This window comes from Inquilinus sp. YAF38, assembly GCF_052113205.1.
GTDB lineage: Bacteria > Pseudomonadota > Alphaproteobacteria > DSM-16000 > Inquilinaceae > Inquilinus.
In genome coordinates, this window is sequence record NZ_JBFRCU010000001.1 from 1 (window position 1) to 198,573 (window position 198,573).

The 198,573-nt window shown below is 69.6% G+C and carries 197 protein-coding genes and 1 pseudogene; 86 read left to right on the plus strand and 112 right to left on the minus strand.

What is annotated here, in order from left to right:
* Nucleotides 1–305, minus strand: a pseudogene (locus AB4Z01_RS00005) (hypothetical protein); the annotation flags it as partial.
* Nucleotides 306–324: 19 nt separating this feature from the next.
* Between AB4Z01_RS00005 and AB4Z01_RS00010 the strand changes: the two are divergent.
* The 4 genes from AB4Z01_RS00010 to AB4Z01_RS00025 all read left to right on the plus strand — a co-directional run bounded on the left by AB4Z01_RS00010 (nt 325) and on the right by AB4Z01_RS00025 (nt 2,448).
* A complete protein-coding gene (locus AB4Z01_RS00010) occupies nt 325–588 on the plus strand; it encodes a hypothetical protein (protein WP_441689303.1) in 264 nt (87 codons plus the stop codon).
* Nucleotides 589–655: 67 nt separating this feature from the next.
* Nucleotides 656–847: a twin transmembrane helix small protein gene (locus AB4Z01_RS00015; protein ID WP_441689305.1), complete on the plus strand. Its 192-nt coding sequence runs from the start codon at nt 656–658 to the stop codon at nt 845–847.
* 13 nt (nt 848–860) lie between these two features.
* Entirely contained in the window at nt 861–1,424 is a 564-nt protein-coding gene (locus tag AB4Z01_RS00020) for a cob(I)yrinic acid a,c-diamide adenosyltransferase (RefSeq protein ID WP_441689307.1), read from the plus strand.
* A gap of 151 nt (nt 1,425–1,575) precedes the next feature.
* The gene (locus AB4Z01_RS00025) at nt 1,576–2,448 is read left to right on the plus strand and encodes a 3-hydroxybutyryl-CoA dehydrogenase (RefSeq protein WP_441689308.1); all 873 of its coding nucleotides are present in this window, start codon (nt 1,576–1,578) and stop codon (nt 2,446–2,448) included.
* A 6-nt stretch (nt 2,449–2,454) separates the two neighbouring features.
* On the opposite strand, the gene AB4Z01_RS00030 is transcribed toward AB4Z01_RS00025, so the two are convergent.
* Entirely contained in the window at nt 2,455–2,946 is a 492-nt protein-coding gene (locus AB4Z01_RS00030; protein WP_441689310.1) for an Lrp/AsnC family transcriptional regulator, read from the minus strand.
* A 114-nt stretch (nt 2,947–3,060) separates the two neighbouring features.
* On the opposite strand from AB4Z01_RS00030, the gene glyA reads away from it, so the two are divergent.
* Nucleotides 3,061–4,419: a serine hydroxymethyltransferase gene (glyA, locus tag AB4Z01_RS00035; protein ID WP_441689312.1), complete on the plus strand. Its 1,359-nt coding sequence runs from the start codon at nt 3,061–3,063 to the stop codon at nt 4,417–4,419.
* Nucleotides 4,420–4,444: 25 nt separating this feature from the next.
* On the opposite strand, the gene AB4Z01_RS00040 is transcribed toward glyA, so the two are convergent.
* The 4 genes from AB4Z01_RS00040 to fsa all read right to left on the minus strand — a co-directional run bounded on the left by AB4Z01_RS00040 (nt 4,445) and on the right by fsa (nt 12,788).
* Nucleotides 4,445–10,294 carry a DUF3320 domain-containing protein gene (locus AB4Z01_RS00040; RefSeq protein ID WP_441689313.1) on the minus strand — a complete coding sequence of 1,950 codons (5,850 nt, stop codon included), beginning with the start codon at nt 10,292–10,294 and terminating at the stop codon, nt 4,445–4,447.
* Nucleotides 10,295–10,379: 85 nt separating this feature from the next.
* Nucleotides 10,380–11,324, minus strand: coding sequence for a tyrosine recombinase XerC (locus AB4Z01_RS00045; protein WP_441689315.1), 945 nt, complete (start codon nt 11,322–11,324; stop codon nt 10,380–10,382).
* Nucleotides 11,325–11,377: 53 nt separating this feature from the next.
* Nucleotides 11,378–12,088: a DUF484 family protein gene (locus AB4Z01_RS00050; protein ID WP_441689316.1), complete on the minus strand. Its 711-nt coding sequence runs from the start codon at nt 12,086–12,088 to the stop codon at nt 11,378–11,380.
* A 7-nt stretch (nt 12,089–12,095) separates the two neighbouring features.
* Nucleotides 12,096–12,788, minus strand: a complete 693-nt coding sequence (gene fsa / locus AB4Z01_RS00055) for a fructose-6-phosphate aldolase (RefSeq protein WP_395674627.1) — start codon at nt 12,786–12,788, stop codon at nt 12,096–12,098.
* A gap of 79 nt (nt 12,789–12,867) precedes the next feature.
* Here fsa and AB4Z01_RS00060 point away from each other — a divergent pair, with 79 nt between their 5' ends.
* Entirely contained in the window at nt 12,868–15,087 is a 2,220-nt protein-coding gene (locus tag AB4Z01_RS00060; RefSeq protein WP_441689317.1) for a primosomal protein N', read from the plus strand.
* Here the strand turns inward: AB4Z01_RS00060 and AB4Z01_RS00065 are convergent.
* The 8 genes from AB4Z01_RS00065 to gpmI form a co-directional block, all read right to left on the minus strand.
* Nucleotides 15,084–15,497 (minus strand): type II toxin-antitoxin system VapC family toxin, encoded by a 414-nt coding sequence (locus AB4Z01_RS00065; RefSeq protein WP_441689319.1) that lies wholly within the window; start codon nt 15,495–15,497, stop codon nt 15,084–15,086. The two genes, AB4Z01_RS00060 and AB4Z01_RS00065, sit on opposite strands and share 4 nt — an antisense overlap.
* Nucleotides 15,497–15,736: a type II toxin-antitoxin system VapB family antitoxin gene (locus AB4Z01_RS00070; protein WP_441689321.1), complete on the minus strand. Its 240-nt coding sequence runs from the start codon at nt 15,734–15,736 to the stop codon at nt 15,497–15,499. Before AB4Z01_RS00070 ends, AB4Z01_RS00065 begins: the two co-directional genes overlap by 1 nt.
* A gap of 103 nt (nt 15,737–15,839) precedes the next feature.
* Nucleotides 15,840–17,342 (minus strand): MDR family MFS transporter, encoded by a 1,503-nt coding sequence (locus AB4Z01_RS00075; RefSeq protein WP_441689323.1) that lies wholly within the window; start codon nt 17,340–17,342, stop codon nt 15,840–15,842.
* The gene (locus AB4Z01_RS00080; RefSeq protein ID WP_441689325.1) at nt 17,339–17,785 is read right to left on the minus strand and encodes a MarR family winged helix-turn-helix transcriptional regulator; all 447 of its coding nucleotides are present in this window, start codon (nt 17,783–17,785) and stop codon (nt 17,339–17,341) included. Before AB4Z01_RS00080 ends, AB4Z01_RS00075 begins: the two co-directional genes overlap by 4 nt.
* 84 nt (nt 17,786–17,869) lie before the next feature.
* Nucleotides 17,870–18,244: a VOC family protein gene (locus AB4Z01_RS00085; protein ID WP_441689326.1), complete on the minus strand. Its 375-nt coding sequence runs from the start codon at nt 18,242–18,244 to the stop codon at nt 17,870–17,872.
* An 8-nt stretch (nt 18,245–18,252) separates the two neighbouring features.
* Complete coding sequence (locus AB4Z01_RS00090) at nt 18,253–18,747, minus strand: RNA pyrophosphohydrolase (RefSeq protein ID WP_441689328.1); 495 nt, start codon at nt 18,745–18,747, stop codon at nt 18,253–18,255.
* An 11-nt stretch (nt 18,748–18,758) separates the two neighbouring features.
* Entirely contained in the window at nt 18,759–20,189 is a 1,431-nt protein-coding gene (locus AB4Z01_RS00095; protein WP_441689329.1) for a S41 family peptidase, read from the minus strand.
* Nucleotides 20,190–20,376: 187 nt separating this feature from the next.
* Nucleotides 20,377–21,933 carry a 2,3-bisphosphoglycerate-independent phosphoglycerate mutase gene (gene gpmI, locus AB4Z01_RS00100; protein WP_441689331.1) on the minus strand — a complete coding sequence of 519 codons (1,557 nt, stop codon included), beginning with the start codon at nt 21,931–21,933 and terminating at the stop codon, nt 20,377–20,379.
* Nucleotides 21,934–22,024: 91 nt separating this feature from the next.
* Between gpmI and AB4Z01_RS00105 the strand changes: the two genes are divergently transcribed.
* Both AB4Z01_RS00105 and AB4Z01_RS00110 read left to right on the plus strand, forming a co-directional pair.
* Nucleotides 22,025–22,420, plus strand: a complete 396-nt coding sequence (locus AB4Z01_RS00105) for a hypothetical protein (RefSeq protein ID WP_441689332.1) — start codon at nt 22,025–22,027, stop codon at nt 22,418–22,420.
* A gap of 28 nt (nt 22,421–22,448) precedes the next feature.
* Nucleotides 22,449–22,925, plus strand: coding sequence for a hypothetical protein (locus AB4Z01_RS00110; RefSeq protein ID WP_441689334.1), 477 nt, complete (start codon nt 22,449–22,451; stop codon nt 22,923–22,925).
* A 5-nt stretch (nt 22,926–22,930) separates the two neighbouring features.
* Here AB4Z01_RS00110 and AB4Z01_RS00115 read toward each other — a convergent pair whose 3' ends face one another.
* From AB4Z01_RS00115 to AB4Z01_RS00140, 6 genes are all read right to left on the minus strand, one after another.
* Nucleotides 22,931–23,347 (minus strand): DUF2306 domain-containing protein, encoded by a 417-nt coding sequence (locus tag AB4Z01_RS00115; protein ID WP_441689335.1) that lies wholly within the window; start codon nt 23,345–23,347, stop codon nt 22,931–22,933.
* 105 nt (nt 23,348–23,452) lie between these two features.
* A complete protein-coding gene (rlmH, locus tag AB4Z01_RS00120; RefSeq protein WP_441689336.1) occupies nt 23,453–23,911 on the minus strand; it encodes a 23S rRNA (pseudouridine(1915)-N(3))-methyltransferase RlmH in 459 nt (152 codons plus the stop codon).
* Between the two features lie 16 nt (nt 23,912–23,927).
* A complete protein-coding gene (gene rsfS / locus AB4Z01_RS00125; protein ID WP_441689338.1) occupies nt 23,928–24,377 on the minus strand; it encodes a ribosome silencing factor in 450 nt (149 codons plus the stop codon).
* The gene (locus AB4Z01_RS00130; protein WP_441689339.1) at nt 24,358–25,023 is read right to left on the minus strand and encodes a nicotinate-nucleotide adenylyltransferase; all 666 of its coding nucleotides are present in this window, start codon (nt 25,021–25,023) and stop codon (nt 24,358–24,360) included. The genes rsfS and AB4Z01_RS00130 overlap by 20 nt, the downstream gene beginning before the upstream one ends.
* 125 nt (nt 25,024–25,148) lie before the next feature.
* Nucleotides 25,149–26,432 carry a glutamate-5-semialdehyde dehydrogenase gene (locus AB4Z01_RS00135; RefSeq protein ID WP_441689341.1) on the minus strand — a complete coding sequence of 428 codons (1,284 nt, stop codon included), beginning with the start codon at nt 26,430–26,432 and terminating at the stop codon, nt 25,149–25,151.
* A gap of 52 nt (nt 26,433–26,484) precedes the next feature.
* The gene (locus AB4Z01_RS00140) at nt 26,485–28,428 is read right to left on the minus strand and encodes a glycoside hydrolase family 15 protein (RefSeq protein WP_441689343.1); all 1,944 of its coding nucleotides are present in this window, start codon (nt 28,426–28,428) and stop codon (nt 26,485–26,487) included.
* A gap of 249 nt (nt 28,429–28,677) precedes the next feature.
* Here AB4Z01_RS00140 and AB4Z01_RS00145 point away from each other — a divergent pair, with 249 nt between their 5' ends.
* Nucleotides 28,678–29,241, plus strand: coding sequence for a tetratricopeptide repeat protein (locus AB4Z01_RS00145; protein ID WP_441689344.1), 564 nt, complete (start codon nt 28,678–28,680; stop codon nt 29,239–29,241).
* 48 nt (nt 29,242–29,289) lie between these two features.
* On the plus strand, nt 29,290–29,844 hold the full coding sequence (locus tag AB4Z01_RS00150) for a tetratricopeptide repeat protein (RefSeq protein ID WP_441689346.1): 555 nt from the start codon (nt 29,290–29,292) through the stop codon (nt 29,842–29,844).
* 22 nt (nt 29,845–29,866) lie between these two features.
* Here the strand turns inward: AB4Z01_RS00150 and AB4Z01_RS00155 are convergent, their stop codons facing one another.
* The 4 genes from AB4Z01_RS00155 to AB4Z01_RS00170 all read right to left on the minus strand — a co-directional run bounded on the left by AB4Z01_RS00155 (nt 29,867) and on the right by AB4Z01_RS00170 (nt 33,180).
* Nucleotides 29,867–30,256: a nuclear transport factor 2 family protein gene (locus AB4Z01_RS00155; protein ID WP_441689348.1), complete on the minus strand. Its 390-nt coding sequence runs from the start codon at nt 30,254–30,256 to the stop codon at nt 29,867–29,869.
* Nucleotides 30,257–30,266: 10 nt separating this feature from the next.
* Nucleotides 30,267–31,706 carry a pyruvate kinase gene (gene pyk, locus AB4Z01_RS00160; RefSeq protein ID WP_441689350.1) on the minus strand — a complete coding sequence of 480 codons (1,440 nt, stop codon included), beginning with the start codon at nt 31,704–31,706 and terminating at the stop codon, nt 30,267–30,269.
* A gap of 196 nt (nt 31,707–31,902) precedes the next feature.
* A complete protein-coding gene (locus AB4Z01_RS00165; RefSeq protein WP_441689351.1) occupies nt 31,903–32,292 on the minus strand; it encodes an ACT domain-containing protein in 390 nt (129 codons plus the stop codon).
* Nucleotides 32,293–32,295: 3 nt separating this feature from the next.
* Entirely contained in the window at nt 32,296–33,180 is an 885-nt protein-coding gene (locus AB4Z01_RS00170) for a DMT family transporter (RefSeq protein ID WP_441689352.1), read from the minus strand.
* Nucleotides 33,181–33,326: 146 nt separating this feature from the next.
* Here AB4Z01_RS00170 and AB4Z01_RS00175 point away from each other — a divergent pair, with 146 nt between their 5' ends.
* Both AB4Z01_RS00175 and AB4Z01_RS00180 read left to right on the plus strand, forming a co-directional pair.
* Entirely contained in the window at nt 33,327–34,259 is a 933-nt protein-coding gene (locus AB4Z01_RS00175) for a DUF6454 family protein (RefSeq protein WP_441689354.1), read from the plus strand.
* A 101-nt stretch (nt 34,260–34,360) separates the two neighbouring features.
* Nucleotides 34,361–35,251, plus strand: a complete 891-nt coding sequence (locus AB4Z01_RS00180; protein WP_441689355.1) for an alpha/beta fold hydrolase — start codon at nt 34,361–34,363, stop codon at nt 35,249–35,251.
* Here the strand turns inward: AB4Z01_RS00180 and AB4Z01_RS00185 are convergent, their stop codons facing one another.
* Nucleotides 35,252–36,034, minus strand: coding sequence for an SDR family NAD(P)-dependent oxidoreductase (locus AB4Z01_RS00185; protein ID WP_441689357.1), 783 nt, complete (start codon nt 36,032–36,034; stop codon nt 35,252–35,254).
* A gap of 121 nt (nt 36,035–36,155) precedes the next feature.
* Here AB4Z01_RS00185 and AB4Z01_RS00190 point away from each other — a divergent pair, with 121 nt between their 5' ends.
* The 4 genes from AB4Z01_RS00190 to AB4Z01_RS00205 all read left to right on the plus strand — a co-directional run bounded on the left by AB4Z01_RS00190 (nt 36,156) and on the right by AB4Z01_RS00205 (nt 38,912).
* Complete coding sequence (locus AB4Z01_RS00190; RefSeq protein WP_441689359.1) at nt 36,156–36,944, plus strand: N-formylglutamate amidohydrolase; 789 nt, start codon at nt 36,156–36,158, stop codon at nt 36,942–36,944.
* A complete protein-coding gene (locus AB4Z01_RS00195; RefSeq protein ID WP_441689361.1) occupies nt 36,941–38,083 on the plus strand; it encodes a carboxylate-amine ligase in 1,143 nt (380 codons plus the stop codon). The genes AB4Z01_RS00190 and AB4Z01_RS00195 overlap by 4 nt, the downstream gene beginning before the upstream one ends.
* A 39-nt stretch (nt 38,084–38,122) precedes the next feature.
* A complete protein-coding gene (locus tag AB4Z01_RS00200) occupies nt 38,123–38,425 on the plus strand; it encodes a DUF1244 domain-containing protein (protein ID WP_441689363.1) in 303 nt (100 codons plus the stop codon).
* Nucleotides 38,426–38,663: 238 nt separating this feature from the next.
* A complete protein-coding gene (locus AB4Z01_RS00205) occupies nt 38,664–38,912 on the plus strand; it encodes a DUF2312 domain-containing protein (RefSeq protein ID WP_034834984.1) in 249 nt (82 codons plus the stop codon).
* A gap of 313 nt (nt 38,913–39,225) precedes the next feature.
* On the opposite strand, the gene AB4Z01_RS00210 is transcribed toward AB4Z01_RS00205, so the two are convergent.
* From AB4Z01_RS00210 to AB4Z01_RS00255, 10 genes are all read right to left on the minus strand, one after another.
* Nucleotides 39,226–39,948: a hypothetical protein gene (locus AB4Z01_RS00210; RefSeq protein ID WP_441689365.1), complete on the minus strand. Its 723-nt coding sequence runs from the start codon at nt 39,946–39,948 to the stop codon at nt 39,226–39,228.
* A 209-nt stretch (nt 39,949–40,157) separates the two neighbouring features.
* Nucleotides 40,158–40,781, minus strand: a complete 624-nt coding sequence (gene bcsN / locus AB4Z01_RS00215; protein WP_441689366.1) for a cellulose biosynthesis protein BcsN — start codon at nt 40,779–40,781, stop codon at nt 40,158–40,160.
* A gap of 2 nt (nt 40,782–40,783) precedes the next feature.
* Complete coding sequence (locus AB4Z01_RS00220; protein WP_441689368.1) at nt 40,784–42,274, minus strand: hypothetical protein; 1,491 nt, start codon at nt 42,272–42,274, stop codon at nt 40,784–40,786.
* Nucleotides 42,259–43,299: a glycosyl hydrolase family 8 gene (locus AB4Z01_RS00225; RefSeq protein ID WP_441689370.1), complete on the minus strand. Its 1,041-nt coding sequence runs from the start codon at nt 43,297–43,299 to the stop codon at nt 42,259–42,261. The genes AB4Z01_RS00220 and AB4Z01_RS00225 overlap by 16 nt, the downstream gene beginning before the upstream one ends.
* Before the next feature lie 10 nt (nt 43,300–43,309).
* Nucleotides 43,310–45,820 carry a cellulose biosynthesis cyclic di-GMP-binding regulatory protein BcsB gene (locus tag AB4Z01_RS00230; RefSeq protein ID WP_441689372.1) on the minus strand — a complete coding sequence of 837 codons (2,511 nt, stop codon included), beginning with the start codon at nt 45,818–45,820 and terminating at the stop codon, nt 43,310–43,312.
* Between the two features lie 2 nt (nt 45,821–45,822).
* A complete protein-coding gene (gene bcsA, locus AB4Z01_RS00235) occupies nt 45,823–48,084 on the minus strand; it encodes a UDP-forming cellulose synthase catalytic subunit (RefSeq protein ID WP_441689374.1) in 2,262 nt (753 codons plus the stop codon).
* Between the two features lie 242 nt (nt 48,085–48,326).
* Nucleotides 48,327–49,529 carry a calcium-binding protein gene (locus tag AB4Z01_RS00240; RefSeq protein WP_441689376.1) on the minus strand — a complete coding sequence of 401 codons (1,203 nt, stop codon included), beginning with the start codon at nt 49,527–49,529 and terminating at the stop codon, nt 48,327–48,329.
* Between the two features lie 145 nt (nt 49,530–49,674).
* Complete coding sequence (locus AB4Z01_RS00245) at nt 49,675–50,643, minus strand: antibiotic biosynthesis monooxygenase (protein WP_441689377.1); 969 nt, start codon at nt 50,641–50,643, stop codon at nt 49,675–49,677.
* A complete protein-coding gene (locus AB4Z01_RS00250; RefSeq protein ID WP_441689379.1) occupies nt 50,640–53,354 on the minus strand; it encodes a molybdopterin-dependent oxidoreductase in 2,715 nt (904 codons plus the stop codon). Before AB4Z01_RS00250 ends, AB4Z01_RS00245 begins: the two co-directional genes overlap by 4 nt.
* The gene (locus tag AB4Z01_RS00255; protein ID WP_441689381.1) at nt 53,351–54,178 is read right to left on the minus strand and encodes an FAD binding domain-containing protein; all 828 of its coding nucleotides are present in this window, start codon (nt 54,176–54,178) and stop codon (nt 53,351–53,353) included. The genes AB4Z01_RS00250 and AB4Z01_RS00255 overlap by 4 nt, the downstream gene beginning before the upstream one ends.
* Before the next feature lie 364 nt (nt 54,179–54,542).
* Here AB4Z01_RS00255 and AB4Z01_RS00260 point away from each other — a divergent pair, with 364 nt between their 5' ends.
* The 3 genes from AB4Z01_RS00260 to AB4Z01_RS00270 all read left to right on the plus strand — a co-directional run bounded on the left by AB4Z01_RS00260 (nt 54,543) and on the right by AB4Z01_RS00270 (nt 57,199).
* On the plus strand, nt 54,543–55,934 hold the full coding sequence (locus AB4Z01_RS00260; RefSeq protein WP_441689383.1) for an MFS transporter: 1,392 nt from the start codon (nt 54,543–54,545) through the stop codon (nt 55,932–55,934).
* 60 nt (nt 55,935–55,994) lie between these two features.
* Entirely contained in the window at nt 55,995–56,267 is a 273-nt protein-coding gene (locus tag AB4Z01_RS00265; RefSeq protein WP_441689385.1) for a CopG family ribbon-helix-helix protein, read from the plus strand.
* A 293-nt stretch (nt 56,268–56,560) separates the two neighbouring features.
* On the plus strand, nt 56,561–57,199 hold the full coding sequence (locus tag AB4Z01_RS00270; RefSeq protein ID WP_441689386.1) for a LysE family translocator: 639 nt from the start codon (nt 56,561–56,563) through the stop codon (nt 57,197–57,199).
* Nucleotides 57,200–57,202: 3 nt separating this feature from the next.
* On the opposite strand, the gene AB4Z01_RS00275 is transcribed toward AB4Z01_RS00270, so the two are convergent.
* Entirely contained in the window at nt 57,203–58,183 is a 981-nt protein-coding gene (locus AB4Z01_RS00275) for a Bug family tripartite tricarboxylate transporter substrate binding protein (RefSeq protein WP_441689387.1), read from the minus strand.
* 247 nt (nt 58,184–58,430) lie between these two features.
* On the opposite strand from AB4Z01_RS00275, the gene AB4Z01_RS00280 reads away from it, so the two are divergent.
* From AB4Z01_RS00280 to AB4Z01_RS00290, 3 genes are all read left to right on the plus strand, one after another.
* On the plus strand, nt 58,431–59,375 hold the full coding sequence (locus tag AB4Z01_RS00280; protein WP_441689388.1) for a metFprotein: 945 nt from the start codon (nt 58,431–58,433) through the stop codon (nt 59,373–59,375).
* 130 nt (nt 59,376–59,505) lie between these two features.
* Entirely contained in the window at nt 59,506–59,703 is a 198-nt protein-coding gene (locus AB4Z01_RS00285; RefSeq protein WP_138889672.1) for a type II toxin-antitoxin system VapB family antitoxin, read from the plus strand.
* Complete coding sequence (locus AB4Z01_RS00290; RefSeq protein ID WP_441689390.1) at nt 59,700–60,068, plus strand: type II toxin-antitoxin system VapC family toxin; 369 nt, start codon at nt 59,700–59,702, stop codon at nt 60,066–60,068. Before AB4Z01_RS00285 ends, AB4Z01_RS00290 begins: the two co-directional genes overlap by 4 nt.
* A 23-nt stretch (nt 60,069–60,091) precedes the next feature.
* Here AB4Z01_RS00290 and bioD read toward each other — a convergent pair whose 3' ends face one another.
* Together bioD and AB4Z01_RS00300 are read right to left on the minus strand one after the other, a co-directional pair.
* Nucleotides 60,092–60,739, minus strand: coding sequence for a dethiobiotin synthase (bioD, locus tag AB4Z01_RS00295; protein WP_441689391.1), 648 nt, complete (start codon nt 60,737–60,739; stop codon nt 60,092–60,094).
* Nucleotides 60,740–60,912: 173 nt separating this feature from the next.
* The gene (locus AB4Z01_RS00300; protein WP_429227498.1) at nt 60,913–61,950 is read right to left on the minus strand and encodes a GlxA family transcriptional regulator; all 1,038 of its coding nucleotides are present in this window, start codon (nt 61,948–61,950) and stop codon (nt 60,913–60,915) included.
* Nucleotides 61,951–62,201: 251 nt separating this feature from the next.
* Between AB4Z01_RS00300 and AB4Z01_RS00305 the strand changes: the two genes are divergently transcribed.
* Nucleotides 62,202–63,872 carry a formate--tetrahydrofolate ligase gene (locus AB4Z01_RS00305; protein ID WP_441689393.1) on the plus strand — a complete coding sequence of 557 codons (1,671 nt, stop codon included), beginning with the start codon at nt 62,202–62,204 and terminating at the stop codon, nt 63,870–63,872.
* A 1-nt stretch (nt 63,873) separates the two neighbouring features.
* On the opposite strand, the gene AB4Z01_RS00310 is transcribed toward AB4Z01_RS00305, so the two are convergent.
* Nucleotides 63,874–64,206 (minus strand): type II toxin-antitoxin system PemK/MazF family toxin, encoded by a 333-nt coding sequence (locus tag AB4Z01_RS00310; protein ID WP_441689395.1) that lies wholly within the window; start codon nt 64,204–64,206, stop codon nt 63,874–63,876.
* The gene (locus AB4Z01_RS00315; protein WP_441689397.1) at nt 64,206–64,463 is read right to left on the minus strand and encodes an AbrB/MazE/SpoVT family DNA-binding domain-containing protein; all 258 of its coding nucleotides are present in this window, start codon (nt 64,461–64,463) and stop codon (nt 64,206–64,208) included. Before AB4Z01_RS00315 ends, AB4Z01_RS00310 begins: the two co-directional genes overlap by 1 nt.
* Nucleotides 64,464–64,721: 258 nt before the next feature.
* On the opposite strand from AB4Z01_RS00315, the gene AB4Z01_RS00320 reads away from it, so the two are divergent.
* The 15 genes from AB4Z01_RS00320 to AB4Z01_RS00390 all read left to right on the plus strand — a co-directional run bounded on the left by AB4Z01_RS00320 (nt 64,722) and on the right by AB4Z01_RS00390 (nt 77,966).
* Nucleotides 64,722–65,207 carry a tyrosine phosphatase family protein gene (locus AB4Z01_RS00320; RefSeq protein ID WP_441689398.1) on the plus strand — a complete coding sequence of 162 codons (486 nt, stop codon included), beginning with the start codon at nt 64,722–64,724 and terminating at the stop codon, nt 65,205–65,207.
* Between the two features lie 62 nt (nt 65,208–65,269).
* The gene (locus AB4Z01_RS00325; RefSeq protein WP_441689399.1) at nt 65,270–65,635 is read left to right on the plus strand and encodes a type II toxin-antitoxin system RelE/ParE family toxin; all 366 of its coding nucleotides are present in this window, start codon (nt 65,270–65,272) and stop codon (nt 65,633–65,635) included.
* A complete protein-coding gene (locus AB4Z01_RS00330; RefSeq protein WP_429227504.1) occupies nt 65,625–65,912 on the plus strand; it encodes a helix-turn-helix domain-containing protein in 288 nt (95 codons plus the stop codon). Before AB4Z01_RS00325 ends, AB4Z01_RS00330 begins: the two co-directional genes overlap by 11 nt.
* Nucleotides 65,913–66,020: 108 nt before the next feature.
* Nucleotides 66,021–67,271 (plus strand): sarcosine oxidase subunit beta family protein, encoded by a 1,251-nt coding sequence (locus tag AB4Z01_RS00335; RefSeq protein WP_441689598.1) that lies wholly within the window; start codon nt 66,021–66,023, stop codon nt 67,269–67,271.
* An 11-nt stretch (nt 67,272–67,282) separates the two neighbouring features.
* Nucleotides 67,283–67,648 carry a sarcosine oxidase subunit delta gene (locus tag AB4Z01_RS00340; RefSeq protein ID WP_395680615.1) on the plus strand — a complete coding sequence of 122 codons (366 nt, stop codon included), beginning with the start codon at nt 67,283–67,285 and terminating at the stop codon, nt 67,646–67,648.
* A 3-nt stretch (nt 67,649–67,651) separates the two neighbouring features.
* Nucleotides 67,652–70,708 (plus strand): sarcosine oxidase subunit alpha family protein, encoded by a 3,057-nt coding sequence (locus tag AB4Z01_RS00345; protein WP_441689400.1) that lies wholly within the window; start codon nt 67,652–67,654, stop codon nt 70,706–70,708.
* Nucleotides 70,701–71,336 (plus strand): sarcosine oxidase subunit gamma, encoded by a 636-nt coding sequence (locus AB4Z01_RS00350; RefSeq protein WP_441689401.1) that lies wholly within the window; start codon nt 70,701–70,703, stop codon nt 71,334–71,336. The genes AB4Z01_RS00345 and AB4Z01_RS00350 overlap by 8 nt, the downstream gene beginning before the upstream one ends.
* Before the next feature lie 253 nt (nt 71,337–71,589).
* The gene (locus tag AB4Z01_RS00355) at nt 71,590–72,138 is read left to right on the plus strand and encodes a carboxymuconolactone decarboxylase family protein (protein ID WP_441689403.1); all 549 of its coding nucleotides are present in this window, start codon (nt 71,590–71,592) and stop codon (nt 72,136–72,138) included.
* Nucleotides 72,139–72,162: 24 nt separating this feature from the next.
* Nucleotides 72,163–73,002, plus strand: coding sequence for a helix-turn-helix domain-containing protein (locus tag AB4Z01_RS00360; protein WP_441689404.1), 840 nt, complete (start codon nt 72,163–72,165; stop codon nt 73,000–73,002).
* A gap of 79 nt (nt 73,003–73,081) precedes the next feature.
* Nucleotides 73,082–73,441 (plus strand): GFA family protein, encoded by a 360-nt coding sequence (locus tag AB4Z01_RS00365; RefSeq protein ID WP_441689406.1) that lies wholly within the window; start codon nt 73,082–73,084, stop codon nt 73,439–73,441.
* Between the two features lie 22 nt (nt 73,442–73,463).
* Nucleotides 73,464–74,204, plus strand: a complete 741-nt coding sequence (locus AB4Z01_RS00370; RefSeq protein WP_441689408.1) for a phosphotransferase — start codon at nt 73,464–73,466, stop codon at nt 74,202–74,204.
* 99 nt (nt 74,205–74,303) lie between these two features.
* Nucleotides 74,304–74,771 carry a MarR family winged helix-turn-helix transcriptional regulator gene (locus AB4Z01_RS00375; protein ID WP_441689410.1) on the plus strand — a complete coding sequence of 156 codons (468 nt, stop codon included), beginning with the start codon at nt 74,304–74,306 and terminating at the stop codon, nt 74,769–74,771.
* 18 nt (nt 74,772–74,789) lie between these two features.
* The gene (locus tag AB4Z01_RS00380; protein WP_441689412.1) at nt 74,790–76,862 is read left to right on the plus strand and encodes an FUSC family protein; all 2,073 of its coding nucleotides are present in this window, start codon (nt 74,790–74,792) and stop codon (nt 76,860–76,862) included.
* Nucleotides 76,859–77,065: a DUF1656 domain-containing protein gene (locus tag AB4Z01_RS00385; protein ID WP_441689414.1), complete on the plus strand. Its 207-nt coding sequence runs from the start codon at nt 76,859–76,861 to the stop codon at nt 77,063–77,065. Before AB4Z01_RS00380 ends, AB4Z01_RS00385 begins: the two co-directional genes overlap by 4 nt.
* 16 nt (nt 77,066–77,081) lie before the next feature.
* Nucleotides 77,082–77,966, plus strand: coding sequence for an efflux RND transporter periplasmic adaptor subunit (locus tag AB4Z01_RS00390; RefSeq protein ID WP_441689415.1), 885 nt, complete (start codon nt 77,082–77,084; stop codon nt 77,964–77,966).
* Nucleotides 77,967–78,204: 238 nt separating this feature from the next.
* Here the strand turns inward: AB4Z01_RS00390 and AB4Z01_RS00395 are convergent, their stop codons facing one another.
* Nucleotides 78,205–80,049, minus strand: a complete 1,845-nt coding sequence (locus AB4Z01_RS00395) for an ABC transporter ATP-binding protein (RefSeq protein WP_441689416.1) — start codon at nt 80,047–80,049, stop codon at nt 78,205–78,207.
* 435 nt (nt 80,050–80,484) lie between these two features.
* Between AB4Z01_RS00395 and AB4Z01_RS00400 the strand changes: the two genes are divergently transcribed.
* The 3 genes from AB4Z01_RS00400 (at nt 80,485) to AB4Z01_RS00410 (ending at nt 81,957) form a co-directional block, all read left to right on the plus strand.
* Nucleotides 80,485–80,913 (plus strand): hypothetical protein, encoded by a 429-nt coding sequence (locus tag AB4Z01_RS00400; protein ID WP_441689417.1) that lies wholly within the window; start codon nt 80,485–80,487, stop codon nt 80,911–80,913.
* A 30-nt stretch (nt 80,914–80,943) separates the two neighbouring features.
* Nucleotides 80,944–81,615, plus strand: a complete 672-nt coding sequence (locus AB4Z01_RS00405; RefSeq protein ID WP_441689419.1) for a Fe2+-dependent dioxygenase — start codon at nt 80,944–80,946, stop codon at nt 81,613–81,615.
* Between the two features lie 129 nt (nt 81,616–81,744).
* Complete coding sequence (locus AB4Z01_RS00410; RefSeq protein ID WP_441689420.1) at nt 81,745–81,957, plus strand: hypothetical protein; 213 nt, start codon at nt 81,745–81,747, stop codon at nt 81,955–81,957.
* A gap of 36 nt (nt 81,958–81,993) precedes the next feature.
* Here the strand turns inward: AB4Z01_RS00410 and AB4Z01_RS00415 are convergent, their stop codons facing one another.
* Nucleotides 81,994–82,872 carry an NmrA family NAD(P)-binding protein gene (locus AB4Z01_RS00415; protein ID WP_441689422.1) on the minus strand — a complete coding sequence of 293 codons (879 nt, stop codon included), beginning with the start codon at nt 82,870–82,872 and terminating at the stop codon, nt 81,994–81,996.
* 99 nt (nt 82,873–82,971) lie between these two features.
* Between AB4Z01_RS00415 and AB4Z01_RS00420 the strand changes: the two genes are divergently transcribed.
* On the plus strand, nt 82,972–83,976 hold the full coding sequence (locus tag AB4Z01_RS00420) for a LysR substrate-binding domain-containing protein (RefSeq protein ID WP_441689424.1): 1,005 nt from the start codon (nt 82,972–82,974) through the stop codon (nt 83,974–83,976).
* Here the strand turns inward: AB4Z01_RS00420 and AB4Z01_RS00425 are convergent.
* Nucleotides 83,934–84,116, minus strand: coding sequence for a DUF1674 domain-containing protein (locus AB4Z01_RS00425; protein ID WP_441689425.1), 183 nt, complete (start codon nt 84,114–84,116; stop codon nt 83,934–83,936). The two genes, AB4Z01_RS00420 and AB4Z01_RS00425, sit on opposite strands and share 43 nt — an antisense overlap.
* Nucleotides 84,117–84,211: 95 nt before the next feature.
* On the opposite strand from AB4Z01_RS00425, the gene htpX reads away from it, so the two are divergent.
* The 3 genes from htpX (at nt 84,212) to AB4Z01_RS00440 (ending at nt 87,662) form a co-directional block, all read left to right on the plus strand.
* Nucleotides 84,212–85,087 (plus strand): zinc metalloprotease HtpX, encoded by an 876-nt coding sequence (gene htpX / locus AB4Z01_RS00430; RefSeq protein WP_441689427.1) that lies wholly within the window; start codon nt 84,212–84,214, stop codon nt 85,085–85,087.
* Between the two features lie 156 nt (nt 85,088–85,243).
* Complete coding sequence (locus tag AB4Z01_RS00435) at nt 85,244–86,533, plus strand: MFS transporter (RefSeq protein WP_441689428.1); 1,290 nt, start codon at nt 85,244–85,246, stop codon at nt 86,531–86,533.
* Between the two features lie 67 nt (nt 86,534–86,600).
* The gene (locus AB4Z01_RS00440; RefSeq protein WP_441689430.1) at nt 86,601–87,662 is read left to right on the plus strand and encodes a DUF898 family protein; all 1,062 of its coding nucleotides are present in this window, start codon (nt 86,601–86,603) and stop codon (nt 87,660–87,662) included.
* Here the strand turns inward: AB4Z01_RS00440 and purH are convergent.
* From purH to AB4Z01_RS00485, 9 genes are all read right to left on the minus strand, one after another.
* Nucleotides 87,634–89,214, minus strand: a complete 1,581-nt coding sequence (gene purH / locus AB4Z01_RS00445) for a bifunctional phosphoribosylaminoimidazolecarboxamide formyltransferase/IMP cyclohydrolase (protein WP_441689600.1) — start codon at nt 89,212–89,214, stop codon at nt 87,634–87,636. The genes AB4Z01_RS00440 and purH overlap by 29 nt on opposite strands.
* Nucleotides 89,215–89,309: 95 nt before the next feature.
* The gene (locus AB4Z01_RS00450; RefSeq protein ID WP_441689431.1) at nt 89,310–89,702 is read right to left on the minus strand and encodes a DUF5615 family PIN-like protein; all 393 of its coding nucleotides are present in this window, start codon (nt 89,700–89,702) and stop codon (nt 89,310–89,312) included.
* A gap of 11 nt (nt 89,703–89,713) precedes the next feature.
* Nucleotides 89,714–90,142, minus strand: a complete 429-nt coding sequence (locus AB4Z01_RS00455; protein WP_441689433.1) for a DUF433 domain-containing protein — start codon at nt 90,140–90,142, stop codon at nt 89,714–89,716.
* A 75-nt stretch (nt 90,143–90,217) separates the two neighbouring features.
* The gene (locus tag AB4Z01_RS00460) at nt 90,218–91,882 is read right to left on the minus strand and encodes a heparinase II/III family protein (RefSeq protein ID WP_441689435.1); all 1,665 of its coding nucleotides are present in this window, start codon (nt 91,880–91,882) and stop codon (nt 90,218–90,220) included.
* A 3-nt stretch (nt 91,883–91,885) separates the two neighbouring features.
* Entirely contained in the window at nt 91,886–92,551 is a 666-nt protein-coding gene (rpe, locus tag AB4Z01_RS00465; protein WP_441689436.1) for a ribulose-phosphate 3-epimerase, read from the minus strand.
* 110 nt (nt 92,552–92,661) lie between these two features.
* Nucleotides 92,662–93,609 (minus strand): sugar-binding protein, encoded by a 948-nt coding sequence (locus AB4Z01_RS00470; RefSeq protein WP_441689437.1) that lies wholly within the window; start codon nt 93,607–93,609, stop codon nt 92,662–92,664.
* A gap of 43 nt (nt 93,610–93,652) precedes the next feature.
* Nucleotides 93,653–94,690 carry an ABC transporter permease gene (locus AB4Z01_RS00475; protein WP_441689439.1) on the minus strand — a complete coding sequence of 346 codons (1,038 nt, stop codon included), beginning with the start codon at nt 94,688–94,690 and terminating at the stop codon, nt 93,653–93,655.
* A complete protein-coding gene (locus tag AB4Z01_RS00480; RefSeq protein ID WP_441689440.1) occupies nt 94,690–95,430 on the minus strand; it encodes an ATP-binding cassette domain-containing protein in 741 nt (246 codons plus the stop codon). The genes AB4Z01_RS00475 and AB4Z01_RS00480 overlap by 1 nt, the downstream gene beginning before the upstream one ends.
* Before the next feature lie 115 nt (nt 95,431–95,545).
* Nucleotides 95,546–96,883 (minus strand): RsmB/NOP family class I SAM-dependent RNA methyltransferase, encoded by a 1,338-nt coding sequence (locus tag AB4Z01_RS00485; protein ID WP_441689442.1) that lies wholly within the window; start codon nt 96,881–96,883, stop codon nt 95,546–95,548.
* 60 nt (nt 96,884–96,943) lie between these two features.
* Between AB4Z01_RS00485 and AB4Z01_RS00490 the strand changes: the two genes are divergently transcribed.
* Together AB4Z01_RS00490 and AB4Z01_RS00495 are read left to right on the plus strand one after the other, a co-directional pair.
* A complete protein-coding gene (locus tag AB4Z01_RS00490) occupies nt 96,944–97,414 on the plus strand; it encodes a MaoC family dehydratase (protein ID WP_441689443.1) in 471 nt (156 codons plus the stop codon).
* An 18-nt stretch (nt 97,415–97,432) separates the two neighbouring features.
* On the plus strand, nt 97,433–97,981 hold the full coding sequence (locus AB4Z01_RS00495; protein WP_441689444.1) for a hypothetical protein: 549 nt from the start codon (nt 97,433–97,435) through the stop codon (nt 97,979–97,981).
* Between the two features lie 163 nt (nt 97,982–98,144).
* Here the strand turns inward: AB4Z01_RS00495 and AB4Z01_RS00500 are convergent, their stop codons facing one another.
* Together AB4Z01_RS00500 and AB4Z01_RS00505 are read right to left on the minus strand one after the other, a co-directional pair.
* Nucleotides 98,145–98,864: an HAD family hydrolase gene (locus tag AB4Z01_RS00500; protein ID WP_441689446.1), complete on the minus strand. Its 720-nt coding sequence runs from the start codon at nt 98,862–98,864 to the stop codon at nt 98,145–98,147.
* 13 nt (nt 98,865–98,877) lie between these two features.
* Nucleotides 98,878–99,516, minus strand: coding sequence for a LysE family translocator (locus tag AB4Z01_RS00505; protein ID WP_441689448.1), 639 nt, complete (start codon nt 99,514–99,516; stop codon nt 98,878–98,880).
* Nucleotides 99,517–99,614: 98 nt separating this feature from the next.
* Between AB4Z01_RS00505 and AB4Z01_RS00510 the strand changes: the two genes are divergently transcribed.
* Complete coding sequence (locus AB4Z01_RS00510) at nt 99,615–100,397, plus strand: GNAT family N-acetyltransferase (protein WP_441689449.1); 783 nt, start codon at nt 99,615–99,617, stop codon at nt 100,395–100,397.
* A gap of 441 nt (nt 100,398–100,838) precedes the next feature.
* Here the strand turns inward: AB4Z01_RS00510 and AB4Z01_RS00515 are convergent, their stop codons facing one another.
* From AB4Z01_RS00515 to AB4Z01_RS00525, 3 genes are all read right to left on the minus strand, one after another.
* The gene (locus AB4Z01_RS00515) at nt 100,839–101,591 is read right to left on the minus strand and encodes an SDR family oxidoreductase (protein ID WP_441689450.1); all 753 of its coding nucleotides are present in this window, start codon (nt 101,589–101,591) and stop codon (nt 100,839–100,841) included.
* 79 nt (nt 101,592–101,670) lie between these two features.
* Entirely contained in the window at nt 101,671–103,083 is a 1,413-nt protein-coding gene (locus tag AB4Z01_RS00520; protein ID WP_441689451.1) for an MFS transporter, read from the minus strand.
* A 107-nt stretch (nt 103,084–103,190) separates the two neighbouring features.
* Nucleotides 103,191–103,478, minus strand: a complete 288-nt coding sequence (locus AB4Z01_RS00525) for a hypothetical protein (protein ID WP_441689452.1) — start codon at nt 103,476–103,478, stop codon at nt 103,191–103,193.
* Nucleotides 103,479–103,686: 208 nt separating this feature from the next.
* Here AB4Z01_RS00525 and AB4Z01_RS00530 point away from each other — a divergent pair, with 208 nt between their 5' ends.
* On the plus strand, nt 103,687–104,457 hold the full coding sequence (locus tag AB4Z01_RS00530; protein ID WP_441689453.1) for an SDR family NAD(P)-dependent oxidoreductase: 771 nt from the start codon (nt 103,687–103,689) through the stop codon (nt 104,455–104,457).
* A 241-nt stretch (nt 104,458–104,698) separates the two neighbouring features.
* The gene (locus tag AB4Z01_RS00535) at nt 104,699–106,276 is read left to right on the plus strand and encodes a transposase (RefSeq protein WP_441689454.1); all 1,578 of its coding nucleotides are present in this window, start codon (nt 104,699–104,701) and stop codon (nt 106,274–106,276) included.
* Here the strand turns inward: AB4Z01_RS00535 and AB4Z01_RS00540 are convergent.
* Both AB4Z01_RS00540 and hisD read right to left on the minus strand, forming a co-directional pair.
* On the minus strand, nt 106,227–106,583 hold the full coding sequence (locus tag AB4Z01_RS00540) for a hypothetical protein (RefSeq protein WP_441689455.1): 357 nt from the start codon (nt 106,581–106,583) through the stop codon (nt 106,227–106,229). The two genes, AB4Z01_RS00535 and AB4Z01_RS00540, sit on opposite strands and share 50 nt — an antisense overlap.
* 2 nt (nt 106,584–106,585) lie before the next feature.
* Nucleotides 106,586–107,914, minus strand: a complete 1,329-nt coding sequence (gene hisD / locus AB4Z01_RS00545; RefSeq protein WP_441689456.1) for a histidinol dehydrogenase — start codon at nt 107,912–107,914, stop codon at nt 106,586–106,588.
* A 143-nt stretch (nt 107,915–108,057) separates the two neighbouring features.
* Between hisD and AB4Z01_RS00550 the strand changes: the two genes are divergently transcribed.
* From AB4Z01_RS00550 to AB4Z01_RS00560, 3 genes are read left to right on the plus strand one after another with little or no spacing between them, the layout of a single operon-like run.
* Nucleotides 108,058–109,053: an ABC transporter substrate-binding protein gene (locus tag AB4Z01_RS00550; protein ID WP_441689457.1), complete on the plus strand. Its 996-nt coding sequence runs from the start codon at nt 108,058–108,060 to the stop codon at nt 109,051–109,053.
* Nucleotides 109,054–109,063: 10 nt separating this feature from the next.
* Nucleotides 109,064–109,867: an ABC transporter permease gene (locus AB4Z01_RS00555; protein WP_441689459.1), complete on the plus strand. Its 804-nt coding sequence runs from the start codon at nt 109,064–109,066 to the stop codon at nt 109,865–109,867.
* Nucleotides 109,864–110,664, plus strand: a complete 801-nt coding sequence (locus AB4Z01_RS00560) for an ABC transporter ATP-binding protein (RefSeq protein ID WP_441689461.1) — start codon at nt 109,864–109,866, stop codon at nt 110,662–110,664. The genes AB4Z01_RS00555 and AB4Z01_RS00560 overlap by 4 nt, the downstream gene beginning before the upstream one ends.
* Before the next feature lie 4 nt (nt 110,665–110,668).
* Here the strand turns inward: AB4Z01_RS00560 and AB4Z01_RS00565 are convergent, their stop codons facing one another.
* Nucleotides 110,669–110,953, minus strand: coding sequence for a hypothetical protein (locus AB4Z01_RS00565; protein ID WP_441689463.1), 285 nt, complete (start codon nt 110,951–110,953; stop codon nt 110,669–110,671).
* A gap of 245 nt (nt 110,954–111,198) precedes the next feature.
* On the opposite strand from AB4Z01_RS00565, the gene AB4Z01_RS00570 reads away from it, so the two are divergent.
* The gene (locus tag AB4Z01_RS00570) at nt 111,199–111,609 is read left to right on the plus strand and encodes a VOC family protein (RefSeq protein ID WP_441689464.1); all 411 of its coding nucleotides are present in this window, start codon (nt 111,199–111,201) and stop codon (nt 111,607–111,609) included.
* Between the two features lie 234 nt (nt 111,610–111,843).
* On the opposite strand, the gene AB4Z01_RS00575 is transcribed toward AB4Z01_RS00570, so the two are convergent.
* From AB4Z01_RS00575 to AB4Z01_RS00590, 4 genes are all read right to left on the minus strand, one after another.
* Nucleotides 111,844–112,224, minus strand: coding sequence for a DUF427 domain-containing protein (locus tag AB4Z01_RS00575; protein ID WP_441689466.1), 381 nt, complete (start codon nt 112,222–112,224; stop codon nt 111,844–111,846).
* Nucleotides 112,225–112,288: 64 nt separating this feature from the next.
* Nucleotides 112,289–112,936 carry an RraA family protein gene (locus tag AB4Z01_RS00580; protein ID WP_441689468.1) on the minus strand — a complete coding sequence of 216 codons (648 nt, stop codon included), beginning with the start codon at nt 112,934–112,936 and terminating at the stop codon, nt 112,289–112,291.
* 151 nt (nt 112,937–113,087) lie between these two features.
* Nucleotides 113,088–114,239 (minus strand): NAD(P)/FAD-dependent oxidoreductase, encoded by a 1,152-nt coding sequence (locus AB4Z01_RS00585; protein WP_441689469.1) that lies wholly within the window; start codon nt 114,237–114,239, stop codon nt 113,088–113,090.
* Nucleotides 114,240–114,395: 156 nt separating this feature from the next.
* Nucleotides 114,396–116,003, minus strand: coding sequence for an FAD-dependent oxidoreductase (locus tag AB4Z01_RS00590; protein WP_441689470.1), 1,608 nt, complete (start codon nt 116,001–116,003; stop codon nt 114,396–114,398).
* Between the two features lie 127 nt (nt 116,004–116,130).
* Between AB4Z01_RS00590 and AB4Z01_RS00595 the strand changes: the two genes are divergently transcribed.
* Genes AB4Z01_RS00595 through AB4Z01_RS00605 form a run of 3 tightly spaced genes read left to right on the plus strand, consistent with a single transcriptional unit; the run spans nt 116,131 to nt 117,912 of the window.
* On the plus strand, nt 116,131–116,751 hold the full coding sequence (locus tag AB4Z01_RS00595) for a TetR/AcrR family transcriptional regulator (RefSeq protein WP_441689472.1): 621 nt from the start codon (nt 116,131–116,133) through the stop codon (nt 116,749–116,751).
* Nucleotides 116,745–117,383 carry a glutathione S-transferase family protein gene (locus tag AB4Z01_RS00600; RefSeq protein WP_441689474.1) on the plus strand — a complete coding sequence of 213 codons (639 nt, stop codon included), beginning with the start codon at nt 116,745–116,747 and terminating at the stop codon, nt 117,381–117,383. Before AB4Z01_RS00595 ends, AB4Z01_RS00600 begins: the two co-directional genes overlap by 7 nt.
* Before the next feature lie 16 nt (nt 117,384–117,399).
* Nucleotides 117,400–117,912: a DUF1697 domain-containing protein gene (locus AB4Z01_RS00605; RefSeq protein WP_441689476.1), complete on the plus strand. Its 513-nt coding sequence runs from the start codon at nt 117,400–117,402 to the stop codon at nt 117,910–117,912.
* Nucleotides 117,913–117,914: 2 nt separating this feature from the next.
* Here AB4Z01_RS00605 and AB4Z01_RS00610 read toward each other — a convergent pair whose 3' ends face one another.
* The gene (locus tag AB4Z01_RS00610; RefSeq protein WP_441689478.1) at nt 117,915–118,415 is read right to left on the minus strand and encodes a hypothetical protein; all 501 of its coding nucleotides are present in this window, start codon (nt 118,413–118,415) and stop codon (nt 117,915–117,917) included.
* A gap of 304 nt (nt 118,416–118,719) precedes the next feature.
* Between AB4Z01_RS00610 and AB4Z01_RS00615 the strand changes: the two genes are divergently transcribed.
* Both AB4Z01_RS00615 and AB4Z01_RS00620 read left to right on the plus strand, forming a co-directional pair.
* A complete protein-coding gene (locus AB4Z01_RS00615) occupies nt 118,720–119,160 on the plus strand; it encodes an ATP-binding protein (RefSeq protein ID WP_441689480.1) in 441 nt (146 codons plus the stop codon).
* A 21-nt stretch (nt 119,161–119,181) separates the two neighbouring features.
* Entirely contained in the window at nt 119,182–119,523 is a 342-nt protein-coding gene (locus tag AB4Z01_RS00620) for an STAS domain-containing protein (RefSeq protein ID WP_441689482.1), read from the plus strand.
* A gap of 139 nt (nt 119,524–119,662) precedes the next feature.
* Here AB4Z01_RS00620 and AB4Z01_RS00625 read toward each other — a convergent pair whose 3' ends face one another.
* From AB4Z01_RS00625 to AB4Z01_RS00640, 4 genes are read right to left on the minus strand one after another with little or no spacing between them, the layout of a single operon-like run.
* The gene (locus tag AB4Z01_RS00625) at nt 119,663–120,277 is read right to left on the minus strand and encodes a sarcosine oxidase subunit gamma (protein WP_441689484.1); all 615 of its coding nucleotides are present in this window, start codon (nt 120,275–120,277) and stop codon (nt 119,663–119,665) included.
* Entirely contained in the window at nt 120,270–123,401 is a 3,132-nt protein-coding gene (locus AB4Z01_RS00630; protein ID WP_441689486.1) for a 2Fe-2S iron-sulfur cluster-binding protein, read from the minus strand. Before AB4Z01_RS00630 ends, AB4Z01_RS00625 begins: the two co-directional genes overlap by 8 nt.
* Nucleotides 123,398–123,673, minus strand: a complete 276-nt coding sequence (locus tag AB4Z01_RS00635; RefSeq protein WP_441689488.1) for a sarcosine oxidase subunit delta — start codon at nt 123,671–123,673, stop codon at nt 123,398–123,400. The genes AB4Z01_RS00630 and AB4Z01_RS00635 overlap by 4 nt, the downstream gene beginning before the upstream one ends.
* A gap of 11 nt (nt 123,674–123,684) precedes the next feature.
* Nucleotides 123,685–124,944: a sarcosine oxidase subunit beta family protein gene (locus AB4Z01_RS00640; RefSeq protein ID WP_441689489.1), complete on the minus strand. Its 1,260-nt coding sequence runs from the start codon at nt 124,942–124,944 to the stop codon at nt 123,685–123,687.
* Nucleotides 124,945–125,144: 200 nt separating this feature from the next.
* Here AB4Z01_RS00640 and AB4Z01_RS00645 point away from each other — a divergent pair, with 200 nt between their 5' ends.
* Nucleotides 125,145–125,495, plus strand: coding sequence for a hypothetical protein (locus AB4Z01_RS00645; protein ID WP_441689491.1), 351 nt, complete (start codon nt 125,145–125,147; stop codon nt 125,493–125,495).
* 25 nt (nt 125,496–125,520) lie between these two features.
* On the opposite strand, the gene AB4Z01_RS00650 is transcribed toward AB4Z01_RS00645, so the two are convergent.
* The 4 genes from AB4Z01_RS00650 to AB4Z01_RS00665 all read right to left on the minus strand — a co-directional run bounded on the left by AB4Z01_RS00650 (nt 125,521) and on the right by AB4Z01_RS00665 (nt 131,470).
* Complete coding sequence (locus AB4Z01_RS00650) at nt 125,521–126,729, minus strand: aminomethyltransferase family protein (RefSeq protein ID WP_441689493.1); 1,209 nt, start codon at nt 126,727–126,729, stop codon at nt 125,521–125,523.
* Between the two features lies 1 nt (nt 126,730).
* Entirely contained in the window at nt 126,731–128,290 is a 1,560-nt protein-coding gene (locus AB4Z01_RS00655) for a phytoene desaturase family protein (RefSeq protein WP_441689495.1), read from the minus strand.
* Complete coding sequence (locus tag AB4Z01_RS00660; RefSeq protein WP_441689496.1) at nt 128,277–129,896, minus strand: phytoene desaturase family protein; 1,620 nt, start codon at nt 129,894–129,896, stop codon at nt 128,277–128,279. Before AB4Z01_RS00660 ends, AB4Z01_RS00655 begins: the two co-directional genes overlap by 14 nt.
* Before the next feature lie 230 nt (nt 129,897–130,126).
* On the minus strand, nt 130,127–131,470 hold the full coding sequence (locus tag AB4Z01_RS00665) for an aspartate aminotransferase family protein (RefSeq protein WP_441689497.1): 1,344 nt from the start codon (nt 131,468–131,470) through the stop codon (nt 130,127–130,129).
* A 194-nt stretch (nt 131,471–131,664) separates the two neighbouring features.
* Here AB4Z01_RS00665 and betI point away from each other — a divergent pair, with 194 nt between their 5' ends.
* From betI to AB4Z01_RS00705, 8 genes are all read left to right on the plus strand, one after another.
* Nucleotides 131,665–132,324, plus strand: a complete 660-nt coding sequence (betI, locus tag AB4Z01_RS00670) for a transcriptional regulator BetI (protein WP_441689499.1) — start codon at nt 131,665–131,667, stop codon at nt 132,322–132,324.
* Nucleotides 132,321–133,499 (plus strand): acyl-CoA dehydrogenase family protein, encoded by a 1,179-nt coding sequence (locus AB4Z01_RS00675; protein ID WP_441689501.1) that lies wholly within the window; start codon nt 132,321–132,323, stop codon nt 133,497–133,499. The genes betI and AB4Z01_RS00675 overlap by 4 nt, the downstream gene beginning before the upstream one ends.
* 291 nt (nt 133,500–133,790) lie before the next feature.
* Complete coding sequence (locus AB4Z01_RS00680) at nt 133,791–134,894, plus strand: polyamine ABC transporter substrate-binding protein (protein ID WP_441689502.1); 1,104 nt, start codon at nt 133,791–133,793, stop codon at nt 134,892–134,894.
* 362 nt (nt 134,895–135,256) lie between these two features.
* On the plus strand, nt 135,257–136,405 hold the full coding sequence (locus tag AB4Z01_RS00685) for an ABC transporter ATP-binding protein (RefSeq protein WP_441689504.1): 1,149 nt from the start codon (nt 135,257–135,259) through the stop codon (nt 136,403–136,405).
* Nucleotides 136,402–137,343: an ABC transporter permease subunit gene (locus AB4Z01_RS00690; RefSeq protein ID WP_441689506.1), complete on the plus strand. Its 942-nt coding sequence runs from the start codon at nt 136,402–136,404 to the stop codon at nt 137,341–137,343. The genes AB4Z01_RS00685 and AB4Z01_RS00690 overlap by 4 nt, the downstream gene beginning before the upstream one ends.
* On the plus strand, nt 137,340–138,185 hold the full coding sequence (locus AB4Z01_RS00695) for an ABC transporter permease subunit (RefSeq protein ID WP_441689507.1): 846 nt from the start codon (nt 137,340–137,342) through the stop codon (nt 138,183–138,185). The genes AB4Z01_RS00690 and AB4Z01_RS00695 overlap by 4 nt, the downstream gene beginning before the upstream one ends.
* Before the next feature lie 115 nt (nt 138,186–138,300).
* Entirely contained in the window at nt 138,301–138,510 is a 210-nt protein-coding gene (locus AB4Z01_RS00700) for a hypothetical protein (protein ID WP_441689508.1), read from the plus strand.
* Between the two features lie 206 nt (nt 138,511–138,716).
* Nucleotides 138,717–138,887 (plus strand): hypothetical protein, encoded by a 171-nt coding sequence (locus AB4Z01_RS00705; RefSeq protein ID WP_429227581.1) that lies wholly within the window; start codon nt 138,717–138,719, stop codon nt 138,885–138,887.
* A gap of 173 nt (nt 138,888–139,060) precedes the next feature.
* On the opposite strand, the gene AB4Z01_RS00710 is transcribed toward AB4Z01_RS00705, so the two are convergent.
* From AB4Z01_RS00710 to gcl, 11 genes are all read right to left on the minus strand, one after another.
* A complete protein-coding gene (locus AB4Z01_RS00710; protein ID WP_441689510.1) occupies nt 139,061–139,474 on the minus strand; it encodes a GFA family protein in 414 nt (137 codons plus the stop codon).
* On the minus strand, nt 139,471–139,956 hold the full coding sequence (locus tag AB4Z01_RS00715; RefSeq protein ID WP_441689512.1) for an SRPBCC family protein: 486 nt from the start codon (nt 139,954–139,956) through the stop codon (nt 139,471–139,473). The genes AB4Z01_RS00710 and AB4Z01_RS00715 overlap by 4 nt, the downstream gene beginning before the upstream one ends.
* Nucleotides 139,940–140,290, minus strand: coding sequence for an ArsR/SmtB family transcription factor (locus AB4Z01_RS00720; protein WP_441689514.1), 351 nt, complete (start codon nt 140,288–140,290; stop codon nt 139,940–139,942). Before AB4Z01_RS00720 ends, AB4Z01_RS00715 begins: the two co-directional genes overlap by 17 nt.
* A gap of 266 nt (nt 140,291–140,556) precedes the next feature.
* Nucleotides 140,557–142,983 (minus strand): hypothetical protein, encoded by a 2,427-nt coding sequence (locus AB4Z01_RS00725; RefSeq protein ID WP_441689516.1) that lies wholly within the window; start codon nt 142,981–142,983, stop codon nt 140,557–140,559.
* On the minus strand, nt 142,980–143,648 hold the full coding sequence (locus AB4Z01_RS00730; protein WP_441689517.1) for a hypothetical protein: 669 nt from the start codon (nt 143,646–143,648) through the stop codon (nt 142,980–142,982). Before AB4Z01_RS00730 ends, AB4Z01_RS00725 begins: the two co-directional genes overlap by 4 nt.
* Before the next feature lie 8 nt (nt 143,649–143,656).
* Nucleotides 143,657–144,328, minus strand: coding sequence for a hypothetical protein (locus tag AB4Z01_RS00735; RefSeq protein WP_441689519.1), 672 nt, complete (start codon nt 144,326–144,328; stop codon nt 143,657–143,659).
* Between the two features lie 93 nt (nt 144,329–144,421).
* A complete protein-coding gene (locus AB4Z01_RS00740) occupies nt 144,422–146,206 on the minus strand; it encodes an SRPBCC family protein (protein ID WP_441689520.1) in 1,785 nt (594 codons plus the stop codon).
* Nucleotides 146,207–146,398: 192 nt separating this feature from the next.
* Entirely contained in the window at nt 146,399–147,736 is a 1,338-nt protein-coding gene (locus AB4Z01_RS00745) for an 8-oxoguanine deaminase (RefSeq protein ID WP_441689522.1), read from the minus strand.
* 96 nt (nt 147,737–147,832) lie between these two features.
* Entirely contained in the window at nt 147,833–148,732 is a 900-nt protein-coding gene (locus AB4Z01_RS00750) for a 2-hydroxy-3-oxopropionate reductase (RefSeq protein WP_441689523.1), read from the minus strand.
* Between the two features lie 215 nt (nt 148,733–148,947).
* Nucleotides 148,948–149,745 (minus strand): hydroxypyruvate isomerase, encoded by a 798-nt coding sequence (gene hyi, locus AB4Z01_RS00755; protein ID WP_441689524.1) that lies wholly within the window; start codon nt 149,743–149,745, stop codon nt 148,948–148,950.
* 131 nt (nt 149,746–149,876) lie between these two features.
* Nucleotides 149,877–151,634, minus strand: a complete 1,758-nt coding sequence (gene gcl / locus AB4Z01_RS00760) for a glyoxylate carboligase (RefSeq protein ID WP_441689525.1) — start codon at nt 151,632–151,634, stop codon at nt 149,877–149,879.
* Nucleotides 151,635–151,911: 277 nt separating this feature from the next.
* Here gcl and AB4Z01_RS00765 point away from each other — a divergent pair, with 277 nt between their 5' ends.
* Nucleotides 151,912–152,133: a type II toxin-antitoxin system Phd/YefM family antitoxin gene (locus AB4Z01_RS00765; protein WP_441689526.1), complete on the plus strand. Its 222-nt coding sequence runs from the start codon at nt 151,912–151,914 to the stop codon at nt 152,131–152,133.
* Nucleotides 152,134–152,197: 64 nt separating this feature from the next.
* On the opposite strand, the gene AB4Z01_RS00770 is transcribed toward AB4Z01_RS00765, so the two are convergent.
* From AB4Z01_RS00770 to AB4Z01_RS00785, 4 genes are all read right to left on the minus strand, one after another.
* Nucleotides 152,198–152,827, minus strand: a complete 630-nt coding sequence (locus AB4Z01_RS00770) for a hypothetical protein (RefSeq protein ID WP_441689527.1) — start codon at nt 152,825–152,827, stop codon at nt 152,198–152,200.
* A 58-nt stretch (nt 152,828–152,885) separates the two neighbouring features.
* Nucleotides 152,886–153,680 (minus strand): IclR family transcriptional regulator, encoded by a 795-nt coding sequence (locus AB4Z01_RS00775; RefSeq protein WP_441689529.1) that lies wholly within the window; start codon nt 153,678–153,680, stop codon nt 152,886–152,888.
* A 19-nt stretch (nt 153,681–153,699) separates the two neighbouring features.
* Nucleotides 153,700–155,034, minus strand: a complete 1,335-nt coding sequence (gene guaD / locus AB4Z01_RS00780) for a guanine deaminase (protein WP_441689531.1) — start codon at nt 155,032–155,034, stop codon at nt 153,700–153,702.
* A gap of 157 nt (nt 155,035–155,191) precedes the next feature.
* Entirely contained in the window at nt 155,192–156,448 is a 1,257-nt protein-coding gene (locus AB4Z01_RS00785) for a urate hydroxylase PuuD (RefSeq protein ID WP_441689533.1), read from the minus strand.
* Between the two features lie 262 nt (nt 156,449–156,710).
* On the opposite strand from AB4Z01_RS00785, the gene AB4Z01_RS00790 reads away from it, so the two are divergent.
* Nucleotides 156,711–157,622 (plus strand): LysR family transcriptional regulator, encoded by a 912-nt coding sequence (locus AB4Z01_RS00790; protein WP_441689535.1) that lies wholly within the window; start codon nt 156,711–156,713, stop codon nt 157,620–157,622.
* Here AB4Z01_RS00790 and AB4Z01_RS00795 read toward each other — a convergent pair.
* From AB4Z01_RS00795 to uraH, 9 genes are all read right to left on the minus strand, one after another.
* Complete coding sequence (locus AB4Z01_RS00795; protein WP_441689537.1) at nt 157,600–158,733, minus strand: cysteine desulfurase family protein; 1,134 nt, start codon at nt 158,731–158,733, stop codon at nt 157,600–157,602. The two genes, AB4Z01_RS00790 and AB4Z01_RS00795, sit on opposite strands and share 23 nt — an antisense overlap.
* A 486-nt stretch (nt 158,734–159,219) precedes the next feature.
* A complete protein-coding gene (locus AB4Z01_RS00800; RefSeq protein ID WP_441689539.1) occupies nt 159,220–160,299 on the minus strand; it encodes a BMP family ABC transporter substrate-binding protein in 1,080 nt (359 codons plus the stop codon).
* Nucleotides 160,300–160,378: 79 nt separating this feature from the next.
* Nucleotides 160,379–161,302, minus strand: a complete 924-nt coding sequence (locus AB4Z01_RS00805; RefSeq protein WP_441689541.1) for an ABC transporter permease — start codon at nt 161,300–161,302, stop codon at nt 160,379–160,381.
* Nucleotides 161,302–162,399, minus strand: a complete 1,098-nt coding sequence (locus tag AB4Z01_RS00810) for an ABC transporter permease (protein ID WP_441689542.1) — start codon at nt 162,397–162,399, stop codon at nt 161,302–161,304. Before AB4Z01_RS00810 ends, AB4Z01_RS00805 begins: the two co-directional genes overlap by 1 nt.
* Nucleotides 162,389–163,960 (minus strand): ABC transporter ATP-binding protein, encoded by a 1,572-nt coding sequence (locus AB4Z01_RS00815; protein WP_441689543.1) that lies wholly within the window; start codon nt 163,958–163,960, stop codon nt 162,389–162,391. The genes AB4Z01_RS00810 and AB4Z01_RS00815 overlap by 11 nt, the downstream gene beginning before the upstream one ends.
* The gene (xdhC, locus tag AB4Z01_RS00820; protein WP_441689545.1) at nt 163,870–164,829 is read right to left on the minus strand and encodes a xanthine dehydrogenase accessory protein XdhC; all 960 of its coding nucleotides are present in this window, start codon (nt 164,827–164,829) and stop codon (nt 163,870–163,872) included. Before xdhC ends, AB4Z01_RS00815 begins: the two co-directional genes overlap by 91 nt.
* A complete protein-coding gene (xdhB, locus tag AB4Z01_RS00825; RefSeq protein WP_441689546.1) occupies nt 164,826–167,180 on the minus strand; it encodes a xanthine dehydrogenase molybdopterin binding subunit in 2,355 nt (784 codons plus the stop codon). The genes xdhC and xdhB overlap by 4 nt, the downstream gene beginning before the upstream one ends.
* Nucleotides 167,173–168,663: a xanthine dehydrogenase small subunit gene (gene xdhA / locus AB4Z01_RS00830; protein ID WP_441689548.1), complete on the minus strand. Its 1,491-nt coding sequence runs from the start codon at nt 168,661–168,663 to the stop codon at nt 167,173–167,175. The genes xdhB and xdhA overlap by 8 nt, the downstream gene beginning before the upstream one ends.
* Before the next feature lie 127 nt (nt 168,664–168,790).
* A complete protein-coding gene (gene uraH / locus AB4Z01_RS00835) occupies nt 168,791–169,168 on the minus strand; it encodes a hydroxyisourate hydrolase (protein ID WP_441689549.1) in 378 nt (125 codons plus the stop codon).
* A gap of 237 nt (nt 169,169–169,405) precedes the next feature.
* Here uraH and puuE point away from each other — a divergent pair, with 237 nt between their 5' ends.
* Genes puuE through AB4Z01_RS00855 form a run of 4 tightly spaced genes read left to right on the plus strand, consistent with a single transcriptional unit; the run spans nt 169,406 to nt 173,334 of the window.
* Nucleotides 169,406–170,323, plus strand: a complete 918-nt coding sequence (puuE, locus tag AB4Z01_RS00840; protein ID WP_441689551.1) for an allantoinase PuuE — start codon at nt 169,406–169,408, stop codon at nt 170,321–170,323.
* Nucleotides 170,320–170,832: a 2-oxo-4-hydroxy-4-carboxy-5-ureidoimidazoline decarboxylase gene (gene uraD, locus AB4Z01_RS00845; protein ID WP_441689552.1), complete on the plus strand. Its 513-nt coding sequence runs from the start codon at nt 170,320–170,322 to the stop codon at nt 170,830–170,832. The genes puuE and uraD overlap by 4 nt, the downstream gene beginning before the upstream one ends.
* Nucleotides 170,829–172,085: an allantoate amidohydrolase gene (locus tag AB4Z01_RS00850; RefSeq protein WP_441689554.1), complete on the plus strand. Its 1,257-nt coding sequence runs from the start codon at nt 170,829–170,831 to the stop codon at nt 172,083–172,085. Before uraD ends, AB4Z01_RS00850 begins: the two co-directional genes overlap by 4 nt.
* Nucleotides 172,086–172,101: 16 nt before the next feature.
* Nucleotides 172,102–173,334 (plus strand): ArgE/DapE family deacylase, encoded by a 1,233-nt coding sequence (locus AB4Z01_RS00855; RefSeq protein ID WP_441689556.1) that lies wholly within the window; start codon nt 172,102–172,104, stop codon nt 173,332–173,334.
* 319 nt (nt 173,335–173,653) lie between these two features.
* Here AB4Z01_RS00855 and AB4Z01_RS00860 read toward each other — a convergent pair whose 3' ends face one another.
* From AB4Z01_RS00860 to AB4Z01_RS00870, 3 genes are all read right to left on the minus strand, one after another.
* Nucleotides 173,654–173,950: a type II toxin-antitoxin system RelE/ParE family toxin gene (locus AB4Z01_RS00860; RefSeq protein WP_441689557.1), complete on the minus strand. Its 297-nt coding sequence runs from the start codon at nt 173,948–173,950 to the stop codon at nt 173,654–173,656.
* The gene (locus AB4Z01_RS00865; RefSeq protein ID WP_441689558.1) at nt 173,940–174,440 is read right to left on the minus strand and encodes a hypothetical protein; all 501 of its coding nucleotides are present in this window, start codon (nt 174,438–174,440) and stop codon (nt 173,940–173,942) included. Before AB4Z01_RS00865 ends, AB4Z01_RS00860 begins: the two co-directional genes overlap by 11 nt.
* 275 nt (nt 174,441–174,715) lie before the next feature.
* On the minus strand, nt 174,716–175,372 hold the full coding sequence (locus AB4Z01_RS00870; protein WP_441689559.1) for a TerC family protein: 657 nt from the start codon (nt 175,370–175,372) through the stop codon (nt 174,716–174,718).
* A 237-nt stretch (nt 175,373–175,609) separates the two neighbouring features.
* On the opposite strand from AB4Z01_RS00870, the gene AB4Z01_RS00875 reads away from it, so the two are divergent.
* Both AB4Z01_RS00875 and AB4Z01_RS00880 read left to right on the plus strand, forming a co-directional pair.
* Complete coding sequence (locus AB4Z01_RS00875; RefSeq protein WP_441689561.1) at nt 175,610–176,470, plus strand: helix-turn-helix transcriptional regulator; 861 nt, start codon at nt 175,610–175,612, stop codon at nt 176,468–176,470.
* Nucleotides 176,471–176,578: 108 nt separating this feature from the next.
* The gene (locus tag AB4Z01_RS00880) at nt 176,579–177,448 is read left to right on the plus strand and encodes an NmrA family NAD(P)-binding protein (RefSeq protein WP_441689562.1); all 870 of its coding nucleotides are present in this window, start codon (nt 176,579–176,581) and stop codon (nt 177,446–177,448) included.
* A 249-nt stretch (nt 177,449–177,697) separates the two neighbouring features.
* On the opposite strand, the gene AB4Z01_RS00885 is transcribed toward AB4Z01_RS00880, so the two are convergent.
* Nucleotides 177,698–178,108 (minus strand): GFA family protein, encoded by a 411-nt coding sequence (locus AB4Z01_RS00885; protein ID WP_441689564.1) that lies wholly within the window; start codon nt 178,106–178,108, stop codon nt 177,698–177,700.
* Nucleotides 178,109–178,220: 112 nt separating this feature from the next.
* Between AB4Z01_RS00885 and deoC the strand changes: the two genes are divergently transcribed.
* The 4 genes from deoC (at nt 178,221) to AB4Z01_RS00905 (ending at nt 183,026) form a co-directional block, all read left to right on the plus strand.
* The gene (deoC, locus tag AB4Z01_RS00890) at nt 178,221–179,231 is read left to right on the plus strand and encodes a deoxyribose-phosphate aldolase (protein WP_441689565.1); all 1,011 of its coding nucleotides are present in this window, start codon (nt 178,221–178,223) and stop codon (nt 179,229–179,231) included.
* A 144-nt stretch (nt 179,232–179,375) separates the two neighbouring features.
* Entirely contained in the window at nt 179,376–181,769 is a 2,394-nt protein-coding gene (locus tag AB4Z01_RS00895; RefSeq protein WP_441689567.1) for an aldehyde dehydrogenase family protein, read from the plus strand.
* A 131-nt stretch (nt 181,770–181,900) separates the two neighbouring features.
* The gene (locus tag AB4Z01_RS00900; RefSeq protein WP_441689569.1) at nt 181,901–182,629 is read left to right on the plus strand and encodes a 4'-phosphopantetheinyl transferase family protein; all 729 of its coding nucleotides are present in this window, start codon (nt 181,901–181,903) and stop codon (nt 182,627–182,629) included.
* Nucleotides 182,630–182,657: 28 nt separating this feature from the next.
* Nucleotides 182,658–183,026, plus strand: coding sequence for a VOC family protein (locus AB4Z01_RS00905; RefSeq protein ID WP_441689571.1), 369 nt, complete (start codon nt 182,658–182,660; stop codon nt 183,024–183,026).
* A 226-nt stretch (nt 183,027–183,252) separates the two neighbouring features.
* Here the strand turns inward: AB4Z01_RS00905 and AB4Z01_RS00910 are convergent, their stop codons facing one another.
* The gene (locus AB4Z01_RS00910) at nt 183,253–183,987 is read right to left on the minus strand and encodes an SDR family oxidoreductase (protein ID WP_441689572.1); all 735 of its coding nucleotides are present in this window, start codon (nt 183,985–183,987) and stop codon (nt 183,253–183,255) included.
* Between the two features lie 87 nt (nt 183,988–184,074).
* Between AB4Z01_RS00910 and msrB the strand changes: the two genes are divergently transcribed.
* The 3 genes from msrB (at nt 184,075) to AB4Z01_RS00925 (ending at nt 185,178) form a co-directional block, all read left to right on the plus strand.
* On the plus strand, nt 184,075–184,473 hold the full coding sequence (gene msrB, locus AB4Z01_RS00915) for a peptide-methionine (R)-S-oxide reductase MsrB (RefSeq protein ID WP_441689574.1): 399 nt from the start codon (nt 184,075–184,077) through the stop codon (nt 184,471–184,473).
* Between the two features lie 120 nt (nt 184,474–184,593).
* A complete protein-coding gene (locus tag AB4Z01_RS00920; protein WP_441689575.1) occupies nt 184,594–184,971 on the plus strand; it encodes a PRC-barrel domain-containing protein in 378 nt (125 codons plus the stop codon).
* Nucleotides 184,972–184,989: 18 nt separating this feature from the next.
* Nucleotides 184,990–185,178, plus strand: coding sequence for a hypothetical protein (locus AB4Z01_RS00925; protein ID WP_441689576.1), 189 nt, complete (start codon nt 184,990–184,992; stop codon nt 185,176–185,178).
* A gap of 395 nt (nt 185,179–185,573) precedes the next feature.
* On the opposite strand, the gene AB4Z01_RS00930 is transcribed toward AB4Z01_RS00925, so the two are convergent.
* From AB4Z01_RS00930 to AB4Z01_RS00955, 6 genes are all read right to left on the minus strand, one after another.
* Nucleotides 185,574–185,798, minus strand: coding sequence for a hypothetical protein (locus AB4Z01_RS00930; protein WP_441689578.1), 225 nt, complete (start codon nt 185,796–185,798; stop codon nt 185,574–185,576).
* A gap of 100 nt (nt 185,799–185,898) precedes the next feature.
* Complete coding sequence (locus tag AB4Z01_RS00935) at nt 185,899–188,130, minus strand: molybdopterin cofactor-binding domain-containing protein (protein ID WP_441689579.1); 2,232 nt, start codon at nt 188,128–188,130, stop codon at nt 185,899–185,901.
* A complete protein-coding gene (locus AB4Z01_RS00940; protein ID WP_441689581.1) occupies nt 188,127–188,633 on the minus strand; it encodes a (2Fe-2S)-binding protein in 507 nt (168 codons plus the stop codon). The genes AB4Z01_RS00935 and AB4Z01_RS00940 overlap by 4 nt, the downstream gene beginning before the upstream one ends.
* A gap of 9 nt (nt 188,634–188,642) precedes the next feature.
* On the minus strand, nt 188,643–190,004 hold the full coding sequence (locus AB4Z01_RS00945; protein ID WP_441689583.1) for a c-type cytochrome: 1,362 nt from the start codon (nt 190,002–190,004) through the stop codon (nt 188,643–188,645).
* A 122-nt stretch (nt 190,005–190,126) separates the two neighbouring features.
* Nucleotides 190,127–190,843, minus strand: coding sequence for a peptide-methionine (S)-S-oxide reductase MsrA (gene msrA, locus AB4Z01_RS00950; protein ID WP_441689584.1), 717 nt, complete (start codon nt 190,841–190,843; stop codon nt 190,127–190,129).
* A 125-nt stretch (nt 190,844–190,968) separates the two neighbouring features.
* Nucleotides 190,969–191,301 carry a YciI family protein gene (locus AB4Z01_RS00955; RefSeq protein WP_441689586.1) on the minus strand — a complete coding sequence of 111 codons (333 nt, stop codon included), beginning with the start codon at nt 191,299–191,301 and terminating at the stop codon, nt 190,969–190,971.
* A 668-nt stretch (nt 191,302–191,969) separates the two neighbouring features.
* Between AB4Z01_RS00955 and AB4Z01_RS00960 the strand changes: the two genes are divergently transcribed.
* The 3 genes from AB4Z01_RS00960 (at nt 191,970) to AB4Z01_RS00970 (ending at nt 194,795) form a co-directional block, all read left to right on the plus strand.
* A complete protein-coding gene (locus tag AB4Z01_RS00960; RefSeq protein ID WP_441689588.1) occupies nt 191,970–192,521 on the plus strand; it encodes a YbhB/YbcL family Raf kinase inhibitor-like protein in 552 nt (183 codons plus the stop codon).
* A gap of 259 nt (nt 192,522–192,780) precedes the next feature.
* A complete protein-coding gene (locus AB4Z01_RS00965; RefSeq protein ID WP_441689590.1) occupies nt 192,781–193,752 on the plus strand; it encodes a GlxA family transcriptional regulator in 972 nt (323 codons plus the stop codon).
* A 248-nt stretch (nt 193,753–194,000) separates the two neighbouring features.
* Complete coding sequence (locus tag AB4Z01_RS00970) at nt 194,001–194,795, plus strand: DUF899 domain-containing protein (RefSeq protein ID WP_441689592.1); 795 nt, start codon at nt 194,001–194,003, stop codon at nt 194,793–194,795.
* Nucleotides 194,796–195,152: 357 nt separating this feature from the next.
* On the opposite strand, the gene AB4Z01_RS00975 is transcribed toward AB4Z01_RS00970, so the two are convergent.
* From AB4Z01_RS00975 to AB4Z01_RS00990, 4 genes are all read right to left on the minus strand, one after another.
* The gene (locus tag AB4Z01_RS00975; RefSeq protein ID WP_441689594.1) at nt 195,153–195,737 is read right to left on the minus strand and encodes a GNAT family N-acetyltransferase; all 585 of its coding nucleotides are present in this window, start codon (nt 195,735–195,737) and stop codon (nt 195,153–195,155) included.
* On the minus strand, nt 195,658–195,831 hold the full coding sequence (locus AB4Z01_RS00980; RefSeq protein ID WP_441689601.1) for a hypothetical protein: 174 nt from the start codon (nt 195,829–195,831) through the stop codon (nt 195,658–195,660). Before AB4Z01_RS00980 ends, AB4Z01_RS00975 begins: the two co-directional genes overlap by 80 nt.
* Nucleotides 195,832–196,262: 431 nt before the next feature.
* Entirely contained in the window at nt 196,263–197,021 is a 759-nt protein-coding gene (locus tag AB4Z01_RS00985) for a LuxR C-terminal-related transcriptional regulator (protein ID WP_441689595.1), read from the minus strand.
* A 1,060-nt stretch (nt 197,022–198,081) separates the two neighbouring features.
* A partial coding sequence (locus AB4Z01_RS00990) for a terminase large subunit (RefSeq protein ID WP_441689597.1) occupies nt 198,082–198,573 on the minus strand: 492 nt, incomplete at its 5' end.

Here is a 198,573-nt window from a genome sequence, read left to right on the forward strand (position 1 = left end):
CCGCAGGGCCCCGCAGGGCCGACCCAGGCGCCGGTGCCGCGGGCCCGGCCGACCGTCGGCGGTCCGGCACCCGCCGCGACCGTGGCTCCGCAGCCCGTCGCGCCGGTGGTCGAGATCGACCCCAGCCTGCGRGTGCTGACCTCGCCTCCTTCGGTGCCTCCGCCGCTGCCGCGGCCGGGCTCGAGCCAGCCTGCCGCCGTCGCCGCGGCGCCGGCTGTGCCGGCACCCGTTGCCGCGCCCCCGGCGTCGGCTCCATCCGCGGCGGCCATGCCCCCGGCGCCGGCTGCGCCCGCGGCACCGGCCATTTCGCCTGCCCCGAATCCCGTGGCGGCAGCCTCGGCTCCGAAGGCGCCGGAATCGCTGATCGACGTGCCGCCCGCCGCGTTCGCCCCGGCCCCGGCGGTGGAGGCGCTGCTGCCCCGGGCGGACGCCATGGCGACGGTGCCGGCGCCCTTCACCGTGCCGCCGCCGCGGTCGCGGCCGGTCGTGGCCGCGGCCCATCCGGCCCAGGGCGTCGCGCCGCCGGCAACCCGGCCGGTGCCGCCCGCGGCGGCGGATGTGCCGGTCCCGCGGCGTCGTCCCGGCTGAATCCAGAGCGTGACGGTTCCGCGCAATCACCCTGGGCGACACCACGGGCCCGCTCTATAGTTCTTGCATGAGCACCGTCTTCATCATCCTTGCCGTGATCTGCATGCTCGGAGTGGTCGCCTCGCTCGCCACCGGCGTGTTCGGCATGGCGCAGAGCGGGCCGTTCAATCGGAAATGGGGCAACAAGCTGATGCAGGCCCGCATCGGTTTCCAGGCCCTGGCCGTCCTGTTCTTCCTGCTGGCCATGTGGACGGCCTGAAAGGACGGCGCGAATGGTCACGCTGACCCGGATCTACACCCGCGGCGGCGACGCCGGGGAGACCTCGCTGGTCGGCGGCCGGCGGGTGGCCAAGCACGACCTGCGGGTCGAGGCCTATGGCACGGTGGACGAGGCCAATGCCGTGATCGGCCTGGCCCGGCTGCAGATGGAAGGTGAGCCCGACGCCATGCTCGGGCGGATCCAGAACGACCTGTTCGATCTCGGCGCCGATCTGGCGACGCCGGAGGAGCCCGATCCCAAATATCCGCCGCTGCGGGTAACGGCCGCGCAGGTGGAGCGACTGGAGCGCGAGATCGACGCCATGAACGCTGTCCTGGCGCCGCTGAACAGCTTCGTGCTGCCCGGCGGCAGCGCCGCCTCGGCCCATCTGCATCACGCCCGCACCGTGGTGCGGCGGGCGGAACGGCTGGTCTCGGCGCTGGCGGCGGTCGAGACGGTCAACCCCGAGGCACTGAAATACGCCAATCGCCTTTCGGACCATCTGTTCGTCCTGTCCCGCCACATGAATGGCGACGGCAAGGACGACGTACTGTGGGTTCCGGGAGCGCATCGGTGAGCCCGTCTGCCCAACGCTTGGGCAAGATGCTTGCGTGGACGGCAGTCGCGTTGACAAGCTCTGTCGGACATCACTATCGTTCGACCTCTTTGCTGCACCGCACCAATGCGGGCGGCCGGCGGGACAGGGACGTTCGGAGCGGAACTCAGGCATGATCCAGACGATCGGCGTCATCGGCGCAGGGCAAATGGGCAGCGGCATCGCCCAGGTCGGCGCCCAGAGCGGCTTCACCATCCGGCTCATGGACGTCGATCCGAAGGCGTTGGAGCGGGCGCGCGAGGCGATCGAGGGCCATGTCGACCGGCTGATCGGCCGCGGCAAGCTGACTGCCGAGGAGAAGCCGGCGGTGCTGGCCCGGATCCACACCTCCTCCGAGTACCAGGCGTTCAAGGATTGCGACCTCGTGGTCGAGGCGGCAACCGAGAGCGAGCCGGTCAAGCGCGAGATCTTCAAGCAGCTGGTGCCGCATCTGAACGAGCGGGCGATGGTGGCGACCAACACCAGCTCGATCTCGATCACCCGCCTGGCGGCCACGACCGACCGGCCGGAGCGCTTCATCGGCATGCATTTCATGAACCCCGTGCCGGTGATGAAGCTGGTGGAGGTCATCCGCGGCATCGCCACCGACGATGCCACCTACGAGGCGATCCGCGACCTGGCGCTGAAGCTGGGCAAGACCCCGGCGGTGTCGGAGGATTTCCCGGCCTTCATCGTCAACCGCATCCTGCTGCCGATGATCAACGAAGCGGTCTACACCCTCTACGAGGGGGTCGGCTCGGTCGAGGCGATCGACACCTCGATGAAGCTCGGCGCCAACCATCCGATGGGGCCGCTGGAGCTGGCCGACTTCATCGGCCTCGATACCTGCCTGTCGATCATGAACGTGCTGTATGACGGCCTCGCCGACAGCAAGTACCGGCCCTGTCCGCTGCTGGTGAAATATGTCGAGGCCGGCTGGCTTGGCCGCAAGACCAGGCGCGGCTTCTACGACTACTCCAAGGACGTGCCGGTTCCCACTCGGTGACGGACGTCACGCCCCGATCGGCACCTTGGTCTCGTACTTCACCCGCGAGAGGTTGAAGCTGGTGCGGAAGCGCTTGATATTGTGCTCGTTTGCCAGAACGCGGCGGCAGAACAGGTTGTAGGCCTCCATGTCCCGGCAGGTGACGACCAGCAGGTAGTCGGTCTCGCCGGACACGAAATAGCATTGCTGCACCTCCGGCTCGGCCGCGATCTTGCGCTCGAAGGCGGCCAGCACGTCCTCGCGCTGGCGGTCCAGCTCGACGCCGACGAAGGCAACGATGGTCTGGCCGACCTTCTCCGGGTCGACCAGCGCCACGTCACGCACCACCACCCGCTCCTGGCGCAGCCGCCGCACCCGCTTCAGGCAGGCCGGCGGCGACAGGCCGACCCGCTCGGCCAGGGCCAGGTTGGTGGTCTGGTTGTCCTCCTGCAGCGCATCGAGGATGCGCCGGTCGATGGCATCGAGCTCGACCGAGGTTGGACGGCTTGGGCTTTTCATGGATTTCCTCGCAGCGGCATCCGGACATTCCACAACGGAAATTCCGGTCGCGCAAATCGAAATCCGTTGCCGATGATTTCGTTCTAGCCTCGTCGGAACGAACAGGAGGCGACCATGGATTCACCGGATCTGTCGAACCGCATCGAGGTGCATGACCGTGAGGCGCTGGCGACGGCGCGGGCCGTGCTCGACGCCTGCGCGGATCCGGCGGCAATGGGCGAAGCGGTGAAGGCGGCGGTCGGGCGCAACGCGCAATGGCGCGGCGAGGACTGCATCAACCTGCTGGCGCCCGAGGCGCCGACCAGCCCCGGCGTGCGGGCGCTGCTGGCGGCGGAGATCGGCACCCGCGCGGCGGAAGGCCATATCGGCCGGGTCAACCGCTGGTTCGCCGGCACCCGCCATATCGACGAGGTCGAGGCGCTGTGCGTCGAGCTGCTGAAGCGCCATTTCCGCTGCAGCTATGCCGACCACCGGCTCTGCGCCTCGATGATCGGCAACGCCGTGGTCTACACCGCGCTGACCGCGCCGGGCGACGTGGTGATGACCGCGGCGCAGCCGACCGGGGGCCATTCCTCGAACCGGCATGACGGCCCGGCCGGCGCCATGGGCCGCACCATCGTCGATATCCCGATGGATCCCGAGGAGTTGGTGGTCGACCTCGACCTGTTCCGCCAGGCGGCGCCGCTGGCCCGGCCGAAGCTGGTCGCGCTGGGCCTGTCGATGACGCTGTTCCCGCAGCCGGTGGCGGCGATGCGCGAGGTGATCGCGGAGTGGGGCGGCCGCTTCTTCTTCGACGCGGCGCATCAGCTTGGCCTGATCGGCGGCGGCCAGTTCCAGGACCCGCTGAAGGAGGGGGCGGACATCGTTACCGGTTCGGCCGGCAAGACCTTCGCCGGGCCGCAATCCGGCATCCTGCTGTGGGACGACCCGACGATCACCGAGGCGGTGACGACGGCGGTCTTCCCGGTCTGGGCGGCGACGCACCAGGTCAACCGGGTGGCGGCGCTGGCCCTGGCGACGGCAGAGGCGATCGCCTTCGGCGCCGAGCTGCAGGCCCAGATCGTCGCCAACGCCCAGGCGCTGGCGCGGGCGCTGCAGGAGCGCGGCATCCCGATGCTGGGTGCCCACAAGGGCTTCACCACGACACATCAGGCGATCGCCGACGCCCGCGGCTTCGGCCGCGGCCTGGCGGCGGCGCAGACGCTGGAGCGCGCCAACCTGATCGTGAACAAGAACCTGCTGCCGGCCGACCGCAAGGAGGACTGGGACTATCCCGGCGGCCTGCGCATCGGCACCATCGAGGTCACCCGCTTCGGCATGCGCGAGCGCGAGATGGAAGCGATCGCCGAGCTGATCGCCCGCGTGCTGGTGCGCGGCGAGTCGCCGGAAGCGGTGCGGCCCGACGCGGTGGTGCTGCGCCACAGCTTCCCGACGATCCACTACTGCTTCGAGAACGGTTTGCCGCCGGCGTGACCGCGACTGGCGGCGCCCCGGTCCGCTATTGCGGCTCCAGGGCCAGCGCCGCCTCGATCCGCTGCCGCGCCGGCCCGCTGACCCGGCGAATGCCGAACCGGCGGGCGATCTCCACCGCGGGATCCTCGGTGGTCGCGGCAGGGCGGGCGGCCCGGATCTCGGCCAGGGCGATCTCCTCGATCGGCCGGATGTCGTCCGGCGTGGCCGGCGGGCGGAAGCCCTGCCACCGCGCCGGTGCGTCCCGGTTATGCCATACGAACAGTCCCGCCGTCCCGTCCGCGGCTGCGTGATAGCGGCGCGCGACGACCGCCATCACCCGCTCGCGGATCAGCCGGCCGGCCCGCTGGAAGCCGTGCGCCCGGGCGATCCGCTGCACCAGCAGCGTCTCCGCGATTGGGGCCTCACCGTCGAGCACGTGCCCGACGAGCGTCGCCAGCATCTCGTCATAGGAGGCTTCGTAGAACGCATCCGGGTCGATTCTCGGCTGATGCGGCGTGAAATCGGTGATCCGGTAGTGCGGTGCCGTCACGGCGCCCTCGGCCGGGACCTGCAGGGCCACGCGGACCGGGGCATCTTCAGGCGGCATGCCATCGCCGGAAGGCGAGCCGGGCACCGGGGGCACGGCAGAGTCCGGCGCCGCGTCGGCTGCGGGTGCCGGGTCGGCATCGATCGGCACGGCCGGCGGCGGTGCGGCTTTCTCCGCCTCGATCCGCGCCCTCGAGGCGGCCAGTTTGGCCTCCAGGGCCCTGTGAAGCCGATCGGCGGCGCCGGCTTTGTCGACCCACCAGTCGGTGGACCAGATCCGGATCAGCGTCCAGCCCAGCCCCTCCAGGATGGCGGCCCGCACCTTGTCGCGGTCGCGTGCGGTGGCGGCGCTGTGATAGGCGACGCCGTCGCATTCCACCCCGGCGAGGTAGTCGCCCGGCCGGTCCGGGTGAACGACGCCGAGATCGATGCGGAAGCGCGACACGCCGATCTGCGGCACCACGGTCCAGCCGCGGCGCGCCAGCTCGCGCGCCACCGCCTGCTCGAACGGCGATTCGGGACCGCCGACCGAGCCGTGCACCGCTTCGGCCAGGGCGGCGGGCCCCCGTTCGGCGAATTCCACGAAATGCTTGAGGTCGCGGACCGCGCGGGCGCTGGTGCGGTTCAGGTCAATCATCCCGGGGTCGAAGGAGGTGAAGACCAGCATCTCCCGCCGCGCCCGGGTCACCGCCACGTTCAGCCGGCGCCAGCCGCCCTGGCTGTTCAACGCGCCGAAGGACATCGACATCGCCTTGCCCCCGGGCTCGGTCGGGCCGAAACCGATGCCGAGCATGATCAGGTCGCGCTCGTCCCCCTGCACCGTCTCCAGGTTCTTCACCACCACCGGCTCGGTACGATCCTCCGCGAAATGCGCTTCGATCTCGGGGCGCTGGCGCCGCGCCTTGTCGAGCAGATCCTCCACCAGCCTCTGCTGGTCGGCGTTCAGGGTGATGATGCCCAGCGTATGGCCGGCGGCGATGAAGGCCGGATCGGTCAGGCGGCGCACGGCCTCGTCGACCATCGCCTGCGCCTCGATCGGGTTGGTCCGCCCCTTGCCGCGGGCATAGACGCCCTCCACCCGCCGCCACTCCACCGCGCTGGCGCGGGTGACCGGCGCCGGAAAGGTGACCAGCGAATCGTCGTAGTAGCGATGGTTGGAGAAGGCGATCAGGCTCTCGTGCCGGCTGCGGTAGTGCCAGGACAGGCTGTGCATCGGCACGCCGGCGGCCAGGCACTCGTCGAGGATGCTCTCCATGTCCTCTTCGGTGTCGGCGTCGCTGTCGGTCGCGGTGGCGGATCGGGTGAAGAAGCTGGTCGGCGGCATCTGCCGCGGGTCGCCGGCGATCACGACCTGCGCGCCGCGCGCGATGGCGCCGACGGCGTCCCAGGGCGCGATCTGCGAGGCCTCGTCGAAGATCACCAGGTCGAACAGCGCCTGGTCGGGCGGCAGATACTGCGCGATCGACAGCGGGCTCATCAGCATGCACGGCGCCAGCCGGGTGAAGCTTTCCCCCATCTCGGCGGCCAGCTGGCGGATCGRCTTGTGCCGGCGCTGCAACTGCAGCTGGTGCTTCAGCACCGCATAGCCGTCGCCGCGGCCGACGCTGTCCTTGGCCGGAATCAGGCCGCAGATCCGGGCCCGGATGTAGCGCACGGCCAGCTCGGACAGCCGGCCGTCGATCCGGCGGAACGCCTCGATGCTGTCCATATGGACCGAGGCGGCAAAGCGCGACAGCAGCGGCTCGGCGTCGATCCGGGCGCTGGCGAACCAGCGAGCATAGCCGGTCTCGAAGGTCTCGACCGTCTGCTGCGGCGCCAGCGAGCCCCCCTCCAGGGCCGCGACCAGTGGCCCGAGCTCGGCCAGCATTGCCTCGTCGCGCACCCGGCGCCAATCGGTCCATGCCTTAAGCCGTGGCGCATGGCCCAGGACGGCCTGGGCGCGGTGCCGCATCGCCGTGAAATCGCGGGCGGCGGCGGACGGTTCGGCCAGGCCGTCGAAGCGCTGCGCCGCGGCCTCGAACGCGGCGGCGGCCTCGCCCAGCCGGGCCTGGCCCGTGGCGATGGCTCCGCCCGGCGCCAGCATGTCGTTGGCGTCGACGATCAGGGTCGACAGTGCGCCGCGCAAGGCGGCGAGCTGGTCCGGGCCGGTCGCCGCGGCCGCGATCTCCGCTCGCAGGCTCTCGGCCAAGGCCAGGGTGGCTTCGACCCCCGCGCCGTCAGTCGCCAGCCCGGCCCAGCCCGGAATGCCGGCCAAGCGCGGCGCCAGCCCGTCCAGGTCCCGCAGCCCGGCGGCCATGGCGTCGAGATGCGGCAGGTCGGCCGCCACATCGACCGGGCCCGACGCGCCGCCCTGCTGGGCCAGGTCGCGGGCGACCCGCTTCCGGGCGAAGCCGGCGAGCGGCCACATCTTCGCTTCGGCCTCCTGCCACGCCGTCCGGATCGCCGCCAGGCCGATGCGACGGGCCGCCTCCGGCGCGTACTGGGTGGACAGCGCCGCCTCGTCGCGGCGATACCGTTCGACCAGCCCGATGGCCGTGCGTGCGGCGGCCGCCCGGTCGGCGACATCGGGGGCGAAGGCGAAGCGCAGGTCGTGGCCATGGGCCTGCAGCGCCAGCTCGACCAGACGGCGCAGGCGCGCCAGCTGCGCCGGCTCGTCGGCGGCCAGGGGCAGGCGGGTCGCCGCCAGCAGCCCGTCGCGCGCCGCCTGCAATGCGTCCAGGGCCGGCGGCACCGCGGCGGCCGCGGCGGCGATCGCGTCCTGCCAGCCATTCGTCCATTCGGCATGGCCGATCCCGTCCAACATGCCCGCGAGGCCATCGACATCGTCCCAGGCGAGGCCCAGGCGGCGGGCGATGTCGCGCAGCCCGGCCAGGTCGGCCTCGCCGTGTTCGCGGCCGGGCGCGAAGGCGAGGCGCGGGCTGGTCTCGGTCCAGTCGCGCACCACCCGGCCGATCGCGCCGTGCACGGTCAGGCCGTTCGCGGCACGACGGTGCAGCAGTGCCACCAGCCCGTTCAGCTGGTCGCGCAGGCGCCTGGCCTCCGCCGCCTCGCGCGCCCAATCCTCGGCGTTCATGGTCTCGCGTGTCGTCCAGGCGCGGTCCAGCTGCTTCAGCACCTCGGTCTTGGTGGCCTTGGCCGAATGCAGCTCCAGGCAGAACTCGCCCAGGCCCTTCTCGGCCAGGCGGCGTTGAACCACGTTGAGCGCGGCCATCTTCTCGGCCACGAACAGCACGCGCCGGCCCAGGGCCAGGTTGTGGGCGATCATGTTGGCGATGGTCTGCGACTTGCCGGTGCCAGGCGGGCCGTCCAGCACGAAGTCGTGACCCCGGGCCGAAGCGACGACGGCGGCGATCTGCGAACTGTCGGCCGGCAGGGGAATGAACAGCTCGGCCGGGTCGACCGACTGGTCCAGCTGCTCGGGCCGGGGGAACCCGTCCCGCACCGGGAAGCTCGATCCGTCCCGCTCGATCAGGTGCCGGACCGTCGGGCTTTCCTTCAGCCGGTCGGCGCGGTCGACCAGGTCCTTCCACATCAGGTATTTGGCGAAGGAGAAGGTGCCCAGCACCAGCTCCTCGGTCACCTCGAAGCCGGGCAGGTCGCGCACCGCCCGCCGCACGATGGTCCAGATGCCGGCGAGATCGATGCCGCGCTCATCGGTCGGCAGGGGGCCGTCCAGCCCCGGGATGGTGAACTCGAAGTCCTGGCGCAGCAGCTCGAGCAGGGTCAGGTTGAAGCGCGGCTCGTCCTCATGCTGGACCATCACGACGCCGGACAGGGCGCTCTTCCGCTCCAGCCGGACCGGCAGAAGGATCAGCGGCGCCCGGAAGCTGCGCGGGTCGGACGCCGCCTTCTTCCATTTCAGAAAGCCCAGCGCCAGGAACAGCGTGTTGGCGCCGCCCTCCGCCATGTCGCTCCGTGCCTTGCGGTAGAGGTCGACCAGCGTGGCGTCGAGCGTCTCCTTGTCCGCCAGCGACAGCACCTCGCCGCGGTCCAGCGCGGCCCGGGCGACATCGGCGCGCAGAGCCTCGTGGGTCTGCGCCTCGAACAACTGCTCATCGCGGCCGCCTGCCGCGAGATCGGGCATCGCCACGATGCGGACCTTGCGGCCCGCCGCCAGGCGATCCTCCAGCGATCCTGGATCGGGGCAGAGGAGGCGCACGACCTTGCCGCCCTCGGGCAGGTTCAGCAGACGGTTGCTGGTGGTCAGGTTCAGCAGCTTGCGCTGCCACAGGGCGATCCGGCCGGCGGCGGTCACCGGCTCGGCCTCGACCTCCACGTCGAAGCCGGGCAGCACCGGGGCCGCTTCCAGCGCTTCGACCGCTGGCGCCGCCTCTGCCGCCGCGCCGGCCGGGGCGGCGCCGGCCAGGCTGAGCGGCCGGATCTTCTGCATGCGGGCGCGGCGGATGTCGATCGCCATCACGAACGGGGCCGGCGCATCCTCGGCGAGCTGCCGCAGTGCCATCCGCTCGGCCTGGCTGAAGCTCGGCGCCGGGGCCTGGGTGGCCAGGGTGGTCTCGAAGACCAGCAGATCCTTCAGGTCGATGCGGCGGCGCAACGCGGCCGATTCGTCGGTGATCAGCGTCGCGAACTCGACCGGCTGCAGCCAGACGCCGGTGAAGGCGTGCCCGCGAGTCAGGATGATCAGCGGATTGAGGCCCGCCTGCTCCAGGGCCGCGGCGAACAGCAAGGCGGTGTCCAGGCAGGTGGCGACCCGGCCCTCCAGGATGGCGCCGGGGGTACGCACCTTCTGGCCCTGCTCCTCGAAGCTGGCCGGCGGCAGGGCATAGGAAATGCCGAAGCCGGCCACCGCGGACCAGATGGCGGAGGCCAGCTCCCACACCCGCTGCCGCGACTTCGCACCATAGCCGTCGATGCCCATGGGCCGGCCTGCCCGGCGCAGCACTTCCGACGCGGCCTTCAGCACCCGGTCGACGGCCGGATCGTTCGGCATGGCGAAGACGGGCAGCAGCTCCGCCATCGTGCCGGCGCCGCCCCATTCCCCGCGGGCCAGCAGCTCGATCGGGTGGACGACCTCCGCCAGCACTTTCCCGCCTGCCTCAAGGCGCAGCGTGGCGCTGCCGCGGACGCTCTCCGTCAGCTCGCCCAGGAGGGCGGCGACCAGGGTCACGTCCCGATCGACGATGCGAAGCGGCGCGCCCGGCGCCAGTCGATCGATCCGCCAGGTCTTGGGCACCAGGAAGGGCGGGTCGGCGGTCAATGTCAGGGCAGCGTCGTCCATGGCCGTCTCCAACGCGCTGGCAATCTCCAGCTCACGCAGGACGGGCACGGCATTCTGGTGCGACGCGAAGCCGACCTTGTCGGCGACGACGGCCTTGATCTCGACGGTCATGGATGGACTCGCTTTCCCCCGGTCGACTCTGCCGAGGCCGGGCGCGCGCCGTCAACGGCCCAGGGGCCGCCGGTGGGGTGTCTGCTCAGCTCCCGGCCGTGCGCCGGGCGCGCGGATGGGCGTCGGCGTAGACGGTCATCAGTCGTTCGGTGTCGATCTCGGTGTAGCGCTGGGTGGTCGACAGGGCGGCGTGGCCCAGAAGCTCCTGGATCGTGCGCAGGTCGCCGCCGCCGGCCAGCAGATGGGTGGCGAAGCTGTGCCTGAGCGCGTGCGGCGTTGCCGAATCGGGCAGGCCCAGCACGGCGCGCAGCTGGCGCATCTGGCGCTCGGCGACGCCGGGGTTCAGCGGCCCGCCGCGGGCGCCCAGGAACAGCGGACCGGTGGCGGCGAGCGGGAAGGGACAGGCGGCGAGGTAGGCGTCGACCGCCTCGCGCACCGCCGGCAGCACCGGCACCATGCGCTGCTTGCGGCCCTTGCCGGTGACCACCAGCGTGTCGCCGTTCGGCGCCTCGCGCCGGGTCAGCCCCAGCGCCTCGCCCAGACGCAGGCCGCAGCCATAGAGCAGGAACAGCAGGGCGCGGTCGCGCAGGCCGATCCATTCCTCGGTGGCCAGCGTCGCGATGGTGTCGACCGCGGCCAGCGCGTCGGTCACGGCCAGCGGCCGGGGCAGGCGCTTCGGCAGCTTGGGGTTGCGCAGGGATCCGATCGCCGCGTTGTGCAGCACACCGGACCGGTCGAGATGGGCCAGGAAGTTGCGGACGCCGGACAGGCCGCGCGCCCGCGTCGCGGCGCCGGCCCCGCCTGCGGCCCGGCGCGACTGGAAGGCGCGCAGGTCGGACAGGGCGGCGGCGGAGAGGTCGTTCAGGCTCGGCGGCCGGCCGAGATGATCGGCCAGGAAGCTGATAAAGCGGCCGACATCGCCGAGATAGGCGCGCAACGTGTGCGGCGACACCCGCTTCTCGTCCTCCAGCCAGACCCGCCAGCGGCCGGCGGCGTCGCGCAGATCCGCCGCCGCCGGCCAGCCGGCCATGGAGTCCGATGAGGGAATGAGCGCCGTATCGTCCGGGGCGCCCATCGGGCCGCCTAATCCTGCCCGGGGGTCAGCCAGGAGCGGATGCAGCGCTCCAGCACCCGGCCGAGGAAGCCGACCAGCTCGGTCCGCATGCCGGGATGGAACATCTCCGGGTCGCGGCTGCCGAGGGCCAGGACGCAGGGCGGCACCTCCGGCGACACGTTCAGCCGGACCAGCGCCTGGCTGCGCACCAGCCCGGCGCCGGCGCCGAACAGCGCCTCCTCGCCGGCCATGTCCGATTCGAGCAGCAGCTCCTGCGCGCCCAGGCGGCGGCCGATCTCGCCGGGCCCGACGATGCGGACCTCGGCGCTGTGCGGCGGCGATTCCTCACCCTCCGTCGCCTCGACCAGCAGCGTCACCACGTCGAGGTCGAGCAGCACGGCGAGGTCGGTCGACACCGTGTGGATCAGCTGCTCGAAGCTCTCCGCGTCCAGCAGGAACAGGATCGCGGCATGCACCCGGTTCTGGGTGTTGTGGTTGGCGCGGCTGGCGCCGATGAAGGCGCGCTGCTGCTCCTTCAGCCGGTCGACCTGGCCGCGCAGCCTTTCGGTCTGGAAGCCCTGCAGGTCGATCACCCCGTCGCCGCGGTCGCGCGGCGGCAGGGCCAGCCGGGCCAGCAGATCCGGGTGCTGGACCAGGAAGTCCGGATGGGCCAGCAGCCACGCCGAGACGTCCGCCGCGGTGAGCGCGGGGGCGTCCGGCTGCTTTACTTCCTGTGCCAACGGGCCCTCACGCCGTCTTCTTGACGGCGGCGAGCTCCTGCTCGTCGAGGATGCTCTGGCCGGTCTTCGCCCAGTCGGCGACGAAGGCGGACAGGCCCTTGTCGGTCAGCGGGTGGTTGAACAGGGAGCGCAGCGCCGCCGGCGGCAGGGTGCCGACATGGGCGCCCAGCTTGGCGGCCTCGATCACATGCCGCGGCCCGCGGATCGAGGCGACCAGCACCTCGGTCTTGAGATGCGGGTAGTTGCGGTAGATCTGGACGATGTCGGCGATCAGCGCCATGCCGTCCTCGCCGACGTCGTCGAGCCGGCCGACGAAGGGCGAGATGAAGGTGGCGCCCGCCTTGGCGGCGAGCAGCGCCTGGCCGGCCGAGAAGCACAGCGTGACGTTGACCATGGTGCCGGCGTCGGACAAGGTGCGGCAGACCTTGAGCCCGGCGGGCGTCAGCGGCACCTTGACCGCGATGTTCTTCGCGATCTTGGAGAGCTTGCGGCCCTCGGCCATCATGGTGTCGAAGTCGGTCGCGGCGACCTCGGCCGAGACCGGCCCCTTCACCACCTCGCAGATCTGCGGGATCAGGTCCAGGAACTTGGCCCCGGACTTGGCAATCAAGGAGGGGTTGGTGGTCACCCCATCGACCAGGCCGGTGGAGGCCAGGTCACGGATTTCGTTGAAGTCGGCGGTATCGATGAAGAACTTCATGGGCCTCGTTCCAATGGCCAGCGGTCGCTTCGGGCCGATGCGCGGCACCGGTGTCGGCCCGCGAGGGCAAGTCTAGCCGATGGCGGAGTCCGAGGCCACAGCAGCGACGCCGATCGAGGATGAGAGTGGCGCGATCGCCACGGTCCGGGTGCTGCTGCCGCTGCCGCTGGCAGAAGCTTACGATTACGCGGTGCCGCAGGGCCTGGATCTTGCGCCCGGCAGCTATGTCGAGGTGCCGCTCGGCCGGCTGCGGCGGATTGGCGTGGTCTGGGGACCAGGCAGCGGCAAGGTCGCCCTGGCGCGGCTGAAGCCGGTGCTGCATCGCTTCGACCTGCCGCCGCTGCCGGAGGTGGCGCGGAATTTCATCGACCGGGTCGCCCGCTACACCTTGTCGCCCCCCGGCGCGGTGCTGCGCATGTCCCTGTCCTCGACCGGGGCGCTGGAGCCGCCGAAGCCGATCACGGCCTATCGCCGGGCGGAGCTGCCGCCTGAGGGCGCGAAGCTCAGCGCCGCCCGGCGGCGGGTGCTGGCGGTGCTGGAGGACGGGCCGCCGCGGCTGCCGGCCGAGCTGGCGCGCGAGGCCGGCTGCGGCGCCGGCGTGATCAAGGGCATGGCCGAGGCCGGGCTGCTGGAGACCGTGCTGCTGCCCGGCTTCGACCCGATACCACAGCCGGACCTGGCCCGGCCGCGGGCGGTGCTGGGCGAGGCCCAGCGCGAGGCGGCGGACCGGCTGATCGACACGGTCGCCGATGGCGGCTATTCGACCACGCTGCTGGACGGCGTCACCGGCTCGGGCAAGACCGAGGTCTATTTCGAGGCGGTGGCGGCGGCCCTGGCGGCCGGCCGGCAGGTGCTGGTGCTGCTGCCGGAGATCGCCCTGTCGGCGCATTGGCTCGACCGCTTCGCTGCCCGCTTCGGCGTGCGGCCGACCGAATGGCATTCCGAGCTGGGCCCGACCCAGCGCCGGCGCAACTGGCGGGCGGTGGCCTTCGGCGAGGCCCGCGTCGTGGTCGGCGCCCGCTCCGCCCTGTTCCTGCCCTATCCGGATCTCGGCCTGATCGTGGTCGACGAGGAGCATGAGAGCGCCTTCAAGCAGGAGGACGGCGTCGTCTACCAGGCCCGCGACATGGCGGTGCTGCGCGGCCATCTCGGCGGCTTCCCGGTGGTGCTGGCCTCGGCCACCCCGTCGCTGGAGACGCTGGCCAATGTCGAGGCCGGGCGCTATGCCGCGCTGGAGCTGCCGTCGCGGCACGGCGCGGCACAGATGCCGGCCGTGAGCGCGATCGACATGCGCCGCGAATCGCCGCCGCGCGGCCGCTTCCTGTCGCCGACCCTGCGCGAGGCGGTCGTCGAGACGCTGGCGGCGGGGGACCAGGCGATGCTGTTCCTCAATCGCCGCGGCTACGCGCCGCTGACCCTGTGCCGGCATTGCGGCCATCGCCTGGAATGCCCGCACTGCACCGCCTGGCTGGTCGAGCATCGCCTGGCCGGCCGCCTGGAATGCCACCATTGCGGCCACCGCGCGCCGCTGCCCAAGGCCTGCCCGTCCTGCCTCGCCGAGGGCAGCTTCGCCGCCTGCGGCCCGGGGGTGGAGCGGATCGCCGAGGAGGTCGACGCGACATTGCCGGAGGCGCGCTGGCAGATCGTCGCCTCCGACACCTTCTCCGGTCCCCAGGCGATCGCCGACCTGACGGCGGATCTCGACAGCGGCGCGGTCAACCTGCTGATCGGCACCCAGATCCTGGCCAAGGGCCACAACTTCCCGGGCCTGACCCTGGTCGGGGTGGTTGATGCGGATCTCGGCCTCGCCGGCGGCGATCTGCGGGCGGCGGAACGGACCTGGCAGCTGCTGCACCAGGTCGGCGGCCGGGCGGGGCGCGGCGAGAAGCCGGGCCGGGTGCTGCTGCAGAGCTTCATGCCCGACCATCCGGTGATGCAGACACTGGTGGTCGACGACCGCGACGGCTTCCTGGCGTCGGAGGCGGAGGCACGGCGGTCGCGCGGCCTGCCGCCCTACGGCAAGCTGGTGGCGCTGATCGTCTCCGGCCCCGATCGCGGCGCGGTCGACCGGGTGTCGCAGGATCTCGGCCGGGCCGCGCCGCAAGGCGACGGGCTGATGGTGCTGGGCCCGGCCGACGCGCCGCTGGCGATGCTGCGCGGCCGCCACCGCCGCCGCCTGCTGCTGAAGGCGGACCGGCGGATCACGGTGCAGCCGCTGGTGGCGGAGTGGGTGTCGCGGGTCCAGGTGCCGGGCACGGTGCGGGTGCAGGTCGACATCGACCCGTACAGCTTCCTTTAGGCGACGCCGGTCCCGGCCACCTCGATGTCGGTCCAGGAGAAGTCGTTGCCCTTGAACAGCAGCGGCACGCCATGCGTTCGGGCGCAGGCGTAGGACATGCAGTCGGCAAGGTTGAGCTGCGCCGGATGGCCCCGGCCTTTGCCATAGGCGGCGAAGGCGGCGACGGCTGCGGTCGCTGTGCCGCCGTCGATCGGGATGACCGTGATCCCGGCTTCGTCGAGCAGCATATGGATCAGGGCTTCAGCCCGGATCGGGGCGAGCTTGAGCAGTGTGGAGAGGCGCATCGCCGCCTCGAGGATCACGAGGCCCGAGGTCAGGCGCCGTTCGGCCCGCGAGAGGAGATTGGTGTAGCGGGCCGCATCCGGCTCATCGGCGATCAGGGCGACGATCACCGACGTGTCGACGAACATCAATGGCCCCACATCTCGTCGATCTCGTCCTTGGTCATGGCACGCCCGCCCGGCCCGGATTCCGCAGCGGCGATGGCCGCGATCCGAGCGATGCGATCGGCGAGGGGCTCCTTCTCCGCCTCGCGACGCAGCTCGGCTTCCAGGGCCTGGATGACGGCCTCGGTCATGGTCACCTTGCGCCTTGTGGCCAGTTCCCGGGCCAGCGCACGCGCGCGGTCGTCACGGATCTGCAGCGTCACGATAGGATCTCCGCAGTGGATGGAACCGGCTATCCATACATCACTATATCGCTATCCATACATCACTATATCGCTATCCATACGCTGGTTGTGAAGACCGACATCAGCCTTTCGCCGGGGCGTGGCTGGCGCGCAGGGGCAGCTCTGGCAGGAACAGGATCGCCACGAAGGCGGCGGCGATGACACCGGTGCCGGCCAGGAAGGTGGTGGCGATGGCCTGGCGGTACAGCTCGACCGCGGCGGCATGCGCTTCGGGCGGCAGCGTGGCCAATTGCTGGAGCCCGGCCTGGGCCAGGCCCTCGGTGCTGGCGGCAACGCGCAACTGCCCGGCCAGCACCGCGCCCGCCGCGGCCACGCCGATGGCGCCGCCCAGCGAGCGGCAGAAGGCCAGGGTGGCGGTGGCGGCGCCCAGATCCTCGCGCGGCACGGCGTTCTGCACGGCGATGGTCATGTTCGGCATCACCAGGCCGAGGCCGATGCCGATCGCGATCAGCGCCGGCTCGATCACCGGGATGCCCTGGGCGGTCGCGGCCGCCCAGCTCAGCCAGGCGAAGGCCAGCGTCGCCAGGGCCAGCCCGCCGGTCTGCGCCGGCTTGTAGCGGCCGGAGCGCAGCAGCACCCGGCCGTTGAAGATCGAGGCGGCGACCAGGCCCAGCATCAGCGGCCCGGTCAGCAGGCCGGAGCGGGCGGCGCTGACCCCCAGTACCAGCTGGAAGAACAGCGGGAAGAACACGCTGGCGGCCAGCATGCCCATGAAGGTCAGAGCCAGCACCAGGCAGCCGACGGCGAAGACGCGGTTGCGGCGCAGATGCAGCGGCAGCACCGGGTCGGGGAAGCGGCGGGCATGGGCGACGAACAGCACCGCCAGCGCCAGCACGGCGGTGCCGATGCCGAGGATCTCCGGCGAGGTCCAGGCGAATTGCGATCCGCCGAGGGTGAGGACCAGCAGGAAGGCGGTGGTCGCGCTGGTCAGCAGCGCGGCGCCGAGATAGTCGATCCGCCTCTCGCGAGCCCGGTGCGGGCGGCGCAGGGCGCGATGGACCACCGCCAGCGCCACGGCGCCGACCGGCAGGTTGACGAAGAAGATCCAGTGCCAGGACAACAGATCGGTGATGGTGCCGCCCAGCACCGGCCCGATGACGCTGCACACCGCGAACACCGCCGCGACCGATCCCTGGCGGCGGCCGCGCTGAGCCGGGGGCACCAGGTCGCCGATGGTGGCCTGGGCCAGCGGCAGCAGCCCGCCGGCGCCAAGCCCCTGCACCGCGCGGAAGGCGATCAGCTGCGCCATGCTCTGGGCCAGGCCGCACAGCGCCGAGCCCAGCAGGAACAGCAGCACGGCCAGGGTCAGCATCGGCTTGCGGCCGTGCTGGTCGCTCAGCTTGCCGTAGAGCGGCATCACCGCGGTCGAAGCCAGGACATAGGCCGTCACCACCCACGACAGATGGGTGCCGCCACCCAAATCGCCGACGATGCTGGGCAGGGCGGTGGCGACGATATTCTGGTCGAGCGCACTGAGCCCGAGCACGATCATCAGCCCGACCAGCACGAAGCGGATCTCTCGGGACGTCGCGTCCGGCTCGGCCGCCGGGTCAGGGGGCGTCATTCGCCGAGCCTGACCAGCGCCGGGATCGCGGCCGCGATCGCCTGCCGCTCCGCCGGCGACAGGAGGTCCAGACGACGGGCCAGCCAGTCGGTGCGTTGGCGCCGCAGCGCTTCGACCCGCCGCTCGCCTTCGGCGGTCGCGATCAGGCCGGTGCGGCGGCGGTCCTGCGGGTCGGGTGGGGTGCGGGTAACCAGCCCGGCCGCCTCCAGCTGCTTGACATGGCCGCTGACGGTCGGGCCGCGCAGCCCCTCGATCTCGGCCAGGGCGCCGACTCCGATCCCGGGCGACTTGATGATCAGGACCAGCAGCAGGTTCTGCAGCGGCGAGATGTCTCCGTATTGGGTCTCCCGCCGCAGCCGCCGGTACAGCCGCGCCAGCGCCGGCCGCATCGCTTCGGCCAGGATGTCTGAGGCGCCGGATGGCGCCGGATCCGTGGAAGTCATGGCTGCGTTCCGGATATATAGATAGGTTGCCTATCTATATATCCGGTCGAGGATGTCCTGCAATGATTCAGGCGTTGCGGCGCGTCAGCGCGGCGGTTCGCTCAACTCCAGCCGGTTGCCGGCCGGGTCGCGGGTGAACAGGCGACGATAGTCCACGGGCGGCCGCGGATCGTCTTCGACTGGCGCCCCAGCTTCGCGCAGCCGGGCCTCGGCCGACTCCAGATCGGCGACGATCAGGCAGAGATGGCGGTCCGCCGCCAACTGCTCGGCCCGGCCGGGCGCGTCCGGCGACAGGTGGATCTCGGCGCTGCCGACCCGCAGCCAAGCGCCCTGGCTGCGCCGGCCCTGTGGCTTCGGCAGCGGCTTCAGCCCCAGGGTCTCGACATAGAAGCGCACCGTCTCGGCCTCCAGCCCGGCCGGGAAGGTCAGGTTGACATGGTGCAGGGCGAGGATGGTCATTCGCCGACCTAGTTGTCGGGCCGCCCCAGCAGCGATGCGAAGGCGGCCAGCACGGTGGCGTAGACGTCGCGTTTGAACGGCACGATCTCGGCCAAGACCCGGTCCGGCGCCGACCAGCGCCAAGCGTCGAACTCCGGATGCTCGGTCTCGATGTCGATGTCGCTGTCCGCGCCCAGGAAGCGCAGCGCCACCCAGCGCTGCTCCTGGCCGCGATAGCGCCCGCCCCAGACCTTGCCGACCAGATGGTCCGGCAGGTCGTAGCGCACCGACTCCGGCGCCTCGGCCAGGAACTCGGCGCGGTCGGTGCCGATCTCTTCCTTCAGCTCGCGGAAGGCGGCCTCGCGCACCGTCTCGCCCTTGTCGATGCCGCCCTGCGGCATCTGCCAGCCGTCGGGCGTGTCGCGACGGCGCGCCACGAAGACGCGGCCGTCGCGATCGAGCAGCATGATGCCGACGCAGGGCCGGTAGGGCAGGGAGTCCCTCGGTTTGTCCGGCGTCGGCATGGTTCGGCGGCCTAGCCCGCCTGCCCCTTCTGGAACAGCGCCAGGCCGCGCAGCAGGTCGAGCGCCCGCGACAGCTGGTAGTCGACATCCGCGGGCTTGTTCGCATCGGCCGCGCCGTCGGTGGGCGGCGACGCCGCCTTGTCCTGGCCCGGGGTGGCGGGCTTGTCGGTCTGGGCGCCACCGCCCGCCGGCGGGGTCGCCGGGGCCTTCTGGTCGGCGCCGCCCTCGGCCGGCGCCGTCTGCTTGTTGTCGTTGTTCAGCGCGCCCTTCAGGTCGGCCTCGCGGTAGCCGCGCATCTGCGCGATCTCCTCGATCCGGGCCTGCTGCACCTCGATGTCCGGGGTGATGCCGAGCTGCTGGATCGACCGGCCGGACGGGGTGTAGTAGCGCGCCGTGGTCAGCCGCATCGCGCCATGGCCCGGCAGCGGGATGATGGTCTGGACCGAGCCCTTGCCGAAGCTCTGCGTCCCCATCAGCACGGCGCGGTGGTGGTCCTGCAGCGCGCCGGCCACGATCTCCGACGCCGAGGCGGAGCCGCCATTGATCAGCACCACCAGCGGCAGGCCGTCGGCCAGGTCGCCCGGGGTGGCGTTGTAGCGCTGCGCCTGGTCGGCCTTGCGCGACCGGGTCGACACGATCTCGCCCTTGTCGATGAAGGCGTCGGACACGGCGATGGCCTGGTCCAGCAGGCCGCCCGGGTCGTTGCGCAGGTCGAGGACATAGCCCTGCAGCTTGTCGCCGAGCTTCTTCTTGATGTCGGCGATGCCGCGCTTCAGCCCGTCCTCGGTACGTTCGGTGAAGCTGGTGATACGGATGTAGCCGACGTCGCCCTCGGTCCGCCAGCGCACCGATTCCACCGGGATGGTCGCGCGCGCCAGGGTCAAGTCGAAGGGCTCGGTGTCGCCGCGGCGGACGGTGATGACGATGTTGCTGCCCACCGGGCCGCGCATCTTATCGACCGCCTCGTTGAGGCTCATATTGACGATCGGCTTGCCGTCGATGGCGATGATCAGGTCGCCGGCCTGGACCCCGGCCTTGGCGGCGGGGGTGTCGTCGATCGGCGACACCACCTTCACCACCCCGTTCTCCATCGTCACCTCGATTCCGAGGCCGCCGAAGCTGCCGCGGGTCTGGGACTGCATGTCCTGGAACTCGTCTGAGTTCAGGAAGTTGGAGTGCGGGTCCAGTGAGGTCAGCATGCCGTTGATCGCGGCCTCGATCAGCTGCTTGTCGCTGACCTGCTCGACATATTCCGCGCGCACCCGCTCGAACACCTCGCCGAACAGGTCGAGCTGCTTGTAGGTGTCGGTCGAATCATTGCTCGTCGCGGCCTTGTCGGGCGCCTTGTCCTGCGCCCAGCCTTCGAAGGTCAAGGTATGCCCGCCGACAAAGGCCAGGCCCATCAGGGCCCCGATGGCGACGGCGCTCAGGTGCTTCTTCATGCTTGCCCTCGCTGGCGGCCAGGTCGCCAGGCGCTCGAGTCAATCGGCCGACCGGCCGTCTCCGGAACGGAGGGGCGGCTGGCCAGGGTGGACGCCCGTCGATGATATCTGCCGGGTTTCGGCGGGATCAAGTTACCTGACGTCCATATTTACGGTTTCGCGTCACCATGCCGCCCGATTGTGTCGGTCAGGCGGCGTCGATGAGGCTGCGCCCGGTCATCTCGTCCGGCTGCGCCAGCCTCATCAGCGCCAGCAGGGTCGGCGCCACATCTGCCAGCTTGCCGTCGTGCAGCGCGCGCCTCGGTCCCGGCGCGTTGACCAGGATCACCGGCACCTTGTTCAGCGTGTGCGCGGTGTGCGGGCCGCCGGTGGTGGGATCGCGCATCAGCTCGGCATTGCCGTGGTCGGCGGTGACGAGCATGGCCCCGCCCTGGCGCCGCACCGCGGCCTCGACCTTGCCGAGGCAGGTGTCAACCGTCTCGCAGGCCTTGATCGCCGCCGCCAGGATGCCGGTATGACCGACCATGTCCGGGTTGGCGAAGTTGACCACCACCAGGTCGTATTTGCCGCTGTCGATCGCCGCGACCAGCTTCGCGCACACCTCGGGCGCCGACATCTCCGGCTGCAGGTCGTAGGTCGCAACCTTCGGCGAGGGCACCATGATGCGATCCTCGCCGGGGAATTGCTTCTCCTCGCCGCCGTTGAAGAAGAAGGTGACGTGTGGGTATTTCTCGGTCTCGGCGGTGCGCAGCTGGGTCTTGCCGGCCTCGGCCACCACCTCGCCCAGGCCCTTGTCGATCGATTTCGGCGGGAAGATCGCCGACATGAAGCGGTTCAGCAGGTCGGAATACTCGACCAGGCCGCAGGCATCGGCGAAGCGGACCGGGGTGCGGGCGAAGCCGTCGAAGGCCGGGTCCAGCAGCGCCTGCAGGATCTCGCGCACCCGGTCGGCGCGGAAATTGGCGCACAGCACGCCGTCGCCGTCCTTCATGCCGGCATAACCGCCGATCACGCTCGGCAGGATGAACTCGTCGCCGGTGTCGGCGCGATAGGCGGCCTCGACCGCGGCGACCGGGTCCGGCGCCCCCTCGCCTCTGGCCTCGGCGACGGCGCGATAGGCCTTCTCCACCCGTTCCCAGCGCTTGTCGCGGTCCATGGCGTAGTAGCGCCCGTCGACCGTGGCCACGCGGGCGTTCGGCAGCCCGTCGATATCCTTCAGGAAGCGGCGTAGATAATCGGCGCCGGCGCGGGGTGGGGTGTCGCGGCCGTCGGTGTAGGCGTGGACCGCGACCGGCACCCCGGCCTCGGCAACGATCCTGGCCAGCGCTGCGATCTGGTCCTGATGCGCATGCACGCCGCCGGGCGACAGCAGGCCCATCAGGTGACAGGTGCCGCCGGAGGCCTTCAGCGCCTCGATATGCTTCCGCAGCGCCTTGGCCTTGGCCAGCGAGCCGTCGGCGATGGCGTTGAAGATCATCTGCAGGTCCTGGAACACCACCCGGCCGGCGCCGAGATTCATGTGCCCGACCTCGGAATTGCCGATCTGTCCGTGCGGCAGGCCGACGGCCTCCTCGCTGGCCTGCAGGAAGGCGTGCGGCTCGGCGGCCCACAGCCGGTCGAAATTCGGCGTGTCGGCCAGGCGCACGGCGTTGTCCGCCTCCTCCTCGCGCCAGCCCCAGCCGTCGAGGACGCACAGGACGACGGGCCGAGGGGCGTGTGGACGGGGTGGGGGCGCTGCGCTCATCGCATGTCCTTTCGCGGAATCCGCCCTTCATGTATCGATTGGCGCCGCCGGCACAAGGGCGTTTCGCCCCGGCGGCGCGAACGGAGGCGGCATGTTCGACACCCGGTGGCTTTCTGTGGCCCTGCTGCTCGCCGGCTGTGCCGGTCCCGTGGTCGGCGCCGCCTATGATGCCAAGGATCCGGTCGACCGCTGGCAGGCGGCGCTGCGGGCCAATGCCGCGCGCTATGTCTGCGGCGCGGCGCTGGAGGAGGGGCGGGAGAGCCGGCTGGCCGACACCATGGTCGAGGCCCAACGCCAGGCGACCGCGGCGCTGGCGAAGCGGGGGGACACGGTACCGACCGATCCGGAGGTGCTGGGCGACATCGCCTCCCGCCGCACGCAGCAGGAGCGGGTGGTGCGCGATGCGGTCGCAGCGCGCGGCTGCTCCGATCCGCAGATCATGGACCTGATCGGCTTGGCCGAACGTTTGTCCGCCGGTCAGGCCTGACCTGCCAGAGATTTTGACGGAGGAAGCGATGCGCATCACGCGCCTCGGATCGGCCGCGGTGGTCGCGGTTCTCGCCCTCGGGGGCTGCAACGAGCAGGGCTATATCGACCCTGGCTACCCCGGCCAATCCGGCTACCCCGGCTATTCCAGCTATTCCGGGCCGGGGCGGGTGCCGCAGCAGGCGGGCTATGCCGGCGATGCGCTGCAGCGCTACGACGCCATGGTCCGGGCCGAGGCCGCGGCCCGGTCCTGCCGGGTGCGGCTCGACCCGCGGCAGGAGCAGCGTTTCGGACAGGTGCTGTCGCAGGCGGAATCCGATGCGGCGGGGCAGCTCGCTGATGCCTCGGGCGCGCCCGGCGGCGAGTCCGCGGTCTGGCAGGAGCTCGGCTCCCGGCGCGCGGCGAATGAGCGCGACGCCGCCAGCCTGGCCCGCCAGCGCGGCTGCAACTCCGGCCCGGTGGAGGAACTGATCGGCGCTTATCGCAACTTCGCGGCGACGGGGTGAGGGTCTCAGGGTCCGAACAGGACCTGGAACATGATACGTCCGGGAACAGCGAAGGCGACGATCAGCGGGATCCCGAGGGCGAAGTAAGCGATCCTCCGCATGATCCGACTATGGCGTTCGATGTCGTGGCGTCGGGCCGCGGCGACCGCCTGCCACAGGCTGACGAGGGTGAGCACCGCGAGCAGGTGGAGCCAGCTCACCGGCCCGACATGCGGCGGGATGGGCCGGTCCAGGATGAGCAGGGCGCTGACGCAGGCGCCAATCAGCGCCGCGACCCAGATCCAGCCCGTGGCGCGATGGCGAGGCGTCCCCTTCGGCAGGATCAGCTGCAGCGGCGCCAGGACGACCGCGACGCAGACCGCGGCGACATGAAGCTGGATGACGAGCGGCGCGTCCAGCAGCGGCGCAAGCGACACGACCATTCCCCTTCTTGTCATGCCCGGGCTTGATCGGGCATCCAGAGACTGTCGACATCTTCTGGATTGCCGGGTCAAGCCCGGCAATGACAGCAAAGGATGGGTCCTTCCCTAAGCCCGATGATACGGATGGCCGCTCAGGATGGTCTGGGCGCGGTAGATCTGCTCCGCCAGCATCGTCCGGGCCAGCATGTGCGGCCAGGTGAGGCGGCCGAAGGACAGCAGCAGATCGGCGCGGTCGCGCACCGCATCGTCATGGCCGTCGGCACCGCCGATCAGGAAGGCGGCCTCGGCCCGGCCCTCGTCACGCCAGCGGCCGAGCAGGCGAGCGAAGCCGGCGCTGTCGAGATCGCGGCCGCGCTCGTCCAGCGCCACCATGGCGGCGCCGGCCGGCATGATGGCCAACAGCAGCGCGGCCTCTTCCCGCTTCAGCGCGGCKCCGGACAGCGCCTTGCGAGCCTCGACCTCGCGCAGGGTCAGCGGCCAGGCGGAGCGGCCGGCATAATCGTCGAACAGATCGCGCAACGGCCCCGGACGGGAGCGGCCGACCGCGGCAATGGTCAGCCGCATCTGAGAACCGTCGGGATCAGGCCATGCCAGCGATGCGGGTCACCCGCTCGGCGTCGTCGTCCCACATCTTCTCGAGGGCGTAGAAATCGCGCACCTCGGGGCGGAACAGATGGACGACCACGTCGCCGGCGTCGATCAGCACCCAATCGCCGCGCGCCTGACCCTCGACCTGGACCGGGCCGGGCGCCAGCGGCTTCAGCTTCTCCAGCAGGTGGTCGGCCATGGCGGCGACCTGGCGCGAGGAGCGGCCGGTGGCGATGATCAGGCTGTCGGCGATGGAGGACCGGCCGGTCAGGTCGATGACGACCAGATCTTCGGCCTTGTCGTCGTCGAGCGACGTCAGAGCAGTTTCAAGCAGGGGCCGGGCAAGGCTGGCGGCGAGACCCGGCGGCAGACGCCCGGCTTCGGCCCGGGGCGTCTCGGTGTTCGGTCGTATGGCGTTCACCTCATGGTTGTGCGGCGACACGGCGCTGATGCGCCGCGGCGTCGGCGGGGTCGGGGCGAAGCTGCCGCGCGGCCCTCAGCGCCGTGGCCGAGGCCGGGTGACGCTTCGCCAGGAAGAACACCCAGGCCGGTGCGGCCGTTCCGGCCAATGCCCGGGTGTGATCCTGATCGATGCGAGCCCGCGCGAATCGCTGCGCCGCCAATCCCGACAACGCTCTTAGAGAATAGGTAGGACGGTCGTATACGGCAACCGGCACGGTCTCGAAGATTTTTGTCCAGCGCTGCCAGTGACGGATCTGCGCCAGGTTGTCGGCGCCCATCAGCCACACGAACTCGGTCCGCGGGAAGCGGGCGGCCAGCGCCCGCAACGTGTCGGCGGTGTAGCGGGTGCCGAGCTCGGCCTCGATCCCGGTGACGACGATGCGTGGGTGGCGGGCGACGCGGCGGGCGGAGTCGATCCGCTCGGCGAAGGGTGCCATGCCGGCGGCCGGCTTCAGCGGGTTCTGCGGCGACACCAGCCACCACACGGCGTCCAGCCCCAGCCGCTTCATCGCCTCGCGGCTGATGTGCCGGTGCCCGTCATGCGCCGGGTTGAACGACCCGCCGAGCAGCCCGACGCGGCAGCCGTCCCAGATCCGGCCGTGCCGGGGATTGGGCGGGGTCAGCATGGCGACGTTCCGGCGCCGGGTAGGCTGAGTTCGCCGAGGCGAACCCAACAATCCGCCGATGCTCTTGCCGACGACCATGTTGGGTTCGCTTGCCGCGAACCCAACCTACGAACAGGAGCCTGCATTCAAGGGCGCGTCTGGCCGGTGCCGCGGACGAGGTATTTGTAGCTCGTCAGCTGCTCGGTGCCGACCGGACCGCGGGCGTGCAGCCGGCCGGTGGCGATGCCGATCTCGGCGCCCATGCCGAATTCGCCGCCATCGGCGAACTGGGTCGAGGCGTTGACCAGCACGATGGCGCTGTCGACCCGGGTCAGGAACGCCTCGGTCGCGGCCTCGTCGGCGGTGACGATGCCGTCGGTGTGGTGGCTGCCATGCAGGTTGACGTGCTCGATCGCGGCGTCGAGGCCGTCCACCGTCTTCACCGACAGGATGGCGTCGAGATATTCGGTGTCCCAGTCGTCGTCGGAGGCGGCGACGACGCGCGGGTCGATCGCCTGGACCACGGTGTCGCCGCGGATCTCGCAGCCGGCCTCGATCAGGTCGTCCAGGATGGGCCGCAGCATCGTCCCGGCGACGCTGCGGTCGATCAGCAGCGTCTCGGTCGCGCCGCAGACGCCGGTGCGCCGCATCTTGGCGTTGTAGACCACGCGCCGCGCCATCTCCGGGTCTGCGGCCTCGTGCACATAGGTGTGGCAGATGCCGTCCAGGTGCCACAGCACCGGGATCCGGCTGTCCGCCGCCACCCGGGCGGTCAGCGACTTGCCGCCGCGCGGGATGACGACGTCGACGAACTCGGTCAGGCCCAGCAGCTCGCCGACCGCGGCGCGGTCGCGGGTCGGCACCAGCTGCACCGCGCTGCGCGGCAGCCCGGCCTTCTTCAGCCCGTGCCCGACCGCGGCGGCGATGGCTGTGGAACTGCGGAAGCTCTCCGACCCGCAGCGCAGGATGCAGGCGTTGCCGGATTTCAGGCACAGCGCCGCGGCGTCGGCGGTGACGTTGGGCCGACTCTCGAAGATCACGCCGATGACGCCAAGCGGCACCCGCACGCGCTGGAAGCGCAGCCCGTTCGGCTGGGTCCAGTCGGCCAGCACCGTGCCGATCGGGTCGGGCAGGGCGGCCACGGCCTCAAGCCCCCGGGCGATCGCCTCGATCCGCGCCTCGTCCAGCGCCAGCCGGTCGAGGAAGGACCCGGCGACGCCGTTCCGCCGCGCCTCCGCCATGTCCTCGGCATTGGCCGCCAGGATCAGGTCGCGGTCGTCACGGATCGCCGTCGCCGCCGCCGCCAGCGCCGCATCCTTCTGCGGTCGCGCCGCCAGGGCCAGCGCGGCGGCGGCGCTGCGCGCGGCGGCGCCCAGGCGGCGCATCAGCTCGGCGGTGGTCTCGGTGTCGGCGTCGAACAGGGCGGTCATCGTGCAGGCTTCCAGGGTCGATGCCGCAGCCTAGCGCAGAGTTTCGCCGGTTTCACTGCGCTTCGGCCCCAGGGGTGCTATGCCCGTTATGGCTGCGGTCCTCAGCCGGGCCGCGGATCTCGGCCAGGTTCAGGGCGGTGTTGATCACCCCGATATGGCTGAAGGCCTGCGGGAAGTTGCCGAGCTGGCGCCGCGCGATCGGATCGTACTCCTCCGCCAGCAGGCCGACATCGTTGGCCAGGCCGAGCAGGCGTTCGTACAGCACGGTGGCACGGTCGACGGCGCCGATCATGGCCAGCGCGTCGGCCAGCCAGAAGCTGCAGACCAGGAAAGTGCCCTCCTCGCCGGCCAGGCCGTCGACGCCCGACTCCGTCTCGTAGCGCCGGGCCAGGCCGTCGATGGTCAGCTCGCGCTCGATCGCCTCGACCGTGCCGATCACCCGCGGGTCGTCCGGCGGCAGGAAGCCCACCATCGGGATCTGCAGCAGCGCCGCGTCCAGCATCTCGGAGCCGTAGGATTGGGTGAAGCTGTTGCGCTTCTCCGAGAAGCCCTTGGTGCAGATCTCGGCATGGATACGGTCGCGTAGCGCCCGCCAGGCCTTGACCGGCCCCTCCAGCCCAAACTGCTCGACCGCCTTGATCGAGCGGTCGAAGGCGACCCAGGCCATCACCTTGCTGTGCACGAAATGCCGCCGGGGCCCGCGGATCTCCCACAGCCCCTCATCCGGCTTGTCCCAGATCTTCTCGAGATAACCCAGCAGCACCCGCTGCACCCGCCAGGCATCGTGCGGATGGGTCAGGTGCTTCTTGCGAGCGACATGGATGGCGTCCAGCAGCTCGCCATAGACGTCGAGCTGCAGTTGGGCGTGGGCGCCATTGCCGATGCGAACCGGCTTGCTGCCCTCGTAGCCGGCCAGCCATGGGATCTCCAGCTCGGTCAGCCGGCGCTCCCCGCCCAGCCCGTACATGATCTGCAGCTGCTCCGGCCGTCCGGCCGCGGCCCGGCGCAGCCAGTCGCGCCAGGACGCCGCTTCTTCGGTGAAGCCGGCGCCGAGCAGGGCGTAGAGGGTCAGGGTCGCGTCGCGGATCCAGCAGTAGCGGTAGTCCCAGTTGCGCTCGCCGCCGATCTCCTCGGGCAGTGAGGTGGTCGCGGCGGCGACGATGCCGCCGGTCGGCGCATAGGTCAGGGCCTTGAGAGTGAGGGCGGAGCGCAGCACCGCCTCGCGGTAGGGCCCGTCATAGGTGCAGTGATGGGCCCAGCCATGCCACCAGGTCTCGGTGTCGGTCAGCGACCGGAACGGGTCGATGCCGCCGGGCTCCGGCAGGTGCGACGGGTACCAGGTCAGGATGAAGGGCAGGCGGTCGCCGGCCTCGACGGTGAAATCGCCCACCGTCTTCATCGATTCGCCATGCAGCGGGATCGGCGACCGGAAGCGCAGCGCGTCGGGCCCGGCGATGGCGACGATGCCGTCCGGCCGGTGCCGCACCCAGGGCACGATGCGGCCATAGTCGAAGCGGAACGCCGCCTCCATCCGCATCGGCACGCTACCGCTGCGGCCCTCGACCAGGCGGACGATCGAGATCTCGTCCTCGCGGTGCGGGAAGGGCATGAAGTCGATCAGCGCGACGGTGCCGGACTCGGTCTCGAACTCGGTCTCCAGCACCAGCGTGTTGTCGCGGTAGCGCCGGCGCGTCCGGGCGGCGGTATGGCTTTCCGGCGCGATCTGCCAATGGCCGTTCTCGGTATCGCCCAGCAGGCGGGCGAAGCAGGCGTCGGAATCGAAGCGCGGCAGGCACAGCCAGTCGATCGACCCGTCGCGGCCGACCAACGCGGTGGTGCGGCAGTTGCCGATGATGGCGTAGTCCTCGATCCGCCCGGCCGGGCCCGTGAAGCGCCCCTCGGTGCGCACCCGCGGCTGCTTGCCTGTGGCCTGCTTCTCGGTGCCGTCGGCGTCCGGGGTGGGAACCGCGTCCGGGTGCCCTGTCGTTGGCGCCATGTCGATCTCCGCTGTGTCGTCATGCCGGGGAAGGGTGGAGACGGCCGGTTTGTTCCGCTGCGCTGACAGCTTACACCGTGACGGAACGCCGCGCGCCGGGCCGGCTGCGATCGATCCGATCACCATAGCCGCCCCGATCGCGATGTCGAATAATGTGCGGCCCGACTCCTTGCGTCGGACGCGCAGCCGCCTCCCGTTATTGCAATCTTTGACGTTGTCTTCTCAGGAACGGGCCCCAATCTTCTGATTATGCAGGCGTTGCGCATCCTGGCCCTGATTGCGGCCGTACTCGCGGCGCCGTACGGGACCCTCTCGGCGGCTGATGCGCCGATTCGTCTCGACGCGCTGCTCGACCAGCTCCGGACCGCCCAAGATCCGGCGGAGGCGCAGCGGCTGGAGCGGCAGATCTGGACCCAATGGCTGACCTATGAAGGGGCCGACCCTCTGGTGCCGAACCTGCTGCAGCGCGGCAACTCTGCCCTGCAGCAGCGCGACTATGCCCTGGCCGAAGCCGCCTTCACCGCGGTGGTGGAGCGGGCTCCGGATTTCGCCGAGGGCTGGGACCGCCGCGCGGTGGTGCGCTTCCTGCGTGGCGATTGTGATGGTGCGGTCAGGGATATCAGCCAAACCCTGACGTTGGAGCCGCGGCATTTCGGGGCGCTGTTCGGCCTCGGCCTGTGCCGGATCCTGCAGGGCGACCACCAGGCCGCGCTGGACGCCTTCGAGCGGGTGCTGGCGGTGGACCCTCACTACGCCCCGGCGCTGAGCCAGGCGGCGCTGATGCGCAAATATCTCACCGGCTATCCGCTCTGACCCGGTTCGCCTCTTGCCGAGGGGCCGGGCCGGACCGATCTCCATCCCATGCGCCGCATCCTCGCCCTGCTGCTGATGGTGGTGTTCGTCCTGGCCGGCCCAGCCGTGGCCCAGGACCGGGCAGCGCAGCTGGATGCGCTGTTCGACAGGCTGAAGACGGTGGCGCCGGAGGATGAGCCGGCGCTGCAGACCGAGATCTGGCAGCTCTGGTTCGCCTATGACGGCAGGGATCCGGACGTCCCGGGGCTGCTGGAGCGCGGCAACACCGCGATGGCGACCGACGACTACGCTGTGGCCGAGGCTGCCTTCACCGCGGTGATCGAGCGCGACCCAGTCTTTGCCGAGGGTTGGAACCGGCGGGCCACCGTGCGCTATCTGCGCGGCAACATCCAGGGCTCGATCGCCGACATCGATCAGGTGCTGGCACGCGAGCCCCGCCATTTCGGCGCGCTGTCGGGCCTCGGCCTGTGCCGGATCAAGCTCGGCGATATCCCGGGTGCGATCGACGCCTATCAGCGGGTGCTGATCATCGACCCGCAGATGGCCACCGCCCACGCCCAGATCGAGCGGCTGAAGAAGCTCCAGGCGGGAGATCCGATCTGAGGCCAACCCGAAGGCGCGACCGTCAGTGGATGGTGCCGGCCGGCTTGGCCGGGGCGGGGGCGGTCTCGCGGGTCGGGCCGGCATGGTGATGCACCAGGCGCCAGCCCTCGGGCTCGCGGCTGAACACGTTGGTGGCCGCCAGCCGGTTGTCGCCGATCTTCTCGATGCACAGCACGATGGCGGTGTCGCCATAGTCCAGCACCCGCGCCGCGTCGACGGCGATGCGCGGCGGGTCCTTCAGGATCGCGACCCAGCTCTTCATCACCGCCTCGCGTCCGGCCAGCACCGGCCAGCCCGGGTGGATGCAGGCGACGGGCTGGCGGCGCGACCACAGCGCCTCCATGGCCGCCGCATCGCCCTGCGCCAGGGCGGCGTAAAAGGCTTGGTTGGCTGCGATCGGGGAGCTGGTCATCGGCGGCCGGTCAATCCTCGATCCAGGCGATGCGCAGGACGTTGGTGTTGCCGGGGGTGCCGAAGGGCACGCCGGCCGTCACCACGATACGCTGCCCGGCACTGCCGAAGCCATCATGCCTGGCCAGGCGGCAGGCCTTGCCGACCATCTCGGTGAAGTTGTTGACATCCTCGGTGTGCACCGCATGCACGCCCCAGCACAGCCCCATGCGGCGGGCGGTCTGCAGGTTCGAGGTCAGGCACAGGATCGGCACTTCCGGCCGCTCGCGTGCCGCCCGCAGCGTGGTCGAGCCCGAGGTGGTATAGGTCGCGATCGCCACCGCGCCGATGGTGTGCGCCACCTGCCGCGCCGCCGCCGAGATGGCGTCAGCCGAGGTGTTCTCCGGGTCGTAATGCACCGCGTCCAGGATGGTTCGGTAGATCGGGTCCTTCTCCACCCGCCGGGCGATGCGGTCCATCATCGTCACCGCCTCGAGCGGGAAATCGCCCGACGCGGTCTCGGCCGACAGCATCACCGCATCGGCGCCGTCGAACACGGCGGTGGCGACGTCGGAGGCCTCGGCCCGGGTCGGGGTCGGGGACATGATCATGCTCTCGAGCATCTGGGTCGCCACGATCACCGGCTTGCCGGCCTGGCGCGAGGCGCGGATGATCCGCTTCTGCAGCGACGGCACGTCCTCGGCCGGCATCTCGACGCCGAGGTCGCCGCGGGCGACCATCACCGCGTCGGTCAGCTCGACCAGCTCGTCCAGGTGCTGGATCGCCGCCGGCTTCTCCAGCTTGACGATCACCTGGGCCCGGCCGGCGATCAGCTTGCGCGCCTCGGCCACGTCCTCCGGCCGCTGCACGAAGGACAGCGCCACCCAGTCGACGTCGATGTCGAGGGCGAAGCGCAGGTCGTCGCGGTCCTTGTCGGTCAGCGGCGATAGCGGCAGCACCGCGTTCGGCACGTTGACGCCCTTGCGGTCGGACAGGCGCGACCCGGCCTCGACCACGGTGTCGGCGAAGTCCGGGCCGCAATCGACGACCTTGAGGCGCACCTTGCCGTCATCCAGCAGCAGCGCCTGCCCGGGCTCGATCGCTGCGAAGATCTCGGGATGCGGCAGGGTCACGCCGGTGGCGTCGCCGGTGCGCGGCTGCAGCGACAGGCGGAAGCTCTGGCCCTCGGTCAGCTTGACCGGGCCGTCGGCGAAGGTGCCGAGGCGCAGCTTCGGGCCCTGCAGGTCGGCCATCACCGCGATCGGGTGGTCGAACTCCCGCTCGACCTCGCGGATCAGGGCCAGCCGGGCGGCGTGGTCTTCCTGCTTGCCGTGGCTGAAGTTCAGGCGGAAGACGTCGACGCCCGCCTCGAACAGCTTGCGGATCGCCTCGGCCGAACTGGTGGCAGGGCCCAGCGTGGCGACGATCTTGGTCTGGCGCGTGCGGCGGAACGACGGGCGCTTCTTCGGCATGGCTGGACTCCCGATCACGTGCCGGCATTGCTGAGCCCAGGCAGACCCGACTGCGCCGACGGGCGGGAAGAAATCACATCCGCGGCTCTTCGCCAACGTCGAATGTGCGCGGAGCTTCGGATATTACGCGGACTTAATATTTCGCCAAGGGCCGGATACGCACGGATTCATGCGGCTTCGGGGCTGGTGTTGCGGATCAGCCACGCACCGTATTTTGCCGTTGCAGCACTGCCGTCGCGGCCTCCAGCTCGGCCGTTCGGACCAGCAGGTAGTCGGTATCGTAGGTCGAGATCACGAAGATGCTGATGCCGGCCTCGGCCAGCGGCGCCGCGAGTCGGGACAGGATGCCGGTCAGGGCGAAGTCGAGCGGCCCCTCGACCTTGAATCCGCGCCAGCCGCGCTCGGCCTTCGCGTCCGTGGGCAACCGCGCCTCCGGGCAGACGACCGACAGCTCGTCGCGGGTGCGGCTGACGGTGACGAAGGGATCGGACCAGTCGACCCAGCTGGGTAGGGGCGCTTCCGCCGGCAGCCGGGCCACGGCCAGGGTCTCCGGCAGCAGGCTGAGGGTGAGGCGGCTCTCGGCCATCGCTCAGGCCTTCCGCGCCAAGAGGATGCCGGCCAGCACCAGGGCGCCACCCAGGCCCTGGGCCGGGCCCAGCGGCTCGGCCAGGACGATCCAGGCCAGGGCCGCTGCCGCGACCGGCTGGATCAGCAGGGTGAGGGAGGAGAAGGCCGCCGGCAGCCAGGCCAGCGCATAGGTGATCAGGCTCTGCCCGGCGACCTGCGAGACCCAGGACAGGCCGATCAGGATGGCCCAGCCGTACAGCGTCGGCGGCAGCAGGGTCGGTTCCAGCAGCAGCGCCAGCGGCAGCGTCGCCGCGGCGGCGACGGCGCTGGTCCACAGCATGATGGTGGCGACGGAGAAGCGGTCGCGCAGCCGGCCGACCGCCAGGATGTAGCCGCCGTAGAACACCGCGGCGAGGGCGGCCAGGGCGTCGCCGGCCAACGCGCCGTTGCCGAAGCCGCCGCCCTTCAGCACCTCCACGCCGGCGATGGCCACGGCCAGACCGGCCGCGAAGATCGGGCGGATCGGGGTGCGAAACAGGACGAAGGCGCCGAGGGTGACGAAGATCGGCGCCAGATTGGCCAGCAGCGTGGCGTTGGCGACCGAGGTGATGGCTAGCGCCCAGTGCCAGGCCACCAGGTCGGCGGCGATGAACAGGCCGGGCAGGGCCAGGGCGGCGCAATCGGCCAGGCTCTGCGGCCGCGCCGCCTCGCCGCGCGCGCGCTCGGCCCGGTACCAGAGGAACAGGATCGGCAGCGCCAGGGCCACGCGCCAGACCGCCGTCGCGATCGGCCCGACCTCCGACAGCCGCACGAAGATCGGCGAGCTGCCGATCGCCAGCCCGCCCAGGATCAGGGCAGGCAGCGCCAGGCGCTGGGCGGGGGAGGGGGACAGGACGGCCTCGCTCATGATGGGCCGGAGCTTAGTCCGCCCTGCCCGTTGCCAGCCATGGCAGGCCGCGCAGGGGAGACCGGCGCGCCGCGCGGGCCGCGGGTTATCATCAAACCGTCATGACGTCGCGGCAGGATGCGCGCCGCACAATCGGGGGAATTGCCATGCATTGCTTCACCGCCTTAGCCGYCGGGGTCGTCCTGGCCGCCACCGTCGCCACCACCGCCGCTGCGGCCGGCCCGGACATGCTGGCCCAGCGGATCGAAGGGCTGTCGCGCTCGACCCAGTGGCGGCTGGTCGAGACCATCCCGGTGCCGTTCGACACCTATCACCCGCAGGGCTTCGCCCGGGCCAGCGATGCGATTTTCGCCTCCTCGGTCGAGATCACCGTGCCGACCAAGCGCTATGCCCAGCCGCAGGACGGCATGGACCGCGACGCCGGCCAGGGCACCGGCCACCTGTTCAAGATCGACGCCCAGGGCCGGCAGATCGGTCATGTCACGCTCGGCGAGGGCTCGATCTACCATCCGGGCGGCATCGACTTCGACGGGCGCTGGCTGTGGGTGCCGGTCGCCGAATACCGACCGAACAGCCGCTCGATCCTGTACCGGGTCGACCCGCAGACGCTGGAGGCGGTCGCGGTCGGCCGGGTCAACGACCATATCGGCGGCCTGGTGCACGACACCGACCACAACACGCTGCACGGCGTCAGCTGGGGCTCGCGCCGCTTCTACACCTGGCGGCTGGATGCCGAGGGCAAGGTCGACGCAGCCGCCTCGCCCACCGTCACGCTGAACCCCGAGCACTATCTCGATTACCAGGACTGCGCCTATCTGCCGGTCGGCCGTGCCATCTGCACCGGCATCACCGAATTCCGCCGCACGCCGGATGCGCCGGTGTTCGGCCTGGGCGGGATCGAGATCGTCGACCTCGCCGCCGGCCGGCCGGTCTTCCAGGTGCCGGTGCTGCTGTGGACCGAGGACGGCACCGCCATGACCCGCAACCCGGTGCTGGTCGAGGCGACGCAGCAAGGCCTGCGCCTGACCGCGATGCCGGAGGACGGCACGTCGCGGATCTTCGTCTACGAGACGCCCTGAAGTTTTTTCGGAGCGAGGTGTCGGGGCTGCTCGCGCGGCGGCGTCCTTGGGCCATCGCACTATGGCGGACCGAGTGCCGCCAGCCAGGGATGGAGCCCGACATGCTGAAGACGATCCTGACCGGTGTTCTCGTGGCCGCGGCGCTGGTCGCCGGGCCTGCCGCCGCGCAGACCCCTGCCGCCATCCGCAGCGGCCATGCCGAGGCCGGCGGCATCAGTTACTACTACGAGGTCCGCGGCCAGGGCGAGCCGCTGCTGCTGCTGCATGGCGGGCTCGGCTCGATCGACATGTTCGCGCCGCTGCTGCCGGCGCTGACGGAGAAGCGCCAGGTCATCGCCGTCGACCTGCAGGGCCATGGCCGCACGCCGCTGGGCGACCGGCCGATCGACCTGGTGGCGATGGGCGCCGATATGGCGACGATCCTGCAGCAGCTCGGGGTCGGGAAGACCGATGTGCTGGGCTATTCGATGGGCGGGGGCGTCGCCTTCCAGCTGGCGGTGCAGCATCCGGAGATGGTGCGCCGCCTGGCCCTGGTCTCGGCCGGCTATGCCCAGGACGGCTTCTATCCGGAGATGCTGCCGCAGCAGGCCGCGGTCGGCGCCGGCATGGCCGAGATGATGAAGAACACGCCGATGTACACATCCTATGTCGCGGTGGCGCCGAAGCCGGAGGACTTCCCGCGGCTGCTCGATGCCATGGGCGCGCTGATGCGCAAGCCCTACGACTGGTCGGCGGATGTGCCGAAGCTGACCATGCCGGTGATGCTGGTCTTCGGCGACAGCGACATGTACCGGCCGGAGCATGTGGTGAAGTTCTACCAGCTGCTGGGCGGCGGGCTGCGCGACGCCGGCTGGCAGCGCGAGCACATGTCGCAGAACCGGCTGGCCATCCTGCCTGGCGCGACCCATTACGACATCTTCCTGTCGCCGCAGCTGCCGGCGACGGTGCTGCCCTTCTTGAACGGCGAGAGCAGCACCGCTGACTGGAAGTAGTTACGGCATGTACTGGCCGCCGTTGATCTCGACCATCTGGCCGGTGACGTAGCCGCTGGCGGCCTCGGAGGCGAGATACAGGAAGGCGGCGGCGCAGTCTTCGGACGCGCCCAGCCGGTTCATCGGGATCGTCGCCTGCATCGCCGCCAGTTGCTCCGGCGTCGAGAAGCGCTCGTGGAACGGGGTGGTGATGACGCCGGGCGAGACCGCGTTGACCCGGATCCCGTCCTTCACCAGCTCCTTGGCCCAGCCGCGGGTGGCGACGGCGACGAAGCCCTTGGCGGCGGCGTAGATCACCGAGCCGGGGCCGCCGCCGTGCCGCGCGGCGATCGAGCTGAGATTGATGATCGATCCGCCGCCGCCCTGCCGGCGCATCTGGGCCGAGCCCTCGCGCATGAAGCGGACGACGTGGCGGACATTGACGTCCAGCACCGCGTCGACGAAGTCGTCGGTGTAGTCCGCGACCGGGGTGCGCTTGACCAGCGCGCCGGCATTGTTGATCAGCACGTCCAGCCGGCCGAAGGCGGCCACGGTCTGCTCGACCAGGGCCTGCGCCGTCTCCGGCTTGGTCACGTCGCCCGGGGCAAGGATCGCCTCGCCGCCGGCGGCCTTGATGTCGGCGACCACGGCCTCGGCGGCCGCGCGGCTGGAGTTGTAGTTCACCGCCACCCTGGCCTTGTTCTGGCCGAAGGCGCGGGCGGCGGCGGCACCGATGCCGGTGCTGGCGCCGGTGATCAGGACGGCCTTGCCGGCGAGATCCGGGAAGACGGGAAGGGCGGTCATCGGCTTACCTCGAAATGGCGTTGATGGGTCCTATGATGTCCGACAATTCGCCGCCGCGCACCCTGGCGTTGCGTCGCGCCCGCCCTCCACAGCGTCGCGGCGCCCTGCTAGGGTCTCGGCGATGATGCTTCTCGGATCCGACGACCCGCCGCCCTTCGAGCTGGTGAACCCCGACGGCAAGGCCTGCGCCCTGCTGGTCGCCGACCATGCCGGCCGGGCCTTCCCGGCATCTCTCGGCACGCTCGGCCTCGATCCGGCGGCGCTGGACCGCCATGTCGCCTACGACATCGGCATCGAGGCCTTTTCCCGCCGCCTGGCAGAGCGGCTCGACGCGCCGCTGCTGCTGCACCGCTATTCGCGGCTGATCCTCGACCCGAACCGGCAGCTGGACGACCCGACCTCGATCTGCGCCATCAGCGACGGCGTAATCGTGCCGGGCAATGCCAGGCTGACTGCCGAGGACGAGGCGGCGCGGGCCGGCGCCTTCTTCCACCCCTATCACGACGCGATCGCCGGACAGCTGGACCTGATCGCTGCGCGCTGCCCGGCCCCGGCGCTGCTGTCGCTGCACAGCTTCACGCCGGTGATGCGCGGCTTCGCCCGGCCCTGGCAGGTCGGGGTGCTGTGGCGCGACGACGGCCGCATCCCGCTGCCGCTGATGGAGGCGCTGCGCCGCGACCCGGAGATCACGGTCGGCGACAACCAGCCCTATTCCGGCCGCAACGAGCATGGCTACACCATCCACCACCACGCCGAGCCGCGCGGCCTGCCGCATGTGCTGATCGAGATGCGCCAGGACCTGATCGCGGCCGACGCGGCGGCCGCGGCCTGGGCCGACCGGATGGCCGACCTCTTCGCCCCGATCCTGGCGGACCAGGATCTGTACCAACCCCTGCAGGCGGTGGCATGACCGAACCGGCGCTGACCCTCGGCATCGAGGAGGAATACCTGCTGGTCGACCCGGTCAGCCGCGACCTGGTGGCCGACCCGCCGGCCGAGCTGGTCGAGGCGCTGGAGCATCGGCATGAGGGCGCCGTTGCCCGCGAGTTCTTCCGCTGCCAGGTCGAGGTCGGCACCCCGGTCTGCCGCAGCATCGCCGAGGCGAGGGGCGAGCTGACCCGGCTGCGCCGGTCGGTGGTGGAGGAGGCGGAGCGGCACGGCCTGGCCCTGATCGCCGCCTCGACCCATCCCTTCGGCACCTGGCGGCCGCAGAAGCACACCGACCGCAGCCGCTACGACCAACTGGCGCGCGACCTCGGCGTGCCGGTGCGGCGCCTGCTGATCTGCGGCACCCATGTCCATGCCGGGATCGAGGACCCGAACCTGCGCATCGACCTGATGCGGCAGGTCCGGTACTTCCTGCCGCATCTGCTGTCGCTGACCACCTCCTCGCCGTTCTGGCAGGGCACCGACACCAAGCTGAAATCCTACCGCCTGGCTGTGTTCTCCGAGCTGCCGCGCACCGGCATGCCGGAGGAGTTCCAGAGCTACGGCGAATACGAGGCGGCGCTGGCGGCGCTGGTCCAGGCCGGGGTGATCGAGGACGGCAGCAAGATCTGGTGGGACATCCGCCCCTCCGCCCGCTTCCCGACCTTGGAGATGCGCGTCACCGACGTCTGCACCCGGGTCGAGGACGGGCTGGCCGTCGCCGCCCTGTACCAGTGCCTGCTGCGCATGCTGTGGCGCCTGCGCGCCCGGAACATCGCCTGGCGCCGCTACCGCAGCGTGCTGATCGAGGAGAACCGCTGGCGCGCCATGCGCTACGGCTTCGAGGAAGGGCTGATCGACTGGGGCAAGGGCAAGCTTGTGCCCTATGCCGAGCTGCTGGAGGAGATGCTGGCGATGGTGGCGGAGGATGCCGCGGCGCTGGGCTGCGAGGCCGAGATCGCCCATACCCGCAACATCCTGGCGCAAGGCACCTCGGCCCACCGCCAGCTCGCCACCTATTACCAGGCCCTGGCCGAGGGCGTCGACGAGGCCGGGGCGCTGCGCCGGGTGGTCGACCGGCTGATCCTGGAGACCAAGGAGGGGCTGCAGCCCGGGCCTTGAAGCACCACATCTCGAGTTCCGGAACCCGTGGACATTCGCATGACCGAGATCGACGCCAAGACCCGCACCGAGCTGGAGGCCGCCGCCTTCCGCACCCTGGTCGAGCATCTGCGCCAGCGCACCGACGTGCAGAACATCGATCTGATGACCCTGGCCGGCTTCTGCCGCAACTGCCTGTCGCGCTGGTACCGCGAGGCGGCGGAGCAGCGCGGCATCCCGCTGCCGGATGCCGAGGCGCGCGAGGTCGTCTATGGCGAGCCCTATGACAGCTGGAAGGCCAAGCACCAGAAGGACGCGACGGCCGGCCAGAAGCAAGGCTTCGAGGCCGCGAACAAGCATTGAGGGTCGAAACCCCGTCGAGAAAGCTAAAGAAGTCCCCCCTCCCGCGAGGGGGGGACTCGTTGTTCATCCGTCGGCGCTTGCTGCGGATCTCGGCGAGGCCGTTCCGAATCGCGCCAGGAAATCGCACCCCCCGCCGGCCCGACTCCCGCGGCGGCGTTGGGCCGGGACAGGCCGCTTGCCGGCCCGGCCCGGCCGCTTTATGGTCCCGCGCCCTGAAAGACCCTGTTGAGGACCAGCCATGTCGGATGTCGGTGGTATCGCCGCGGATCGCCTGAAGTCGTTCATCGAGCGCATCGAGCGGCTCGAAGAGGAGAAGGCCGGGATCGCGGGCGACATCAAGGATGTCTATGCCGAAGCCAAGGGCACCGGCTTCGACGCCAAGATCATCCGCCAGATCATCCGCCTGCGGAAGATGGAGCAGGACGACCGGCGCGAGCAGGAAGAGCTGCTTGACCTCTACAAGCAGGCCCTCGGCATGCTGGAATAAGAGACCGCCCTGGTCTCCAGCCGGCCGGAGCGACGGAGCATGCCGCTGCGCCCGCATGGGCTGTCCCGGATCGTGCAACTGGGGTAGGGGCACGCAGCCTCCCTCCCTTGATCGTCATTCCCGCGGAAGCGGGAATCTCTTGCCGGTCGAGGCGTGACGAGATCCCCGCTTTCGCGGGGATGACGAGGTTTTGAAGAGGCCTTTCGCGCGCAGACGCGCGCAGCCCCTCCCCCAGCCCCCTCCCGCAAGGGGAGGGGGAGAGTGGAAGGCTGGGCCGGCTGGGAATGAACGGGCGTGAGCCACGCGGCGGCGATCAGCTGCCGTCCGGCGCGTGTTCCGGGCTGTCCGGCTCTTCCTCCGGGTCGTCCGGGTCCTCTTCGTCCGGTTCTTCCACCCAAGGCGTCCCGTCCAGCCGGGTGCGGGTGTCGTTGTCGAACCAGTAGAACGGGCCGCCCATGATGGACTGCTTGCGCGAATAGCGGGCGTAGTCCCGTCCGGTGCGCGGCCAGAAGCGCAGSCCGTGCTCGTCGTTCACGCTGTCATCCTTGGCCGGCGCCTGGGCCGTGGCATCCGGGTCGGCCATCAGGATGAATTCGGGCTGGACGTCSATGTCGCGGCAGAGCCGGAGGATGATCTCCTCGATCGGGTGGTCGGCCARAGCGAGGGCGGCGTCGATGTCCGGCTTCTCGAGCAGCCGCCCCCACATCTCGGTGGTGGCCAGCAGCCKCTCGCTCGAGTGGAAATTGGGGTCGGTGGCGATCGAGCTGGTGACGATCCGCGCCACCTGGCGCCGGCGCCGCGCCTTCTCCTCGATCGGGGCGCGGGCTTCGGCGGCGGCCTGGTCCGCCGCCTCGCGGTGGCGGCGGGCGAAATGGGCCTTGAGCGCCAGGGCGTGGCGGATGCCGCGGCCGGCGCGGTCGAGCGAGAKCTCCAGGTCCCGGACCGCGGCGGTGTCGCCGGCCTTGATCGCGGCGAGGGAGGCGGCATGCATGGCCTCGGCGCGCTCCATCGCCATCTCGGCCAGCCGGTCGAGCATACGCGCGGCCTGCCCGGCATCGGCTTGCTCGGGGGCCGGTGCGGCTGGCTGCGGAGTGGAGTCGGAATGCGCCTTGTCCATAGAACGTAGCATGAACGAGAACGATCCACCCGCGCAATGAACATTGTGTTCACTCACGCTCGAGGGGCCGGCATCGGCCCTGGATGCGCGGGGGACCATGGATCCCAGCCGCGGTCGCGGAGCGGCCGTCAGTTCCCCGCCGTGAGCCGCGCCGTCGCGTCGCCGAGGGCCGGATCGATGGTCCAGTCACCCATCAGCCGCACCAGGTCGTCCGGGGAGGCCGTGGCATCGCACACGCGGAGCGTGATGTCCGCCTGGTCGATGCCGGCCGGCAACGCCGCGCCCATCGACCGCTGCAGGCGCTGCAGCGCGAACAGGCAGCCGGGGCTGCCTTCGGGCCGGCCGGCCACATAGAGGAACGGCCCATACCGGTTCTGCCCTTCCCGGATCGAATTGGCATCGACCGCGCCCGTGGGCGCCGCGACCGCCGCCAGGAACTGGTCGCTGGTGATCCTGCGTGCCGTGCCGTCGGCGGAGATCTTCAGCTCGAGGAAATTTTCGCCCTTTGCGCGCGTGTCGTTGCGCAGCACATAGCGCTGTTCCAGCATCTCGCCGCCGCGGCGATCGGAGACCGCGAGCAGCATCGGCCGCAGCGACCTGCCCAGCCGCAGCGCCGCGCGGTCGGGCGCTACCTCGCGCCACAGCATCGTCGTCGATTGCGGATCGAAGCGCCCTTGCGGCACACAGCCCGCGGCCAGTGCGGCCACGGCGAGGACGAGGATCGTGCGGAGCGGCAGGGATCGAGGATGCATGGTCAGTTGAATCCGTAGAGGCCGCCGCGCGCGATGCGCACGCCCTCGCGGCTGTCCGGCGTGCTGAGCACCCGGTCGACGGCCAGGAAGACGTCCAGCGCCTCGCGGTAGCGGCGCAGGTTGTAGAGTGCGAAGCCCCGCAGCATCTGCAGATCCCGCCGCGGCGGCGCCCCCAGCTGGTCGCGCGTGTCGAACAGGCGGAGCGCCTCACGGTAGTCGCCGCGCTGATGCGCCGCCGTGCCGAGCTGCGCCAGAACCTCGCCCTGGACCTCCCGATGCTGCTGCCCGGTCAGGGTTGCTTTGTCGATCAGGGTCTGCGCGTCATCGACCAGCCCGCGCCTGAGCGTCGCCAGGATCAGCCCATAGCTCGCATCCTGGATCTCAGCCGCCCCACGCCCCTCGGACCGCGCCGCGGCGAACAGCGCCGAGGCCTCCGTCGGCCGCTCCAGCTCATAGAGGCACCAGGCGCGGGTCAGCTTCATTCCGGCCGGGACGCTGCCATCCGTCAGCCTAAGACAATCCGCATAGGCGCCCGACTGCTTCGCCGCATCCGCGGCCGTGCCCCGGGTCGCGGCCGCGGCGGCGGCCCGGCTTGGCCCCGAAGCCCGCTGCGGCGCCGGGCTTCGCTGCGCCGCGCGGCGCCCCGCCGCGAGCGACGTCTGGACATCGTCGACGGCTCCGGCATCGGCGCCCGACCTCTGCCGCGCCAGGGCATAGAGCTGCGCCATCTGCTCGGCCGACAGGAACGCATTCGCCTTCTGCAGCGTCGCGACCCGCTCCTGCAGGCTGCTGCAGGTGCCGACCAGGCTGCGATACAGGTCGAAGGCGGACGCCGTCTGCTGCAGGCGGGCGAAGGCTTCCGCCGTTCGCCAGACCGTGTCCGTGCGGGCGCAGTTCAACAGGTCCGGCTGCCGGCGGGCCTGGTCGATCACCGCCTGCCATTGCGCGGTTTCGGCGGCCGTGCCGAGCGTCTGCTGCCCTTCGGCGATGTCGAGCTGGCGCAGCAGGTCGGCGGAGGGGGTATAGGTCGGATTGGCTTGCCGGAGCTGGGCGATTCGCGTCCGCACCTCGGCATAGCGGCCGGTCCCGAACAGGTCCCACAGCTCCTGCTCGTTCACCGATGGACCGGCCTGTCCGCTCATGAGATCCGGCGGCGGCTGCCAGCCCGGATCGATGCCCCGCAGCCGCCGGATCTCGGATTCGACCCGGTTCCAGTCCTTGATCTCGACATAGTAGCGCAGCGCCGTGAGGTCCCGCTCCTCGATCCGGCGCGGCGCACCTGCCGGCGTCTCCGGAGGTGGGGACGCGGCCGTGCCGGCCGGGGACTGCTCCGGCGCCGGCGTCGCGGCGGGGGCCGCGCCGGCGGGCGGCTGGATCGCCTGGGCGACCAGACCGGGCGCGGGCGGACGCGTCGGAGACGGCGATGCGCCGAATGCCAAGACCGGCATGCCGGCCAGGATCACTGTCGCGGCAAACGTCAGAGAGGGGCGCATGTCGGATATCGCTCCCGTTGCACGACGCGGGTGAGCATCAGAAGGGTGGAGGGGTAATACGGCTCGGCCGCCCGCAGCGCCGGAGGGTCGCTGAAGCCGGAGGAGCCGTGGATGCAGGAGACGAGATCCGGCAGCCCGAGATAGCCGGTGTCCAGGCTCCGTTCGACCACCTTGCCGGATTCGGCATCGACCACCATGGGCATGCCGGCCGCGCGATCGGTCCAGAGCGCATCGAAGCGCCGGATAGCCGAGTGTTCGGGAAACCCGGCCCAAAGCAGGTAGAGCGGGATGCGATAGGCGTTGTAGCCGACGACATCGGGCTGGTCCGGGGCCGGCCCCAGGCGGCCGTCGGAGTGCAGGGCGATCCAGTCGGGCGGCGGCCGCCCGGCCGTGCCGGCCTGGTCGATCAGGGCCAGGCCGCTGTCGAGCACCTGGCCCCATCGGTCGTCATCGAAGGCCGTCTTGAAGTCCTGCAGCGCGGGGAAGACCCAGTAGGACAGGTTGATCACCACCCCGCCATCGGGCAGCGAGAAGCCCTGTACGGCCGGAAGGAGCACGATCCGGCCGGACACTTCCGCGCTGGCATGGTCGAGCGCCGATTGCGCGAGCCTCGCCGACGCCTCCCGATAATCGGCGTCATCCCAGGCCCTGCCGGCGCGCAGCAGCGCCCAGGCCACCAGGAGATCGCCGTCAGTCGCGTTGTTCCGGTCGGTCACGCCCTGGCGCTCGGGGTCCCAACGCCAGGCCAGCAGGCCGTCCTCGCGCACCTGCAGGTTGACCCGGGTCCAGTTCCACACCCGGGCGAAGGTGGACGGATCGGCATGGGCGACGGCGAGGAGCATTGCGTAGCCCTGGCCCTCCGAATGGCTGATGCCGCCATTGGGCGCATCGATCACGCGGCCCTCCGCCGAGACATAGGCACCGCGCCAGAGCGCCCATTGCATATCGGTCTGCCCGGCACGCGCCGAGCCCGGCCATGATGCGGTGGCGAGCACGGCGATCAGGCTCCAGAGCAGGCTTCGCATCGCGCCCCCGTCATCGCTTTGGGCGGACGCCGATGCGCCCGAGCAGTGCGCGGGTGACCCCCGCGGCGACCACCGACAGGACGAGAACCGCGATTGTCCATAACGTCCCGTTCCGCGAGAACCAATGGCCGGCCACCATCAGCATGTTGGCTGATAGGAATGGCTTCGTCATCACCAGTGATTGCTCGACGGGCTGATGAAGACTCCACCCGTCGGCCAGGAGCAGCGCCGCATCGCCGTCGAGGGCAGACCAGGCCGCGGGCCTGGCTGTCCGGACGGCGAAGGCGGACAGTGCCTGAGGGTCGGCCGCCGTCACCAGCGTCACCAGCCCCGGTGCCCCTTGCCACTGGCCGACGAAACCGGCCGCCTGGATCTTCTGGGCGGCGAGCCAGTCCGGCACGGACGGCCCGGCCTCATGCCATCCCACCAGACGCCGGGCATCCTGCAGCACGTCGTCCCAGAGCGACGATGCCTGATCGGCGATCGTGTCCCGGCTGGTGGCGCGCTGGTCCAGCTGCACCTGCCAGGCGAGCCGGGCATCGGCCGAGCCGGCGCTCGGTCCCGCATCGGGCACCGGGCCGGCGGGCGGCACGGCCGGAAGGGTGCTGCCGGCAAAGTCCTGGGCGAGATGCGGGGCGATCTCCGCCGGGGAAATCGGCGAATCGACGAACAACCCGCTGGGCAGCGTCGCCACCGGCCCGACGACGAGGGTCGGCGCGGGCGGCCCAGCCAGGGACAAGGTCGGTTCGAACCGCACCGGTGTGTCGGAGGCGGCACTCAGCCGCGCCGCAACCGTCAGGGCGGCGGCCACCGTGCGGGGGTCCAGGTCGGACAGGAACAGGCGGGCCGGGCCGGATCCGGCATAGGGATACCCGGTCGCCGCGGTCAGGGACAGGTCGGGCAAGGCCACCATGTGCGGCGCGTCGTCGAAGGTCAGGGACGTATCGCCGAACAGCGTGGCGAACGGGCGGTTCCCGCCGACCTCCGGGCAGGCCTGCTGGGGGACCTGGGCCGGCACGCTGAAATCGAACCTCACCGTGTTGTCCCCGGCATGGAACAGGCGCAGCGGCAGCTGGTACTCCTCGTTCTCGATCACCTCGCCGCCGCCGTGGCCGAACGGCCGCATCGCCAGCGCCGTTCCGTTCAACGAGAGGGTCATGCCGGCACCCGGCGGCAGGCCGCCATCATAGGCCAGCATCAGCCTGAGCCGCGCGACCGAGTCGTTGGACACCAGGAAATCCGACGGCAGCCGGATGACGGCATCGACCTGCCGCCGTTGCTCGGTGACCGGGAGGTCGCCGAGCCCAAGCTCGGTCAGCGTCACCCGCTGGCCGCGCTCGATCAGGTGGGGGCGGCTGCTGCCTGCCAGGGGCGTCGCGTCGGCCCACAGGCGCGTGAGCAGGTCGCGGGGCGCGCCCTGCAGCAGAAGCACGGGTGCGCCGTCGGCCGCCGGCCGCACGGATGCGGCGTCGCTGCCGCCGGCCACGACGATCCGGGGCCTGCCGACCGCATCGGTGCCGCCGAGCGCGACATCGAAGCTCGGCGAGAGCTCGGGCATCGCCCTGCCGAGCAGCGTAGCCACAGAGACCAGGGTGCCGATCGTCTCAGGGGTCAGCGGTACCCGCAGGGAGACCGGAATCGCCTCGCCCCGCGCGCTCGCAGCCGCCGCCGCATCGATGAAGCCGCCGATATCGGAGACGGGTCCGAGATCCTTCGCCGGCACGGTCACGCCGCTGCGATCCGGATCCAGCTGGGTCCAGAGGTCGAAGCCCGCGCCGGGTCCGCACAGCACGCGATGGGTCTGCCGGCCGCTGATCGTGAGCAGATTGCGCCCAGGCTGCAGCAGCCCGGGCGGGATCGCCAGGTCGGTCGCGCCGGGCGTCGCGAAGGCATCGGGCTCGAGAGCGCCGATCGGCTTGCCGTTGAGGCTGACATCGAGGCGCGAACGCTCCGGCAGAAGATCCGCGCCGCTGAGATGGCTGAGCGACAGCGTCGCGCCGTCGCCCGAGCCGAGCGGCGGGGCGATCAGGGCGAAGCGGGCCGCCACACGCTCGCCGGAAAGGCGGAGGCCCGAGGTGCCCTCGACCGCGACGAGCGGCAGCCGGATGTCCGGAACCTCGGCGGCCGGCGCGGGCGCCTCGGCCTGGATGTTCGGGGCGGGACCGGCCGGGGCGCTCGGCGCCGCCGGTGTCGCCGTGGCCGGAGCGGCCGGTGGCGGAGAGGCCGCCGGCGACGGGGCCGGCGCGCTCACCGGCGCCTGCGCGGGCTGCTGCCCTGCGGCCGGCGGATTCACCTGCCGTTCGGGAGAGGGTGGCGGGGATGTCTGCTGCAGACCCGGGACGGGAATGCGTTCGGAGCTGCCCGGCGCGGGACGGGGTGCCACCGGTGCCGGCGGTGGGGAAGGTTCGGCCCCCGGCAGAGGGATCTGCTGCGCCGGCGCGGCGGCGGCGATGCCCAGGACAGCGACCGCGGCCAGCCATCCCGACCGGCGTGACGCCGGTGATCTGCGCGCGTGCGGCATGGTCAGCCGACCTGTTTGAGCGAGGGTTGCTCGCCCTCGGGAAAGGCCGGAGGCGCGCGCTCCCCGAAGACCAACTCGTGGCCGCTGACCTCCCGTGCCGGCTCCTTGCGCCGCCCCATCCTGATGAGGAAGGGGATCGATCGGACCGCCGTGCGGATCGCAAGGCCGAAGAACCACAGCACGCCGATCACCGTGCCCGGGCCGCGCCGCTGGTCCTGCCGCCGCTTCTCCCACAAGGCGCTGTCGGAGAACATCAGGCGGCTGACGGTCGCCACCGCCGACACGTCCTGATCGGTGACGAAGGCAAGGCCCAGTACCACCGCATTGCCCTGGACCACGCGGTTCCGGACGCGGGATCGCACCGGGGCAAAGGCCGGACCATCCGGATCGCTCGTCACGCGCAGCACGACGAGATCCCCGGCCTGGATCGCCGCGGTCTCCGGCGTGTAGTCGAGCCGCACCTTCGAGCCGGCCATCGACACATCCTCGATCCGGGCTCGTTTGACATGGCCATCGATTTCGATCTGCCCGGTCCGGTTGATGTCGACCCGCGGGCGCGACCGGCGCTGCCGCCGCTCGCAGACGGCACCGAGCGCGGCGAGCATGATCATCAGGTTGAACAGCGCCCAGGCGCCGACCACCGACACCACCATCCGGTCGCCGGGGAAGATGGAGAAGCGCCAGACCGCCGCGCCCAGCCCTGCCAGCAGCAGCAGGATCAGCGCGAGGATGGGCCAGGCCATGGGCGAGAGATACTCCTCCTGCAGCAGCTCGTTCTTGGCGGTCACCCGGAAGGTCGGGGATCGCGGCCGCAGCACCACCGAGAGGATCGGCCGGATCAGGAACGGCGCCTGGGCGGTTTCGTACAACTCCGAGATCAGCATCCAGCGTGTGGTCCGGAACTGGAAGTTCGACACCAGGAACACCCCGGCCATGTAGACGAGGGTGTAGGAGACGAATTCCGCCGCTATGGCGCGGTAGATCTCCAGCCCGAAGAACAGGTAGAACAGCGGCGCGATCATGAAGATCATGCGCGCGAAGGGAAAGAACCAGAACGCGCTGCTGGAGAGGTAGCAGAGGCGTTGGACCAGGCTGAGGCCGCGCTTGAACAGGGGGTTCTTCAGCAGGAAGATCTGCGTCATGCCCTGCGCCCAGCGCGAGCGCTGGCCGATGAAGCTGGCGAAGGTCTCGGGCTGCAGGCCAGCGATCATGGCCTGGTCGACATAGAGGCTGCGCCAGCCGCGGGCGTGCAGGTCGATCGCCGTCTCGGCGTCCTCGGTGATGCTCTCGCCGGAGAAGCCGCCGGCCTCGTCCAGGGCCTGGCGCCGCAGCAGGGCGGCGGAGCCGCAGAAGAACGCCCCGTTCCATTTATCGAGGCCGCGCTGGATCAGCCCGTAGAACATCTCGTTCTCGGGCGGGATGCGGTGCGACAGCCCGAGATTGCGCTCGATCGGGTCGCTGTTGATGAAATAGTGCGGGGTCTGGACCAGGAACAGCTTCGGATCCTCGGCGAAATAGCCGACCGTCCGCTCCAGGAAATCGGCCGACGGCACATGGTCGGCGTCGAAGACGGCGACCAGGTCGCCCGAGGTGCGGGCCAGGGCGGAGGACAGGTTGCCGGCCTTGGCGGCGATATTCTTCTCCCGGGTCAGATACCGGGCGCCCAGCTGGGTGCACAGACGCTGCAGGGAGACGCGGCGCTGCAGCGCCTGGCCGGCGATCGTCGGATCGCTGTGATGGACCCGCTGGTCGGTGCCGCCGTCATCCAGCAGATAGACCGCCATCTTGCCGGCCGGGTAGCGGATCTGGGTGGCCGCCGCCACGGTCACGGCCAGCATGTCGGCGTCTTCGTTGTAGGTCGGGATGAAGATGTCGACGGTGGGAACCTGCTCCGGCCTGACGATCGGCTTCGGCGCGCTTCGCCGAATCGGGTCCGAGGTCACGAAGACGCTGAGGAAGAACATCCCGACGGCGTAGAGCTCGGCGCCGAACAGCAGCAGTGCGGCGACGAAGGACGGAATGTGGTCCGTCGACGGCAGGGTGTGGAGCGAGCGCCACATGATGTAGCGCAGCACGATGAACGCCCCCAGGATCAGAAACAGCAACCGGCCGTATCCACGGACCCGAAGGGTCTTCAGCGCGACCATGGCGGCCAGGATCACCAAGCCGCTCGCCAGCTGGGTCGATGCGCTGACGTTGACCGCACCCAGGACCGTCGCCCCCAGGAACAGGACAGCCCAGATCAGAAAGAGGATGGCAGTCAAACGTCTCTCCATCAAAACGTCGAACGGCGAACGACCCAGGCCGCAACGATCTCGCCTCATCCGCGGAGCCTGTGAGGCGAACTGAAATCATCAGGTACGGAACAGGAGTTGTACGGCCCGGTTCCTTGGATTTTAGGCAAAGCCGGCGGACTGGGAGCCACAGCTTCTTGAGCATATCGCTCTTTGCGCACTCAGCGGCTTTATAAATACCGTTCTATGCTAACAAAGTTTCGCAATACGATCTAGAACATGAAGTCGGAGGCAGAAAGATCTGCCAGGTGAAGACCCCTCAGCGTGATCGAGTTCTGCGACTGCAGCGGCGCGGAGTCATCGAGGGCGATCACCACCCCCTGCGCCGTCTCGACCGCGTGGCCCAGCAGCTGCTGAAAATTCTGAAGAGTGGTATGGCCGGTGAGGTCGATCAGATCGTGGCCGGCACCGGCAGGCTGGAAATCGCTGATGACGTCCCGCCCGGTCCGATCGCCGAAGACGAAGACATCGGCCCCTGCGCCGCCGGCCAACTGGTCGTCACCGATCCCGCCGTCGAGCCGGTCGTTGCCGCGCCCGCCGTCCAGCAGATCGGCATCCGTGCCACCGGAAAGGAAATCGTTGCCCTCGCCGCCCAGCAGCTGGTCGCGCCCGGTGTCGCCGAACAGCCGATCGTCGCCGGCCATTCCGAAGAGCTTATCCTGGCCAGCGTCGCCGAAGAGCCGATCGTTGCCGTCGCCGCCGTCGAGCCGGTCGTCCTCGACCCCGCCCGACAGCGTGTCGGCGCCCAGCCCGCCCGAAAGCACGTCGTTCCCGGCCTCGCCATAGGCGGCATCGTCGCCCGCGCCGCCGTCGATCGCATCGGCTCCGGCGCCAGCGTAGAGCCGGTCGGCGCCGTCTCCGCCGGCGAGCCGGTCGTCCCCGGCCTCTCCATACAGCTCATCGGCGCCGATTCCGCCATCGAGCCGGTCGTTCTCCACCCCGGCATAGATCTTGTCGTTCCCGGCACCGCCCGACAGGTGGTCGGCCCCCGCCTCGCCATAGAGGCGGTCGTCGCCGTCGTCCCCGGAGAGGGTGTCCGAGCCGGTGCCGCCGTAGATCTGGTCGCCGTCCGCGCCACCGAAGAGCGTGTCGTTGCCGGTATCGCCGAACAGATTGTCCGATCCCGCGCCGCCATAGGAAACGTCGTCGCCCAAGCCGCCATATAGGAGATCCGCCCCGGCCCCACCATCGAGCAGGTCGTTTCCGGCCTCTCCGAACAGGCGGTCATTCCCGGTATCGGCATACAGCCGATCGTTCCCGATGCCGCCATAGAGATCGTCGTTTCCGGCGCCGGCCAGGATGCGATCGTTCCCGGAGCCACCGTAAAGATGGTCATCCCCGCCGAAACCGACGATTTCGTCGTCGGCATCTGTACCATAGAGCCAGGAGGCTCCGGATTGACCCAGGATTCTCATTCGTCGGCGCCCCGCACGGAATGAAGAAGGCTTATATTCATGAGTTACATAAAATTCAATCTAAATTGTTCTGATTGCCCCCCGCGGCCGAGGAGTGAAGATCCCAGCCGTCGGAGTCGTGCGATCGGCGATCGCCGGGCCAAGTCTAGTGAATCTGCGAAAACACCAGCAGGCAGGCCGCATAGACCCCGACCATCAGCCCCGCGCCCGCGACATCCCGGCGCCAGTCCCGCCGCCCGCCCGGGGTCAGCCACCAGCCCAGGAGCCGGCCGAACCAGGGCACCAGGCGCGACAGCAGCAGCACGCTGACGACATTGCCGATGAACAGCGCGAACCAGAAGGGCAGGCCCGCATCCCGCATCAGGAACGGGGTCTGGACCGCGGCGCCGAACAGGAAGACGACCGGGTACAACAGCGCGATCACCACCATGTTCTGCTTCCAGGCGGGCGGCACCGGGCGGCCGGCAGTGCCGCCGCCGGCGGCGAACCAGGGCTCGAAGCCGGTGCGGACGATGCGGGCGTGGAACGCCTCGGTGAAGGCGGCGGATTCGGCGATCAGCGCCTGTCGCTCCGGGCTGTCCATCCAGCCCTGCAGGGTGCGGTCGCTGTCGAAGCGCAGGATCGCCAGCCAGTCCTCCTGCACCCCCGGCACCGGCGGCTGGAAGCGGTAGCCCTGGAAGCCGGGCGCGCGGGCCTGGGCGGCGGCGATGCGCTGCTCCCAGCGCCGGAAGGCGGCCTCCTGCCCCGGCTTGACCCTGGTGGCGATCACCGCGGAGGCCGGGGCGGGCAGGGCGCCGCCAGCGCCGTCGGGCACCAGATGCACGTCGTCCAGCCCGGCCAGCAGGCCCTGGGCCTCGGCCATCAGCGCCTGGCGCTTGGCCGACCGCAGCCAGGCCACCGCGCCGGACTGGCTGCTGAAGCGCTGCAGGATCACCCAGTCCGGCTGCGCCGGCGGATTGGGCGGCAGCACCGACTGCTCCAGGAAGCCCGGCTGCCCGGCCACCGCGGCGCTGATCCGGGACTGCCAGAGGCCGAACGCATCCTCCTGCCCGTCGCGGATCCGGGTCTGCACCATCAGGGTGACCGGGGCGTCGGCCTCGGCGGCGGCGGTCATCGGGCGGCGTCCCCCAGCCGGTCGTAGATCCGGTCCGGCGTCAGCGGCAGATGGGCGAAGCGCACGCCGGTGGCGTCGGCCAGGGCGTTGGCGATGGCCGGCGCCACCGGGTTGATCGCGCATTCGCCCTGCGACTTGGCGCCGAGCGGGCCGATCCGGTCATAGGTGTCGGCGAACATCACCTCGCTGGCCGGGATGTCGGCGAAGGACGGGATGCGGTAGTTGCGCAGGCTTGGGTTGACCACCCGGCCGGCGCCGTCATGCACCATGTTTTCGCAGAGCGCCCAGCCGATCGCCATGCCGATGGCGCCGTCGATCTGGCCGCGGCACTGCATCGGGTTGATCGGCCGCCCGATATCCGCCGCGTGCACGCTGTGCAGGATGCGGACCTCAGCCGTGGCGCGATGCACGGCCAGGCGGATGCCCTGGACGTTGAAGGCGACGCTGCGCGGCGTCAGATAGGCCTTGCGCCGGACGACGAAGCGGTGGCCGTCGGCGGTGCCGGCGGCGTGGAGCTCGGCCAGCGCGATGCGGTGGTTGCCGCAGACCGCCGCCTCCGCCTCCAGCCGGCAGTCGGCGCGGTCCACGCCGGTGTGGCGGGCGGCATAGTCGAGGATCGAGTCGCGCAGCGCCGCGGCGGTCAGGGCCACGGCCTGGCCGGCGACCACGGTGCCGGTGCTGGCGAAGGTGCCGGTGTCGTAGGGCGTGAGGTCGGTGTCGGCGATGGCGATGGCGATCTGCCCGGCCCGGCACTGCAGCAGCCCGGCGGCGATCTGGCGGTGGGCGGTGGCCGAGCCGTTGCCCATCTCGGTCGAGCCGACGGCGAGGTGGTAGCCGCCCGCCGGCGTCAGGGTCATCTCGGCGCCCGAGCGGTGCTCGGTCGGCGGGCCGCATTCCAGCATCGCCATGGCCATGCCGGTGCCTTCCGCCCAGTCCGGGCCTTCGGGGCGGGGCGCTCCGCGGCCGCTGGCCAGGGCCTGCTCGACCAGGTCGAGGCACTGGTCGAGGCCGTAGCTGCCGAAGTTCACATCCGAGACCTCCGACCAGATCGATTCGATCCAGTCGGTCGGGCGGATCATGTTGCGGCGGCGGATCGCGAAGGGGCTTAGGCCGAGGCCGCGGGCGAGGTCGTCGATCGCCGATTCCACCGCGAAGGTGGTCTGCGAGGCGCCGTAGCCGCGGAAGCCGCCGCCGGGGACGATGTTGGTGTAGACCGCGGCGCCGTCCGCCTTCTTGTTGGCCGGGCGGTAGGCCGAGATCGGGGTGCCCAGCGCGGCGGCCAGCGTCTCGCTGGCATGGCCGCCATAGGCGCCGGTGTTGGAGACGACGCGCAGCTCGATCGCGGTCAGCGTGCCGTCGCGCCGCGCGCCCAGCTTCACCTGCGTCGTCATCTGGTGGCGGGTGGTGGCGGCGGTGAACTGCTCCTCGCGCGTGTACTCCCACTTCACCGGCCGGCCGGTGCGCAGCGCGGCGAGGACGCACAGGTCCTCGGTGATCATCTCCTGCTTGCCGCCGAAGCCGCCGCCGACCCGGCCGGTGAAGACGTGCAGGTCGTGCACCGCCAGGGAGAAGACGTGGCTCAGCTTCTGCCGCACGATGAACGGCGCCTGCGAACTGGTACGGACATGGACCCGTCCTTCCGCGTCCTGCCAGGCGATCGAGCCATGGGTTTCGAGATGGACGTGCTGGACGCGGGAGGTCGAATAGGTCGCCTCCTGCACCAGGTCGGCCTCGGCGAAGCCGTCGGCGACGCTGCCGACCTCGCCCTTGATCCGGGCGTAGACGTTGCTGCCGCCGGTGACGCCGCGGTCGTGCAGCACCGGCGCGTCCGGCTGCATCGCCGCCTCGGGGTCGAACACGGCGGGCAGCGGCTCGTACTCGACCACCAGGGCCCGGCAGGCCGCGGCGGCGACCGCCTCGCTCTCGGCCACCACCGCGGCGACGCGCTGGCCTGCGAAGCGCACCACGTCGTCCAGCATGTAGGTGTCGTCGGGGTCGACCAGATGGTCCTCATGCGTCGCCGTGCTGTAGAGCCGGCGGGGCACATCCTCCCAGGTGTAGATCGCGACCACGCCCGGCATGGCGGCCGCGGCGGCGCGGTCGATGCCGCGGATCCGGGCATGGGCGTGGGGTGAGCGCAGCACCTTCAGATGCAGCAGCCCGGCCATCGCCACATCCATGGTGTAGGCGGCGTGGCCGGTGACGATGTCGCGGCCGAACGGGTTGCGCAGGCTGGCGCCGCAGGCCCGGCCGGCGACATCCTCCTCCGCCTCGCCCCCGGGCGCGCCGACGCCGTGGATGGCGTCGGCGATGGCGCGGTAGCCGGTGCAGCGGCACAAATTGTTCTTGAGGGCGTGGGGCAGGTCGGCGCGCTGGTGCTGGTCCAGCGCGGCGACGGTCATGATCATCCCGGCGGTGCAGAAGCCGCACTGGAAGCCGGCGGAGTCGAGGAAGGCCTGCTGCACCGGGTGCAGCGTGTCGCCCTCGGCCAGGCCCTGGATGGTGGTGACCGTGCGGCCCTCGGCGCGGAAGGCGGGCAGCAGGCAGGAATGCACCGGCTCGCCGTCCAGCCACACCGTGCAGGCGCCGCAATCGCCGGCGTCGCAGCCCTTCTTGACGCCGAAGGACCCCTGGTCGCGCAGAAAGGTGCGCAGGCACTGGCCGGGCAGGGGCGCGGAGTCGACCGGCCGGCCGTCGATGATGCAGCTCATGCCCGGACTCCTTCAGCGAGCTCGCGGCGCACCTCCTCGGCCAGGTGCCGGGCGACGTGGCGCTTGTAGGGGGCCGAGCCGTGGACGTCGCCGAACCAGCGGGCCTCTGGGATCTGCGCGTCGAGCGCCGCCTGCAGCGCGGCGGCGTCGGGCATCGCGGCGAAGCGGAGATGGACCGGGCGGTCGGTGGCGGCGGTGAGGCAGAGATGCAGGTCGCCATTCTCGCCGCTGGTGCCGATCACCAGGGCGGCGGAGCGACCGAGCTTGGTCAGCGACATCACCCGCATCGCCGCCCGCCGCGACAGGGAGGCCGCCGGCAGGTGGATGCTGCGCAGCAGCTCGCCGGGCTGCAGGACATTGGCGTGGTTGCCGGTGACGAAGTCGCCGACCGGCACCTGGCGCGGGGCGCCGTCGCGCGGCCACAGGGTGCAGATGCCGTCCAGCGCCGCGGTCAGCGAGATCATCGGCCCGGCCGGCAGCGACATGCAGAGATTGCCGCCGACGGTGGAGACGTTCCAGATCTTGAACCCGGCCAGGAAGGCCTCGCAGCAGGACCGGAACAGCGGCGCCGCGGCCCAGACCTCGGGCGCTTTGAGGCGGTACAGCGTGGCGATGCGGCAGGTGGCGCCGATGGTCAGCCCGTCCGGCCCGGCCTGCAGCTCCGGCCAGCCCAGGCCGTGCAGGTCGATCAGCGTGTCGGTGTCCGGCTGCGGCTCGGAGAACAGCCAGGTGCCGCCGGCCAGCCAGGCCCAGGAGGGCCGCCAGCCGGCGATTTCCCCGGCAGAATGCGGGCGGTGGACGGTGGTGATGGTGCCGATATCCATGGCGCGTCTCAGGGCCGACCGGCCGATGGCGCGGCGCCCGGGCGCCGGTTTCTTGCCGCAAACATTGAAGTCTCCCTGAATATTATTTTATGAAACGCGACCGATGTCTTGAAAACGCGGTGGCGGCTTTGCCCTCTTCCCTTGGCTATACAGTCGCGAGCCAGTAACGGGATCCTGCACCGAACAGGCCCGTATTGCTAGATCCGCTTGCATCCTGACCCGTTTGCGTCGGGCTCGGGACGCCGCTCTTGCCCGATGCGGGACCGTGGCCCGAGGATGCCGGGCGGAGGGTGCCAATTTTCAAAGCCGTTGCTTTTTAAATCTCCGCGATATAGCAAGAGCCAACTTGCAAAAAGGGCGGATCATGGAGGAAGCGGTCGACGGAAGGTGGGGCGAGCTGCTGACCCGGCGCTATGCGGCGACGGTCGCCACGCTGTGCCTGGGGGTGGCGCTGTACGCGCTCAACACCTTCCTGGTCTCGACCTCGCTGCCGACCGCGGTGGTCGAGCTCGGCGGCGTCGGGCTGATCAGCTGGGCCTTCACCGTCTATCTGGTCGCCGCCATTGTCGGCGGCGCCGCAGCGGCGATGCTGAAGCAGCGCCTTGGCACCCGGCCGGCGCTGCTGCTGGCGGCGCTGGCCTTCCTGGTGGGCACGCTGGTCTGCGGTTTCGCCGTATCGATGCCGATGGTGCTGGTCGGCCGCCTGGTCCAGGGCGCGGGGGAGGGGGTGGTCGCCGCGGTCTGCTACGCACTGATCCCCGAGATGTTCCCGTCGCGGCTGATGCCCAAGGTGTTCGGGGCCGAGGCGATCGTCTGGGCCGCCGCCGCCTTCGGCGGGCCGCTGCTGTCCGGCGTGCTGACCGAGCATGTCTCCTGGCGCGCCGCCTTCCTGGTCAATGTGCCGCTGATCGCGGTCTTCGCCCTGCTGGTCTGGGTCGTGGTGCCGCCCGAGCGGAGCCGGAGCGGCGGCGGCACGGTGCCGCTGCTGCGCCTGCTGGGCTGCGCCGCCGGCATCATGCTGGTCTCGGTCGCCGGCATCGTGCCGCAGACCTGGCAGGCGGTGCCCTGCGTCGCTGCGGCGCTGGCGGTGCTGGCGGCGGTGGTGCTGGCCGACCGGCGCAGCCGCGACCGGCTGTTCCCGTCCGACGCCTTCACCTTCCGCTCGACCGTCGGCGCCGGGCTGTGGGTGGTGCTGCTGATGCCGTTGGCCCAGGCGGCGACCACGGTCTATCTCAACATCACCATCCAGCATCTCTGGGGCTACGGCCCGACCATGGCCGGCTATGTCAGCGCGCTGATGGCGCTGTCCTGGAGCGGCTCGGCCGTGCTGGTCGCCGGCATCGTCCGGCCGGCGGGGCAGCGCCGGCTGATCCGGATCGGGCCGTTCCTGCTGGCGCTCGGCCTGCTCGGGGTGATGGCGGCGCTGGCGACCGGCCGGCCCTGGCTGCTGATGCTGTGCCAGGTGCTGATCGGCGCCGGCTTCGGCATCTCCTGGGCCTTCCTCAGCCAAGCGGTGATGGAGGCGGCGCGGCCCGGCGAGCGCGACGCCGCCTCGGCCCTGCTGCCGACGCTGCAGTCGGGCGGCTACGCCATCGGCGCCGCGGTGGCCGGGCTGGTCGCCAACGAGGCCGGCATGGCCGCGGCGCTGACGCCGGAAGCGATCATCCCCGCCGCCACCTGGGTGTTCGGCATCGCCGCGCTGCTGGGGACGCTGGGGTTCCTCGCCAGCTTCGGGGTGCGGCCCGGTGGGCGGTGAAGGGCTTCGATCCAGCCGGCGACTGCGGTAGCGTGAGAGCAGTAACGCCGGGAGCATGCGATGGCCGCCAGCGCGACCGTGACGATCCGCCTCGACGCCGAGGTCAGCGAGAAGCTCGGCCGCATTGCGCGGGAGACCGGGCGCAGCCGGTCGCGTCTCGCCGCTCAGGCCGTCGCTGTCTTTGTCGATCGCGAGTTACAGGTCGTCGACGGCATCCGGCGTGGCCTGGCCGACATGAAGGCGGGCCGGGTGGTGCCGCATGAGGAGGTGATGGCGGAGGGGCGGGCTATCATCGCCGCGGCGAAGGATCGGCAGAACAGGCGTCGAGGATAGAGCGCGTTGCGAGACCTTTTCAGAATCCCCAAACCCGTCATCCCCACGGAAGCGGGGATCTCGTAACGCTCTGACCGGAAAGAGATTCCCGCGTTCGCGGGAATGACGACAAAGGGATAAGGGCTACTGCTCTGACAAGGTCTCGCAAGCGGGAGAGGCAACACGAACGACGCCCGAAAGATGTGTGAATGTCGTAGCCTCCGCGAGAAGGGACGCCGTTTTTCTTCGGCTCGACTCCCCGCAGGCCGCACCGCTACCGTTGCCGCAGAGACAAGCGGAACAGGAGAACGACGATGCTGGCGAGTTCGGTCCTGGCGTTTCTCGGAGTGTCGGCGCTGGTCATCGTCACGCCCGGGCCCGACACCGCGGTGACCGTGCGCAACGCCCTGCTCGGCGGCCGCGCCGGCGGCATCTTCACCGCCCTCGGCGTCTCGGTCGGCCAGACGGTCTGGGCCTTCGCCACCAGCCTCGGCATCGTCGCCCTGCTGGTGGCGTCCGAGCCGCTGTTCCTGGCGGTGAAATATGCCGGCGCCGCCTATCTGGTCTGGCTCGGCGTGCACGCGCTGCGGTCGGCCTGGCGGCCGGGCGAGGGCGGGCAGGGGGCTTTCACCGCCCGGCCGGCCCGGCGGCTCGGCCGCGGCGCGGCGTTCCGCCAGGGGCTGGTCAGCGACCTCGGCAACCCGAAGATGGCGGTGTTCTTCGCCAGCCTCCTGCCGCAATTCGTGCCGGCGGGCCAGCCGGCCTTCACCACCTTCCTGGCGCTCGGCCTGGTGTTCAGCCTGATGACCTTCGCCTGGCTCGCCGCCTACTCCATCGCCGTGGCCAAGGCCGGCGACGTGCTGCGCCGGCCGCGCATCCGCCGCACCATCGAGGGCGTCACCGGCGCCTTGCTGATCGCGCTCGGCCTGCGCATCGCGGCGGAGCAGCGGTAGCCGCTACTGCGCAGTCGCGCCGGAGGCCTCGACGATCGGCTTGTACTTCGCCTTCTCGGTCTTGATGTAGGCGGTGAACTCCTCCGCGGTGCTGCCGATCGGCTTGGCGCCCAGGGGCTCGACCCGGGCCTTGATCTCGGGCAGGCGCATGATCCGCTGCACCTCGGCGCTCAGCTTCTCGACGATGGCGGGCGGGGTGCCGGCCGGCGCCAGCAGGCCCTGCCAGGAGGTGATGTCGAAGCCGGGGATGAACTCGGCCATCGCCGGCACGTCGGGCAGGGTCGGCGTGCGCTCCAGCCCGGTCACCGCGAGCGGACGCACGGTGCCGGCGCGGGCCTGCTCCATCGCCGTCGGGATGTTGTCGAAGATCATGTCGACATGGCCGGCGACGACGTCGCCCAGCGCCTGGGCGCTGCCCTTGTAGGGCACATGGGTCATGTGCGAGCCGACATGGATCTCGAACGCCGCGGCGGCGAGGTGGATCGAGGTGCCGAAGCCGGAGGAGGCGTAGCTGTGGCCCTCCGGCTCGGCCTTCAAGAGCGCGATCAGCTCCGGCACCGATTTGGCGGGGAACGACGGGTTGACCACCAGCAGGTTCGGCAGCGTCGCGGCCAGCGAGATCGGCGCGAAATCGGCCTCGGCGTCGTAGCCCAGATCCTTGAACACCCAGGGGTTGATGGCATGGGTGCCGACCGTGCCCATGCCCAGCGTGTAGCCGTCCGGCTCGGCCCGGGCCAGCTGCTCGGTGCCGATGCCGCCGCCGGCGCCCGGCTTGTTCTCGACCACGAAGGGCTGGCCGAAGGTCTTGCTCATCTCGTCGGCCAGCAGGCGGCCGAACAGGTCGGTGTTCCCGCCGGCGGCGAAGGGCACGATGATGGTGACCGGCCGGGTGGGCCAGGCATCCTGGGCGGAGGCCTGGCTCGCGGGCAGCAGGGCGGCCGACAGCAGGGCCGCCAGGCAGGCGTACAGCGGCGTCTTGGACATGGTTCCCCCTTCGATGGTGGCGGCCTCGTGCAGGGCCCGCTTCCATGTCCAGTATGCCAAAGGACCGCCGTCCTGGCATCTGCGCGAGGGGCGTCCGAGACACTCGGCCGGCACACCTTGTCGCAATCACGCCGCGGTGTCGCCTTCCGGACAGTTCCGGTCGTCGGCGATGCAGCGCCAACGCCCCGGCATCACCATTTTGTCATCCAAGCGCCGGTGCTGGCGCCGTGCCCATGGAGGACGGTGAATGCTGGGGTTCAATCGGTCGACCGCCAAGGTTGTTTCGCTGCCGACGCCGAAGACGGCGGTGGTCGACCTGTTCCGCGGCCTCTCGATCGAGACCGCGCCCGGCATCGCCGCCAAGACCGCCAGCTACGGCGCGCATCTGCCGGCCGGCACCCCGGTCTACATCACCATGCTGCCGGGCGCCGATCTCGGCGAGATCGTTCACACCGCCGCGCGGCTGCGCGGCGAAGGCCTGGTGCCGGTGCCGCATATCGCCGCCCGCAGCCTGGAGAGCCGGGCCCAGCTCGACGACTATCTGCGCCGCCTCGCCGGCGAGGCCGGGGTCGACCAGGTGCTGGTGATCGGCGGCGGCGTGTCCACCCCGGTCGGCCCGTTCGACCGCACCATGCAGGTGCTGGAGACCGGCCTGCTGCAGCAGCACGGGATCAAGACCATCGGCGTCGCCGGCCATCCCGAGGGCAGCAAGGACATCCCGGCCGAGGAGATCGCCCGCTCGGTCGCCGAGAAGAACGCCTATGCCCGGGCGACCGGCACCGACCTCTACATCGCCACCCAGTTCTGCTTCGACGCCGAGGCGATCATCGCCTGGGACCGCGAGCTGCGCCGCGCCGGCAACGAGCTGCCGATCCATCTCGGCCTGGCCGGCCCGGCCAAGCTGAAGAGCCTGATCCACTATGCCGCGATGTGCGGCGTCGGCCCGTCGATGCGGTTCCTGACCCGGCAGGCGATGAACATCGCCAAGCTGGCCTCGGTGTCGATGCCCGACAAGCTGCTGACCGAGCTGGCGGATTACCGCGCCAAGGATGCCGGCTGCGGCATCGCCCAGCTGCACCTGTTCGCCTTCGGCGGGCTGGAGCGCTCGGCCCGCTGGGTCAAGGCGATGCAGGACGGCCGCTTCACCCTCGACGGCCGCGGCGGCTTCGCCATGGACGAGTCGCTGGACTGAGCCAAGCCTGATCCGTGTGACAAGGACGGGCGCCCCAGGGCGCCCGTGCTATTTGCAGGCTGTCCCGCCGCGGCATTGAATTGGGCATCAAAGACGCCTAATTTCATGCTTCACGGTCCAGGAGACCAGCATGCGGACGACCCTCGCCCTCGACGATGATCTGCTCGCCAAGGCGCAGGCCCTCACCGGGCTGCAGGAGAAGTCCGCCCTGGTGCGGGAAGCTCTGAAAGCGCTCATTGCCCGGGAGAGCGCACGGCGGCTGGCGGCTCTGGGCGGAAGCGAGCCCGATCTGGAACCCCTGCCGCGACGGCGGACGGAGCCCGTGTGATCCTGGTCGATACATCGGTCTGGATCGACCATCTGCGATCGGCTGACGACGTCCTGGCTCATCTGCTCGATGTGGGTCAGGTGCTGATGCACCCTTTCATCGTCGGCGAGCTGGCTCTCGGCAGCCTGCATCAACGCGACCTGATCCTGCAAACCTTGCTGGATTTGCAGCAAGCCGACGTCGCCACGGAGCAGGAAGTGCTGCACTTCATCGCTCGGCACGTCCTGTTCGGTCGCGGCATCGGCTATGTCGACGCGCATCTCCTGGCCAGTGTCAAATTGACGGCAGGAATTTCTCTCTGGACGCGCGACAAGCGCCTGCTGGCAGTGGCCGAGCAGTTGGGCATGGCGGCGAGACCCGTGTAATAGAGCCGGGTATCGCCACGATGTCAGGCCGCCACGGCCTCGGAGACGATCTCGCCGAGCGGCGGCACGGCGTGCGACAGCTCCTCGACCACCGCACGGGTGACCTTCTGCAGCTCCGGGATCTCCAGGATCACCGGCACGCCGCCATGCTTCTCGATCGCGGCGCGGTTGCCGGCGTTGAGCGGGCCGTTCATCACCACCCCGGCGATCGGGATCTTGCGGCTGCGCAGGGCCTCGATGGTCAGCAGCGTGTGGTTGATCGTGCCGCGGCCGCTGCGGGCCACCACGATGGCCGGGTAGCGCCACACCGCCAGCAGGTCGATCGCCAGCGTCGAGCAGTCCAGCGGCACCATCAACCCACCGCCCGGGCCTTCGATCAGCAGCGGCCGGGTCGAGAAGTCCGGCGTCAGCGCGGCCGGGTCGATCTCGCTCTCCTCCAGCGCCGCGGCGGCCACCGGGGCCAGCGGCGCCTGGAAGGCGTAGGTCGGCTTCTGCAGCCGGTCGGCCGGCAGGCCAGTCAGGGCGGCGATGGTGGCGGTATCCGCCGGCTTCTCGGCCAGGCCGGTCTGCACCGGCTTCCAATAGTCGGCGTCCCAGGCAAGGGCCAGGCAGGCGCAGGCGAGGGTCTTGCCGACACCGGTGTCGGTGCCGGTCACATAGAATCGGGTCATGGGGCGCTAAAGGTCTCGGCGGCGAGGCGGTCGGCGGCCGGAAGGGCCTGCCAGGTCCGGTCTACGGGCATTCGGGTCCGGGATGCCGTTACGCGAAGTCGCGGACTATGCACAGATCGGTCCTCCGATGCGAGTCCCCAGTTACCGCAGCGCAGCAAAGCTGGAATGCGTCGTCAAGCGAGGATCTTCTGGCGGACCGGCCGCTCGGGCATCGGCACGCCGCGCAGGATGGCATTCGCCCGCTCTTCCCGGGGCGAACGGCCATAGAGCTGGCGGTAGCATTTCGAGAAATGCGAGGCCGAGACGAAGCCGCAGGCCAGGGCCAGGTCGACGATCGGCAGGTCGCTCTGGTTGATCAGATGCTGCGCCCGCTCCAGCCGCAGCTCGAGGTAGTAATGCGCCGGGCTGTGGCCGAGCTGCTTGCGGAACAGCCGCTCCAGCTGCCGGCGCGACAGGCCGACATGGGCCGCCAGCTCCTCCTGCGGCAGCGGCTCGGCGATGTTCGCCTCCATCAGCTCGATCGCCGACACCAGCTTCGGGTTGTGCACGCCCAGACGGGCCCGCAGCGGCAGGCGCTGGCGGTCATGCGGGCTGCGGATGCGGTCGACCAGGCATTGCTCGGACACCTTGGTCGCCAGGTCGCGGCCCTGCCGCAGCGCGATCAGGTGCATCATCATGTCGATCGCCGCGGTGCCGCCGGAGCAGGTGTAGCGCTTGCGGTCGACCTCGAACAGATCGCTCGACACCGGGATCTCGGGGAAGGTCTCGGCGAAGCCGGGCAGGTTCTCCCAATGGATGGCGCAGCGATAGCCGCCGAGCAGGCCGGCCCGGGCCAGCAGGTGCGAGCCGGTGCAGAGCGCGCCGATGCCCACCCCCTGCCGCTCCGCGCGGCGCAGCCAGGCGAAGACCTCGTCGTCGCGGTAGCGCTCGATGCCGAGGCCGGAGCAGGCGAAGATCATGTCGAGCGGCTTGGACAGGCCGGACTGGCGGCTGAGCTCGGCCAGCGAGGTGTCGACGCCGACGCTGATGCCGTTGCTGGCCTTCACCGCCTGGCCGTCCTTGGACAGCACGGTCCAGCGGTACAGCGGCTTGCCGGCCATGCGATTGGCGATGCGCAGCGGCTCGACCGCCGAGGTGAAGGCGATCATCGAGAACTGCGGAATCAGCAGAAAGCCGATCGTCTCGGTGTCGAAAGCTGGATCCTGGCCCATGCTCATTGTGCCTCCCGGCGGCCCTCATGCGATGAAGGGGTGCGCCTTGTTCACGAATCGGTAGCACGGGTCGCAAATTCGACAAAGAGGCTGCTTGCGACGGTCAACGGATAGTGCGATCCGCTGGACGCATGGCTCGTGCCGCTGCGGCCGGGCGCGTCGCAGCCAGAGCGGACCACGTCGCCGCAGACGAGGTGGTGCAACGGATGCTATGGGACCATCGACGCAAAAACGGCCTGGGGGCTTGGGACATGGCGGCACCGTCGGATATCGAGATCGCGCGGGCCGCGACGCTGCGGCCGATCGCGGAGGTCGGCGCGACGCTCGGCATCCCCGGCGATGCCCTGTATCCCTATGGCCCACACATCGCCAAGCTGACGCCCGGCTTCATCGACGGGCTGGAGGGCCGGCCCGACGGCAAGCTGATCCTGGTCACCGCCATCACCCCGACCCCGGCGGGAGAGGGCAAGACCACCACCACGGTCGGGCTCGGCGACGGGCTGAACCGGATCGGCAAGAAGGCGGCGATCTGCCTGCGCGAGCCGTCGCTGGGCCCCTGCTTCGGCATCAAGGGCGGCGCCGCCGGCGGCGGCCACGCCCAGGTGGTGCCGATGGAGCAGATCAACCTGCACTTCACCGGCGACTTCCACGCCATCAGCAGCGCCCACAACCTGCTGTCGGCGCTGCTGGACAACCACATCTACTGGGGCAACGCGCTCGGCCTCGACACCCGCCGGGTGACCTGGCGCCGGGTGATGGACATGAACGACCGGGCGCTGCGCTCGATCGTCACCAGCCTGGGCGGCGCCCAGAACGGTTTCCCGCGCGAGGACGGCTTCGACATCACCGTGGCGTCCGAGGTGATGGCGATCTTCTGCCTGGCGAAGAGCCTGGAGGACCTGGAGCAGCGGCTGGGCCGCATCATCGTCGGCCAGTCGCTCGACCGTCGGGCGGTGACGGCGAAGGACCTGAAGGCGGACGGGCCGATGACCGTGCTGCTGAAGGACGCCTTCATGCCGAACCTGGTGCAGACGCTGGAGAACAACCCGGCCTTCGTCCATGGCGGCCCCTTCGCCAACATCGCCCATGGCTGCAACTCGGTGATGGCCACGAAGACGGCGCTGAAGCTGGCCGACTATGTCGTCACCGAGGCCGGCTTCGGCGCCGATCTCGGGGCCGAGAAGTTCTTCGACATCAAATGCCGCAAGGCCGGGCTGAAGCCGGCGGCAGTGGTGATCGTCGCCACCGTGCGGGCGCTGAAGATGCATGGCGGCGTGGTCAAGGAGGAGCTGGGGCAGGAGAATGTGGCGGCGCTGAAGAAGGGCCTGGCCAATCTCGGCCGCCACATCCGCAATGTCGGCCAGTTCGGCGTGCCGGCAGTGGTCGCGGTCAACCGCTTCGTCGCCGATACCGAGGCCGAGCTGCAGGCGGTGCGCGATTATTGCGCCGAGCACGGCGTCGAGGCCCAGGTCTGCTCCCATTGGTCGGACGGCAGCGCCGGCACGGTCGAGCTGGCGCACAAGGTTGCGGCCCTGGCCGACGACCATTCCCAGTTCCGCACCCTGTACGACGACGACCTGCCGCTGTGGGAGAAGATGCGGACGATCGCGACCTCGATCTACGGCGCCGACGACATCATTGCCGACAAGCGGGTGCGCGACCAGTTCGCCCAGTACCAGAAGAGCTACGGCCATTTCCCGCTCTGCGTCGCCAAGACCCAGTACAGCTTCTCCACCGACCCGGCGCTGAAGGGCGCGCCGTCGCACCACATCGTGCCGGTGCGCGAGCTGCGCCTGTCGGCGGGGGCGGAGTTCCTGGTGGCGATCTGCGGCGAGATCATGACCATGCCCGGCCTGCCGAGGACACCGGCGGCCAACAACATCCGGCTGGATGAAGGCGGACGGATCGAGGGGCTGTTCTAGTCTATTCGAGGATCGCGGCCAGCTTCGCCAGCACCTCGTCGATGATCGCCTGCGGCGCGCTTTCCAGCTTCCGACCGCTCCGGGATCCGAGATCGATGGCGCGCGGCTGATCGCAGCGCACCACGCCGGTCGTGCTGGTGCCGGTGCCCATCAGCGACACCGTGAAGCCAGCGGTGCGCGCGAAGTTGCCCCCGGTCGTGATGGGCAGGACGATCGGCGTTTTCGTCAGCCGGTTGAACGTGCCCGGCGATACGATCAGGACCGGGCGCGTCCCCCGCTGCTCGTGGCCGGATGTCGGATCGAGCGAGACCAGATAGATGTCGCCCCGCTCCATCACAGCAGCTCGCTGCCGACCGGCTTGGCATCGAGCCACTCCCGATCCTCGGGCGTCAGGTCGGCCGAGGGGTCGCATTGCGCCAGGAGTTCGTCCAGCGTGTAGTGCGGGCGGCCCTGCGGCTCTATCACCAGGCGGCCGTTGTCGACTGTCAGGCCAACCTTGGCGCCGGCATCGAGATGCAAGATGTCAAGGATCGCCGGAGGCACAGCCAGCATCACTGAGCCGCCGACCTTGCGCAGATTTGTGGTGTGCATCGTAATCTCCAAAGTTATATTTTAATATAACACTGGTCTTCTTTTCTGCAAGGCCTCGTCACCGGGTAGGGACGGAGCTGCAGCATGACCGGCCCGCACGGCTGAGGCCCGGCATCGGCGTTTGACCCGGTCGCGGCCGGGCGGGACAGTGCCTCGCCCGCTTCCGAGGACGATCCGATKCTGCTGCACCCCGACCGCCATCTCACCGTCTGCGGCCTGGAGGAGATCGCCGGCTTCCGTGCCGCCGGCGTCACCCATGTGCTGTCGATCGCCGATCCGGGCACCCCGGCCGAGACCTATTTCGACGGTTTCGCGCCGCATCGCCGCCTCGACTTGCGCTTTCACGACATCATCGACGAGATGCCGGGCCACATCTTCCCGACCGCCGACCATGTCGCCGAGATCCTGGAGTTCGGCGAGGCGATGGCGCTTGAGGGCGAAAGCCTGCGCCACCTGCTGGTGCATTGCCATATGGGCGTGTCGCGCTCGACCGCCTCGATGCTGATGCTGATCGCCCAGCGCCATCCGGGCGAGGAGGAGGCCTCGGTGGCGCGGCTGGCGGCGATCCGGCCCCAGGCCTGGCCGAACACGGTGATGATCGACTATGCCGAGGCGGCGCTGGGCACCAAGGGCCGGTTGCGCGACGCGCTGCGCCCGCAATACCGCCGGGTCCGAGACGAGCAGCCCGACCTGGTCGCCATGCTGCGCCGCGTCGGCCGCGGGCGAGAGATTCCGGCCGACTGAGGCGCAGACCGGCGAAGCGCGCTTGATATCTTACCTTACAAGGTATACCTTGTAAGGTAAGAATGAAGACGCCCGCCAAGAGACTGCAGGCCAGCTTTTATGCCGCCGATACAGGGAAGCGGCCTGTGCGGGAATGGCTTTTGGAGCTGCCGCCGGAAGACCGGAAAGCCATCGGCACGGACATCGCCACGCTGGAATTCTGCTGGCCGGTCGGCATGCCCAAATGCTCCTCGATCACAGGGATCAGGGGCCTCTATGAGATCCGCTCCAACATCTCATCGGGACGGATTGCCCGCGTGTTCTTCGTCCTGGCCGGCAACCAGATGGTGCTCTTGCACGGGTTCATCAAGAAAACGCAAAAGACGCCGGACAAGGAACTCAAAGTGGCGGCAACCCGCATGAAGGAGGTGCAGCGCTATGAAGACTAAGAACCCGCATATCGGCGAAAGCTTCGAGAGCTTCCTGCGCGAGGACGGCATTTACGATGAGGTCACGACGACTGCCATCAAGCGGACCCTCGCGCTCCAGATCGAGCACGAGATGGCCGCGCAGAAGATCTCCAAATCCGAGATGGCCCGACGCATGAAAACGAGCGCGACCCAACTCAGCCGTCTGCTCGATCCGAACAACGACCGGATTCAGCTCGACACGCTGGTGAAGGCGGCATCCGCCGTGGGCAAGCATCTGGCCGTGAGCCTGGTCTGAGTTGGAATCCCGTTGGCGCAGGGCGACGCCTGCGTGTCGCGCCTAAGCTCGCGCCGGGCCGGCCGGCTCTGCACCATGCCCACGCTCACCCTGGACCCGCCCGGATCGATGTCCCGATATTCAGTCTTCTCCCTCGTCCGCAACGCGCTGTCGCACCACGAAGGCTGGCAGAAGGCGTGGCGTTCGCCCGATCCCAAGCCGGCCTATGACGTGATCATCGTCGGCGGCGGCGGTCACGGCCTGGCCACCGCCTACTACTTGGCGAAGGAGCACGGCATCACCAATGTCGCGGTGCTGGAGAAGGGCTGGATCGGCGGCGGCAACACCGGCCGGAACACCACCATCGTCCGCTCCAACTACCTCTACGACGCCTCGGCCTTCATCTACGAGCACGCGCTGAAGCTGTGGGAGGGCCTGTCGGCCGACCTCAACTACAATGTGATGTTCAGCCAGCGCGGCGTGATGAACATCTGCCACGACCCGCATGAGGCGCGCGAGCTGATGCGCCGGCTGCACGCCAACCGGCTGAACGGCATCGACAGCGAATGGCTGACCCGCGAGCAGGTGCTGGAATTCTGTCCCGCCCTGAACCCGGACCCGACCATCCGCTTTCCGGTCTATGGCGGCACCGTGCAGCGCCGGGCCGGCACGGCGCGGCACGACGCCGTCGCCTGGGGCTATGCCCGCGGCGCCGACAGCCGCGGCGTCGACATCATCCAGAATTGCGAGGTCACCGGCTTCCGCACCGAGCAGGGGCGCGTGGTCGGGGTCGAGACCACGCGCGGCTATATCGGCGCCGGCAAGGTCGGCGTGGTGGCGGCCGGCCACAGCTCGGTGCTGGCCAACCTCGCCGGCTTCCGACTGCCGCTGRAGAGCCACCCGTTGCAGGCCCTGGTGTCCGAGCCGATCAAGCCGGTGATCGACTGCGTCGTCATGTCGAACGCCGTGCACGCCTATGTCAGCCAGTCCGACAAGGGCGAGCTGGTGATCGGCGCCGGCATCGACGGCTACGTCTCCTATTCCCAGCGCGGCGGCTTCGCGGTGATCGAGGAGACGCTGGCGGCGATCGTCGAGATGTTCCCGATCTTCAGCCGCATGCGCATGCTGCGGCAATGGGGCGGCATCGTCGACGTGGCGCCGGACGCCAGCCCGATCATCGGCAAGACCCCGGTCGAGAACCTGTTCATCAATTGCGGCTGGGGCACCGGCGGCTTCAAGGCGACGCCCGGCTCGGGCCATGTCTTCGCCCACACCGTCGCCCGCGGCGAGCCGAACGCCATCGCCGCGCCCTTCGCGCTGGACCGCTTCGCCTCCGGCGCGCTGGTGGCCGAGCACGGCGCCGCCGCCGTGGCGCACTGAGGACCCCGCTTATGTTCCTGATCGACTGCCCCTGGTGCGGCCCGCGGGACCAGCGTGAGTTCCGCTGCGGCGGCGAGGCCCATATCCGGCGCCCGGCCAACCCGGCCGAGCTGAGCGACGCGGAATGGGGCGACTATGTCTTCATGCGCTCCAGCCCCAAGGGGCTGCATTATGAGCGCTGGGTCCACATCCATGGCTGCCGGCGCTGGTTCAACATCGCCCGCAACACCGCGACCGACGAGATCCTGGCGGTCTATGGCCCCGGCGACCCGCCGCCCGCGATCGACGGCCAGTCCATCCCCACCCCGTCCGGCGAGCCGGCGCGGGGCACCGCCAACGCGCCGCTGGTCGATCCCGCCAGCGCTTCCGGCTCCTGAACCATGACCCAACGTTACCGCCTGGTCGGCCGCGGCGCCGATATCGACCGCACCCAGGGCGTCGCCTTCGCCTTCGACGGCACGTCGTATCGCGGCTATGAGGGCGACACGCTGGCCTCGGCCCTGCTGGCCAACGGCGTGCACCTGATGGGCCGCAGCTTCAAGTACCACCGGCCGCGCGGCGTGATCTCGGCCGGGCCGGAGGAGCCGAACGCGCTGGTCCAGCTGGGCCCCGACGCGGCGCGGACCGACCCGAACAGCCGCGCCACCCAGGTCGAGCTGTTCGACGGCCTCGTGGCGCGCAGCCAGAACCGCTGGCCGTCGCTGCGCTTCGATTTCAACGCGGTCAACGACCTGTTCGCGCCGTTGATCCCGGCCGGCTTCTACTACAAGACCTTCATGTGGCCGCGCTCGCCCAAGGCCTGGATGGTCTATGAGCGCTTCATCCGCAAGGCGGCCGGCCTCGGCGTCTCGCCGCGCCAGCCCGACCCCGACCGCTACGACCATATGAACGTCCATTGCGACGTGCTGGTGGTCGGCGGCGGCATCGCCGGCCTCGGCGCCGCCCTAGCGGCGGCCCGCGCCGGCGCCCGGGTGATCCTGGCCGAGGACCAGCCCCGCTTCGGCGGCTGGCTGCGGTCGGAGCCGACGGCGTCGATCGGCGAGGCCGGTGCCCTCGACTGGGCCGCGGCGACGGTGGCCGAGCTGGCGTCGATGCCCGATGTCCGGGTGCTGCCGCGCACCACCGCCTTCGGCTATTACGGCCATAACTGGCTGGGCCTGCTGGAGCGCGCCAGCGACCATATCGCGCCGCATGCGGTGCCGGCCGGCACGCCGCGGCAGCGGCTGTGGAAGGTGCGGGCGAAGCAGGTGGTGCTGGCCACCGGGTCGATCGAGCGCAGCCTGGTCTTCGCCGAGAACGACCGTCCCGGCATCCTGCTGGCCGGCGCCGCCCGGGCCTATCTGAACCGCTGGGGCGTCAAGGTCGGCGAGAAGGTCGTGGTCGCCACCGGCGACGACAGCGCCTATGCCACCGCCCTCGACCTCGCCGCCGCCGGAGTCACGGTGCCGGCGATCGTCGACACCCGGCCGGATCCGGACGGGCCGCTGGTGCGGGCGGCGCGGGCCGCCGGCCTTCCGGTCTATGCCGGCCATGCCGTGGTCGGCACCTCCGGCCGCCTGCGGGTGAACGAGGTGCGGCTGATGCCGCTGGCCGCCGACGGCCAGTCGGTGCGGCGCGGCGCCGAGACCACCATCGCCTGCGACGCGGTCGCCATGTCGGGCGGCTGGAATCCGGTCCTGAACCTGCAGTCGCAGTCGCGCGGCAAGCTGCGCTGGGACGAGGCGCGGTCGACCTTCATGCCCGGCCAGTCCTTCCAGGCCGAGCGCTCGGCCGGCGGCTGCGCCGGCACGGTGCGCTTTGCCGACGCGCTGCAGGAAGGCCTCGTGGCCGGTGCCGCCGCGGCCTCGGCCGCCGGGCTGAGCCCGGTGGCGGTGGCGGTGCCGCCGGTCGCGACCGCGCAGGAGGAGCCGCAGGCCGGCGACGACCGGCCGCTATGGTACGTGCCGTCCGACCGGCCGGCCAATTCGGTGCGCGCCTTCGTCGATTTCCAGAACGACGTCACCGCCAAGGACCTGCGGCTGGCGCTGCGCGAGGGCATGGTCTCGGTCGAGCACGTCAAGCGCTACACCACCACCGGCATGGCCACCGACCAGGGCAAGACTGGCAACGTCAACGCCCTCGGCATCGTCGCCCAGACCATGGGCAAGACCATTCCGGAGATCGGCGTCACCACCTTCCGCCCGCCCTACACCCCGGTCACCTTCGGCGCCATCGCCGGGCGCAGCGTCAAGGCGCTGTACGCCCCGATCCGGCGCACCCCGATGCATGGCTGGGCCGAGAAGCATGGTGCGGTGTTCGAGAATGTCGGCGGCGGCTGGAAGCGGGCCTGGTACTTCCCGAAGCCGGGCGAGGACATGCACGCCGCGGTGAACCGCGAGGTCAAGGCGGCGCGCACCTCGGTCGGCGTGATGGACGCGACCACCCTCGGCAAGATCGACGTCAGGGGGCCGGACGCGGCGGAGTTCCTGAACCGCGTCTACACCAACGCCTGGGCCAAGCTGGCGATCGGCGGCTGCCGCTACGGGCTGATGCTGGGCGAGGACGGCATGGTCAAGGATGACGGCGTCACCACGCGCCTCGCCGACGACCACTTCCACATGACCACCACCACCGGTGGCGCCGCCAACATCCTCGCCTGGCTCGAGGAATGGCTGCAGACCGAATGGCCGGACCTGAAGGTGTTCCTGACCTCGGCCACCGAGCAATGGGCGGTCGCCACCATCTCCGGCCCGAAATGCCGCGAGCTGCTGTCGCGGCTGACCGATATCGACCTGTCGAACGAGGCCTTCCCGCATCTGAGCATGCGCGAGGGGACGGTGGCCGGGCTGGCGGCGCGGGTGTTCCGCATCTCCTTCACCGGCGAGCTGTCCTACGAGATCAACGTCCCCGCCGCCTACGGCCTGGCGCTGATGGAGGCGATCGAGAAGGCGGGGCAGGGGCTGGACCTGGTGCCCTACGGCACCGAGGCGATGCATGTGCTGCGCGCCGAGAAGGGCTTCATCATCGTCGGCCAGGAGACCGACGGCACCACCACGCCGGGCGACCTCGGCATGGACTGGATCGTCGGCAAGAAGAAGCCGGATTTCATCGGCAAGCGCTCGCTCGATCGGGCCGACACGGCGCGGGCCGACCGCAAGCAATTGGTCGGCCTGCTGACCGACGATCCGAAGCTGGTGCTGGAGGAGGGGGCGCACATCATCGATGCCTCGACGCTAGTGGGGGCGACGCCGGGTGCCCCGCCGGTGCCGATGCTGGGCCATGTGACCTCGAGCTACTGGAGCCCGAACCTGGACCGCTCGATCGCGTTGGCGATGGTCAAGGGCGGCTCGGGCCGGCTCGACGGCACGGTCCACATCGCCATGCCCGACCGCACCATTGCCGCCCGCGTGGTGAAGCCGGTCTTCGTCGACCCCGAGGGAGGGCGCCTGCATGCCTGACACCGTGTCCCTCCAGGCCGGCGCTCCGGCCGCGGCTCCCGTCCGGCGCTCGGCGACTGAGGGTCTGGTCCGGCCGCTGGTGGCGCCGGCCAATCCGGGCGTCCGCCTGGCCGAGATCGCGCATGAGGCCAAGCTGAACCTGCGCGGCGACCTGGCCGATGCCGGATTCGGCGCGGCGGTGGCCGGGGCGCTCGGGCTCGACCTGCCGGCGCGGCCGGGCATCGCCGCGGCCGACGGCGTCGCGGCTTTGTGGCTCGGCCCGACCGAATGGCTGGTGGTCGGCGGCGTCGACCGCGAGGCCGATCTCGCCGCCCGACTGCAGGGCGCGCTGGCCGGCCGTCATGCCGCAATCACCAACGTCACCGACAACTGGACGGTGATCTCCCTGGCCGGGCCGAAGGCGCTGGACGTGCTGGCCAAGGGCTGCCCGCTGGACCTGCACCCGCGGTCCTTCCCGGTGGGTTCGGTGGCGCAGAGCATGATCTGCCACGCCGACGTCGTCCTGCACCGCACCGACGATTCGGACGGCGCGCCGCGGCTGCGGGTCTATGTCCGCCGCTCCTTCGCCCAGTATCTCTGGGACTGGCTCGCGGATGCGGCGCTGGAATACGGGGTCGGCGAGGGCTGAGGCCCCAACCAGCTCCGTCGGTCGGGCTTCTCCTGCCCGCGGCGACTTGTCGGAATCCCCAACACCGTCATTGCGAGCGAAGCGAAGCAATCCAGGGCCGCACGCAACGGCCCTGGATTGCTTCGTCGGCTTCGCCTCCTCGCAATGACGGGAGAGGTTATGACCTGGGAGGTAGTTGGGCCGCCTCCGCCAATCGGCTTTGCTCCCCCTCGACGCCGGCGATCCTGTTCGCCGGGCATCGAGAGGAGCCGACATGCCTTCCTATCCGATCCACACCATCGCCACGGCGCCCGAGGCGGCGCGGTCGGTTCTCGAGCAGCTCGAGAAGACCTTCGGCATGGTCCCCAACATCGCGGGTGCCATGGCGAATTCGCCGGAGCTGATCAAGGCCTTCGCCGGCCTGTTCCGGCAGGTCCATTCCGGCACCTTCAGCGAAGCGGAGATCCAGACCCTCCTGCTGACCAATGCGGTCGCCAATGCCTGCGATTGGGCGGTGGCGTTCCACACGATGCTGGCCCTGAAGGAGGGGCTCACGGCCGCCGATGTCGAGGCGATCCGCGGGCGCGGTGTCCCGGCCGACGGTCGGCTGGCCGCCCTGTCCGGCCTGGCCCGGGCGCTGATCGAGAGGCGCGGCCATGTCGGCGACGGTGATCTCGACGCCTTCGTCGCTGCCGGGTTCCGCCGGGAGCAGGCGTTGGAGATGCTGGCCGTGACCGCAGCCTCGACCATCACCAACTATGCCGGCACCATGGCGCGGCCGCCGCTGGAGGATTTCCTGCGGCCGCATGCCTGGCGAGCCTGACCGGCCGCTTTAAGGGAGTACGCCATGCCTCTGCAGGATCCGATCGCCAGGCCGCGCGGCGGCCAAGTCGGTGTCCTGCTGCGGCATTGGCGCGATCTGCGCCGCAAGAGCCAGCTGGAGCTGTCGTTCGATACGGGGGTGTCGCAGCGGCATCTCAGCTTCATCGAGGTCGGGCGCAGCGCGCCCAGCCGCCAGATGCTGATCGACATCGCCACCGCGCTGGACATGCCCCTGCGCGACCGCAACACGCTGCTCCTGGCCGGCGGCTATGCGCCGATCTATCCCGACGGTGCCTGGGACGGGCCGGAGATGCGCGGCATCACCAAGGCCCTGGAGCGCATGCTGCGCCAGCATGAGCCGTTTCCGGCCCTGGTCATGGATCGCTATTGGAACGTGCTCATGACCAACCGGTCCGCCCCGCGCTTCTTCGGCCGATTCACGGATCTGTCCGCGCGCAATGCGCCGCGCAACCTGCTGCACTTGGTGTTCGATCCGGATGGCCTGCGGCCCTGCATCGCCGACTGGCCGGCTGTCGCGGAAAGCCTGATCCAGCGTGTTCATCGCGAAGCCGTGGGGCGCGTCATCGACGACAGGATCGAGGGGCTGCTGGCGGCGCTCATGGCCTATCCGGACGTCGAGCCCGCCTGGGCGTCGCTCGAGGCACCCGACGTCCAGGGCCCGACGCCGGTCATCCCGATCGGCCTGGTCAAGGACGGCAGGGTGCTCAACTACTTCTCCATGATCGCGACCGTCGGCACGCCCCGGACGGTCGCGGCCCAGGAGCTCCGCATCGAGTGCATGTTCCCGGCGGATGAGGCGACCGAGGTGTTCCATGGCGAGCTCATGGCTGGGGAGCCGACATAGGTGGACAGGTCGGATCTCTCGGGCGACTCTCCCGCCCGAACGCCGCCGTGACTCGCGGCGAAAGCCGGAGGAACGCCCCATGCCCGAGACGAAACCCTATGAGGGAGGCTGCCATTGCGGCGCCGTGCGCTACCGGGCCGAGACCGACCTGGCAAAGGTGATGAGCTGCAACTGCTCGCATTGCCAGAAGCGCGGCCTGATGCTGACCTTCGTCACCCCCGACCGGTTCACCCTGCTGTCGGGCGGCGACGGGCTGGCCGACTACCAGTTCAACCGGAAGGTGATCCACCACCTGTTCTGCCCGACTTGCGGCATCGAATCCTTCGCCCGCGGCCGCAAGCCGGACGGCACCGAAATGGTGGCCGTGAATGTCCGCTGCCTGGACGGCCTCGACCTCGCTACCGTGACCACGATCCCGATCGACGGCCGCAGCCACTGATCACCAATCGGGTTGATCGAAGATGTCGCCAGTGGGATGGGAAACACTCGGGCAGTGGGGTGAAGACGCAGCTCGCATCGAACGGCTCGCTGGCGGAGTTGCCAACGACGTGTGGGGCGTGCGCGTCCGCGGGCACCGCGCGGTCGGTCGTCTCGGTGCCAGGAGCGACGCCGATCTCGCATGGGAGACCGAGCTTCTCCGGCACCTCGACCGTGCAGGCCTGGCGGTGCCGGTGCCGATCCCGACGACGGACGGCCGGCTGTTCGCGGATGGCCTCGTGGTGATGACATATGTCGAGGGCGGACCACCCGAGACGGCGGCCGACTGGAGCCGCGTGGCCGACACGCTCCGCCGGCTGCACCGGTTGACGCAGGGCTGGCCGCAGCGCCCGGGCTGGCGATCGTCGACCGATCTCCTGCATGCCGAGACCGGGACGAGGATCGACCTCACCGCAATGCCGCCCGAGGGCGTTGCCCGATGCCGGGCCGCGTGGGCGCGGCTGATCGGACGTCGGACATGCGTCGTCCATGGCGACCTCAATCCCGGCAACATCCGCATGACCGCGGATCGGGTCGCGCTGATCGACTGGGACGAGTCGCATGTCGATGTCCCCGACCTCGATCTGGTGCTGCCCCACAACGCCGCCGGTCTCGACGGCGGCGCGCACGACATCGCCGCGCAAGCGTCGGCCGCGTGGCAAGCCGCGGTCTGCTGGGACGACGAGTACGCAATCAAGCGGCTTGCCGAAGTTCGAGCGCTCTGAGCTCCGGTGCTTCCTTCGCCTGTGACTCGATCTTCGTTAAGGGCTGGCATGCGGCAAATGCGTTTCGAAGCTAATAATTAGCATCCTAATAAGCGTCCCATGCCAACCACCCCTTCCATCGCGCGGGACGATTTCGGCTTCCGCCTGTTCCTCGTCGCCCGGCTGTGGCGGCGCGAGGTCGACGAGACGCTGGGCCGCTACGGTCTCAGCGCCGCCACCTGGCAGCCGCTGCTGCATGTCTCCCGCCTGGGCGAGGGGATCCGGCAGCGCGACCTGGCGGACTCGCTCGGGATCGAGGGGGCGTCGCTGGTCCGGCTGCTCGATTCGCTGGAGAGCCAGGGGCTGATCGAGCGGCGCGAGGACGAATCCGACCGCCGCGCCAAGGCGGTGCACCTGACCGAGGACGGCCGCACGCTGGTGGAGGGCATCCGCGGCGTCACCGCGGAAATCCGCGAACGTCTGCTGGCTGGCGTCCCGGACGAGGATATGATGCTCTGTCTCGGCCTGCTGGGCCGGATCGAGGGCAACATCGCTGCCGGCCGGCCGGCGCCGGAGGGTGGCCGCTAGGCCCGTCGAGGACGCGATATGGACTGGCCGACCTGGCGTGACGGCGTGTTCTCGCTGCGCACCTTCTGCGCCGCGATCCTCGCCGCCTGGATCTCGCTGCGCATCAACGTATCCTCGCCCGGCACGGCGATGCTGACCGTCTACATCGTGTCGCAGCCGCTGACCGGGATGATGCTGTCGAAGAGCGTCTACCGCGTGCTCGGCACCAGCGCCGGGGTCGTGGCCAGCATGACCTTCATCGGCCTGTTCGCGCAGGAGCGCGAGCTGTTCGTGCTGGCCAGCGCGCTGTGGTTCGGGTGCTGCATCTACGTCTCGGTGCTGCTGCGCGACGCGCCTGGCGCCTATGCGCCGCTGCTGGCCGGCTACACCGCCGCGATCATCGGCTTCCCGGCGATCACCCAGCCGGAGGCGGTGTTCGACATCGCCACCAACCGCTGCGTCGAGATCCTGACGGGGATCGGCTGCGCCGGCGTGCTCAGCGCCATCATCCTGCCGCGCCCGGTCGGGCCGGTGCTGCTGGGCCGGATTGAAGCGCTGCTGGCGGCCACGGCGGCCTGGGCGGTCGGCATCCTGCGCACCGAGGGCACCGATGAGGCGCCCCAGGCCGACCGCGCCCGGCTGATCGGCGACGCGGTGGCGCTGGAGACGCTGCGCGCCCACGCCGTGTTCGACACCCGTGCGATCCGCCAGGCCAACGACGTGATCCGCCAGCTGCAGGGGCGGCTGTTCACCTTCCTCGCCGTGCTGGTGTCGATGCAGGAGCGCGGGCGGCTGCTGCGCTTCCGCGACCCGGCGCGGTGGCAGGCGATCCGCCCGGCCTTCGAGGCGGTGGCGCGGATCATGGACCGGTCGCTGGGCCCGGACCAGCCGGATGACGACGACAGCATCGGCGCCGCCCGGCGCCTGATCGACACGATGCAGCCGACGCTGGAAGAGCTGCGGCAGAGCCAGACCGCCATGGTCGTGCGCATCCTGCTGGACCGGCTGCAGGACCTGCTGACGCTGCGCACCGAGTGCCGGCAGCTGCGCGACCATGTCGCCGCCGGCACCCGGCCGCGCACCATGCGGTCGGCGCCGTCGATCAGCCGGCACCGCGACCAGGCAGCGGCCATCATGGCCGGGGTCACCGCCTTCGCCGCGCTGGTGGTCGCCTGCAGCTTCTGGATCCTCACCGCCTGGCCGAATGGCGCCGCGGCCGCCACCATCCTGGTCGTGGTCTTCGGCTTCTTCTCCGGCGCGGACGAGCCGGCGCTGCCGGCCATGGGATTCCTGCGCATGGCGTTGGTCGCCTCCGTCATCTACCTGCTCTATTTCACGCTGGTGCTGCCCCGGGTCGACGGCTTCCCGATGCTGGCCCTGGTGCTGGGCGCGGTGCTGGTGCCGGCCGGCATCCTGATGCCGGCGCCGCGGATCGGGCCCTCGGGTCTGCTGCTCTGCATCAACTTCCTGACCCTGCTGGGGCTGTCCGACCGGGCCTCGCTCGACTTCGCCGGCGCCATCAACAACAGCCTCGCCACCCTGGCCGGCATCGCCCTGGCGGTGCTGCTGTTCCGGCTGATCCGGCCGCTCGGCGTGCGCTGGATGGCGCAGCGCTTCGTCACCGGCATCATGGCCGACCTGTCGCGCATGGCCTCCGGCAGCGGCCTGTCGCAGGCCGAGTTCGAGAGCCGGATGTTCGACCGCATCAACGGCCTGTTCTCGCGGCTCGACCATGCTTCGCCCGGCGACCGGCCGATCCTGCATGGCAGCCTGGCCAGCCTTCGCGTCGGCCACAACATCATCATCCTGCGCCGTCTCCTGGGCCGGCTGCCGCCGCCGGGCGTGCGGGCGGTGGAGACGGCGCTGGCCGCGCTGGAGCGCCATTTCGGCCTGGCCTGGCGCCACCGCGGGTCCAGCGGCCCCGAGGCGATGGCCGCCCTGGCGCGGGCCGGCGAGGCGCTGCAGGGCCTCGACACCGACCGCAACACCGTCGCCGCCCTGGTCTCGGTCACCGCGATCTGGGTGACCCTGTCCTACCAGTCCGAATTCTTCGCCATGCCGCAGGCCGATGGCCCGGCCCTCATCCGCGACCTGATCGTGCCGACGCCATGAATCCCCTGATCAAGGAAATCGACCTCGCCGGCGTCTACCTGTCGCCGATGCTCGGCTACCTGGTGGTGGCGCTGCTCATCACCGGCGTGCTGCGCTTCGGGCTCGGGCGCGTCGGCGCCTATCGCTGGATCTGGCATCCGGCGCTGTTCGACCTGTCCCTGCTCCTGATCATCCTAACCACCCTCGTCGCGCTGACGATGTGAGGGGAAGAAGACCGCCATGAAATATGCAGCCCTTGCCCTCCGCGTCACCATCACCCTGGTCATGGCGGCCGGCGCCGTCGTCGCCGGCATCCTGCTGTGGCAGTACTACATCGACAGCCCCTGGACCCGGGACGCCCGGGTGGCGGCCGAGATCGTGCAGGTGGCACCCGACGTCTCCGGCATCATCGTCGACCTGCGCGTGGCCAACAACCAGGCGGTGAAGAAGGGCGACGTGCTGCTGGTGATCGACCCCGACCGCTACACCCTGGCGGTGCAGCGGGCCCAGGCCGCGCTGGACAGCCAGGCGGCGCAGGCCGAGCAGCTGGAGGCGGATGCCGCCCGCCGGGCCAAGCTGGGCCTCAACGCCATCTCGGTCGAGGCCCAGCAACAGGCGGAATCGCAGGCCAAGGCGGCCCGCGCGGCGGTGGAGCAGGACCAGGCGGCGCTGGACACGGCCAAACTGGACCTGGAGCGGACGACGATCCGGTCGCCGGTCAACGGCTTCATCTCCACATTGATCGTGCGGCAGGGCGCCTATGCCATGGCGGGCAAGCAGGTGATGGCGATCGTCGACGCCGACAGCTTCCATGTCCGGGGCTATTTCGAGGAGACCAAGATCCCGCGCATCCAGCCGAACGACAAGGTCGAGATCCGGCTGATGGGCGTGTCGACGCCGCTGCAGGGCCATGTCGCCAGCATCGACCGCGCCATCTCGGACCGCGAGGTGACGCTGAACTCCTTCTACCAGATCGTCGACGTCAACCCGACCTTCAGCTGGGTCCGCCTGGCGCAGCGCATCCCGGTCCGGATCGCCATCGACAAGGTGCCCGACGGCGTGCTGCTGGCCTCCGGCATGACCGCCACGGTCGAGGTGCTGCCGGCCGCGGAGGGGGCGAAGTAGGGGTGGGCGCCATCCCGCTGTTGTCATGCCCGGGCTTGACCCACGGCTGTCCGGTTGAGGAAAAATCGCAACTAGTGGGTGTTTGGTTTGGGATTGAATTCCATTTTACTGTCATCCTCGGGCTTGACCCGAGGATCCAGGGGCTTTCAAGAGCCGCTCTCGGTGGCCCTGGATTGCCGGGTCAAGCCCGGCAATGACAGTTGAGGGTAGGAGAGGCTTGGAAAGAGCTGTTCAACAGCTACTCCGCCGCCTGCTCCTCTTCGCCCAGGAAGCCGCCGGACTGGCGGCGCCACAGCGAGGCGTAGTGGCCGTTCGCCTTCAACAGCTCCTCATGGCTGCCGATCTCGACGATGCGGCCGCGCTCCAGGATCACCAGCCGGTCCATCCGGGCGATGGTCGACAGGCGGTGGGCGATGGCGATCACCGTCTTGCCCTGCATCAGGTCCTCGAGCTGTTCCTGGATCGCCGCTTCGACCTCGGAATCGAGCGCCGAGGTGGCCTCGTCCAGGATCAGGATCGGCGCGTTCTTCAAGACCACCCGGGCGATCGCCACGCGCTGGCGCTGGCCGCCGGACAGCTTCACCCCGCGCTCGCCGACATGGGCCTCGTAGCCGCGCCGGCCGCGCCAGTCCTCGACATCCAGGATGAAGTCGTGGGCATGGGCCTGCTTGGCCGCGGCGATCACCTCAGCCTCCGTCGCGGTCGGCCGGCCGTAGTTCAGGTTCTCGAAGATCGACCGGTGCAGCAGCGAGGTGTCCTGGGTGACCACCGAGATCTGCTCGCGCAGGCTTTCCTGCGTCACCCCGGCGATGTCCTGGCCGTCGATCAGGATGCGGCCGCGCTCCAGGTCGAAGAAGCGCAGCAGCAGGTTGACCAGCGTCGACTTGCCGGCGCCGGAGCGCCCGACCAGGCCGATCTTCTCGCCCGGGCGGATGTCGAGGTTCAGGTTCTCGATCACGCCGCCCGGGCGGCCGTAGTTGAAGCTGACATTGTCGAAGCGGATGCCGCCCGCGGTCACCTTCAGCCGCTTGGCGTCCGGCTTGTCGACCAGGCGCAGCGGGTTGGCGATCGAGATCATGCCCTCCTGCACCACGCCGATATTCTCGAAGATCGTGGTCACCTGCTGCGCCACCCAGCCCGCCATGTTGACGATCTGCCAGGTCAGCGGCAGCACCATGGCGACGGCGCCCAGCGCCACCACCCCCTCCCGCCACAGCAGGATGGCGATGGCCGCGGTCGATACCACCAGCGTCGCGTTGGTGGTCGACAGGCACAGGTTGAACAGGGTGATCAGCCGCAGCTGGCTGCGGAAGATCGTGGTGTGGCCGTCCACCGCCTCGCGGACGTAGTCGTCCTCCTCCTTCGCCCGGGCGAACAGCTTCACCGTCAGGATGTTGGTGTAGCTGTCGACGATCCGGCCGGTCAGCAGCGACCGCGCCTCCGACATCTCCAGCGAGCGCTGCTTCAGCCGCGGCACGAAATAGGTCAGGAGCAGGATGTAGATCGCGAACCAGGCCATGGTCGGCAGCGCCAGCCACAGATCGGCGCTGGCCAGCAGCACCAGCGCGCTGGTGCCGTAGACGGTCAGGTACCAGACCGCGACGATCGACGTCACCGTGCTGTCGCGCAAGGCCACGCCGGTCTGCATCACCCGGTTGGCGATGCGGCCGGCGAAGTCGTTCTGGAAGAAGGTCCAGCTCTGCCGCACCACGTGCCAGTGGCTCTGCCACCGGACCAGGTTGGTGAAGCCCGAGGCGATGATCTGGTTGGTGATCAGCGCCTGCAGGAACAGGGCGCCTGGCCGGCAGATCAGCAGCACCGCCGCCATACCGGCCAGCAGGTGCCAATGGTCGGCGAAGAGGGCTTCGGGCGAGACGGTGCCGAGCAGGGTGACGACCCGGCCGATGAACACCGGGATCAGCGCGTCGAGCAGCGCGACGGTCAGCCCGGCGCCGAGCAGGGCGAGATAGTACCAGCGGACCTGCCGCAGGAAGAACCAGTAGAACCGCAGCAGATTGCCCGGCGGCTGCCCAGGCATGCCCGTGGCGGTCGGCAGCACGCGGGCTTCGAAAAAGCGGAACATCGGGAGGGCTTCCGGCGGGCGTTCTTATTTGGCGGCAGGCATGCAGCCTGCGCCGATAATGCAGCGACGAAAAGACCGGACAATTGGACGCAGGAATTCGTTCAGCGCGGGGCTCGCGACACATCGCTGCGCCAGGGTCGGGAGACGGATCTCTCCGCATTCTGGCGCATCAGGAATGCAATCTGGCGTTTCAAGTGAAGCGTAAGTCCTCTGAATTACATTTTATTTGTCAGACATTATTCAATAACGACGCTGTGTGAGTATTTATTGTGCTAAATTTTCCTCTACCTTCGTTTGAATTGCTGAATTCTTGCCATGGCCGCGGACGGAGAGCAACTTAAAGTGTGATGCCGGTCCATCCGGATGCCAATTCGACCGGACCCCTTGCGGGTCCCGGAGGCGCCGGGCAGCGAAGACCGGTGGGAGGATGTGGCGATGAAACATTGGCAAACCACCGTATCGCGACTCGCGCTGATCACGGGATCGTTGCTGTCGATGGCGGCAGCCTGCGGTTCTTCCAACGAACACCCGCTCGCCGTCTGGGGCGTTGTCCCCGGCCGTGTCGACGTGGAGAGCCGATACGAGGAGAAGTGGACCGGTGGCCACAAGGACGACGTCGTGGCCTACCGGATGCGCGACCCGGAGCTCGGCGGCTTCTATCCGGCGGAGCGGACACTGGTGAACGGCAAGGAGAGCTACGTCTTCACCGATGCGGGCAACCAGATGCGCGAGCAGGAGCGCCTGGCGCAGTTGAAGCGGCGCCAGGGTTCCACCATCACCGCCACGGCGTCTGGCGGCGGTGGGGGTGGCGGCGGGGGCGGCGGGGGAGGCGGGGGAGGTGGCGGCGGGCAAGGCGACGGGTGAGGCCGCGGACCGCCGGGGCGGGATGGGGCCATGCTGATCTGCATCCCCGATGTGCTTGACCGGGCGCAGGCCCAGGCGGTGCGGGCGATCCTGCAGCGCGGCGATTTCGGCGATGGCGGCGGCACCGCGGGCCGGCGCGGCCGCCGGGTCAAGCACAACCTGCAGCTGCCCCGCTTCGACCCGGTGTCGCGGGAGGCGGGGGAGATCGTCTCGGCTGGGCTCAAAGCCAGCGACGCGTTCCGGCGAGGGGTGCTGCCGAAGACGCTGCAGGTGCCGCTGTTCAGCCGCTACGAGACCGGCATGGGCTACGGCGCCCATGTCGACGGCGCGATCTCGAACGGGCCGGAGCCGATCCGCAACGACGTCGCGGTCACCCTGTTCCTGTCCGATCCGGCCGGCTATGAGGGCGGCGAGCTGGTGGTCCAGACCGAGTTTGGCGACCAGGAAGTCAAGCTGCCGGCCGGGTCGGCCGTGGCCTATCCGGCGGCGAGCCTGCATCGCGTCGCGCCGGTAACCGCGGGCGCCCGGCTGGTCGCGGTGCTCTGGGTCCAGAGCTATATCCGGGATCCGGCCAAGCGGGAGATGCTGTACGACCTCGACCGCGCCTGCCAGCGGCTCGAGGCGTTGGATCCCGAGGGCGAGGCGACCGACCTTGCCTACAAGACCTACTTCAACCTGGTCCGGCGCTGGGCCGAGCTCTGAGCCGGCAACTGCCGTTCCGTGGCGTCAGTGCGCGCGGTCACTGGCGGGCTGGCGCCAGCCTCTAGAATCGTCGCCATGGATGCAGGGGCGCGGCCGGATCGTCCGGCCGCGGCATCCGAGGGGTAAGACATGAAGTACATCATCGTGCCGGTCCTGGTGGCGCTGGCCGGCTGGACCACCCGACCGGCTTTGGCCGACGACATCCACAACGCGCTCGGCCAAGTCGAATCGGCCCACAGCAGTGGCGATTGCGGTCGCGCCAAGAAAGCGGCCGACCTTGCGGCGACGCTGCTCGGCCAGCAGGCCTATGCCGCAGCCGTCGACCTGTCGAAGCTGAAATAGACATGGGCGAGGGGCTCCGGCCCCTCGCTCCTGACCTCAGGCGGCGTCCCTTGCCATCATGGCGACCACCGCATCGATCGGTGTCGGGCCACGGCGGTGCCCGGCGGCCGGATCGGTCGCGAAGTCGACATGGCCGCTGTTGAGGGCGCGGTTCAGCTCGACGAAGCCGTCGACCGCGCCGGGCGAGAGGCCGGCCTGCGACAGCGCCGCGGGCCAGTCCGTCTCGGGCACGGCGACGGCCTGCACCGGCCGGCCGAGCGCCCGGGCGAAGGCGGCGGCGACGTCGTTCGGAGCATAGGCGGCTGGCCCCTCCAGCCCGATCGTCCGGATCCCGCCCCAGTCCTCGCGCAAGGCCTCGGCGGCGGCGCGGCCGATATCGGCGGTCGCCACCATCGGGATCGTCCGGTCGAGCGGCGCCAGGAAGCTGGGCAGCACGCCCTGCGCGGCGGCGACGCCGGCCATCTCGGCCCAGTTCTCCATGAAATAGGCGGCGCGCAGGAAGGTCGCCGGCACGCCGGTCGCGGCCAGGCGCTGCTCCAGCGCGCGGTTGACCAGGATCAGCCCGGTGCCCTCCGGCCGGTCGGCGCCGACCGAGGACAGCGCCACCAGCTTCGGCAGCCGGGCGGCGGTCACGGCCTCGGCGATTGCGGCGGCCATCGCCTGTCCGCGGGCGATGGGGACCGGCTCGGTGTAGTAGGGCGGAACCAGCAGATAGGCGCCCGTCGCGCCGGACAGGGCGTCGCTCAGGGCCGGGATGTCGGTCAGGTCGGCGACCGCCACCTTCGCGCCCTGCCGGGCCCAGATCTCTCCCTTCGCCGCGTCGCGGACGACCACGCGCACGCGTTCGCCCGCCTCGATCAGGGCCCGGGCGGCGGCTGCGCCCGTCCGCCCGGTCACGCCGGTGACGACATACATCGGTCTCTCTCCTGGCTGGATACGGCCCCACACGGGGCCGGTGCCCAAGAGATGCAGCCGGTATCGCCATATCTCAAATGCATGGATATGATGATCTTCATGCGCGAAGTGGATCTGCGATCCGTCGACCTGAACCTGCTGAAGCTGTTGGACGCGCTGCTGCGCGACCGCAGCGTCACCCGCGCCGGGCAGCGGCTCGGCCTCAGCCAGCCGGCGGCCAGCCGCGCCCTGGGCCGGCTGCGGCGGCTGCTGGCCGACCGGCTGGTGGTGCGGACGCCGCAGGGGCTGGAGCCGACGCCGCGGGCCGCCGCCCTGGCCGAGCCGGTGACGCGGCTGCTGGAGGGGGCCCGGGCGATCGTCGCGCCGGCGGCGTTCGACCCGGCCACCGCGCACGGCCGGATCGTCATCGGCAGCGTCGACTACACGACCCTGCTGGTGATGCCGGCGCTGGCATCGCGGCTGTCGCGGCTGGCACCCGGGCTGGATGTGGAGGTGCCGCCCCTGGTCGGCGGCCATGTCGAGCTGATCGCCCGCGATGCCGCCGATCTCGCGCTCGGCGTCTATGACGATCTGCCCGCCGGGTTCTTCCGCCGGAGGCTCTATGACGAGGATCTGGTCTGCGTGGTGCGGCAGGGCCATCCGGTGGCCGGGCAGGGCCTGACGCTGGAGCGCTTCGTGGCCCTATCGCACGTGACCATCGTCGTCACCGGCCGCGGCGAGGCGCCGGTCGACATCGCCCTCGCCCGGCTCGGGCTGACCCGCCGGGTGGCGATGCGGCTGCCGCATTTCCTGGTGGCGCCGATGCTGGTGGCCCGCAGCGACATGATCCTGTCGCTGCCGCGCCGCCTGGCCCGGCAGGCCGCGGCTATGGTGCCGCTGACGGTGCTGGAGCTGCCGCTGGACCTCGATCCCCTGTCGATGTCGATGATCTGGCACGAGCGGCGGCAGGACGACCCGGCCCACGCCTGGCTGCGGCGGCAAGTGGTCGAGGCGGTGCGGGAGGTCGCGGGACCGGATGACAGGCTTTGCCGCGACGCGGATGCTGCCAGCGGCCTGACCGCTCAGAAATCGGAGCAGCGGCCGTTGACGTCCCAGTCGCCGTAGCGAGTCGGCTCCAGCCCCTTGGGGCCGCCGATCTCGCCCGGCTTCTGCGGCACGATCTCGACCGGCGCGCCGGTGCGCGGGTCGATGCGCTCGGCCAGCTCCTGGGGCGATAAGGGCTTGGGAGTTTCGATCTCGCTCATGTCCTGGATATGGCGAGGCGGGGCCGCGGAGTCCAGGCTTGATCGGAAGCAGGCCGGGGCCATTTCATCCCGGGACGAGACGGACGGAGGAATCGATGTCGGGCTATATCCGCACGGCGATGCTGCTGGCGGCCCTCACCGCGCTGTTCATGGCGGCGGGCTGGCTGCTGGGCGGGCGGGGCGGAATGATGATCGCGCTGCTGGTGGCGGTGGGCATGAACCTGTTCGCCTACTGGAACGCGGACAAGATGGTGCTGCGCATGCACAATGCGCGCGAGGTCGACGCCCGCACCGCGCCCGATTTCTATAACCTCGTCGCCCGGCTGGCCGAGCAGGCGCAGCTGCCGATGCCGCGGGTCTACATCATCGACACCGACCAGCCGAACGCCTTCGCCACCGGCCGCAACCCCCAGAACGCCGCGGTTGCCGCCACCACCGGCCTGTTGCGCCGGCTGTCGGCGGAGGAGGTGGCGGGGGTGATGGCGCATGAGCTGGCGCATGTCCGCAACCGCGACACGCTGATCATGACGATCACCGCGACCATCGCCGGCGCGCTGTCGATGCTGGCCAATTTCGGCCTGTTCTTCGGCGGCGGCGACAACCGCAACAACCCGCTCGGCTTCATCGGCGTGATCCTGACCGTGGTGCTGGCGCCGCTGGCCGCCATGCTGGTGCAGATGGCGATCAGCCGCTCGCGCGAATACGAGGCCGACCGGGTCGGGGCCGAGATCTGCGGCCGGCCGCTGTGGCTGGCCGCGGCGCTGGAAAAGATCGAGGCGTTCTCGAAGCGGATCGACTACGGTGCGGCAGAGCGGAATCCCGCCACCGCCCACATGTTCATCATCAATCCGTTGCACGCCCATGCGGTCGACAGCCTGTTCTCGACACACCCCAAGACTGCCAACCGCGTCGCCGCGCTGCAGCGGATGGCGGGCGTCGCCCAGGGCCAGGGCCGCGGGCCGTGGGGGTGAGGGATTCTCTCCAAGCCTCCTTTCCTTCCCATTCTTTCAACGTCATTCCCGCGAAAGCGGGAATCTCTTTCCGGTCCATCTACGACGAGATCCCCGCTTTCGCGGGGATGACGGATCAGGGGATGGGTTGTCGGACCCTCTGAGGGAAATCCACCCATGACCGCCGGAGCCGCCTCCGTCCCGCGAGCGAACTCGTGGGGCGCGATCTTCGGGTGGTGTCTCTACGACTGGGCGATGAGCGCCTTCAACACGGTCATCGGCACCTTCGTCTTCTCGGTCTATTTCACCAAGGGCATCGTCGGCGACGCCGATCACGGCGCGGCGCTATGGGGCGTCGCCGTCGGCTCCGGCGGCATCGTGGTGGCGCTGCTGAGCCCGGTGTTGGGCGCGGTCGGGGATTATGGCGGGCGGCGCAAGGCCTGGCTGGCTGGCTGCGTCGCCGTGGCCGCGGTGCCGACGGCGCTGCTCTGGTTCATGGCGCCGGACCCGTCCTGGATCATCCCGGCGATGCTGCTGGTCGGCCTCGCCTCCATCGCCTTCGAGGTGTCCTACGTCTTCTACAACGTGCTGCTGATCGACGTGGCGCCGCCGGGCATGCTCGGCCGCGTCTCCGGCTGGGGCTGGGGGCTCGGCTATTTCGGCGGGCTGGTGTGCCTGGTGATCGCGCTGTTCGGGCTGATCGGCTTCGGCGGGGCCGCGCCGCTGCTGCCGCTGCCGGCGGTGGAGTCCGCCGGCCCGCGCGCCACCGGGCCGCTGGTGGCGCTGTGGTGGGTGGTGTTCGCCCTGCCGCTGCTGCTGCTGGTCCGCGAGCGGCCGGGCGGCACCCCGATCGGGGCCGCGATCCGCCGCGGCTTGGCCGATCTATGGCGCACGCTCAAGTCGCTGCCGGGGCAGGGCAACCTGGTGCGTTTCCTGGTCGGCAGCGCGATCTACCGCGAAGGCTTCAACATGCTGTTCGCCTTCGGCGGCATCTACGCCGCGGGCGCGCTGGGGCTTGATTTCGGCCAGCTGGTGCTGTTCGCGATCGGGCTCAATGTCACCTCCGGCATCGGCGCGATCCTGTTCGCCTGGGTCGACGACGCGATCGGGTCGAAGCCGACGATCCTGATCTCGATCGTCGGGCTCGTCTTTCTCGGCGTGCCGATCATCCTGGTCACCGATCCCTACTGGTTCATCGGCCTGGCCCTGGCGCTGGGCCTGTTCCTCGGGCCGGCCCAGGCGGCCAGCCGCACCCTGATGGGCCGGATGGCACCGCCAGGCGGCGAGGGCGAGGCCTACGGCCTGTACGGCCTGACCGGCCGCGCCACAGGTTTCCTCGGCCCCTGGCTGTTCGCCGGCGCCACCGCCCTCTTCGCCACCCAGCGCGCCGGCATGGCCACGGTCATCGCCCTGTTCGCGCTCGGCGGGCTGATCGTGGCGACGGTGCGGGAGCCGGCGCGCGGCTGATACATAGAATTTGACAGACCTGCCGGCCTCCAGGACTGTTGTCGGAATTCTGGGGAGTCATTTTCAGATGTCGATTGCCGATGAGGCACCCCGGACGGGACGCGTCGGTTATGACGGCAGCCGGCTCGGAATCGGCGGCCTGTTCCTGAAGACGCTGCTGCTGTCGCTGGTGACGCTGGGCCTCTACAATTTCTGGGGCAGGACGCAGATCCGACGGGCGATCTGGGCAGCCATCAGCGTCGACGGCGAGCCCTTCGAATACACCGGCACCGGCACGGAGCTGTTCTTCGGCTTCCTCAAGGCCATCGCCGTGCTGATCGGCGTCGGCCTGCCGCTGGCAGCCCTGATCTGGCTGAGCCTGCGGACGGAGTCCGACACCGGAGCGCAGCTGGCGCAGCTCGCCTTCTATCTGGTCCTTCTGGCGCTCGCCGTCGCGGCGGTCTATTTCGCCACGCGCTACCGGCTGTCGCGCACGCAGTGGCGCGGCATCCGCTTCGGCCTCGACGGCGACGCCGGCAGGTTCATCCTGGGCAGCATCGGCTATTCGCTGCTGGTGCTGGCGACGCTCGGCATCTGCGTGCCGCTGCTGCGGACCTGGCAGGCCAGGACCATCGTCAACAATACGCGCTACGGCACCGTGCCGTTCCGCATGGAGGCGTGGGGGGTGACGCTGATCTGGCCCTGGATCGTGGCCATGCTGCTGACTGCGCCGACGCTGGGCATCGCGCTGGTGTGGTATCGGGTGCAGGAGTTCCGGAGCTGGACCTCGTCCATCAGCGTCGCCGGGGTGAAGCTCGACAGCCGCCTGCGCCTGCGCGACGTGCTGGGGCCGGCGATCCTGCTCTCCCTCATCACCGTGGTCTTCTTCGTCGCCCTGCTGCTGCCGACCACCTTCGAATGGCTGGAGGTGTGGCGGACACGCATGCCGCGGCCGGGCGCCAACCTGCTCTCCGTCGCCGGCATCGGGATCTATGTGGTGCTGGCGCCGACGATCAATTTCATCGTGCTCGGCCACACGGTGCTGAAGGCGAGCTGCGAGACCCTGGCGATCGGCGGCGCGCTGGACCTGGTGGGCCAGGCCGCCGGCGCCGGCCCGCGCCTCAATGCCGGAAGTGCCGCCGGCCGGTGAACACCATGGCGATGCCGGCCTGGTCGGCGGCGTCGATCACCTCGCGGTCACGCATCGAGCCGCCGGGCTGGATCACCGCGGTGGCGCCGGCCTCGACCAGGGCCAGCAGGCCGTCGGCGAAGGGGAAGAACGCCTCCGACGCCGCCACCGACCCGGCGATGCGCGCGCCGGTCTCGCCGGCCGCCTTGGCCGCCTCCGCCGATTTCGCCACCGCGATCTTGACGCTGTCCACCCGGCTCATCTGCCCGGCGCCGATGCCGACCGTGCTGCGGCCCTTGGCGAAGACGATGGCGTTGGAGCGGACATGCTTGGCCACCTGGGTGGCGAACAGCAGGTCCTCGATCTGCGCCGGGGTCGGCGCCTTGCGGGTGACCAGCTTCAGCTCCGACGCCGCCGGCGCCGCATCGTCGCGGGTCTGGGTCAGGAAGCCGCCGGCGACGCTGCGCAGGATGCGGCGGCGCTGCGCCGGATCCTGCATCCCGCCGGTCTTCAGCACCCGCAGATTGGCCTTGGCGGCGAAGACCGCGGCGGCCTCCGGTTCGACATCCGGGGCGATCACCACCTCGGCGAACAGCGCGGTGATCGCCTGGGCCGTGGCGGCATCGATCGGCCGGTTGGCGGCGATGATGCCGCCGAAGGCGCTGATCGGGTCGCAGGCCAGGGCCTTGGCATAGGCCTCGCCCAGCGAGCCGGCGACGGCGACGCCGCAGGGGTTGGCGTGCTTGACGATGACGACCGCGGGCTCGGTGAACTCCGACACCGCCTCGAAGGCCGCATCGGCGTCGAGGATGTTGTTGTAGCTCAGTTCCTTGCCCTGTACCTGCTCGGCCGTGGCCGGGCCGGGCACCGACGGGCCGCTGAGATAGAGGGCGGCGGCCTGGTGCGGGTTCTCGCCGTAGCGCAACGTCTCGGCCAGCTTGCCGGACAGCGACAGGCGCGGCGGGAAGGTCTCGCCCTCGACCTCGGCGAACCAGCCGGCGATGGCGGCGTCATAGGCGGCGGTGCGGGCGAAGGCGGCGGCGGCGAGGCGGCGGCGGGTCGGCCCCAGCGTGCCGCCATTGGCCGCGATCTCCAGCCGCAGCGGCTCATAGTCGACCGGCGAGGTGACGACGGCGACGAAGGCGTGGTTCTTGGCCGCGGCGCGGGTCATCGCCGGGCCGCCGATGTCGATGTTCTCGATGCCGTCGTCGAAGCTGGCGCCGCGCGCGATCGTCGCCTCGAACGGGTACAGGTTCGACACCAGCAGGTCGATCGGCGCGATGCCGTAATCGGTCATCGCTTCGAGATGCTCGTCGCTGTCGCGCCGGGCCAGCAGGCCGCCATGGATCTTCGGATGCAGGGTCTTGACCCGCCCGTCCATGATCTCGGGGAAGCCGGTATGGGCCGAGACCTCCTTGACCGGGATGCCGGCGTCCGCCATCGCCTTGAAGGAGCCGCCGGTCGACAGGATCTCGACCCCGCGATCGGCCAGGAACCGGGCGAACTCGACGATGCCGGTCTTGTCGGAGACGGAGATCAGCGCGCGGCGGATCGGCAGGGCGGCTTCGGTCATCATCGGTAGGGCTCCCGGACGGCAATGCGCCCGTCTTTAGACCCGACGGGGAGGGATGTCGACAAACTCGGCGAGCCCCGGTCCTCAGGCCGTCCTCAAGAGGCTGCAGGCGTTGGCCACTCGTAGGCACGGATCGACACTTCGTCGCCGTCGCGCCCAACGACGATCGCCGTGTTCATCGGGTCTGGAAGCCCGGTCTGGAGATACCGCAGGACCGCCTCGAACGAGGCCCGCTGTTCCGCGCGCCCGTTGGCTGCGGCCAATATGATCAGCCCCGCATGCAGCGGGGCTTTTGACTGATATCGCTCGAGAAATTCCTGGCCGTTGTTGGTGACCAGAATCCAATCATCATCGAGGATCCGCTTCATGAGGATCGGATCTCCTGCCCCGTTGAGCCCGACCTCGTTCACATGCTGCGAGTGGAGACCGCGTTGCCGCGCGAGTTCCGCAAGGTCGGGGCTCAGATTCTCGTCGATCAGGAGCCGCACGACCTATCCGATCATGGGCGTGCGAGATCGGCCACGGACATCCGAAAGACTTCCTTTCCACCCTCGGGAAAAGAAGGACGGTCGGGCCGCGGATGCGCATTGGCATACAGGCGGGCGGCCTCGATCTTCTCGGCGTCGAGAGTCGGATAGTCGTGCAATATCTCGTCGATCGCGGCCCCCTCTTCCACGATCTTGGCGATGGTGTGAGCCGTGATACGCGTGCCGCGGATCACCGGCTCACCTCGTTGAATGTTTGGATCGACAACGATCATTTCCATCAACCGTATGTTCCGCTCGATCGTCATATCGACCACCTTGATCGTATCCCCGAGATCGACTCTCACGTCGTCCGTGACCCAGACATTGGACACGCCGAAGCGCAGATATTCGCGCAAGCCCAGATGACGCAGCTCCTCGACACGTCCTCTGGTCGCAGGCATCGGGCTCGATCCTCGAAAAATCTGTTGCCGGAGAATTGATATAGTGCCCTGGCGCCGCCGGTGAAAGCCCGGGCGTCACGCCAGCCGGCGTTCCCGCCGCAGGATCCATTGCACGCCGGTGCTTTCCGCCCCGACCTCGCCCCAGATCACGACCTGCGTGGTCTTGCGGCGGTCGGTGCCGCGGCCGGCATAGATGCCTTCCTCCAGCGCCACCTCGCCGCCATAGCCGCGCAGGCGCCAGCCGTCGCCGCCGGGCAGGCGGATGATCACCGAGCTGCCGCCCTGCACCGGCGACAGCTGCAAGGCCGGGTGCAGGTGGAAGCGGATGGCGAAGGGCAGGCCGCGGGCGGCGTCGGTCTCGGCGAACAGGATGTCCTCGCCGCGCAGCTCGTCGCCATTGGCCGACAGCTCCAGCCGACGGCGATGGATCAGGCCCAGCGCCTCGCGGTAGCCGTCGTGCCAGGCATCGATCAGCACCGATTGCGGCGTCTCCTGCCGATCGACCTCGATGCCGTGCGGCCGCTTGCCGATGCCGGCGTCGCGCAGCACCTCGGCCGAATCGCGGCCGGCGACGCTGAGCGTGGAATGGGCCGGCGTGCCGCGCAAAGCGGTGTGCCAGGCGCTGTCCTCGGCGCTGCCGCGGCCGGGCCAGGCGCCGCAATTCACGATCATGCGCTCGCGCCCGACCGACAGCTCGAACGACAGCAGCCCGGCATGGGCACCGTCATCCGCGCCGGCCGGCGGCGGCGCGCCGACATCGAGCAGCAGCAGGGTGCGGCCGGCCATCGCCCGCTCGAAGCCGCTGTGCCGCGCGCTCTTCGGCGCCCGCGCCTTGGAATCGGCCTGGGACAGCACGGCGTCGATCAGCACCGGCTCGCCCTCCTGCGCATCGTTGAACAGGGCGAAGCCGCCGTCGCCGTGGCGCAGCAGGCGCAGCGCCGGGGCCATCCGGTCGATCGCCAGGTGCAGCGCATCCGGCACATGCGACTGGGCGGCGCGGAAGGCGGCGCGGATGTCGATCAGCTGGCGCAGCACGGTCAGGTGCACCGCCGGGTTGCGCTGGATGTGCCCGCCATCGGGCAGGATCTGGCGCGGCAGGCACTTGCCGAGGATGCGCTGGGCCTGGTCCAGCCGCGGCCGGCCCTGGGGCAGGGCGACGGCGCCGTAGACCAGGCCGCGCACGGTCTGGATCTGGCGCGGGTCGATCGGGTCGCCGTCGGCGACGCGGGTCAGGTGGCGCAGCTGCCGCGACAGGCTGGCGAAGACGCGCGTCCGGAAATCATCGTCGGCGCTGGCGCAGAAGAAATCATGGGCGCCAAGCCAGCTGGCGATGCGCTGGCCCAGGATGTCCGGCTGCCAGGTCAGCGGGTGCCAGCGGTCGTAGCGTTCGATCCAGTGGTCGATCAGCCGCCGCGCTTGGCGCCGGGCCTGGTCGCCGCCGGCCGCGCGCAGGTCGCGCAACCATTCGAAGCCGTGCAGCGCCGCGATGAAGTCGGGGCCGGCGCCGTAAGGCTCCCACGGCGCGGCCGTCGCCGCCTCATAGGTCTGGCCGCCCAGCCGGTACGTCCCGGCGATCAGGGCTGTGCCGCGCTCGGCATCGCCCGGCCAGGGGTCGGGCGGCACCATCAGCAGGTCGCGCGGCCCCTTGCGCCCCAGCGCCACGGAGTAGAGCGGGTTCGAATAGGCGAACCGCGCCAGCTGGTCCTGGACGTTGCGGGTCAGGCTGCGCGGGTTCCGCATCGCTCAGCTTTTGCCGCGGAGGGCGGCGATGTTGGCGGCGTAGGCCTTAGGCCCGCCGCGGAACGCCGCAGTGCCTGCGACCAGTGTGTCGGCGCCGGCGGCGATCACCCTAGGCGCCGTCTCCGGCGTGATACCGCCATCGACCTGCAGCCGCACGTCGCGGCCGGACTTGTCGATCATCGCGCGCAGCCGGGCGATCTTGTCGAGCTGGCTCTCGATGAAGCTCTGGCCGCCGAAGCCGGGATTGACCGTCATCACCAGCACCAGGTCGATGTCGCCCAGCAGCTCCTCGACCATGGCGACCGGCGTCCCTGGGCTCAGCACCACGCCCGGCGCCTTGCCGAGCGAGCGGATCAGCTGAACGGTGCGGTGCGGGTGCGGCCCGGCCTCGGGGTGGAAGCTGATGCGGTCGGCCCCCGCCTCGGCGAAAGCCGGGATGTAGGGGTCGGCCGGGCCGATCATCAGATGGGTGTCGAAGGGCAGAGCGGACCAGGGCCGCAACGCCTTCACCACGCTCGGGCCGAAGGTGATGTTGGGCACGAAATGCCCGTCCATGATGTCGAGGTGGAGCCAGTCGGCCCCCGCCTCGGTCATGGCACGTGCCTCCTCGCCCAGGCGGGCGAAGTCGGCGGAGAGGATGGAGGGGGCGATCACGACCGGCTTGACCATGATCGTCGTCATAACAATTGGCCGGCCGCGTCACAACCGTGACGAAGCCGCGGGGGCCAAAGGAATGGCCGGGGCGGCGCGCCACCCCGGCCATTTTTCGCCCGAAAGGCTTACTTCGCCTTGGCCAGGAACTCGGCGACGTTGTCCGGGGTCACCGTGTCGAGGCCGACGGTGGTGATCTCCTGGACCTTCTCGCCCTTCTTCAGCTTCTGCAGCATCTCCATCGCCAGCGCGCCCATCTCATAGGGCTGCTGGCCGATCAGGCCGTTGGCGTAGCCGTCGCGCAGCAGCTCCAGCTCCGGCTTCAGCGTGTCGGCCGAGACCAGGACGATCTCCTTCGACTTCAGCTTGGCCTTGATCGGCTCGGCGAAGCTGCGGAACGCGTCCGGCACGAACAGCGGCCAGCCGCCGACCGGCAGCAGCGCGTCGATGTCCGGATGGGCGGTCAGCGTGTCCTGCAACTGCTGCACCGCCAGGGCGGCGTCGTCGTTGCAGTACAGCGGCGAGCCGGCGACCTGGGTCCAGCCGGCGCCCAGCCCGTCGATGGTGCCGCGCACGCGGTCAGCCAAGTTGGCCGCGGCCGGGCCGCCCGAGACCAGGGCGAAGGTGCCGCCGCCCGGATGCAGCTTGGCCGCCATCTCGCCGATCGCCTTGCCCATGGCGTAGTTGTCGGTGCCGACGAAGGCCTGGCGCTTCGACCCCGGCGCGTCGGCGTCGAAGGTGATCGTCGGGATGCCGGCGGCGACCGCCTGGTCGATGACGTTGGTCAGCGCGTCGACATCGGCGACCGAGATCGCCAGCCCGTCGATGCCCTGGGTGATCAGGTCCTGAACGATCTGCGCCTCGCTGGCCGGCTCATGCTCCACCGGGCCGATATAGACGCATTCGACGCCGAGCTTCTTGGCGGCATCCATGCAGCCGTCGCGCGACAGGTCGAAATACGGGTTGTTCATGGCCTTCGGCACCAGCGCGAAGCGCAGCTTGTCCGCCGCATTCGCACCGCCTGACATGGCCATCACGGCGCCAAGCGCCACTGCGGTCAAAAGCAACTTCTTCACAATAAATCCTCCCCTTGTTGAACTCGTTTGCCGGCGTGGCGGCTCAGGCCGCCCGCCGGGATCGGATGCGGTCCAGCAGCACCGCCAGGATGATGAACACGCCGACGAAGAAATCCTGCCAGTAGGGCTGCACGCCGCCCAGGATCAAGCCGTTGCGGATGACCTCGATCAGCGCCGCGCCGGTGATCGCGCCGAGCGGCCCGCCGATGCCGCCGGTCAGGTTGGCGCCGCCGATCACCGAGGCGGCGATCACCCGCAGCTCATAGCCGACCGCGGTGTTGGCGGGGGCGGAGCCGAGCCAGGCCAGCAGCAGCACGCCGGTGAAACCTGCAAGCGCGCTGCAGAAGACGTAGACCGAGATCTTGACCCGCTCGACCGGCACGCCGGTCAGCGCCGCCGCCTTCTCGTTGCCGCCGATGGCGAAGACGTGCCGGCCCCACTGCATGTGGCGCAGCAGGTACCAGATCATCACCGCCAGCACCGCCATGTAGATCAGCGACGGCGGCACGGTGCCGAAGAGCGGGTCGTTGCCCAGCGCCCGGAACAGGTCCTTGGCCGGCCCGGCGGTGGGCGAGCCGCGGCCCTGGGTGACGACATAGACCAGGCTGCGGCAGACGCTGAGCATGCCCAGCGTGGTGACGAAGGGCGACAGGCCCAGCCGGGCGATCAGCAGGCCGTTGACCAGCCCGACCACGCCGCCGGCCGCGACCCCCGCCAGCACGCCGAAGGCCAAAGCCAGGCCGGGCCAGTCGGCGAACAGCGTCCAGTCGGCGGACCAACCCATCGCCAGGCTGGTGGCGACGGCGCCGAGCGCCATCACCGAGCCGACCGACAGGTCGATGCCGGCCAGGATGATCACCAGCGTCTGCCCCAAGGCCGCGATGGCGATGTAGGAGAAGTTCTGGGCGACGTTCTGCAGGTTGCGCCCGGTCAGGAACTTGTCGGACGCGATCGCCATGACGACCATCAGGATCACCAGCGCCGCCAGCACATAGGTGATCTGGGACGACATGATCCGATGCAGCGGCCCCTGCCGCCGGACATTGTCGAAGGTGGCCGCTTCGGTTGCCTGGGCCGCCATCACGCCGCCTCCAGCGCGCCGGTGATCAGCCCGGTGACTTCCTCGGGCGAGCTCTGGGCGATCTGCTTGTCGGCGACCTTGCGGCCGCGGCGCATCACGATCACCCGGTCGCAGACATCGAACACGTCGGGCATGCGGTGGCTGATCAGGATCACGGCGATGCCGCCGTCGCGCAGGCGGCGGATCAGCTCCAGCACCTCATGCACCTGGCGCACGCTGATCGCCGCGGTCGGCTCGTCCATCAGGATCAGCTTGGCGTTGGCCAGGCGGGTGCGGGCGATGGCCACGGCCTGGCGCTGGCCGCCCGACATCAGCCGCACCAGGTCGCCGGCGCGGGTCTCGGATTTCAGCTCGGCGAACAGCGCCTGCGCCTTGCGGTTCATGGCGCCATGGTCGAGGCGCCGCACCGGCCAGACCCCGGTCTTCAGCTCGCGGCCGAGGAACACATTGGCGGCGGCGGTCAGGTTGTCGGCCAAGGCGAGATCCTGGTACACGACCTCGATCCCGGCCTCGCGGGCATCGACCGGCTTGTGGAAATGGACCGGCTTGCCGTCCAGCAGCACCTCGCCGGAGGTCGGCGGGAAGTTGCCCGCCATGACCTTGACCAGGGTGGACTTGCCGGCGCCGTTGTCGCCCATCAGCCCTACCACCTCGCCCGGCTCGAGCGACCAGCTCACTCCGTTCAGGGCGTGGATCGCCCCGAAATGCTTGGTAACGTCACGCAATTCCAGAAGCGCCATCCGCCCCGATCCTCCCCGGCCCGGTGAACCCGGCCTCGTTCGGGCGGAACTGTGAAAGAGAGCGCGGCGGAGTGCAAATTGTTTTTGTCTGATTATTGTATCAACGGCCGGAGGCTCATGAGTGCCGCTTCAGCCGGGCGATGTGGAAGCCGTCCAGGCCGCCGTGATCCGGCCAATGCGAGGGCAGGGTGCGGACGTCGCCGGCCGGGGTCAGCAGCTCGGCCGATCCGCCGATCTCCGCCGCCGCCACCGGCACCCGGGCCAGGCGGTCGTCCTCCGCCAGCAGCCGGTCGATCTGCGCTTCGCCCTCCTCGGGCAGCAGCGAGCAGGTGCACCAGATCAGGATGCCGCCCGGCCGCACCAGCTCGACCGCGCGGCGCAGCATCCGGGCCTGGGCCGCGGCCAGCTTGGCCACGTCCTCCGGCCCCTTCAGCCGCGGCACGTCCGGGTGCCGGCGAATCGTGCCGGTGGCGCTGCAGGGCGCGTCCAGCAGCACGCCGTCATAGGGGGCGCCGCCGGTGAAGGTCTCGGCTTCCGCGGTGTGCATCTCGGCGGCGAGGCCGAGCCGGCCGAGATTCTCCGCCACCCGCTTCAGCCGCCGGGTCGAGCGGTCGATCGCGGTCACCTCAGCGCCGGCGGCGGCCAGCTGCGCCGTCTTGCCGCCCGGCGCGGCGCAGAGGTCGAGGATGCGCCGGCCCTCGATCGGGCCGAACAGCCGGGCGGGAATCGCGGCGGCGGCGTCCTGCACCCACCAGGCGCCCTCGGCGAAGCCCGGCAGCTCCGGCACCATGCCGCCGGCCTCGCGCCGCAGCGTTCCGGTCGGAAGCGGCCGGGCGTCGAGCTGCGCGGCCCAGAGATCGGGGTCGGCCTTGACCGAAAAGTCGAGCGCCGCCTCGCGCAGATGCGCCTCGGCGACCGCGGCGGCGGTGGCGGAGCCATAGGAATCGACCAGGCGCGACCACAGCCAGTCGGGCGTGTTCAGCCGGGGCGCGTCCTGCCCGGCCAGCAGGGCCGGCCCGTCCTCGGCCAGGCGGCGCAGCACGGCATTGACCAGCCCCTTCATGCCGGCGAATCCGGTCAGGCCGGCCAGTTCGACCGAGGTGTCGACCGCGGCGTGGGACGGGGTGGCCAGGAACAGGCGCTGGGCCAGGCCCAGGCGCAGCACGTCGCGCACGGTGGCGGCGCCGCGGGCCAGCGGCGTCTTCAGCGCGCTGTCTATCAGCGCGTCGATCTGGCCCAGGCGGCGCAGCGTGGTGGTCAGCAGCAGGCGGGTGAAGGCGCGGTCCCGCGGTTCCATGCTCTGCAGGGCGAGATGGGAATCGAGGGCCTCGTCGATCGGGCGCCGCTGCGCCAGAACGGCCCGCAGCAATTCGACGGCGGCCTTGCGCGTGGCCATTCCGGTGTCGGTCATGCGCGGGATGTAGACCATCACGGCCGGGCCGGCCAGTGCCATCGCGCTCTTTCGCGTTCGGTTCCGCCGCGCCATGCTGGGGCAAAGAAGGAGGACACGCCGATGCCGCCAGAAGACACCGTCGCCCGCCGCCTCTATCTCGAGGACCTCGAGGTCGGGCAGCGTTTCGGCTCGGGAACCGTCGCGGTGACGCCGGAGGCGATCAAGGCCTTCGCCGCCGAGTTCGACCCGCAGCCCTTCCATCTCGACGAGGAGGCAGCGAAGGCGACCTTCTTCGGCGGCCTCGCCGCCAGCGGCTGGCACACCGCGGCGCTGACCATGAAGCTGCTGGTCGGCGGAGAGTTCCTGCCCGCCAATGGGCTGATCGGCGGCGGCACCGACGAGATGCGCTGGCCGCGCCCGGTGCGCCCCGGCGACGTGCTGCGGGTGGAGAGCGAGGTGCTGGAAATCCGGCCGTCGCAGTCGCGCCCCGACCGCGGCATGGTCAAGACCCGGATCACCACCCTGAACCAGGCCGGCGAGCCGGTTCAGATCATGATCGCGAACATGGTCGTGCCACGCCGGCCGGCCTGATCCTGGGGGAGAGGCAGTATGTCACGTTCAAGACGCCTGACGGCGATCGGCGTGGTTCTCGCGACGCTGTCCGGAGGCGCCGCGGCGGCGGAGACCGGCTGGACCGTCGCCAAGCCCCAGCCGGACAATCCGCTGCAGACGGCCACCCTGGCCGGCACCGCCCGCGCCGGCGAGCGATCCTCGCCGGCCCAACTGGTCATCGGCTGCCGCCCCGATGCCGACATGACAGCGCAACTGACGATTCCGGAGACGCTGGGCTTCGACACCGATTCGTTCGAGGGGCCGGACGGCATCGGCGAGCGCCAGAAGCGGCTGACCGTCGCCTTCGTCGGCGAGCGGTCGGCGCCGCGCCTGGTCTCCGGCTGGTGGAGCGAGAACACGGTGTTCACCTTCAGCTTCGCCCTGTCGAAGCCGGAGGCCGCGCGCTGGCTGGCGCGGCCGGGGCAGGCGCTGGCGGCCGAGATCCGCCCGCCCGATACCGGCAAGCCCGCCTTGGCGCTGACCTTCCGGCTGCCGGACGACGCCACGGGGCTGAAGCAGGTGGTCGGGCCCTGCGGCGTGCGGTAGGGCCTGAGGCGGCGAGGTCTTGATCGGACCCCCACGCAAGAGCCGTCATTGCGAGGAGGCGAAGCCGACGAAGCAATCCAGGGGCCAGCACGAGCGGCCCTGGATTGCTTCCCCCGGCTCAAGGCCGGGGTCGCAATGACGATCCTCTTTGGACTCGCTGGTATCAACCAACCAGGCGGCTGACCAGCGCCGGCACCTCGCGGATCGAGTCCAGCGTGTGGAAGCCGGGCGGCGCCACCTCCGGCCGGCTCACCGCCTCATGCGCCCAGGTGATGCGGTAGGGGATGTGCACCGCCTGGCCGCCGAGGTCGAGCACCGGCAGGATGTCCGAGCGCATCGAGTTGCCGATCATCAGGAACCGGTCCGGCGGAGTGCCGCCGCGCCGCAGGATCCGGCGATAGGTCGCCTCGTCCTTCTCGGCCACGATCTCGACGCCCTCGAACCGTTCGGCGAGGCCGGAACGGGCGACCTTGCTCTCCTGGTGGAACAGGTCACCCTTGGTGATCACGATCAGCCGGATGCGGCCCGCCTCGGCCTCCGGCGCCAGCGCGTCCAGGGTCTCGACCACGCCGTCGATCAACTCGACCGGATGGTCCATCATCGCCTTGCCGAGCTCGAGAATCGTGCGGATCTGGGCGGCGCCGACGCGGCCCTCGGTGATCTCGATCGCGGTCTCGATCATCGACAGGGTGAAGCCCTTCACGCCGTAGCCGAAGGTCTTCAGGTTGCGCGCCTCGGTGTCGAGCAGGGTGCGCTCGAGCCTTTCGGCGTCGACCCAGGGGGACAGCAGGGCGATCAGCCGGCCATGCGTCTCCTCGAAGATGGATTCGCTGTGCCACAGGGTGTCATCGGCGTCGAAGGCGACGGTCAGCGGAACGGACATGGGATGGATGACTCTAGCTGCGGCGGGCGGCGAAGCCGGTGATCGACTCGAACAGCGCATGCAGGGCGAAGCCGAGGAACAGCAGGCCGGAGGCGCGGACGAACCAGATCTCGTGCCGGCGGTAGAAGCCACGCACCGCCGCGGCGCCGGTGATGCCGACCAGGATGACATAGGCGCCGCTGGCGCCGAGGCAGGCGGCGGCGACCAGCGCCGGCAGCTCCGACCAGGTCAGGCTGTCGGCGTAGCTGGTGAGCAGCGCGGTGAAGGTCGCGACCGCCACCGGATAGCCCTTCGGGTTGCTGACGCCGAACAGCAGGCCGCGCAGCAGCGGCCGGCGCACCGAGGTGTCGATCGTCCCGTCGGCGCCGCGGCGCACGGTCAGCGCCGACCAGCCGAGCCACAGCAGATAGGCGCCGCAGATCAGCCCGAGCGTGTCGAACACCACCGGGCCGATCGCCTGGGCGCCGATGATCGCGGTCAGCGCCAGCGCCGACCATAGCGCGTCGCCGACCAGATGGCCGCACAGGAAGGTGGCGCCGGCCCGCCGCCCCTGGCCGGCGGAGATGCCGAACAGGGCCAGCACCGCCGGCCCCGGCGAGATGCCGTAGACGAAGCCGGCGAAGCCGGAGGCCAGAAGCAGGGTGCCGTTCACGATTCCTCCGAAACAGGCAGGGCCGCGGTCGCGGCCGGCGCCAAAATCGGCCATAAGGGGCGCCCGGGGCAAGCCCGGCGGTTCGGGCGGAGGACGGGATGGACACGGCGGAGATCCTGAGGCGCTTCGACGCCGAGTTGCGGCGGGCCCCGGTGCAGGCCGATCCGGCCTACCGGGTCGAGCAACTGCCCGATGTCACGCGGATCGTCGGCCCCGGGCCGGGGGCGCACGACAATTTCGTGCAGTGGAGCCGGCTCGACGCCGCCTCGGCCGGTGCGGCGATTACCCGGGAGGCCGCCTTCTTCGCCAGCCAGGGCCGGTCGGTCGAATGGAAGCTGTACGGCCACGACACGCCGGCCGATCTCGGCCAGCGCCTGGAGGTCGCCGGCTTCGTGCCGGAGGAGCCGGAGACGCTGGTCGTGCTCGACCTCGACGGCCCGCTGCCGCCGCCGGTCGATCCGGCGGGCGTGACGATCGAGCGGGTGGTCGATCCGGTGCGGTTCGGCGCCATCGACGACCTGATGGCCGCGGTCTACGGCTCGGACGACGACTGGCGGTCGGAGGTGCTGGGCGCCGAGCTGGCGGCGGCGCCGGACCGGCTGTCGGTCTATCTTGCCATGGCCGACGGCCATTGCGTCTCAGCCGGCTGGATCCGGTTCCATCCCGGCACCGGCTTCGCCGATCTGTGGGGCGGCGCCACCCGGCCGCATTGGCGCGGCCGCGGCATCTATCGTGCTCTCGTGGCCAGGCGTGCCGCCGAGGCGAAGCAGCGGGGCTTCCGCTTTCTCACCGTCGACGCCTCCTCCGAAAGCCGGCCGATCCTGCAACGGCTCGGCTTCCGGGTGCTGACGACAACGACGCCTTACGTGCGGGAGGCGTAGGCCTGCGGAACGAATTGGAATCGAGTCATGTAACCGCATCGGGCAGGGGCTTGCCGGATTGCCGAGCATCTTCGTGTTGCCTCTCCCGCAAGCGAGACCTTTTCAGAATGTCTCTTGGGCCATTTTGGGGCCAGCAAAGGCTTCGTCCGAAAGAGAAACGAGTCCCCCCTCCCCTCGCGGGAGGGGGATAGGGGGAGGGGGTTTTTGCCGCCAGGACCGGCTCGACTCCGGCGATCCGGCTCTAACCGCGGGACCTGTTCTCTTGCCCATTCGCGCGCGGACGCGCGCAGACCCCTCCCCCAAGCCCCCTCCCGCAAGGGGAGGGGGGACTAAAAGGAACGGGCCTCAGCTATTTTGAAAAGATCTCGCAAGCGGGAGAGGCAATAAATCACCGCCTTGATGCGATCAGGGACGAGCCGATCTGGCTTAAACTCGTCCCGCTCAACCCCGCCCGATGAACGGCATGTTCGTCGCCATCACCGTCACGAACTGGACATTGGCGTCGAGCGGCAGGGCCGCCATCATCAGCACGGTGCTGGCGACATGGGCCGCATCCATCAGCGGCTCCGGCTTGATCGAGCCGTCGGCCTGGGGCACGCCCTTGGCCATCTTCGAGGCCATGTCGGTGGCGGCGTTGCCGATATCGACCTGGCCGCAGGCGATATTGTACTTCCGCCCGTCCAGCGAGGTCGACCGGGTCAGGCCGGTGATGGCGTGCTTGGTGGCGGTGTAGGGGGCGGAGTTCGGCCGCGGCACATGGGCCGAGATCGAGCCGTTGTTGATGATTCGGCCGCCCTGCGGGTCCTGGTCCTTCATGATCCGGAACGCTTCCTGCGTGCACAGGAACGGGCCGGTCAAGTTGGTGTCGACCACCGCCTTCCACTGCTCGAAGGTCAGGTCCTCCAGCGGCACGCCCGGCGCACTGACGCCGGCATTGTTGAACAGCACGTCGAGGCGACCGAACCGGCTCTTGGCGGCGTCGAACAGGGCGCGGACGCTCTTGGGGTCGGTGACGTCGGTCGGCACCGCCAGGGCCTGGTCGGCCGGGACGCCCGACAGCTGGATCGTCTCCGCCAGCGCATCCTGCCGGCGGCCGGCCAGCACCACCCTGTAGCCGTCCTTGAGGAAGGCCAGGGTCACCGCGCGGCCGACGCCCGACCCGGCCCCCGTCACCAGCGCCACCTTGCTTGCCATCTGCGTCTCTCCCGTAGCGGTCATCGGGGTCGGCTCCGCCCCGTCTCGGGACGGACCCTAGCGGTTATGTCCGACGTAGTCAGCCGGAATGCTGCCGGCGCCCGTGCCCGCTGACCTCGGTGCCGGCGTCGCGGCGCAGCGGCAGGTAATCAACCAATGAGATCAGCGCCACCACGCCGAGCAGGGCGAAGGCGATCTGATACTCGGCGATGGTCGAGCCGCCGGCCAGCCCCGATGCCTCGGCCGCCCGTAGTGCGATCGCCCCCAGCGCCACGCCCAGCCCGACCGAGATCTGCTGGATCACGCTGAACAGGGTGTTGGCGGCGCTCATCTCCGGCTTCGGCACGTCGACGAAGGCCAGGGTGTTCAGGCTGGTGAACTGCATCGACCGGGCGGCGCCGCTGACCACCAGCAGCGCCGCGGTCAGCGCCACCGGCGTCGACGGTGTCAGCAGGGCGCAGGCGAACAGCGTCGCCGCCAGCACTGCGCCGTTCGCCAGGAGGGCGGTGCGGAAGCCGAAGCTGCGCAGCACCCAGCTGGTCATCGGCTTCATGCCGAGATTGCCGGCGAACAGCGCCAGCACCAGCAGGCCGGAGCTGACCGGGTCCAGCCCGAAGCCGAGCTGGAACATCAGCGGCAGCAGGAAGGGCACGGCGCTGACCACCGCCCGGAACAGCGACCCGCCGCGCACGGTGACGCGAAAGGTGTGAATCGCCAGCGCCGCCAGCCCGACCAGCGGGTGCGGATGGCGCCGGGCATGGCGCACCGCCCAGGCGCCCAGCAGCAGCGCGGCGGCCAGCAGCAGCCCGACCGTGGCCCAGGGGATCTGCTCGTGCCCGATCAGGTCCAGCCCCAGCATCAGCGCCAGGCAGCCGATGCCGGACAGAAGGAAGCCGAGCCCGTCGAAGGGCCGGCGATCCTCACTGCGGTCGTTCGGGATCAGCCGCAGCGCCAGCACCAGGGCGATGGCGCCGAGCGGCAGGTTGAGCAGGAAGATCCAGCGCCAGGAGGCGATGCTGGTGATCAGCCCGCCCACCGGCGGGCCCAGCACCGGGGCCGCCAGTGCCGGCCACGTGATGTAGGCGATTGCCCGCATCAGATCCTGCTTGGCGGTGTTGCGCAGCACCACCAGTCGGCCGACCGGCACCATCATGGCGCCGCCGATGCCCTGCAGGATGCGCGCGGCGGTGAAGCTCCACAGGCTGTCGCTGGCGGCGCACAGGGCCGAGGCCAGGGTGAAGACGACGATCGCGGCGGCGAAGACCGAGCGGGCGCCGAACCGGTCGGCGACCCAGCCGCTGGCCGGGATGAACACGGCCAGCGTCAGCAGATAGGCCGACAGCCCGACATTCAGGTCGACTGCGCGGACGCCGAAAGATGCCGCCATGTCCGGCAGCGCCGTGACGATCACGGTGGCGTCCAGGTTCTCCATGAAGAAGGCGCCGGCGACCAGCAGCGCGATCAGCACGGGTTGGCGCGGGGACGAGGTCATGGGCCGGCCGATGGTAAGGGGAGGGGCGGGCCCGCTTGGCGGGCGACCTGACTCCCGGATAGCACGGCCCCGTCACGCCAACGCATGCGCAGACGGCATGGTTGGGCTCAGCCCGCGGCGGCCTGCAACTGCTCTGCCTCGTCTGCGACCGAGGCCAGCACGCTGCGGACCACGAAGATCTGGCCCAGCTTGCGGGCCACCGCCTCCCATTCCGGGCAGGCGTCGCGTCGGATGGCGATGGTCACGCGCATCTCGTCGCCCTGGCGCTCGGCCGAGACACGCTCGGGCACGATGTCGCGCAGGCAGAAATGCTCGAGCAGGCGGGGCAGCAGGTTGACGTCGGCCAAGCCGGCCACGTGGAAAACAACCTGCGCGTCGTCGCGGGGGGTGGTCATCGTCTTCTCCCGGGGAATGCGAACAGCAACGGCGAAGACCCCGGGGGAGCCGGCGTGGCCGGCCCGGGGCCTAGTGGCTAATTCGCAGGGAGCGCGTGGTGACCATGCCCCATGGTTAACCGCTCGGGATCGTGTTGGCAACCGCCGAGATCTTGACCCGCCGCGGGCGCCGCGCAAGCCTGCGCTGCATTCGGCAGGAGGGCAGGGGATGGTCGATCCGGCTTCGGGGGCGCTCGCGGGGCGGCGGGCATTGGTGACGGGGGCCAGCCGCGGCATCGGCGAGGCGCTGGCTCTCGGCCTGGCCGCGGCCGGCGCCGACATCGCTTTGGCCGGCCGCGACCGCGCGGCGCTGGACCGGGTGGCGGAGGCGGTGCGGGAGCGGGGGCGGCAGGCGGTGCCGGTCGTGCTCGACGTCGCCGATGCCGGCGGCCTCGACCGCGCCTTTGCGGTTGCGGCCACGGCGCTGGGCGGGCTCGACATCCTGGTCAACAATGCCGGGGTGGAGGAGGTGCGGCCGTCGCTGGCGGTCGACGAGGCGCTGTGGGACCGGATCGTCGACACCAACCTGAAGGGCGCCTTCTTCTGCGCACGGGCGGCGGCGCTGCTGATGAAGCCGCGCGGCGGCGGTGCCATCCTCAATTTGTGCTCGCTGACCTCGGAGGTCGGGGTGCCCGGCGCCGCGCCCTACGGCGCCTCGAAGACCGGCCTGGTCGGCATGACAAGGGCGCTGGCGACGGAATGGGCCAAGGACGGTATCCGGGTCAACGGCATCGGCCCCGGCTATTTCCGCACCGCCCTGACCGAGGTGTTCTACCAGGACGAGGCCTGGCAGCAGCGCATGCTCGCCGCCATCCCGGCCGGCCGCTTCGGCCGGATGGAGGATCTGGTCGGCCCCTCCGTGTTCCTCTGCTCCGACGCCGCCGCCTACGTCACCGGGCAGGTGCTGTATGTTGATGGCGGGTATCTGGCGTCGATTTGAGCAGCCGCTACCCTTTATTGTCATTGCCGGGCTTGACCCACGGGTGTCCGGTTGAGGGAAAATCGCAACCGAAGCGGGTTTATCTCAGGCTTCTATTCTATTTACTGTCATCCTCGGGCTTGACCCGAGGATCCAGGGGCTTTCGAAGCAGGTCTCGGTGGCCCCTGGATTGCCGGGTCAAGCCCCATAGGCGCTAAGATAGGGGATTCCCGAGAAGCAGAGATCGTGATTCAAGCTTGGGATGACGCACGATCTGACGAATGACGCGGACTGGCAGGATATGGTGGAGCGCCTTGGCGGCGCCGAGGCCCTGACGGTATCGGCGCGAGAGTACAAGGCGTTCCAGCGGCCGCGCGAGATCAAGGACGCGGCGAGTTTGCTGCGGCTGGCCTTGATGTATGGCCCGGGCGGCCTGTCGCTGCGGGGCACCGTGGCGATGGCGGCGCTGGGCGGGATCGCCACCTTGTCCGATGTGGCGCTGCTGGGGCGGCTGCGCGCGGCCGGCCCCTGGCTGGAGGCGCTGTGCAGCGAGCGGCTCAGCCGCTTGGCCCAAGACTTGAACGTCGCGCCGGGGGACCGGCCGATCCGGATCGTCGACGGCACCCGTCTCACCGGGCCGGGCGGCCGGGTGATGCGGCTGCATCTGGCCTATGATCTGCCCGAGGGGCGGATCAGCCACAGCGTCCTCACCGATCTGTCCGGCGCGGAGAAGCTCACCCGGACGCCGGTGCGGCCTGGCGAGATCCGTCTCGGCGACCGCGGCTATCCCCGTCCCGACGACCTCGCCACGATCCGGGCCGGCGGCGCCGATGTGATCGTCCGCCTCACCTGGAACAGCCTCAGCCTGGCCCACTCGGATGGCCGGCCCTTCGCCTGGATGCCCTTGTTCGAGGCGTCGGCCGCGCACGGCCAAGCCGACGCCGCCGTTCTGGTCGAGAAGGCCCGCGACCCGGAATGGTCGCCCCTGCCCATGCGTCTGGTGGTGATCCGAAAGCCGCCAGAGGCCGCGGCCCAGAGCCGGGAGCGGGCCCGTCGCGCCAGCGCCAAGAACCAGCACCGCACCGATCCCCGCACCCTGGCCGCCGCCGACCATGTCCTACTCCTCACCTCTCTGCCGCCCGACCTCTATCCGCCCGAGCGCATCGGCGCCCTCTATCGCCTGCGATGGCAGATCGAGCTCGCCTTCAAGCGCCTCAAATCTCTCCTCCATATCGATCACCTCCCGGCCAAGGATCCAGACCTCGTCCGCTCTTTGGATCCTGGCCCACCTGCTCCTCGCCCTGCTGATCGACGACGCCGCGGCCCAGCCCGCGGCCTTTCCCCCCTGAGCGGCCACCTGCTCGCCCCCTCTCCCTCTGGCGCTTCACCGCGCTTCTCCTCCGCTCCGCTCTCGCCGCCATCTGCCCGGTTCCCGCCTGGGCAGACCTCCCAAACCTCGCCCACAAGGCCTGGCGATACCTCCCCGAACCTCCCCGAAAACGCTCCCTCCTGGCCCAGACCCGCCTATCTTAGCGCCTATGGGGTCAAGCCCGGCAATGACAATAAAAGTTTAGCTCAGCGCCTCGAGCTACAACCCGAAAAACTCAACCGGACAGCCGTGGGCTTTACCCGGCAATCCAGAAAGTGTCGAGACCGCCTGGATGCCCGGGTCAAGCCCGGGCATGACAATAAAATAAACAAAAGCAGTAGGTTGGGTTCGCGCGTGGCGAACCCAACATCTCGCGGCCAGTGTGGCGTTGGGATGTTGGGTTCGCGTTCGCGAACCCAACCTACGACTGATCCCGATGAAACTCCGCCGTCACCTCGATCTCGCCAATAATGGCGGCGTTGAAGGCGGGCAGGTCCTCGGCCGGGATCCAGTATTCGAGATGGCTGCGGCCGCCGGCCTCCTGGACCTGGTAGCGGTCCAGGAAATCGTGCCGCACCCGGAAGCGGGTGACGTAGCCCGAGCCGCTGGCCGGCACGTTCCAATCGCGCGCGATCTTGACCGCGTAGTCCTCCGACAGCACCGGGTAGAAGATCGGCTGCTCCGGCAGGCGGGGCGGGAAGGCGCGCATGCCGGCCTCCCGGATCAGCCGCAGCTCCTCCGGCCCGACCGGGCGCCACAACGTGACGGTCGCGGCCATGCTCACCCTCGCTTCAGCAACCGGTCGCGGACCTCCGACACGGCGCGGGCGTGGCCATCGAAGCCTTCATAGGTCGCCAGCGTCCGCGCCTGTTCGGCCAAGGCGGGATAGCCGGCGGCGCTGACATAGCCGATCGAGGTCCGCTTCAGGAAGTCGAACACCGACAGCGGCGAGGCGGTGCGGGCGTGGCCGCCGGTCGGCAGCACCGCGTTGGGGCCCAGCACGAAATTGCCGATCGTCACCGGCGTGTAGGGCCCCAGCAGGATCTCGCCGGCATGGTCGATCCGCGCCGCATCGGCGAAGGGATCGCGCGACAGGATCTGCAGATGCTCCGGCGCGTAGTCGTTGACGAAGCCGATCGCCGAATCCCAGTCCGGCGCCAGCACGATGCCGCCGCGCGGCCCGGTCAGCACGGTGCGGGAGAAGCCGGCGCGGCCTGTGCTCATCTCCGCCCAATGCCCCGGCAGCGCCGCTGCCGCCTGCTCCGCCACCCGGCGGCTGTCGGTGACCAGCCAGGCCGAGCTGTCGGGCCCGTGCTCGGATTCGATGATCAGGTCCAGCGCCGCCAGCGCGCCGTCGACGCTGTCATCGGCCAGGATGATGGATTCGCTCGGCCCCGCCGGGGTGCCGGTGTCGATCGCGTCGGCCAGCAGGCGCTTGGCGGCGACGACATAGGGGCTGCCGGGGCCGACGATCTTGTCGCATTTCGGGATCGTCGCCGTGCCGTAAGCCACTGCCGCCACGCCCTGGGCGCCGCCGGCGGCGAAGACCTGCGTCACCCCGACCCGCCTGGCCACCGCCAGCGTCGCGGTGTCGACCTGCCCGTTCGGGCCGGGCGGGGTGATGATCACGACGTTCGGCACCTTCGCCGCCAGCGCCGGGATCGTGGTCATCATCGCCACCGACGGGAAGGCGCCCTTGCCGCGCGGCACGTAGCAGGCGACCGACGGGATCGCCCGGACGCGGTCGCCGGCGAAGACGCCGGGGCGCACCTCCTTCCACCACATCTCCTCCGGCAGTTGCGCCTCGTGGAAGCGGCGGATGCTGTCGGCGGCGAAGTCGATCGCCGCCATCACCTCGGGCTCCAGCAGGCCTGGTGCGGCGTCCAGCGCATCCTGGCTGACACGCAGGCGGTCGGCCGCGACCGTCGCCCTGTCGAAGTCGCGGGTGAAGCGGGCCACGGCCTCGTCGCCCTCGGCCTTGACCGCCGCCACGATCGGCCGGACGGCGTCGAGGAAGGGGCCGAGATCAGCCTCGGTCCGGGCCAGCAGGGCATGGCGGCCGGCGGCGGACAGCGTCGACAGGTCGTGGAGTCGGATGGCGTCGCTCATGGCCTTGGTCCCGCGATGGCGAAAATACGTCTGACTTTATACGGAGCGTCGATTGACTCTGCGAGCCGCCACTTTATGAATCGTCGCTCCGCAAAAACAGCGCGGCCGGCTGCAACGGCTGTGCCTCAACAGGGGATACGGCGATGACGCATCATGGCGGGACGATGGTTCTGGCGGCCGCGATCGTGGCGGGTCTGGCCTGGGCCGGGCCGGCGGCAGCGCAAGCGGTTCCGGCGAAGCCGGAGGCCGGCGGCTTCAAGATGGGCATCGAACCCTGGCTCGGCTACGGCCTGTGGCATGTCGCGGCCGAGAAGAAGCTGTTCGAGGCCCAGGGCCTGTCGGATGTCGAGATCGTCAACTTCACCCAGGACAAGGACGTCAACGCCGCTTTGGCCAGCGGCCAGCTGGACGGCGCCAACATCGCCACCCACACCGCGCTGGTGATGGCGGCGGCCGGGCTGCCGATCAGGATCGTCGCCGTGCTCGACGTCAGCATGACCGCCGACGCCATCCTGGCCGGGGCGGACATCAAGAGCATCGCCGACCTCAAGGGCAAGGAGGTCGCCTATGAGGAGGGCACCACCAGCCACATCCTGCTGAACTACGCGCTGGCGGCGAACGGCCTGACGCTGGCCGACGTGAAGTCGGTGCCGATGCCGGCCTCGGATGCCGGCGCGGCGCTGATCGCCAAGCGGGTGCCGGTGGCGGTGACCTACGAGCCCTATCTGACCCTGGCGCGGGCGCAGGACCCGGCGGTCAAGCTGCTGTACACCGCGGCCGAGGATCCGGGCCTGGTCTCCGACGTCTTCGTGGTGCGCGAGGAGGTGCTGAAGGAGAAGCCGGGCCAGATCGCGGCGCTGCTGCGCGCCTGGCAGGCCGCCCATGACGACTACGCCAAGGACACGGCCGGCGGCCGCGCCATCATCGCCAAGGCGGTGGGGGCGTCGCCGGAGGAGTTGTCGACCGCCTTCGACGGCGTCACCTTCTACAGCCTGCCGGACAACAAGACCCAGCTGACCGGCGCCTTCGCCACGCATGTCATCCTCGACGTCAAGAAGGCGGCGCAGGCCGCCGGGCTGCTGCAGGGCGAGGTCGACGCCGCCGGGCTGATCGATCCGCGCTTCGTCGCGGCCCAGTGACCCTGAGCCGATGACCGCCGGCCGGCCGCGCCTGTTCCGTCTCGACACCAGGCTGACGCCGGCGCGCTTCGCCGGCATCGCCGCGCTGGTCTTCCTCGGCCTGCTGCTGCTGTGGGCGGCGGTGACGCTGACGGGGCTGGTGCGGCCGCTGTTCCTGCCCTCGCCGGTGCAGGTGGCGAACCGGCTGTGGTTGCTGGCGCAGTCCGGCCAGCTGTGGGACGACGCGGCGATCAGCATCTACCGAATCCTGGTCGGCTTCCTGCTGGCGACCGCGATCGCGGTGCCGATCGGCGTGCTGATCGGCCGCTACCATGTGTGGGAGGCGCTGATCGAACCGGTGGTGGATTTCGTCCGCTACATGCCGGTGGTCGCCTTCGTCCCGCTGACCATCCTGTGGACCGGCACGGGCGACCTGCAGAAGTTCCTGATCATCTGGATCGGCACCTTCTTCCAGCAGGTGCTGCTGATCATGGACAACGTCAAGCGCGTGCCCTGGGACTTCATCGATGTCGGCCGCACGCTGGAGATGAAGCCGCGCCGGATCCTGATGTCGATCGTGGTCCCGGCGGCGCTGCCCGGGATCTGGGATTCGATGCGGATCAGCCTCGGCTGGGCCTGGACCTGGCTGGTGCTGGCCGAGCTGGTCGCCGCCACCTCCGGCCTCGGCTACCGCATCAACTCGGCGCAGCGGTTCTTCCAGACCGACACGATCATCGGCTACATCCTGGTGCTGGGCGTGCTCGGGCTGGTCACCGACCAGGGCATGAAGGCGCTGGCGCACCGCCTGTTCCCCTATGAGCGGGCGCGGCGATGACGGCGAAGCTCCAGATCCGGTCCGTCTCGAAGAGCTTCGTCCAACGGCAGGACCGTCAGAAGCAGGACCGGCTGCAGGTGCTGCAGGGCATCGACCTGACGCTGGGCGAGAACGAGTTCGTGTCGCTGGTCGGCGCCTCGGGCTGCGGCAAGTCCACCTTGCTGTCGATCGTCGCCGGGCTGCAGGAGTTCGACCAGGGCGCCGTGCTGGTCGACGGCCGGCCGATCACCGGGCCGGGGCGCGACCGCGGCGTGGTGTTCCAGGGCTACACGCTGATGCCCTGGCTGACCGCGCTGGGCAATGTCGAATTCGCCCTGCGCGGCCTCGGCCTGCCGGCGGCCCAGGTGACGCAGACGGCGCGCGAGCATCTGGCGCTGGTAGGGCTGGCCCGCTTCGCCGATGCCTGGCCCAGCCAGCTGTCGGGCGGCATGAAGCAGCGCGTCGCCATCGCCCGGGCGCTGTGCTACCGGCCCAAGATCCTGCTGATGGACGAGCCATTCGGCGCGCTTGACGCCCTGACCCGGCAGCAGATGCAGGAGCTGCTGACCGATATCTGGGAGGCGCACCGCCTGGCCGTGCTGTTCGTGACCCATGATGTCGACGAGGCGGTCTACCTGTCCGACCGGGTGGCGGTGATGTCGAGCCGGCCGGGCCGGATCAAGGAGATCGTGCCGGTGCCGCTGCCGCGCCCGCGGGCGCCGGAGATCGCCGAGACCGACGAGTTCATCCGCCTGCGGCACCGCATCCTCGGCTCGATCCGCGAGGAGGTGCGGCGGATGGCGGCGGCGGACGCCTAAGGTCTCAATGGACCGTGATGCCGGTGTCCAGCGTCTGCACCGGCGCGACGCCGACCTCGGCGCCGACGCGCATATTGGCGCTGGCCCGTTCGAGCATGGGTGACACGCCCTCGGCCTCGACGGCGGCGGCGATCATCTGCCCGGTCAGGAAGGCCAGGGCGCCGATCAGCGCGCCGCTGACCGCGTGCGGGTCGCCGCCGGCCTCGGCGGCATAGTCCTCGGACCGCTCGCCGATCAGGGCGAGAAGGTCGTTGTGGATCTGCTGGGTCAGAGGCCCGATCGTGTCCATCTCCATCCTCCGCGGCGGCGCTCCGGGGCAGGGGCCGTTCTGTGTTGGTATGGGCATCAATAGCCACCGGGCAGCGCCGGTTCCGGCCGTGCCGGGGCATTCCCGCCGGGAACCATGGGAATCTCGGGAGTGTTGCCGCTTCGTTCGGACGGCCGCGGGAGCTATGCTGAACGAATCCCGGCGCGCCGCGGCTGGTGAGCCCGTGGCGCGCAGGACATTGAAGGCCATGGGCCGCGGGGAGGGTCATGTTCAGCCACATCACGGTGGGCACGAACGACATCGATCGGGCCAAGCAGTTCTATGACAAGGTGCTGGCGGCGATCGGCCTGCGCTGCCAGCTCGACGACCGCGTCGCCGGCTGGCTGTGCTACGTGCCGGAGGGCGACAGCGGCCCGGAATTCCTGATCTGCCGCCCGATCGATGGCGGCAAGGCGACCTTCGGCAACGGCGTCACCATCGGCTTCAACGTGCGCGACCGGGCGCAGGTCGACACCTTCCACAGGGCGGCGCTGGCCGCGGGCGGGGTGGACGAGGGCGCTCCCGGCACCCGGCCGCACTACCATCCCAGCTATTACGGCGCCTATGTGCGCGACCCGGACGGCAACAAGCTGTGCTGCGTCTGCCACCGCTCGGACGCGCCGGGGCTGTTCCCGTAGAACGGGATGATTGAGGTCAGGTCAGGGCCTGACAGAATATCGAGCGCTTTGCGTTGCCTCTCCCGCGTGGCGGGAGAGGTCGGGCGTCCGCAGGACGACCGGGTGAGGGCTGGCCCGGGCCTCGACAAAGGACCCTCACCCGGAGCCGCTTCGCGTCTCCGACCTCTCCCGCAAGCGGGAGAGGCAACAACTCACCGCCTCGTCACATTCAGTCGGTCAGTCGGTCAGTCGGCGTCAGCCCGGCTGTTCGGTGATCGAGTCGACGCGGTTGGGGTAGAAGGCGACGTGGTCCTTGATTTCGGCGACGGCGTCGTAGGGCGCCTCATAGGTCCAGACCGCATTCACCGTCCGCTCGCCGCCCGCCGGGATGCTGTAATAGGCGGCGTCGCCCTTGTAGGGGCAGTGGCTGGCGTGGTCGGTGCGCTGCAGCGCCGCCATGTCGACGTCCTGGCGCGGGATGTACTGCACCGGCGGATAGCTCGCCTCGCGCAGCGTCAGCGCGTTGCGGCTGTCGGCGACGACCTTGCCGGCGACCGTGACCACGATCCGGGCCGGGTTCGGCGTGACCGTGATCGGATGGTCGGGTCCGGGGATCTTCCTCGGCGTCTCGCTCATGGCGCTCGGCCCTGCTGTGTGCTGGACCTTCGATGTGGGGTCCCGGCGCCGTCGCGGGAAGGGGTTAAAATTTCCCGTGGCGCAGATAGGCCTCCTGCGGCGAGGCGCCGTCCAGGATCGCCTTCCGCACCAGGTTCTCCTGCCGCATCACGTCTTCCACCTTCGTCACCGTCTCCTCCGCCAATGCCGCGGGGATGACGACGATGCCGTCGATGTCGGCCACCACCCAGTCGCCGGTGGCGATCCGCACCTGGCCGATGGTGATCGGGTCGCCATAGGCCTCCGGCACCCAGGCGGCGACGATGTCGCGCGGGGTACGGAACCGGGCGAAGACCGGGAAGCCCAGCTTGCGGATGAAGCCGTTGTCGCGCGACCCGCCATCGACGATGTAGCCGCGCACGCCGCGCGACTGCAGCGCCTCGGCCGACAGCTCGCCCATCAGCGCCCGCACATCGTCCTGCGGCTGGCAGATGGCGACATGGTCCTTCGGCACCACGGTCAGCAGCTCGGTCCAGGCCAGCAGGCTCTGATGCGCGTCGACCGTGTCGTCCGGCCGGCCACGGATGGTGAAGACGCGGCCGCAGACGCTGGTGTCCGGGTCGACCGCCAGGATGGTGCGCGGCAGCACGCAATTGGCGTGACCGAGGTCGCGCAGCACGTCATAGACGGCGCCGGAATAGCAGGCTTCCAGCCGGGCGGTCAGGTCGGTCATGGGCGGTCCTCCTGAAGGCTTTGCATCTTTGCCGCAACCCAACCTATCTGTCATTGCCGGGCTTGACCCGGCAATCCAGGGGCCACGAAGAGCGCTCTGGCCGCCCCTGGATCCTCGGGTCAAGCCCGAGGATGACAGCGAAGAGGAACGATCACGCCGCCACCGGCGGCAGCCAGCCCTGGGCCTCGCGCCAGTCCTTCGGCAGGCCGGCGAAGCGGTCCAGCCGCATGGTCGACAGGTCGGCGAAGCTGCAGGCGCCGTCCACGATCAGGTCGCGGATGGCGTGGCCGCTGGCCGGCGACAGGCCGAAGCCGACGCTCGACATGGTGGCGACGATGGCGTTGTCGAAGCCGGGGATCCAATCGATCACCGCGCGGCCGTCCGGCGTGTTCTCGATCACGCCCGACCAGCTGCGGATCATCCGCACATGGGCGGCCTTGGGGAACAGCTCCATCAGCCGCCGGCCGATGTTGCGCAGCAGCGGGCTGGACGGCTTCGGCGGCGTCTTGAGGTCGACCGGCGCCAGCCATTCATGCGGGCCGCCGCCATAGACCAGGTTGCCGCGCAGCGTCTGCCTTCCGTACAGGCCGTTGCCGTCGACCCCGCTCATCGGCATCGCCGGCAGCGGCTCGGTGACGATCATCTCGGCCCGGCCGGAGGCGACGGGCAGGTCGACGCCCAGCATCTCGGCCAGCAGGCCGGTCTGGGGACCGGCGGCGATCACCACATGGTCGCAGCCGAAATCGCCGCGGTCGGTGCGCACGCCCGTCACCTTGCCGCCCTCGGTGTCGAAGCCGGTCACCGTGCAATGCTGCAGGATGCGGCCGCCATGGTCCTGCAGCGCCCAGGCATAGGCCTGGGAGGTGCGCTGCGGGTTGGCGTGGCCGCCATATTTCAGCAGATAGCCGCGCTCGACCGTGTCGCCGGCCAGTGGCGCCAGCTCGCGGATCTGCTTGCCGTCCAGGGTGTCGTAGTGGAAGCCCTGCTTCTCGCCCATCCGCACCCAGCCGAGCATGAACTCGACATCGGATTCGTGCAGCACGATCTTCAGCCGGTGCTTCTGGTGCTCGGTCGGGTAGCCCAGCAGCTCGTCCATCTGCGGCCACAGCCGCTGCTCCTCCGGGAACAGCGGGCTCTGCGGATGGGTGCAGCCGCCGCCGTTGCGGCCCGACGCCTCCCAGCCGACGATGCCCTTCTCCAGCACCAGCACGTCGACGCCGCCGCGCGCCAGCCACCACGCGGTGCTCAAGCCCGTGACGCCGCCGCCGATGATGACGACCGAGGCGCCGTTGTGGTTGGTCATGGCCGCGACTCCGCCTGCGAGCTGATGGTGATTTTGAAAGAGGTCGTCATTCCCGCGAAAGCGGGAATCTCTCGCTGGCCGGTCGGCATCGCGCCGATGAGATCCCCGCTTTCGCGGGGATGACGATGAAGGGGGTGAGAAGAAGGCAGCACTCGCTCATCCCTCCTTCCCAGGACCGGCGGGGATGTCCCACCAGGGCACCCACTGGCTCTCGATGCCGAACCAGGAATCCCATTCCTGCCGCACCACCGCGGCCTCGTCCTGCGGCCACAGCACCCTCAGCGGCAGCGGCCGCACCGGCGGGCGGTAGCTGGCGAGCGGCACCTGGCCGACATCGACGTGGGACGACAGGGCCAGCAGCATCGCCACCTGCTCGCGGCAGCGGCGCCCCTGGCACAGACCCATGCCGGCGCGGGTCAGGCGCTTGACCTGGTCCTGGTTGACCGGACCGTCCTCCAGGAGCGTGGTCAGCGACCGGGTGGCCATCTTGTTCGACACGCGCTCGAGATAGCGCGGCGGGCTGATGTCCAGGAGCTCGCCGCGGCTGACCTCCTCGCATTGGCAGACCATGACGTCGAGCCCGCCGGTGTTCAGCAGCGCCTTCAGCCAGGTCATCCGGTGATCGCTCCCGCCCTTGACCGGCTGCGCCAGCCCGGCGCGGGCGGCCGTGACGTCATCCTCCGCGGCCTGGCCCAGCGATGCGGCCGCGGCGATCGCCGCCACCCGGCCCTCCTGCCGCGCCACCGCGGGATCGACCGATTTGGCGGCGTGGATGCCGGCGCAGTCGCCGATGGCATAGGCGAAGGGCAGGGCGGTGCGGCCGTCAGCCTCGGTCACCGGCACATGGCCGCCGCGGTCGAGGTCGTGCACCAGCCTGGCGTCCAGCGCCGCCAGCAGCTCGATGTTCGGCACCGTGCCGATGCCCAGCGCGATGGTGTCGCAGGCGATGTCGCGCTCGGTCCCCGGCACCGGCGACAGGCCGCTGTCGACCCGCACCAGTGTCGCAATGGTCACGCCCTCGATAGCGCCCGACGCCGCCTTGATCACATGGCCGGTCAGCACCGGCACGCCCCGCGCCTGCACGGCCTCGACCAGCGCCGCGGGGCCGACCGGCTGGTCCGCCACCTCGACCAGACCCGCCACCTCCAGCCCACGGCCCAGCGCCGTCAGCGCCAAGTCCAGCGCCTCGGCCCCGGTGCCCAGGATCAGCAGGCGCCGCCCGGCGAAGGCGTCATAGCCGGCGATCAGCCGATGCGCCGCGGTCACCCCCATCACCCCGGGCAGGTCCCAGCCCGGGAAGGACATGCCCAGGTCGCGCCGCCCGGCGGCCACCACCACCCGGTCGAAACCGACCAGCCAGGACCGGTCGGTGTCGGCCAGGCCGGCCACCGGGCCCGGCATCCACTGCACCCCTGGGGCGTTGGCGAACAGGCCCCAGACCGTGGTCTGCAGCAGCACCTCGACGCCCTTGTCGAACAGCTCCACCAGCTCCGGCTGGGCTTCGAGGAACGTTTCCAGCAGCCGGCCGGGCGTGTTCACCGCGGCGGTGGCGCGGCCGCCGAAATGCAGCGGCACATCCATGCCGATCAGGGCGCCGTCGACCGGGTTCTCGTCGACCAGCAGCACCTCCAGCCCACGCTCCGCCGCCTCGGCCGCGGCAGCGATGCCGGCCGGGCCGGCGCCCACGACGAGAAGCTGGACATGGCGTTCGACCTCCGGGGTCTTCCCGGCGACCGATTTCGGGTCGATCGGTGGATGGGTCATGGCGGGCTTGGTCTCCGACGCGGCGTCCGGCTCCCCTCTTGCCTTGCCCGGTTCGGGCATACAGGGTGGGGTCAGCATCTGGCTGGTGACGCAAGGCTACAGCCGGCACCGATCGAGGACGGACGCATTGGCGACAGCGAAGAACAGCAAAGCGACGGCGGATGCCGGAAACGGCCGCCGGACGCTCAGCCGCGAGGACTGGGTCCGCGCCGCGCTGAAGGTGCTGGAGAAGGGCGGCGTCGCCAGCGTCAAGGTCGACCGGCTGGYGACGACGCTGAAGGTGACGCGCGGCAGCTTCTACTTCCACTTCCAGGGCCTGAAGGACCTGCTGGCGGCGCTGCTGGACGAATGGCGCCGGCGCAACTGCGCGCCGTTCGAGGCGCTCGAAGGCCGCACCGACCTCGAGGGCACCGCCCTGTTCCGGGCCTTCCGCAACGTCTGGGTCGACGAGGACCCGTTCAGCCCGGCGCTGGATATGGCGGTGCGCGACTGGGGCCGCGCCTCGAAGGAGGTGGCGCGGGCGGTGCAGGGCGCCGACGATCACCGCATGGGCCTGCTGCGCCGCGCCTTCGACCAGATGGGCTATGACGGCGACGAGGCGCTGATCCGCACCCGGGTCAGCTATTTCCACCAGATCGGCTACTACGCCATGGCCTTCCGTGAGCCGCGGCCGGACCGGCTGCGCTACCTGACGATCTATGACGACGTATTGACCGGACGACCGTTCAGGGAATCGGAGCCATGCTGACGATCTGGGGCCGGCGCAACGCCTTCAACGTGCAGAAGGTGCTGTGGCTGGTCGGCGAGTTGAACCTGCCGCACGAGCATATCCCGGCCGGCGGCGATTTCGGCGGGCTGGACGATCCGGCCTTCCGCGACCGGAACCCGCACGGCAGGGTGCCGGTGATCGACGATGCCGGCACGGTGGTGTGGGAATCGCACGCGATCCTGCGCTACCTCGCCGCCCGGGACGGCCGGCTGTGGCCCTCCGACCCGGCCGAGCGGTCGCTGGCCGACCGCTGGATGGATTGGTCGCTGGCATCGCTGCAGCGCGACTTCATGGATCTGTTCTGGGGCCATTGGCGGACCCCGAAGTCCGAGCGCGACCCGGAGCTGATCGCCCGCAAGCAGGCCGCCTGCGCCGCCCATTTCCAGCTGCTGGACGCGCATCTGGCCGGCCGCCCCTTCCTGGTGGGCGACGCCTTCGGCCTGGCCGACATCCCGGCCGGTACCGTGCTGTACCGCTATTTCGGCATGGGGCTGGAGACGCCGGCTGTGCCGCATGTCCGCGCCTGGTACGCCCGCCTGGCCGAACGGCCGGCCTATCGCCAGCATGTTATGATGCCCTTCGACGACATGTTCGGCCGGCTGGCCTATTGATTCACCGGAGGCGGCCATGACCAGCTTCGTCATCCTGCTGCGGGCGGTGAATGTCGGCGGCACAGGCAAGCTGCCGATGAGCGACCTGAAGGCCCTGTGCCAGAAGGCAGGCCTCGCCGACATCCGCACCTACATCGCCAGCGGCAACGTCGTCTGCCGCAGCGACTGGACCGAGGCCAAGGTCAAGCCAGCGGTGGAGGCGGCGCTTGCGGCCTATGCCGGCAAGCCGGTCGGCGTGCTGGTGCGCAGCGCGGCGGAGATGGCGCAGGTCCTGGCGGCGAACCCGTTCCCGGACGCCGCGCCGAACCGGACCGTCGCGATCTTCCTCGACGCCCCGCCGCCGGCCGATGCGCTGGACAAGGCCACCGGCGTGCAGGGCGAGGAGATGCAGCTCGGCAAGCGTGAGATCTATGTCCATTACGGCGACGGCATGGCCCGGTCCAAGCTGGCGATTCCGGCGGCGAAGGCCGGCACCGCCCGCAACATGAATACCGTTGCCAAGCTGGCCGAGATGGCAGGCGAGGCCTGAGGTCATCCTCCGGCCGCCCGCCGGGCCCGGAACTCGGCCAGCAGGCGCCAGTCGCGCTCGCCGTCGGGCGACCGCTCGGCCCGCCAGACGAAGCTGTCCGGCGTGATCTCGCGGAAGCTCCAGCGGGAGGTGGCGCCGTCCTCGGTCTTGCCGATCTGGACGATGTCGCGGCCCTCGGCCCGGCCGAGCTGGCGGGTGTAGAGCTGCTTCAGCGGGTCGTGCCACAGGATGTGCCAGGCGTCGAGCCCGGGGTCGTAGATCCGGAGCGTGGTGCCGAAGAAGGCGCCGGGCAGGATCCAGACATCCTGGATGGCGCGGCCCTGCAGCGCCCAGCCGAAATGGATCTCGCCGCGGCCGGGCGTGGCGGCGCCGTCCTCGGCGAACAGGCGGGTGTCCATCTCCCAATTGCCGATCAGCCAGCCATAGAGGCCCATCTTCTCGGCCCGATCGGGCGCCGGGCCGTCGGCGAACAGGGCGGCTTGCAGGGACGGGAAGGCGGGCATGGCGAGGACTCCGGCGGTGTCGAGGAGTGCTGGATAGGCCGTGGCGGGGGCCGCCGCTTGGAGAAAATTGCGGTTCTGGGCCTGCCGATGTCCTCCCGCCGGAACTTCGGCCAAAGAATGCTCAGTTATGAAATCGATCCAATACAGATTTTAGATTTATTTTATAGAATCGGAATATCGAGCGATCCTGTTTGTAAGTTGCAATTCCTATTCGCCGATGATTGGATATGATCGATGGCGTCGACATCAGGGGCGAAGTTCATGCCATCGCCTTCCTTTCTCGCACTCCGGCGATAGGCTTGCCATGCAGGACGTGCTGCTCGATCTCGCGATCCCCAGCCGGTTGGAGGCGATGGACACGGTTCAGGCCCGGCTGGACGCGGCGCTCCGGCGGCTCGGCCTCGATGACGACGCCTGCCACCGGATCGGCCTGGCGGCGCATGAGGCGGTGGTCAACGCCATCATCCACGGCAATCGCCGGGATCCCGGCCGGCCGGTCGAAATCCAGCTCGCCCGCGACGGCGAAGACCTCGTCATCCGCGTCGTGGACAGCGGCGCCGGCTTCGACCCGGCCGGCGTCGCCGATCCGCTGCTGCCGGAGAACCTGGCTCGGCCGGGCGGCCGTGGCCTGCTGCTGATGCGGGCCCTGATGGACGAGGTCGGCCATGGGCCAGGCCCGAGGGGCGGCACCGTCGCCACCCTGCGCCGGCGGCTGGGCGGGGTCCCACCCCACCCGGATCACTGAAACCACAGGAAAGGACAGATCATGGCGAAGGTCACCACCCGCATCCGGGACGGAGTCACCATCGTGGATGTCGTCGGCGGGCTTGTCGTCGGCGGAGACGATCCGGGCGTGCGCGGCGCGGTTCGCCAGGCGCTCGACGGCGGCGCGACCAACATCGCGCTGAATCTCGGCGGGGTCGACTTCATCAATTCGTCCGGCATCAACGTGCTGGCCAGCAGCCATGCCGCGGTGTCCGACCGCGGCGGCAAGCTGAAGCTGGTCTCGGTCCAGCCCAAGGTCCAGGAGGTCCTGACGATCGCACGGCTCAACACCGTGTTCGAGATCCACGGCACCGAGGACGAGGCGGTCAAATCCTTTGCCTGAGCGGGACTTTTAGGCTCTCAACACCGTCATTGCGACCCCGGCCCTGAGCCGGGGGAAGCAATCCAGGGCCGTTTGGTGTGGCCCCTGGATTGCTTCGTCGCTTCGCCTCCTCGCAATGACGGGGAGGGCGGGCAGGCCACTACTTCAGGCTGAACGCCCGCGGCGATTCCTGGGGCGGGGTCGGGCGGTGCAGCAGCGCCGGGTCGATCCGCGCGCCGAATTCCAGCGCGGCGTCGGCCAGGGCGCCGAGGGTGAATTCGGCATACGACACCGGCAGCAGCAGGTCGAAGGCGTCGGCGCCGGCGCGCTGCAGATGCACCCGCACATGCTCCAGCCGGGCGGTGGCGAAGTCGCCCTCGGCCAGCATGTCCGGGTGCAGGTCGACCGCCGCCAGCTTGGCCAGCAGGTCGCGCGAGTGCGGCCCGTCGAGGCGCAGGCCGACGAAGCCGCCGGTGCAGGGCACCGCGGCGACCTCCGCCGGCAGGTCGGGCAGGGCCGTTTCCGCCTCCGCGATCAGCAGCCGGCGCCAGGGGGCGATCGGCCACAGCCGCAGCCCGCCCGCCGTCAGCGTCGCGCCGGCCCCGGCGATAAAGGCGCCGAACACGCCGCGCTCCCATTGCGCCATCGCGGCGGCGGAGTCCTCGCCCCAGGCGGCAAGCTGCAGGATCGCGGCAGGATGCCAGGGCCGGAAGCTCAGGCCGTCGGCATCCAGGGTCGACAGCGCCTCGATGGGATTGGGCAAGGTCTCAGCCACGGACGCGCTCCCCCTTCGGGTCGTACATGCAGGGTTCGACCACCCGCACCTTGATGTGGCTGCCGCGCAGCGGGTCGGTGGCAAAGATGGTGCCGCCCATCCGGTCCCTGGCGCGGGCCAGGAAGCCGAGGCCGATCGGCAGCCCGGTCACCGGGCTGGTGCAAGTCGAGGTGACGTGGCCCTGGGTCGGCTCGTTCGGGCGGTACATGCCGCCCTCGACCAGATGCGCGCCGGCGACCAGCGGTTCGCCCGTCTCCGACACCAGCCCGACCAGCCGCGGCCGGTCCGGGTCGGCCAAGCCCTCGCGCTGCGCCATCGGCTTGCCGATGTAGTGGCCCTCGCGCTTGGCGAAGCGCTCATGCGCCAGATCCGCCAGGGTGACCTGGCCGTTGATCTCGGCGCCGGTCAGAAAGCCCTTCTCGATCCGCAGCAGCTCCAGCGCCTCCAGCCCGAAGCGCTGCAGCCCGATCGGCTCGCCGGCCGCGATCAGCCGGTGCCACAGGGCGTGGGCATGCTGCGCCTCGACATGCAGCTCGTAGCCCAGCTCGCCGGTGAAGCTGACGCGCAGGATGCGGACCGGCAGGCCATCGAGCGTCACGTCACGCGCCGCCATGAAGGGCAGGGCCCCGTTCGAGACATCCGCGGCATCGCCGACCAGCCGGGCCAGCACCGCGCGGGTGTCGGGCCCGGTCAAGGCCAGGGCGGCGCGGGCCTCGGTCAGCTCGGTCACCGCCACCCGCAGCTCCGGCCAGTCGACCTCGGTCAGCCGCTCCATCATCCGCACCACGTCATGCGCCTTGGCGCTGGTGGTGGTGACGTAGAAGCGGTCCTCAGCCAGCCGGGTGACGGTGCCGTCATCCAGCACGATGCCGTCGTCTCGCAGCATGATGCCGTAGCGCGACCGGCCGACCGGCAGGGTCTCGATCCGGTTGACGTAGAGCCGCTCCAGGAACGCCGCCGCGTCAGGACCGCTAACGTCGACCTTGCCCAGGGTCGAGACGTCGAACACCCCGACCCGCGAGCGGACGTAGCGGGCCTCGCGCAGCGACGCCTCGCCCAGGCCCTCGCCCGGCCGCGGGTAGTAATGCGGCCGCAGCCAGCCGCCGGAGCGGATGAAGACGGCGCCGTCGGCCCGCTGGATCTCGTGGAAGGGCGGGCGCCGGGTCGGGTAGGCGTGCCAGCCGACCGACCGGCCGGCGATGGCGCCGAAGGCGACGGGCGTGTAGGGCGGCCGGAAGGTCGGCGCCGCCACGTCGCCCCGCCGCAGCCGGCGGGCATCGGCCAGGATGTCCATGGCCGGGCCGTTCGAGGTCTTGCCCTGGTCCGTCGCCATGCCCTGGGTGGTGTAGCGCTTCATGTGCTCGGGCGAGGTGAAGCCCTCGCGCGCCGCCAGCCGGATGTCGGCGGCGGTGACGTCGTTCTGGAAGTCGACGAAGGCCTTGCCACCGACCTGCGGGTCCGCCACATGCGGCGCGGTGGCCGGGGCAGGGACTGGGCGGTCCGTGACGCCAACGCCGTTCGTGTTACCTCTCCCGCCTGGCGGGAGAGGTCGGACGTCCGCCAGGACGTCCGGGTGAGGGCTGGCACCGGCCTCGACAAACACCCTCACCCGGTCTCGCTGCGCGAGCCCGACCTCTCCCGCAAGCGGGAGAGGCGACGCGCCAAGCTTTTGCCGGTGGCTCTTCGCAATCCGCGCCGCCTGCCGTCCCACCGCCAACCCGTCGGCGATCGCCACTTCGGTCGAGGCGCGGCCGGCGCAGGCGCCGGCGGCCAGCAGCGGGCCGTCGAGATCCGGCAGCACGAAACCGCCGCGGATCCAGTCCAACTTCGGGCGGATGCCACGCTGGCTCAGCAGATGCGTGGTCGGCATCCAGCCGCCGGACATGGCGATGGCGTCGCAGTCGACGGCGACCGCTTTGCCGCTGCCATCTGCCCGGCCGATGCGGGCGCCGTCGATGCCCAGCTTTCCCTTGACACCACGCACGGTCGACCCGGCATGAACCGCGATCCCGGCCGTGCGCAGCTCCTCTGCGAGCGGTCCGGACAGCTCGGCCCGGCTGTCGACCAGTCCGGCGACCTCGACCCCGTGCCGCTTCAGCGCCAAAGCGGTGCGGGCCGCGCCGTCGTCGATCCCGGCCACCAGCACCCGCTTGCCCGGCGCCACGGCATAGCGATGGGCGTAGCGATGCGCCGCGCCGGCCAGCATCACGCCCGKGCGGTCGTTGTTCGGGAACACCAGCGGCTGCTCGATCGCCCCCGCTGCGACCACGATCGCCGCGGCGCGGATGGTCCAGAAGCGCTGGCGCGGCAGGTGCGGCGGCGGTTCGGCGAGATGGTCGGCGACGCGCTCGACCAGCCCGATTGTGCCGTGGTCGTAAAGGCCGAAGGCGGTGCCGCGCGGCACCAGCGTGACCCGGTCGCCGAAGCCCCGCAGCGCCGCCAGCCGCTTGGCCACCCAATCCATCGCCGGCCGGCCTTCTACCGGCTCGTCCTCGCCCAGCAGGGCGCCGCCGAAGCGGTCGCCCTCGTCGCATAGGATCACCCGGGCGCCCGCCTCGGCCGCGGCCAAAGCGGCGCTCAGCCCCGCCGGGCCGCCGCCCACCACCAGCACGTCGCAGAAGGCGTGGCGGCGCTCGTAGCGGTCGGGGTCGGTCTCCGTCGCTGCGGTGCCGAGGCCGGCGGCGCGGCGGATGATCCGCTCATAGACCGGCTCCCAGAACGAGGCCGGCCACATGAAGGTCTTGTAGTAGAAGCCGGCCGGGAACACCGGGGCCAGCACGCTGTTGACCACGCCCAGCGCGTCGAAGGCCAGGGACGGCCAGCGGTTCTGGCTCTGCGCCACCAGCCCATCGTAGAGCTCGACCATGGTGGCGCGGGTGTTGGGCTCGTGCCGCCCGCCGGTCCGCAGCTCGACCAGTGCGTTCGGCTCCTCCGACCCGGCGGACAGGATGCCGCGCGGCCGGTGGTACTTGAAGCTGCGCCCGACCAGCCGGATTCCGTTGGCCAGCAGGGCCGAGGCCAGCGTGTCGCCGGGATGGCCCTGGTAGCGCTGCCCGTCGAACTGGAAGCCGAGCCGCGCCGACCGGTCGATCAGCCCGCCCTGGGCCAGGCGATGCGAGGTCATCGGCCACCCCCCGCTGCCGGGCGCCGCAGCGGCTCGGCCGCTGTGATCTCATGGGTCAGCGTGTCGCGCGTGACCAGGATCCAGGACCGGCAGCCATAGTTGTGCTGCCAGTACTCCCGGTGCGTGCCGCGCGGATTGTCGTGGCGATAGACATGGTCGAACCACGGCGCCGCCGCCGTCTCGTCATGCGCCGGGCGCGGCGTCTCGGCATCGCCGCCATAGAAGAACTCGGACAGGTCGCGCGGGCCGCACCAAGGGCAGGGGATTCGCATCTGTCTGCTCCTCAGTGCCGGTTCGCGACCGGGCCGACGCCGTTCTCGTCGATGATCCGGCCGCGCTCGAACCGGTCGAGCGTGAAGGGCCGGTTCAGCTCATGCGGCTGGCCATTGGCGATGGTGTGGGCGCAGACCCAGCCGGAGCCCGGGATGGCTTTGAAGCCGCCATAGCACCAGCCCATGTTGAGATAGAGGCCGTCGATCGGCGCCAGGCCGATGATCGGGCTGCCGTCCATCGACATGTCCATCACCCCGGCCCAGTGCCGCAGGATGCGGGTGCGCGACAGGTTCGGCATCAGCGCGATGGCGGCGGTGGCGATGTCCTCCACCACCGGCAGGTTGCCGCGCTGGGCGTAGGAGTTGTAGCCGTCCAGGTCGCCGCCGAAGACCAGCCCGCCCTTGTCGGACTGGCTGATGTAGAAATGGCCGCTGCCGCCCCAGGACAGGACGGAATTGACCACCGGCTTCAGCCCTTCCGACACGAAGGCCTGCAACAGGTGGCTCTCGATTGGCAGCTTCAGCCCGACCTTGCCGGCGAGGATCGAGGCGGAGCCGGCGGTGGCCAGGCAGACCCGGTCGGCGCTGATCGGGCCCTTGGTCGTCATCACCCCGGTCACGCGCTCGCCCTCGCGCAGGAAATCCAGCACCTCGCAATCCTCGATGATGTCGACGCCGAGATCGCTGGCGGCGCGGGCAAAGCCCCAGGCCACGGCATCATGCCGGGCGGTGCCGCCGCGGCGCTGGATCAGTGCGCCGTACAGCGGGAACAGGGCGTTATCGGAATAGTCGAGATTGGGCGCGATCCGGCACAAATCGTCCGGCTCCAGCCAATCGGCATCGATGCCGGCCAGGCGCATGCCGTTGCCGCGGCGGCGCAGCGCCATGGCCCCGCCCAGCGAGGTTGCCAGGAACATCGAGCCGCGGGCCGAGAACATGACGTTGTAGTTCAGGTCCTCGCTCAGCTCATGCCACAGCTTGAGCGACCATTCGTAGAAATGCTGGTTGTCCGGCAGCAGGTAGTTCGAGCGCACCACGGTGGTGTTGCGGCCGACATTGCCGCCGCCGATCCAGCCGCGCTCGACCAGGGCGACATTGGTGATGCCGTGGTTGCGGGCCAGGTAGTAGGCGGTGGCCAGGCCATGCCCGCCGCCGCCGACGATGACGACGTCATAGCTCTTCTTCGGCGTCGCCTTGCGCCACGCCGGCTCCCAGCCGCGATGGCCGCCCAGCGCCTTCCGCGCCAGCGACAGGAAGGAGTACCGCTGCATCCGCCCGCCCCGTCTTCGCCGGGTTTGCCCGGCATCTCCCGATCCTGCCGATACAGTACACCACTGTATGTTCGGGGAAAGGGGGATGTTGCAGCGCAGGCCGAGCAGAYGGCCTGAGGAGACGCATGCCACCATATTCTTGCTTCAATTCGGAGTCAGCGTCGCCTCTGGCCGATCGGGTGTCGGCAGGAGACGACGCGATGACCGGTGTGTGGCGTGTCGGCGGGATCGGCGCCCTGGCGCTGCTGGTGGCCTGCGGCCCGACGCCGAGCGAGATGCAGCTGAATTACGCCTCGCAGCAATGCTCCTACGGCGATCCCGATGCCTGCAATGCGCTCGGCCAGCTGTCGTACCAGGCCCAATATGAGCGGCAGCAGCAGGACACCAACACGGCGCTGGCCGTGGGCGTGTTGGCGCTGGGCGGCCTCGCCGTCGCCGCGGCGGCCTCGGACGATCATTATGACGACGGCTGGCGCCGCCGAGGCTGGCGCAACGACGGTTGGCGCAACGACGGCTGGGGCTATCGCGGCCACCGGGGCCGCCGCTGGTGACCGCGGGCTGGCCGTCAGGGCCCTCTCAGGTCTCGGCCGGCGGCGTGGCCCGGCGCCGCGGCGGGTCATAAAAGGGCCGGTCCACCACCCGGGCCCGCACCATCAGCTTGTGATAGACCAGCTCGCGCAGGGCGTAGATCTCGACCCAGAGATCGTCCTTGAGCGTGTCGCCATAGGGCCGGCGCAGCGAGGCCAGGGCGATGTTGCGCTTGGCCGAGGGCGACCAGGCGGCGGCGCTGATCTGCCCGGCCTCCACCTTGCCCTTGTGGTAGACGATGGCGTGGTCGGCCGGGACGTTGCCGTCGATGTCCAGCCCGACCAGGCACCAGCGGGCCGACCGGTCGCGGCGCTGGGCCAGGATCGCGCGCTTGCCGGTCCAATAGGCGGCCTTCTTGTCGTCGACCAGCCAGCCCAGGCCGATCTCGTCCGGCGTACGGCGGCGGTCGACGCGGATGGCGGTCTCGGCGGTGATGAAGTCGCTGTTGGCGATGATGAAGCCGGCCTCCAGCCGCGCCAGGTCCAGCGCCTCGAAGCCGATCGCCTGCAGCCCGTGCCATGGACCGGCCGCCCACAGCCGGTCCCACAGCGCCAGCGCCGCCTCGGGCTCGGCGAACAGCTCGTAGCCCAGGTCGCCGGTGAAGCCGGTGCGGGACACGGTGACCCGGCCCTCGTCCAGGTGAAAGTCGCGGATCTGGAACGGCTTCAGCGTCTCGATGCCGTCGAAGCCGGCGCGGGTCAGCAGGGCGCGGCTGGTCGGGCCCTGCAGCGCCAGGGCGGCCACCTGCTCGGTCTCCTCGGCGATCTCGACCTCGAAGCCGATGGCGGAATCGAGCAGCCAGTTCAGGTGCCGCTCCTGGCAGCACAGCCGGAACTCCGTCGGGGCCAGCCGGAACAGCGTGCCGTCGTCCAGCACATGGCCGTCATCGTCGCACCAGCAGGTGTAGTGCACCCGGCCGACCGCCAGCCTGGACATGTCGCGCACGGTCAGCCGGTCCAGGAACGCCTCGGCCTCGGGCCCGGCGATGCGGTACTTCACCATCGGCGTCAGGTCGAACAGCGACGCGGCGTTGCGGATGGCGAAGTATTCCTGCTCGGCATCGCGGATGGTGCGGGCGGAGACATAGCCGCCCCAATTGTACCAGTCCTCGGCCTGCATCAGCGCGGCCAGGCGGGGATGGAACGGCGACTGCAGCAGGGGCCGGCGGAAATGGTCGCGGGGCAGGGGGCGGCGCATGTCAGCGGGCCTCCGCCAGGATTCGGCGCGCGGCGTTCAGGCCGGCGGCGCCCATCACCCCGCCGCCGGGATGGCTGCCGGCGCCGCACAGATACAGGCCTGGCACCGGGGTCGCGTATTGGCCGGCGCCGTGCACCGGGCGCAGCATCATCATCTGGTCGACCGCCAGCTCGCCATGGTGCCAATGGCCGCCGGGCATGCGGTAGCGCGCCTCCAGGTCGGAAGGGGTCAGCAGCTCCGCCGCCAGCACCCGCGCCGACAGGCCGGGCAGGCGCCGCTCCAGCACCGCCAGGATGCTGTCGCGGAAGGCGGGGCCGCCGGCCTCCCAGCCGCCGCGCAGTTCGGCCGGGGCGTATTGCGCCACCACCGACATGACATGCTTGCCGGCGGGAGCCAGCGACGGGTCGGTCAGGGACGGGATCACCGCCTCCAGCACCGGCTCGGGCGAGGCCTCGCCGTATTTCGCCGGGTTGAAGGCGGCCTCGACCGCGTCGATGCCCGGGGCGATCACCAGCCGCCCGGCCAGCAGCGCCGGGTCCAGCCCCTCGGGCAGCCCGTCCAGCGCCAGATGCAGCTTGGCGGCGTTGCCGCGCATGCGGACATGGCCGATGCGGCGGACGAAGCCGGCATCCAGCGCCCGCGGCCCGAGCAGGTCGAGGAAGGTCGTGCGCGGATTGGCGCCGGAGACGACGATCGGCGCCCGGATCTCCGCCCCGTCCGCCAGGACGACGCCGACGGCGCGGTCGGCCCCGACCAGGATCTTCGCCACCGGCGCGTTGGTGCGGATCTCGACCCCGGCGGCCCGGGCCGCGGCGGCGATGGCGGCGGCGACCGCGCCCATGCCGCCCTTCGGCAGGGCTAGCGCCGCCGGCACGCCATCGGCCTGCCCGGCCAGCCGGTGCAGCAGCGCCAGCAGCGAGGTCGGGGACCGCGGGCCGAGATGGGTGCCCAGCACCGCGTCGAAGGCGACGGCCCCCATCAGACGCGAATCCGACAGCTCCTCCTCCAGCACATCGGCCACATCCATCAGGATCATGCGCAGGAACTCGCGCATCTCCTCGCGGCCCAGGCGGCGGATCGCCCAGCCGAGCTTGCCCAGGGCCAGGGCGTCGCCGCGCCCGCCGCCGCGCAACCGGGGCGGCACCTGCGTCAGGAAAGGCCGCAGGGCGCCGGCGAAGCGCAGCAGCCGGGCCCGCAGCGCCGCCCAGGCCTCGGCCTCGCCGGCCGGCAGGTCGCCCGCCAGCCGCTCGCCGAAGGCGCCATGGAGGGCCAGATGCCGTCCATCGGCCGACAGCGCCGTGGTCGGGATGTTGGTCCCGGCCAGGGCCAGTCCGTGGCGCTTGAGGTCGAGCGCCCGGATCACCTCCGGATGCAGCTGGTTCAGCACATGCGCGACATGCGAGACGCGGAAGCCCGGCGCGAACTCCACCGTCCGGGCAGCGCCGCCGATCTCCCCGGCCGCCTCCAGCAGCACCACCTTGCGGCCCTTCCGCGCCAGCAGCGCGGCGCAGACCAGGCCGTTGTGGCCGCCGCCGATGACGATGGCGTCACAGGACGTCATAGGCGTCGCTCATCAGGGCGGGCTTGCGCTTCAGGTCGCGCAGGATCTCCGACGCCGCGTTGCGGCCCGGTGCGCCCATCACCCCGCCGCCCGGGTGGGTCGAGGATCCGCACATGTACAAGCCGGCCACCGGCGACCGGTACTGGGCATAGCCGGGCACCGGCCGGTTGAACAGGATCTGGTCGAAGGTCAGCTCGCCCTGGAAGATGTTGCCCTCGGTCAGCCCGACCTCGGCCTCCAGCTCGCGCGGGGTGCGGATCTCGGCGTGCAGGATCAGGTCGCGGAAGCCGGGGGAGTAGTCCGCGATCTGGTCGATCACGGTCTTGCCGAAGGCGTCGCGGTCGGCGTCGGTCCAGTCGCGCCCCTCGACCTTGGGCGGGCAGTACTGGACGAAGCAGCTCATGAAATGCTTCCCCGGCGGCGCCATGGTCGGGTCCAGCGTGGTCGGGATCATCATGTCCAGGAACGGGTCGGCCGACCAGCGCCCGGCCTTCCAGTCGTCATAGCCGCGCTCCATCCGCTCGACGCTGTCGGTGAAGTGCATGTCGCCGCGGATGCAGGGCGACCCGTCGGGCAGCGCCGGGAAGCGGGGCAGGGCGTCCAGCGCGATGTTCACCTTGCCGGAGGAGCCGCGGATCTTGAAGTTCCGCACCCGCTTGACGAAAGGCGCCGGCAGTTCCCGCTCCTCCACCAGCGTCAGGAAGGTGCGCTTGACGTCGAGGTTGGACACGACCTGCCGGGCGCGGATCTCCTCGCCGCCCGCAAGGACCACGCCGGCCGCCTTGCCGTTCTCGACCAGGATGCGCTCGACCGCGGCGCCGGTGCGGATCTCGCCCTTGGCCGCGCGCAGCGACCCGGCCATGGCCTGGGTGATGGCGCCCATGCCGCCGCGGGCGAAGCCCCAGGCCCCGGTGGCGCCGTCGACATCGCCCATATAGTGGTGCAGCAGCACATAGGCCGAGCCGGGCGAGCAGGGGCCGAGCGCCGTGCCGATGATGCCGGACAGGGCGAAGCTGGCCTTCACCACCGGGTTCTCGAAGTACTCGTCCAGGAACTCGGCGATGCTCATGGTCCAGAACCGGATGGTGTCGGCCATCTCGGTCTCGGTCAGGTCGTGGAACCTGCGGCCGAGATACAGCAGCTCCTGCAGGTCGCGCGGCCGGATCGACGTCGGGTCCGGCGGGGTGCGCAGCAGCAACGGGCGGATGAAGCGGCACTGCCGGGTGACGTCGGCGGAATAGCGGTCATAGGCCTCGGCGTCGCGCAGCGAGAAGCGCTGGATCTCGCGCCGGTGCGCATCGTGCTGGCGGTAGGTCGCCAGCGCGTCGCCGTCGCGGGTGAACACGGCGCCGCCCTCATAGGGGATGACCTGCAGCCCGTGCCGCGGCAGCTCCAGGTCGCGCATGATCTCCGGCCGCAGCAGGCTGCAGACATAGGAGCAGTTGGAATAGAGGATGCCGGGATGCAGCGACCGGCTGACCGCGGCGCCGCCGACCCAGTCGTTCTTCTCCAGCACCAGAACCTCGAGCCCGGCGCGGGCCAGGTAGCCGGCCGCCACCAGCCCGTTGTGCCCGGCCCCGACGACGATGATGTCCCAGGTCTTCATGGGATAGCAGCGCAGTTGGCGGGGAAAGCAGAGCGCGTTGCCTCTCCCGCCTGGCGGGAGAGGTCGGACATCCGCCAGGATGTCCGGGCGAGGGTTGGCCCGGGCCTCGACAAAGAGCCCTCACCCGGAGCCGCTTCGCGTCTCCGACCTCTCCCGCAAGCGGGAGAGGCAATGCGAAACGCTCCGGCTGCAATTCCCCCCATGGGCTCTGTCTCCGCCCGATCTGCCGGTCAGTGTGCCACGGCCCGCTTCGCCGCGTCGCCGCCCTTGTCCAGGGTGCGGTCGACGGCGCGCTCGAACCCAGCCAGCGTGTCGGCCAGGCAGCTGTCGTCATGCGCCTCGCAGATGAACCAGGGCTCGCGCGAATCCGGCTCGCACAGCACCCCCTCCTCATGCAGCTCGCGCGCCAGCGCGTCGTAGAAGCTGTAGTCGGAGCGCTTCCAGTCGCGGTAGTCGCGCGGCGGCGTCGGGGCGAAGAACAGCCCGCCCATCGACGGGTGGCCGGCGAAGCAATGGACCACGCCGCGGGCATCCAGGACCCGCTTGATCCCGGCCTGCAGCCGGCGGCCATAGGCGGCGATGGTCTCAAGCGCCGGGGTCTCGTCCAGGATCTGCAGCGTCCGCTCGGCTGCGGCCAGCGCCACGGAATGGGCGGTGTAGGTGCCGCCATGGGCGACGCCGCGGCCATAGCGGCGCATGATGTCCTCGCGCCCGCCGATCGCCGCGATCGGATAGCCGTTGGCCATCGCCTTGGCCATGGTGGTGATGTCGGCCTTGACGCCCATCAGCTCCTGCGTGCCGCCGCGGGCGACGCGGAAGCCGGACTTGACCTCGTCGATGATCAGCAGCACGCCGTAGCGGTCGCACAGCTCGCGCACGGCGCGGACATAGGCGACATCGGCGGTGATGCCGCAGCAATTGCCCATGATCGGCTCGATCAGCATCGCTGCGATCTCGTGCGAGCGGCGGCGCAGCAGGTCCTCCAGCCGGTTGGCGTCGTTCATCGGCGTCAGGTGCACCAGCGGCCGCACCGCCTCCGGCACGCCCTGGGAATAGGGCATGATCGCCGGCTCGCGGTCGGTCCGGGACGGATCCCAGTCGTCCAGCGCCACCAGCCACATCGCCGCGTCGAACAGCCCGTGATAGCTGCCCTCGACCAGCACGTAGGAGTCCTTGCCGGTATAAGCGCGGGCCAGGCGCAGCGCCGCCATCACCGCCTCGGTGCCGGAGTTGGAGAAGCGCACCAGCTCCGCCGCCGGCATCATCCTGGCGATGCGCTCGGCCACGGTGAATTCTCGCTCGGTCGACAACGCGAAGACGCCGCCGATATCCATGCCCTGCCGCGCCGCCTCGTCCACCCGCGGGTCGGCATAGCCCAGGATCGCCGGGCCGTAGCCCAGCCGGTAGTCGACATAGGGGTTGTCGTCGAGGTCCCAGATCCGGCCGCCGCGGCCGCGCTTCACATAGATGGTCCGGTCGTCGCCCCAGTAGCGAAAGTTGGAGGCGACGCCGAGGGGCAGGCGGGTCGACGCCCGACGGAATTGCGCGTTGCTGCGCGCCAGGCTGCGGGTCATGGCAGCGGTCCTTGTGTCGTTGGTCCGGCGGTTCTGGGGCCGCGATTTCGGAGGCCCAGAATGGCATGGCGGGGCCGTTTCTGTCCATCGTGTTGAATGAACGTTCAATTAGAAGCTTGTTGGATGTTCATTCAGTATCTTTCCAGAACCCCGCGCCGATGCTAGGCTTTTGTGGAGATTTTATGGGGGTGCCGATGGCCGAAGGCCAGGCCGCGAGAAAGGTGAATGGGGGGCGGCGGCAGTCGAAGGAGCTGCGGCGGCAGGAGCTGATCGAGGCGACGATCGACGCCATCGCCAAGCGCGGCTACGAGGAGACGACGATGGCCGTGGTCGCCGACGGCGCCGGCCTGTCGCGCGGCATCGTCAACTTCCATTTCGAGAGCAAGGAGAAGTTGCTCGTCGAGACGCTGCGCTACCTGTCCGACGAGTATCGCGCCCATTGGCGCCGCGCCCTGCACGAGGCCGGGCCGGCCGCGGCGGACAAGCTGTGGGCCCTGGTCCTGGCCGATTTCGATCGGAAGATCTGCAATCCGAGGAAGATCGCCGCCTGGTGCGCCTTCTGGGGCGAGGCCAAGACCCGGCCGCATTACCGCGCTTTGTGCAGCGCCAACGACCAGGACTACCACCTGACCCTGCTCAACCTGTGCCGCGAGTTGGCGGCGGCGGGGCAGTCGCCGGACCTCCTGGCGCGCAGCCTGAACGGGTTGCTGGAGGGGCTGTGGCTGCATGTGATGATGGGGCCGAAGGAGTTCGGCCGCGAGGACGCCCGGGCCTGCGCGGTCGAGATGCTGGTCTCGGTCTTCCCCAAGCATTTCACCCGGGACGGGCCGCCCCTGAAAGGCACCGTGCCATGAGCTTCACGCTCCCCGACAGCGCCCGCGACTGGCAGGGCAAGATCCGCCGCTTCGTCGAGGCCGAGCTGATCCCGTGGGAGGAGCGGGCGGAGCTGGCCGGCGGCGAGATCCCGGCCGAGGTCGCGGCGCGGCATGAGCGGCTGGCGCTCGAGCTCGGACTGCCGCGGATCGATGCGCCGAAGCGCCATGGCGGGCTGCAGCTGCCGCTGCTCGACCAGGTGGCGATCGCGGAGCAGACCGGCCGGGTCACCAACGCCCTGGCCTGGTGCTATGGCGAGGCGCAGTCCTGGATGTTCGAGGCCTGCTCGCCGGACCAGATCGACCGCTTCATCCTGCCGCTGATGCGCGGCGAGCGGCATGTCTGCACCGCGGTGACGGAGGAGGGCGCCGGCTCCGACGTCGACGACATCGCCACCACCGCGCGGCGCGACGGCGACCACTACGTCATCGACGGCGAGAAATGGCACGTCACCAGCGCCAACCTGGCCGACACGGTGATCGTCCAGGCCAAGGTCCGCGGCGGCGAAGCCGATGGCGGCCATGCCCTGTTCTTCGTCGAAATGCCGGCCGAGGGGCTCAGCACCGTCCGCAGCCCGGCCTACACCCACAGCTACCGCCACCACCATCCGATCCTGCGCTTCGATGGGGTGCGGGTGCCGGCGGCGAACCGGATCGGCGCCGAGGGGCAGGGCATGGGCTTCATCCACGCTTGGTTCCGGCGCGAGCGGCTGATGATCGCGGCGCGCTGCTGCGGCGCGGCCGAGCGGCTGATCGAGGCGGCGACGGCCTTCGCGGCGGAGCGCAGGATCGGCGGCGAGCCGATGGCGCGGTTCCAGCTGGTCCAGGCGATGCTGGCCGACAGCGTCGCCGAGCTGCACGCCGCGCGGCTGGTGACCTATGAGGCGGCGGCCGCGCATGACCGCGGCCTGGACGTCAAGGCGCTGCACGCCCGCTGCTCGGTGGCCAAGCTGCTGGCATCGGAGATGGCCGGCCGGGTCGCCGACCGGGCGGTGCAGATCTTCGGCGGCCGCGGCTACATGCGCGAGAACGTGGCCGAGCGCTTCTACCGCGAGGTCAGGGTCGACCGGATCTGGGAGGGCACCAGCGAGATCCAGCGCCTGATCATCGCCGGCGCCCTGTTGAAGCGCGGGCTGAAGGGCACGATCGGAGGATGAGGGCGGGCGGACCAGCCGGCGAGACGCGTTGCCTCTCCCGCCTGGCGAGGCCTTTTCAGAATCCCCCAATCGTCATCCCCGCGAAAGCGGGGATCTCGTCACGCCCTGACCGGAAAGAGATTCCCGCTTTCGCGGGAATGACGGCAAAGGGATGGATTGCTGTTCTGACTGGATCGAGCCGACAAGAATCCGCTGGAGAATCCCGGCGAAGCGGGCTCTGAATAGGGAAAGCCGACGGCCGCGGCGAACAGACAACCGGCCGGCAGGTGAGGCGACATAGGGAGCCAGGCGATGACGCGTTCCCCCTTGGCCATCGGGCTGCTGGCCGCGGCCGCCATCCTTCTCGGCGCCGCCGCGGCGCAGGCCGAGGAGGAGAAGGTCGTCAACGTCTACAACTGGGTCGACTATATCGGCGAGACCACGATCCAGGATTTCGAGGCCGAGACCGGCATCAAGGTGGTCTACGACACCTATGACGCGTCCGAGACGGTCGACGCCAAGATGATGGCCGGCCATTCCGGCTACGACGTCGTGCTGCACGGCTCGCATCTGATCCCGCCGCTGGTCAAGGCCGGGGTGTTCAGCAAGATCGACAAGTCGAAGCTGACCAATTACGGCAATCTCGACCCGGAGATCCTGAAGGTCGTCGCCGGCCACGATCCGGGCAACGAATACTTCGTGCCGTACATGTGGGGCACGGTCGGCTTCGCCTATAATGTCGACATGATCAAGCAGCGCATGCCCGATGCGCCGGTCACCTCGCTCGACATGCTGTTCAAGCCCGACCTGGCGAAGAAATGGGCCGATTGCGGCATCTCGATCCTGGAATCGCCGACCGACATGATCCCGCTGGCGCTGTCCTACCTGCACCGCGACCCGAACTCGCAGAAGGCCGAGGATTACGAGGCCGCGGCGGCGCTGTTCCGGCCGATCCGGCAATACGTCAAGGCGATCGATTCCGCCAACTACCTGAACCAGCTGCCGAACCAGGAGCTGTGCCTGGCCTTCTCCTGGTCCGGCGACTACGCCACCGCCGCCAGCCGGGCGGCGGAGGCGGGGGTGAAGATCGACCTGGCCTATGCCGTGCCGGACAGCGGCGGCCCGGCCTGGTTCGACGGCTGGCTGATCCCGTCCGACGCGCCGCATCCCGACAACGCGCTGATCTTCATCAACTACATGCTGCGGCCGAAGGTGATCGCCGCCGCCACCAACTTCACCAACTACGCCAACGCCAACAAGGCGTCGGCGGAGTTCGTCAACAAGGAGATCCTGGAGAACCCGGCGATCTACCCGGACGCGGCGACGCGGGCGAAGCTCTACGTCCCGGCCGACCTGCCGCAGGAGGCGCTGCGCCTGCGCACCCGGGCCTGGAGCCAGATCAAGGCCGGGCAGTAGGGGCGGGCGGTGCGTGTCATCGGCAACCCCCTCCAATACCGACGGCCGGTATACGACCAGATTGCCTCTCCCGCTTGCGGGAGAGGTCGGACATCCGAAGGATGTCCGGGTGAGGGGATAGCGGCCTCGCCGAAAGCACCGTTCTCCCAGGAGCGAGCGCATGATCCGACCCGTCCTGAAACACCGACCCTGGCGTCGCGGCCGAACGGCCCTCACCCGGTCTCGCTGCGCGAGCCCGACCTCTCCCGCAAGCGGGAGAGGCAATTGGAGTGCGCTCGGAGATCTATGAACCCGATAGCCCGCGGCGGGAGGGGGCCAGGGGGAGGGGGTTCGCGCCGCCAGAACCCACGTCGCCCCTAGAGATGCCCACCGCCGAGCGCTATCCGGACATCAAGGACCGGCCCTGGCTCGATCCGCAGGCCAAACCGATCCTGCGTATTGAAGGCCTGACCAAGAAATTCGCCGACTTCATCGCGGTCGACGCGGTCGATCTCGAGATCCATCGCAAGGAGCTGTTCTGCCTGCTCGGCGGCTCCGGCTGCGGCAAGACCACGCTGCTGCGCATGCTCGCCGGCTTCGAGACGCCGAGCGCCGGTCGCATCCTGATCGACGGCCAGGACGTCACCCGGGCGCCGCCCTATGAGCGGCCGGTCAACATGATGTTCCAGTCCTACGCCCTGTTCCCGCATATGAGCGTGGAGAAGAACATCGGCTACGGGCTGAAGCACGAGGCGATGACCCCGGCCGAGCGGCGCGACCGGGTGGCCGAGCTGCTGGAGCTGGTGCAGCTGCAGGGCTTCGGCCCGCGCCGCCCGCACCAGCTGTCCGGCGGCCAGCGCCAGCGCGTCGCTTTGGCCCGGGCCCTGGCGAAGAAGCCGAAGCTGCTGCTGCTCGACGAGCCGCTGGCGGCGCTCGACAAGAAGCTGCGCGAGCAGACCCAGTTCGAACTGATGAACATCCAGGACCAGGTCGGCGTCACCTTCATCGTCGTCACCCACGACCAGGAGGAGGCGATGGCGCTGTCGACCCGGATCGCGGTGATGAACCGCGGCCGGATCGTGCAGACCGGCACGCCGACCGACATCTACGAATACCCGAACTGCCGCTTCTCGGCGGATTTCATCGGCTCGATCAACCTGTTCGACGGCACGGTGGACAGCGCGGCCGATGGCCGGGTGACGGTGGCGACCGAGCAGGCCGGGCCGCTGGTGGTGGCCCATGCCGGGGCGGTGGCGCCGGGCACCCCGGTCTCGGTCGCGGTGCGGCCGGAGAAGATCGCGATCGGGCGCGAGCCGCCGCAGGGCGCCGCCAACACGCTGCAGGGCATGGTCTACGACCTCGGCTATTTCGGCGACCGCTCGCTGTTCCGGGTGCGGCTCGGCAATGGCCGGCTGGTCTCGGTCAGCCGGCAGAACGACCGTCGCGGGCGGGAGGAGGACCGGCCGGTCGACTGGGACGACCGGGTCTGGCTGTCCTGGTCCCCCGCCGCGGCGCTGCTGCTGACCGAATGACCGCGGTTCCGGACCCTGGAGGGGCGACGCCCTTCTGGCGCCGGGCCCTGCGCCGGGTCGGCGACGCCTGGCGCGGCCTGATCATCGGCGTGCCGACGGTCTGGCTGGTGCTGTTCTTCCTGGTGCCGTTCCTGATCGTGCTGAAGATCAGCCTGGCCCAGAGCATCGTCGGCCGGCCGCCCTATTCGGCGCTGCTGGAATGGGGCGAGGGGGCGTGGCCGGCGGTCACCGCCTCGCTGCGCAACTACGTCTTCCTGACCCAGGACTGGCTCTACCTCGCCGGCTACCTGAACTCGGTCAAGATCGCGCTGATCTCGACCGCGCTGTGCCTGGTCTGCGGCTATCCGGTCGCCTACGGCATCGCCCGGTCCTCGCCCGGCGCGCGCAACATCCTGCTGCTGTTCGTGATCCTGCCGTTCTGGACCTCGTTCCTGCTGCGCATCTATGCCTGGATGGGGCTCCTCAACAAACAGGGCATCCTCAACGGATTCCTGGTCTGGAGCGGCATCCTCGACCAGCCGATCGAGATGATGAACACCGACTTCGCGGTCTATCTCGGCATCGTCTATTCCTACCTGCCCTTCATGATCCTGCCGCTCTACGTGACGCTGGAGAAGCTGGACCAGAGCCTGGTCGAGGCGGCGATGGACCTTGGCTCGCGGCCCTGGCGGGTGTTCGTCGACGTCACCCTGCCGCTGTCGCTGCCCGGCATCGTCGCCGGGTCGCTGCTGGTGTTCATCCCGGCGACCGGCGAATACGTGATCCCGGCGCTGCTCGGCAACCCGTCCAGCCCGATGATCGGCCAGGTGCTGTTCAGCGAGTTCTACTCGAATCGCGACTGGCCGGTGGCCTCGGCCGTGGCGGTGGTGCTGCTGCTGGTCCTGGTGCTGCCGATCCTGTGGTTCCAGAACCGCCAGGCGCGGGGAGGTGAGGCATGAGGGGCCGGTCCCGCTTCCTCACCCTCTGGCTGGTGGCCGGCTTCGTGTTCTTCTACGGGCCGATCGCCTCGATGATCGTGTTCTCCTTCAACGCGTCGCGGCTGGCGACGGTCTGGGGCGGCTTCTCGACCAAGTGGTATGCGGCGCTGTGGGGCAACCGGCAGGTGGTCGACGCGGCGCTGCTGAGCCTGCAGATCGCCGCGGTCTCCGCCACCATCGCCACCGCGCTCGGCACCATGGCGGGCATCGCTTTGGCGCGGTTCGGCCGGTTCCGCGGTCGCCTGCTGCTGGCCGGCATGGTCACGGCGCCGCTGGTGATGCCCGAGGTGATCACCGGCCTGTCGCTGCTGCTGCTGTTCGTGGCGCTGGAGGATACGTTCGGCTGGCCGTCCGGCCGCGGCGCCATGACCATCACCATCGCCCATGTCACCTTCTGCATGGCCTATGTCGCGGTGGTGGTGCAGTCGCGCCTGGCCGACATGGACGCGTCGATCGAGGAGGCGGCGGCCGATCTCGGCAGCCGGCCCTGGCAGGTGATGGTCGACATCACCCTGCCGCTGCTGGCGCCGGCCATGGTGTCGGGCTGGCTGCTGGCCTTCACCCTGTCGCTGGACGACCTGGTGATCGCCACCTTCACCTCCGGCCCCGGCGCCAACACCCTGCCGATGCTGATCTTCTCCAAGGTCCGGCTGGGGCTGACGCCGGACATCAACGCGCTGGCGACGATCATCATCCTGGTGGTGGCCAGCTTCGTCATCGCCAGCGCCGTGATCCTGAACCGCCGCGACGCCCGCAAGGCCCGCGACAGCCGTCGTGCCGCCGCCGGGGGTGGATCGGCATAAAGATCACCATCGATTTTTGCGTAAATGCAGGTCAAGGAACCCGTTTCCGCTTCGTCCCGTTGGGTGTTCGTTGCGGCCTGGATTCGGGTCGCTTCACTGAACTGGAGGACGTGCTATGCGTTCCATCTCCACGGCTTTCGCCCTGGCCGGTCTGTCGCTGCTGGCGGCCGCCTGCACGGTGAACACCGCCCCGCCCGCCCGGACCACCGTGCTCACCCAGCCGGCGCCGGCCGTGGTCACTCAGCCCGCCCCGACCGTGGTCATGCCGGGCACCACCACCTATGTCACGCCGCCGCGCACGACGGTGGTGACGCCGGCCTACTGAGGCCGGCCGGAATGGTCGAGCCGGCACGGCGGCCCCGCGGCTTCGGCCGCCAGGGCGCCTGATCGGGCATCCGCTTCCCGAAGGCCTCCGTGCCGGCCCGACCCTCGAGACCCGGACCTTCCGGGGAACACGGCGCCGCGTCGTCTTGTTGCTGATTGAGCGCGGTGCCGACTCAGACCGCTTCCACCCGAAATGGAGGATTGGACATGCGCTCCACCATCCTGGCCATCACCCTTCTCGGGCTGCCGCTCCTGGCCGCCTGCACCGTGAACAACACCCCGGACAAGCCGGACACCACCGTGGTCACCCAGCCGGCGCCGTCGGCGACCGTGGTGACGCCGCCGCCGCGCACGACCGTCGTGACGCCGGCCTACTGAGGGTAAGCCACGGCGGGGGCGCGCAGCCCTAGAGACCGTTTGAAAATGCGCTGGCGTGAGTCGGATGGCGGTGGTTTCGAGAACCGGCGCGCAGCGGACGTTCGGGTCCGTGAGCACCGGAAGCGCAGAAACCGCCGTCAGACGGCCGCGCCAGTAGCATTTGCAGACGGTCTCTACAGGTGGCGCGTCTCCGCCGGCGCCCTCTCCCAATGGTCGGCGCGGCCGTCCTCGAACTGGACCGGCAGCCCGGCCAGCTCCTCGGCCGTCACATCATCCAGGCAGGCGACGTTGACGGCATAGAAGGTGCCGCCCAGCGCCTCCATATGGCCGCGGCCGAACGGCTTGACGCCGCAGCGGCGGCAGAACAGGTGATGGATGGTGCCGCCCGCGGCGCCGTCGAACTGATAATCCGACAGCGCATCCTCGCCCTGCAGCAGGCGGAAGTCGGGCGCCCTCACGATCGCCTTCCAGAACCGCCCCTTGCCGCAGATCGAGCAGTTGCAGCGGCTGGTGCCGGCCGCCAGGTCGGCCTCGCATTCGAAGCGCACGGCGCCGCAATGGCAGCTGCCGTGATAGCTGCGTTTCATCGCGCGTCCCCTCCCGATGGTTCAGCCTGAGCCAGAAAGCCCGGCAGCTTGTCGAAGCACTCGTTCCAGCCGCCGCGGTGGCTGTCGCGGCTCTCGATCGACCGGAAGCCGGTCTGGCGGAAGGTCATCTCGGTCCTGCCGCCGTGCTCCCGGAAGGTGAGGGCGATCAGCATCTGCTGCGCCACCTCCTCGTCCCAGGCGAAGGTGAAGACCAGCCGGTCCGGCGGCGCGATCTCGCGATAGATCCCCGCCATGCCGAAGCTCTTGCCCTCGGGCGAGGTGATGACGGCGCTCCAGGCGCCGCCCGGCCGCAGGTCGATCCGCACCGCGGAGGCGGAAAAATCCTTCGGCCCCAGCCAGCACACCAGATGCTCGGGCTGGGTCCAGGCCTTGAACACCAGGCTGCGCGGCGCGTCGAACTGGCGGGTGATCACCAGCTCCGATCCTGATTCCAGGGTGGCGCTGTCACTGGGTGCGGTCATCGTCGGTGTCCTTGCCTTGCAGTTGGCGCAGATAGGCGTTCAGCCGGTCGAAGCCGGCATCCCAGAACGGGCGATAGCCTTCGACCCAGTCGGCGATCTCCTTCAGCGGCCCGGCCTGCAGCCGGCAGGGCCGCCACTGCGCCGAGCGGCTGCGCGCCACCAGCCCGGCGCGCTCCAGCACCTTCAGATGCTTGGACACGGCGGTCAGGCTCATGGCGAAAGGCTCACCGAGCTCGGTGACCGAGGCCTCACCCCGCGCCAGCCGCGCCAGGATGGCCCGGCGGGTGGGGTCGGCGAGCGCCGCCAGAGTGAGGCTGAGGGGATCCGTCGACACGTTATGAACCGATCGGTTAAACAACCAGATGGTTCAATACGGCCACTGACCTGGACCTGTCAAGACACCCGATGACGATCGCGGCTGCCCGGCCTCCGACACATCCCGGCGGATCCAGCCCTGGAAGGCGCGGAGGTTGATCTCCTTCTCGCCCAGCACGCCAGTGGGCTAGGCGAATCTGTAAGGAAACTACTTGCCCGTATTATTCGGATTTTTCATTCAATAACCTACTAGATCAGGCTAGAAAGAAGAAAGATGGTCGTATATTAAAGTGAGTCGTCGGTTTCCGGTACTTCCAGCGGCAACTCCAGTTGTTCTGCATCTAGCGAGGCTTGTAGTTCAATCCGATCCTTGCGCAACGTAACGTCAATTCGAATCCCCAGATCCTCGAAGATGATGGCCCTGGGCTTGTCCTCTTCCATAAATCCGAAGAAGGTAAACGGCAAAGCGTAGGTGTCACCGGACACCTGTTGACCGAGAACCTGGGTAAGAGCCTTCGCAGTGGGCTGCATAGACTCACGATCGCGACCCAGGATCCCGGTCTTGAGAAGGATGAGGCCTTCATCGAAGCCGCCCGCCAGGGCCCGCTTTCGATCAGCTGCGTCGACTACCTCATCCAGCTGAATGTTGTCTGCTTGTGCGAGGGAGCGAATAATTTCGAATAGATCAGCAAGTTCTCCACGCTTATCATCTATGGTTCGTGCGTTACGAACTTCAAGTGCCTCCTCAAGTAACTTGCTGATCAAGAATCCTTTCTTTAGGTTGTTGGGTATCTTTCGTGTGATCTCTGCTTCCTGTCGGTTGGCGATGCGGCCTGGGATGCGGTCTCTGACGATCTTGCCGAACATGACGCTACGCCGGACTCGAGTGTGGTCCTTCTCACCCGTGGCTATTACAGCGCATCCGAGGCGTCGCAGAGCGAAGTATGCGTGGGCAAGAGTGGAGCCCGCCAACATGACCGGTACAGATAGTTCGAGGGCAGCGTTTCCAACAGCGTCGATGAACTTCATGTCGCGCATGAGTTCTTGATCCGTCGGCATAAGCTCAAGCGCGAGTTTTGAGCGTGGTGCCGGGAGGTTTCGGACCTTGTCTAGGTCGTCTCTATCGGCGATCGTGATGGTCTTGTAATTACTACGATCAGAGTTGCGCTCCGTGTCGTGTGCTTCGGTCCAATACCAAGGCAGATTGAATGTCAGCCCCTTGTCGTCCACACATCCGACAAACCACATGACGTGGCAAGCTTTCCCAAGCCGATCAGCGATGGCGCGCGTTCTTGTAGCGAGATCCAGGGCCTCCTTTCGGCCAATACTTAGGCTCCGACCAAGATCATTTCTGATTCTGACATATTCCCAATTACCACTCTCGTGAGCAAGAAGCATGTTCGACTTGTATTCGGTGTACTCGGTTGCCAACTCAGTCGGGACATGCACTTCCCAGATATCATATGGACAATACTGAAGTGCGTCGGGTAGGCCCCAGAGGCTGTGGATCTCAACAATGGGGCTCTGTGGATCCGCCCGGGCCCAAGCGGAAGCGCGAGCGGCAATGAAGCGGTGGACAACGAATGCAAGGTCTACAGGGCCTCCCTCCTCTTCCTGCATTTGGTCTCGGACCGCTAGGCACCGACGCGCTGCCTCATCGGGGGTTAGGCCCTCCGTTCGCCTCAGATTCAGCGCTTTCTCGTGGCCGCTGGTTCTGATGACAATTCCGTCGGGTCCGATCAGGGATCTGAAATCTTCCTCTAGATTCTGGAGGCCATCTGCATCGCCAGTGCGCGGCAGCTGCTCGAAAGGGACATAAAAGAGCGTTGGTCGATTCGCAGCATCTGGTTCCCACAACTCTTCGAGGACCCGAAGCTTATCCCATTGCTTCAAGGCGTCGCCCTCGGCGGCCCTTAAAAATCTGCCGTTGACGGAAGCGGGACGGTAAAAAGGTCCTATCCTTACGTTGAATGGATTCACGCCGGAGACGTCTTCATCCTCCTGGTCTACTTGAACGAGATAGACTTTGTCGTCACTGGTCTCAATCCATTCACAGTTGACCCTCTGCAACACTCCTCTCAGTAGGTCGTTGTTAAGCCAGGCAGCGATGGATCCAAAGAGCCGTTCCCTCTGCATGCCAGGCTTAATTTCGAGCGATCTGCGCGGATTTGCTGCCTCGTCTCTCTGCGCGTTGAGACGGACCCGCGACGTTAACCCGCCGTAATCGGAACTGAGTTCCCAGTGATCGCGAGTCTTGGAAATGCGGAGGAGGTTGCCGAACTCCCCCTTACCCCGAGGGGTAAGGTAGCTTTGCATGACGATGCCGACACGTCTCTTTGGCGCGGAGTCGAGAACCTGCCTTATGGCCGAGCATATGTCGCCAACAAAGTCCTCCGTATCGGCTCTGACTGGGACGCTCTCGTAACTGCCTCTGTCCCATATCATTTCGCCCACGATACTGGATCGGACGTAAATCACGCCTGTCATTGCAGCCAGATGGCGGAGCCGATCTATGGCTTCCCCGTCGATCGCATTGAGATCGGCTTTGTTATCCTCGAAAACTCCAGCCGATACCAAAGCGAAAGGTGGCGTCCATAGCCTGGGTAATGTTGCCAGGGTTGCAGCCTTGGAGCCGAACTCCTGCCTTAGGGATTCGATTTCCGCCCATGAAAGCGGATCGGAGTCCCACGAAAAAATGATCTTCTCGATCATTTCTTTTCCAGAGTGCCGAACACCGCATTGGCAATGTTCGAGAGTAGCCCGCTCACCCCATCGGAAAAATAGCCGATCATAAACGCCAGAGCCGCGGTTGCTGCCCCCGACCGTGGCGAAGCGGAGGCCTGACTTCCGAGCAATCCTCCATCCAACAACGTCAGAACAACGCAGGCGTAGATGCCTCCAATAAACGGAACGAAGAGTCTCCAGTACCGCCGGTCAAGATGCCATTTGGATTTGGCTACAGAATGCACGAGCCATTTTATCGAGAACGTCGTTCCTCCCAAACTGCCGACGAAGTAGGTCGCGACCAGTTGGAATACGATGTTCATCCGAGGCATTTCGACAGCTCGGATAGGATCACTATCCGAAATGAGAAACGATAGGGGAATTTGCCACGAATGGCCCGAGAGGCTCAGGAAAAGGCCGCTCAGAAACGTGACTACGGCTAGAATAGCCGAAAGGATCAGTGCTTCCTGATTGATGCATCGTCTTGCCTCGGCGGGGTACTTGGTCTTCCAATCACCGGGAAGGCGGCCATCGGTATACTCGGCCTTTGCGGCGCCGGGTTGCGCGAACTCGGGTGACGGCAACGAAGCAGTCGGTAAGGGGACGACATCGGCCGCCGTCGAAGAGTCAGGCGTGTCTTTGGCGCTTGTCACAGGTAGCCTTATGTTCGGACAGGGGCCAGGGCGTTGATGGTTCGGCAGACGTTGTCCGTATGGGGATGGGTTCTATAGTTCCATGCATCCGGCTTGCCCACGAGCGTCGCTATCTGGCGACGCAAGAACTGCGAACCGACATGATCAACATTGTGGGTGACATAAGCGGTGTCGCCCGAGCAAAGAACGAGATAAGAGCTTGATACCTCGACAGCCAAATATGCCTCGCTTGGGACGGTGAGCTTCCAGGCTAGGCTGCCTGCTTTCGAAGCTGCCGATGCCAACTCATCCACACCGAACGGCGGGTCGATCAGGATGTGCAAATGTGCATGGTCGACACCACATCCGACTTGCGAGCCTTCTTGGGATGGCCCGTGCTCGAACCAGATGGCGCGCGCCGGAGATATGTCGTAGTGCGACAAAATCTGGCTGACAATATCGGCTGCGCTTCCGTGTCCTCTCTGCTGGTCTAAAGACGCGAAATTGAGCACTGCCGCCCGCGGGATCACGAGCAGCCAAAGCGGCAGGATGGAGCCAAGTGTCGGCGTGACGACGAAATCGTCGTTTGTCAGCAGTATTTCGTCGAATACGGAGCGAGATGCCAATCGGTCCGTGGGATCGGCCGAAAGAATGCCAGAAAACCTGTGTGGAACATGACTTCCGGGCGAGTGCTGAAACATGCCATCCTCCGAACTGGGCAGCCAAAGCCCAATTGCGTTCTGAAGCTACATCGGTTCGCGTTATAACGCGAGCACGCCACGGGCTCCGTGCCGCTATCCAGCCCTTCCCTGCCCGGCCTCCGGCACGTCGCGGCGGATCCAGCCCTGGAAGGCGCGGAGGTTGATCTCCTTCTCGCCCAGCACGCCGCTGCCATAGGCCGAGCCGGAGAGGCCCTGCTGGACCGAACGGAGCAGCGCCGCATCCTCGTCATGCACCCGGTTGTTCACCCGCAGGTTCAGCCGCCGGGTCAGCTGCATGGCGCGGCGGTCGTCCGGCCGGGCATAGGCGCGCCAGCGCAGGATCGACCGGCCGGGGCCTGCGGGTAGGATGTGGAAATAATCCAGCATGTCCGGATACAGCTCCAGCGACACCGCCGGGTACAGGAACAGATAGGTCCAGCGCCGCTTCAGCGCCTCGGGCAGATGCGGCACGTCCGGCAGCAGCCGGGCATAGGCCCGGGTCGACCAGCCGCCGTCGGGATCGCGGCGCAGCGCGTGGCTCAGGCGGATGGTGCGGCTGGCGTCGTCCGGCTCGCGGTCATAGGCGCCGGACATCAGCCCGAACAGGCCGGGATGGCCGGTCGGGAAGTGGTAGTCCTCGAGGTAGTTGTCCCAGACAGTCTTCCAGTCGGCATCGATCTCGCCGATCCAATAGTCGGTGATCGGCACCATCTCCTCGATCCGGTGCGCCGCCAGCTCTGCCGCATAGGGGGCGTAGCGCTCGGCCACCGACGGGCCGCCGCTTTCGAAGCGCAGGAAGACGAAGCCGGCGAACACCTCGCAATCCAGCGGCAGCAGGCCGAGGCCCGCGGTGTCGATCTCCGGGAAGGTCTTGGCCGCCGCCACCGCGCGCAGCCGCCCGTCCCAGGCGTAGCACCAGGCGTGGTAGGGGCAGCGGATCAGCCCGCTGCAATGGCCGTCGCGGCCCTGCAGCACGGCATGGGCGCGGTGCCGGCAGACATTGTGGAAGGCGCGCACCCCGCCGTCTTCGCCGCGGATGACGAAGGCGCGCTCGCCCAGCGCCTCGAAGGTGACGTAGTCGCCGGGGGCCGGCAGCTCCGAGACATGCGCCACCAGCTGCCAGGCCGGGCGGTGGATGCGCGCGACCTCGGCCGCGTGGATGCCGGGATCGGCATAGGTCCAACCGGGCAGGGTCGGCGGCAGGGCAGGGGCGTCGGGCTCGGCCTCCGCCACCAGGCGCAGCCGGGCCGGGGTGGCGAACGCCGCCGGGTACAGGTTGGCCAGATAACGGCGGCAGGTGTCGACCGCGTCGTCCCAGTCGAAGGCCTCGCGCTGCACCAGCGCCTCCTGCGACAGCGCATCGACCAGCCCGCACAGGCCCAGCGCAGCGGCGCGCAGCTCGATCCGGGCGCCGGCGCGCTCGGCCAGCTCGGCCATCAGCGCGTGCACCGCCTCGTAGAAGGCGCGGTCGGAGGCGCCGACCAGCGCCATGTAGTCGTCGCGGGCCCGGCTCTCGCCCCAGAAGGCGTACCAGACCGCCAGCCGCTCCAGGCTCGCCACCTGCGGGTCGAAGCTGGCGCGGACCAGCGCCATCAGCGCCTGCTCCGGCGCCCGGCCGGCGGCGGCCACCGCGCTCTCGCACAGGCTGCGATAGGCCTCGGCCATGCGGGCCAGCGTGGCCTGCAGCAGGTCCTGCTTCGACTTGAAGTGGAAATTGACCATGCCGGCGGTCAGCCCGGCCAGGCTGGCCACCTTGCTCAGCGTGACGTTCGACAGGCCGTGTTCGGCGATCGCGGTGATCGCCGCATCGATCAGCTGTTCGCGCCGGGCATCCTGCGGCAGCCGCGCCCGCACCCGGATCTCCATGCCGTCGTCCATGCCAACCTCCCGATCGGCTGTTCGATCCTTATTGAATGGTCATTTTATGGAATCGAACGGCTGTTTGGCAAGGGCGATGCTCTTCTCCCTCCCCTATCGTCATTCCCGCGAAAGCGGGAATCTCTTTCCGATCAATGCGTTGCGAGATCCCCGCTTTCGCGGGGATGACGGAATGGAGTGAAGGGAGGCTCCTCAGCCCGCCTGTATCCGTGCCGCGAGGGCCTGGTGGCTGCTTATCAGCCGGGGCAGGTCCAGGCCGGGGATCGCGCCATGCTCCACCCGCCACACGCCGCCGACCATGACGAAATCGGCTCGGTGGGCGCCGCACAGCACCAGGGCGGCCAACGGGTCGCCATGGCCGGCGAAGCGCAGCTCGTCCAGCGCGAACAGGGCCAGGTCGGCCTGCTTGCCCGGCGCGATCACGCCGAGATCCGGCCGGCCGAGGCAGGCGGCGGAACCTGCGGTGGCCCAGCGCAGCGCGTCGTGGTGGCTGATCGCGGTGACGCCGTAATGCAGCCGCTGCAGCAGGAAGGCGGCGCGCACCTCCTGCATCAGGTTCGACCCGTCATTGGAGGCGGAGCCGTCGACGCCGAGGCCGACCTTCATCCCCGCCTGCTCCATGCCGTGCACCGGGCAGTGGCCGGAGGCCAGAATCTGGTTCGAACAGGGGCAATGCGTCACCGCCGTTCCGGCCCGGGCCATGCGGCCGATTTCCGCCGGGTTGAAATGGACGCCATGCGCCAGCCAGGTGCGCGGGCCCAGCCAGCCGCATTCCTCGAGGTAGTCGAGCGGCCGGCCGCCGAATTTCTCGACGCAGAAGCGGTTCTCGTCCTCGGTCTCGGCCAGATGGGTGTGCAGCCGGACATCGAGCCGATCGGCCAGCTCCGCCGTGCGCCGCATCAGCGACCCGGTGACCGAGAAGGGCGAGCAGGGGGCCAGCGCGATCTGCACCATGGCGCCGTCGCCGGGCTGGTGATGCGCCGCGACCAGCCGCTCGCTGTCGGCCAGGATCGCATCCTCGTCCTGCACCACGCTGTCCGGCGGCAGGCCGCCGTCGCGCACCGACAGGTTCATCGATCCGCGGGTCAGCACGGCGCGGACGCCCAGCGACTTGGCCACCTCGACCTCGATGTCGATGGCGTGCTCCAGCCCGTCCGGGAAGACGTAGTGGTGGTCCGAGGTGGTGGTGCAGCCGGACAGCAGCAGCTCGGCCATCGCCACGGTGACGGCGCTGCGCAGCGCCTCCGGGTCCAGCCGGGCCCAGACCGGGTACAGCGCCTGCAGCCAGGGGAACAGCTCGCGGTCCAGCGCCGCCGGCACGGCGCGGGTCAGGGTCTGGTAGAAATGGTGATGGGTGTTGATCAGCCCGGGCAGCACGACATGGCTGCCGGCGTCGAACACGTCGTCCACCGGCGCCGCCGGCTCCCGTCCCGCCGGCACCAGCTCGGCGATCCGCCCATCCTCGACCACCACGCCGCGCTCGGCACCGTCCGCCAGGATCGCCAGCGGGTCCTTGATCCACAGCCGCATCGCATGCCTCCCGTTCCCGTTATCCGGAGCGTAGCACCGGATGAGGGGGACAGGAGGGGTTGTGCGATTTGAAAGTGCTTCAACCTGGCGATGGCATCACGCCGCGTCCTGCTGCGCCGCCGCGGGCGCGGCGATCTCGAAATCGGCTTGGCGCTCCAGCACCTTGAGGATGGCGGAATGGTCCCAGGCGGCGCCGCCCTGGGCGATGGCGGCGTGCAACAGCTGCTGCGTCGCCGCGGTGTTCGGCAGCGGCACGCTCAGCGCCTTGGCGCCGTCCAGCGCCAGGGCCAGGTCCTTCTGGTGCAGGGCGATGCGGAAGCCGGGCGCGAAGTTGCGCTGGATCATGCGCTCGCCATGCACCTCGAGGATGCGCGAGGCCGCGAAGCCGCCCATCAGCGCCTGGCGCACCCGGGCCGGGTCGGCGCCGGCCTTGGCGGCGAACAGCAGCGCCTCGGCCACCGCCTCGATGGTCAGGGCGACGATGATCTGGTTGGCGACCTTGGTGGTCTGGCCGTCGCCATTGCCGCCGACCAGGGTGACGGTCTTGCCCATCACCTCGAACAGCGGGCGCACCCGGTCGAAGGCGGCCTGCGGCCCGCCGACCATGATGGTCAGGCTGGCGGCCTTGGCCCCGACCTCGCCGCCCGAGACCGGGGCGTCGAGATAGTCGCAGCCCAGCGCGTTGATCTTCCCGGCGAAGCCCTTGGTGGCGATCGGCGAGATCGAGCTCATATCGACCACGATTTTGCCGGGCGACAGCCCCTCGGCGACGCCGCCGGGGCCGAACAGCGCCGCCTCCACATGCGGCGTGTCGGGCACCATGATGATGACGATGTCGGCCCGCCGTGCCGCCTCGGCGGCGGAGGCGACGGCGGTGCCGGCCAGCCCCTCCGGCACGCCGGTGATGTCGTAGAGAAACAGGCTGTGCCCGGCGGCGATCAGGTGGCCGGCCATGGGGCGGCCCATGATGCCGAGGCCGATGAAGGCGACGTTCATGACGAACTCCTCAGAAAAAAGGGGAGCTTCTCTGTGCAATCCCCTGCGAGACCCTTTTCGGAGCAGCTACCCCCCGCCGTCATTGCGAGGAGGCGAAGCCGACGAAGCAATCCATGCCTCCGCTCGTGCTGCACCATGGATTGCTTCGCTGCGCTCGCAATGACGGTGTTGGGAATTCCGAAAAGGCTGTTTGTGGGAGGGTGAGGGGGAATGGCTCACGCCGCGACGGTCGCCCTGGCCCGATACGGCGCGAACCAGCCGAGGCCGGCCTCGGTGCCGACCTGCGGCACGTATTCGGCGCCGACCCAGCCGGCATAGCCGAGCGCGTCGAGCAGGCGGAACAGGAAGGGGTGGTGGATCTCGCCGGTGCCCGGCTCGTGCCGGCCGGGGTTGTCCGCCACCTGGATGTGGCCGATGCGGGACATCAGCGCCTGCAGCGTCGGCCCCAGGTCCCCCTCCATGATCTGCATGTGGTAGATGTCGTATTGCAGCCTGGTGTTCGGCGCCTCGACCGCGTCGAGCAGGTCCAGCGTCTGCTGCGATCCGCTGAGGAAGAAGCCGGGGATGTCGCGGGTGTTGATCGGCTCGACCAGCAAGGTGATGCCGGCCTCGCCCAGCGCCTTGGCGGCGAAGCGCAGGTTGTCGACCAGCGTGTCGCCCAGCACCGTCTCGGCCACGCCCGCCGGCCGCTTGCCGGCCAGGCAGTTGAGCTGGCGGCAGCCCAGCGCGGTGGCATAGTCGATGGCCAGGCCGACCCCGTCCTGGAACTCGCCCTTGCGGTCGGGCAGGCAGGCGATGCCGCGCTCGCCCTTGGCCCAGTCGCCGGCCGGCAGGTTGTGCAGCACCTGGGTCAGGCCGTGGCGCTGCAGCCGCTCGGCCAGCTCGTCCTTCGGATAGGGGTAGGGGAACAGGTACTCGACCCCGGTGAATCCGGCCTCGGCGGCGCGGCCGAAGCGGTCGAGGAAGGAATGCTCGTTGAACAGCATGGTCAGGTTGGCGGCGAAGCGCGGCATGAAGGGCTCCGATTCTGCCGCTGTCATTGCCGGGCTTGACCCGGCAATCCAGACGGCGTCGACAGTCTCTGGATGCCCGGGTCAAGCCCGGGCATGACAGGAAAAGGGAATGCGGCGGAAAGAGGCTGTCGCTACACCGTCTCCGGCTCGCGGGCCGGGACGGGGGCGAGGTCGACGACCTCCTCGAACTCGGTGACATTGTCGATCTCCGGCCCCATGGCGATGTTGGTCACCCGCTCGGTGATGATCTCGACCATGACCGGCAGGCTGGCCTGGGTGGCGCGGGTGCGGGCCCATTGCAGGGCCTCGCCGATCTCGGCCGGGTCGAACACCCGGCGGGCGATGCAGCCGAACGCCTCCGCCGCCTTGACGTGGTCGACACCGTAATCGCCGATCTCCGGCGCGTTGATGTTCTGGAACGAGAGCTGGACCTCGTAATCCATGTTGTAGCCGCGCTCGGCCTGCCGGATCAGGCCGAGATAGGCGTTGTTCAGCACCACCAGCACGAAGGGGATGCGGTACTGCGCGGCCACCGCCAGCTCCTCGATCAGGAACTGCAGCGAATAGTCGCCGACGATGCCGACCACCTCGGCCGACGGGTCGGCCAGCTTGGCGCCGGTGCAGGCCGACACCTCCCAGCCCAGCGGGCCGGCCTGGCCGCAGATGATGTAGTTGCGCGGCTTGTACACCTTCTGGAACTGGCCGGAGGCGATCTGGTACAGGCCGATCGCGGTGACGAAGCGGGTGTCGCGGCCGAAGGCGGCGTTGATCTCCTGGAAGGCCCGCTGCGGCTTGATCGGGGTGTTGTCGAAATCGGTCCGGCGCAGCATGGTGCGCTTGCGCTCCTGCACCGCGCCGGTCCAGGCGTCGCGCTTCGGCAGGCGGCGGCCGCGGGCCTCGGCGATCAGCGCCTCCAGCGCCAGCCCGGCATCGGCGACGATGCCGAGGTCCGGGCAGAACACCCGGCCGATCTGGGTCGGCTCGATGTCGACATGGATGAACTTGCGGCCCTTGGTATAGACGTCGGTCGACCCGGTGTGCCGGTTGGCCCAGCGATTGCCGATGCCCAGCACCACATCGCTCTGCAGGAAGGTGGCGTTGCCGTAGCGGTGCTGGGTCTGCAGCCCGACCATGCCGGCGTTCAGCGGGTGGTCGTCGGGGATGGTGCCCCAGCCCATCAGCGTCGGCACCACCGGCACGTTCACCAGCTCGGCGAACTCGACCAGCAGGTCCGACGCCTCGGCGTTGATGATGCCGCCGCCGGCGACGATCAGCGGCTTCTCCGCCGCCAGCAGCATGTCGACGGCGCGGGCGATGGCGCTGGGGTTCGGCGCCGGGCGCGAAACGGGAAGGCGCGCGTCGGTCTCCGGATCGTAGTCGATGATCTCCTTCTGCACGTCGATCGGCAGGTCGATATGCACAGGGCCGGGGCGGTCGGAGCGCATGATCTGGAAGGCGCGGCGGAACACCCAGGGCACCTGGGCGCCCTCCATCACCGTGATCGCCCATTTGGTCACGGGCCGGGCGATGGCGGCGATGTCGACCGCCTGGAAATCCTCCTTGTGCAGCTTGGCGCGCGGCGCCTGGCCGGTGATGCACAGGATCGGGATCGAATCCGCGATGGCGGAGTACAGGCCGGTGATCATGTTGGTGCCGGCCGGGCCGGAGGTGCCGATGCAGACGCCGATGGCGCCGGCCCGGGCCCGGGTGTAGCCCTCGGCGGCATGGGTGCCGCCCTCCTCGTGCCGGACCAGCACATGGCGGATGCCGCTGTCCTTCAGCGCCTCGTAGAACGGCAGGATCGCGGCACCCGGCACGCCGAACGCCACCTCCACGCCTTCGCTGCGCAACACATGCACCGCCGCTTCCATCGCCGTCATCTTGGGCATCATGCCCTCCCGTTCGAAGGTTCTCGGGCGAGAGTGGCTGGCGGGGCAGGGCAGGGCCAGCGAAGGCCCGAAACATTCCAGGGCGTGAAATGCGGCGGACCGGAACGGTCTTTTTCACCTGGTGGAACGGCTGGATCGGGTCGTGCCCATCCCCTTCCTGTGATGCCCGGGCTTGACCCGGGCATCACAGGAAGGGGATGTCGACATCTTCTGGATTGCCGGGTCAAGCCCGGCAATGACACAATGAGGAGGTTGCCCCCCGAAGGGGAAGTAGGCCATGCCTGAGGTTACTTTTGCCGATCTGCTGGCCGATCTCGCAGGCCATCTCGACCGCCTTGAGGCCGACCGCACGGAACTGGTCGTGATCCGGCCGGGCCACGAGCCGATGGTGATCGTCCCGCTGGCCGAGTTCGAGTCCCTGCGCGAGACCGCTTACCTGCTCAGCACGCCTGCCAACGCGGACCACCTGCGTCGCTCCATCGCCGAACTGGATCGCTGACGCCGGCCTTAGTGAGGCCGGCCGCCGAGTTACAGGGTGACTCCTCCCATCCGTTCGCAACTTACTAGGAGTGCCGAGCAGCCGACTGCCCGTGGAGCGTCTTTCGCTTCAAGCGGTACGAAATTTCTTTGTAAAGATCAGGGTCATCTTTCAGCTTCTCCAAGATCGCCAGTGCCTCCGGCTGCCTTGATCGCGATAGCTTGGAGATCAACAGCAGACGTGATTGGCCGAGGGTAGGATCAGCCACCAGCTCGATGAGCTTGGGCAGATCTGCCGATTGGGCCATACCGCTCACTGCGGCTACCAACCCATCTCTGAAGCCGCTTTGAGGCGTGGATCTCAGCTGCTGTAGAACAGAGAGAACTTTGTCCCAGGCAAGCTGCCGAGCTTCTGGCGCGCCGAGGGAGCGAGCAATCCCCTCTCGGATGCGGTCGAAGTACTCACGGTCCAAGTGGTCGAGCAGAATGGGAATTGCAGAACGATATTTCGGATGCTTCTTGCTCAAGAGCCAAGCAGATCTGACGTCAATGCCGGCATCCTTTAACGCCGCGATCAGCGGAGCCTCGTTTTTCGCGCGGGCGGCGACTCGCTCCTCGTGAAGGCGTTCCCTCTCGGCTCGTTGAGCCACCCACTCATGGTCGGCCTCAAGGCGGCGCGTCAACTCATCGGCGGTGATCGGCTCGCGGCGTGGCATGGTCAATCCGAACTATGACGCCTGTGATCATACCGCAGTCCGGAATGTTTGAAGCACCTCAGTGCGGCCGGCCGCCGAGCTGGAGCGTCACCTTCTCCGCCGCCTGGCGCACCAGCATGCCGATCTGGCCGATGCGGTCGTCGCCCATGCGCTCGCGCGGGGCGGAGATCGACAGGGCGGCCACCGGGCGGCCGCCGCGGTCGAGGATCGGCGAGGCGACGCAGCGCACGCCGGACAGGTGCTCCTCGTCGTCGATGGCGTAGCCGGAGCGGCGGGCGCGGCTGATCTGGTCGCGCAGGCTGGGCAGGTCCGGCACCGTGTTCACGGTCAGCCGGGTCAGGGCCAGGGCTGGCAGGGTGCGCGACAGCACCGGGTCGGTCTTGGCCGACAGCAGCGCCTTGCCGGCGCCGGAGCCGTGCACCGGCAGCGGCGTCGACCCCGGCAGGCTGGCGCCCGGATCGCCGAGCTGGTGCAGATAGAGGATGGTGCCGCGCTCCTCCACCGCCAGGTTCACGGTCTCGTGGCACAGGCCGAACAGGGTGCGCATCGGCGGGTCGGCCAGGCGGCGCAGCCCCATGCCGTCGGCATAGGCGAGGCCGGAGAGGAAGGCCTGCACCCCGACCGTCCAGCGCCGCGTCGCCGGGTCGAAGCGCACGTAATGCGCCTCCTCCAGCGTGGTCAGCAGGCGGTGCACGGTGGGGGCGGAGAGGTCGGTGGCGCGGGCCAGCTCGGTCAGGCTCATGCCCTCGGCTCGGCCGGCCACGGTGTCGAGCAGCCGCAGGGCGCGGAGCAGCGACCGGACCTGCCCGGTCTTCGGCTCGTCGATGCTGGGGTCGCGATCGATCTCGGCCATGGCGCTCCTGACTGGACGCTCAGGCCGGTGACCGGCTTCGCGTACCCTCCCGTTCATGCATGCGGCGCCCTTGGATGTAGGTCGCCTTCACCGACCGATCATCCCCCAAAGTCATGAGGATGAACAGTTCTTCCTCCAGGTCGGCCTCGACCGCCTCCATCCGGTGCGCCATGGCTGCGGTGGCGCGGGCGTCAAGGACCACGAGATCGGCGCACCGCCCCGGGGCGATGCTGCCGATCTCGTCCTCGAGGCCCAGCGCCTCGGCATTGCCGGCGGTGACCAGGTGGAAGGCCTCCAGCGCCGACAGGTTGGTGCCCTGCAGCTGCTGCACCTTGTAGCCCTCGCCCAGCGTGCGCAGCATCGAATAGCTGGTGCCGCCGCCGACATCGGTCGCCACCGCGATCCGCACCGGCGGGGTGCGCCGTGCCAGCTCGCGCATCGGAAACAGGCCGCTGCCGATGAACAGGTTCGAAGTCGGGCAGAACACCGCGACCGAGCCGCTCTCGGCCATGCGCTGCCGCTCGCGCTCCTCGAGATGGATGCAGTGGCCGAACAGGGTCTTGGGCCCCAGCAGCCCGTATGTGTCGTAGACGTCGAGATAGTCGCGGCTGTCGGGGAACAGCTCGCGCACCGCCTCGACCTCCTTGAGGTTCTCGGCGATGTGGGTCTGGACATAGGCGTCCGGGAACTCCCGGGCCAGCGCGCCCGCCGCCTCCAGCTGGGCCTCGGTCGAGGTGATGGCGAAGCGCGGCGTGACGGCATAGCGCTGGCGGCCCTTGCCGTGCCAGCGCTGCAGCAGCCGCTTGCTGTCGTCATAGGAGGATTGGGCGGTGTCGAGCAGGCCGGGCGGGGCGTTGCGGTCCATCATCACCTTGCCGGCGATCATGGCGGTGCCCAGCCGTTCGGATTCGGCGAAGAAGGCCTCGGCCGAGCCGGGATGGACCGAGCCGTAGACCGCGGCGGTGGTGGTGCCGTTGGCCAGCAGCTCGGCCAGGAACCACTGCGCCTGGCGCTCGGCAAAGGCCTGGTCGGCATAACGCTGCTCGGCGACGAAGGTGTATTTCTGCAGCCACTCCAGCAGCTGCGCGCCGTAGGAGGCGATCACCTGGGTCTGTGGGAAGTGCAGATGCGCGTCGATGAAGCCGGGCAGGATCAGCTCGTCCGGATAGCAGTCGACCGCGGTGCCGGCCGGCAGCGTCGGCAGCACTTCGGCCGCCGGGCCGACCCGGGTGATGCGGCCGTCCTCGACGACCACCACCCCGTCCGGGACGTAGCGGTAGCTGGCGTTGTCGCCCGCACCCTTCGGGGCGGCGAGGAAGCTCAGCAGTCGGCCGCGCAGGGCGGTGGTGGTCATTCTGGGTCTCCGGTCATCCCGAGTGTCATCACGACACCTTTTCTGTCATTGCCCGGCTTGACCGGGCAATCCAGGGGCCACGGGCACCGCTCTCGATGGCCCCTGGATCCTCGGGTCAAGCCCGAGGATGACAAAGGAGGGAAGGACATCTTGGGCCTCACTGCACGGCCCGGTCGGGATCGGCCGTCCAGCGCCCGAGGAGGTCGCGCTCCTCCGGCGTGATCTGGCTGACATTGGCCGGCGGCATGGCGTGGGTCAGCACGGCCTGCAGGCGGATCAGGCTGGCGTGGCGCCGGATCTCCTCCGGCGAGTCCAGCAGCACGCCGCGCGGCGCCTCGTTGATGCCCTCCCAGCCGGGCATGGTCGAATGGCACATGCTGCAGCGGGACACGACGACGTCGGTGACCTGGGCGAAGGACACCGGGCTCGCCGCCATGGCCGTTTGCACCGGAGCCTCGGGCTGCAGCCCGATCCAGGGCTTGGTCGCGGTCGCCACCTCGTGCTCGCGCGGTGGCGGCAGGGTCGACAGCCAGATGATCGCCGCCATGCAGGCTGTCGCCACGCCCCAGGTCCACCACGGCGTCGCCTTGCCGGCGTGGCGCGCGTTGAAGAAGTGCCGGATCACCCCGCCCATCACCAGCACCAGCGCCGTCATCACCCAGGCCCAATGCGACCCGAAGGCCAGCGGGTAGTGGTTGCTGAGCATCAGGAACAGCACCGGCAGGGTCAGGTAGTTGTTGTGCAGCGAGCGCTGCTTGGCCTGCCGGCCCAGCTTCGGGTCGGGCGTCCGCCCGGCGATCAGGGCGTCGACCACCTTGCGCTGGTTCGGGATGATCAGGAAGAAGACGTTGGCGACCATCATGGTGCCGATCAGTGCGCCCATCTGCAGCATGGCGCCGCGGCCGCTGAACACCTGGGCGAAGCCGTAGGCCGCCGCGACCAGCCCGATGAAGCCGGCGGCGGCCAGCTTGACGTCGCTCTCGCCCAGCGGCGATCTGCACAGCAGGTCGTAGGCCAGCCAGCCGAGGGCGAGGCTGACGACGCTGATCGCGATCGCCTCCTTGGGCGAGAACATCGACACCTGCGGGTCGATCAGGAACAGGTCGGCGCCGCGGTAGTACAGGACGCAGAGCAGGAAGAAGCCGCTGATCCAGGTGGAGTAGGCCTCCCATTTGAACCAGGTCAGCTCCTTCGGCAGCCGGTCCGGCGCCACCAGGTACTTGACCATGTTGTAGAAGCCGCCGCCATGGATCTGCCAGGCCTCGCCGCCGGCGCCCTTCGGCAGGTCCTCGCGCTTCTTCAGGCTGAGGTCCAGCGCGACGAAATAGAAGGACGAGCCGATCCAGGCGATGGCCGTGATCACGTGCACCCAGCGGGCCACGAGGTTGATCCATTCCCAGATGATCGGCTCCATGCCGTCGCCTCCGCCGTTCCCGCTGGCCATGCCCGCGGCTGTCCCTGTGCTGGCCAGCGTAGTGAACACCGGCTCGCTTCGGGAAGCACGGGCGGAGCACAGCACTTTCAAAAGAAAGGCTATAATCGCATAGGGCGAATGGGCCGACACTCACCCCCGACGTCATCCCCGCGAAAGCGGGGATCTCTTTGCGGTATAAGAGAAAGTCCGAAGAGATTCCCGCTTTCGCGGGAATGACGGTCGACAGGGGGATCGTCGGGATTTGGCGCTGCTGGAGAACATGCGGGTCTTCGTGCGCGTGGTCGAGCTGGGCAGCCTGTCGGCCGCCGGCCGGCAGGTGCGCATGTCGCCGGCCGTGGTCAGCCACCGCATCCAGCAGCTGGAGCAGCATCTCGGCGTCCGCCTGCTGAACCGCACCACCCGCCAGGTGCAGACCACCGAGCACGGCCAGACCTTCTACCGCCACTGCCTGGTGGTGCTGGACGCGATGGAGCGGGCCGAGACCAGCGTCGCCACCACCAGCGGCGTGCCGTCCGGCAGCCTGCGGGTGACGGCGCCGCTCGGCTTCGGCCGCCGCATCCTGGCGCCGCTGGTGCCGCAGTTCCACGAGCTCTACCCGCGGGTCGAGGTCCGGCTGCGCCTGTCCGACCACCTGCTCGACCTGGTCGGCGAGGCGGTGGACCTGGCCATCCGCATGGCGGAAATGCGGGATTCCAGCTTCGTGCTGCGCAAGATCGCCGATTGCCGGCGGGTGCTGTGCGCGGCGCCGTCCTATCTCGAGGCCCGGGGCCATCCGAAATCGCCGGAGGAGCTGGTGGGCCACAACTGCCTGCTGCTGCGCTTCCCCGGGTCGCGGCAGTACCAATGGACGCTGGAGGGCAAGGACGGCCCGTCCAAGGTGCCGGTGCGCGGCAGCTTCGACGCCGATGACGGCGACGTGCTGACGCAATGGGCGGTCGACGGCCGCGGCATCGTCATGAAGCCGGTGTGGGAGGTCGCGGCCCATCTGCGCAGCGGCGCGCTGCAGCTGGTGCTGCCCGATTATCCGCCGGAGCCGGTGGTGCTGGCGGTGCTGTACCCGCATCGCAGCTTCCTGCCGGCCAAGGTGCGGGTGTTCTCGGATTATCTGGTGGAGCACACGCGGTCGCTGCTCAGCGCCGACCTCGCGCTCTGATCGCTGCGACCAGCCGGGCCGCCGCCTGGTCGATGTCGGCGTCCATGGTGCCGCGGCCGAGGCCGAAGCGCAGGCTGCCATGGGCCTCGTCCGGCGACAGGCCGATGGCGCGCAGCACATGCGACGGCTCCGGGCTGCCGGTCGAGCAGGCCGAGCCGGTGGACAGCGCCAGCTCCGGCAGGTCGAGCAGCAGGTCGGCCGCGTCCAGCCCGGGCAGGCTGACATTGAGGCAGCCGGGCAGGCCGTGATCGGGGGAGCCGTTGCGGCGGAGATCCGGCAGGTCCCGTTGCAGCGCTGCGAACAGCCGCTCCCGCAGGGCGCTGAGGCGCCGCGCATCGGCCGTCCTGCGTTGCCGGGCGATGCGGCAGGCGGCGCCGAGCCCGACGCAGAGCGCCGTCGGCAGCGTGCCGGCGCGGCGCCCCTGCTGCTGGCCGCCGCCATGGAGGAGCGGCCGCAGCGGCGTGCCCTCGCGCACGAACAGCGCGCCGATCCCCATCGGGCCGTACAGCTTGTGGCCGGACAGGCTGAGGAAGGCGAGGTCGAGGGCGCGGACATCGAGTGCGCCGGTCGACAGGATCTGCACGGCGTCCGTGTGCAGCAGGGCCCCGGCTTCGGCGCAGATCCGGGCCGCCTTGGCCAGCGGCTGGATCGTGCCGATCTCGTTGTTGGCCGCCATCAGCGAGACCAGAGCCGGGCGCCCGGCCAGCAGCGTGCGCAGGGCATCGAGATCGGCGGTGCCGTCCGGCCCGACCGGCAGGGTCGCGGTGCGATGGCCTCGCGCGGCCAGCTCCGGCAGGCAGGCCAGCACGCTCGGATGCTCGATCGCCGAGGCGACCACCGGCCAGCCCGCGGGCGTGCCGCCCAGCAGCGCCAGGTTGTTGGCCTCGGTGGCGCCGCCGGTAAACAGGATCTCGCCCGGCCGGGCCCCGACCAGCCCCGCCACCTCGCCCCGCGCCGCATCGATCGCCTCCGCCGCCCGCCAGCCCGGGCGGTGCCGTGCCGCATGCGGGTTGCCGACCGCCGACGGGTCGAGCCACGGCCGCATCGCGTCCAGCACCTCCGGATCCAGCGGTGTGGAGGCGAGGTGGTCGAGATAGAGCGGGGCGGTCATGGCGGCACCCCGATTCCGCCTTTGGTACAGCCGCTTCGGATCGCGCTGTAGCCTGTGCGCACGGCGCGGCCGCTGTACAATAGAGTCCCCCCTCCCCGCGAGGGGTCACGGTATTCGCACATCGATCGGCGACACCGGCGGCGGGCATACGAACCGATTGCCTCTCCCGCTTGCGGGAGAGGTCGGACATCCGAAGGATGTCCGGGTGAGGGGATAGCGGCCTCGCCGAAAGCACAGCTTTTCGGCGGGCAAGCGTATGACCCGTCCCTGTCCTGAAACGCTGGCCCTGGTGTCGCAGCCGAGCCGCCCTCACCCGGTCTCGCTGCGCGAGCCCGACCTCTCCCGCAAGCGGGAGAGGCAAATGGATAACGCCCGGTGATCTGTAAATCCGATAGCCGCGAGGGGAGGGAGGACTCAAAGGGGGTGCGCATCGGCCATAGACCGTGTTGGGTTCGCTCATCGCGAACCCAACCTACGGGCTGCGGCTTACGCTTCGACTCCCTCGACATACCAGTCCATCTTGGCGATCTCATCGTCGCTGAGGGACTTGCCCTCGGGCACGACCAGCTCGCCCTTCTGGTTCTTGATCGGGCCGGCGAAGGGGTCGAGCGTGCCGGCGATGATGTCGGCCTTGGTCTTCTCCGCCGCGGCCACGACCTCGGCCGGGATCGCCTCGTTGTAGGGCGCCAGCGTGACCATGCCGTGCTTGAAGCCCCACCAGATGCTGGAGGTCTTCCAGCTGCCGTCGAGCACGGCCTGCACCCGCTCGACATAATACGGGCCCCAGTTGTCGACGATCGAGGTCAGCTGCGCCTTGGGCGCGAAGTTGCGCATGTCCGACGCCTGGCCGAAGCCATGGATGCCGCGGGCCTCGGCGACCTGGATCGCGGCCGGGCTGTCGGTGTGCTGGCACAGGATGTCGGCGCCGCCGTCGATCAGCGCCTTGGCGCCGTCGCTCTCCTTGCCCGGGTCGTACCAGCTGTTGACCCAGATCACCTTCACCTTCATGTCCGGCCGGATCTTCCGCGCCGCCAGGGTGTAGGCGTTGATGCCCATCACCACCTCGGGGATCGGCACCGAGCCGATATAGCCGGTGACGCCGGTCTTGGTCATATGGCCGGCGATGGTACCGCACACCGCGCGTCCCTCATGGAAGCGGGCGTTGTAGGTGCTGACATTCGGCGCGGTCTGATAGCCGGTGGCGTGCTCGAACTTCACCTTCGGCAGCGACTTGGCGGCCCGGATCGTCGGGTTCATGTAGCCGAACGACGTGGTGAAGATCAGTTCGTTGCCGGCCTGGGCCAGCTGGCGCAGAACGCGCTCGGCGTCCGGGCCCTCCGGCACGCTCTCGACATAGCTGGTCTTCACCTTGTCGCCGAACTTCGCGTCGATCTCACGGCGGGCGACGTCGTGGCCATGGGTCCAGCCATAGTCGCCGACCGGGCCGATATAGATGAAGCCGACCTTCAGCGGCTCCGCCGCCCAGATCCGGCCAGGCAGGACCGTCGTCGCCAGGGTGGCCGCGGAGCCCGCCAGCACCGTCCGGCGGGAGAAGCGCATCGACATGAAGACCTCCTTGTTGTGATTCATCGGATGATAGCGATCCGTGATTGGAAGCGCGATTGGGATCGCGCTCCTGGTCAGCCTAGATGGACGGCCGGAACGGCTTGCCCAGCGCCGCCGGCGCCTGCAGCCGGCCGCGCCACGGCCCGGCGGCGATGATCACCAGCACCGCGATGGTGGCGAGGTAGGGCAGCATGGTGAAGACCTGCGGCGGCACCTCGATGCCGGCGATGCCCTGGGCGTGCAGCTGCAGGATGGTGACGCCGCCGAACAGATAGGCGCCCAGCAGCACCCGCCACGGCCGCCACGACCCGAACACCACCAGCGCCAGCGCGATCCAGCCGCGGCCGGCGGTCATGCCCTCGATCCACAGCGGGGTGTAGGACAGCGACAGGAAGGCGCCGGCCAGCCCGGCCATGGCGCCGCCGAACAGGCAGGCCAGGTAGCGCACCAGCTGCACCGGGTGCCCGATCGAATGCGCCGATTCCGCGGATTCCCCGACCGCGCGCAGCACCAGCCCGGCGCGGCTGCGCTTCAGGAACCACGCGACCCCGAAGGTCATGGCGACGGACAGGTAGACCAGCGCGTCCTGGCCGAACAGCAGCGGCCCGACCACCGGCAGGCCGGTCAGCACCGGCAGCGACAGCTTCGGCAGCGGCGCGATCGGGTGGCCGACGAAGCCGGACCCGAGCAGGGCGCTCAGGCCGACGCCGAAGATGGTCAGGGCCAGGCCGGTGGCGACCTGGTTGGCCATCAGCGTCAGGGTCAGCACGGCGAAGATCAGCGACATCGCCGCGCCGGCCAGGGCAGCGGCCAGGATGCCCAGCGCCGGCTGGCCGGTGGTGAAGGTCACGGCGAAGCCGGTGACCGCGCCGATCAGCATCATGCCCTCGACGCCGAGGTTGAGGACTCCGGAGCGCTCGACCACCAGCTCGCCCAGCGCGGCAAGCAGCAGGGGGGTTGCGGCGGTGATCACCGTCGCCGCGATCAGGACCAGGATATCCATCACGACACCGCCATGGGATTGGACACAGGCTTGGCCTGGCTGGAGGCCCAGCGCAGGCGGTAGCGGACCAGCACGTCGGCGGCCAGCAGGTAGAACAGCAGCATGCCCTGGAACACGCCGGTCGCCGCGGTCGGCAGCCCGGCCGAAACCTGCGCGTTCTCGCCGCCGATATAGGACAGGGCCATGACCAGCCCGGCGGCGACGATGCCGATCGGGTGCAGCCGGCCGAGGAAGGCGACGATGATGCCGGTGAAGCCGTAGCCCGGGGTCAGCTGCGGGATCAGCTGGCCGATCGGGCCGGCGGCCTCGAAGGTGCCGGCCAGCCCGGCCAGGGCGCCGGACAGCAGCAGGGCGAACCAGGTCACGCGCTTGCGGCTGAAGCCGGCGAAGCGGGCCGCGGCCGGGGCCTGGCCGACCACCCGGATCTGGAAGCCGAACACGGTGCGGCCCATCAGGAACCAGGCGGCGACCGCGACCAGCCCCGCCACCAGCACGCCGAGATGCAGCCGGGTGCCCTCGACCAGGATCGGCAGCACGGCGCTGTCGGTGAACATCCGGGTCTGCGGGAAGTTGTAGCCCTCCGGATCCTTCCAGGGGCCGAACACCAGGATCCCCAGCGCCAGCGAGGCGACATAGGTCAGCATCAGGCTGGTCAGGATCTCGCTGACGTCGAAGCGGGTCTTCAGCAAGGCCGGGATCGCGGCATAGGCCATGCCGCCCAGGGCGCCGGCGACGCACATCGCCGGCAGGATCCACCAGCCCTCCTCGCCCCAGAAGCCGAGCGCGACGGCGCCGGCGGCGATGGCGCCCATGATCAGCTGGCCCTCGGCGCCGATGTTCCAGACATTGGCGCGGAAGCCGATGCCGAGCCCGATGGCGATCAGGATCAGCGGCGCCGCCTTCACCCCCAGCTCGGTCCAGCCGTAGAAGCTCTCGACCGGCGCGATCAGGAACTGGTACAGCGTCTCGGCCGGGTCCAGGCCGAGGGCCAGGAACAGCAGGTAGCCGCTGGCGATGGTCAGGGCGATGGCGATCAGCGGCGTCAGCCAGACCATGGCGCGGGACGGTTCGCGGCGGGGCTCTATCCTAAGCGACATGGGCTGCGTGCTCCCTTTCCTCGGCCGCGTCCGGCTCGGCGCCGTGCAGCCCGCCCATCATCAGGCCGATCTCGGCGACCGAGATCTCGGCGGTCGGCCGCGCCTCGGACAGGCGGCCGAGATTGATCACCGCGAGCCGGTCGGTGATCTGCAGCAGCTCGTCGAGATCCTGCGAGATCACCACCACCGCGGCGCCGTTCTGGGCCAGGGTCATCAGCGCCTGGTGGATGGCGGTGGCGGCGCCGGCATCGACGCCCCAGGTCGGCTGCGACACGATGAAGATCTCGGGCGTCTGCAGCACCTCGCGCCCGACCACGTATTTCTGCAGGTTGCCGCCGGACAGGCTGCCGGCCAGCGCCTCGGCATCGCGCGCCTTGACCCCGAACTCATGGATCACCCGCTCGGCATAGCGGCGGGCCAGGCCGGCGCGGATCAGCCCGCCGGGCGCCAGCTTCATCCGGTTGCGGGCGCTCAGCAGCGTGTTGCCGGCCAGGCTCATCTCCGGCACCGCGGCGTGGCCGTTGCGCTCCTCCGGCACGGTGCACAGCCCCAGCAGGCGGCGCTGCTCGGCGCTCAGATGCGCCACCGGCTTCGTGCCGATGCGGATGGCCCCGGCCGGGCGCACCCGGCGCTCGCCCGACAGGGCGTGCGACAGCTCGGTCTGGCCGTTGCCGGCGATGCCGGCGATGCCCAGGATCTCGCCGGCGCCGACGGTGAAGCCGATCTGCTTCAGCGCGGTGCCGAACGGGCCGTCGGCGGGCAGGCTCAGACTCTCCACCACCAGCTTCGGCTCGGACGCGCCGCGGGCGCCACGCCGCGCCAGGGTGCGCAGCTCCGCCCCGATCATCATCTGCGCCATGCTGCGCGCGGTCTCGGCCGCCGGGTCGCAGGTGCCCACCACCTTGCCGCCGCGCATGATCGTCGCCGCGTCGCACAGCGCCTTGATCTCGTGCAGCTTGTGGCTGATGTACAGGATCGAGCAGCCTTCCGACGCCAGCCGGCGCAGCGTCTCGAACAGCCGCTCCACCTCCTGCGGCGTCAGGACCGAGGTCGGCTCGTCCATGATCAGCAGCTTCGGGTCCTGCAGCAGGCAGCGCACGATCTCGACCCGCTGGCGCTCGCCGACCGACAAAGTGTGGATCTCGCGATGCGGGTCCAGCGGCAGGCCATAGGCCTCGGACACCTCGCGGATCCGCTTGGCCAGGACCCGCCGGTCGGGCGGGCTCTCCAGGCCGAGGGCGATGTTCTCGGCCACGGTCAGCGCCTCGAACAGCGAGAAGTGCTGGAACACCATGCCGATGCCGAGGCGCCGGGCCTCATGCGGGCTGGCGGGCCGGGCCGGCTGCCCGTTCCACAGGATCTCGCCGGAATCGGGCTGCAGCAGGCCGTAGATCGATTTCACCAGCGTCGACTTGCCGGCGCCGTTCTCGCCCAGCAGCGCATGGATCTCGCCGGGCTGGACGGAAAAGCTTACCCCGTCGTTCGCGACGAGGCTCGCGAACCTCTTGGTGATGCCGCGGAGTTCGATGCGCGCGGGGCCGGCCCCCGGGTTGCGGTCCATGCAGCCTCCTGTTCTGGAGCCGCCCCCGGCGCCGGTTTGTCGGCGGGGGCGGACACGTCCTTAGCCTTGGCGAAGGCGATGAGCAATTCCGCCGCGACCATGGCGGCGATGACGGGCGGGCGCTTGTCCCGCCCGAGACCCGCCCCGATCGGGCAGGTCAGCGATTCCGTGCGCCGCGGGTCGTTGCCGCGGGCCCGGAACCAGCGCTCGAAGCGCTCGCGCTTGGTGGTGGATCCGATCAGCCCGACATAGGCGGCGTCGCCGCGCCGCAGGGCCGCCTCGGTGACCTCGAAATCCATGGCGTGGCTATGGGTCATCACCAGATAGGCGGCGCCGGGCGGAGCCTCGGCGACCACGTCGGTCGGGGTCAGCGTCAGCCGCCGGGTGATGCCCTGCGGGATGTCGGCCGGGAACTCGTCGGCCCGGCCGTCGACCCACTGGATCCGCACCGGCAGCGGCGCCAGGGCCCGGGCCAGCGCCTTGCCCACATGGCCGGCGCCGAAGATAAGGACGCCCGGCCGGCACGCGGCCTCCGCCGCCTCCTCGGCCTCGATCCGGGCCAGGGTGGCACCGTCGGCCAGCTCCAGCTCGATCACCACGAAACCGCCGCAGCACTGGCCGATGGCCGGGCCGAGCGGGATCTCGACCCGCTGCGACCGCTCCTTGGCGATGATCTGCGCCCGGGCGGCGGCGATCGCATCCCACTCCATCCGCCCGCCGCCGATGGTGCCGCGGGCGGCGGTCGCGGTGACCAGCATGTGCACCCCGGCCTCGCGCGGGGTCGAGCCGCGAGCCTCCGCCAGCGTCACCAGCACCGCCGGCTCGCCATCGCCGAGCCACAGCCGCAGGGTCGGGGCGAGGGGGGTCATTCCGTCCCTCCCGCCGCCCTGACCCGCTCCACCGCGTCCAGCACCTTCTCCGGCGTCGCCGGCGGGTCCAGGCGGGGGCAGACCTTGTGGTCGGCGACGCTGGCCACCGCGTCCGAGATCGCGTGCAGCACCGAGACGCCGAGCATCAGCGGCGGCTCGCCCACCGCCTTGGAGCGGTAGATCGTGTCCTCGTGGTTCCGGGTGTCGGCCAGCCGGACGTTGAAGATCTTCGGCCGGTCGCTCGCCACCGGGATCTTGTAGGTCGACGGCGCATGGGTCCGCAGCCGGCCCTTGGCGTCCCACCACAGCTCCTCCATGGTCAGCCAGCCGGCGCCCTGGACGAAGCCGCCCTCGACCTGGCCGCGGTCGATCGCCGGGTTCAGCGACTGGCCGCAATCGTGCAGGATGTCGACGCGGTCCAGCCGGTACTCGCCGGTCAGGGTGTCGACCGTGACCTCGCTGACCGCCGCCCCATAGGCGAAGTAGTAGAACGGCCGGCCGCGGCCGGCGGCGCGGTCCCAATGGATCTTCGGCGTCTTGTAGAAGCCGGCGGCGGACAGCTGCACCCGGCCGAAATAGGCGGCGCGCACCAGCTCCGCGAATGGCACCTCCTGGTCGCCGATCTGCACGACGTTGCGGCGGAACACGACCTGGTCCGGCTTCACCTGCCAGCGCTCGGCGGCGAAGGCGATCAGCCGCTCCTTGATCATCCGCGCCCCGGCCTGGGCCGCCATGCCGTTCAGGTCGGCGCCGGAGGAGGCGGCGGTGGCCGAGGTGTTCGGAACCTTGCCGGTGGTGGTGGCGGTGATGTGGACCCGGCCGATATCGACCTGGAACTCCTCGGCCACGACCTGGGCGACCTTGACGTACAGGCCCTGGCCCATCTCGGTGCCGCCATGGTTCAGGTGGATCGACCCGTCCTTGTAGACATGCACCAGCGCGCCGGCCTGGTTGTAGGCCGAGAAGGTGAAGGAGATGCCGAACTTCACCGGCGTCAGCGCCAGGCCGCGTTTGAGCCAGCGGCTGGTCTTGTTCCAGGCGCGGATCTCGGTGCGCCGGGCCTGGTAGTCGCTGTCGCGCTCCAGCTCCGCCACCAGCTCCGGCGCGATGTTGTCCTCGACCGTCTGGTGGTACGGCGTCACGTTGCGGTCGTCGGTGCCGTAGAAGTTCAGCTTGCGGATCTCCAGCGGATCCTTGCCCACGGCGAAGGCGATCTCCTCGATCAGCTGCTCGCCCGCCACCACGCCCTGCGGCCCGCCGAAGCCGCGGAAGGCGGTGTTCGACTGGGTGTTGGTCTTCAAGGGCAGCGAGGCCAGCTGCACCGCCGGATAGTAATAGGCGTTGTCGGCATGGAACAGGGCGCGGTCGGTGACCGGGCCGGACAGGTCGGCGGACCAGCCGCAGCGCGCGGCCAGCAGCATCTCGACGCCCTCGATCCGGCCTTCGTCGTCGAAGCCGACCGAATAATCGACCTCGAAATCATGGCGCTTGCCGGTGATCACCATGTCGTCGTCGCGGTCCGGCCGCAGCTTTGCGGCGCGGCCGGTGGCCTTGGCCACCAGGGCGGCGGTGGCGGCGAACAGGTTGCCCTGGGTCTCCTTGCCGCCGAAGCCGCCGCCCATGCGCCGGATCTCGACCGTCACCGCGGCGTCGGGCACGTCCAGCACGGCGGCGACGATGTGCTGCACCTCGCTCGGATGCTGGGTCGAGGAATGGACGGTGACGTCGCCATCCTCGCCCGGCAGGGCCAGGGCCACCTGGCTCTCCAGGTAGAAATGCTCCTGCCCGCCGATCCGCATCCGGCCCTCGAGCCGGCGCGGCGCGGCCGCGATCGCCGCCCTGGCGTCGCCGCGCTTCAGCGTCATCGGGCTGTTCACCAGCGTGCCGGCGGCCTTCGCCGCCTCATAGTCCAGGACCGGCGCCAGCTCCTCATAGTCGATCACGGCCAGCCGGGCGGCGCGGCGGGCCTGGTCGCGGGTCTCGGCGGCCACGGCGAAGACCGGCTGGCCGATATATTGCACCAGGTCGGTGGCGAAGAGCGGCTCGTCGCCCAGATGGCTGCAGCCGATGTCGTTCTCGCCGGGGATGTCGCTGGCGGTGAAGATTCGGACCACGCCGGGCGCGGCCCGCACCTTGGCCAGGTCGATCGACCGGATCCGGGCATGCGCCTTCTCGCTCAGCCCCAGGCAGACATGCAGCAGGCCCGCCGGCTCCGCGATGTCGTCGATATAGACGGCCTCGCCGCTGACATGCTTGTGGGCGCTGTCATGCCGGCGCGGGTCGTGCACCGCGCCGTCGATGCGGTCGGCCGCCGGCTGGGCTTTGGCCTGGGAGAGGGTCGTGTCAGGCATGGGCCAGGCTCCGCTCGCCGACCAGGCGGGTTTCCGCGGCTGGGTCGGCGGTTTCGGCATGCAGCTTCAAGAGCAGGTTGGCGGCGACCTTGGCGCGATAGCCGGCGCTGGCGCGCCAGTCGGTCAGCGGCGTGAAGTCCCGGGCCAGCGCCGGCAGGGCGGCGCGCACGACATCCTCGGTCCAGGGCTGGCCGGTCAGCGCCGCCTCGGTCTCCGCCGCCCGTTTCGGCGTGCCGGCCATGCCGCCATAGGCGATGCGGATCTCGGCGACGCGGCCGTCCTCCACCCGCAGCCGGAAGGCGGCGCAGACGGCGGAGATGTCCTGGTCGAAGCGCTTGCTGATCTTGTAGGCGCGGAAGCGGTCGCCGGGCCGCAGCTTCGGCAGGAAGACGCTCTCGACGAACTCGCCCGGCCGGCGGTCCTGCTGGCCATAGGCGATGAAGAAGTCCTCCAGCGGCAGCGACCGGCGCTCCTCGCCCCGGCGCAACACCAGCGTGGCGCCGGCGGCGATCAGGGCGGGCGGCATGTCGCCGATCGGCGAGCCGTTGGCGATGTTGCCGCCGATGGTGCCGACGGCGCGCACCTGCTCCGCCCCGATGCGGCGGATCAGCTCGCCGAGGTCGGGATAGGCGCGGCCCAGCGGCCCGATCGCCTCGGCATAGGTGACGGCGGCGCCGATCTCGAAGCCGTCCGCGGTCCCGGGGATGCCGCGCATCTCGCGGAGACCGCGCAGGTCGCGCACCCGGCCGGTGTAGATGACAGCCGGCAGCACCCGCTGCTGCTTGGTGACCCACAGCCCGACATCGGTGGCGCCGGAGACGATGGTGGCGTCCGGATGCTCCAGCAGCAGCGCGGCGAAGGCCGCCGTGGTCGCCGGGGCGTAGAAGCGTCGGGTGCCATCGCCGACCGCGACCGTCTCCTCATCCTCCAGCGCCTCGAGCCGCTGGGCGATCCCGGCCTCGGCCGCAGCGAAGCGGTCGGCTTCCGGCGCGCCCAGCTCATACATGCGCTGCCCGGCGGCGATGATCGGGGTGTAGCCGGTGCAGCGGCACAGATTGCCGGCCAGGGCATCGTCGATCCGGCCTTCGCCCGGTGCCGGGTCGTTGCGGTACAGCGCGAACAGCGCCATGACGAAGCCGGGGGTGCAGAAGCCGCATTGCGAGCCGTGRCAGTCGACCATCGCCTGCTGCACCGGGTGCAGCGCGCCGTCCGCCGCCTTCAGATGCTCCACCGTCAGCAACTGGCAGCCATCCAGCGTCGCCAGGAAGCGGATGCAGGCATTGACCGGCTCATAGCGCATCCGGTCGCCGTCGCGCCGGCCGACCACCACGGTGCAGGCGCCGCAATCGCCCTCGGCGCAGCCTTCCTTGGTGCCGGTTCTGCGCTCCTGCAGCCGCAGCCAGTCCAGCACGGTCAGGGTCGGATCGACCGTGCGGATCTCGCGCAGCTCGTTGCCGAAAAGAAAGTGGATGTGATCACGCATGGTCGGTTCTCTTCTCACCGTCATTGCGAGCGCAGCGAAGCAATCCAGGGCCGCAAGAGCGGAGGCATGGATTGCTTCGTCGGCTTCGCCTCCTCGCAATGACGGAAGGGCATGAAAATCTCCCGGCTCAGCTGCCGCGATAGGTGGAGTAGGACCAGGGCGAGACCAGCAACGGCACGTGGTAGTGCTGGTCGGCATGGGCGATGCCGAAGCGGATCGGCACCTGGTCCAGGAAGGGCGGGTCGGGCAGCACAACGCCGGCGGTGCTGAAATAGGCGCCGGTGGCGAAGACCAGCTCATAGGTGCCGGGGCGGAAGGCGTCGCCGGCCAGCAGCGGCGCGTCGCAGCGGCCATCGGTGTTGGTCCGGGTCTCGACCACGAGCGTACGGCGGTCGCCGTCGAGGCGATACAGCGCCACGCCGATGCCCATGCCCGGCCGGCCATGCGCCGTGTCGAGCACATGGGTGGTCAGTCGTCCCTGGTGGGATGCCGTCTGTTCGGCCATCCTGCCTCTCCGTGTCTGCCGGCGCCTTGGCGGTCCCTGGCGGTCCGTCCTGCCGCCGGGCATTATCGCCCTGTCCGGCCTGACGTGCTTGTCGTTTTGTTGCGATTGTCATGTTTCACCCCGCCTGACCGTTGCTCAACGGCGGTTCGGCGGAAAGACTTTCAACGCAAAAGCGAAAGTGGACGCGGCCTGGGCCGCTATCCTGTGCTTGGGATCACGCGTGCGAGGGGAGGATCGGTGTCCGTCTATCCGAGAAATCTGGTCGGCTACGGTCCGAACCCGCCCCAGGCCGATTGGCCGGGCGGCGCCCGGCTGGCGCTGCAATTCGTCCTCAATTACGAGGAGGGCGGCGAAAACTCGATCCTGCACGGTGACGCAGCCTCCGAGAGCTTCCTGTCCGAGATCGTCGGCGCCCAGCCGCTGCCGGGCGTGCGCCACATCTCGATGGAATCCCTCTACGATTACGGCGCCAGGGTCGGCGTCTGGCGGATCCTGAAGCTGTTCGAGCGCAAGGGCATTCCGCTGACCATCTACGCCGTCGCCATGGCGGCGGAGCGGCACCCGCAGGTGATCCGCGCCATGGTCGAGGCCGGGCATGAGATCGCCAGCCACGGCTATCGCTGGATCAACTACCAGTATGTCGACGAGGCGGTGGAGCGCGAGCATCTGCGCAAGGCAGTCGAGATCCTGGAGCAGGTATCGGGCCAGCGTCCGCTCGGCTGGTACACCGGCCGCACCAGCCCGAACACCCGGCGCCTGGTGGCGGAGCATGGCGGCTTCCTCTACGACGCCGATGCCTATGACGACGACCTGCCGTATTGGGAGCGGGTGGGGGACACGCCGCAGCTGATCGTGCCCTACACGCTGGACGCCAACGACATGCGCTTCGCCGCGGTCCAGGGCTTCAACTCCGGCGACCAGTTCTACGCCTATCTCAAGGACAGCTTCGACGCGCTGTACCAGGAGGGGGCGGAGACGCCGCGGATGATGTCGGTCGGGCTGCATTGCCGCATCGTCGGCCGCCCCGGCCGGATCATGGCGCTGGAGCGGTTCCTGGATTATGCGAAGCAGCATGACGGCGTCTGGTTCTGCCGCCGCATCGAGATCGCCCGCCACTGGCGGGAGAAGCATCCCTATGGCGAGGCCGGGGCATGACCCTCCCGCACCCCAGCACCATGGACCGCGACCTGTTCACCGTGCGCTTCGGCGGGGTGTTCGAGCATTCGCCCTGGATCGCCGCGGCGGCCTGGGAGGCCGGGCTGGGCCATGAGCAGGACACGGCCGAAGGGCTGCACGCCGCCCTCCGCGCCGTGTTCCGCGCCGCCGACCATGACCGGCAGCTCGGCGTGCTGTGCGCCCATCCCGACCTGGCCGGGCGGCTGGCGGTGGCGGGAGAACTGACCGCCAGCTCCAGCGCCGAGCAGGCCAGCGCCGGGCTCGACCGCTGCTCGCCGGCGGAGTTCGCCCGGTTCCAGGAGCTCAACGCCGCCTATGTCGAGCGCTTCGGCTTCCCCTTCATCATGGCGGTGAAGGGCCGCAGCCGGGCCGAGATCCTGGCCGCCTTCGAGCGCCGGGCCGGCAACCCGCGCGACACCGAATTCGCCACGGCCCTGGCCGAGGTGGAAACCATCGCCCTCCTGCGACTGAAGGACCTGCTGCCGTGAGCCTCGGCACCGCTCCGACCCAGAACACCCTCGCCCATGGCCCGGCGCTGATGCAGCGGCTGGACGCCCTGGCCCGCTTCAGCGAGGATCCGGACCGGCTGACCCGCACCTTCCTGTCGCCGGCGCACCGCCAGGCGGCCGACCAGGTGCTGGCCTGGATGCGCGAGGCCGGCATGGCGGCGCGGACCGACGCCGCCGGCAATGTCGTCGGTCGCTATGAGGGCGACCGGCCGGGCCTGCCGGCGCTGCTGCTGGGCTCCCACATCGACACGGTGCGCGACGCCGGGAAATACGACGGCAATCTCGGCGTGCTGGCCGCTATCGCCGTGGTCGACGAGCTGCACCGGCGCGGCGAGCGGCTGCCTTTCGCCGTCGAGGTGCTGGCCTTCGGCGACGAGGAGGGCGTGCGCTTCCCGGTCACCCTGACCGGCAGCCAGACCGTCGCCGGCACCGTCGACCCGGCCGTGGCCGATGCGGTCGACGACAACGGACTGCGCCTGGGCGACCTGCTGTGCGACTTCGGCGGCGACCCGGACGGGCTGCAGGCCGAGGCCCGGCGGCGCGACCGCGTGCTCGGCTATGTCGAGCTGCATATCGAGCAAGGTCCGGTGCTGGAGGCGGAGGACCTGCCGCTCGGAATCGTCACCGCGATCAACGGCGCCGCCCGCTACAATGCCACGGTCCGCGGCATGGCCGGCCATGCCGGCACCGTGCCGATGGACCTCCGCCATGACGCGCTGGCCGCCGCCGCCTCGATGATCCTCGCGGTCGAACGCTGCGCCCAGGCGGGGCGCGACGTGGTGGCGACGGTGGGGCAGCTCGATGTCCAGCCCGGCGCGGTCAACGTCATCCCCGGCGCGGTGCGCTTCACCATCGACATCCGCGCGCCGGACGATGCCGACCGCCTGGCCGCGATGGCCGAGATGATTGCGGCGCTGGAGGGCATCGCCCGCGGCCGCGGCGTCGAGCTGACGCTCGACCGCTACCATGACGCCGGCGCCGTGCGCTGCGACGAGGCGCTGATGGCGCGGCTGGAGACGGCGATCCGCCGCCACGGCCTGCCGGCGCGGCGCCTGCCCAGCGGTGCCGGCCATGACGCCATGGCGATGGCGTCGCTGACCCCGGTGGCGATGCTGTTCCTGCGCTGCCGCGGCGGGATCAGCCACAACCCGGCCGAATCCATCACTGTCGAGGATGCGGACCTCTCCGTCCGCGTCCTGCTCGACCTGCTTCGCCAGTACGACCCCGCCTGACACGAAAGACCTTGGGATGACCGACAGCATCGACACCGCCATCCACAGCTACCTCCTCGGCGCGCGCGAGCAGCAGGCCCGGTTCCTGGCGGAGCTGGTCAAGGTCCCGTCCGACAACCCGCCCGGCGATTGCGACGCGCATGCGAAGCGGACCAGCGAGCTGCTGCGCGAGCTCGGCTTCGAGGTCGAGGTCCATCCGGTGCCGGCCGAACTGGCGCGGGCGCATGGCATGATCAGCGCCAGCAACCTGATCGTCCGCCGCCGCTTCGGCGACGGGCCGGTGATCGCCCTGAACGCCCATGGCGACGTGGTGGCGCCGGGCGAGGGCTGGACCCACGACCCCTATGGCGCCGAGGTGGTCGACGGCTGGATGTATGGCCGCGGCGCCGCCGTCTCGAAATCCGACATCGCCAGCTACGCCTTCGCCCTGAAGGCGCTGGAGGAAGCCGGCCGGCTGACCCGCGGCACGGTCGAGCTGCACTTCACCTATGACGAGGAATCGGGCGGCGAGATTGGGCCGAAGCTGATCCTGGAGCAGGGGCTGTCCAAGCCCGACTTCGCCATCGCCGCCGCCTTCAGCTATGCGGTGGTGACGGCGCACAATGGCTGCCTGCATCTCGAGGTCGAGGTGCGCGGCCGGTCGGCCCATGCCGCGCTGCCATCCACCGGCATTGACGCGCTGGAGGCGGCGACGCCGATCCTGGTGCGGCTGTACGAGCACCGGCGCCTCTACCGGACCACGATGTCGAAGGTCACCGGCATCGGCTCGCCGCAGCTGACCATCGGGCTGATCGAGGGCGGCATCAACACCAATGTCGTGCCCGACCGGGTGGCGTTCCGGCTCGACCGCCGGCTGATCCCGGAGGAGAACGGCGCTGCGGTGGAGGCGGAGCTGCGCGGCGTGATCGAGGACGCGGCCAAGGCTTTCCCGAAGGCGACGGTCACGATCCGCCGCATCCTCTTGGCCGAGCCGCTGTCGCCGCTGCCGGGCACCGACCGTCTGGCCCAGGCGATCCGCCGCCGTGCCGGGCCGGTGCTGGGCGAGGAGATCCCGGTGAAGGGCGTGCCGCTCTATACCGACGCCCGGCACTATGCCGCCGCCGGAGTGCCGATCGCCCTCTACGGCGCCGGCCCCCGCACCATCGAAGACGCCAACGCCCACCGCGCCGATGAGCGGCTGAAGCTCGACGACCTGTACAAGGCGACCGAGGTGATCGCGCTGGCGGTCCGGGACCTGCTGGCGGAGTAGGGGGCGGACGCCGCCCCCCTCAAACTGTCATGCCCGGATTCCTCGCACGGGTGTCCGGTTGAAGAGAAACGGCAACCGAAGTGTGTTTATCTTGGGTCTCTATTCTATTTTATTGTCATCCTCGGGCTTGACCCGAGGATCCAGGGGCGGCCAGAGCGGTTCTTGGCGGCCCCTGGATTGCCGGGTCAGGCCCGGCAATGACAATAAAAGTTGAAGTCGGTCGCTCTATCCGCAACCTCAAACACTCAACTAGACACCCGTAGGCGCCGCGCGAGAGCCCGCCCCGACAATCGCTTGCGGACGCGATGCCGGTCGTCGGTCAGGCTGAAAGATGGCGTTCCCAATCCTGGCGGTGATGTAGAACGCGAATGATCAGCACGCCGCCAGACTCGTCGATGAGATAGACGATGATATGGGCGTCCTTGGGATAGACACGGACCGGCGGTCGGATTTCCGTGCGTTCGCGCATGAGAAGGGGCTGGGCGGCGATGCGCTCGAAGGCAGCTTCCAGTCCGGCATGATAACGTTCTGCCTGAACAGTGCCGAATGTCTGGACCCCGTAGACATAGATGTCGACGATGTCGGAAGCGGCCTCCTCCGTGATCCTATAGGCCATCGCCTCCAGCTGCCCCCGCGCGGCGGCGGGCCTCGGTCAACAGGTCCCTCATGGTATCTGCGCTGATGCCGCTTCTGAGGCCTTCGTCGATGAGGCGCTGGAATTCTGCAATTCTCTGTTGCCGCTCGACCGGGTCGTCGGATCGAACGATCCCGTCGAGATCAACTTTTGCGGCACGAATCGCGTCCATGTCCGGCCGTCCGTCCGCCAGGAAGTCGATCTCACGGCAATATGTCAACTGGGACGGTTGCGGTGTTCGGCTGGCAAACCCTCTATTGGCCAATGCCCGTCGATACCGTTCGGCATCATCCAATCCTTCGCCGAAAAACTGCACTCCGAAGAGATCTTTTTGGCGAGCGGATGTCGCCCAATAGCGAATCCCCGGGCGGAACTCCAAGGATCGGAGATACCGGCCACTGGCGGCTTTGGTGGCAGCCTTTTCCCCGATGTCCGAAAGAATTTTGTGAGTGCGTTCGTTGAAACTGCCCATGAGAGATATCCTCCGGAAAGGGCGATACCGGCCTGGATCAGCACACCACGAGCATCATCCGTGGCGTGTGGAAATGCATAATAATATGCATTTCACATATCTTGTCAAAAGCGGGCTCACCTTGAGGGCGGCCTGGCCGGCCTTGTCGGGCTATCAGAATGTGTTGGGTTCACCGCAGGCGAACCCAACACGGTGCCGCGTCGACATGCTGGATTCTCTTCGCGAACCCAACGTCTGAGGCCAGTGGGCCAGGCGAACGCCCGGCCCTTGTGCCTTTACATCGCGCCCTGGAGATGCGGCCAGACCTCGTTCGCGCCGCGCCAGATCATGTCGATGGCGACGTAGAGGATGATCGCCAGGCCGACATAGGCGATCCAGCGGTGGCGGTTCAGCAGCTTGGCGATGAACGAGGCGGCGAAGCCCATCAGCGCGATCGACAGCGCCAGGCCGAACACCAGGATGGCCGGGTGCTCGCGCGCCGCGCCGGCCACCGCCAGCACGTTGTCCAGCGACATCGACACGTCGGCGATCACGATCTGCCAGGCGGCCTGGGCGAAGGTCTTGCGCGGCGCGCCCCCCGGACTCCCATTTCCGTCCGCATCATGGCCGGCCAGCGCCTCCTCGGCGTCGTGGTCTTGCTTGGCGGTGTGGCGCAGCTCGCGCCACATCTTCCAGCACACCCACAGCAGCAGCACGCCGCCGGCCAGCAGCAGGCCGACGATGGCCAGCAGCTGCGTCGTCGCCAGGGCGAACACGATGCGCAGCACCGTGGCGGCGGCGATGCCGATCAGGATCGCCTTGCCGCGTTGTTCCTTGGGCAGCCCGGCCGCGGCCAGGCCGATGACGATGGCGTTGTCGCCCGCCAGCACCAGATCGATCATGATGACCTGGAGCAGGGCGGTCAGCGCCTCGCCCGTCAGCAGATGTTCCATGCGAGAACCGTCCTCTTCGTCGCGAGGAGCGGCCGGCATGCCATCCCGGGGGAGCGTGTCAGGGGGTCGGCAGGCGGGCCACTCGATGAGTCTCCAGTCCGACATCGCAGCTCCCGGAGGAACTGCCAGAGGGGCCCGGCCTGGTCGCGCCCATATAGCGACGAGGCCTCGCCGGCTCAAGCTCCCGGTCGTAGACTGCGGCGTGGACGCCTCAGGTCGTCCCAGGAGTGTGGCGGAATGGATACACATGAGCCGGTGATCCGGTCCGGCGCGATCGTGCCGGAGAAGGCCGGGCAATGGGCGGGCTTCGCCGCCGGGCTGTTCGCCGCCACCGGCCATGCGGTCGAGGCCGCGCCGTCGCCCGACCTGCGGCTCAGCCTGCATGTCGGGCCGCCGGTGATGGCCCATTGCCGGGCCGAGGGGCTGGTGCAGGACCGGCTGCAGCGCGAGGGCGACATCGACCTGCTGCCCGCCGGCGCGGCCGGGGCGTGGGAGGATGAAGGCCCGGCCCGCTTCCTGCTGCTGCGCCTGGCCCCGGCGCTGATGCGCAGCGCGGCGGAGGGGCTGGGGCTGGCCTCCGGCCGGCTGGAGATCGCGCCGCGGCTGCAGCTGCGCGATCCGCGGATCGAGCATCTCGGCTGGGCCCTGAAGGCCGAGCTGGAGGCCGGATCGGAATCCGACCCGCTCTACGCCGACAGCATCGGCCTGGCCCTGGCGGCGCATCTGCTCCGTCGTTACGCGGCGCCGATCCCGGCTGCCGCTTCGGGCCAGGCGTTGTCGCGGCGGCAGCTCGCCCGGGTTCTGGAGCTGATCGAGGCGCGGCTGGACCAGCGTCTGGCCCTGGCCGAGCTGGCGGCGGCCGCCGGGCTCAGCCCGTCGCATTTCAAGCCGCTGTTCAAGGCCTCGACCGGGCTGGCGCCGCACCAGTTCGTGATCCGCCGCCGGGTCGAGCGGGCGCGGGCGCTGCTGCTGGACGGAAGCCTGCCGATGGCGCAAGTCGCGCTCGACGCCGGCTTCGCCCATCAGAGCCACATGGCCCGGGCGATGCGCCGGATTCTCGGCATGACCCCCAGCGCCCTGCGGCGCGAGCGGGGCTGATCGCCGCCGTCCGAACCTGCTCCCGCCCGTCCGTTCCGGCGCGACCGGCCGGGCGCCGGCGCGGCAAGGTCCCGCCCGGCCCATCCGGGGCAATGCGGGAGAGAGAGCATGTTCACCATCATCGGCGCCACGGGCCGGATCGGCGGGGCCGCGGCGCGGGAGCTGCGGCGGCGGGGCAGGGCGGTGCGGGCGATCGTCCGCGATCCCGGCAAGGCCGGCGCCCTGGCCGATTCCGGCTGCGACATCGCCGTGGCCGACATCGCCGACACCGAGGCGCTGGCCACGGCGCTGAAGGGTGCCGAGGGCGTGCTGGCGGTCGTGCCGCTGAACCCGTCGCGCGGTGACGTCGCCGCCGAGACCCGCAGCCTGATCGACAGCCTGGGTCAGGCGCTGGAGGCGGCACGGCCGCCGCGCATCATCGCCATCTCCGACTATGGCGCCCAGCACGCGGCCGGCACCGGCATCACCGTGCTGTTCCATGACCTGGAGCAGCGGCTCGGCAGCCTGCCGGGCATCGCCTTTCTGCGCTCGGCCGAGCACATGCAGAACTGGGCGCGGTCGCTGCGCCCGGCCATGGCAACCGGCGTGCTGGCCAGCCTGCACCATCCGCTCGACAAGCGCTTCCCGACCGTCTCGGCCCCCGATGTCGGGCTGATCGCGGCCGACCTGCTGGCCGCGGCCGAGGCGCCGCCGCGCATCCTCCACGCCGAAGGGCCGCAGCGCTATACGCCGATGGATGTCGCCGCTGCTCTGGCCACGCCCCTCGGCCGGCCGGTCCAGGCCGTCGCCTTGCCGCGCGACCAATGGGACCAGGCGCTCGCGGCGGGCGGGCTCAGCGAGGGCTATGTCCGGCTGATCACCGATCTCTACGACGCCCACAATGCCGGCCGGATCGAGGTCGAGGGCGGCGAGATCCGGCGCGGCACCACGCCGCTGGCCGAGGTGCTGGCGGCGCTGGTGCGGCAGGCGGCCGGCTAGATCTCTCGGGTCATGTCACCGCGTCTGATAGGGGCTGAAGAGGGTGTTGGCGTTTGTTTTGCCTCTCCCGCCTGGCGGGAGAGGTCGGGCGTCCGCAGGACGACCGGGTGAGGGCTGGTCCGGGCCTCGACAAAGGACCCTCACCCGGAGCCGCTTCGCGTCTCCGACCTCTCCCGTAAACGGGAGAGGCAACACTTTACCGCCTTGATACGATCGGGATGGCCGGATCTGGCCTGAACCCATCCCGCTCTAGCCCGGGAACTCCTCATATTGCGGCAGGTCGTCGGCGATGGTGTACCAGGGCGCCTTGGAGCCGACGAAGATGTGCTCGGTCGGCCGGATGGTCGGGTCGTCGACCAGCGTGCCCATGGCGACATGGACATAGGCGCCGTCGCGGACGACCGAGAACAGCAGCGAGCCGCAGGCCCGGCAATGCGTGTTGTTGTGGTCCGGCTCGCCATAGATCATCAGCCCGTCCCGGCCTTGTGTCACCGCCAGCTTGCCGCGCTCGATGCCGGCGATGGGCTTGAACGCCGACCCGGTCGTCCGCCGGCAGTTCGAGCAGTGGCAGTTCAGGGCGTAGAGGAACTCGTCCGCCACTTCGTAATGGACGGCGCCGCAATAGCATTTGCCGGTCAGCATGCGCACGCTCTCGGTCATGGGCTTTCCTCTCCAAGGGTCTCGGTTCGGGCCAGCGTATCGTTCCGCGCTGCGCCTTGACAGCCTGGTGCCGGCGGCGCTCTGTTCCGGCAGATTTCCAAGGGAGAAGCCCATGCCCGACCATCGTCGAGACGGCACCGGTGAGGCGGTGGCGCGCATCGTGCCGGCCGCCAACACCCACCGCAATCCCGGCATGGCGCTGGAGCTGGACTGGGTCGAGGCGGCGCGGGTCAATCTCAGCGCCGCCGAGCGCCGGGCCGCCACCATGACCACCCGGCGCACGGTGAAGAAGGAATACCAGGCCGCCTGGCTGGTGAAGGCGCTCACCTGCATGGACCTGACCACCCTGGCCGGCGACGACACGCCGGGCCGGGTGCAGCGCCTCTGCGCCAAGGCCCGCCACCCGCTGCGCGACGACCTGGTCGAGGCGCTGGGCCTCTCCGACCGGCCGCCGACCGTCGGCGCCGTCTGCGTCTACCCGACCATGGTCGGCGCCGCGGTCAAGGCGCTGGCCGGCAGCGGCATCCCGGTCGCCTCGGTCGCCACCGGCTTTCCGGCCGGCCTCACCCCGTTGCCGCAGCGCCTGGCCGAGATCCGCTATGCGGTGGAGGAGGGGGCGGCCGAGATCGACATCGTCATCCACCGCGCCCAGGTGCTGAACCGCGAATGGTCCGCCCTCTATGACGAGGTGCGGGCGATGCGCGAGGCCTGCGGCGACGCGCATCTGAAGACCATCCTGGCCACCGGCGACCTGCGGACCCTGCGCAATGTCGAGGCTGCGAGCCTGGTCTGCATGATGGCCGGCGCCGACTTCATCAAGACCTCGACCGGCAAGGAGGATGTCAACGCCACCCTGCCGGTCAGCCTTGTGATGGTGCGCGCCATCCGCGACTACCTGGACCGCACCGGCGAGCGCGTCGGCTTCAAGCCGGCCGGCGGCCTGCGCACCGCCAAGGACGCGATCGCCTGGCTGATCCTGATGAAGGAGGAGCTGGGCCGGCCCTGGCTGGAGCCGGAGCTGTTCCGGATCGGCGCCTCCTCGCTGCTGGCCGATGTCGAGCGCCAGATCGAGCATTTCGTCACCGGCCGGTATTCGGCCGGCTTCCGCCACGCTTCCGCCTGAGACCGTCCGAACATCCCTTCCCTTGTCATTCCCGCGAAAGCGGGAATCTCTTTCCGCCCAGGGCGCTACGAGATCCCCGCTTTCGCGGGGATGACGATGAGAGGGGGAGAACTCGATCTCGAACGATCTCCGAGGAGACAGAACATGCCCCGGATTGCTGAGATTCTCGACACCATGGAGTACGGCCCGGCGCCCGAAGACAGCGGCATCGCCCGCGACTGGCTGGCGCGGCATGAGGCGGGCTTCGGCCATTTCATCGACGGCAAGTTCGTCGCCCCGGCCGAGGGCGGGCGCTTCGAGGTGCTGAATCCGGCCACGGGCAAGCCGCTGGCGCAGGTGGCCCAGGGCACGGGCAAGGACGTGGACGCCGCGGTCAAGGCCGCGCGGCGCGCCCAGAAGGGCTGGGCGGCGCTGCCGGGCCATGAGCGCGCCCGCCACCTCTATGCCCTGGCCCGCCATGTCCAGCGCCGCGAGCGGCTCTTGTCCGTGATCGAGACCATGGACAACGGCAAGCCGATCCGCGAGAGCCGCGACATCGACATCCCGCTGGTCGCCCGCCACTTCTACCACCATGCCGGCTGGGCCTCGCTGGTCGAGACCGAGTTCCCCGGCTACCGCCCGGTCGGGGTCTGCGGCCAGATCATCCCGTGGAACTTCCCGCTGCTGATGCTGGCCTGGAAGGTGGCGCCGGCGCTGGCGGCCGGGAACACGGTGGTGCTGAAGCCGGCCGAGTTCACGCCGCTGACCGCCCTGCTCTTCGCCGAGATCGCGCAGGAGGCCGGGCTGCCGCCGGGCGTGCTCAACATCGTCACCGGCGACGGCATCACCGGGGCGCTGATCGTCGAGCATGCCGATGTCGACAAGATTGCCTTCACCGGCTCGACCGAGGTCGGGCGCCGGATCCGTGAGGCGACCGCCGGCACCGGCAAGAAGCTGTCGCTGGAGCTGGGCGGCAAGTCGCCCTTCATCGTCTTCGACGACGCCGATCTCAACGCCGCGGTCGAGGGCGTGGTGGATTCGATCTGGTTCAACCAGGGCCAGGTCTGCTGCGCCGGGTCGCGCCTGCTGGTGCAGGAGAGCGTGGCCGACCGGATGTACGACAAGCTGAAGCGCCGGATGGCGACGCTGCGGGTCGGCGACCCGCTCGACAAATCGACAGATATGGGTCCGATCGTCGCCCAGGTGCAGCTCGACCGGATCAAGCACTATGTCGAGCTGGGCAAGAGGGAAGGCGCCGCCTGCTGGCAGGAATCGGCGACGCTGCCCAAGGGCGGCCTGTACTTCCCGCCGACCCTGTTCACCGGGGCCGAGCCGGCCTCGACCATCGCCCAGGACGAGATCTTCGGCCCGGTGCTGACGGCCTCGACCTTCCGCACCGTCGACGAGGCCGTGAGCCTGGCCAACAATTCGCGCTACGGCCTGGCGTCCTCGGTGTGGTCGGAGACGGTGAACCAGGCGCTGCACGTCGCGGCTCGGCTCAAGGCCGGGGTGGTCTGGATCAACTGCGCCAACATGTTCGACGCCGCGGTCGGCTTCGGCGGCTATCGCGAGAGCGGCTTTGGCCGCGAGGGCGGGCGCGAGGGCCTGTACGAATACCTGGTGCCGGGCTGGGAGAAGGACGGGCCGGCGCTGAAGCCGGTCGCCGCAACCCCGCTGGCGGCGGTGCCGCTGGGCGGCGACCACGACCTGCCCTCGATCGACCGCACCGCCAAGCTCTATGTCGGCGGCAAGCAGGCGCGGCCGGATGGTGGCTACAGCTATAGCGTGCTCGACCCAAAGGGCCGGGCGCTGGGCCAGGTCGGCCTCGGCAACCGCAAGGACATCCGCAACGCGGTCGAGGCGGCGCACAAGGCCACCGGCTGGGGCGGCCTGGCCGGGCACAACCGGGCCCAGGTGCTGTACTTCCTGGCCGAGAATCTGGCGGCCCGGTCGGAGGAGTTCGCCCGGCGGATCTCCTCCATGACCGGCGCCAGCGCCAAGGTCGCGGCGGCCGAGGTCGAGGCCGCGGTGCGGCGGATCTTCTTCTACGCCGGCTTCGCCGACAAATATGACGGCCAGGTGCACGACGCCCGTGCTCGCCAGGTGACGCTGGCGATGAACGAGCCCTGGGGCGTGATGGGCCTGCTGTGCCCGGACGAGGCGCCGCTGCTCGGCTTCGTCTCGCTGGTGGTGCCGGCCATCGCCATGGGCAACCGCGTCGTCGTGGTGCCGTCGCCGCGCCATCCGCTGGCGGCGACCGACCTGTACCAGGTGCTCGACACCTCCGACGTGCCGGACGGCGTTGTCAACATCGTCACCGGCGAGCGCGACGTGCTGGCCCGGACCCTGGCCGAGCACGACGACGTGGCGGCCCTCTGGTATGTCGGCCCGGCCGAAGGCGGTGCTTTGGTCGAGAAGGCCAGCGCCGGCAACCTCAAGGCGACCTGGACCAACCAGGGCCGCCGCCGCGACTGGCTGTCGGATGTGGAAGGCCAAGGCCGCGACTATCTGCGGCGGGCCACCCAGGTGAAGAACATCTGGCTGCCTTACGGGGAGTGAGGCGGGCCGTTTTCTCCTATTGTCATCCTCGGGCTTGACCCGAGGATCCAGGGGCCACCCAGAGCGGCATCGACAGTCTCTGGATGCCCGGGTCAAGCCCGGGCATGACAGGGAAGAAAATGCGAAGGGCAATGTCCGACACCTGGGCCATGCCGTCGGGCTTCCCCGGCCTGCCGCCGGGCCAGGTGCAGGTCTGGCGCTTGAGCACCGACCGCGACCCGCAGGCCGGCCTGGCCGTGCTGTCGGCGGAGGAGCGGCAGCGCGCCGGCCGGTTCCGCACCGACCTGCTGCGCGCCCGCTACGTCGCCGCCCATGCGGCGCTGCGGCTGCTGCTCGGCCGCACGCTCGACATCCCCGCGGACCGGCTGCGCTTCCGCCAGAATCCCTGGGGCAAGCCCGAGCTGGCGGAGGGCGACCTGCGCTTCAACCTCTCGCACAGCGGCCCCTGGGCCGTGATGGCGCTGGCCCGGGGGATCGAGGTCGGGGTCGATGTCGAGATGGCACGGCACCCGCCGCCGCTGGAGGTCGCGGACATCGCCTATTCGGCGGCGGAGCGGGCGGCGCTCGCCGGCCTGTCCGGCCCGGCGCTGACCGCGGCCTTCTACGCGGTCTGGACCCGCAAGGAGGCGCTGTCCAAGGGCATCGGCCGCGGCTTCTCCTTCGACTTCACCGGCTTCACCGTCAGCGCCGACCCGGCCGAGCGGACCAGCCGGCCTGTGCTGCCGCCGGGCCTCGCCGGCGCCGACTGGCACCTGCACGACCTGCCGCCGATCGAGGACGCGGCCGCCGCCGTCGCGGTCCCCGCCGCCGGAGCCGGCGTCACCGCCTGGCGCTTCGAGCCGGGGCTTTGGGGGCTGTAGGATAGGACACGGACAGGGGAGGGGACTCATGCTGGACCACGTCACCATCCGGGTCGGCGATCTCGAGCGGTCGAAGGCCTTCTACGACACGCTGCTGGCGCCGCTCGGCATCACCCGCCTCTATGCCGATGGCGAGACCTTCGCCGGCTACGGCGCCGGCCGCCGGGCCTTCTTCTGGATCGGCCTGCATGACGGCGCCGTCACCGGCACCCATGTCGCCTTCGCCGCGCCGGACCGGGCGACGGTCGACCGCTTCCACGCAGCGGGGCTGGCCGCCGGCGGCCGCGACAACGGCGCGCCCGGGCTGCGGCCGCACTACCACCCCGACTATTACGGCGCCTTCCTGCTCGACCCCGACGGCCACAATGTCGAGGCGGTCTGCCGCGAGGCGCCGTGAGCCTGGATGAATTGAACTCCGGTCACGTCAGGATCCGAGTTCTTGCCTCTCCCGCTTGCGGGAGAGGTCGGAGACGCGAAGCGGCTCCGGGTGAGGGCTCTTTGTCGAGGCCCGGGCCAACCCTCACCCGGTCTCGCTGCGCGAGCCCGACCTCTCCCGCCAAGCGGGAGAGGTAACACCTCACGGCCTCAGCACGATCGGATGTCCCGATCGGGCCAAAGCTGTCCTAGGTCGCCAGGAACCCGCCATCCACCGGGACAATCGCACCGTTCATCATCGCCGAGCCGTCGCCGAGCAGGTACAGGATGACCTCGGCGACCTCCTCCGGCTGGGCGAAGCGGCCGAGCGGGATGCGGCCCAGCATCGGGCCGGACTTGGCCGGGTCGCTCCAGGCCTTCACCGCCATCGGCGTCAGCGTCACCACCGGGTTGACGCTGTTGGTGCGGATGCCGTGCGGCCCCAGCTCCACCGCCATCACCCGGGTGATCTCGTCGAGCGCGCCCTTCGACGCGCAATAGGCGGTGTGGTCCGGCAGGYCGATCATCGACGACACGCTCGACACGTTGACGATGGCGCCCTTCCGGCCGCGGCGGATCAGGTCGCGCGCCACCACCTGGGCCACGATCATCGGCGCCCGGGCGTTCACCGCCATGATCTGGTCGAAGCTCTCGACCGAGGTGTCGAGGAAGGATTCCAGCGTGGTGGTGCCGGCGCAGTTCACCAGGGCGTCGACCGGCAGCGCCTCGGCCGCCGCCCGCCGGGTGGCCTCGGCATCGCCCAGGTCGACGGCGATGGTCACGCAGCCGATCTCCTGCGCCAGGGTCGCCAGGTCCTCGGGGCTGCGGGTGGCGGCGATCACCTCGGCGCCGCGCCGCTGCAGCAGCACCGCCGTGGCCCAGCCGATGCCCTTGCCGGCGCCGGTCACCAGCACCCGCCGCCCGGCGAAATCCTGCCCGCCCATGCCATCCTCCCTGTGTCGACTCGTGATGCCACCCTATATCAGGGTCGGAACGCCGGCGCCTCCCCGGACCGGCTCAGGAGATCGAGCATGCCCGAACCCTATCCCGTGACCCGCAGCGATGCCGAGTGGCGCCAGATCCTGACGCCCGAACAGTACCAGGTGATGCGGCAGCACGGCACCGAACGCCCCGGCAGCTGCAGCCTGCTGACCGAGCACCGGCCGGGCGCCTTCTGCTGCGCCGGCTGCGGCAGCAGGCTGTTCGAATCGACGCTGAAGTTCGAGAGCGGCACCGGCTGGCCCAGCTTCAACGACCCGGTGCCGGACGCGGTCGAGACCTCGGTCGACCGCAGCTGGGGCATGACCCGCGTCGAGGCGCATTGCGCCACCTGCGGCAGCCATCTCGGCCATGTCTTCGAGGACGGCCCGCCGCCCACCGGGCTGCGCTATTGCATCAATGGCGTGGCGCTGGACTTCCAGCCGGAGTGAGCCGAGGCCGGGCTGCGTTCGAAAGCGGTCTCGCCGGTTTCAAAATCGTATGGTCCTGACAGGAACGAGGTACCCGTCTCCTCCCGTTATAGGTGTATTCCAAACGCGAGGAGACGGGTCATGGAACATCGTGAGGAGACGACCACGCTGATTTCCGGCGCCAAGGTTGCCGGGACCGAGGTCTACAACACGGCGGGCGATCATCTCGGCGAGATCCACGACGTGATGCTCGACAAGCTGTCCGGGCGTGTCGCCTATGCGGTGATGTCGTTCGGCGGCTTCCTCGGCATCGGCGAGAAATATCACCCGCTGCCCTGGTCGACGCTGACCTACGACACCAGCCAGGGCGGCTATGTCGTGAACGTGTCGCGCGAGCAGCTGGAAGGAGCGCCGGTCTACGCCGACGACGAACAGCCGCGCTGGAATCGCGAATACGAGCAGGACATCCACGACTATTACGGCATCAGCCCGTATTGGGCAGGCCCGCTGCCGCGCTGACGGGCGCTGGAGGCCGCCATGCCCGAGCGCATCGTCGACGTGTTCGACGAGACCGGTGCCCTGGTGACGAACTACACCGTCATCCTGGCCGGTGCAGACGAAGCGCCGGATGAGGCGTATGAAGCCGAAGCCCTCCGCATGGCGGCCTTCGACGCGGCCGTTTCCGCCGATCGGCTCGCCGGCCTGACGGCGAAGGTCCGGCGGTAGCGCCGATTGCCGCCAGGACATCGGGGACGGCGGGCACGATGCCGAGGACCGCCGGGCTTGACCCACGGGTGTCCGGTTAAGCAAAAATCGCAACCACAGCGTGTTTATCTGGGCCGAAATTCTATTATTGTCATCCTCGGGCTTGACCCGAGGATCCAGGGGCTTTCAAAGCAGTTCTCGATGGCCCCTGGATTGCCGGGTCAAGCCCGGCAATGACAATAAAAGTTTAGGTCAGCGCCCAGTTCTGCAACCCGAAAAGCTTAACCGGATAGCCGTGGGTCAAGCCCGGGCATGACAGTATTATTGATTCAGTTGTCCTTCGAGGTGACCCGGAACACGATCGGGCCTGCGGAGGTATCCTCCGCAGGCCCGATTCGTTTACGCCGACCCGAGGATCAGCAGCGGCCGACGGCGTGGCAGTTCGTCAGGCCGCCGACGGCGGCGCCGCCGACACCACCGATGATCGCACCGGTCCCGATATTGCCACCGGTGATGGCGGCCGTACCGGCGCCGAGTCCGGCGCCGAGCGCGCCGCCCGAAAGGGCCCGCGTGCCAGGGTCGCGGCCGCACGCTGCGAGCGACAGCGCCGCAGCGAGAATGATCATGGCTGGCTTCAGCATTGCGATCTCCGTACCTGTTCCCACCAGCCTTTGAAACGGTGCATATTGCGATATCGTTCCCAAACAGAAGCAAAGGGCAGGGGGGTGTGGCCCGGCGTCCTCACACCCCGATCGCGGCCTTGATCCTGGCGGCGGTCAGCGGCAGGTCGCGCAGCCGCCGGCCGGCGGCGTCGGCGATGCCGTTGGCCAAGGCGGCGCTGGCGGGGCCCTGGCCGGTCTCGCCGCAGCCCAGGAAGGGCTCGCCCGGCCGGTCGACGATGCGGATCTCGACGCTGTCCGGCACCGCGTCGAAGCGCAGGATCGGATAGGTCGACCAGTCGACCGAGGTGATCCTGCTCCGGTCGAAGCCGACGCTTTCGTACAGCGTCCAGCTCATCGACTGCAGCACGGCGCCCTCGATCTGGTTGCGCACCCCGTCGGGATTGACCACCTGGCCGGTGTCGACCGCGGCGACCACCCGCGGCACGCGGACCTCCCCGGTCTCGCGCTCGACCGCGACCTCGACCGCCACGGCGCAATAGGCGGCCAGGTTCTTGTAGCGGGCGAAGGCGAAGCCGCGGCCATGCCCCGGCGCGGCCGGCTTCCCCTGGCTCCAGCCGAAGGCCTCGGCCGCGGCGGCGATCACGTCGCGGCCGCGCGGGTCGTCCAGGTGCTGCAGCCGAAACTCGACCGGGTCGGCGCCGGCCGCCAGCGCCAGCTCGTCCATGAAGCTCTCGATCGCGAACACGTTCATCTGCGCGCCCAGCGAGCGCAGGGCGGAGATGCGCAGCGGCATGTCCGGCAGGAAATGGTGCACCACCCGGGCGCTGGGCAGGCTGTAGAGCGGGATGGCGTTGCGGTCGCCGCCGCCTTCCGGCTGCCGCAGCGGCTTCGGTGCCGGCAGCGGGAACGGCCTGGCCAGGTGCCGGGCGGCCAGCAGGCTGCCGGCCGGGCCGGGGCGCATCGAATGGGTGTTGCTCCACACCCCGTAATCCCAGTCGGCGATGCGGCCGCTCTCGTCCAGCGTCGCCCGGGCCTGGGCCACCATGGCCGGGCCGTAGGGCTCCCAGGCATGCTCCTGCTCGCGCATCCACTGCACCCGCACCGGGCGGCCGGGCAGCGCAACCGCCAGCAGCGCGGCATCGGCCGCGGCGTCGTCGGCGCCGTTATGGCCATAGCAGCCGGAGCCCTGAACATGGATGCAGCGCACCTGCTCCGGCGGCCGGCCCAGCATCTCGGCGATCGCCTTGCGGTCGGGATAGACGCCCTGGGTGTGGGTCCACACCGTCAGCAACCCGTCCTGGTCCTGCTGCGCCACGGCGCAGGACGGGCCGATCGACCCGTGCAGCAGATAGGGCCGCGAATAACGGGCCTCCAGCGTCCGGCCGGCGGGCACCGCGGCGTCGTGCCGGTCGAGGATCGGAAAATCCTGGGCCGGCAGCGCCAGCAGCGCCTCCGGCAGCCGGTCCTGGTCCGGCAGGGTCGCGTTCTCCTGCCACTGCGCCGCGGCGGCCAGCAGCCGCATCGCCTTGACCGCCTGGAACTCCTGCTCCGCCACCACCGCCAGGAAGTCGCCGTCGCGCACCACCTTGACCACCCCGGGCAGGGCCTCGGCCGCGCCGATGTCCAGCGCCGTCAGCCGCGCGCCGGCGCTGGGCGGCCGCACGATCCGGCCATGCAGCATGCCGGGCAGGCGCAGGTCCTGCACATAGGCCTCGCCGCCGGTCACCTTGGCCGGGATGTCGATGCGCGGCAGCGGCTTGCCCATCACCCGGAACGCGGCCGGGTCGGTCAGCGTCGACTCCGGCTGCGCCTCGACATGCAGCGACAGCCCGGCGGCCAGCGCGCCGTAGGAGCGGCGGTTGCCGTCCGGCGCGACCATGTTGCCGCCGTCGAGCCGCAGCTGGCCGGCCGGCGCACCCATCTGCCGCGCCGCCTCGGCCAGCAGGATCTCGCGCACCTGGGCCGCGGCGTTGCGGATCGCGGTGCCGCTGTCCTGCATCGAATGGCTGCCGGCGGTGTAGCCCTCATTGGCGGTCCGCTCGGTGTCGGCGGTGACGATGGTCGGCGCCTCGAAGGACAGGCCCAGCTCCTCCGCCGCGATCTGCTGCAGCGCGGTGGCGATGCCCTGGCCCAGCTCGGCCTTGCCGGTGAAGACGGTGACCGCGCCCTTGGGGTCGACCCGGATCCAGGCATCGAGGAAAGGGGCATCCGCCAGGCTGCCGGGCAGGGCACCACTCAGCTCCGGCGTCTCGGCCTCCTGCTGGGCCAGGCCGGCGGGGGCGAGGGCGAAGCCGACCACCAGGCCGCCGGCACCTTGCAGCACGCTCCGGCGGGACAGGCCGGCGCTCACAGCACCGACTCCCGCGGCGCCGGGCCCAGCGGTTCGGCCGACGCGCCCCGCATCTCCTGCGCCGCGCGGCGGATCGCCCGCAGGATCCGCATATGGGTGCCGCAGCGGCAGAGATGCGGCTGCAGCGCCTGCCGGATCTCGGGGTCCGACGGGGTCAGGGTCTTCCGCAGCAGCGCATGCGCCCGGATCATCATGCCGGGGATGCAGTAGCCGCACTGCGCCGCCTGCTCGGCGATGAAGGCGCGCTGCAGCGGCCCGGGCTCGTCCTCGGTGCCCAGCCCCTCCAGCGTCGTCACCTCCTTGTTCTCCGCCAGCAGCACCGGGACGACGCAGGAGAACACCACCTCGCCCTCGACCAGCACGGCGCAGGAGCCGCACTGGCCCAGGCCGCAGCCGAATTTTGCGGCGTTGAGCTGCAGCTCGCCGCGCAGCACGTACAGCAGCGGCGTGTCGGGATCGGCGGCGATGCGCTGCCGGCGGCCGTTGACCCTGAGCTCGATCATGACCTCTCCCTAATGGCTGGCGGCCGCGACGTCGCCGTGCCTGGCGGCCTGCACGGCGTCGCCCAGCCCAGTCCAGCCCGGCCGGTCGCTGAAGCGGCCGCGCAGATAGGCCAGCAGCGTCTCCAGCTGCCGGTCCGACAGGGCGGCGGCGAAGCCCGGCATGATCGGGCTGCGGGCGCCGCTCGCCGCCGGCACGCCGTGGCGGATGATGCGGATCAGGTTGCCCGGGCTGTCGCCGCTGACGGCGGAGCTGAGCCGGAGGTCGAGGCCGCCGAAGGGCAAGGGCCGGCCGCTCTCATGGCAGGCGGCGCAGGTGCCGGCATAGATCGCGGCGCCGCCATCCCCGGCCGGGACGGCGGCGGCGATGGTCTGGCTGCCGGCCGATTGCGGCCGGGTGCCGGGACCGGCCGGGTTGGCGGTGGCCGCCGCCAGGGCGTCGCCACGCTTCCGGGCGGCCGCATCCGGCAGCCCCATCACCGATGCGACATAGCCGGCGATCGCCTGCACGTCCTGCTCCGGCACCGCCGCCAGGCTGTCGGCCACCGGGCCCATCGGCCCCTGCGCCGTGCCGTGCTGCCCGTGCCAGCCGTCGCGCAGATAGTGGAACAGCGACTCCCGGGTCCAGGGCACCGGCGCCGGCGACCCGCTGCCGATCGGCACGGCGTGCCAGCCCTCGGCGTCGCCACCGGCGAAGCGCCGGCCGGTCTCCTCGGCGCCGAACAGGTTGCGCGGCGTGTGGCAGGCGCCGCAATGCGCCAGCCCCTCGGCCAGATAGGCGCCGCGGTTCCACTCGGCGTCATGCGCCGGGTCGGGCTTGTACGGGCCGGGCCGCAGGAACAGCAGCTTCCAGCCGGCCAGCACGAAGCGCTGGTTCAGCGGGAAGGGCAGGTCGTTGGCCGGCGCCCGCGCCGCGACCGGCTGGCGCGTCATCAGGAAGGCATAGAGCGCCCGGTTGTCCGCGTCGCTCACCAGGGTGAAGTGATCATAGGGGAAGGCCGGGTACAGGTGCCGGCCGGTGCGGTCGACGCCCTCGCGCATCGCCCGGCCGAACGCCGCCTCCGGCCAGCGGCCGATGCCGGTCCCGGGGTCGGGGGTGATGTTGGTGGAATGCACGGTGCCGAACGGCGTCGGCAGCGCCAAGCCGCCGGCGAAGGGCCTGCCGCCGGGCGCGGTGTGGCAGGTGGCGCAATTGCCGATCGCGGCCAGCTCGGCGCCTTTCTGCACCAGCGCCGGATCGAAGCCCGCCGCTGCCGGCGGGCCGACCGGGTCGATCGCCGGCCGCCAGGCATAGGCGGTAAGCCCGGCCGCGCCGCCGACGATCAGCAGCAGCCCGACTCCCAGCGCGATGCCGCCGGCCTTCAGCAGCCCCATGAAGCTCCGTCCCTTGCCCGCCGGCCGGTCCTCTCACGGGTCCTGAGCCGGTGCATTCCTGATTATGCAAGGGTCGGACAAGACGGCGGTCCTGGCCAGGAGGCGATTTGTCGCCGCCGTGCTCAGTTGGTCTGCGCCGAAACCAGCACCGGATCGGCGCGGTAGACCTCCGGGAACAGCCGCTGCAGGGCCTCGACCTTCGGCAGGTCGTTGATCGCGATATAGGGGCTGGTCGGGTGCAGCGTCAGATAGTCCTGGTGGTAGTCCTCGGCCGGAGTGAAGGCATGGCCCGGCTCGATCCTGGTCACGATCTGCGCGTCGAACACCCCGGCCCGGTCCAACTGCTCGACATAGGCCTTGGCCAGCCGCGCCTGCTCCGCATCCGCCGGGAAGATCGCCGAGCGGTACTGGGTGCCGCTGTCCGGTCCCTGGCGGTTCAGCTGGGTCGGGTCATGCGCCACCGAGAAGTAGATCTGCAGGATCCGGCCATAGCTGATCTGGCGCGGGTCATAGGTGATCTTCACCGATTCCGCATGGCCGGTGCCGCCGCCGCTGACCGTCTCGTACTGCGCCGACTGGACATCCCCGCCGGCATAGCCGGAGACGGCGGCGGTGACGCCCTTGACGTGCTGGAACACGCCCTGCACGCCCCAGAAGCAGCCGCCGGCCAGCACCGCGGTCTCCGACGCCGCGCCGCCGGGGGCCGCGCTCTCGTCGACCGCGGGCGGCGGCACCAGCCGCGCCTCCTCGGCCGAGGATTGGGTGACCGCCAGCCCGGCGGCGACCGCGAGCAGCGACAAGGCGCCGGCCAGCGCCGGCAGGGAAGGGAAGCGCTTCATCACGATCCGGATCTCCCGTTCGGGCCCATGGGCTCCGACAGCCGGTTCGCTGGGGGCGACCGTCGGGTTACGGGGCCGGCGCCGCGCGGTCACACGGATGTCACCTCACGCGGCCCGCATGGGCATCACGGCGCTTCCTCGAGCGGCCACACTTCGACGACGCCGTGCGCAACGGCGCAGGGAGTTTGCGACACCATGGTCACGGCCTCTGCCAGGCTGGCGGCTTCGATGACGGCAAAGCCGGCCACCGGCAACGACGAAGACAGGAACGGACCACTCGTCGTTTCGACCTGGGCAGCGTCGGGATTTCGCACCTGCACAGGCGCACCGGCGATGCCCATCAGCACGCCGCGTTTGCGCAGCGTCTCGTCATGCGCATGGGCTGCGTCGCGAACGGCTATGGCGGTGCGCTCATAGCCCTCACGGCTCCCGTATCCAATCGTCACGAATTTAGCCACGGGCTGTTCCCTTTCGGATTGAAGTGCCCATCCGGAGCTCGCCGGCAACCCCGAGCCTCCTCATCGTGAAATGGAGAGCACATCAAACGGTTCCTCTCCCGCCGCGTCCGCCACCTCTCGCTGTGTGAGCAAACTCGGTGCCGGTGGAGCGTCAGAGCGCGCGGCGCAAGCTCGATCAGAGATACAACTCATACCAGCGGCCTTTGAGATCGACTCTCCGCCCCTTCCTCGTCATGGCGAGCGAAGCGTGGCCATCCAGTCCTGCAGCCGGAACGAATCCCACTATTCTGGATGGCCACGCCCCTGCGGGGCTCGCCATGACGGGTCAATATTTCAGGCCGCGGGTATCAGTCCGCGTCCCGACGTGACCGTAGCCTCTTGCCGCTGGTCTCGGTCCGCCTCGTCGGACTGATGGCGCCATACGGACGCTCTGCTCAGCAGCCTCAGCTTCTGAAGTCCTAGCCCTCCGGCCAGCTTCATCTCGCCTCGAGGTGTGACGCACCGAGCCATGCGCCGGATCGACGCACGATCGACGCCGCCGGTAACTTCTGCTCGCCGGCACGACGGCTTCAAAAGCATCGGGCGAGACGTCCCGTAGTGCCATGTCGCTTCAAGCCGCCATCCAAAAGCGTCGCTGTTCAGCGGGCTGTCAAAAAACGGAGAAGATCATGCGGACCGGCACCATTGTGATGTTCGCTGTCCTGGCGGCAGCGCCGGCGTCCTTCGGGGCGGACTTCCGGCTGACCAGCCCGGATATGACCGATGGCAGGATGCTGGCCGAGACCTTTGTGATGAACGGTCTCGGTTGCGCCGGGGGCAACTCGTCGCCAGCCCTCGCCTGGTCCGGTACGCCTGCCGGTACGAAGAGCTTCGTCATCACCGCCTACGATCCGGACGCGCCGACCGGCAGTGGCTGGTGGCACTGGGTCGTGACCGATCTCCCGGCGGCTGCGACGGCGTTGCCGCGCGGCGCCGGCGATCCAGCCGGAACCGGGCTGCCGACCGGTGCGAAGCAGGGGCGGACGGATTTCGGGTCCGCCTCCTATGGCGGTCCCTGCCCGCCGCGGGAAGACGCGCCGCACCGCTATGTGTTCACCGTCCACGCCTTGTCGGTGGCACATCTGCCGGTCGATCCGCAGGTCTCTGCGGCCATGGTCGGCTTCGCCATGCACGCCACCGAGATCGGCCGCGCCAGCCTGGTCGTTCTCTACGGGCGCTGATGCACGGAGCCGCGGAGAAGGTGCAGGAGAACGAGCGTAGCCCGGGCGACCCCGGCGTTTGCCGAAAGGTGCGGCCAACTTGGTCGGACGAGGCTGCGATGAAAGCGGTGTGGCGAATATCTGGCGTGCTGCGCCTTCGGGATTGCCAAGGTAACAAGAATTGGTGTCCTCGCTTTCGATCGCGCGCGCCAGCCGGCATTAAATTGTTCCGACGACTCGACCAGTGGCAGAGATAGAGAGGTTTCGATATTCTCTGCCAATGCACCACGTCGCGATTGTCGTCTATCCGGGTTTTGAGCTCCTCGACGCGTCGGGTCCGGCATCGGTGTTCAATGTCGCAAATCGCGCGCTGGCCCAGCGTGGATCGTCGCCGTTTTACGACGTCGGCATGTTTTCGCCTCACCCTGGGCCAGTGCGAAGCAGCAGCGGCGTGTCGATCGAGGCACAGTCGCTTGCTGGTCTTCAGCCCGCTGAAGCGCAAACCCTGCTCATTGCCGGAGCGGAAGGCGAACACCTCGAGCCTGCGCTGTCCGACCCAATCTTGATGGGCGAGATTCCGAGGCTGGTCGCCGGTGCCGAAAGGTTTGGCTCCGTTTGCAGCGGCGGATTTTTTCTGGCCGCACTTGGGCTGGTCGACGGCCGCCGCGTCGCCACGCACTGGGATGCGACCGGCCCGCTCGCCAAGCTCTTTCCAAATGTGTCGGTCGATCCCGAGGCGCTCTATGTCGTCGATGGAAGGCTTTGGACATCGGGAGGTGTCACATGCGGGATCGATATGGCGCTCGCGATGGTCGCGAACGACCTTAACTCGACGATCGCCGTTGAGATCGCACAGCGCCTGGTCCTCTACGCAAGACGGCCCGGATACCAGTCACAGTTCAGCCCCGTGCTGCAGGCGCAGCTGACAGCGGACGGCCGCTTCGCCGACCTGATCGATTGGATACGGGCAAACCTTCACGAACCGCTGGATGTTCGGTCCCTTGCCGCCCGCGCCAATCTCTCGGATCGCTCCTTCCACCGGAAGTTCGTCGAGGCGACCGGGGCGACGCCGGCGAGGTTTGTGGAGAAGCTGAGGCTCGATGAAGCGCGCCTTTTGCTGTCGCGCGGCGTTCCCCTCAAATCCGTCGCCGCCAAGGTTGGCCTCTCTCCGCCCAGCCGATTTGCGGATGCCTTCGAGCGACGCTTCGGTATTGCACCGGGGCTCTTCCGGGATATGCACTCAGATCCGTAGTGAATAAGAGCCCGGCAATCGCTGATTCAGGCACCGCCGGGTAATCCGGTGCTGGCCTCGGCGGCGCCTTGGGCGCCTCTGGCAGAAAATCGCCTAATATTGGCAGCCACCCTCGACAACAAATCCACTTTCAGAACGTTGATGTGTCGACTCCCAAGCTCCGGCCTCTTGCGAAGTCGCCGGGTGGAGAAGATTGCCGCCGCAAACATGACACCCTGTTCTAACCGCACGCGATCTGGAGGCATCCAATGAATGATAAATCGGATCAAACCAATGCCCATGGGATGTTCCCAAAAGTTCATCCCCCGATCGTGTCGCGAGATGAGTGGGGCAAAGCCCATCGTGCCATGCTGGTAAAGGAAAAGGCGCAGATGAAGGCGCGTGACGCCTTGGTGGCCGAGCGACGCCGCATGCCTTGGATGGCCGTCGAGAGCAACTACAAATTCGAAGGCCCGAACGGGCCGGCCAGCTTGCTCGACCTTTTTGAAGGCCGCCGGCAGCTCATCGTCTATCGCGCCTTCTTCGAATCTGAGGTCCACGGCTGGCCTGACCACGCCTGTATCGGGTGCTCGATGGTTGCTGATCAAGTGTCTCATCTGGCGCACGTCAACGCCCGCGACGTGACTGTCGTCTATGTGTCACGCGCTTCCCAGGCGGATATCGAGCGGCAAAAGGCGCGCATGGGCTGGGAGCAAATCCCCTGGTACACGCTCACGGACAATTTCGATGCCGATTTCGGTGTCGATCAATGGCACGGCCACAATGCGTTCATCCAGGACGGCGCCAACATCTACCGCACCTATTTCATCAACGGTCGCGGCGACGAGGCCATGGGCACGCCCTGGAGCTATCTCGACATGGCGCCGCTCGGTCGCCAGGAAGTGTGGGAAGACTCGCCGAAGGGATATCCGCAGACGCCTCCCTACAAATGGCAGAACTGGCACGACAGCTACTCACCTGACGGCAAGATTGATCCCGAGTGGGATAAGGTGTCCTCCGCCGGCGTCGAGGCTTTCAAACGCGGTGAATACGACCGATCATGAGATCGGCACCGACAGAAGAAGCGCGCTCGAACGATGATCGCGGGAGTATGCGAACGGCTGACTGCCTGACCTTGGCCGCTACTCCTGTCTTTGCGTTCATGGCGTTGATCACGGCGCAGAGCAATGATGCCCGTGACGTTCTGTGTGGCGCTGCCGGCGGCTCGCCATGGAGTGGCATGGTGGCGATGTACGCGCTGATGTCTGTCGCGCATCTCCCGCCGTGGGTGCGCTTGCTCGCGCGTCGAAGAAACGCCAGGGTTCCAGGCGATCCGCCACGCGGAACTCGGCCTTTGTCGCAAGACGCGCCGATATCCTAGCCAGGCAAGGGGCAACTTGTTCGGGCGGAGCCGAGTGGTTCTACCTGGACCTCACGTAAGCGAAGCAGTCACGCGGCTCACTGCTGACATTTGGGGCTACGATCCATCGTCGAAGGAGACCTTCGCGCTCCAGGCCGGCCTTCTCCATGACCCTTGCGGAGCCGATGTTCTCGCAGTCGCAGACATCTCCGATGCGCCAGATCTCGGCTTGGTCCAATGCCCAGCGCGCCGCGTGCGACAGCACTTCGGTCATCAGTCCCATCCCCCAGAACGGGCGAGCAAGGACGTACCCGTATCCGAGGCTGTGGCGGGCGACGCGCCGGAGGGCGAAGGAGCCGATGACCTTTCCGTCTCGCCTGCCAACCAGAACATAGGTCTTCGACTGCGTCTCAAGCTGGCAACGAGCTATGTGCGTCTCTGTCTCCGCGATCGTGGCATGGGGCCTCCATGTCAGAAAACGGGTCACCTCCGGATCCTGAGCATAACCGTCGAAGATGGCCGCGGCATCGATCGGCGCGATCGGTCGGAGCAGCAGTCTGGCGGTGTCAAGGCGCTCCGGGAACATGCGTCCAAGCCTGCCATGAAGCTCGACATCTGTCAGCCGGGATGTCGAGCGTTTCGGCATCGACGACCAGCAGAACTCCGTGCGGTTGGATCGAGCCCGGGATGTGGATCGGCTCGCGATCGCATGCCGACAGGTCAAATTTAGCTTTTGACATACTTGTTCCACCGAACCGCGAGCGCGATAACGCCGATCTTGCCGAAGGTTCGATAAGAGTACTGCTGAATCCGGGATTGCCCAAGCGCTCTACTACGAGGAGGTGGCTCACCGTCCTTCGTTTCCGCGACAGATAATTCGCTCATGCCCCACTATTCTGCCTCTTCTCGGGCATGACGCCGGACTGCGCCTGGCGGCCCTGATCAGCGGTTTAGATACCGGCGCTTGTTGTCGGCAGCCTACCCCGAAAGGCGTATTTGAGGCGTCTGAATAGCGTGTTATGGTTACTTCGCTTCGACCGAGGAAATGAATGTGTTCGGGCCGTCACCCGGCACACGGTCTTGCGGATACAGTATTCTTGCCCGTGTTGACGGATCGGGAAGGAACGCTTGAAGCTGGAAAGGCCGCCGCTGTTTGGCGGCCTTTTCCATGTCAGGCGGCTCGGGTTTTCGCCGCGTGCAGCTTGAAGGCGACCTCGGTCCGGTTCCGGGCCTGCAGTTTCTTCATGATGGTCCGGATGTGCACCTTCACCGTGCTCTCACACAGCTTAAGCTCATAGGCGATGATCTTGTTCGGCTTTCCCATCGCGACGGCATCTGCGACTGCGGCCTGCCGCTCCGAGAGGCCGAGCAGACTGTGAACGGTCTGCTCGCGCTCCGGCCGCTCATGGCTTGAGTTCAGGAGGGCGCTGGCAGGCACGAACGTGCCTCCGGCCATCGCGAGGCAAAGCGCTCCGACTGCGACGCTCAGGCTGACGCTGGTGGGAATATAGCCGCGGGCCCCTTGTGCCAGGATCTCGGCAATATGCCGGGAATCCTCGCTCTCGCCCATCATGACCACAGGGATGTCGGGATGGGCGCCGACCAGCGCCCGAAGCTCCTCCTCGGACGACTGGCTATCATGATGGCCCGCGCCACCCTCCATCAGGATCACCGAGGTGGCGCTCCGATCCGGGCTCCCTTCCCACTCACCGATATCGGCGAATGCCCGAATGCGAAAGCGCGCATCCGTTGCGGCCAGCGCCTGCGTCAGGGTTTCCCGACCCAGGGCGCGTCTGTCGATGATCGCGACCGTTCTCAGGCCACGAGCGGGATGGTCCACCGTCCGGTCGCTGGTGGAATGATTGATCTCAGATTCTGCCGCCTCGATCGCGGCGGAAAGCGCATCCGATTGGTTGCTGACGAAATCCATAATCGACCTGATGTTGTTGCAGAGGGTAGTGCTCCCGCTTCCGCTTCATTCGATCGAAGGCGCTTTGCGCTCTAGTTCTCGCTCGCACAGCCAGAACGGCTGCGCAGACGAAAGCCTAATGTTCGAAGTCCAACTATAATTGTATGACATTTTATTCAAAAACAATATAAGCCGCACTACGCCTTTCGGGGGATATCCGCGGATTGGGCAGCAACATGGACGAGCATCCCGGCCGAGTGGGGCCGGCCTGTTTCCCGGCGCGACGACGGCAGGCCCGGGCACACGATCGGCAACAGTGTGGACGGCGTTCGTTCAACCTGTCGCGAGCATGGCCTCCCGGGCGGAAGGAAGCACTAGGAAGGTCCTGTTGGTACCGCGACAAGGAAGTGATCATATTGTCTTTCCCGAGAACAGATGCCGTTACGACAGGGACAACGGCCAGTGCCGCCGCTGGAATGTGGAACAGACGAAAGTCCCTTGTTGTGTCTGCATGTCCCCTGATGATCTCACTTCGTTGTCCAGGCCATCCGTGCGTTATTCCGGTAACAGTGTCCGGAGTAGACGACCGGACCGGCACAGCGTGAATGCCAGCGGGCAACGTAGGTTCAGTCGCATGTCGCTCTCCGTGGTTGGTCCCGCAGAACGGGGAACAGGCGCCTATACGGACACCGTGCCGAGAAAGTTTCAGCCCGTGGAACGGAAAAGCCCGGCATCCGCCCCGCGCTCGTTCGTGCCTTCCGATCGCCAGGAGGCGTGGATCGCTCCAGCGCTCGCTCCACCGGCGGCGGAGTAGCTCGCGGCAGTTGCAGCAGGCACTATCGCTGCGCTTCGCGAGGAACTCGGCCAGGATCGGCCGGTTTCCGCCGAGAACGCGAATGTCCGGAAAGAGGACCGATCTGCCTATCACGGTGCCGACCGGTTTCGGGACTCGCCAGGCAACGCGGATGTCCGCTCCGGGGGAAACCTGGAGGTCTCCGAGGTCCGCAATCGGGACAAGCCGGCCGTGCCGCCAGCCAGGCCACGTCCACTTCTGCATCACCCTCATCCCCGCCGACATTCCTCACCCGACCCACTTCATCGAGCTGTCATAACCATCCCGCCGCAGGCCCTCGACCGCATAGCGCAGCGCGTCGATGGCGTGGTTCTCGCGGTCCTCCAGCTCGGCCAGGATCACGCCGGTCTTCGGATGGGTGCGATAGCTGTACAGCGCCAGCTCGTCGATCAGGTGCCAGCAGCGCGGATGCACCAGGATGTCGTGCGCCTTCAGGAACTCGACCCCGTCCTTGACCGATCCGGCGCCCTTGGTTGATCCGGTGATGTCGCCGAAGCCGTTGCGCTGCATGTAGCTGATGGTCTCCGGCCGGGCGCTGTCGGCGATGATCGGCCATGTCCGCACCTCCGGGATGGTGTCGAAGAGATCCGGCGTGCGGTCGATCTCGCAGCCGACCTGATAGGCCTCGTGGTCGACGAACAGCGTCCGGCCCGTCACGAAGCAGCGCACCAGCACCGTCGGGTCGCGGGCGAAGCCCCAGTCGGCGCCGAACAGGAATTG

What these genes read in the sequence shown, in the direction of transcription:
- AB4Z01_RS00495 (WP_441689444.1), top strand. Translation starts at nt 97,433, where the DNA reads ATGTCACGTTCAAGACGCCTGACGGCGATCGGCGTGGTTCTCGCGACG.
- AB4Z01_RS00770 (WP_441689527.1), bottom strand. Translation starts at nt 152,827, where the DNA reads ATGCCACGCCGCGAGCCGATCACCGCCGATGAGTTGACGCGCCGCCTT.
- gpmI (WP_441689331.1), bottom strand. Translation starts at nt 21,933, where the DNA reads ATGAGCGCAGCGCCCCCACCCCGTCCACACGCCCCTCGGCCCGTCGTC.
- AB4Z01_RS00900 (WP_441689569.1), top strand. Translation starts at nt 181,901, where the DNA reads ATGTCCGACACCTGGGCCATGCCGTCGGGCTTCCCCGGCCTGCCGCCG.
- AB4Z01_RS00690 (WP_441689506.1), top strand. Translation starts at nt 136,402, where the DNA reads ATGACCGCGGTTCCGGACCCTGGAGGGGCGACGCCCTTCTGGCGCCGG.
- AB4Z01_RS00565 (WP_441689463.1), bottom strand. Translation starts at nt 110,953, where the DNA reads ATGGACACGATCGGGCCTCTGACCCAGCAGATCCACAACGACCTTCTC.
- AB4Z01_RS00810 (WP_441689542.1), bottom strand. Translation starts at nt 162,399, where the DNA reads ATGTCGCTTAGGATAGAGCCCCGCCGCGAACCGTCCCGCGCCATGGTC.
- AB4Z01_RS00080 (WP_441689325.1), bottom strand. Translation starts at nt 17,785, where the DNA reads ATGACTTCCACGGATCCGGCGCCATCCGGCGCCTCAGACATCCTGGCC.
- AB4Z01_RS00410 (WP_441689420.1), top strand. Translation starts at nt 81,745, where the DNA reads ATGAAGTACATCATCGTGCCGGTCCTGGTGGCGCTGGCCGGCTGGACC.
- AB4Z01_RS00185 (WP_441689357.1), bottom strand. Translation starts at nt 36,034, where the DNA reads ATGACCGCCCTTCCCGTCTTCCCGGATCTCGCCGGCAAGGCCGTCCTG.
- AB4Z01_RS00805 (WP_441689541.1), bottom strand. Translation starts at nt 161,302, where the DNA reads ATGGATATCCTGGTCCTGATCGCGGCGACGGTGATCACCGCCGCAACC.
- AB4Z01_RS00230 (WP_441689372.1), bottom strand. Translation starts at nt 45,820, where the DNA reads ATGCCGCACGCGCGCAGATCACCGGCGTCACGCCGGTCGGGATGGCTG.
- AB4Z01_RS00020 (WP_441689307.1), top strand. Translation starts at nt 861, where the DNA reads ATGGTCACGCTGACCCGGATCTACACCCGCGGCGGCGACGCCGGGGAG.
- AB4Z01_RS00645 (WP_441689491.1), top strand. Translation starts at nt 125,145, where the DNA reads ATGACCGGTGTGTGGCGTGTCGGCGGGATCGGCGCCCTGGCGCTGCTG.
- AB4Z01_RS00815 (WP_441689543.1), bottom strand. Translation starts at nt 163,960, where the DNA reads ATGGACCGCAACCCGGGGGCCGGCCCCGCGCGCATCGAACTCCGCGGC.
- AB4Z01_RS00865 (WP_441689558.1), bottom strand. Translation starts at nt 174,440, where the DNA reads ATGGGCAGTTTCAACGAACGCACTCACAAAATTCTTTCGGACATCGGG.
- AB4Z01_RS00885 (WP_441689564.1), bottom strand. Translation starts at nt 178,108, where the DNA reads ATGACCGAGAGCGTGCGCATGCTGACCGGCAAATGCTATTGCGGCGCC.
- msrB (WP_441689574.1), top strand. Translation starts at nt 184,075, where the DNA reads ATGCCCGAACCCTATCCCGTGACCCGCAGCGATGCCGAGTGGCGCCAG.
- AB4Z01_RS00485 (WP_441689442.1), bottom strand. Translation starts at nt 96,883, where the DNA reads ATGGCACTGGCCGGCCCGGCCGTGATGGTCTACATCCCGCGCATGACC.
- AB4Z01_RS00655 (WP_441689495.1), bottom strand. Translation starts at nt 128,290, where the DNA reads ATGACGTCCTGTGACGCCATCGTCATCGGCGGCGGCCACAACGGCCTG.
- AB4Z01_RS00075 (WP_441689323.1), bottom strand. Translation starts at nt 17,342, where the DNA reads ATGACGCCCCCTGACCCGGCGGCCGAGCCGGACGCGACGTCCCGAGAG.
- AB4Z01_RS00965 (WP_441689590.1), top strand. Translation starts at nt 192,781, where the DNA reads ATGCACCACGTCGCGATTGTCGTCTATCCGGGTTTTGAGCTCCTCGAC.
- AB4Z01_RS00710 (WP_441689510.1), bottom strand. Translation starts at nt 139,474, where the DNA reads ATGAAACGCAGCTATCACGGCAGCTGCCATTGCGGCGCCGTGCGCTTC.
- AB4Z01_RS00520 (WP_441689451.1), bottom strand. Translation starts at nt 103,083, where the DNA reads ATGACCTCGTCCCCGCGCCAACCCGTGCTGATCGCGCTGCTGGTCGCC.
- AB4Z01_RS00590 (WP_441689470.1), bottom strand. Translation starts at nt 116,003, where the DNA reads ATGACCCATCCACCGATCGACCCGAAATCGGTCGCCGGGAAGACCCCG.
- AB4Z01_RS00525 (WP_441689452.1), bottom strand. Translation starts at nt 103,478, where the DNA reads ATGACCACCCCCCGCGACGACGCGCAGGTTGTTTTCCACGTGGCCGGC.
- AB4Z01_RS00280 (WP_441689388.1), top strand. Translation starts at nt 58,431, where the DNA reads ATGCTGGGGTTCAATCGGTCGACCGCCAAGGTTGTTTCGCTGCCGACG.
- rpe (WP_441689436.1), bottom strand. Translation starts at nt 92,551, where the DNA reads ATGGTCAAGCCGGTCGTGATCGCCCCCTCCATCCTCTCCGCCGACTTC.
- AB4Z01_RS00605 (WP_441689476.1), top strand. Translation starts at nt 117,400, where the DNA reads ATGACCAGCTTCGTCATCCTGCTGCGGGCGGTGAATGTCGGCGGCACA.
- AB4Z01_RS00475 (WP_441689439.1), bottom strand. Translation starts at nt 94,690, where the DNA reads ATGGCGGCCCAGGCAACCGAAGCGGCCACCTTCGACAATGTCCGGCGG.
- AB4Z01_RS00440 (WP_441689430.1), top strand. Translation starts at nt 86,601, where the DNA reads ATGTCGATTGCCGATGAGGCACCCCGGACGGGACGCGTCGGTTATGAC.
- AB4Z01_RS00795 (WP_441689537.1), bottom strand. Translation starts at nt 158,733, where the DNA reads ATGACCGCCCCGCTCTATCTCGACCACCTCGCCTCCACACCGCTGGAT.
- AB4Z01_RS00705 (WP_429227581.1), top strand. Translation starts at nt 138,717, where the DNA reads ATGCGCTCCACCATCCTGGCCATCACCCTTCTCGGGCTGCCGCTCCTG.
- AB4Z01_RS00745 (WP_441689522.1), bottom strand. Translation starts at nt 147,736, where the DNA reads ATGCGGCTGTGGATCAAGGACCCGCTGGCGATCCTGGCGGACGGTGCC.
- AB4Z01_RS00855 (WP_441689556.1), top strand. Translation starts at nt 172,102, where the DNA reads ATGACCGACAGCATCGACACCGCCATCCACAGCTACCTCCTCGGCGCG.
- AB4Z01_RS00110 (WP_441689334.1), top strand. Translation starts at nt 22,449, where the DNA reads ATGCGCATCACGCGCCTCGGATCGGCCGCGGTGGTCGCGGTTCTCGCC.
- AB4Z01_RS00420 (WP_441689424.1), top strand. Translation starts at nt 82,972, where the DNA reads ATGCGCGAAGTGGATCTGCGATCCGTCGACCTGAACCTGCTGAAGCTG.
- msrA (WP_441689584.1), bottom strand. Translation starts at nt 190,843, where the DNA reads ATGAAGCGCTTCCCTTCCCTGCCGGCGCTGGCCGGCGCCTTGTCGCTG.
- AB4Z01_RS00155 (WP_441689348.1), bottom strand. Translation starts at nt 30,256, where the DNA reads ATGACCAGCTCCCCGATCGCAGCCAACCAAGCCTTTTACGCCGCCCTG.
- AB4Z01_RS00660 (WP_441689496.1), bottom strand. Translation starts at nt 129,896, where the DNA reads ATGAAGACCTGGGACATCATCGTCGTCGGGGCCGGGCACAACGGGCTG.
- AB4Z01_RS00550 (WP_441689457.1), top strand. Translation starts at nt 108,058, where the DNA reads ATGACGCATCATGGCGGGACGATGGTTCTGGCGGCCGCGATCGTGGCG.
- AB4Z01_RS00275 (WP_441689387.1), bottom strand. Translation starts at nt 58,183, where the DNA reads ATGTCCAAGACGCCGCTGTACGCCTGCCTGGCGGCCCTGCTGTCGGCC.
- AB4Z01_RS00860 (WP_441689557.1), bottom strand. Translation starts at nt 173,950, where the DNA reads ATGGCCTATAGGATCACGGAGGAGGCCGCTTCCGACATCGTCGACATC.
- AB4Z01_RS00740 (WP_441689520.1), bottom strand. Translation starts at nt 146,206, where the DNA reads ATGGACGACGGCATGGAGATCCGGGTGCGGGCGCGGCTGCCGCAGGAT.
- AB4Z01_RS00925 (WP_441689576.1), top strand. Translation starts at nt 184,990, where the DNA reads ATGCCCGAGCGCATCGTCGACGTGTTCGACGAGACCGGTGCCCTGGTG.
- AB4Z01_RS00580 (WP_441689468.1), bottom strand. Translation starts at nt 112,936, where the DNA reads ATGACCGACCTGACCGCCCGGCTGGAAGCCTGCTATTCCGGCGCCGTC.
- AB4Z01_RS00775 (WP_441689529.1), bottom strand. Translation starts at nt 153,680, where the DNA reads ATGGCCGAGATCGATCGCGACCCCAGCATCGACGAGCCGAAGACCGGG.
- hyi (WP_441689524.1), bottom strand. Translation starts at nt 149,745, where the DNA reads ATGCCGCGCTTCGCCGCCAACCTGACCATGCTGTTCAACGAGCATTCC.
- AB4Z01_RS00425 (WP_441689425.1), bottom strand. Translation starts at nt 84,116, where the DNA reads ATGAGCGAGATCGAAACTCCCAAGCCCTTATCGCCCCAGGAGCTGGCC.
- AB4Z01_RS00940 (WP_441689581.1), bottom strand. Translation starts at nt 188,633, where the DNA reads ATGATCGAGCTCAGGGTCAACGGCCGCCGGCAGCGCATCGCCGCCGAT.
- deoC (WP_441689565.1), top strand. Translation starts at nt 178,221, where the DNA reads ATGCCCGACCATCGTCGAGACGGCACCGGTGAGGCGGTGGCGCGCATC.
- AB4Z01_RS00045 (WP_441689315.1), bottom strand. Translation starts at nt 11,324, where the DNA reads ATGGCCGGCTGGCCGGCGGCGGCGGATCTGCGCGACGCCGCCGGCCGC.
- AB4Z01_RS00615 (WP_441689480.1), top strand. Translation starts at nt 118,720, where the DNA reads ATGCAGGACGTGCTGCTCGATCTCGCGATCCCCAGCCGGTTGGAGGCG.
- uraH (WP_441689549.1), bottom strand. Translation starts at nt 169,168, where the DNA reads ATGGCCGAACAGACGGCATCCCACCAGGGACGACTGACCACCCATGTG.
- AB4Z01_RS00350 (WP_441689401.1), top strand. Translation starts at nt 70,701, where the DNA reads ATGCCTGACACCGTGTCCCTCCAGGCCGGCGCTCCGGCCGCGGCTCCC.
- AB4Z01_RS00510 (WP_441689449.1), top strand. Translation starts at nt 99,615, where the DNA reads ATGGACACGGCGGAGATCCTGAGGCGCTTCGACGCCGAGTTGCGGCGG.
- AB4Z01_RS00735 (WP_441689519.1), bottom strand. Translation starts at nt 144,328, where the DNA reads ATGTTTCAGCACTCGCCCGGAAGTCATGTTCCACACAGGTTTTCTGGC.
- AB4Z01_RS00560 (WP_441689461.1), top strand. Translation starts at nt 109,864, where the DNA reads ATGACGGCGAAGCTCCAGATCCGGTCCGTCTCGAAGAGCTTCGTCCAA.
- AB4Z01_RS00400 (WP_441689417.1), top strand. Translation starts at nt 80,485, where the DNA reads ATGAAACATTGGCAAACCACCGTATCGCGACTCGCGCTGATCACGGGA.
- AB4Z01_RS00140 (WP_441689343.1), bottom strand. Translation starts at nt 28,428, where the DNA reads ATGGCGCCAACGACAGGGCACCCGGACGCGGTTCCCACCCCGGACGCC.
- AB4Z01_RS00015 (WP_441689305.1), top strand. Translation starts at nt 656, where the DNA reads ATGAGCACCGTCTTCATCATCCTTGCCGTGATCTGCATGCTCGGAGTG.
- AB4Z01_RS00245 (WP_441689377.1), bottom strand. Translation starts at nt 50,643, where the DNA reads ATGACCGCCGCCGCCGAGGCCGACGCCCCGGTCACCCTGATGGTGCAG.
- uraD (WP_441689552.1), top strand. Translation starts at nt 170,320, where the DNA reads ATGACCCTCCCGCACCCCAGCACCATGGACCGCGACCTGTTCACCGTG.
- AB4Z01_RS00395 (WP_441689416.1), bottom strand. Translation starts at nt 80,049, where the DNA reads ATGTTCCGCTTTTTCGAAGCCCGCGTGCTGCCGACCGCCACGGGCATG.
- AB4Z01_RS00640 (WP_441689489.1), bottom strand. Translation starts at nt 124,944, where the DNA reads ATGCAGCGGTACTCCTTCCTGTCGCTGGCGCGGAAGGCGCTGGGCGGC.
- AB4Z01_RS00980 (WP_441689601.1), bottom strand. Translation starts at nt 195,831, where the DNA reads ATGTCAAAAGCTAAATTTGACCTGTCGGCATGCGATCGCGAGCCGATC.
- hisD (WP_441689456.1), bottom strand. Translation starts at nt 107,914, where the DNA reads ATGAGCGACGCCATCCGACTCCACGACCTGTCGACGCTGTCCGCCGCC.
- AB4Z01_RS00030 (WP_441689310.1), bottom strand. Translation starts at nt 2,946, where the DNA reads ATGAAAAGCCCAAGCCGTCCAACCTCGGTCGAGCTCGATGCCATCGAC.
- AB4Z01_RS00960 (WP_441689588.1), top strand. Translation starts at nt 191,970, where the DNA reads ATGCGGACCGGCACCATTGTGATGTTCGCTGTCCTGGCGGCAGCGCCG.
- AB4Z01_RS00065 (WP_441689319.1), bottom strand. Translation starts at nt 15,497, where the DNA reads ATGTTCGTCGACACGTCGGTGATCGTCGCCCTGATCGCCGATGAGCCG.
- AB4Z01_RS00135 (WP_441689341.1), bottom strand. Translation starts at nt 26,432, where the DNA reads ATGACCGCCCTGTTCGACGCCGACACCGAGACCACCGCCGAGCTGATG.
- AB4Z01_RS00700 (WP_441689508.1), top strand. Translation starts at nt 138,301, where the DNA reads ATGCGTTCCATCTCCACGGCTTTCGCCCTGGCCGGTCTGTCGCTGCTG.
- AB4Z01_RS00930 (WP_441689578.1), bottom strand. Translation starts at nt 185,798, where the DNA reads ATGCTGAAGCCAGCCATGATCATTCTCGCTGCGGCGCTGTCGCTCGCA.
- AB4Z01_RS00340 (WP_395680615.1), top strand. Translation starts at nt 67,283, where the DNA reads ATGTTCCTGATCGACTGCCCCTGGTGCGGCCCGCGGGACCAGCGTGAG.
- AB4Z01_RS00635 (WP_441689488.1), bottom strand. Translation starts at nt 123,673, where the DNA reads ATGCGAATCCCCTGCCCTTGGTGCGGCCCGCGCGACCTGTCCGAGTTC.
- AB4Z01_RS00255 (WP_441689381.1), bottom strand. Translation starts at nt 54,178, where the DNA reads ATGGATATCGGCACCATCACCACCGTCCACCGCCCGCATTCTGCCGGG.
- AB4Z01_RS00540 (WP_441689455.1), bottom strand. Translation starts at nt 106,583, where the DNA reads ATGGCCGCGACCGTCACGTTGTGGCGCCCGGTCGGGCCGGAGGAGCTG.
- AB4Z01_RS00455 (WP_441689433.1), bottom strand. Translation starts at nt 90,142, where the DNA reads ATGCCTGCGACCAGAGGACGTGTCGAGGAGCTGCGTCATCTGGGCTTG.
- AB4Z01_RS00500 (WP_441689446.1), bottom strand. Translation starts at nt 98,864, where the DNA reads ATGTCCGTTCCGCTGACCGTCGCCTTCGACGCCGATGACACCCTGTGG.
- AB4Z01_RS00085 (WP_441689326.1), bottom strand. Translation starts at nt 18,244, where the DNA reads ATGACCATCCTCGCCCTGCACCATGTCAACCTGACCTTCCCGGCCGGG.
- AB4Z01_RS00345 (WP_441689400.1), top strand. Translation starts at nt 67,652, where the DNA reads ATGACCCAACGTTACCGCCTGGTCGGCCGCGGCGCCGATATCGACCGC.
- AB4Z01_RS00975 (WP_441689594.1), bottom strand. Translation starts at nt 195,737, where the DNA reads ATGCCGAAACGCTCGACATCCCGGCTGACAGATGTCGAGCTTCATGGC.
- AB4Z01_RS00180 (WP_441689355.1), top strand. Translation starts at nt 34,361, where the DNA reads ATGCTGAAGACGATCCTGACCGGTGTTCTCGTGGCCGCGGCGCTGGTC.
- fsa (WP_395674627.1), bottom strand. Translation starts at nt 12,788, where the DNA reads ATGAAGTTCTTCATCGATACCGCCGACTTCAACGAAATCCGTGACCTG.
- AB4Z01_RS00970 (WP_441689592.1), top strand. Translation starts at nt 194,001, where the DNA reads ATGAATGATAAATCGGATCAAACCAATGCCCATGGGATGTTCCCAAAA.
- glyA (WP_441689312.1), top strand. Translation starts at nt 3,061, where the DNA reads ATGGATTCACCGGATCTGTCGAACCGCATCGAGGTGCATGACCGTGAG.
- AB4Z01_RS00800 (WP_441689539.1), bottom strand. Translation starts at nt 160,299, where the DNA reads ATGTCGATGCGCTTCTCCCGCCGGACGGTGCTGGCGGGCTCCGCGGCC.
- AB4Z01_RS00650 (WP_441689493.1), bottom strand. Translation starts at nt 126,729, where the DNA reads ATGCGCCGCCCCCTGCCCCGCGACCATTTCCGCCGGCCCCTGCTGCAG.
- AB4Z01_RS00620 (WP_441689482.1), top strand. Translation starts at nt 119,182, where the DNA reads ATGGCGAAGGTCACCACCCGCATCCGGGACGGAGTCACCATCGTGGAT.
- AB4Z01_RS00895 (WP_441689567.1), top strand. Translation starts at nt 179,376, where the DNA reads ATGCCCCGGATTGCTGAGATTCTCGACACCATGGAGTACGGCCCGGCG.
- xdhB (WP_441689546.1), bottom strand. Translation starts at nt 167,180, where the DNA reads ATGCCTGACACGACCCTCTCCCAGGCCAAAGCCCAGCCGGCGGCCGAC.
- AB4Z01_RS00535 (WP_441689454.1), top strand. Translation starts at nt 104,699, where the DNA reads ATGACGCACGATCTGACGAATGACGCGGACTGGCAGGATATGGTGGAG.
- AB4Z01_RS00090 (WP_441689328.1), bottom strand. Translation starts at nt 18,747, where the DNA reads ATGCCGACGCCGGACAAACCGAGGGACTCCCTGCCCTACCGGCCCTGC.
- AB4Z01_RS00300 (WP_429227498.1), bottom strand. Translation starts at nt 61,950, where the DNA reads ATGGGCCAGGATCCAGCTTTCGACACCGAGACGATCGGCTTTCTGCTG.
- AB4Z01_RS00480 (WP_441689440.1), bottom strand. Translation starts at nt 95,430, where the DNA reads ATGGCGCTTCTGGAATTGCGTGACGTTACCAAGCATTTCGGGGCGATC.
- xdhC (WP_441689545.1), bottom strand. Translation starts at nt 164,829, where the DNA reads ATGACCCCCCTCGCCCCGACCCTGCGGCTGTGGCTCGGCGATGGCGAG.
- AB4Z01_RS00385 (WP_441689414.1), top strand. Translation starts at nt 76,859, where the DNA reads ATGAATCCCCTGATCAAGGAAATCGACCTCGCCGGCGTCTACCTGTCG.
- AB4Z01_RS00095 (WP_441689329.1), bottom strand. Translation starts at nt 20,189, where the DNA reads ATGAAGAAGCACCTGAGCGCCGTCGCCATCGGGGCCCTGATGGGCCTG.
- AB4Z01_RS00060 (WP_441689317.1), top strand. Translation starts at nt 12,868, where the DNA reads ATGGCGGAGTCCGAGGCCACAGCAGCGACGCCGATCGAGGATGAGAGT.
- AB4Z01_RS00415 (WP_441689422.1), bottom strand. Translation starts at nt 82,872, where the DNA reads ATGTATGTCGTCACCGGCGTGACCGGGCGGACGGGCGCAGCCGCCGCC.
- AB4Z01_RS00750 (WP_441689523.1), bottom strand. Translation starts at nt 148,732, where the DNA reads ATGAACGTCGCCTTCATCGGCCTCGGCATCATGGGCCGCCCCATGGCC.
- AB4Z01_RS00685 (WP_441689504.1), top strand. Translation starts at nt 135,257, where the DNA reads ATGCCCACCGCCGAGCGCTATCCGGACATCAAGGACCGGCCCTGGCTC.
- AB4Z01_RS00025 (WP_441689308.1), top strand. Translation starts at nt 1,576, where the DNA reads ATGATCCAGACGATCGGCGTCATCGGCGCAGGGCAAATGGGCAGCGGC.
- AB4Z01_RS00240 (WP_441689376.1), bottom strand. Translation starts at nt 49,529, where the DNA reads ATGAGAATCCTGGGTCAATCCGGAGCCTCCTGGCTCTATGGTACAGAT.
- AB4Z01_RS00200 (WP_441689363.1), top strand. Translation starts at nt 38,123, where the DNA reads ATGACCGAGATCGACGCCAAGACCCGCACCGAGCTGGAGGCCGCCGCC.
- AB4Z01_RS00555 (WP_441689459.1), top strand. Translation starts at nt 109,064, where the DNA reads ATGACCGCCGGCCGGCCGCGCCTGTTCCGTCTCGACACCAGGCTGACG.
- AB4Z01_RS00260 (WP_441689383.1), top strand. Translation starts at nt 54,543, where the DNA reads ATGGAGGAAGCGGTCGACGGAAGGTGGGGCGAGCTGCTGACCCGGCGC.
- AB4Z01_RS00530 (WP_441689453.1), top strand. Translation starts at nt 103,687, where the DNA reads ATGGTCGATCCGGCTTCGGGGGCGCTCGCGGGGCGGCGGGCATTGGTG.
- AB4Z01_RS00145 (WP_441689344.1), top strand. Translation starts at nt 28,678, where the DNA reads ATGCAGGCGTTGCGCATCCTGGCCCTGATTGCGGCCGTACTCGCGGCG.
- AB4Z01_RS00310 (WP_441689395.1), bottom strand. Translation starts at nt 64,206, where the DNA reads ATGGAGCGGGGCGACATCTATCTGGTCTCGCTCGATCCGACATCCGGC.
- AB4Z01_RS00330 (WP_429227504.1), top strand. Translation starts at nt 65,625, where the DNA reads ATGAAGACTAAGAACCCGCATATCGGCGAAAGCTTCGAGAGCTTCCTG.
- AB4Z01_RS00380 (WP_441689412.1), top strand. Translation starts at nt 74,790, where the DNA reads ATGGACTGGCCGACCTGGCGTGACGGCGTGTTCTCGCTGCGCACCTTC.
- AB4Z01_RS00360 (WP_441689404.1), top strand. Translation starts at nt 72,163, where the DNA reads ATGCCTCTGCAGGATCCGATCGCCAGGCCGCGCGGCGGCCAAGTCGGT.
- AB4Z01_RS00785 (WP_441689533.1), bottom strand. Translation starts at nt 156,448, where the DNA reads ATGGAGCCGATCATCTGGGAATGGATCAACCTCGTGGCCCGCTGGGTG.
- bioD (WP_441689391.1), bottom strand. Translation starts at nt 60,739, where the DNA reads ATGACCCGATTCTATGTGACCGGCACCGACACCGGTGTCGGCAAGACC.
- AB4Z01_RS00355 (WP_441689403.1), top strand. Translation starts at nt 71,590, where the DNA reads ATGCCTTCCTATCCGATCCACACCATCGCCACGGCGCCCGAGGCGGCG.
- bcsN (WP_441689366.1), bottom strand. Translation starts at nt 40,781, where the DNA reads ATGCATCCTCGATCCCTGCCGCTCCGCACGATCCTCGTCCTCGCCGTG.
- AB4Z01_RS00870 (WP_441689559.1), bottom strand. Translation starts at nt 175,372, where the DNA reads ATGGAACATCTGCTGACGGGCGAGGCGCTGACCGCCCTGCTCCAGGTC.
- AB4Z01_RS00250 (WP_441689379.1), bottom strand. Translation starts at nt 53,354, where the DNA reads ATGAGCTGCATCATCGACGGCCGGCCGGTCGACTCCGCGCCCCTGCCC.
- AB4Z01_RS00190 (WP_441689359.1), top strand. Translation starts at nt 36,156, where the DNA reads ATGATGCTTCTCGGATCCGACGACCCGCCGCCCTTCGAGCTGGTGAAC.
- AB4Z01_RS00715 (WP_441689512.1), bottom strand. Translation starts at nt 139,956, where the DNA reads ATGACCGCACCCAGTGACAGCGCCACCCTGGAATCAGGATCGGAGCTG.
- AB4Z01_RS00225 (WP_441689370.1), bottom strand. Translation starts at nt 43,299, where the DNA reads ATGCGAAGCCTGCTCTGGAGCCTGATCGCCGTGCTCGCCACCGCATCA.
- htpX (WP_441689427.1), top strand. Translation starts at nt 84,212, where the DNA reads ATGTCGGGCTATATCCGCACGGCGATGCTGCTGGCGGCCCTCACCGCG.
- AB4Z01_RS00195 (WP_441689361.1), top strand. Translation starts at nt 36,941, where the DNA reads ATGACCGAACCGGCGCTGACCCTCGGCATCGAGGAGGAATACCTGCTG.
- AB4Z01_RS00315 (WP_441689397.1), bottom strand. Translation starts at nt 64,463, where the DNA reads ATGCACACCACAAATCTGCGCAAGGTCGGCGGCTCAGTGATGCTGGCT.
- guaD (WP_441689531.1), bottom strand. Translation starts at nt 155,034, where the DNA reads ATGACCACCACCGCCCTGCGCGGCCGACTGCTGAGCTTCCTCGCCGCC.
- AB4Z01_RS00600 (WP_441689474.1), top strand. Translation starts at nt 116,745, where the DNA reads ATGCTGACGATCTGGGGCCGGCGCAACGCCTTCAACGTGCAGAAGGTG.
- AB4Z01_RS00165 (WP_441689351.1), bottom strand. Translation starts at nt 32,292, where the DNA reads ATGGCCGAGAGCCGCCTCACCCTCAGCCTGCTGCCGGAGACCCTGGCC.
- AB4Z01_RS00150 (WP_441689346.1), top strand. Translation starts at nt 29,290, where the DNA reads ATGCGCCGCATCCTCGCCCTGCTGCTGATGGTGGTGTTCGTCCTGGCC.
- betI (WP_441689499.1), top strand. Translation starts at nt 131,665, where the DNA reads ATGGCCGAAGGCCAGGCCGCGAGAAAGGTGAATGGGGGGCGGCGGCAG.
- AB4Z01_RS00265 (WP_441689385.1), top strand. Translation starts at nt 55,995, where the DNA reads ATGGCCGCCAGCGCGACCGTGACGATCCGCCTCGACGCCGAGGTCAGC.
- AB4Z01_RS00205 (WP_034834984.1), top strand. Translation starts at nt 38,664, where the DNA reads ATGTCGGATGTCGGTGGTATCGCCGCGGATCGCCTGAAGTCGTTCATC.
- AB4Z01_RS00515 (WP_441689450.1), bottom strand. Translation starts at nt 101,591, where the DNA reads ATGGCAAGCAAGGTGGCGCTGGTGACGGGGGCCGGGTCGGGCGTCGGC.
- AB4Z01_RS00170 (WP_441689352.1), bottom strand. Translation starts at nt 33,180, where the DNA reads ATGAGCGAGGCCGTCCTGTCCCCCTCCCCCGCCCAGCGCCTGGCGCTG.
- AB4Z01_RS00390 (WP_441689415.1), top strand. Translation starts at nt 77,082, where the DNA reads ATGAAATATGCAGCCCTTGCCCTCCGCGTCACCATCACCCTGGTCATG.
- AB4Z01_RS00570 (WP_441689464.1), top strand. Translation starts at nt 111,199, where the DNA reads ATGTTCAGCCACATCACGGTGGGCACGAACGACATCGATCGGGCCAAG.
- AB4Z01_RS00920 (WP_441689575.1), top strand. Translation starts at nt 184,594, where the DNA reads ATGGAACATCGTGAGGAGACGACCACGCTGATTTCCGGCGCCAAGGTT.
- AB4Z01_RS00285 (WP_138889672.1), top strand. Translation starts at nt 59,506, where the DNA reads ATGCGGACGACCCTCGCCCTCGACGATGATCTGCTCGCCAAGGCGCAG.
- AB4Z01_RS00695 (WP_441689507.1), top strand. Translation starts at nt 137,340, where the DNA reads ATGAGGGGCCGGTCCCGCTTCCTCACCCTCTGGCTGGTGGCCGGCTTC.
- AB4Z01_RS00665 (WP_441689497.1), bottom strand. Translation starts at nt 131,470, where the DNA reads ATGACCCGCAGCCTGGCGCGCAGCAACGCGCAATTCCGTCGGGCGTCG.
- AB4Z01_RS00115 (WP_441689335.1), bottom strand. Translation starts at nt 23,347, where the DNA reads ATGGTCGTGTCGCTTGCGCCGCTGCTGGACGCGCCGCTCGTCATCCAG.
- AB4Z01_RS00370 (WP_441689408.1), top strand. Translation starts at nt 73,464, where the DNA reads ATGTCGCCAGTGGGATGGGAAACACTCGGGCAGTGGGGTGAAGACGCA.
- AB4Z01_RS00460 (WP_441689435.1), bottom strand. Translation starts at nt 91,882, where the DNA reads ATGCGGAACCCGCGCAGCCTGACCCGCAACGTCCAGGACCAGCTGGCG.
- purH (WP_441689600.1), bottom strand. Translation starts at nt 89,214, where the DNA reads ATGACCGAAGCCGCCCTGCCGATCCGCCGCGCGCTGATCTCCGTCTCC.
- AB4Z01_RS00610 (WP_441689478.1), bottom strand. Translation starts at nt 118,415, where the DNA reads ATGCCCGCCTTCCCGTCCCTGCAAGCCGCCCTGTTCGCCGACGGCCCG.
- AB4Z01_RS00905 (WP_441689571.1), top strand. Translation starts at nt 182,658, where the DNA reads ATGCTGGACCACGTCACCATCCGGGTCGGCGATCTCGAGCGGTCGAAG.
- AB4Z01_RS00880 (WP_441689562.1), top strand. Translation starts at nt 176,579, where the DNA reads ATGTTCACCATCATCGGCGCCACGGGCCGGATCGGCGGGGCCGCGGCG.
- AB4Z01_RS00220 (WP_441689368.1), bottom strand. Translation starts at nt 42,274, where the DNA reads ATGCGCCCCTCTCTGACGTTTGCCGCGACAGTGATCCTGGCCGGCATG.
- AB4Z01_RS00305 (WP_441689393.1), top strand. Translation starts at nt 62,202, where the DNA reads ATGGCGGCACCGTCGGATATCGAGATCGCGCGGGCCGCGACGCTGCGG.
- AB4Z01_RS00405 (WP_441689419.1), top strand. Translation starts at nt 80,944, where the DNA reads ATGCTGATCTGCATCCCCGATGTGCTTGACCGGGCGCAGGCCCAGGCG.
- AB4Z01_RS00985 (WP_441689595.1), bottom strand. Translation starts at nt 197,021, where the DNA reads ATGGATTTCGTCAGCAACCAATCGGATGCGCTTTCCGCCGCGATCGAG.
- AB4Z01_RS00875 (WP_441689561.1), top strand. Translation starts at nt 175,610, where the DNA reads ATGGATACACATGAGCCGGTGATCCGGTCCGGCGCGATCGTGCCGGAG.
- AB4Z01_RS00765 (WP_441689526.1), top strand. Translation starts at nt 151,912, where the DNA reads ATGCCTGAGGTTACTTTTGCCGATCTGCTGGCCGATCTCGCAGGCCAT.
- AB4Z01_RS00325 (WP_441689399.1), top strand. Translation starts at nt 65,270, where the DNA reads ATGAAGACGCCCGCCAAGAGACTGCAGGCCAGCTTTTATGCCGCCGAT.
- AB4Z01_RS00945 (WP_441689583.1), bottom strand. Translation starts at nt 190,004, where the DNA reads ATGGGGCTGCTGAAGGCCGGCGGCATCGCGCTGGGAGTCGGGCTGCTG.
- AB4Z01_RS00490 (WP_441689443.1), top strand. Translation starts at nt 96,944, where the DNA reads ATGCCGCCAGAAGACACCGTCGCCCGCCGCCTCTATCTCGAGGACCTC.
- AB4Z01_RS00575 (WP_441689466.1), bottom strand. Translation starts at nt 112,224, where the DNA reads ATGAGCGAGACGCCGAGGAAGATCCCCGGACCCGACCATCCGATCACG.
- AB4Z01_RS00130 (WP_441689339.1), bottom strand. Translation starts at nt 25,023, where the DNA reads ATGCTGACCCCGCCCAATCCCCGGCACGGCCGGATCTGGGACGGCTGC.
- AB4Z01_RS00585 (WP_441689469.1), bottom strand. Translation starts at nt 114,239, where the DNA reads ATGACCAACCACAACGGCGCCTCGGTCGTCATCATCGGCGGCGGCGTC.
- gcl (WP_441689525.1), bottom strand. Translation starts at nt 151,634, where the DNA reads ATGCCCAAGATGACGGCGATGGAAGCGGCGGTGCATGTGTTGCGCAGC.
- AB4Z01_RS00270 (WP_441689386.1), top strand. Translation starts at nt 56,561, where the DNA reads ATGCTGGCGAGTTCGGTCCTGGCGTTTCTCGGAGTGTCGGCGCTGGTC.
- AB4Z01_RS00375 (WP_441689410.1), top strand. Translation starts at nt 74,304, where the DNA reads ATGCCAACCACCCCTTCCATCGCGCGGGACGATTTCGGCTTCCGCCTG.
- AB4Z01_RS00675 (WP_441689501.1), top strand. Translation starts at nt 132,321, where the DNA reads ATGAGCTTCACGCTCCCCGACAGCGCCCGCGACTGGCAGGGCAAGATC.
- AB4Z01_RS00725 (WP_441689516.1), bottom strand. Translation starts at nt 142,983, where the DNA reads ATGATCGAGAAGATCATTTTTTCGTGGGACTCCGATCCGCTTTCATGG.
- AB4Z01_RS00105 (WP_441689332.1), top strand. Translation starts at nt 22,025, where the DNA reads ATGTTCGACACCCGGTGGCTTTCTGTGGCCCTGCTGCTCGCCGGCTGT.
- pyk (WP_441689350.1), bottom strand. Translation starts at nt 31,706, where the DNA reads ATGCCGAAGAAGCGCCCGTCGTTCCGCCGCACGCGCCAGACCAAGATC.
- AB4Z01_RS00365 (WP_441689406.1), top strand. Translation starts at nt 73,082, where the DNA reads ATGCCCGAGACGAAACCCTATGAGGGAGGCTGCCATTGCGGCGCCGTG.
- AB4Z01_RS00435 (WP_441689428.1), top strand. Translation starts at nt 85,244, where the DNA reads ATGACCGCCGGAGCCGCCTCCGTCCCGCGAGCGAACTCGTGGGGCGCG.
- AB4Z01_RS00680 (WP_441689502.1), top strand. Translation starts at nt 133,791, where the DNA reads ATGACGCGTTCCCCCTTGGCCATCGGGCTGCTGGCCGCGGCCGCCATC.